The following is a 230,686-nucleotide window of genomic DNA, read 5'->3' on the forward strand; positions in this document are numbered from 1 at the left end:
GGAAGAAGAAGGTCCTCGGGAGGTTGTTGTTCAAGGTGCAGGCAGTCTGTTCGTTGCCATTTGCGCCTACCTTGCCATGAGCAGACCTCTGGCCGGTCATTTGACCTTTAACTTCCCCGAGCTTCATCTCGTCATCCTGGGGCTGATTTTGCTGATGGGCCAATACACCGGCTACAAACTCAGCGAGCTTCGTCGATTCAACCCGATGAAGGCCTACGACTAATATGAACTGGATTTCCCCACGCAGACTGAACCGGATCGGGATGCTGAACATGAACCGGCGCAATGTGGATTACATTGCCCAGTACAATGACCGTTCTTCGTATCCTCTGGTCGATAACAAACTGAAGACCAAGCTGGCCGTTGGCGAGTACGATGTTAAAACTCCAAAGCTTCTTCAGGTAGTCCGCCAACAACACGAGATCTCCCACTTTCGGGAAATGGCCGAGGACCTTTCTGGATTCGCCATAAAACCCGCCAAAGGCTCGGGAGGAAAGGGCATCACGGTAATCACAGGGCGAGATGGCGACGACTTCGTCAAAGCGTCTGGAGCCCGAATTCCCGTTGCCATGCTGGAGCGACACTTAACGAACATCTTGGCGGGACTTTACTCGCTAGCCGGCACACCAGATGTTGCGATTGTTGAAGACTTGGTGGAGTCCTCTCCCGATCTAGCCAAGTACTCATTTCAGGGCGTCCCCGACATTCGCATTATCGTGTTTCAGGGCTATCCCATCATGGCCATGCTGAGACTCGCCACCAAGGCATCCGATGGCAAAGCAAACCTGCACCAAGGCGCCGTCGGTGTCGGCCTGGATCTCGGAACTGGCCGAAGTTTGAACGCCGTTCAGTTTAATCGCCCGATTACGCTCCACCCGGACACTGGGCTGGCGCTTGAGAACATACAGATTGAATCTTGGGAGAACATGCTGGAAATGGCCGCCCGCTGTTATGAAGCGACAGGCCTGGGCTATATGGGCGTGGATTTAGTGGTCGATGCACACCAAGGCCCTTTGCTTCTCGAACTAAACGCCCGCCCCGGCTTGGCAATTCAGATGGCAAACGGCTGCGGACTGATGCCGCGCTTAAATGCTATCGAGGGATTAAAGCGCCCTCATTTCAGCCCGCGTGAACGTACACAGTTTGCGATGAAGAGCTTCAGCCGAATGTAACAAGTACTCGCTCAGACATAAAAAAACCGGAGCCTATTAAGCTCCGGTTTTTTTATACCCAACTTAGCCGATCAGAGCATTTCGCCCCGCTGAATCAGCAGTTTCCGCTCTTGGGTAAGTCCCTTGAGCAAGCCCCACGTCATGATCAGCAAAATCAATGTAAACGGCAGGCCAGCACTAATCGCCACAGCCTGAATCGCCCCGAGTGCATCATCACCACCACCGAAGATCAACGCGGCCGCAATAGCACCCTCCATAACAACCCAGAACACACGCTGAGCGGTCGGAGCATCAGTTTTGCCACCAGCGGTGATGCTGTCGATAACCAGTGAACCGGAATCCGATGAGGTCACGAAGAACACCAGAACCAGAATGATGCCCACGAAGGAAATAATGCCTGTCAGCGGCAACCCTTCAAACATCTGGAAAGTTGCGAGCGACACATCCGTCAGGCCGTTCTCTGCCAGCACACCCACGCCGTTCTGAATCTGCTCCAACGCAGTGCCGCCAAAGCCGCTCATCCAGACTGTCGTAATCACTGTCGGGATGATCAGCACCGCCGTCACAAACTCACGCACTGTACGGCCTTTAGAAACACGCGCGATAAACATACCTACGAACGGTGACCATGAAATCCACCAAGCCCAATAGAATACGGTCCAGCCCTGCATCCACGCGGAGTCTTCACGGCCAAACGGATTACTCAGAGGAACCACATTGGTCACGTAAGAAGAAGACGTGATCCAGATGGTTTCCAGAATCGTCATGGTGGGTCCGGCGAACAGAATAAAGAACAACAACACACCCGCGGTGATCATGTTGATGTTACTCAATACTTTTACACCACCATCAAGGCCGCGCAGAACCGACATCAACGCCAGCGCGGTCACGCCCACAATAATGGCCATTTGAATGTTGGTGCCCGCACCCACATCAAACAGATAGTTCAGCCCCGAAGCAGCTTGCTGCGCACCGAAGCCCAAAGACGTTGCCAGACCAAAAATGGTCGCAACCACCGCCAGCACATCAATGATATGACCCGGCCAGCCCCACACTCTGTCTTTCAGCAGCGGGAAGAAGGCGGAGCGAATGGTCAGCGGCATGTTCTTGTTAAAGGCAAAGAACGCCAGCGACAATGCAACAATGGCATAGATAGCCCAAGGGTGAAGACCCCAGTGGTACATCGTAGAACCCATGGCCAGATCGCGAGCGGCTTCGGTATTCGCCTCAACATTGAACGGTGTTTCATACCAACCGGTGTAGTACGCCACCGGCTCAGCCACGGCCCAGAACATAAGGCCTATACCCATGCCTGCAGCGAACAGCATGGCAAACCAAGAAATACGGGTAAATTCAGGCTTCGCATCCTGACCACCCAAACGAATTTTACCAACGGGCATGAAGATGAGCGCCAAACTCACCACCACAAAAATGTTGGCGCTCAGCAGAAAGAACCAATCAAAACTGGCGATGATTCCCCACTTTGCCCCATCAAGCGTTTCCTTGGCCAAAGCCGGAAACATCAGAGTTCCTATAACAAACAGCACTACAATCACTGCAGTTACCGGGAACACCCAGTTATGCAGATCCAGGCCAAACGGATTGATATTATCCTGGCCTGCGACGTAGTCCGTCTGATATTCGTCTTTCACTACCTCGCCCACGTGGAGCCTCCTGGTTTTGGTGTGATGTCTGAAAAATGCGTGATGGGTAGGTCATTCCAACCTACCCCGAAATATTACAAGCACGTTATCCTATTACTTTGACCTCAAAACATCAAAGTGCGTCTTGTGTTACACCCACTTCAGGAATTATAGACCACGCAAAAATAACCGAAGCCTTATTCCCAACAATTTTCAGCAACTTGCCCACCTCTGGCCTCTCTGGCATATACTGGCCTTATCGACACTCCAAGCCCGTTTGAGGTATTCATGGTTAAAACGACCACCTTCCCTTTTCGCTATTCCGCATACGCACTTAGCATCGCGGGATTGCTCATTTCGATTCCGCTCTCAATATGGACAGGCTCAGGATACATCTTCCCCCTAATCTTTACCGCACTAACGGCTCTGGGCACCCGAGATATCCTTCAACGAAAACATACGGTTAGCCGAAACTACCCCATCATGGCGAACTTCCGGTACTTACTCGAATCCATAGGGCCCGAAATTCGCCAGTACTTCATCCAATCAGATACCGAGGAACGGCCCTTCTCGCGAGAGCAACGCACCATTGTGTATCAGCGGGCCAAAGGTGTACTGGATAAACGCCCGTTTGGCTCACAACTGTCAATGTACGAAGAAGGCTTTGAGTGGATGAATCATTCCCTCACGCCTACCAAACTGGCCTCCAATGACTTCCGGGCTGTGATCGGTAAGCGTTGCACAAAACCCTACAGCGCGAGCGTATTCAACATCTCCGCCATGAGTTTTGGCTCGCTATCAGCCAACGCCATACTGAGCCTTAACGCGGGTGCGCTAAAAGGCGGTTTTTACCATGACACCGGGGAAGGCTCTATCTCTCGTTACCACAAAGAACCGGGAGGCGACTTGGTCTGGGAGATTGGTTCGGGCTACTTTGGTTGCCGTCATCCGGATGGCACCTTCAGCCCGGAGCGATTCCACGAGAACGCCTGCCTGGATCAGGTGAAAATGATAGAGGTCAAACTATCGCAGGGGGCAAAACCCGGTCACGGTGGCATACTTCCCGCAGAAAAGGTCACGGCTGAAATCTCTGAAGCTCGCGGGGTACCAATGGGTGAAGATTGCGTGTCGCCTTCCAGCCACTCTGCTTTTTCCACACCGATCGAGCTGCTTGAGTTTATCGAGCAACTGCGGGAGCTTTCGGGGGGTAAACCGGTAGGCTTCAAACTTGCCATTGGGCACCCGTGGGAATGGTTTGCCATCGTTAAAGCCATGCTGAAAACCGGCAAGAAACCCGACTTCATCGTTGTCGATGGAGGCGAAGGTGGCACAGGTGCAGCCCCGCTGGAGTTCATTAATCGTCTCGGCATGCCGCTGAACGAAGCTCTGCTACTGGTACATAACACTTTGGTTGGTGCCAACCTGCGCGATGACATAGCCTTAGGCGCGGCGGGCAAGATCACCTCCGCCTTCGATATAGCCCGAACTCTGGCCATGGGCGCTGACTGGTGCAACGCTGCGCGCGGCTATATGTTCGCATTGGGCTGCATCCAGGCCCTGAATTGCCACACTGGTCGGTGTCCATCGGGTGTTGCCACTCAAGACCCGCGCCGGGGCAACAAACTGGACGTGCCACTGAAAAGCGAGCGGGTGTATAACTACCACACCAAAACACTTGATGCCCTCCAAAACCTACTGGAAGCCTCTGGCCTGAGCCACCCTTCCGAACTCGGGCCTGAGCACATTGTTCGGCGCGTATCGAAAACCAAGGTCCAAAGCTATCTCGATCTATATCATTTTCTGGAACCGGGTATGTTGCTTGAGGGCGAAACTGGGCTAACCGTGTTTGATAAATACTGGAAGTGCGCGCAACCAAACACTTTTGAGCCACCGGAATTTATTCTGAAACTCAGAGAAACCAAATTGCGTTAATTGTTATGAAGAAAGTCTCCGGTCACCTATTTATTTTTTTTTTGGGCTGGCGTATACTTCGCTCCCGCTAAGCCACTGAGATAAACCTCTTTTTTGGCGGCGAGCAGTTTACGGGGCGTAGCGCAGCTTGGTAGCGCACTTGCATGGGGTGCAAGGGGTCGTAGGTTCAAATCCTACCGTCCCGACCAGAATTCCCTAAAAAATCCAGCCACTTCACGGTGACTGGATTTTTTTATGTCCAGAGATTTTTTCGATCCTTCGTTTTACCCCTCTTTCTGATATCAAACCGTCAGCACAACCTTCCCGATGTTCGCCCGACTTTCGATATAGTCGTGTGCTTCGGCGGCATCTTCGAGCCGAAAAGCTTTGGCGACCGTCGGATTAACCCAGCCCTCCTCTAAGCCAACCATAAGTTTATCAACCCATACCCTGATTTTCTGAGGCTCGTGCCATAGCCGGCCCATGTTGATACCAAAAACGGATTTATTTTGGTTCATCAGACTGATTGGGTGGAAGAAAGGCATTAACAAGGCTGTTTTTGCCAGAGCCAGTTTTCCGGCTAAACCATGACCTGATGCTACCGAAATCCCGAACATCGCCAAGCGACCAGGTGAGCGCAATGCCTTATAGCTTTTACGCCAGCTTTCGCCCCCCAACGGATCAAGAATAAGTTCGGCTCCTTTACCACCGGTCAGTTGCATAAGCTCTGAAAACCAGTCGTTGTTACGGTAATCAATGGCATGATTCAACCCTCGTGCTTTTAAATAATCGTGTTTACCCGGGCTGGCGGTGCCTATGGTTTTGGCACCAATATGTTGCGCAATATCCAGTGCTGCTAGGCCCACTCCGCCGCCAACGTTATGAATCAGAACTGTGTCTTCCGGCTGCAGAGCGCCACAGACGATGATCGCCTGCCACGCGGTCAGGTAGTTAACAGGAATCGCGGCAGCCTGTTCAAAAGAGAGGCTATCGGGCTTCTCAAATACCTGAGACTGCGGAACCACCACTTGTGAGGCGTGTCCGCCAAATCTCGATAAAGCGAACACAGACTTGCCTTTCAACCATGGCTCGACACCCTCACCAATTTCATCGATCACCCCGGATACCTCATACCCGGCAGTAAACGGAAAGGCGGGGGCATCCTGATACAGGCCCTGGCGGGCCATGATGTCGGCGAAATTAATCCCTGCTGCTTTTACCGCAATGCGGACTTCCCCGGGGCCGGGATGCAAGTCGGGGCACTCTTCAAGAATAAGAACGCCACTGTCGCCGGCTTTAGGAATGGTTACGCGTTTCATGGGGTCTCCGTTGTTTGAATGAGGGCTGATGTTCGACCAGCCCCAAAACGTAACAGCTTGTCAACAAGCGGGGAACGGGCAGCCAAGGCCAATTCGCTTGCTTGGGGAGGTTAGAGAATGCATCAGCTGCCGCCTCGATCAGAAAAACAGGTAAGTGGCGTATCCTGCAAACATGGCCATGGCAAAGATAACGACTACAAACGCCGCTAGAAGCTTTAGTGTGAACAAAGAGCGCAATAAAATGAGCTCGGTCAGGCTGGCTCCAGCGCTGCCAATGATCAACGCCAGTACCGTTCCGGCACCGACGCCTTTGGCCATCAGAGCCGCCGCCAGCGGAATGACAGCTTCAGCGCGAATGTACAATGGAACTCCAATAACTGCGGCGATGGGAATAGCGAATGGATTATCCGAACCAGCATATTGCTCCAGCAACTCAGTAGGCATGAACCCATAGATTACGCTTCCAATTGCAATACCGATGAGCAGGTAAGGCAGCACGCCAACAAAGTCCGACCAGGATTCCCGCCAAACACCACTATACTTACCCGTGCTATTAACCGTGACGGAGGGTTGCCCTTCACAGCTGCTGGTTTCGCAACTCGACCTGATCGGTGCAGCACCGCATGGGCTTGCGGATGAACCACATCCACTATCTTCTTCTGTCCAAGTCCGACGCACATAGCGCTCGAAGCCAAGCACATGAAGTAGCCATCCTGCACCGACTGCGACCACCAAAGCCGCGATCACATAGATAGCCGTGAGCGTCAATCCAAACGTCGCAACCAGCAAGCCAACAATGATGGGGTTCAACAGCGGAGATGAGAAAAGAAATACCATCATCGGCCCAAAACCGGCACGGGCGCGAATCAAGCCTTTCAACATAGGGATGGTCGAACAGCTACAGAAGGGCGTGATAGCTCCTAGGCCAGCCGCAAGAAAATAGCCACGGCTACCTTTCGAACTCAGTAACGCTTCCACCTTCGACGGTGGGATATGACGTTGTAGAACGCCCACGAGCAAACTGATACCAATGAATAGAATCGATAGCTCGACAGCGAGAAAGGCAAACATGCCCAAAGTGTCTTGCAATTGAGGCGACATTAACTACTCCTGCATTTCTAGATTTGTCGAAATGTTCGAATAATCTAGTTGAGCCCAACAAGACTGTCAACTATAATTCTAGAATCATAGAAATTAATGGAGCATAAAATGGATCACGAAAAAGTTGCATCTAGCCTAGCTGAGCTAGGGAATAGTCATCGGCTGTCGGTGTTCCGCTTCCTGGTCAAAGCCGGTCATGATGGGGCTTCGGTTGGGGAGATTCAGAAGAGTCTGGGTATCCCTGCTTCGACGCTGTCACATCATCTTGCACGCATGGCAAGAGTCGGACTGATCCGGCAGGAAAAACACAGCCGCACCATTGTCTGCATACCTGAGTATGGGCACCTAGAGAACCTGATTGGTTTCTTACAGGAAGAATGCTGTGCAGGCGTCCAGATCGAGGATGATCCAGAACAGCCTTGATACCCGCGCTCCTCTTGCGGCCACCCCTGTACAGTTTGCTATTAAACGGGCTTTGTTGTTACTGGGCATCACTCAGCTAGCTGGTAACGCCTTTCCGGACGGCCAACGCTGCCATACGTTACTTCAGCCGACAGCCTACCCTCGCCAACCATGAATTCGAGGTAGCGCCGAGCAGTGGTCCGTGAAGCACCAATAGCATTGCCCACTGCTTCTGCACTCCACGATTCACCATTACCAATCACATCCTGAATTTTCTCAAGCGTTAGAGCGTCTATACCTTTAGGCAACCGACCACTAGCAGCCTGGCCATCGTCGTCACTTGGGCGCGGGATTAATGCATCAACCTCATTTTGTGCGAGCTGATTCAGCCCGGACAAGTGTTCAAGCCTAGCGCGGAAACGGTTAACGGCATCCGCTAGACGCTCAAACACTAGCGGCTTTAGAATGTAGTCGCATACCCCCCCCCGCAAAGCACTGCGCAAGGTATCCACCTCTTTTGCAGCGGTGATCAAGATGACATCAGTGCTGCTGTCTTGCACTCTGAGTTCTCTTAACAAATCCAAACCACTACCATCCGGAAAATAAACATCCAAAAGGACCAAATCCGGGGCTAACACATCCACAAGATCGCGAGCATCTGCCAACGTATGGGCGATCCCGCAAAGCTCAACGTGATCAAGCCGCTCAACAAACCTTCGCTGAATTTCCGCAATCTGACGATCATCTTCAGCGATCAAGACACGAATCGTATTCAATGGGCGCTCCTGGGTTCCGGAACCTTCGGTAAATATAGAGTGAAACGACTGCCGGCGTCAGGCAGGCTTTCAACGGTAATCGAGCCCCCCCAACGATCAAGAAACTGACGCACGAGATACAACCCATAGCCGTGCTGTTTGCCCGTATCGTGTTTGCTGGTTACGCCTTTTTCAAAAATTCGCTCTCTTTCGTTATCACCAATGCCAACGCCTTGATCGTCCACTTCAAAAATAAGCTCGTGGCCAAGGTCCGTCATTGAGAGCGTTACGCATCCACCCTCTCCGGCGTGCTGGCGAGTTGCTTCCAACGCATTGTCGATCAGGTTACCCAACACGCTCACCAGTTGATCTCTTGGCAAGGCATCAGGGATATCACTCATTTGACTGTCTGGCTCTATGTTGAGGTGCAGCCCCATCTCCCGGGCTCGGTTGTATTTACCCAACAAACACCCGGCAATAATTGGATCAGGCACCGCCTCCAAAAGCAGATGGATCAAGCTCTGGTGATCGCTGGTTTCACGGCCAATCAAACTCAAGGCATCGTCATTGGCACCAATCTGAATCAAGCCAGCAATGGTGTGCAGCTTGTTGGAATACTCATGGGTTTGGCTGCGGAGCGTGTCGGCATACTGCTGTATTCGTGTTAGCTGCTGACTGACATGATCCAATTCGTCCCGCAACCGGAAACTGGCCACCACACCGATGGCCTCGTCACCTTGCCGAACCGGAAGCCGGTTTACCACCATTTGCCGATTCCGGAGCCAAACTTCCCGGTCGAAATCCGGAGTACCGGTCTTCAGCACCGAGAGCAGATCACTGTCGGGCAGCACCTCATGAATTGGCCGACCAACCAGCGAGGTGCCGGTATCGAAACCCAATGTTTCAAGCGCCGCTCGGTTACCCGTTGTGATGATGCCATCGCGGTTGACGGCAATAATGCCTTCACGCACCGACTGCAAGGTGGCATTACGCTCCTCGAATAAACGGGCAATTTCTTCTGGCTCCAAACCAAAAATCTCGCGTTTGAAACGCCCGGCAATTACCACCGCAATCAAGATACTGACCAACAGCATCAAGCCCACCAAACCATATAAGATAAACTTGTATCGCTGAATGGTATTGCCGACTTGGGCAACGCTGTAACCGACTGACACGATACCAACAATTTCGTTGGTTTCAGGCACGAGCACCGGAGCCTTACCGCGTACGGTATCCCCCAAATTCCCGATCGCTCTGGCCACATAACCACGCCCGTTTTTCAGGGCTTCGGCACCTTCATCTCCGTCATCATCGGCCATCGATTTTCCGATCCGCTCTAGTGAAGGGTGCGCCAGCCGGATCGCCTTGTGGTCCCCGATCACAATAAAAAGCGCTTCATTCGTGGCAGCCATCGCAGACGCGAGGCGGTTTAACGCCTCGGAATCGCGCTGCTGTATCCCCGAGATAACCGATGGACTAGCGGCAACGGTCTTCGCCACCATCAACGCACGCTGACCAATTTCGCTGTACAGGGATTCGCTCAGGTAGTAGCCCGCCACCCCGCCGATCAATGCGGTCTGCAATGCGCTGACCAGCACCAGCGTGAGAATCATTCGGGTTTTCAGTTTGGTTTTTCTAGCCACAGCTTAATCAGATCTTGTTGTCGTTTAGCAGTGAGGTTAAAGCACAAGCCACCTTATTGCCCGTGAACTTTATGAACTTAATGATCTTTAGTTTTTTTAAAGGCAATACGCCCACAAACTTTTTAGCAAGATGACCAGCTTCTAATCTACATCCAGAGCTCCTCCGGAGTGCCTATAACAACAATCGAAGGATAACTACTCATGTTTATCAAACGAACTCTGAGTTTCGCAGCTGCAGCCGCTTTCAGCATGTCTGCCATGGCGTGGCAGCCTTCCGGTAAAGTTGAATGTTTGGCTCCCGCAGACCCGGGCGGCGGCTGGGACTTTACCTGCCGCAGTGTTGGCAACGTGATGCAATCGCTCAATCTGGTAGAGGGCACCGTACAAACGATCAACATGGCCGGTGCCGGTGGTGGTGTTGCCTACGCTCACACCGTCAGCAAGCGCAATGACGATGACAAACTTCTGGTCGCCGCTTCAACCGCCACCACCACACGCCTGGCACAAAAGCAGTTCCCCGGCCTTGATGCCGATATGGTCAAGTGGGTCGGTGCGCTGGGTGCGGATTACGGCATCATTGCCGTAGGTAAGAACTCTCCCTACAAAACACTGAACGACCTGTTTGAGGCCAGTAAGGCCAACCCACGTGCTGTGAAGTTTTCCGGTGGCAGCGCCCGTGGCGGTTGGGATCACCTGAAAGTTCTGATTGCCGCCAAGGCTGCCGGGGTCGAGAACCTGCCGTCCATTCCTTATTTGTCCTACAACAACGGCGGCGAAGCCATGACCCAAGTGGTTGGCGGTCAGGTTGATGCCTTTACCGGCGACATCTCCGAGGCGACGGGCTTTATGGAATCCGGCGATTTACGGGTACTCGCTGTGCTGTCAGAGGAGCGACTACCGGGCGAATTCAGTGATATCCCTACTGCCCGCGAGCAAGGTATCGATGCCCTCGGCCCTAACTGGCGTGGTTTCTATATGCCAAAGGATGCCAGCGACGAGGCCAAGCAATACTGGGTTGAAGCCGTCGACACCCTGTACGCCAGTGCTGAATGGAAAGAAGTCATGAAGAGCAACGGTCTGATTCCCTTCCATCCGGATGCGAACAAGTTTGAAGACTTCGTTCATCAGCAGGTTCAGGAGATTAATGACCTGTCCCGCGAAATCGGGTTGATGAAATGAGTGGCTTTAATGACCGCGTACTCGGCCTGGGCCTTCTGGTCCTAGCCGTGGCCTACGGCTGGGCTGCGCAGCAGTGGCCCGAGCCGTTCGGGGGTTCCCACGGCATGGGGCCCGAAACCTTCCCGACCATTTTGTCCTTCATTCTGGTTATTGGCAGTCTGTACTTGATGGTAAAACCAGATCAGGACACACCGTGGCCGCGGGGCAAGACCGCTCTGGAACTTCTGTTCTCAGTGATCGTATTGGTGATCTATGCCTTGCTTCTCGAGCCACTGGGGTTTGTTATCTCCACCACATTGACCGTTAGCGCCTTGAGCTGGCGTATGGGAGCAGCTCCACGCAGCGCCTTCCTGACCGGTCTGATCAGCGCGATCGTGGTGTACGGTTTGTTTAACTACGGATTGTCACTGAGCCTGCCCGCCGGCCTGTTGGAGTTCAGCTAATGGAAACTCTCGGTTTTTTGATAGACGGGTTTGCGGTGGCGTTGACCCCCTACAACCTGATGTACGCGTTATTCGGCGCCTTTGTCGGAACGCTGATCGGCTGCCTGCCGGGCCTCGGCCCAGCCAACGGCGTCGCCATCCTGATCCCACTGGCGTTCACGCTGGGATTGCCTCCGGAAACCTCTATGATTCTCCTGACATCAGTGTACGCGGGGGCCATGTACGGGGGGCGAATCTCCTCAATACTGCTGAACATCCCGGGCGATGAACCCGCGATGATGACCTGCCTGGATGGTTACCCGATGGCGCAGAAAGGCCGGGCGGCCGATGCTTTGGCCATCTCAGCCATCGCCTCGTTTTCCGGCGGACTGATCGGCACCATCGGCTTGATCGTGCTGGCACCGGTACTGGCGAAGTTTGCGTTGACCTTCGGCCCGGCGGAGTACTTTGCTCTGTTCGTATTGGCGTTTGCCACACTGGGTGGCATCACCGGCAAGAACCCGATGAAAACCGTCATCGCGGCGGCGTTGGGTATTATGACTTCCACCGTTGGCATCGACATTTCTACCGGCACGCAGCGCTACACCTTTGGCGTTCTGGAGCTCTACGAAGGGATCGATTTCATATTAGCCATCGTAGGTTTGTTTGCGATCTCCGAGCTTCTGTTTTTTGTCGAGTCGCGCCTTGGTAGCGGCCACAAGAAAGTGAACGTGGGCAAATTAACGTTGTCGTTCAAAGAGCTGATCACCACGATACCCTCGCAGCTTCGTGGCGGTGTTCTCGGCTTCATCGCCGGCGTACTGCCCGGTGCCGGCGCATCGCTGGGTAGTTTTATTAGCTACACCTTGGAAAAAAAGGCTGTGGGCAAGAAAGGCAACTTCGGTAGCGGCGACATTCGCGGGGTCGTCGCACCAGAAGCCGGCAACAACGGCGCAGCATCAGGTGCCTTGGTGCCCATGCTGACACTGGGGGTTCCCGGCAGCGGCACCACCGCGGTTCTTCTGGCGATGCTGATTTCCCTCAACATCACACCCGGCCCGCTGATGTTCACTCAGAACGCGGACATTGTCTGGGGTGTTATTGCGGCGCTATTGATCGGTAACGTTCTGCTGCTATTGCTCAACGTCCCGATGATTGGTGTATTTGTTCGGTTGCTGTCGATACCACCAATGTTTCTGCTTCCAATCGTTACGATGGTCGCGTTCGTGGGCATTTACTCCATAAGCAACAGCACCTTTGATCTCTACTTTATGGTGGCGTTCGGGGTAGCCGGGTATTTCCTGCGCAAACTGGAGATACCGCTGGTGCCGATCATTCTTGGTTTGCTATTGGGGCCTGAAATGGAGAAAAACCTGGGGCATGCGCTGATTCTGTCGGACAGTGACTGGAGCACGCTTTGGAGCAGCCCGCTGGCTTTGGGGCTTTGGATCGTTGCAGGCTTGGGGCTGGCGCTGCCCGTGATTGTTGGCCCGCTACTGAGGCGGCGCATGAGGTCGGCGATGACTGAAAATCCGGTTAGCGATTAGTTAACGCACCGTCGCCGCTTTCATCAACCATAAAAAAACCGGGCTGGTGCCCGGTTTTTTTCTAACTTGAAACTTAGCGCATCGTTTTCAGTGCTTGCGCCCACTTCGCTAGCTCTTCCAGCATTGCGTTTGCTGATTTCGTGTGCACATCTTCAGCCTGGAACTTGCGGTTCTCATCCAGCTTTTCCCACGGCATCTGCACCATAACACCTTCGGTCATTGGCATCATTTTCACCGTGGTCACCAGTTGTTTGGCAGTTTGTGCGGAACGAAGGCCGCCAGAAACACCGCCGTAGCTTACAAAGGCACAGGGCTTATAGTTCCATTCGTTGAACAGATAGTTCACCGCATTAATAAAAGACGGAGGTGGACAGAAGTTGTATTCGGGGATCACGAACACAAATGCGTCTGCTTTGGACACGCTCTCAGACCATGCTTTGGTATGGTCGTGCTCGTACTTCTGCATACGCGGGTGATTCGGTTCGTCATAAACCGGCAGGTTAAAGTCCGCCAAGTCCACTAGCTCACTCTCGAACCCTCCCTGCTCGTTAGCAGCCTTGTTGAACCACTCTGCGACGGAAGATCCGACGCGGCCCGGGCGGGTACTGCAGATAATCGTTTGAAGCTTGGAAGACATACTATTGTTCCTTTTCACGTCACGTTTTCAAATCAGCTCACTGACTATAAACGCTGTGCCCGTAGAAAAATAACAAAGAAATCTGCACCATCTATTCAATATTTCTGAATAAATGGTGCAGATTGGTTTGCTAGACACAAAGCGGAACGCCGATTATCCGCTGGCCTGACCTCACCTTATTCCGCTGAAGCAATCAGGCTGGCGTTACCGCCGGCAGCCGTGGTGTCTATGCAAAGGTGGCGCTCGATGACGTAACGCTGGTCCAGCGTGTACTCAGTGATCACTGGCAACAAAGCTCCGTCCCGGACTGAAAGCGCTTCGCGGTACTGCTTCAGCAGCGGCTTTTCCGCGACGCTAACAACGGCTTCGTAGCCACCAATCTGTGTCAGTGCCTCTGGCTCCAACAAGCCGTCAGTGGCTACAACCGGAAGACCCGCATTGATCGCTCGTGACAGCGTTTTTTCAGCCCCCGGAGCCACCACCACAACTTTGTTGCCTTGCGACAACGCCACACCGGCCTGCTCGACTGCCGTAGCTGTATCAGGCCCGAGGCATAAGACAACACCCCGAGCGTGACAAGATAGATGGTTCTGCTCACCGGTCGGCCCTGGCATTTCTTCGTGGCCGAGATCCAGCGGTGCCGGAACGTCACCAAAGAACGGGCTCAGAGCCTGTTGGCGACCTTCTGCCGCAGGGACATCAAGCTTAGCTAGCTGATCAATCAGCTTTTGCACCTTTCGGGCGCCAACGGCTTTGCCTTCACCGGCCAATTTTTCCGTAACGTTGCCTTTAATAAAGCGACGTACGTACTGTGGGCCACCCGCTTTCGGACCGGTTCCAGACAATCCTTCACCACCAAAGGGCTGAGAACCGACAATGGCGCCGATCTGATTGCGGTTAACGTAAGTGTTACCGACTTTAATACGGCTGGCGATATGCTCGATACGGCGATCCACCCGGCTGTGAATCCCGAAAGTCAGGCCGTAGCCTTTAGCGTTGACCGCATCTACCACTTTGTCGATATCTTTGGCTTCAAACGTGGCAACGTGCAGCACCGGACCAAAGATTTCTTCTTCCATTTCCTCGATTCCGCTTACTTGCAGAACTGCAGGTGAAACGAACATACCTTTTTCCGGCACCGGCAGCTTTTTGAGCAATTTGCCCTGCTGTTCGAATTTCTTGCAGTGATCGTTGATCTTTTTGCGAGATTCCTCGTCAATAACAGGCCCAACATCGGTAGATAACTCCCAAGGGTCGCCGATACCGAGCTCTTCCATCGCGCCGTAAAGCATTTCGAGCAAGCCTTCGGCAATGTCTTTCTGTACGTAAAGCATACGCAAGGCTGAACAACGTTGGCCCGCACTCTGGAACGAAGAAGCCAGCACATCGCGCACCACCTGTTCAGGCAAGGCTGTGGAATCCACGATCATGGCGTTCATTCCACCGGTTTCAGCAACCAGCGGCGCATCGGGGGCCATGTTCTTGGTCATCGCCTTATTGATCAGCTTGGCGGTATCGGTTCCGCCGGTGAAGCAAACCCCTTCAATGCGTGAATCCGATGTCAGTGCCGCACCCACGGTGCCACCGTCACCCGGCAAGAGTTGGATCGCGTCTTTCGGAATACCGGCTTCGTGCATTAATTCAACCGCACGCACTGCCAGCAAAGAGGTCTGTTCGGCAGGCTTCGCGACTACGGTATTACCGGCCGCCAGGTTCGCCAGAATCTGGCCAGTGAAGATGGCCAGCGGGAAGTTCCAGGGTGAGATACAGCAAATCACCCCTCGAGCCTCCCCGGCGTCTTTGTACCGGATACCCTCGTTGGCGTAGAACATAGCAAAGTCTACTGCCTCACGAATCTCGGCCACCGCATCAAACAGAGACTTACCAGCCTCCCGGGTGGTCAGAGCAAACAGTTCGTCCACGTTCTCTTCATACAAATCACCGACCTTACGGATCAGTTCGGCACGCTTTTCTGCAGGTACAGCTGCCCAGTCTTTGAAACCGGCGCGGGCCGCTTCCACTGCGGCATCAACGTCAGCTTCGGAGGCATAAGTAATCTGTCCTACCACATCGTCCAGATCCGCCGGGTTGCGAACGTCAACCACCTCGCCACCCTTCGGTGCCGACACAGTTACCGAGCCACCCTGCCACTGGTGCGTTTTGTATTTGCCTCGCCCTTCATTCAGTTCGGCAACCGTTACAGGGTCTGTCAAATCCCACCCCTTCGAGTTACGGCGCTGTTCGCCGAAGATATCCGCCGGCTTCACAATCATTTGACTGGAAACCTCGCGACCCAGCGCATTCACTGCATCGATGGGATCTTTGGCGATCTCCTCCGGTGTAATGCTGGTATCGACAATCTGGTTAACGAAGGAGCTGTTCGCGCCGTTTTCCAGCAACCGGCGAACCAAGTAGGCCAGCAGATCTTTGTGGGCGCCCACCGGTGCGTAGATCCGGCAGGGTACTTTGCTTGCCTTAAGCACCTGATCATGCAGAGACTCACCCATACCATGCAGGCGCTGAAACTCGAACTTATCCCGACTCAAATCTTTCGCCAGCTCTAAAACCGCGGATACGGAATGCGCGTTGTGGGTGGCGAACTGTGGGTAAATACGATCGGTCATACCGAGTAGTTGAGTCGTGCATGACAAGTAGGAAACGTCACTGCAGGCTTTACGGGTAAATACAGGAAAGCCCTCAAGCCCCATCACCTGAGCGCGTTTGATCTCGGCATCCCAGTAGGCACCTTTCACCAGGCGCACCATGATACGGCGGTTGTGCTTCTCAGCCAGCGCATACAGCCAATCCAACGTCTGTGAGGCGCGTTTAGCAAAAGCCTGAACCACCACACCAAAACCGTCCCAGCCGTCGAGCGCGGGATCGGCAAAAATCGCTTCAATAACATCCAGCGAAAGGTCCAGACGATCTTGCTCTTCCGCGTCGATGTTGAAACCCATATTCGCTGCAGCGGCTTTTTTAGCCAGCTCGAGCGCCCGTGGTACCAACTCGTTCATCACGCGTTCTTTCTGGCCGTACTCGTAGCGCGCCAGCAATGCCGACAGCTTTACGGAGATACCCGGATTAGTGCGTACATCACCTTCACAGCGCTTACTGATGCTCTCGATGGCTTTGGCATAGGCCTGGAAGTAACGTTCAGCATCGGCATCCGTGCGCGCAGCTTCTCCCAACATATCGTAGGAGTAGGTGTAGCCCTGCTCTTCCATTTCCTGGCCATTTTCCTGAGCTTCTTCAATGTCCCTACCCAATACAAACTGACGGCCCATTTCCTTCATGGCTTGCCCTGCAGCCACACGAACCACAGGCTCGCCCAGACGCTTAACCAAGTGGCGCAATGTATCGCCTACGCTTTGGCGCTCCGAATCCTTAAGCAAGTTACTGGTCATCAACAAAGCCAGCGTGGCGGAGTTAATCAGGCCAGATTTGGCCTTGCCCACGTGGGCTCCCCAGTTGCCAGAAGTGATTTTGTCCTCAATCAGATCCTGGATGGTGAAGTTATCGGGAACCCGAAGCAGCGCCTCGGCCAGGCACATCAACGCCACGCCTTCTTTGGTGGTCAGCCCGTACTCAGCCAGGAATTTTTCCATAATCGTTGGCTTGGCGTTGTCACGCACATCGCGCACCAACTCTGCCGCTCGGACAGATATCGCTTGGCGCGTTTCATCAGACAGCTGAGCCTGCTCAATCAGTCGGTGAATCACTTCATACTCGTCCGCCAGATAGTTGTCGCGAAGGGCCTGACGAATTTCGTGGAGCTCTTTTACCGCGGATTGCTGCAAACTCATGGTTATGCCTCCTGATTATTGGAATACTGACCGCATTGTAGCGAAGGCGGTATATTCTATTTTCCTATTAGACGCTCTTATCAGGTCTTATTTCCTTTAATTAGCCAGTCGAAATTATCAAAAAAACCGCACATAGATTAAAATTAGGAAAACCGACTTATAAAGTCATATTTCAATCCCACACCACAAGGATAGCAGCCATGTCGGATCTCGACAGGATCGACCTTGCCATCGTTCGAGAACTGCAGAACAACGGACGCATGACCGTTACTGACCTCGCGTCCAGAGTAGGGTTATCCAAGACCCCCTGTCAGATACGCATGCGCCGTCTCGAAGAGCAGGGTTACATCACGGGCTATTCGGCGATGGTGAACCAAACAAAGCTGGGCCACTCCCACATCGCTTTTGCCCAAGTGACTCTGAGTGACACGTCGAGTAAGGCCTTGGCAGCGTTCAACGATGCCGTTAAGAAGATTTCTGCCGTAGAACAATGCCACATGATGGCCGCCAATTTTGATTATTTGCTGAAGATTCGTACGCGAAATATGGCAGAGTATCGCCAAGTTCTGGGGGAGCAAATCTCGAGCCTGCCCCATGTTCTGCAAACCAGCACCTTTGTTGTCATGGAAAACGTAAAAGACCGAGGCTTGTAATGACGACGCTTGATCAAGCCACCGCCCAGCGCATTGTGGATCGTGCGATGCCCGTGATCGGCCATTCGGTCAACGTGATGACACCCGAGGGCATCATCATAGCGTCCGGTGACTCTCTGCGCGTGGGAGCCATTCATCAAGCGGCACGGCAGGTGGCCAAATCCTGTGCCCCTGTGGTGATCACAGAGCAAGAGGCCTGCAGATATACCGGCACCCGAGCCGGCGTGAACGTGCCGGTTGAAGTGGGCGGCAAGATCGTAGCCGTTGTCGGCATCTCGGGCTCACCAGACAAAGTGCTACCATTTGCAGACTTGGTAAGGGTCACCGCCGAGCTGATCCTGGAGCAAGCCTCGTTAATCGAAGTCAGTCGCCAACGCCGGCATCAAATCGAAAACACCTTGCTGGCATTGCTGAAGGGCGAGCCGGTTTCAAACCATTGGCTTAAGCAACTCTCGATTGATCTCAGCAAATCCCGAATTGCCGTGGTCTTGGAAGCCAGCCAGCCTCACCTGCCGTGGTTAACCGATATCACCTCGTTGGCTAGAGATTTAGAACGGGTTGAGCCCGAGGCTCTTGTCATTCAGACCCCCGATCAGAAAGTTGTTTGCTTTTTTATCGAAAAATCACCAAAAGATGCCATGAATGCCGCAATAGCGCGGCTTCCTAAGAATATAGCAGTGTCAGCATCGGCTGCTACTGGCGCCGCATTCAGCAACAATCTCAAAGCTTGCTACGAATCGGCCGAAGCGACCCTGCAGGCCGCCAAACAACGTTTCCAAGCGCCTGCTCGCGCACACTACGAGACGTACCCTATGGCCACTCTATGGCGAAGCTTGCAGCCTGATTGGCAACAAGATCAACTCACCCAAGCACTTCGCCCTCTACTCAACCATGCTCGTAGCGATCAATACCTCAAGACGCTTCGCACGTTTATTCATTCCGACGGCGATATCCAACGATGTGCGGCGCAGCTTCATCTACATCGCAATTCCGTTCGCTATCGCCTAAAAGGCATTGAGGCTTTAACGGGCTGGTCCCCGTTCCGGCTCGAAGACCTCGTGTTCCTATATATGGCATTGGAATCAAACCACCAATTAGTTCAGTTGCACAATAACATCAAGTAAAGATAGAGCAATCCTGTTCTTGTGCATAACGAATTATTGTCAATCTGCTTTTACACTTAGCACCACATAATCGGCCACAGAGCCGGTATAACAATCGGGTTGATTCTGGAGATTTCCGATGCATCTGGTGCTAATTTTGGTAGCGGTCATAATTTTTATTGTGTTTGCTACCAGCCGTTTAAAACTGAACCCTTTTATTACCCTATTGCTCGCCTCGTTTTTGGCCGCCTTTGCCTTTGGCCTGCCGTTAGCTGACATCGAAAAAACCATTCGCGCCGGCTTCGGTAACATTCTGGGCTACATTGGTCTGGTGATTGTGCTGGGAACCATTATTGGTGTGATTCTTGAACGCACCGGCGCCGCCATCGTGATGGCCGAAAGCGTCGTGAAATGGCTCGGTGAGAGATTCCCAACACTCACCATGTCGCTTGTCGGCTTTATCGTCTCCATTCCTGTTTTTTGTGATTCCGGCTATGTCATATTGAACAGCCTGAAACGCTCAATGGCCAGAACACTCAATGCCTCCCCTGTGGCCATGACTGTTGCATTGTCCACAGGCCTATTCGCCACCCATACTTTGGTTCCGCCAACTCCGGGCCCTATTGCCGCGGCAGGCAACCTGGGACTGGAAAACAATCTGGGCCTGGTTATTGCTGTCGGGCTTGTATTCGCAATCATTGCGGCCTTAGCAGGGCTGTTCTGGGCATCCCGGTGCAAGAACCTGCCAAGCACCGAACTCGAACAAGCAGAAGAGGCTTTCGAAGAAGCCAAACAGCACTATGGGGAACTTCCTTCGGCCAGCAAGGCGTTTGCACCGATCTTCGTCCCAATCTTACTGATCTGCATAGGCTCCTTTGCCAACTACCCCACCGCACCGCTGGGTGACGGAATGGTTTATGACATTCTGAACTTCCTCGGCAAGCCCTTGAACGCCCTGTTAATTGGCCTCGGTTTTGCGCTCACTCTCCTGCAAGGCAACAACAAGCTTGAAGAGTTCGGCCGTCATACCAGCAAAGGCCTGGAAGTGGCTGCGCCAATTATTCTGATTACCGGTGCCGGCGGTGCATTCGGCGCCGTTCTAGCCGCCACGCCTCTGGGAAGCTACCTGGGCGACACCCTCTCAACCCTAGGGTTAGGTGTCATGATGCCATTCATTGTAGCCGCGGCCCTCAAGTCTGCTCAGGGCTCCTCCACCGTTGCACTGGTTACGGCCTCAGCACTTGTTGCCCCGCTTCTGCCTCAGCTTGGACTGGATTCCGAGCTTGGCCGGGTGTTGACAGTAATGGCTGTGGGCGCCGGCGCTATGACGGTATCCCATGCCAACGACAGTTACTTCTGGGTGGTATCACAGTTCAGCAAAATGAACGTTGCAACCGCCTATAAATCGCACACAACGGCAACACTGGTTATGGGTCTGGTGACCATTGCATGCGTGTGGCTAACCTCACTGGTGGCTTTGTAGCATGCGTATTGTCATTGCTCCTGACTCGTTCAAGGAATGCCTGTCAGCCGATCAGGTTGCCAGCGCGTTGGCCCGAGGCTGGGCAAAGGCGGCGCCGCGAGACGAGATCATCGAAGTACCTCTAGCAGATGGTGGGGAAGGCACAACTGTTGCGCTGACCGAAGCCCTTCACGGGCAATTGCATTCAGTCACAGTAACAGGGCCACTGGGAGAACCCGTGGTCGCCCGCTATGGGCTGGCAGATAGCGCCAATACGGCCATTATTGAAGTCGCTGAAGGAAGCGGCCTGCACTGTGTGCCGCCTGATGAGCGAAACGCGTTATCTGCTTCAAGTTACGGTACCGGCGAATTAATGTTGGAAGCACTGGCTCACAAGCCAAAAGTGCTGATCATGGGGCTGGGCGGCAGCGCGACGACGGATGGCGGCGCTGGCATCTTGCAGGCACTCGGCGCAAAGCTCCTCGACAAGGGAGGCAATCCTATTCCTCCAGGCGGAATAGGATTGGGCAAACTCGCCAGTCTGGACTTGCAGCCAGCGCTTGATGCCATAGGAGACACACGCTTAGTCGTTGCCTGCGACGTTAACAATCCGTTGACGGGTCCTAAGGGCGCGGCAGTCGTGTTCGGTCCTCAAAAAGGCGCAAGCATTCAGCAGCTCATTAAGCTGGACGCTAATCTGGCTCACTTCGCCCGATTGGCCAAAAAGCAGGGCTGGGATATTTCTAGCTTCCCCGGCAGCGGCGCCGCGGGAGGTATCGGTGGTATGGTCGTCGGTATTCTCGGAGCGCAATTGCGCCCCGGAATTGAGCTTGTCATGGATACCGTCGAGCTGGAAAGCCACATCGAGACTGCGGACTTGGTGATCACCGCTGAGGGTGCCATAGACAACCAAAGCGCTTACGGTAAAACCCCCGCAGGAGTGTCGCTTATGGCAAAGAAATATGGTGTACCGGTTGTAGGCTTTGCCGGCATGTTGGGGCAAGACTTTTCAGCCCTGCAAACCAAAGGGCTGACCGCGGCTTTTTCGATAACCCGGGGGCCGATGGAACTTCAAAATGCCTATGCCCAAGCAGAGGCTAACTTGGAGCAATGTGCCGAACAGCTTGCTCTGCTCGCCCACGCTCTACACAAAAGCTGATTCACCACGATCATAACGCAAAAAACCGAGACGTTTTCACATCTCGGTTTTTTTGTGCTCACGATTTTGATTCGTTACCGATTACTTGGCTGGGGCGTTCAACACATCCAATACTTCTTCAAGTTCGGTAATCATTTGGCGGATCAGCTGCTTGTACTGGGAGGTATCGTCTTTCACCTCGGAGCTGCTCAACTTTTGTTTGGCACCCCCAATGGTGTAGCCCTGATCATAAAGCAAGCTACGGATCTGCCGTATGGTGATAACATCAGCACGCTGATAATAACGACGGTTACCCCGGCGTTTAACCGGCGAGAGCTGCGGGAACTCTTGCTCCCAATACCTCAGTACGTGTGCTTTAACGGCACACAGCTCCGCAACCTCACCAATGGTGAAGTAGCGTTTCCCCGGAATAACGGGAAGCTCGTTGTTATGACTCGGTTCCAGCATACGTTTCTACTTTTTGTTTCAGTTTTTGGCCGGGCCTGAAGGTAACGACGCGTCGGGCGCTGATCGGGATCTCTTCACCCGTTTTGGGGTTACGCCCGGGGCGCTGTTTCTTGTCACGGAGGTCAAAGTTGCCGAATCCCGACAACTTCACCTGCTCATTGTGACTGAGAGCACCTCTGATTTCATCGAAGAAAGCTTCTACCATTTCTTTGGCTTCCCGCTTGTTCAGACCTAATTCTTCGTACAAGCGCTCCGCCATATCCGCTTTCGTCAAAGCCGTCATCCGTCAACTCCTCAGTGTTGCCCCCAGCTCTTCTTTAAGGGAATCGATAACCCCGTTGAAGAGCGTATGCACTTCGTCTTCATTCAGCGTGCGCTCGGGATGTTGCCAAAACAGGCTTAGGGCCAAACTGCGATTGCCCTCACCCAGGCTTTCACCCTCATAGACATCAAACACACGCATGTCTGTTAGGTGTTCGCCGGCTTGTTTACGAGCTATTTCTTCAACCTGCGCGAACGACACTTCGCTTCCGATAATGATAGCCAAATCTCTTCGAACTTCCGGGAATTTCGAAACATCTTTGAAATTAGGCACATATCCAGTCACGATTGAATTCAAGAATAGCTCAAACATTAGAATCGTGCCATTAAGTTCAAGGTTTTTCTGCACTTGAGGGTGCAAAGTTCCCAACCAACCTACACTCTCGCCATCGCGCACAAGCTCTGCCGTTTGCCCGGGATGCAACGCCGGGTGCTGGCCTGCTCGGAACTGAACCTCAATACCGAGTACCTGGAACAAACTGTCCAGCTCACCTTTCACATCAAAGAAGTCTGACGCACGGCGGCCGTTGGTCCAATTTTCAGGAGTCTGGTTGCCCACAACAACACCCGCCAGCATTGGCTGCTGATCGATCTGATCACCGTCTTTCACAAAGCGAAGACCGGTCTCGAACAAACGGATTCGAGGCTGCTGACGATTCTGGTTGTGCTGAACCGTCTTAATCAGGCCGCTCCAAAGCGTGGTGCGCATGACAGAAAGATCTGCCGAAATCGGGTTCGCCAAGGCGATACCTTCCCGATCGGGATCAACCAACTGCTGTACTTTGGGGTCGACAAAGCTGTAGGTAATAGCTTCCTGGTAGCCTTGGGCCACAAAGAAATTGCGAACCGCCGATAGTGGCCGCACCGCTTCTTCCCGAACACTCAGGCCTAACGAGCCCGTAGGCTCGGTTACCGGAAGGTTGTTGTAGCCATAAATGCGTCCAACTTCTTCTATCAGATCTTCTTCGATCGAAATATCCGGGCGGAAGCTGGGCACACTGATGCGCCAACCATCCTTCAAAAGTTTTTCAACACGCAAACCGAGTCGAGACAGAATCTCTTCTACTGTGGTGCGGTCAATCGCCAAACCAAGAACGTCGGCCAACCGTTTCTCACGCAGGTCAACGGTTTTTGCTTTCGGCAGATCTTCCCAGCTGACCACTTCAACAATTTCACCCGGCTCCCCGCCAACAATGGCCATCAACAGGCGGGTTGCCCGCTCCATTGCCTCGCGGGCCAGTTCGTAATCAACGCCGCGCTCAAAACGGTGAGACGCGTCGGTATGCAAACCGTAGTGACGTGCCTTGCCGGCCATCGCAATAGGTTCGAAGTAGGCAGACTCCAGGACCAGATCCTGAGTCTTGTCATTCACGCCGGAATGCTCACCGCCCATTACGCCGGCAATGGCGATCGGCTTGTCGTGATCAGCGATTACCAGAGTTTCAGCCGTTAGTTCAACTTCCTGACCGTCCAGCAACACCAGTTTCTCGCCGGCTTTCGCCATGCGAACAACGATGCCACCTGAAATTTCTTCCCGGTCAAAAGCATGCAGAGGCTGACCGAGTTCCAGCATCACATAGTTAGTCACATCAACCGCAGCGTCGATGGAACGAATACCGGAACGACGCAGTTTCTCCTGCATCCACAACGGCGTTTCGGCTTTCAGGTTTACGTTACGCAGAACACGCCCCAGATAACGGGGGCAGGCCTCCGGCGCTTCGATGCGAATGGCAGGAACCTCAGAATGAACGGCCTCAACCGTCTCAATTTCAGGAACTCCCACCACCAAACTGTTCAGCACACCCACTTCGCGAGCCAACCCTTTGATAGACAAGCAATCACTGCGGTTGGGTGTCAAATCAACATCAATGGCGATGTCGTTCAGCTTGAGGTAATCAACCATGCTCTGGCCAACCGGAGCATCGTCAGGCAGTTCCATCAAACCATCGTGGCTTTCAGACAGAGTCAGTTCTGATTCCGAACACAACATGCCCTGAGAAGGCTGGCCACGCAGTTTGGCTTTTTTAATCTTGAAGTTGCCGGGCAGCACCGCACCTACTTCAGCGAAAGGCACCTTCAGCCCTTCACGAACGTTAGGAGCGCCACAAACAACCTGTACGGTTTCTTCGCCATTGCTGACCTGGCAAACACGAAGCTTATCGGCATCCGGGTGCGCTTCTACAGAAAGCACCTCGCCCACGATTACACCGGAAAATTCGCCGGCTACCGGTTCAAAACCGTCTACTTCCAGACCAGCCATGGTGATCTGGTCCATCAATGCCTGGGAATCTATGCTCGGATTAACCCACTCTCGCAGCCACTGTTCACTGAATTTCATCGTTCTAGCCTTGTCCTGATGCCATTTATGCGGTTGATTCGGAGACTTGCTTACGCCGTTTAGCCCTCAGACTTAACGGAACTGGCGCAAGAAACGCAGGTCGTTTTCGAAGAACATGCGCAGATCTTTTACGCCGTAACGAAGCATGGCCAAGCGCTCAACGCCCAGACCAAATGCAAATCCACGATATTCTTCGGCATCAATGCCGCAATGCTCGAACACTTTCGGATGCACCATTCCGCACCCCATTACTTCCAGCCACTTAATGCTACCATCGGCTTCCCGGCCCCACTCGATATCCACTTCTGCAGAGGGTTCGGTGAACGGGAAATAAGAGGGACGGAAGCGAACTTTCAAATCACGTTCGAAGAACACTCGCAGGAACTCTTCTACGGTGCTCTTAAGGTCCGCAAAGCTCACGTTCTTTTCGATCAGCAGCCCTTCAACCTGATGAAACATTGGCGTGTGCGTCATATCCGAGTCACAACGATATACTCGTCCTGGGCAGATCATACGGAACGGCGGCTTACCGGCTTCCATAGTACGGATCTGAACAGGAGATGTGTGAGTACGCAACAGCGTGCCCGGGTTGAAATAAAAGGTATCGTGCATGGCACGAGCCGGGTGATGACCAGGGATATTGAGGGCTTCGAAGTTATGGTAGTCATCTTCGATTTCGGGTCCCTGCTCGACGCTGTAACCGGCGCGAGCAAAAATTTCTTCAATGCGCTGGAGTGTGCGAGTCACCGGGTGCAAGCCACCCAGATCTTGCCCACGGCCTGGCAAGGTTACATCAATGGATTCGCTGGCCAGTTTCGCCTCAATGGCGGCCTTTTCAAGATCGGCGCGGCGGGCGTTAATAGCCTGTTCAACCTGCCCTTTGGCTTCATTGATTTTTTGGCCGGCTGCAGGGCGCTCCTCTGCTGAAAGCTTACCCAGAGTTTTGGCTTGCTGAGTAATAGTGCCTTTCTTACCGAGGTACTCTACGCGAATTTGATCAAGCGCCTGAAGGTTGTCTGCCGCTTCGACTGCACTCAATCCGTCCTGAACCAACTGTTCAAGGTTTTCCATTGACCCTGCTCCAAACCTGAAATGAGGTAGGTTAAAACAAAAATAGGGGAAGAGCGTGCCCTTCCCCTATTCAGAAGGCGCCATCATGAATTCATGATGCACCCTGATCGATCAGTAATCGATGAAAGAGCTTAAGCGATCACAAGGATGCTTTGGCCTTCTCAACAATAACAGCAAAAGTCTGCTGCTCGTTCATGGCCAGGTCAGCCAGAACCTTACGGTCGATCTCAACATTCGCTTTCTTCAGACCAGCGATCAGACGGCTGTAAGACAGACCGTTTGCACGAGCACCAGCGTTGATACGAGCAATCCACAGAGCGCGGAAAGCACGCTTACGGTTACGACGGTCACGGTATGCGTATTGACCGGCTTTGATAACCGCTTGCTTGGCAACGCGGAATACACGGCTACGAGCGCCGTAATAACCCTTGGCCTGCTTGAGAATCTTCTTATGACGACGACGTGCTACCACGCCACGTTTTACACGAGCCATACTATTATCCTTCTACCTTAATATACTTGATCAAGAAGTTAGCGGCTGAATCAGCACGCCGTCATACGCTTGATTGAAGCCACATCGGACTTAGCAATCAGCTTGGTGCCACGCAGCTGACGCTTACGCTTAGGGCTCTTCTTGGTCAGGATGTGACTGGTGAAGGACTGCTTGTGCTTGAAGCCAGTGGCGGTTTTCTTGAACCGTTTGGTAGCTCCACTCTTAGTTTTCATCTTAGGCATTTTTTAAAACTCCGCATTCTATTTTAGGAAAAACACTTGTGCCCCTGAACGACAAATCCCCCGCTACTGCGGGGGACCCACCTTTGGATCAGGTTCACTTCTTTTTGCGGGGAGCCACAATCATGGTCATCTGCCGGCCTTCCATCTTTGGCCGCATCTCTACCGTTGCAATTTCCTCAATATCCGTTTCGATCCGGCCCATGAGTTTCATACCAATTTCTTGGTGTGCCATCTCACGGCCCCGGAAACGAATAGTGATCTTGCCGCGGTCCCCGGCTTCAAGGAAACGTACCAGGTTGCGTAGTTTTACCTGATAATCCCCTTCTTCAGTTCCTGGACGGAACTTAAGCTCTTTGACCTGCGTCTGCTTCTGCTTTTTCTTGGCAGCCGCTTTCGCTTTCTTCTCTTCGAAGATTTTCTTGCCGTAGTCCATTATTTTACAGACGATCGGATCGGAATCCGTAACCTGTACCAGATCAAGTGTCGCTTCTTCCGCCATGCGGAGAGCGTCCTCAATTGGAACAACACCAACCTGATTGCCTTCGGCATCGATCAAGCGGACTTCAGTTGCGTCAATATTCTCATTGATAGGCGCTTTTGGAGTACGCCCCCGATTCGCTCGCTGTTTAATAATTAGATCTCCGTTTTAGTTTTGCCTTTGCGTTGAATGTCATCAGCCAAAAGCTGTTCAAACGCTTCAAGCGATAAAGTTCCTAAATCTTCACCTTTACGGGTACGCACGGCAACCGCATTGTTTTCGATTTCTTTGTCGCCTACAACGACAAGATAGGGAACCTTGTTAAGAGTATGCTCGCGGATTTTAAAGCCGATCTTCTCGTTTCTCAAGTCAGCATTTACCCGATATCCCAAAGAATCCCATTTTTTGGCCAATTTTTCACAGTAATCACGCTGATTATCGGTGATATTCAGGACTGCAATCTGTGTTGGAGCCAGCCAGGTGGGGAATGCACCTTCGTATTCTTCGATCAGTATACCAATGAATCGCTCAAAAGACCCGAGAACGGCGCGATGCAGCATAACTGGCGTTTTCCGCTCAGAGTTATCCGCAACGTACTGAGCCCCCAAACGACCTGGCATCGAGAAATCCACCTGAATCGTACCGCACTGCCAGACACGGCCGATGCAGTCTTTCAGAGAGAACTCAATTTTAGGACCGTAGAACGCACCTTCGCCCGGCAACAGCTCCCAGTCAACACCCGCACGGTTCAAGGCTTCTTCCAATGCAGCCTCAGACTTATCCCATACTTCGTCAGAGCCTACCCGCTTTTCCGGACGAGTTGATAGCTTGTAAAGGATTTCGGAGAAACCGAAGTCTTCATAAACTTCGTGCAGCAGATGGATAAACGCGGACACTTCTTCCTGAATCGCATCTTCTTCGCAGAAAATGTGAGCATCATCCTGGGTAAAGCCGCGAACTCGCATCAAACCATGCAGTGCACCGGAAGCTTCGTTTCGGTGACAAGAACCAAACTCGGCCAAACGTAGCGGCAAATCTTTGTAACTCTTCAACCCTTGGTTAAACACCTGCACGTGACAGGGGCAGTTCATAGGCTTGATGGCGTAATCGTGCTTCTCGGATTCTGTGGTAAACATGGCATCCGAAAATTTGTCCCAGTGACCAGACTTTTCCCAAAGCGTACGAGAAACCACCTGCGGCGTTTTAATTTCCTGATAACCGTGATTACGCAGTTTGCCGCGCATGTACTGCTCGATTTCCTGATACAGCGACCAGCCATCCGGATGCCAGAACACCATACCCGGCGACTCTTCCTGCATATGGAACAGCTTCAGTTTTTTGCCAATTTTACGGTGATCACGCTTTTCCGCCTCTTCGAGGCGATTTAAATAAGCTTTCAGATCCTTTTTATTGCCCCAAGCTGTGCCGTAAACGCGCTGCAACTGCTCGTTGTTGTGGTCGCCACGCCAGAAAGCACCCGCCACCTTGGTCAGCTTGAACGCTTTCAGCTTACCCGTGTTTGGTACGTGGGGACCACGACATAAGTCGATGAAGTCACCCTGACGGTAGAACGACAGATCCTCATCACCGGGAATGTCTTCGATGATTTGAACTTTGTACTCTTCACCCATCTCTTCGAACAGCTTGACGGCTTCATCCCGGGACAACACGGAACGGGAAACCGGAATATCCTGTTTTGCGAGTTCTTCCATGCGTTTTTCAATACGCGCCAGATCTTCATTGGTAAACGGACGATCGTATTTAAAATCGTAGTAGAAGCCATTGTCCACGACAGGACCGATGGTTACCTGGGCTTCAGGGAACAGCTCTTTCACCGCCATTGCCAACAGGTGAGCGGTAGAGTGGCGAACCACGTCTACGCCGTCTTCATCACGTTCCGTTACGATCGCCAGCTCCGCATCATTCTCAATTAGATGACTGGTATCCACGAGCTGACCATCCACTTTGCCTGCCAGAGCAGCCTTAGCCAAGCCTGCGCCGATATCAGCGGCAACATCGTGAACGGTAACGGGTTCTGCAAAACTGCGGTGACTGCCGTCTGGCAGGGTAATGACGGGCATGGTGCTCTCCTGATGGTTTCTCAGCGGTGATCTATACCAAAGATCACATGGTTGTCAGCCTCCGCGACACAAACCGCGGGCCGATTTGAGGGCGAGTTTAACAGAAAAAAGCCCGGCAACAATGCCGGGCTTCTACTAACACCAACCTATGCTTGATTTTAAACTGGCTGTGGCTCCGCCTCTTCTTTGGTCTTTCGCCTGAGCTGACCGTAAGCCACAAAACCAAGCAACAGCAGAGCCGGAATGAACACCAATTCCTTTGGCGGCCGATCCAATTTCGCCTGAACCGCTTCAATGGTCCAACCAAACTGAATGCCCGCTTTTTCAGCTGGGCTACCGAAGTTAACAAAGTCTACGGCCAACGCACCATCAAACTCCGACACTTCAAGCCCCGCTGCGGCCAGCCGCTCCGCTCCGGTTTCCCCCGCGGGCATATCGAGCTGCACGTAGGTGGTTACGTCACTGCCGTCCAGAGACATGCCAGACACTCTGAACACAACCTCTTCGTCTTTCGGTGCCGCTTCAACGTACTCCATGATCGCGGCGCCCTGACGCTCTTCGTGCGGCGGGTAAACGGTGTCCCAAAAGAAACCCGGGCGGAACAGTGCGAAGGTGATCAGCAAAAGAGCAACCGTCTCCCACCAACGAGTGCGGGTAAACCAGTATCCTTGGGTGGCCGCCGAAAACACCAGCATCGCCGTGACCGCGCTCGCAATGGTGATCAGCAGATCAAACCACCCCGTTAGACCGATTAACAGGAGTTGGGTGTTAAAGATAAACATAAACGGCAATATGGCCGTACGAATGTCGTAGGTGAAGCCCTGAACACCCGTTCGTATCGGATCCGCCCCTGATATGGCCGCCGCGGCGTAGGCGGCCAACCCCACGGGCGGCGTATCATCCGCCAGTATCCCGAAATAGAACACAAACAAATGTACGGCAATTAGCGGCACTAGCAGGCCATTTTGAGCGCCCAGCGTGACAATAACCGGCGCCATCAAGGTAGACACCACGATGTAATTCGCTGTCGTAGGCAGCCCCATCCCCAATACCAGGCTGATCACGGCCGTGAACATCAGCATCAGCAACAGATTACCACCCGATAAAAACTCCACGAACTGGGTCATTACCAGCCCGATTCCAGTCAAGGTAACCGTACCTACCACAATGCCGGCTGTGGCCGTCGCCACGCCGATGCCAACCATGTTCCGGCCACCGGTGGCAAGGGAATGAAAAAGATCAGAAATACCGCCAGCAAACTCGCCCACCAGACCGCCATGCTTGCGAAAAAACGCTTTCAACGGGCGCTGAGTTATGACGATAAAGATCATAAACAGGGTTGCCCAGAAAGCAGATAGCTGGGGAGAAAAACGCTCAACCGTCAGGCACCAAACCAATACCACAACCGGCAACAAATAATACAAGCCGGTCTTGACCGTTGGCCCCACTTCCGGAAGTTCGCCCATATCCTCATTCGGATCATCCACCTCCAGCTCGGGAAACTTGGTGGCATAACCGATCAGGGCAATATAACTAAGCAACAGAGCTCCACCCAAAACCCAAATTGCCGCAGCACCCAGGTATTCCTTAGTCCAGCCGATGCCGTAATAAACAACAGCCGTCAATGCGAACAGGCCCAGTAAAACCACAACCCAGTTCAGCATACGCTGGGCCAGTGTTGGGCGGTTTAAGCGCTCAATGCCCTGCATTTTCAGCTTGCACGCTTCAAGATGCACGATGTAGACCAGAGCGACGTATGAGATCAATGCCGGAAGAATCGCATGCTTGATTACCTCGAGGTAGGAGATCCCTACGTACTCCACCATCAAAAAGGCTGCCGCACCCATAATTGGCGGCGTTAACTGACCATTGGTGGATGCAGCCACTTCAACAGCGCCCGCCTTCGTAGCAGGAAAGCCAACACGCTTCATCAAAGGGATGGTAAACGTACCCGTCGTCACCACGTTGGCGATCGATGAACCGGAGATAACACCACTAAGACCACTGGAAACCACGGCCGCCTTAGCGGGACCGCCCTTCATGTGGCCGAGCATGGCGTAAGCAACTTTAATGAAATAATTACCCGCGCCTGCGCGCTCCAGCAATGCGCCGAAGAGCACAAACAAGAAGACAAAACTGGTGGAAACGCCCAAAGCAACACCAAAAACACCTTCGGTTCCCAACCATTGATGGGATGCCAACTTATTGAGGCTTACACCTTTGTGAGAGATCACGTCGGGCATGTAGGGGCCAGCCAATGAGTACCCGATAAACACTGCTGCCACGACCGTTAGCGGGAGCCCGAGCGCCCGACGAGTTGCCTCCAACAACAAGGCTAAACCACCTAACGCAACCCAAAGGTCCTGGGTAATCGGCGCCCCGGGACGCTGAGCAAGCTGATCATAGAAAACATAAAGATACGATGCTGCAGCTGCTGCAGCCGCCGCTAAAATCCAATCGTAGATGGGCACTTTGGTGTCGTGCACACCTTTAATCATCGGAAACGCTGAAAACGCCAAAAACACGGCAAAAGCCAAATGGATCGAACGCGCTTCTGTCGAGTTGAGGATGCCGAAATTCAGAATGAACGGAAGTGGTGATGCAATCCAAAGCTGAAACAAAGACCAGCACACTGGAATAATAAAGAGGATTGCTGCCGCGGGCCCGACAAGCGCCCTGCCCCCGGTTTCCGTCTGCAATACCTGTTCTACTTTGGCAGCATCCACACTCGCGCCGGAACCGGAGTCATTCTTTGTCATTGAATGTACCTGTGATGTGCAGATAACTTAATGGGAAACTCAGGGCGAGCAATGCTCGCCCTGATGCGTGCTCAGCCTGTTAGTCGATCAGGCCGGCTTCACGGTAGTACTTAGCAGCACCTGGGTGCAGAGGCGCACTCAGAGCATCAGCAACCATTTCTTCTTTCTTCAGGTTGCCGAACGCAGGGTGCAAACGTTTGAAGCTGTCAAAGTTTTCGAATACCGCTTTAACAACCGCGTAAACAACATCATCAGGTACGTCCGTAGAAGAAACGAACGTGGCAGCCACACCGAAGGTGGTTACGTCTTCATCGGATCCACGGTACATGCCACCCGGAATGGTCGCTTGACGGTAGTAAGGATTATCAGCGATCAGCTTTTGGCTGGCCTTATTGTCTACGTTCACAACAACACTGTCACAAGAGGTAGTGGCTTCCTTGATGGCACCCGATGGGTGGCCAACCGTATAGAAGAAAGCGTCAATGTTGCCATCGCACAACGCTTGAGACTGCTCCGCAGCTTTGATTTCAGCGGCCAGAGAGAACTTGTCCATCCCCCAACCCATGGCGTCCATCAGCACTTCAGCTGTTGCGCGCTGACCTGAACCCGGGTTACCTACGGAAACTCGCTTACCTTCCAGATCTTCGAAGTTCTTGATACCGGAACCCTTGCTGGCAATTACGGTAAACGGCTCTGGGTGCAGAGAGAAAACCGCACGAAGCTTCTCGTCTTTGCCAGAATCTTCAAACTGGCTGGTGCCGTTGTATGCGTGGTACTGCCAATCAGACTGAGCCACTGCCAAGTCGAGCTCGCCCGCGCGGATCGCGTTCAGGTTGTATACCGAACCGCCGGTACTCTCCACCGAACAACGAATACCGTGCTCTTTGCGGTCCATGTTAACCAAACGACAGATCGCACCACCTGCCGGGTAATAAACGCCTGTTACGCCACCAGTACCGATCGTCACAAAACGCTGGTCCTGGGCTGAAACAGAAGTGGATGCGGCGCCAAGACTAACGGCGGCAGCGACGGCCATTGCGGACGCTTTAAGTTTCAGTGTCATGTGTACTCTTCCCTTTCTAGGTCATTATTTTCACTCGCCCACTCAGTCCATGGGCAAATCTTTCGCTCGAATTAAAACATAGAACACATCAGGCGATAAATAAAGAAACGATTGTGTCGCTAAACAGCTGAACAGAAAACAAAAAAAGCCCGCAAATGCGGGCTTTATCATAGTTTTTGAGTGTTATCAGGACTTAGCCGAAGATCTTGCTTTGGCTAGCATTTTATCTGGCCGCAACAAGAACCTCGCCAATGCTGGCAGTAGCCAGATTGCACCGACCATGTTCCAAAGGAACATGAAGAACAGCAAGAAGCCCATATCAGCCTGGAATTTGATGGGGGAGAAGATCCAAGTCACTACACCAAGCCCCAGCGTTACACCGGTAAAGATAACCGCCTTACCTGTGGAGCGCAGAGTTTCGTAGTAAGCCTCTTGCAGGGTCTTTCCTTCCAGCAGGAAGTGCTCCAGCTTGCTATAGATATAGATACCGTAGTCAACACCGATACCTACACCCAGAGCAATAACCGGCAAAGTTGCTACTTTAATACCAATGCCAGACATAGCCATGATGGCTTCGCACAAGATTGAGGTCAGCCCCAGTGGGATCACAATACATGCAACGGCACGCAACGAACGGAACGTCAGGAAGCACAACAAGCTGACCACGCTGTACACCAACAGCAGCATGATGTCCTTAGCGCCCGAAATAACTTCGTTCGTAGCCGCTTCGATACCCGCATTTCCGGCTGCAAGCAAGAACGTATGTTCCTCGTTACTATTTGCCTGAGCAAAAGCTTCCGTCCGCTCGATAACCGTTTGCAGAGTTTCTGCCTTGTGGTCTTCCAGGAATACCAACACCGGCGTCAGATCACAGCTTGTGTTAATCAGGCCCGACGGTGCATCACGGATCGACGCGTTGATAATGGTTTGGTTACGAGAAATCTCGAACCATTTCCAGTTACCTTCGTTAAGCGCCTTGGTAACCAGTTTGGACACATCTGCCAGCGATACAGAACCCTGAACGCCCGGTGTGTTTTGCAATTCCCATTGCAAGCTGTCCATAGCCCGAAGCACATTGTACTGAGTACACTGTTCTTCGGGCGTTTTCACCATAACAACCAACACATCGGCACTGGTGGAATAATTGTTGATGATAAAGGCATTGTCTTTGTTGTAACGAGAGTCCGCCCGAAGTTCCGGCGCCCCTTGGTCAAGATCCCCTACTTTCAGGTCTTGCTTGTAGTACATACCCAAGCCAAGACCGATCATCGCAATCAGCAACGAGATAGGCGCAACACCCGGGTGCGAGAAATAAGACAGGATCCGCCACTTGCGATCCTGCTTCTCACCATGATTCTGAACGTGACGTACACCGCCTTTGGAAATGCCAATGTAAGACATGATCAAAACGTGCAGCACCAGGTTCGTCACGATCACGAACGCAACACCCAATCCAGCAGCCACCGCCAGATCTCGGATAACGTCAATTTCGATGAACACCAGTGTCAGGAAGCCCATGGCATCGGAAATTAACGCCAACATGCCCGGAATATAGAGCGCTCGGAAAGCCAAGCGGGCCGAGGTAACGGCGTCAAAACCTTTAGCTGATTCAACCGCCATTGCGTTAACGATTTGAACGCCGTGACTGATACCGATAGCGAATACCAGGAAGGGAACCAGTACCGAGTATGGGTCCAAACCGTAACCAAGTAGCTTCAACGCACCCAACTGCCAAAATACAGCAATGATCGAGGTAAACACCGGCACCAAAGTTCCAGCGATACAGCGTGAGTACCAGAATAGCAGCAGGGTGGTCAGCAGAATCGTAATACCTGCAAACCAGGCGATTGAACCGATACCTTCTATCAGATCACCCACTTTCTTGGCAAAGCCAACAATGTGAATGCTGATTTCCGGATTCTGCCCCTCATACTTACTACGAATCTTCTCTTCTAATTGACGAGAGAACTCCGCGTAATCCAGCGCTTCGCCAGTTTCCGGATTTTTTTCGTACAGTGGCGCGTACACCACCGTTGATTGGAAATTATCCGAGATCAGACGACCTACCTCATTCGAGCGCAGAACGTTCTGACGTAATTTTTCGAGGCTTTCCCGGGATCCGTCGTAATTGTCCGGAATCACGGTACCGCCTTGGAAACCCTGCTCGGTTACTTCCACCCAGCGAACGTTTGAGGTCCACAGCGATTTCAGGCCCGAACGATCCACACCGTTGAGGTAAAACATCTCATCGGTGATTTGCTTCAACGTTTCCATATACTGGGGATCAAAAATATCACCGTCTTCAACCGCTACGGCAATACGGACAAAGTTGCCCAGATTTTCCAGATCATCCCGATGGTCGAGCATGTTGACGATGTACGGATGCTCAAGCGGAATCATCCGCTCAAAGCTGGCATCCGGTTGAATCTTGGTTGCGTTATAGCCAAGAAACAGTGTCAGCACGAGAAATCCGAGCAAGATCAATGCCCGGTTATTAAAAAGCAAACGCTCAAGAAACGGTTCCGCTTTTGGCGTTGTCAGGTAATGTTCACCCCTGTCATGCATCGGGTCAGACATTAATAAGCCCTCTATCCTTTATTCCGTTGATGCCACACCAGGGCGTTATTTAAGGTTCTTACCGCGAGAATCGGCAAATTTCACACCATCCTCACCAACCAACAAAAGGTTGGTCCCGGACAGCGGTACGGCACCCATGACACTTCCGCGATCATTACGGAAGTATGCACGGAAGCTTTCACCGCCATCGGCGCTCATCAAAACAGCACCGCCGTTACCGACCAGCGTTATGCGACCATCTTCCAACACCAACGCATTGTTCAACGTGGTGTTACCTTCGTTTGGAACGATGGTCCAGCTACGCCCTAAGTCGCTTGAAAGAATCGTGGTTCCCCGCAGACCGAATGCCAGCACTTCATTGGCACTACCGGTGCCGGTAACGCCGAACAATGAGCCTGGATAAGGACTTTCACGCCTTTCCCAAGTATTGCCGTTATCGACTGAAACGTGGATCTGACCGGCTTCACCGACGAGCACCAGCGCGCCACCGGCAATTCGCTCAATACCGTTGTAATGGAAGTTCTGGGCGTTATCGATGTACGGCGACCAGTCTTGCCAAGACTCACCACCATCTTGTGTGCGTAGAATCATGCCGTAGGCACCAACCGCAAAACCGTGCTGGTCATTTTCGAACCAAACATCGAGTAACGGGTTAACGGGCCCGACGTCCATATCGGCTTCTGCGTTCTCAAGTGCAAAAACCAAATCATCCAGCGCCCATTCTAGATCGTCTTTCTGATCTTCCGGAGCCTGTTCGATGACCTCTTCCATCTCCGCTATTTGCGCCTTCTTACTCGCAATGGTCAAAGCAGCGGCCTTTAGCCCGTCAAACTGCAAGGTCCAGTTCTCGCCTGCATCCGAAGAGTGCAACAAAACGCCACTGTGGCCAACAGCCCAACCATGGTTTTCACTGCCAAAGTCCAGTGCTGTTAGTGTGACCGAAACCGGCACCTCAGCTTGCGACCAGCTTTCACCGTCGTTATCGGAATAAATAATGTGGCCACGCTCACCAACCGCAACAATGCGATCCCCCGTTCGGGTCACATCATTCAGCAACGACTCGGGGGCCAATTCTGTATCCCTCGCCGGAATATCAATGATATCTGTGAGCGCAGACGCCGAGGGGGCTGCCAATGCCATAGAGAGGCCCAGACAAGCAGAACCCAGTGTCGCGCACTTGAACCTATTAGCCATTCAAATTGCCTTTACGTTGATTGAATCATGAAACGGTTGCCGCAGATGCCGCAAGCAAACCGGCAGCACTGCGCTGCCGGTACTGGTTACCCTTTTTAAACCACCGACAAGTCTGCGTCCGTCGCCATCGATTTACCGCACACTGCGTCTACGCAGGGAAGACGGAGAAAAGTATCGTCGATTCGGGATATCGTCGGTGAATACACGAGTGTTTGGCTCCTCGGTATCCAAGCCAAGAACGTGATATCGGCGAGCCTGCAAATCGTGATAGGCATCTAGCACCGTCCACACACCGGGCAACTCGTAGTAGTTCTTCAGAATGCCCATGGTCACACGCCACAGATTGCCCCGGCCGTCGTATTGATCAAGCAGAGCTGTATTCCAGCTATCTGCATCGACATAAAAGCGTCGCTTGCCATAAATATGGCGTTCGCCATCTTTCAAGGTAGCCTCAACAACATGGACCCGATGCAGCTCCCACCGCGTAAGATCCGGATTCAGGTGAGTCATACCCAAAATTTCAGAGTACGGCGTGCCCTTTTCGCCAATCCGGTAGTTGTTGTAGGGAATGTAAACCTCTTTCAGGCCTTCGTACTTCCAGGTGTAACGGTCCATCGCGCCGTTAAAGATATCGGTATCATCGGCAGTACGCAGGTTATCGGCAGCCGCAATGGGTGAATCGTACCCGAGGTTCGGCGCACGACGAACACGACGCTGGCCAGCGTTGTAGCCCCATCCATTACGAGGACTCACGATCTGGTTGAGGGTTTCATGAACCAGAATTGCGCCACCGGCCAGTCGGGGTGGTGACTGGGTGAACGACAAGTAGTAGAAGATCACGTTATCGAGATCTTTTTCGCCGCCTTCGGGGTTGTAGAAGTTAACGAACGCTTCTTGCTGTGACGTTACCAAGCCATAGTCGCCATTCGTTTGTACCGCAACTTCACTACTGCGCCGAGTCACCGAAATACCGCGCCAGCGCACAAGGTGGTTCCAGATCACCTGCCAGGCTTTTTCTTCATTGGAACCATGCAGAATCGGAAAGGGGTAACCGCCGTAAGCACCTTTCAGACCTTCCGCTTCACCCACGATTCGGGCATTGGTCGCATTCTTCTTTATATTTTTCTCAACCCAGTCTGGCACCGCGTGGGTTCGGCGTGACTGGTATACCGGAATTCTGAAGGTGCTCGGGTAGGTTTCTAGCATGGCCTTGACGCCATCCGACAGGTGTTCGCTGTACTGCGCCATGTTGGAGGCATTGATCTCGAACAGAACCTGATCGTCCGGAAAAGGATCAATGTGATGCTGCCCACTACCCTCGTAGCCGGCAGGGGGTTCAGTGAGACCTCCGGTCCACGCCGGGATCGTTCCAGCCTCGTTTCCCGCCTTTACGGAGCCAAACGGCGTGAGATCGTTACCTAGACGTGCAGCCTGACCTGAAGAGACGGCAGCCGTAACCGGCGACGCAGCAAACGACAAAGCCAGCAGCCCGCCGAGCCATACATTCTTCTTATATTTCATTGTGTAACCTTAAAGTCGTCTGAAAGCCTCTAACGGGCCATCTTGTTATTGTCTGATACTTCTCAAACTTTCTTTCAGGTTAGCCGATCGAGCAACAAAGTCTATCGACCAAAAGTGCGATTTTGTATCTGCAAGCGTCCGCCCCGTTGGCTCCCCCCACTACACGAAGCCAACGGTGTCTTGGTTCCATTTCCTTTGTATTAATCCGCCAAACTTTTCAGAGCGACCTCGTAAACATCATGTGAAAGCTCGTTTTTGTTGCGCACATGCTCCAACGCAGCCTTCATCTGCTGACCATATTGAGGCGAAAATTTTCTCCAGCGCGTCAGTGGTGATATCAAGCGAGCAGCAATCTGCGGATTGCTATCATCCAGCCTGCATACTTGTTCCGCGAGGAACTGATAACCACTTCCATCCGTTTTGTGGAACGCGGCCAAATTTTGACCGGCAAACGCCCCAATCACTGAACGAACCTTATTCGGATTCTTCCAATCAAATGCCGAGTGCTGAAGAAGTGCCTGAATCTGTGTCAACTGACCTGCCTGATAGCTCGCGGCCTGCACAGAGAACCACATTTCAACGACCTGCGGATCATCACAGAACTGACGATAGAATTCGGCAAGAGCCTGTTCGCGCTCGTCAATAAAGTCAGAGTTCACCAGCGCGCGTATCGCGCCTAAGCGGTCTGTCATATTATCGGCTGAACGATACTGCTCGAGCGCAAAAGCCAAACCATCAGCATCTTTAATGTGCAACAGCCAAGCGAGCGCGGTATTGCGAAGACTACGATGCGCGATCGCACTCGGTGTCAGCTGATAGTCACCTTTAGCCTGGCTGCGCTGATAACACGCCACTAACTCATCTCGCAGGGATACCGCCAGATGAGTTAGCACTCGCTCGCGCGCCATATGAATAGCCGGCACATCGGCTTGGTCCGCCAACTCAACCAGATAGGCTTCTGAAGGTAGCAAAAGCATTTTCGCTACCAACGCCTGATCCAGTGACGTGTCGTTTAGTAAGCTCCGATAAGCCTCGACCAACCTTGGATCGATCTCAGCATCATCCGACGCATTCATCAAAGACTGAATAACATCAACTGCCAAACGCTGCCCTGCATCCCACCGATTAAACCCATCAGGGTCATGACTCATCAGGAACAATAACTGCTCACGAGTCCATGGATACTGTACGCGAACCGGTGCAGAAAAGTTCCGAAGTAACGATGGTACCGGCCGCTCCGGCACGCCGTGGAATTCAAAACTGTGCTCAGCATCCGTCAGCTCAAGTACACGATCCGCCGGGCCATCTTGCTCATCAGCGGTCAAATTCAGCGACAACGGCTGTCCGGCCTTATCGAGCAACCCGAGCGCAAACGGGATGTGTTGCGATTTTTTATCCGACTGGCCCGGCGTATCCGGGATGCTCTGACGAATAATCAGGCGATAGATACGGCGCTGCTCATCATACTCATCGGAAACCGTGACCACCGGCGTACCAGCCTGCTCATACCAGAGCCGGAACTGATTCAAATCGCGCCCGGAAGCATCTTCCATGGCCCGTACAAAATCATCGGTGGTCACCGCTTGACCATCATGGCGCTCAAAGTAAAGGTCACTGCCTTTACGGAACAGCTCATCACCCAACAGGTTATGGATCATCCGCACCACTTCGGCACCCTTCTCGTAGATGGTCAGGGTGTAGAAGTTAGAAATTTCCATATAAGAAGCCGGCCGAACTGGATGCGCCATTGGGCCTGCGTCTTCTGCGAACTGTGCAGTCCGAAGGAGCGTGGCATCTTCAATACGCTTAACCGTTGGCGACCCCATATCAGCAGAGAATTGGGCATCCCGGAACACGGTAAAGCCTTCTTTCAGGCTCAACTGAAACCAGTCTCGGCAGGTGACGCGGTTGCCCGACCAGTTGTGAAAATATTCGTGGGCAACAATGGCTTCTATGCGCTGGAACGAGGCATCGGTTGCTGTGTCCTGGCTAGCCAACACGCAGGACGAATTAAAAATATTCAGCCCTTTGTTCTCCATGGCGCCCATATTGAAGTCATCAACAGCGACGATCATGAAAATATCCAGATCGTATTCGCGCCCATACACTTCTTCATCCCACCGCATGGAACGTTTTAAGGCATCCATGGCGAAGTCGCACTTGGCGGCATTTCGAGGCTCGACATACATGCGCAAATCGATGGTTCGACCGGAACTGGTTGTAAAGGTATCTTTTTTCTCAACCAGATCACCAGCAACCAAAGCAAAAAGGTATGCGGGTTTCGGGAACGGATCTTCCCAGGTCACAAAATGGCGACCGCCTTCAAGATCACCTTGTTCAATAGGATTACCGTTAGAGAGCAGAATCGGGTAGGCCGACTTGTCAGCCTCTACGCGAGTACGGAAGACAGCCATAACATCCGGACGGTCCGGATAATAAGTAATACAACGGAAACCTTCAGCTTCGCATTGGGTGCAGAACATTCCGGAGGATTTGTACAAGCCTTCAAGACGAGTGTTGTTCTGGGGCTCTAGCCAAGTCACCACATTCAGTTCGAACTGGGCCGGCACACTAAGAACCACCAGTTTGTCACCCTGCTCCTCGTAGGCGTCTCCCGCTAATAACGCGCCATCCAATGACACGGATTCCAGCTTCAGGCTGTCGCCATACAATTCCAATGGTGCATCAACCTGAGAGCTCTCAGGGTTTTTCCGCACGGTCATCACGCTGTGCACGCGGGCACCGTCTTCAAAAAGTTCGAAACGCAAGTCCACATGATCAACCAAATACGCGGGAACCTGGTATTCGTTCAGGTAAATGGTTTGCGGCTGATTGGTTCGCATTCATACTCTCCAAACAAAAAACATGACAGGCTCAGTCGAGAACCCGGAACCGGACTTCATAGCCGGTAAATTTTCGGATGTTGATCACTCCGGTATCGAGCATCAGGTACTGCCCTTTGATGCCTTCCAGTAGTCCTTCAGCTTCCGGCGTTTTATCCAGATTGTGGGTTTTGACTTTCGCCGGCCAAACTTCCACCGGGTAACCCAGCCCAAGTGAGGCTTCGTCCACAATTCGCAGGCTATCCTCACCGTGTTGGCGTTTTAGTTCGGCGAGATCGTCTTGCACCAAAGCCAGTACGCGCCGACGCTCTTCAACCAAATCCAATTCCGGTACGTCACCTTTCAGCATCGCTCTCCAATTGGTACGGTCGGCGACGTGACTTTTACACGCGACTTCCGCCAAGCCTGCGAGATAACGAGTAGACACGCGCAGCATAGGAATCGCATCGACCGCGCCCTGATCGATCCAACGCGTGGGCACTTGGGTACCCCGGGTAATGCCAACTTTCAAACCACTGGAATTGGCCAGATACACCACGTGCTCAACCATGCAGTTGGCTTCGCCCCACTCTGGCTCGCGGCAGGTGCCTAAATGGAAATGGCACTTCTCTGGACTCATGATGCAACTGTCGCAGGCCGCCAGTTTTCGGAAACAGGGGTAACAAAAGCCCTGATTAAAACTTTTCTTGGTGGTGCGATCACAGTTGATACAGCGAATCACACCTTCAAAATCCAATCGAAGCTTTTTACCGATCAGATCATTCATAGGAATTCGGGTGTCGCCTACCGCTAGGGTATAAGCCACCGGGTTGCCTGCCTCGGCAGGCATTTTACGGAGACGCCCGGTCACATCGATGGAGTCAGTCAAACCTTAACCTCAACGAATTGATCCGAATCCACTTCGCTGCCCTGCTCTTCGCGATCCTTTCGGAACTGCACAGAAGGGTCGCAAGCGGTACCTGCCTTTTCGCCGCGATCCAAGTACCCCACCCGCTCGTCTTCCGGAATATTATGTTTGTTTTCATAATAGATGACCGCCTCAAGACAGATCGCACGCTGCTCTCGGGAAATGGCGCGGCCATCTGGCCACTTACCCAGTTCAATGGCCTGTTTGAGGTTGCGGTATATGGTCGGATCCAGCCGCTCAATCAATTCGTCGTAGGTCATGACCCACCTCTTGAAAATAGGTTCTTAAAAAAATCGGCAAATCCGTTTGACAGACGCAAATGATAACGATTACTATTATCAAACCAAATGACACTGGTCGTTTCATTTGGTCTCTCTCATCAGGAGCTATTAGCTCTTTTCAGCCTCACCTTTGGGTGGGGCTTTTTTTATGGGGAGGCATCACCAGCGCGATCGCCAGTCCTCCGAGAAAGCCACCCAAGTGGGCTTCGTTCGCCATTCGGCCCAATCCAACCCACTCGGGGATGGGTGTAAAGCCAATCACCATCCATATTAGTGCAAAGGTCACTAACGCCGGTGGAAATTGAAAGCGGGGATGCCGTTGCTGGCTCAACCAGCAATACCCCATAACGCCATAAACAACGCCAGACAGTCCACCAAATAAAGGCCCGGATACCAAATACTGAAGGACATTGGATGTCAGACTGGTCACAACGAACAAAACAACCAGGCGAGCCCGACCGTCGATCCACTCAATCTGACTACCCAGAAACCAAAGCATCACGGCATTAAAAATCAGATGAGTCCAACTGAAATGCAGGAAGTCTGGCGTGACCAAACGCCAGACTTCCCCGGCCGCCAAGGTTGCCAACAGCGCGTCTAGCCGGCCCTGTAGTGTATCGAAAACATGCCAAGGCACTATTCGGGGATCTACCGCCGTCATTTTAACGGCTAGAGCATTCTGCCCCATACCCGTCAGCCAAACCATGATCAATGCCAGCACAAGCACCGCCACCACGAAGGGAGCATGCTTCGGCCCCGGCTGCCAACGGCCATCCGGGGTCACAGGGGAAGAATTCAGGTTATTCAAACTTACCTCGCAGAGGGTTATCGAGCGACACTGTCTTCGCTGATGGGGTAATCAGTTTGGTCAGGACGACTGACATCCACCCAAACAAACTTGTCTTTTGACAGGATTTTTTCATCATCCATTCGATACGCCACCATTCTTCCGTACTTTACGGCGCTGTAGTCGATACAGGCCACGTTATGCTTTAGAGGAGCCGGCTCACTGTCCATCCAGTAATGGCCAACAAAAACGGGGGGAGCATCCTGCGGGTAGGTAATCAATTGAGCTCGCTCCTCTGGCGTTAGCTCCATTGCTGCTACTTCGGGTGGCAGTGGGTCCGGCTGAAACACCACATCCGCATAGGTTTGCGGGTTATCAGCCCAGAACTTGGTGCGGAAAAACTCTCGGGTATAGCCGTCCCGACCCGTGATTTTCACGCCTTCAGGCAAGCGAAGGTCGGTTCCACGCAGCAACGTGTCCATGACCTGGCCTGCAAACGATTCAATCGCAGCAGACGCATGCAAAAATTCTTCATCAATGCACGCACCACCCTGATTCTCGCGAAACTGGTCAATCAACGTTTGATCCCAGCATGCATGAACAGCACGAAAGCCCTCTTCTTCAATAAACAGCGGAATGGTGTAAAACCACTCCAAAAACTCATTCCATTCATGGGGATAAGCATCGAATTGCTCAAGCGTTTCCTTGATCAACCGGTCATGGCGAGGATTGTGTTCGCGAAGAAACTGTTTTCCGCTTCCCGGCCGGGCGCGCGTGCAATAGCCTAACGCATTGTACTCATGGTTCCCCATAACGATACGGGCAGAGCCTCGCTCGACCATATCCCGGACCAAATGCAACGATTCGCGAATTCTAGGGCCCCGGTCAATGATGTCGCCGATGAAAATCGCCTGACGGCGTGGGTGCTGATATACGCCACTTTTCTTGCGATACCCCATTTGCTCCAGCAATTGCTCCAGCGTGTTCGCACACCCGTGCACATCACCAATAATGTCATAACCGCGACTTGCAACTTCGTTTGCTCTCACCATGATCAACTCGCTGCTATTTCGCTTGCCCAACCCAACTTGTCACGGCAGGTCGCATAGAAATTGTGATCGGTCGGGTGAATAAGACGGATCTTGAATGGCTTCTTGGTGATTCGGATAATATCTCCGGGGGCACACGAAATGTTCATCTGGCCATCAAAGCTAACTTGCGGATAGGTTTCATTGGTTTCACCGATCACCAATTTGATCTCGCTTTTGCCATCGACCACGATCGGGCGACTGCTCAAGGTATGGGGAAACATGGGAACCAATACGACAGCATCCAGCTTGGGGTGCATGATCGGACCGCCCGCAGACAAGGAGTAAGCCGTGGACCCCGTTGGCGTTGCAACAATCAGTCCATCAGAGCGTTGGCTATAGACAAAGTGGCCGTCAATATAGAGATCAAAACCGATCATCCGGGTCGATTTACCGGGATGGAGCACCACATCGTTCAGTGCCGACCCAAATCCCAACGGCTGGCCGTTACGTTCAACGTAGCCATCCAGCAGGAAGCGCGATTCTTCCATGTAGTCGCCCGCCAGAACCTGGGCCAGACGCTCTTCAAGATCCACCGGGGAAATATCGGTGAGAAAGCCCAAGCGGCCTCGATTGACACCGAGAATAGGCACTTTGGATTTTGCCAGTTCCCGAGCCGCGCCCAACAGACTGCCGTCACCGCCGACCACAATGACAAGATCACAAATTTCTCCCAACAATTTCTTGCTGGCTACCTGAAGACTGTGGCCCGGAATCATGGTGGCCGTATCTTCTTCGACAATGACCTGATAGTTGTTGGCCGTCAGGTATTGTTTGAGCTGACGCAGCGACTCAACCACCTTCACGCTGCCCATGCGACCGATGATGCCGATATTCCTGAATTGATCCATGAAGTATCCCGTGGTGCCTATATGAGACAGGCGCAGCGATCTGCCGCCCTGATCTTTAACGAAGTTAGGGACAGTTTAACGAAACTCGCGCAGATACTAAAAAAAGTTCGATATCAGGGCTTATGCATGTCGCAACGATCGTCGACCCCAGCTTTAAATTGCGCAGGCTGGGTTACTCGTACGATTGGCTGACCACAGCGTTCTCCTGCTTCATTCGTACCAACACAGAGCGGGCTTTCATAATGTTCAAGCCATTCCTTATAAGCAGCCTCATTCATACCACACCGCTCAGCGGCATACGCCAGCGGGCTCCTGAAATACTCGTCAATAGCAGCCGTTGGCAGGGTGATATGCCCCACTCCGTGATGGTAGGCCACCAGAAACACCGAGTGGTCATCGAGTTTTTCAAGCAACGAATCCTCCAACGGCTTTCGGTTCTTGAGTTCATCGTTTTCGTGTTCTAAGGCATTAACGGCATCGTTACGGAGCTGCAGCTCGCGCTCTTTACGCTCCAGCTGCTCTCGCAACAACACCAGTTCCGCGTTGGCTTTATCGCTAGATTCGGCCCCTGTTGTCGCTATGCTTTGTTGCATCGACAGGTACTGTTCATTGCGCTCAGCCAACCGTTGTTTCAGCTGCTCGTTGGTATGCCGCATGCGCTCATGTTGTTGTTCAATTTCCGCCAACGCAGATCTGAGCGACTGCATTTCAAGGCGGTGCTCACGCTTCAGATCACCCAAAACATCCCGGTGCACACTTTGAAGGGTTTTGATACGCAATCGATGCTCACGAAGCAATTGAGCAATGCGGGCCCGCTCTTGAGACTCGTCGCCTTGGTCTTCAGCGGGGGTGTTAAGGGTTGGAATGTTTTGTTCGACGACTTCAACTTTCTGAAACTGTAGCGTATTAGCCTGAACCGACTTACGAATGGCGTGAAAATGGCTGTTTCCCGGTGTCATATCCGGATCCCAAAGGTCATCTTTGATGGTAGCGTCTGGAGTCTGGCTTCGACACACCAAACGGATCGCCCCGCCGCCTAGATCCGGCCCTTTTGAACCTTGCTCTGCCAGCGCCTCAATGGGCAGATTCCAGCGTCTATCGGCCTGCCCTTCCTCATCAAACCAAATTTTAAAGAAGACAAGAGCCGCAACCGCCAGGTCCGGGTTAAGGTTGACCAAGACCGCGCGCACCTCGGTTTCAGCGAGATCTGAGAGACCTACGTAACCATCTAGAAACGCGCCGAACTCCGACAAACGCATTTGACGCGCAACGTCTACTCCATCCATGAAAAAAACTGCCGAGGGGGACTCGGCAGTTTGGCTGGCAATAACCATTAACCTTCTCCGTGCTTCGGGAATTCGATCACAGGGCGCGCTGGCACGCGCCAAGACTCCAAATTGAGCGGTCTTTGGTACAGTCTAGCTAGACCTATCCCGAAACACAGAGAAAAACTGCAACGTTTTGTGATCAGATTTCAGCAGCCAATCGACTACCCTGATCGATCGCGCGCTTCGCGTCCAGCTCAGCTGCCACATCGGCACCACCGATCAGATGCACAGGCAACCCGGATGCTTCCAGTCCCGCCTGCAGCTCCCGAAGCGGGTCCTGGCCGGCGCAGATAATCACCGTATCCACCGGCAACACTTTGTCTTCTCCCTGCTCCGCACCCTTCGGGGTCACTGTAATGTGCAAGCCTTCGTCGTCAATTTTGCGGTAGCTTACACCCGGAATCATCTGAACATCCCGGTTTTTAAGCGACGTTCGGTGAATCCAGCCTGTGGTCTTGCCAAGATTTTTACCGACCTTAGAAACCTTCCGCTGCAACAGGTATACCTCACGGGCTGGCGCTGGCACTTCAGGCGTTACACCCTTGATGCCGCCACGGTGCTCAACCGTCAGATCTACCCCCCACTCTTTCATGAAATGCTCGGTGTTCAGTGACGGAGAGTCGCCCTCATGCACGATAAACTCGGATACGTCGAAGCCAATGCCGCCGGCACCGATCACGGCAACCTTCTGACCAACCGGCTTACGCTTTAGAATGGCATCCAAATAGCCGATCACTTTCGGATGGTCAATACCTTCAATTTCTGGCGTGCGCGGCTTAACACCGCTCGCCAGAATGACCTCATCGAATCCACCCGCTTTCAAATCTGCTTCTGAAACGCGAGTATTCAAACGCACATCAACGCCGTGCTTATCGAGCATGACACGGTAGTAACGAAGCGTTTCATAGAACTCCTCTTTACCCGGTATACGCTTGGCAACGTTGAACTGACCACCAATTTCGCTGGCGTCGTCAAATACCGTCACCTTATGACCTCGCTCGGCTGCAACGGTGGCGAACGCTAGCCCTGCAGGACCTGCACCTACCACTGCAATCGATTTTGGCTTCATGGTTTTAACATAGGCCAATTCGGTTTCATTACAGGCCCGCGGGTTAACCAAACAAGTCGTTAACTTGCCACTGAAAGTGTGGTCCAGGCAGGCCTGATTACATCCGATGCACGTATTGATTTCGTTAGCACGATCTTCAGCAGCTTTAAGAACCAATTCAGCATCGGCCAAAAACGGACGCGCCATAGAAATCATGTCGGCATCGCCTTCTGCAAGGACCTTTTCGGCCACATCCGGCATATTAATACGGTTTGTCGTCACCAGCGGGATGCTCACCTCACTCTTCAGGCGCGCCGTTACTTTTGTAAAGGCTCCACGAGGTACTGACGTGGCAATCGTTGGAACACGGGCCTCGTGCCAGCCAATGCCAGTATTTATAATAGTTGCCCCAGCCTTTTCGATTTCTTTGGCCAGATGAACAACTTCTTCCCAAGTACTGCCGTCTTCAATCAGGTCAAGCATCGACAGACGATAAATAATGATGAAGTTCTCGCCCACTCGCTCTCGAACTCGACGCACAATTTCAATCGGCAGACGAATACGATTCTCATAACTGCCACCCCATCGGTCGGTGCGGTGGTTAGTATGGGAGACGATAAACTGGTTGATGAAGTAACCTTCAGAACCCATAATTTCGACACCGTCGTAGCCGGCACGCTGAGCCAGGGCCGAACAGTTCACGTAGTCGTCAATCTGCTTCTGAACACCCTCTTCATCCAACTCTTTAGGTTTGAAAGGGTTGATCGGCGCTTGAATGGCTGACGGCGCCACCAGCTCGGGCGAATAAGCATAACGCCCAGCATGAAGAATCTGCATGCAGATCTTACCGTCAGCCTCGTGTACAGCCTGAGTAATCACTTTGTGTTTGTCAGACTCTTCTTCGTTGGCCATCTTTGCAGCGTGCTGAAACACCGACCCTTCACTATTAGGCCCGATCCCTCCTGTCACGATGAGGCCAACCCCGCCCCGGGCACGTTCAGCATAAAAAGCCGCCAAGCGCTCAAACCCTTGCTTAACTTCCTCCAGACCCGTGTGCATAGAGCCCATCAGAGTCCGGTTTCGCAGTGTGGTAAAGCCAAGATCCAACGACTGCAGAAGATGCGGGTATTTGCTGGCACCAGAGCTTGTGGTCATCGATATATTCCTCATCATAATGTCTTGTCAGGCCGGGGAACGCTCCCCCGCTTATGTTATGACGAATACATTACCCAGCCCTTCCTCCACCAACAATATCCCAGAGTTACATTTGATTATCCTTAGAGAACACCGATAATACAGCCATGACCCAACAACCACGTCCCAGTTCCTCAAACGCCCTAGGCGACATCAGCCTTCTCTACGTGTCTGTATTGCTACGGGCCATTGAGGCAGAAAGTGGTGAAACCGAGAAACTCAAAACTCAATTTCACCTCAACGATTCAGCTCTTGCCTCACTAGATGCTCGTATCAGCATCCCGCGTTACATGCGACTGGGCCATGCCGGCATCACTCTGACTGGAAATCCCGCGCTCGGGTTAAGAATGGGGGCCTTGACTCGACCAACAGACGCCGGGCTAGCCGGGCTAGCCGCTGAAACTGCGCGATCGGTCGGCCAAGCACTATCAACACTTATTCGGTACGCGCTGCTTACCAGTCAGAATTCCCGGGGTGAACCGACGCTAGACAAAACCAAGCGCCTTGCGCGCTTTCATTCCATCTCCCCCTACAACCACTTCAACTATTTCGTTGTGGATTCGATATTGGCCGCATGGGTACAACTCGTTCGCCACATGACAGGGCGCTACGACGTGCTCGAGCGTGTTCGCATCGAGTACCCGTCGATCGGTCAAGATGAATTGTTCGAAAGCTGGTTCCGCTGCCCGGTCGAGTTTGGCGCCACGGAAAACTCGATTCAACTGAAAGAAAGTGTATGGGTCCAGACTCCTGCACAAGCCCATGCAGCGATGCACAGCAAACTGACCCAGTGGTGCGAAGAAGAACTAAGAGAAATACGACAAGGCTGGAATGTCGCCGACCGCGTACAGCGGCTGATCACCCCACTGCTCAGGGGCGAGACGCCCACCCTGGACACTTTAGCAGCAAAGCTGGGCACAACCCCTTGGACACTGCAACGACAGCTCAGTTCGGAAGGAACCGGATTCAGGCAACTGTTGGATAAGACAAGGAAACAACTGGCACAGGACTATATCCGGGAAACCAATGCGTCACTATCTGAAATCGCCTGGCTGCTGGGCTTTGCCAACCCACCGGCGTTTCATAAAGCCTATCAACGCTGGTACGGAATCAGTCCGGGCGAAAGCCGGAAAGCGATACGTCAGGAAAGGTAAATCGAGAACAAACGAGAAGAGATAAAATGGCGGAGCGGACGGGACTCGAACCCGCGACCCCCGGCGTGACAGGCCGGTATTCTAACCAACTGAACTACCGCTCCGCGCGGGCTGTCTTTGCAAGCCGTTGATTGCTTGCTGACAACGAGGCGGAATTATATAGACCTCCGCCCCTATGTCAACGCTTTCTCAAAACTTTTTTCGTATTTCGTAATCTTAGCTGTTAAGCCGTCACCTCGGTGACGTCTTTGCTCTGAGCTGTCTTACGATACTCAATGGGTGTCATGTTGGACCAACGCTTAAATGCTCGATAAAACGTGCTGGGTTCAGAGAAGCCCGTCAAATAAACAATCTCATCGATCGACTCGTCGGTCGTCGCCAACAGTTGCCTGGCCAATCGGTATCGAAAATCTGCCAGCACCTGATTAAAGCTCGTCTCGGCCTCGGTCAATCGGGTTCGTAGAGTACGAGCTTTGATATCCAATCGCTCCGCAACCGAATCCAATGTTACCTCTCCGCTATCCAGTAATTCGGCAACAATGCGCTCCACGGAACCGACGATGTCTTTTTTCTCAAGCCTTGCGACCTGTTCACTCGCGAAGCGTTCGTGTAACGCCAACAGCTCGGGCTCTGCATGAGGTGACGAATAAGACAGTATCTCTACGGGAAAATGAAGCCGATTTTCCTCGGCACCAAACACCACATCACAACCAAGAACTTCTTTAACGTGATCAACGCCTCGGTCACGCTCATGCTCAAACTCAACACGGGACGGATAGAATCGATCACCGGTAATAGACTTGAAAAAGGTGATTACCCCCTGCACAAAGCACTCGTTAAAATGCGTGAGTCGGCGAACCTCATCTGACGCTGCATCCAGCACCATGCACGCCTCATCCCCTTCGATCAGAAAGGCGGTGTTTGCGGCATCGCTAAGCAAGCGCTGATAGTTTTGAGCTCGGCGAAGGCCTTCGCCAAAGGTAGGGCTACTTAAAAACAAATACTCGAGAACCTGCCCTTTGTAAGGCGGCAATGCTGCCCCCAAATGCAGCCCGATGTCCGGATCGCCCGACTCATCTTCTACCGCCTGCCAAAAATAAAGCTGTGCACTATGGGGCGTTCGAAGCTGCTCGGTGTATACATAACTTTCATCTACGCCTAAGCGACTAAAAACCGCGTCGGTATCGATACCTTTCCTTTTCATCGCTTCGTAGATCAAGCGCAACATCACACCCGCATCACGTAATTCCTGCATAGTTTCCCTTGTATCCCGCGTTTTTATATTTAAAAGCGATCTCTTTGGCCCGCAGGACAATGCACCAAGCTTGCTTGGTCAATGCCCGTAGCCACGGGGTTTGACAGACTTCCTAGCAGCCGCGACTTAGGCCAATGTCTAATATCATATCAGGCCATAGAAGCAAAGTTGTACTAAATCATGAAAAAACCTCAACAATACAACTAATCCTTATACACCTCACGACGACAACCCGGCAACGGAGACAGCCTAATGCCAGATTCGATCACCTATCACAACACCACTCCTAACCTGCTCCCGCTCTTTGGCCGGGCCTTACTCCCCAAACAGCAAAAGCCGAGTGAAAACACGCGCATTCCAGAGTTACAAGCTGAAGTCGTTGGCATAGCCACTGACACCGATTCATTATCCACCTACCGCAAAGTATGTGGCTTCAAAGCGGGATCTCAACTGCCGGCAACCTGGCCGCACATTCTGGCTTTTCCTCTGCACCTGAAACTACTGACCGACCCTCAGTTTCCCCTCCCGTTGCTGGGTCTAGTGCACATTCGCAATAGCATTACCCAACATCGCGCGATTATGATCGGCGAAAACCTGGATATTCGCGTTACACTGGGAAACCAGCAGAGGACAGAAAAGGGCATTGAGTTTGACCTGGTGACCGAAGCCCGCTCTGCCGGGGCTCTTATTTGGGAAGAAACCAGCACTAACCTGTTCCGCATGGCGCGCTCGGAAACCGCCCAGCCCAAGCCCCCAACAGCACGCAGGAAACCGGAAACACTGCCGTTTACCGATTTGATGACCGCGCCGGAAGACATCGGCAGGCAATACGCCAAGGTAGCGGGCGACCAAAACCCGATTCACCTTTACGCACTGACCGCAAAAGCCTTCGGATTCCCAAAAGCGATCGCTCACGGCATGTGGAGCAAGGCACATGCGCTCGCCAAATTAGAGCAGAGAGACGATTGGAAGGAAGGCGCCTTTACCATCACGTGCCAGTTTAAAACCCCGCTACTGCTTCCAGGAACGGCACAACTTAACTGGCAGGAAGGGCGTGACGGCTGGGATTATCAGGTACTGAACGCAAAAGGCACGGCACCGCATCTGAGCGGGCGTGTTGACTGGCTCTAAGCGAGCCAGCTCGGTGACAAGACTGCCTGAGAAATCAGGCAGTGCTTCTATTCCGCAGCACAGGCATCGGCGCCAGCGCCAGCTACAGGGAGCGTGAAATAGAAGCAAGCCCCTGCGCCCTCCGGGCGCTCATAGCCAATCTCTCCGCCCTGCGCCTGAATCAACGAACGACAGGTTGCCAGACCAATACCCATGCCGTCCTCTTTCGTGGTAAAGAACGGGTGAAACAGTTTATCTTCGGCGTCTTCAGCAACGCCCACACCGTGGTCGCGCACCTGCACACGCACGCACTTCTGACCGCAACGACGCGCCGTCACTTCAACAGGCGCTGAGGACCCGGCCGCTCGAGTGGCTTCCAGAGCATTGCGAATGAAATTCAAGGCAACTTGCTGCACCTGTACCGGGTCAGCAACCACATCTGGCAGATCGTCTTCAAACACCACTTCAATCCCGCCTTCGTTGTTGCGCATATCCACTTCAGCAAACTGACGGGTATCTTCAAGCAGCATGGGCACAGCCAATATTTCTTTTCCGGTCGCCGGCTTTTTCATAAATCGCCGAATACGGCGGATAATCTCGCTGGCCCGGTGCGACTGCGCCTCAATTTTTTCCATGGTTTCGTGCAGCAGAGACAAATCCGGATCTTCCTTCGCCATCACTCGACCCGAAACACGCGCATAATTGGCAATTGCCGTCAAAGGCTGGTTAACCTCGTGGGCGAATCCGGCAGCCATTTCACCCATGGTGGTCAGGCGCGAAGTGTGGGCTAGTTGATCGCGCTGCTCCTGAACCAGAGTCCGTGCTTCATCCAAAGCTCGTTCGTTGTTGAGCTCAACCGTGATATCACGGAACACCACAACCGCCCCATGCAACTCATCATTATCCAGCTTCGGAGTTGCCCGATACTCTGCAGGAAATGCGGCTCCGTCCACGCGCTTTAACTGAATATCGCGTTGATGCTCTGCCACACCCTGCCGACACGTCCCCATCACAGGGAGGCACGCATCACTGTCAGATGCCGTGGCAAAGTGCAGGTCAAAGAAGTTTTTTCCGATGAGGTCTTCCACGGGGCAGTTCACAATCATCGCTGCGGCCTGGTTCGCGAACTCAATGACACCATTCTCATCAAGCCCGTAGATACCTTCGCTGATGGAATTAAGGATGCGAGCCTGATCACTGACCAACTCACGGTTGCGGGCCTGCAACTCCCTCTCAAGACGAATAACTTTGGCGTGAGTATCAACGCGCGCAATCACTTCCTGTGACTGGAATGGCTTGGAAATATAATCAGCACCGCCCAGCGAAAATCCCTTTACCTTGGATGCCAAGTCATCAAGAGCCGATAAAAAAACCACAGCACAGTCGGCGGTGACCGGATCGTTTTTAAGGCGTTCACACACCTCGTAACCATCCATCTCCGGCATCATGATATCCAGCAAAATAACTTCAGGGCGGTGACGGTGGGCGAGATCCAGAGCTTTTGCACCTTCGTTGGCGATCAGCAATCGATACCCTTTGTCTTTCAGGGTCTCGTAAAGGACCTTCAGGTTCTGCGGATTATCATCCACCAACAGAACCGTCACCTCTGAGTTTTCACTGGCAATTGCAGTCATAGTCAACCTAATCGGTTATAAAGATTCTGGCATGATGACCATACCAGCCCGATTAGTCGATAAGGTCCTTTACGGACAACACCATACGCACAAGGTGTGCGAGGGAGTGCGTACCCATCTTGTGCATCACCCGTGAACGGTGAATTTCAACGGTGCGCTGGCTGATTTCCAATTCAATAGCGATCACTTTGTTCGCCTGGCCGGCAATCATCCGATCCATGATTTCCGTCTCACGCGGGGTAAGGCTTTTTACACGACGCACGATTTCCATACGTTCGCCTAACGTCTTACGCTGTTCCCGATCCTGCTCAAGAGCCGCTTCGATCTTTTCCAGAAGCGCCTCTTCCCGGTAAGGCTTCTGGATGAAGTCGACTGCACCTTCTTTCATGGCGTCAACCGCCATAGGGACATCTCCATGGCCAGTCACGAAGATGATGGGCAAGATGGAGTGCTTTTCGTTCAGCTTTTTCTGCAACTCCATGCCGTCCATGCCGGGCATCCGGATGTCCAGAACGATGCAGCCTGCCATCTCTTCCGAATAGTCTTTCAGGAAAGCGCCTGCGTTTTCGTAGGTTCTCACCGGCTTGCTGTCAGATTTAAGCAACAATGCCAACGAATCACGGACGGCTTCGTCGTCCTCTACTACGTACACAGTCTGCGGGGTATCAGTCATGAAAGTTCACTCTCCTGTCCGTTTTTTTATAGGGCCAATCAGTGAATGGAAGGATCTTTTTGATCGTCCCGAGCGTGCTCCTGGCGCTCATGTTCACGCATTTTTTCTAATCGTTGCTGGATAATGCCAAAAACACTCAGCTTAGGGTACCTACCTTTGCTGTCGGCTTTGCCTGCCGGCTTGCCCAACAACAGTGTAATCGCCTCTTCTACCCGGGCAACCGGATACACTGAAAACTTACCAGCCTTCGCCGCTTGAAGCACTTCACTATCCAGCATCAGGTTCTGCACGTTGGTGTGTGGAATAATCACACCTTGAGTACCGGTTAGACCACTTTTCAACTCACAAGTGGTAAAGAAGCCTTCGATTTTCTCGTTTACACCACCAATGGGCTGCACTTCTCCAAACTGGTTGACCGAGCCCGTAATCGCCAGATCTTGGCGTACAGGGACGTCCGACAAGGTGGATATCAAAGCCACGAGTTCGGCCAACGAGGCGCTGTCACCGTCCACCTCTCCATAGTTCTGTTCGAAGGTCAGACTGGCAGACAAGTGCATGGGATCATTCATGGCAAAATGCGAGGCCAGCCATGAACTTAGAATCATTACACCTTTGGAGTGAATATTCCCCCCCAGCTTTACATCACGCTCAATGTCGATGATTTCACCGTCACCATAGTAACAAGAAGCCGTGACCCGATTAGATAATCCAAATTCAAACCCTCCCGTCGATAACACAGACAAGGCGTTCACCTGCCCCACACACGTACCGGTGGTGCTTACCAGCGTTGTCCCGTCACGAATGGAATCGTAAAAATGGTCACGAATTCGGCTATCTCGATAACGAGCACTTTCGAGTGCCCGAGTCACGTGCACATCGCTAATCAAGCGAGCGCCCGCCTGCCGTGCCCAGAAGTCGGATTCTCTAAGCAGGTTAGCAATATCAGCAGCGTGCAACGATAGCCGGTCTTGGTGTTCCGCTATGCGCGCACTGTATTCTATGACTCGCGCCACCGCTTTCGCGTTGCAGTGCAGCAGTTTTTTCTCTACTGCCAGGCTCGCAATAAACTTAGCATACTGCACCTGACTGTCGACGGTGCGATACATCTCGTTTTCAAAGTCGGCCGTCACTCGGAACAACTCTGCAAACTCAGGATCGTATTCCTGGAGCAACATCCAAGTTTCCCGATCCCCGAATAGCACAATCTTTACATCCAGCGGGACCGCCTCCGGCTCAACCGAGATGGTGCCAGATAAGGTTAATTCCCTTTCAAGGGAATTGATTTCAATGGTATGAGACCTAAGTGCTCGCTTCAACGCATCCCAGACAAACGGCTGCTCCAGCACCTTTTCTGCATCCATCAGCAGATACCCACCGTTGGCGCGATGTAAGCTGCCCGGGCGAATCAACGAGAAATCCGTGAACACAGTGCCTTTGTAAGTCACGTTCTCTACATAACCGAAAAGACTGTGATACGTGGGGTTCTCTTCTACCACCACGGGCACTTCGTTATTGCTTTGATGTACCAATAAGTTGATCAGGTAGCGACGGGGTGCCTTTCTGTCCAACGAAGCATAGGCCATCGCCGCCTGTTCCTCGCCGTCTTCCAGAAAAATATCGAGGTTTTCAGCCAGATCTTTACGGACTGCTTTCAGATAGGTGACCACATCCGTATGCTTTTCATACTTGGTCTCCAATTCATCTAATTGATGCCCGGATATAGCTTCAAGCGTTTCCTGATTTAGCGCCTGCTGCTTTTCAGCGTACTCCATTTCCCAGTCGGCCAATTTTCGAAGTGCTTGCCGGAGTTTTTTCTCCAACTTGTTAATGACTTCCTCAAATTTGTCCCGCTGTGCATCCGTCAACTCTTTGAAGCTTTCCGGCGTATGAGGCTGATCTCCATTCATAGCGACCAACCGATAGCCGCCGGGCGTCGTCACAGTCAGGCTGACCTTTTTTCGCCGTGCTTGTGCAGCAACCTTCTCGAGTTCGTCTTCCTGCATTTTGACGTAGTCATTTTTCAGGCTTTCAGCTCTTTCCAGAAAGCCATCACCTTCAAACGTCTGCGGGATCATTTTGACCAAACGGGACATCAGTTTGTCCATGTCCTGCTTCAGTTGATGGCCCATGCCTGCAGGTAATTTAAGCAATGTCGGATTTCTGGGCTCGTCGAAATTGGCGACATAACACCAGTCATGAATCTGCTGCTTGGAATCGGTGTGATGTTCAAGGTAGCGCAGCATCATCGTGCGCTTACCCAAACCGTTTCGGCCAACGGCGTACACGTTGTACCCACCGTGAGGCATGGCCAACGCAAAGCGAACGGCTTCTTCCGCCCGATTTTGGCCCACGATTTCGGCCAGCGGTTCCAATTGCCGGGTGGTTTTAAATGGCAGGTCTTTCAGAACACAGGCTTTGTACAACTGGTGCAACGGCAATGACTTCAAGTTTGGTACCCGTCGAGGTCGATTTCAGATGGTAAAAACAACCTTGCATTGTAGTGCTTGCGCTGCCGACTGTCGCCTATCACTTCCAGTTTTAGCGAATTGAATTAAACCAAACCAGCATCCAGACTCGCGGCCACATACAGCCCCAACTCTTCACACTGCTCAACAAATTCTTCTTTGTACTCGCCGCGACAAGTCAGAGGCTCTTTAACCAACTTCCAACGTAATCCGGTGGCAATACTTTCAATCGCCCGGCTAGTACCAGTGCCATCGTGCCCGGCACGAACGTAAAAAGCGAAAGGGAGACCTTGTGTCTCTTCAAGGCAGGGGTAATAACTTCGGTCGAAGAAATCTTTGAGGGCCCCCGACATATAGCCGAGGTTTTCGGTGGTACCGAGGATGATCGCATCGCAAGCCAGAACATCCTCGGGGCCGGCATCCAGCGGCGCTTTCACAACCACTTCTACCGATTCAACATCCGGGTGGCGGGCGCCGTTTTCAACGGCTTCCCGCAACCGCAAAGTATTCGGAGATGGGGCATGGGCTACAATAAGCAATCGCTTCATAACACACCTCCACTAACTGTTATTAGAGCAACTCTCCGTTTGCCTCAGCCGTTGCGGCTGCAGCCTCGTCCTTCTTAACTGGCTTAGGCATTAACTTCTCACGAACTTTAGCCTCGATTTCCTGAGCCACGTCCATATGCTCTTCCAGATATTTGCACGCGTTTGCCTTGCCCTGGCCAATCTTGTCACCGTTGTAGGCGTACCAGGCTCCGGCTTTATCAACAAAGCCTTCTTTCACACCCATGTCGACCACTTCAGCCATGTGGTAGATGCCCTTACCGTACATGATCTGGAATTCGGCTTGCCTGAACGGTGGCGCCACCTTGTTTTTAACAACCTTCACACGGGTTTCGTTACCAACCACTTCGTCCCCGTCTTTGACAGCACCAATACGGCGAATATCCAGACGCACAGATGAGTAGAATTTCAGAGCGTTACCACCGGTGGTCGTTTCGGGAGAACCAAACATCACACCAATCTTCATACGAATCTGGTTAATAAAGACCATCAGACAGTTGGCGTGTTTCACGTTACCGGTCAACTTACGCAGAGCTTGAGACATCAAACGAGCCTGAAGGCCAACGTGACTGTCACCCATCTCGCCTTCAATTTCTGCCTTCGGCGTCAGTGCGGCTACCGAGTCGACAATGATCACGTCAATGGCGTTTGAACGCACCAACATGTCGGCAATTTCCAGCGCCTGCTCACCCGTATCAGGCTGTGACACCAGCAAGTCGTCTACGTTAACGCCCAGCTTCTCGGCGTAGATAGGATCAAGCGCGTGCTCGGCATCGATAAAGGCACAGGTTTTACCCTGTTTTTGAGCTTCAGCGATGACCTGAAGGGTCAACGTGGTTTTACCGGAGCTTTCCGGGCCGTAAATTTCAACAATCCGGCCGTATGGCAAGCCGCCTATACCCAGAGCAACATCCAATCCCAAGGAGCCGGTAGATACCGCAGGAATGGCTTCGCGGGGCTGATCGCCCATCTTCATCACGGCACCTTTGCCGAACTGACGCTCAATCTGGCCAAGTGCTGCGCTAAGTGCTTTCTTGCGGTTATCTTCCATTATTGCCCCACCTTGTTTACCTGAATGCCCGAGCCTCTATATGTTTAAGGCCCGCAGCGATATTCAAAAGAATACACCGGAGGCTATCCAGTGCTTTTCCTGTATATTTGAACAGTATTAAAACATAAGCGTTCGCAGAGACCAACCCCCGCCCAAGCGAAAAACATCACAGCTTCCGAAGATATTCCGTAACCCCTTGCAGGACATACAAAACCGCCTGGCGCCTCACCTGATCTCGATCTCCATTAAAGCGTTTCACGCTGGCCTCGGTACGCTCGCTTCCCATTCCCCAAGCAAACCAGACTGTACCGACGGGCTTATCCTCGCGCCCCCCGCCGGGGCCGGCGATACCACTAATGGCTACCGCCACGTCAACACCTACAGCCTTTATGGCACCTTCGACCATTTGGCGAACCACGGCTTCGCTCACAGCGCCATACTTTTCCAGCGCAGACGCCTCCACGCCCAGAATGGTGCTCTTGGCTTCGTTGCTGTAGGTTACCAACCCCGCCATCAAGTACGCCGACGAGCCAGCGCTATCGGTCAACACCTTAGCAACCCAACCGCCAGTGCAGCTCTCTGCGGTCGCAATCGTTCTGCCCTGCTGCTTCAGAAGCGTGGCCAACTGATCTCCAGCTTGCTCAAGCGCCAACTCGGATGCCTGCATCGTTCGATCTCCCGTTAAAACCGTCCACAAACCCACGATCAATTTTGTCTTTCAAGCGCCAAACCCACTTTCCAGAGAAAGAAAAAGGGCCATAACTCCCGACCGCGACCTTGTCACCACAGGCAATAAGGTACAACGTATTGGTTCGGGGCTGAAAGGCTCTAAGCTTGCCAGATGCGATTGCTGCACGCAGGTTGTCCGCCAGTACTGGCGCCGCACGAACGGCATGTACGCCGGAGCGCTTCACGGCCTGATCGAGGCGGCTACAGGCATCGCCGGCCGCGAAAACGTCAGGATGAGACAGGCTTTGATGGCATTCATTCACCAGCACAAAGCCCTGGGCGTCTACCGCCAGACCACTTGTCGCCAGAAATGGAAAAGCCTCAGAACCGGTTACCGCCATAACCAAGTCTGGATCCAGGGACGTGCCATTCGTCAGAGTCAGATAACGGCCGGCAGCTTCAGCTCGCTCTTCAACAATGTCCACGTCCAGCTTTGCCAGCTTCCGACGGGTCAATTTGCGTAAACGTTGGCTAAAATCCGGCAACAGTCCTTGATTACCCGTTATCAAACTTACCCTGGCATCCGCTTCAGCGCCTCCCGCTCCGACATGTGCCATGGCCATCGCCAACTCGGCACCTGCCGCACCGCCACCCACTACGACCAAATGCTGGACCCTGCCGTCAGACGCTTCGTTTAAGCGTGACCATTGTTGGTGAAACTGCCCCAATGGCTTAATGCTCAGCAACGAGCCGGTGAACCCTCGAAGATTCTCAAGGTTGGTTCTCGCGCCGATATCGATTGAAAGCCAGCTGTAATCCAGCAAATCGCCATCCGCCAGACGAATCTTTTTATCGTCCGCCAGGATTTCCACGACGCTACTCAAAACAAGCTTGGCACCGGCCGCTTTCGCCACCGGCTCAGCATCAACCCGGCATTGATCAATGGTGTAATGCCCGGCAATCCACCCGGGAATCATGCCCGAGTAGTATTGCCATCTTGATGGCGTCACCAGAACCAACTCGACATCGTCAAGGGGCGTCGTTATCCATTGCTTTAACGCGATCAGATGTGCGTGGCCAGCCCCCATCAAAATAAGGCGTTTCATAACGACTCCGGTGATTGTCGACGCAGAACAAACAAAGGTATTCTCAAGTGCAGCTCCTTCTGGTTAGATAACAAGATTATCGCTTCTGACCCGCCAATCCCCAACATGTTCCGGAGTACCGCATTTACGTGCCAAACGCCTCCATGGTTAAACCCGAGCTCTCCATCATCATACCCGTGCTGAACGAAGCAGCTGAATTACCGGCTTTGTTAACGCATTTAGCGCACTGGCAACAACGCGGCGCAGAAGTGGTCTTAGTGGATGGCGGCAGCACAGATCAAACCTCAGACATGGCCCGTGACGCCGGTTTTGAGGTTGTAGTCACCTCAGCGGGCCGCGCCAATCAGATGAACGCCGGGGCGCTAGCCAGCCACTCAGAACGGTTGCTCTTTCTTCACGCAGACACCCGTCTTCCTGACGATGCCGACCAACTTCTGAGCCAAGCCTTTAGCTCGGGCTCTGCCGGGTGGGGGCGCTTTGATGTGGTGATTGAAGGGCGCTCAAAAATGCTGCCGGTGATCGCGGCCTTGATGAACTGGCGTTCGAGGCTCAGCGGCATCGCTACCGGAGACCAAGCCTTGTTCATGACACGAACTCTATTTAACAAAGCTGGCGGCTTTCCTGAACAACCACTGATGGAAGACATTGAAATCAGTAAGCGGTTGAAAAGGATCTCCCGACCGATTTGCCTGTCGCATAAAGTAACCACCTCTGGGCGCAGATGGGACACTCGAGGCAGCTGGTCAACCATCCTGCTCATGTGGCAACTTCGCTGGGCATACTGGAGAGGCGTACCAACCCAACAACTTATAGAGCGCTACCGATGAAACCCATCCGAATCATCATTATGGCTAAAGAGCCACAACCAGGCCGAGCCAAAACCCGCCTAATTCCGGCCTTGGGCGAGGTGGAGGCAGCAGCACTGGCAGACCGACTGTTTCACAGAGCGCTGCAACAAGCGGTAGCCGCAAACCTGGGGCCGGTTGACCTGCATATCACACCGGACCCGACCGCCCCCTACTGGCGCGAACTGCCCGACGCCGAACACTGCGGACGGTTCTTGCAGGTGAACGGTGATCTGGGCGCCCGCATGTCGGCGGCGGCTCGGAACGGTCTTGATCGGGGATCAGCCGTACTGATCATGGGTACTGACTGCCCGGACCTTGATGCCGAGCGGCTCATAGACATGGCACAATCACTCCAAAATCACGATTGTTGCCTATGCCCGGTCACCGATGGTGGCTACGCCCTCATCGGCCTGCGACAGTTTTCCGATACGCTTTTCAGTGATATCCCATGGAGTACAGCAGACGTTGCCCCGATCACAAGGGATCGGTTCAAAACGCTCGACTGGTCATGCTACGAAAGCGAACCATTAAGCGATGTAGACGAACCAGATGATCTGGCGCAACTGGCCAAAAACTATCCCAAACTGGCGAATCCAGACAACTAATCCGGGTTTACCGTGAATCGCCAGGAAAGAACCTTCGAGCCCACTCCCGCTCGTGATAACATCCCCCCCTTTTACACGATTGCCCCAGTTATCGAGGACATATGACGGCATCCGCGAAGAACCCAGCCAAGCAGGACTCACCAAAGCACACCCCAATGATGCATGAGTGTGTTAATACTGTTTTATAAGAACTTTTTTTCCAACACGCGAAATAGCTACACTTAACATTACACTTTGCCCCGAGACTGCAATAGATCTATCTGGACCACTTTGGCCCAAACCGACAACAAGGCGCCTACTAAATCGTAGCTCACCGGTATCCACGCTCCATCTCCGGTCAATCTATACCGCCCAAAATCCCGGTATAGTTTTGAAGTGCGCTGTGACGTCGTGCCAGGAAATATGCGTTGACGACTAGTTAATGGGATACAGATACGGCCGGAGACGGAGCCTCCACTCATACTTTGAACAAAGCATCTCCGCTGTGGTTGCGGACTCCAAAGGAAAACTTAAAAGGCTGGGGCCGTGATGAGTTGGCTACTACATCAGGTACGGGGCGACTAACGAGAGCGAGCAACTGATAGGCGCTGAGAAGCCCGACGGTGCGATGTATGCACCTTCATCAAAGAGTGATCTCAGAGAGCGCGCCTCAAGGGAATGAGATGAGTTCAGTAGGGCGGCCATCGGATTACACGGCCTACTTAAAAGAAGACTTGCGGGGACTGCCAAGGGCACAAACTCGGTGGCCAAATAGAACGATCACCGAGCCTTGTACTCAGGATTACGCAGAAGCCTGAAGTTACCAGTCGGTAAACTTCAGACGCGGAGAAGCAAAAGAACGACAACCGTCATGGAAGTTTTTGGTTTCCACTTTCGCCAAGTAAGAGCTTACCCAAAATAGATTCTGAAACATCTGCCAATCTCCTCTTTGCAGAAGCATCGAGCCATGACGAACGTAGTTCTGCCCTATGCTCTCAAGTGCACTCCCATTGGCGAACTGAATCAAGCCCTGAATTTCGGGCGCCCTCATGCCGAGTGCATAAGCCCATGCCTCATGAAGGCGGGAATAAAGATTGTCACATGATAAATCCCACTTTCCAGTCCCCCGAATAGCATTCCCATTTAAAAGGATAAGTAGGTGAAAGTGTGGTTTTCGCTCATTCTTATCATACTCCCGAGCGAACAAGACCATTAAGTCATGATTCCTACTCGCAGGGAGCCGGTCAAGGTCTCGCTTAAGATGGGCTCTAAAATACTGTAGAAACTCATTCCCAAGAAACCCTTCCTCACAACCCCAATAACTAGCCGGAAACCTGAGATCGATTCTAAGGGCTAGAACTCGGCTATGTTTTGCTAGCTGCCCCAGAATACTTAGTCTAATTCTCTCTAACCATTCTTTTACCAAAGGGCCTGCCGATGTCTGTACCGGCAGACCATGATATAGATTATCATGGTGGAGACTAAGGTTTGTATTCTCCACCACCCTCTTCCTCTGTGTTTCTAAATGTTTGATCATCAACAACCCCTAATCACCCTTTACACCTATTCTTAATAAGCCAACACTAAAAAATGCTGACGTATCAAAATACAATATTACTATTAACCGCACGCAGGATTACTCGCAAGCACCCCAAACTCCCTGCCAAGCACAGCAAGACGCAACGATAAATAGAAAAATCAACAATTATTAAATATTAATCTTTGGCGTTACGCGAAGACCTAAAAACCTTGATATTCCTGATACAAATATCAGGAATATCGGACTTTAAACCCCAAAATAGGCTTCGAAATTACAACAAGCTTCTGTAGTCAGTGGCCGGGACTCTGTTTTCCAAACAAAAATGACTCCATTGTAAGTCGTCATGAAGATAGTGCGGGTATAAATCAACAACCATCATGCCACTATGGGCAACAAGAATCGAAATCTCCCCAAGCCGAACCAATTCATCCAAATTAAAATCTAGAACAGGCTTATTCCTCATGCGAGAAGGCCCACTCTGACGAATTTTATTTTTTCTAACAAAACGACGCCCATCATCCCGTACGCCTTGAAGATAATCTCGAAGCGCACCTAAATCCTTCACATATTCTGGAGTCGACTCAAAGCACCGTAAAAAAACGTCAGAGAAGAAAAAGCCCATCACTTCTGCATCTTTCAAAACATCAATCGATATCTTCTGATCCTCTCCATATTCAATGCAGGATAACAATGCGGCAATCCTAGTAATGTTTTCAGCGAGTTTTGAGCCATGATCCCTCGCATACTGAAATCGCCCATTTATTCGTAAGTTCTGCTCAATTTCATTGTAAAGCCACTCCCAGTAAATCTTGGCTTCCTCAGTAAAACGAAGTATCTTCCTACCAGTCTTTGAATTTTCAACATGCCCCTCTTTTGTACGGAGTATTTCATTTGCTCTTTGAAGGTAGTCTTGATAACCATCACAATCTCCTTCAAGCGATCCCCTCAACAGCCTAGTACCCTGTGAGCTATCTGGATTACACACGAGGAAGCGCGCCAAAAAACCAATCCCGAGTGACTCATCTCCTCTTTTTTTCATAAACTTAGCTACGGCACTTGGCTGCGCCATGATAGAAACAGTCAAACGGGCATCATTTACAGTGAAGCTCTCGGAACTTTTACGAGTAACGTTGAACGACTCAGCTGACCAAAGCTTGTTAAGCCGTGGTAAATCTTGGACAATCCTGCCATTCAAGATGGTAGCGCCTTCATCAGATACCAGAGCTGCGCTCCCGCAACCTTGGTTCAACTCAACAGCAATTGCTTCGGTAGTCACATCCTCAAAAATCATCTGAATTTTTCTTGGCTTTTTCGGTTTTTGCTTTCTCAGCTCCACTAGTTGACACTTCAAATCATCGACATCTAGCTCCTTTTTCAGTCTGCCTGAGATTCTCTTTCTTAATACTTTTACTGCATCCTGGAAAATTTCGGTCTCAGCTTCGTAGCTGGCCACTTTTTCTGCGTACTCCTCATTTTGGCTAGCTTGAAACTCAACAACAGGCTTCTCCAAAAGACGAGCAACGGTAGATTTCCTTTCCCCGGAATCGGCAATTGTTAACCCGAAAAGTGAGACCGGACCCACCCCCACGCCCGGGCGCTCAACATCGACCCTGCCCTGCAAAAGAAGGGAATAAGTCGACAATGCTGACAGCAAAATCAAGTCAGCTGGTGCCTGGGTTTTCCTCAACAACGAGAAAACAAGGTTGTGTGTCATTGGACATGAGTCCGGCGCCGGCAGCGTCTGGTTCATTACTGGCAGTCCCGGAAGAGTATCTGGCAGATTCATGACCGGGCCTCCATCCTCGCCTGCAGCCAGTCAATGATCTCTTGCTCAACGTAACCAACCGATCGCGCTCCTAGTTTTATGGGTTTTGGATAGTCCGGGTCGTAGCTTGAGGAATTCACATTCAGTTTCGCGAAGTGGGTCGCTCGCGAAAGAGACGTCATTTCTAGAACCTCATGGATTTTGAGAATCCTCAAAGATCCGGCGGTAGTTAGCGATGGTGCGGTCATGCAGCCTCCTGTACAAAGTGCGATGTGGGTTCAGCTACAATGGAACCAGAATCATCCAAATCGAGACATCAAAACCCCGTGGGAGATAGCTGAAAAATCATGGAAAGAACATCGCCATCAATGAGTTATGCCGATTTGCAGGACACGCTGGATGAAGGTTTTGCCGAGCAACGACACCTCAATCTCTGGCTTTTTTTATATTCTAGCCGCCATGCTCAACCTGAATTATCGCAATCAGGTAGCGCCAAAGAACATGGTATCCAAGAAAGAAACCAACTGATCGATGAAGCTTTTCTCCTGCTGCATAAGCTTTCACCACCTAAACCGTGGCGACCTTCACCCAGCCCTCAAGAGCTGGAAGTGGAACTGAATGAATTCTGCTTTGGAATCACATATGCGTTCCATAAAAAGCTCCTAACAGACGGTTTCATCGACATTCACTTTGAAACGGAACGTGCTTACTACGACGACTTCATCAATACGCTCACCCATGACGAAATAGTAGTTGTATCTCGGCTTCATAACCTCACCTATAAATACGGATTCCTCATAACTGAACTTTGGTTGCCTCTAATTAGCTCAGAAGCACTAATGGAAGCATTCATTATAAAAAACCTAGAAATCAAAGATATCATCCCAATCCCAAACTTTACTTTTGCCAAAGAGGGAAGCCACCTCCAAGGTATTCAAATATCGACAAAAGAGCACCAGGAGGCGATCACCAACCCATGGGACCTTGTTGTATTTATCATCGAAAATGAGAAGTTTTCAGATATAAAGGATAAGGTAATTAATTGCTGGCGACTCCCTGGAAACCAGATTATCGGAGATAAAAGTAATTACAAGATAGCCTTCTATGTAAATAGGAGCCAGTGCAGCATCAAAAATTTATTAGATACAATCAAACTTCAGATCGATCATTTAAATAACTATAACAAAGGACTGTCGCTAATCGCAGAACCAGAAGATCTGGGCGGCTTTAAAAAAAATAGAGCTAAGGCAAAAAAAGAAGCGAAGAGAAATCTATCATCTACAATAGATCGCCTCAGATTAAGTGAAGGGCTTATACATAAGCGCTGGAGCGTAGAACAAAGTAACGTACGTCGCTCGGTAGGGCTTTACCTGTGGGACCAAAAAAATATCGTAACACCTTCCCGAAGCAGAAAAAGTATTGCAAGAGACTTAATAGATAAACTAAAACGCCAAAAACCGGAAGCTCTTGAATTCTACCTCAAAAACTTCAACAAATATGACTCGCCAGCAAAAACAACAAAATTTGGGGACTCAGTGGGCGCTCTTGAAACAGTGACGAGGGAAATGGAGGCGGATTTTGATTTAACAGATAACTGCATTCGAAATTTCGAATTCCTTACACCTCAAGATGTAAAATCCAGAAGAAGAAAAAGCTGAGCAGTCACTTTCTCACTTCTTTTAATTCAGGGAAGCAGCCCGGAAATTGAACGATATTCCCGGGCAACACCCCAAACTTACTCCACGTCTAAACGGCAGAAACGCTCTCAACCAGCTTCTCAATATATCGGTCATCCTCCTCCCGGAAGAGGATATTCCAGCTTTCCATAAGCTCCCGTGTCACGGGCTGGCCCGCAGCATCCCTCCACTGACTCACCAGCTGGGAGGAGTGGGTTTCCGAGATCAGGAATGCATGGAGCTCGATTCCGGCGTTCTCAGGTTGCTGCTGGCGCAGGTCTCGCTCGATATCCTTGATGGTCTCATGGAAGCGAACTTTGGGATCATCCGGTTTGTGATGGCGGAGGCCTTTCGGGTCGACGAACACGACTTTTTGCGACTGGCCTTTCACTAGCCACAAGATGAAGTCCGGGTAAAAGCCGCCGTCGACGAACACACCTACGGCACCCTGCCCTGTCTGGTTCCGCAACAGGTAGACTTCGTAGCCTTCAAACGCACCAGATTTTGTGGCTGACTGTACATCTCGCACAAAATCAGCCTCACCCTTGTTCAGTGAAACCGGGCTTACCTGGAAGTCCAAGCCTTGTGTCGACGCCAGCAGAGGCTGATAGAAGTGGCGCTCGCACCAAATGAATTCCAGCCCTTCTGCAACCTTCTGATTCCAGAAGTCCACATCCCCCTCGGCAATACTTTCGCGGAGATTGGACAGCTGCTTAATCAATGAGTCATGCCGTACTCGGTCCAGCGTGATCGTGTAGCTGCCGTCTGGCGCCGCCTCGCTGACACCAGGCAAATACTTCCGGTTCTCAGTAATAGGCCGGTATTCAAGCTTGTCCGCCTCCCACTGCTTTCTCCGGAAGCCATAGAACAGCTCACAGTACTTTCTGAGCAGAGAGATCGCCATGTCATGCCACAGGGTCATCTTCTCCAGCCGACCCAGCTCCATGGCCTCATCCGGGGCATAAAGCCGGTACCAGTCGTACCGGTTGTCTGTGAGCAGCTTTTCCACCACATCCTGAGTAATGGTCAGGTTCGACCAACGCTTGTCCCGCTTGAATGCCAGCAGCTCGAAATAAAGGCGCTGCATATCCAGCAACGCGATGTGAGTTGGCTTCAAACGCTGAATTTTGGCACCGGTGTTCTGAACGCCCTTCTTGTCGGTTGCGAACAGTCCAACCTGGGGATAGAAATCCAGACTGACCCTTGGCGGATTGCAAAAGTAGTCAATCTCAGTCGGCTGCAAATCCCCTGGCGCCTTCAGTACCACCTGTTCGGCAAGTTCCTGAAATGCGGTACCGGAACCGCCAATGGCCTTATTGGCAATGCTTTCCTTCACCCGAACGACATGAAGATCCTTACGCAGGTCTTTCATCGGCTTCAACGGAAGCACGAATTCTTCGAGACCCTCGTTAACCGGAATCTCCTCGTCTTCCAGCTCTTTCCGGAACTGAGCAATGTAATCGGCCTTCACCCCGAAAATATTCAGTGTCTCCATGACACCGATGTGCTCAGGCCGCTCTATACCGGCCTCTTTCAATCCGGTTGCCAGCTCGGCAGAACGCTTTAGCGTTGTTTTCCAGCCCTTCAGCCTTACACCGCGACCGAACAGCTGAATGATCTGCGCACCCTCATTCTTACCGACGTTCATCAACGTCATGTTGGAAACACGCCAACTGCTCCAGCCCTCAGTGAACTTCTTCGAGCCCAACAGCAGGTTGACCGGTGAACTGTCGGTGTTGATCCCGTGGAACAGGCTTTCGCTAAAGCGAGAATCCTGAGTGAACAGGTCGTGCTTCTCGCAGAGTTTGACCAGCTTTGCATCATCCCCGACGTTGATGACACCGAACGGCGTATCTGACGTGCCAGCTCGAAGCGCAATTTCACCAGGAATACCGGTAATATTTTCAATGTGGAGGCGACCACCACTACTATTGAATACCCTTTCCAGCAGGTCGTGGTAAAGCGCCTCCCCACTTTCACCCAGCTCTTTCAGGTAATTGAACCGACCATGCAGCAGATCGGTACCGCCCTTGGCAACCATGCCGCGTTTCAGCAGGTAATCAATCGCGGCAACCGTTTCTTCCTGCTTATGCAATACCTGGTCAATAAACGCCAGCACCTGAACCGTGTCTGAAGCTTCACCGCTGGACAGCGTTGCCGTTACCTTGGAGCTTACAAACACCCACAATGGCTTCTCCAAGTTGAAGGGCTTGAAGTTGGGTTTTTGCTCCTCGAACAACCGCAGTTGCTGGTAGTAACTCAGTAACGAGGCAACCAAGTAACGGAATTCATCCTGGGCATTGGGATTCGCTTGCAGGTTCAAAATCTGAGACTGCTTACCGTAGCCATCCCCGTAAAAATGTCGGTAGGAGTAATCGAACAGAATGGCCTTGGTATACGTCTGCCGCAGGTTCTCGTGTTTGGAACCTGACTGGGCAAACGTAGCGGAGTATTCGAAGGAGAAACCCAGCGAACACAATTTTTGCCGGTATTCGTACCAGCTGCCACCACCACTGGCCGTGCCCCGGTGGCCCTCGTCCACCAACAACAAGTTGCGAGAGCCGAAAGAGTCGACCGCTACCGTTTTCTTCTTCTCGCTATCACGGAGCTTGTTAATGTCGATAACAATCACATCCTGGGCGAACAGTTCACCACCACGGGCAGAGAACTCGCTGGCTCGGATTCCGGATTTCTCCAGGTCACGCAGGTGTTGCTGGGTAAGCCCTTCGTTGGGGGTCAGCAGAATAATTTTGTTGATATCCCCGGCTTTGCCATACCGCTGCAGGTAGAAGCGATACTGCAGGATGTTCGCGTGCATGATCAGGGTTTTACCAGAACCAGTCGCGCTCCAATAGGCCACCATGTTGAGCTGCGGCCACAGATCATCCTCTGGGTTCAGTAAATCCAGCGGTTTGTGATTAAAGCCCTGCTCCACAACCCAGTGATCATTCCAACGCTCAATCTGTTCGTTGAGCGCCTCCAGCAACTCATCCGGTTTGGTGAACAGGTAGTCCAGGTAGATCTCGGTGAACAGCAGCATCAAGTACTGGAAATACTTCCATTCAATCGGCTCCTCACCGGAGGCGAGGCGTGCGTTATTGATGGTATCTGTCAGCTGCTTAATCCGGCGGTCGTACTCCAGCAGTTGCTCATCGCTCAGCTTCGCGTGTTCGTTGAGGTTTTCACGCATTCTCTGAATGATCAGATGCTCGCCCTCGGCATTGCGGCCGCTGGTTTCGCCGATCAGCTGAAAACGGTCGCGAAACGCCTCGAGCGTCGGCGCTTCCCGATTTCCCAGATCAAACTGGCCACTGAGAGAGTCGAAGCCGAACAGGGAAAACAACCACTGGTTGAGCACCAGGTGATGGCGGAATGGCAGAGTCTGTTTGCTGCCCTTGCCGGATTTTCGTGCTGCCATGATATTCCCCTTAGTGAACCGCTTCGGTGTCAGCGAACATCAGCCGATGGAAAGCTTCCTCAATCAGCTGGATACGCGCGTGCTCCATGGGCTCACCCTTGCGGGACCGGGGAATACTGATGTTGTGGTCGCCGTTTACATACAGCACGTCGATCTCGTCATCCTGGCTTTCGGTCAGGCGAATAGAGAGCTTCTCGATCAGTACCGCATCCAACACGGCATTGTCCTTCTGGATGCCATCCGCCTCACCATCAATGACCGACGGCAGGTTTCTCCATACCACCAGCACCTGCTGCCCGGCCCGATTCGTGCCGTAGACGGTTCGGAACCACCACTTACCGGTTTCACTGCGCTTAACCTTAGCCTTCCAGCGGCCGTATTCGCCTTGGATCAGCTCCGCCTCGAAGTGAATTGGTGCGGCAATATGTTCTACTTCCAAGCCCAGCAGATAGTTGAAAGTCTCAAGCAAATCGACGTTTACTGGTTTAGTTTCATCCCCACCGGCGGAGCGAACGTTGAGCTCATATGTTCTTGGGTCTGTAAAAAGCTTGGCGTTTAGCAAGGAGCGTGACTCTCTTGTTTCAACGTCAAGCATATAATTCAGAACATAGGCTTCGCGAGCAACGGAGCTTGATGGCTCCTGATCGGAAAACAAGCCTGACGAAGTCTTAGGTCTCTGTATAGAAAGGTTCCCCAGTGCATCCTCATAACTTTCGAGAGAGATATACTTGAACATGTACGAAGAATTACTGAAGTTAAAACCTTGCCCATCTAAAACCGGGGAACCATTCCTCCATTTCGGACTATAAACAACCATCTTTAGGCGACCCAGTGTAACTTCTCGAAAATACTCGCCCATCTCGACTAAGCAAAATTTCTTACGATGACCATTCTTTCTATTTAAATTAATTACAGCGTGTCCAGTGGTTCCCGATCCAGCAAAATAATCAAGAACGATAGCATCGTGATCACTCCCGGAAGAAACAGTAATGCTGTCTTCGACAGCATGAACCGACTTAGGAAAACTAAAAGCTTGCTCCCCAGGGAACATAGATTTCAATAAGTTTGTTCCATAATCCGAGGCAGAGTATTTCGAATCCGACCAAATAGTGAGCGGTAAAGTTCCGTCCTCATTTATACGGGCCTTGAGATAAACGGAAGGCGAACCTGTCCTATCTGGTCTCACACAGAATTCTTCGATACTCTCTGTAACTGAAGCATGCTCCCATTTCCATGTCTTTTCAGACCCATCTTCTGCGATCGGATAAACTACCATCTCCTGCGACCCGAACAATTTCTCTATTATTTTCCATTCTCGCCGGGCAGCATCCCATTCCATTTCTGGGATTCTGATTCTATCGCCGGATATAATTATTGGATAAAATAGCTTAGGCCTAGCGGATCGATTAGCATTTGCACCGCCATGCTTGCGGAAGTTCACCCATTCAAATCGGCCTTTCTCATCCTTTTCCTTATACCTTTCTTTTTGTTTTTCACTGTGCTCTAGACGACCGAGGGCAACATCTTGGCTTTTTCGTGCAAAAATCCCATATTCATGAGCAACAGCAAACCCCTTCTTCGTAGACCGCCCTGCTGGATTGTTACGAATCGTAGATGTACCAAGAATGCTATCTTCACCAAATATACTTTCAATAATCCAACTTAACTCGCGGAATTGAAAATCGTCAATCGTCGCACAGAATATACCACTACTCTTCAAAAACTCTGAACCTAACCCCACGCGATCATTAAGCATACTAGCCCATGAAGATGAACGAAAACCGTTTTTGTAAATTATAGGCGACGCATCGGTGTTATAAGGCGGATCAATGTAAACACACTGAACCTTATCACGATACTTTTCCTTAATAAGATTCAAAGCCTGGAAATTTTCAGAGTTAACCAACAAACCATCACATTCTTTGTCAATTGATTCAATACTGGCAATCAAGCGCTCTTTAAAATTGTTATCAAAATAATAGGTATCGACCATCAAGTACTGATACCTATAATCTTCCACCAGGCTCTTTATACCACTGGATTTATATTCTTTACAAAAATTATCAATATCAACCTTATAAGTTGTCGACCATTCTTCTAACTGAGCATCATTTGACATTACTTCATCAAATAGATCGGAGTCATCTTTTAGACGCTCAAGAGTAAGGCAGTAGTGAGCCTCGGTTACAAACTTCTTTTTCAACCAAAGTTTCTTCTGGAAGTTCTCGAGCTGCGCAAGAAACGCAATGATCTTCTCGCCCAGAGAGCGAATCACCTCAATCTTGCTGAGCAGTGGTGCAAGTCTTGCCGTGTCATTTTTCAAAGAGGCGAGGTCATCCCAATCGAGAAGCTCATTCTTGATGTAGAAATCCAGCTCGCGAGTCAAAAAGCCTGAGAGGTCTTTATGTATGAAATAGTCAAACGTATTCTTCTTAGTGTAGTTATTCAGTTGCCCAGCCAGCATTGAATAATCAGCCTGGTTGCCATCGGCTTTACGGTAAGGCTTAGCAAGCGCACTCTTCCAATGCTCCGGCACATCGGAGGCCGCGCCCAAAAGCCTTGCTTCCGCAATCACTCGGAGCGCATCTTGTGTCGGCGGTTTCTTCTGGGCTGCAGCTGTCGCTTTCTTCTTCTCGGCTTCCGTCCAGTCGCTTTCCGTTGCCGGCCGAAATAAGAACCGACATTGCAGTTCGGTGTGCTGATCACCGTACTCGGTTGCCTCACCTATGATCAGCTCAAACGGGTTCTCTGCGTCCAGCACGAAGACTCGGCGACTATCAGTGGATTCTTTATTGTTGTCTTTGGCACCGGCTTCCGCATCCACCAGCTTGAAATGAACCCGCATGGGGTCTTCGCCGGGGCCAGCATCCGGGTTTAGGCGGAAGCTGTAATCCCGCAAGGTTTCGCTGCTTTTAATGTAGTACTGGTCTTTGTTGGCCCAGTGCAGTACCACTTCTTCCCCCTGGTAGGGAATCGCGTAGGTGCCGTCTTTGTATACCCGGCGTGACAGGAAGTCACCCTCGTTGTAGTAGCGGTTAAAGAAGGTGACCAATGCGTCGTAAACTTCGCCCTCTTCCCGCGCGAGGTCAAATCCACCCTGCAACTGCTGCTTGAGTTCCTGCACCTTGGGAATCGCATCCGGATCCATACCCAGGCCTTTCGCGCTCTTGATGTGCTCTTCCAGTTCGGCTTCCAGCTGAGCCTGATCCTGGCTGGCGTATTGGCTGAATGCTTCCTGAGTGATCCTCGGCAGGTCCTGCTCAATAAACCGGTTAATGTCATCTTTACGGGCATGCATAATGCGATAGAGCCCAAAATCCAGTTCCGGCTGATTGAGCTGGAACATTTCGCGCAAAAGGTCGGCAAATTTCTGTCGACGTTGCTGGGCTTTTAACTGCTGTGTCGCGTTACTCATGGTATTCCCTGTTTAAAAATCGAACTTGGCAGGTCAGAAATGCTGAGGATTCTCCCACAAATAGCTGGAAGATTGTTAATCGAACTGACAGCTAAAGATCAGGCTAGGCGCCATCGAATTCGAAACAGGTGATGGGTGCTACTGCTCTGATGCATCTGGCGCTCCAGCGCATCAATTAAGGCATCCCTGCGGGCTTCTATCTCGTCTTCCACATCGAATATTTCCTGTCGCTGCCGGCGCTGCAACTTACTGAGACGCTTGATCTCTTCTTGAGCATGCTTCTGATCTTCAACGCTTTCTGCCAGGCGGGACTGGCGCTTTGCTTCCTTGATCTGAGCTTTTGTGTCCTCGAGCTTTTGCTCTGCACTCAACAATTGATCATCCGCCCAGGCTTCGAGCTTGGTCCGCTCACGCTGGAAGTATTCGTTGTTCTCGTCGAGCAATCGGCTGAGCCGGGCATCCAGTTGCCTGGTAACGGTTTCACTTAGCTGCCGCCCCGGTTGCTGAACGGGGCCGTCAGCGTCATTGCTCAGCACCTCACCCTGCAGCCGGAAAAAGAGTTCGCATTGCTCTTCATCAAGCAGCTGTCCGGCATCCGTGACTGCGGTAAAAACCAGGTGCTCTTCACGCTGAAAGCTTTGCAGCTCAAGCAAATTCAGTTCAAGCCATCCGGATTTTTCCGGCAGATTCTGGAGTGCAGAAAGTTTCGCCTCGTGACCAGTCAGATTGAACACCATTTCCGTTACCGGCGTTTCCAACCTACGGCCAGTATCCAAAACGTACTCACCGAGGGGGTGGCTTAACCGGTATAGGTGGGCGTGCTCTGACGGTTTCTCGCCCTTTCGAATCAGCTCGTAAGCACCGGTAGGCACCTTGGTTAACGGACTTTCATTCAACTCAAATGACAGACGGTTCTCATCAAAGGTTGCGAAGGGGAAAAGTTGATGCCTCGTGAGCTGCCAGAAGAGGCGACTTACCCGGTCCAACTGTTGCTCTGCTTTCTCGCGCTGGATCTTCAGCAAATCATGAATTTGGGCATCGAAATGCTCCAGAAGCTTTTCCTGAGTCTCTTGCATTCGCCGGTTGATGCTTTCTTCCAGTTCCTTTTGAAGATCATTGAAAGCCTGTTCGATTTCGACCTGAGACCGGCAGGTGTCGTAAATGGCCGCTATGCGCTTCTCGAAGTCGACACCGGACTCGATTCGGCCCAGCACTTCGTCTGACGCGCCAAACAGGCCATCAAACAAGTGAAACTTCTCACTGAGCAGTTCAAGGACCCGCCGATCTGCTTCATTCTTCTGATTGAGGAAGTTGATGACGACGACATCAAATTTCTGACCGTAGCGATGGCAGCGCCCGATGCGCTGCTCTACCCGCTGGGGGTTCCAGGGCAGATCATAATTAACCACCAGGCTGCAGAACTGAAGGTTAACGCCCTCTGCTGCAGCTTCGGTGGCAATGAGTATTTCTGCATCGTCCCTGAAGTGATCGATAATCGCTGTGCGCCGGTCAACTGCAGGGCTACCGGTAATCTGATCAGAACCTTCATTACGCGTGAGCCATCGCTTGTAAATCGCCTGCGTAGTGCTGGAATTATTGGTACCACTAAATGTGGCGACCTTGCCGAGATAGCCATGGCGTTCCAAGTATTTGAGCAGATAATCCTGGGTTCGCCGGCTTTCGGTGAAGATAACGGCCTTACGCTCCGCCCCCATTTCCGTCATGTGGCTGAAGCCCTGTTCCAGCGCATTCAGCAGAGCCCCGGATTTAGCGTCTTCGGTGATTCTGTGCGCCAGATCCAAATACTGTTCCAGTTCAGCAATCTCACCACGGAGGCGGTCCAGTTGTATGGGCTCATCCGGTTGTTCAACTTGATAATCGCCCTCTCCGTCGGCGGCTTCATCGAGGAGGTCATCTTCGACATCCTCACTACCGATCAGTTTTTCCAGCCAGTTGTCTTCGTCCTCCTGAGTTTGCTCCAGCCTTTTCAGCCGGTCGATCATCGTCTCAAGCGTATTGATTATAGCACTCGTTGAGGATGCCAGCAGTTTCCTAACCACCAGAGTGACCAGGTGGCGCTGTTGCTGGGGTACGCCGTAAGTGTTCTCACGCTGCAGGTAAGCAGAGACGAGATGGTAGAGCCGCAGCTCGTCTTCCGATGGGGCGAAGGGAATCGTGATCGCACGCCGTTGTGTGTAACGAATGTACTCCAGAACCTGTTTGCGCAGGGTCCGCTTAGTGAACTCCTGAAGTCGCTCTTTCAGGCCTTCCAAATCTTCACCACCGCGTAGATACTGTCGCCGGAAGCTGAGCGCATCACCAAACAGCTGGCTGTCGATGACCGTCGACAGTCCGTACAGCTCCATCAGGGAATTCTGTAGTGGTGTTGCCGTCAGCAGCAACTTATTGCAAGCGCCGAAGGCTTCTTTGATAGCCTGGCCAGTCCGGTGACTTTCCCGATGGGCGTTGCGGAGTTTGTGGGCTTCGTCGAATACAACCAGATCCCACGGTGTAAGCCGTAGTTTCTCCGACATTCTCGCGGCAAAATTGTAAGAAATGACGTTAACACCGGGCTGGTCGAACGGATCTGCTACCCCCTGCTTCCGCAACTCCTTATAGGTTCGGGCATCCAGAACCTGCGAGGGTAGATGAAATTTCTCTGCCAGCTCGTTTGCCCATTGCTTACGCAGAGCCGCTGGGCAGACGACAATCAGTCTTCGTCTGCGTTCTGCCCAGTACTGTGCCAGCACCAGGGCAGCCTCAATGGTTTTACCCAGGCCGACCTCGTCCGCCAGGATCACACCTTTTACCAAGGGGTTCTGCAAAGCGAAGAGCGCTGCATCGATCTGGTGGGGGTTCAGGTCGACTGAGGCATCGAATAGCGACTGGGTCAGACGACCAACGTCACCACCACGACGCTGCCTGGTGAGTTCGTAGGCAAAATACTTGGCGTGGTAGTCCGTTATTGGCATGGAGTACTTCCTTTTTTTGAGGAGCAAGCGGTTTCAACTGTACTGGCTAAAGGCAAGAATCAAACTCACTACTAGGAGCAACCTACGTTACCCCCCCTGACTTCAAACTTGCTGCGTATTTGTCAAAAGCTAAAATCATAGCGTTCTCGTGCTCTTGAGCGAAGGTATCGCTCCAGGTCTCGTGCCTGTAGATCACGCTCATCTTCAGCGAATCCACTGTCGATTTGTTGTTGTTAATGAACCTTTGCCGTTTTTCGTTGAAAGGCAGGTTACCGTATTCGGAATTCAAGCTTCGAGAGACAAGCGCTAAATTGCCGAAGCGATGCCGCATTTTCTCCACGCGATCGTCGTCCTGCTTTACTGGATTTTGGGGAGAAATATGCTCAACAGAGTTCTTGGCTGTGAAACGAAAGTCACGCCATCCAGCATTTTCGTTCCGATACAGATACCAAAGAACAAATTCCAGCTTATAGAACCAGTAGTGCCGAAATCCGACGCCATGTTCCTTCCTGAGCGCCTCCTCGTGGTTCAACTCATGGCGTGACCAAGGCTTGTCCAGAAACGTTTTTGTCCGCTCAATCAGACTTCCCTCTATGGTTGATCCAAGAAGGTGGGTGTCGAGGTGTCGGAGGTATTCATAATAATTCTCTGCTTCTTGCGGGCCTTTATGGATAAAGTTCAGCAGGGGCGTGATCCAGTAGTGAGTCGTGATTTCCTGCGAGTGATAAAGCATGCTCTGGAGCAAGCCGAATCCTTGTTGCTTCTCGCTTTCCCTACCACGGCTCAAACTAAGCGCTCCGTCGCTTTTACTTAAACTGAGCGGGCTGATCATGTGGATCTCTTCATCACCACGGTCGACCCACTTGATGAAATGCTTGTCAAAAAGGTAGCGCAGCTCCCAGAGCAACTTGATGAAGGAGCGACAGCGTTCCGCCTGCTCGATCTCCGTCCCGTCATAAAAAAATGCGTTTCAAACATCTGCAGGAGCTCCCGATCCAAAATGCGCGGAAGATCCGGGCGGCCCTCACGGATCAGCCAGATACGAAGAGCATGCTGCAAAAACATTGGGAAGCCGACGATGCTTCGCATCCATGTCGTTCCCTCCTGGGGCTCTCCCTTATCCTTATTATCTAACTCCCCACACTCTTCATGCGAAATCAAAATCTCGTCCAGCCCGAGAGCATCGGCCGCCCCCTGATCTTGGACGGTAGCATTGAGCCGCTTGAGTACCGCCACAGCCTTAGCCAGGGGCTCAGCATCACGAACCATCGCATCCGCGTCGCAGAGCTGCGCGACATCCTTAGCGCTTAGCGCGGAGTTGGCCGCCAATCCGCGTTCCACAAACTCTCCCATGTCGGCGCAACTGTCCCATAAAATGGCACAAGCCTGACGCTCCTGGTCTGAGATGGCGTCCAACATCCGAGCCTTGAGAATTTCGTGGTGCTGGAGTTGCACTCCACGATTGTTGATCACCTCGAACAGCTTGTTCAAATCGGTCTCGGTGGGAACCACGGTAAAGACCAGCTTAACCTTCTCGAAAACAAACCGACTGAGGCCCGCCAAATGCTCGTCCAAGCTGACACCATGGGGAAGACCTCGGCGCTTGAAGAGCGCCTCCATGGTTGCAACAGCCTCTCGCATCTTGTGGGTTTCCCTCGCCGTTTCTGTCTCCGCATCATGCCCGGTTAGAACCAAAGATTTCAGGTAACGATTGACCGTCGGACGGATGGCAAAGCCCAGACGCAGAAGATTCTCTCTACCCTCTTTGACTGTCAAAAAGGGCTCAAGCGCCCGGCGCCAGACATGACAAAGCATCCACAGGGTGGTGAAGCGTTGCTGCCCGTCGATCAGTTCAAACTTCCGTCCATGATTAGATGGCTGCTCGACTACCAGAGTCCCCCCCAGGAAAAACAAGTCTTCATCCCGCTCATAGGCGTTGACGAGATCATCAAGCAGGGTTTTCACCTCGTCACTTCCCCACACGTAGAGGCGCTGATAGATGGGCACATTGAAAGTCCAGGATTCTTCCTTCTCAACGATTTCTGCCAGGCTGATAAGTTGCGAATCATACGCCATGGCCGGCCTCCTCCTGATCCACGCTGACCAAGTGCTCTATCCATCCTGCTTTCCCCTTAAGGCTTGGGGATGGCATCTTGAAATAGCGCAATACTGCCTGCTTGTAGTGCCCCTGCACGCCTTTTCCGATCTCGATCTGCTCGTCAGCGTAGATCCTGTCATGACGATGGTGTCGCTTCAGATGGCCTATGACTTGATCTGGAAGATAGGCCCCAGCAATAACGTCAAGCAGGTTGAGCGCATCATCGCGAAAAAAATTCTTTGCCGCTTCGTAACGCACCTGCTGTTTCTCCAGTCGGATCGCTCCAAGCGCGTGTTCATACCAGAGTGCAAACTCCCACAGCCGCTCCTCGCCAAATTGATCCGCATACATCAGCGCCCCGAGAACGAAAATTTCGCGAAGATAAATTGAGTTCGCCCCCATGAGGTCGGTGTGGATTCGCCGAAAACAGACCCGCTGCGAAGAAGAGGTTTCGTCCACCAGCATCCATTGCAACAAGGCACCATACTTTTCAGCATAGAGGAAAAAACCGATCCCTTTGTGCACTGGCTGACGAATAGCAAAAGGCAGGTCGGCCGCCTGTGCACTCAAGGTGATGGGGTGAGTCTGGATTTCCCGTTGTCCGGCCTCACCCAGCCGTAGATGGGTGCCCAGGCGATTCTGACGGGAACGGTAGAGCGGAATGCCATCTTCCGGGCCGGTCAGCGGCCAGGTATCTTTTTGGAAAGCCTCCATTAGTGCGTCATGGCCACCAAGTCGCAGTTGCTTGCCGGTCCAACACCTTGCCCGCCATAGAAACAGATTGAACAGGCGCGGAGCAGAGTCCTTGACCTCTACCTCCGGGCCGAGCGCAGTGCGGCTTTGCTGGACTTGCTCCCAGCCGCTGGCACACAGCGTTTGCAGTCGTTCTCTCGCTTCACCTTCTACTGCACGCAGGTGATAGGCCTTGAGCAAATCGGTCGCATGCAAGGGCACACCCCGATTGTTCTGCGTGTCAAAGAAGGTAAAGGCCAGATCTACCCGATCAACTTCGATAATGGTGAACCGAATCCGTTTAAAGATCTCTTTGCCGGGTTTTCGCAGCTGCTGAAAGGTTTTTGCCGCCGAGCGAATGCGGCGCGCCGATCGTGAAGAGTATGTCATGGCAAACTGTTCCGGCAGGGAACCGGTTAGCTGACGATACAGGATGGTCAGAGCAGTCAACCGTTGCTGTCCGTCGATAATAAAGCGCTTACCCTTCGCCGGACTGCGGTGAACCAGCACCGTGCCCACGTAATAAGGTGGAGCCTCCTCACCCAGTTCCTCGTACGCTACCAGGTCCTCCGCAAGCTGCGTTACCTTCTCCAGGTCCCACACAAAGCCGCGCTGGTATGTGTCGACTGCCACCGGCAAAGAAGATTCACCAAAGAACTCGACGAAACTTCGCACGCTTACCGTAACGGGAGCAGACTCAGGCACTGGCAACACTTCCTTCGGGGCGCTTTCGGAAGCTCTCACGCCATGCTTTCAGTGACTCGATATCGGCTCGCAACTCATCTGCTTCTGGAATAAAGACCGGCACCTCCGATGACTGACTATGCTCGTAGCAGGAATACTTGGTCATCATGTCATCAATAAGCTGACAATCTTCAGGGCTAATCAACGGTAACGGGGCTAATCGGTTGTCCGTCGTGACGCTGCGGCGATGGCGCCTCACAACTTGATTCAGAAGATCGTCTTCAACGGTCCGCTCCAGCAATTTTCGGAAGTCACTACATATACCTTGAGCTAGGCCCCTGTATGCTTCAGCTCCTGAGGCTTCACCTACCTTCCTAGCGTCATCGAGCCGTTGCAATAGGATGTTGTTGGCTTTCTTGGTATTGGCATTCCATACCGCTTGATCTGCCGGATGTCCTGCAGTGCCAGAAAAGGACTCGATACAAAGCTGCTGCAAATGGTTATTTTTCCAAGCATCACCAACCTTCTTGGCAGCATCTTCCACCGCTCCGTATAGCGATAGCCGATGTGTAAACACAAGCACTTGTCGCGTTTGCGCCAACTGAGCCAACCGAACTGCCACATGCCATTCGTAATCATGATCCAGTGAAGAAATAGGATCATCGAAGACAAAGGGGGCAGCGTGAGGCTGCTCTGCGACATCCGCGAGAAACGCTGCCAATCCCACAACCCGACGCTCACCTTCACTTAATACCGACTCCGGTAAGTCTCGGCCAGTTTGCGCCCCCTTCAGCCGAAGCTTATGGAGCGATTTCCCCCTTGTTGTGCGCGATTTGCCAAGCTCAACCTTTATCCGGGAGGCGCCCAATGCTTTTAATTCGCGATTAAAACGATCCACGAACATCTGAGTAATAACCTGCTCGCCAATTTCCCCCGCTTTACGCGAAATACCTTGGGAATTCGTTGAACGCTTCCACTTTTCGTAGAGCGCCACTTTGCGAAGGCGCTCAAGTTCGGCACGAATCGCTGCAGCCTGCTGCGCGGTCCACTTTCGAGCTTCTAGGTTCAACTTTTCTTTGATGGCTTGGGCACGATCAAAGTGTTTCGCGTCTTCATCGTGCTGTGCGGCTTCACGTTCAAACAATTGAATCCGATTGCTCAGCTCCTCAATGATATCGGTCGGCCATTCCAGGGGTTCTGCAATGTTTTTCGCCTCGTGTTCCAAAAGAACAGCACGCGTATTGACGATTTTACGCCACGATTCCATGAGCCTTGTTTCCCATGGACCGCCGTTCAACCCGGCCGCTTGGCATGCTGTTGCAGACTGTTCCTCTGTCAGCCCCGAGGGCAGGGCCGCCAAAGCCTGCCGATAGGACTCTTCTGCCGCCTTAGCTTCGGTCTCCAAACGGCCTTGCACGAAACTTTCAAAATCCAGTAACCGCCGCTGCGCTTCCTCCCCCAGTTCTTGATGACACAAGACGCATCGTGCATCGTTTGTAACTGGGTACTGTTGCCCGGGATAGACAGTTTGAGAATAAGCTCGTGCTGCTTCCCAAAGCGCACGCCAGGTATCCGTGCCGACGCATTCCAACTCGGCAGACTCCACCGTAGCCGCCTCTGTGGCCATACGACGTTTATTGATTGCATCAGTTCTCAGCGAGCGGATCGAATCGAGGCCGTCTTTTCCGAATGCAGTCGCAACCGCTTTGAGCTTCGACAAAAGTTGCTCGAGTTGCTGTTTGGTATTCCGTTTGTTGCGAGCTAATTGTCCTGGATCTGCTGTCTTTAAACGCTCCCCCAATTGATCCAGGGTTATCTGATCGTATGTTTCCCATTGGATGATGGACTGTATATCTGCCTCAGCCATGGTCGAATTCAACCCGCCATAAGCAGCGCCGGCCTGCGTTGCCATATATTCGCTAGGCAACCGTGGCAAAGCACTAACCAGGGCCTCCTGCTCAGATTGAAGCTTCTCCTTGATGCGGTTGCATACACTAGCCAGCTCCTCAAAAAGAGCAACGGAAGGCGGCATGTAGGTAGCTGCTGTTTCCTCCGTGAGATAGGCAACGGCAGTTTCGGCGTCGAAAATATCGACAGATCGAAGGGCGTCAATCGGTGCACTATTCGCTGGCCAATCCACCTCGCTTGCTACCCCGTTTTCAGAATAGGTAACCTTACAACGGCGCTCAGCAGGCGGCGCTTCGAACACATTGGGTTTAAGGTCGTTTGCCTGTGGTTTTCCGCAAACTTTCGTTAGCAGGCGCGTGTAACCGGATTTGCCTGAGCCGTTATGCCCGTAGATCACACAAAGATTCCCCTTACCGAAGTTCAGAGGCTGCCTGGGTGCAAGATTTTCGATCCCGCTAATGTCGCCAATCTCAGTGAGTCGCAACTCCCCGGTAGCGGTCGCATGAGTGGCCAGGCCATCGAATTGGCGGTGGTTTGTAACCTCCAGACCCTCAGATGTTTTGAGATAGGCGACCAACTCATCGAGCTTCACATCGGATAGACAGCCATCGGAGAGTAGTGTCTCGGTTGCTTGCTGTAGCCAGTCTTGCTGACCTTGAAGCCATTCTATAATTGTTTCATTCACATCAGGCACAAGCTGCTTCCTTCCTGTATAGCTTTCAAAGTCATTTCCGATAAGCCTGAACCTCGGCTGAAAATGACAGGTACTGGAAATGTAACCATCCTCTTTAAAGGTGGGCCATCTCACCAAATTTGAGATCACCCCATGGCCAAACTATCACGGAAAACTACATATTTCAGGTAAATACCATGGCATCCAGCTTGATCTCCCGGCTATTACTGTTTCAAACAAAAAATAAATCTACCAGTACTCTGACGAGTGCTGAGACTCCAAACCTTTCCTGAGCTTAGAGGTTATTAGCGAACTGTTTGTCGCAGGTCCGACTGAAGAGAGGGGATAAAGCTCCTCCACAACTTCAGTCATTTCCTCCTCATCATACTCAAACAGCGCATTCCCAAATCCCTTGGCCGCCGCCGCATCCAGTGCAGCCTGATTAACGCCCTCCTCTGCCATCTTATTGGCTGTTTCTTTCGCTTCCGCCACCGCTTCCTGCAGTGATACCCCCTCTTTGATCACCAAGTCCACATAGAAAATTGGAGTTCGCCGGCTCTGCGTGGTGCTTTTCCCTCTCAGCTTCAGTTCCAACGGCATGTATGCTAGCAGGCCCCCAGAAACTGCCTGGTAGTAGCTCAGCCTGGCCGCCAGCGTCCGGATGCTGTTGTAACCCGTTGTTCGGAAGATGAAGGTGCCGAGATCATCATCGTCACCGATCTTCACATTTAGGCGCCCGTAGGGCTTGCACAGACCACCTTTGCCGAACTCGCATAGCGTTGGCCCAGGGCATGGCAATGACTGGACGCCTGATTGAGTCAGGCGCTTGCAGGTGTCGCCGTTCCCAACACACATAGGCCGCCCGCTTTTGCGGTCGAACATCGTGTACTCAGCCCGCAGGTTGAGATCTGCCTCGTTGAACAACATGCGTACCGGAATGGTTCGCAGCTTGTTGTTGGGCGCTTCTTTCCTCAGTTCTTCATCCAGGGGATGCAGTACCCAGCCATCCTTTTCCTGGATCTGGGAGGTGATGGTGAATTGATTGTCTTTCTGTGGCAGCCGAATGCCGTTCTTCTCAACGACTCGACCAATACTGATGCGCCCCAACACGGGAGGCGTGATGGCTAACCCTTTAATCATGATGATTCTCCTGAAAAAAGGCCACGGGGCACTCGTTACACCCGCATGGCCAAGGGGACATTAGGCATGGATCAGAAACCGGCGACTGCCCGGCTTGGTGAGGGGATACTGCTCCAGCAATTCCGGCTGGTCGTTCAGTAGCTGTTTGACGTTGAGCCCCACGGAATCCTTGCTCCGTTTCCAGCTCACGCTGCCACCCGGGAACGTGGCCTTGGAGGCCTCGCCCATGTGGCTTTGAATGCGCTGCTTCAGATGGGATTCAGTGGACTTGAGGGTTTCCATTTCTGAGCGAATCGCCAGCAGTTCGCTGAAAGCATCGGACAGCTCCTTGCTCTCACTGAAGTCCAGGGTCTCGCCTTGGTCTTCAGGATAGAGATGGCGCAGCGCACGTTCTGCCGACGCCGTGCCATCCACCGGGGGTGGCGTATCCGTTTCCACGTAATCCCAGAACTGGCGTTCCAGTGTGATCAACGCTTCGATTAGCTCTTCGTTTCGCTCGATTCGGAAGATTTTGAGTGACTGGCCACACAGCAACACACAGACATCCGCAGCCTGCTTGCCCGTGACTGCCAGCTGGTGCTGAACTTGGCACTGGATGTAGTCGGGCACACCGCCTTTCCAGAGACGTGCCCCAAACTCACCAGCGGTTTTGCATTCCAGAACTTGCACTTCGTCATCAGCCACCACGGAATAATCCAGGTTAGCCAGCATCCAGTGCTTGTCTGGATCAGGATGCTGCAGTACCGCATTCACTCGCCGGACCTTGCGGCCTGTTTGTCGGCTGTACTGCTCAGCCACAATGGGTTCCAGGATATGCCCCCAGTAAACCGGTGATTCCGGATCATCCGAGTCCGGCTTTGGCATACCGGCATCTCGACCGGTTTTGACCATCCAGAGCTCCAGTTGAGACTGGTATGGGTTCATGCCCACCGCTGCCGCAGCATCACTGCTGCCAATGCCTTGTTTACGGACCTTCAGCCATTCGTCACGGCTGAGGCCTTTGGTTGAAACCAGCCGCAGTGCTGGCCGTTGCTTCTGAATGACGTTTGCGCTCATGCCCATGGTGTTTTCCTCCAGACATAAAAAAAGCCCACCAGAGCACGAGGCTCCGGTGGGCTTTATGGCGGTTTTAGGGTTTTGAGATAGAAGTCAGGCCACAAGTGACATGGCCTGCTCGAGTGCGCGGTTTTTGATGGAAGCGCCATTACCGAACCAGGCGGAATCCAGCCGATGGTCAACGGTTTTGGCGCGGCGTTGATGGTCAATGAACTCGGTAACTGCGTTCAGCAATCCATAGGCAGTGCCGTCCGACGATGCCAATGTGGCGCCCATGCCCTCCCCTTCATACAAGGACAGGGCCTTGGCCATGGACCGTTCGTTGGTTTTGCCAACACCGGTACCGGAATCGTCGGTGAACACCTTCAGGAAGTAATTCCTGGCCTCAGTGGTTTTCACCTTCCGCTCGCTCAGGGTTTTCAGGCGATACATGAAATCGTCCCACGCACTGACTGAAATGCCGAGTTGCTTCTTCACCAGGTCCGCATCGAACGCCGTGTTGTGCTTCACCTTCACGGCATTGGCTGTGGAATCCTTCAAGGCCACAGCCAGGGTGTTGTTACACACCACCCGAATACTGGTGAATTGAGCCGTCGTGGCCATAGTGCCATCACAGGCCGTGGCCAACAGTATGTAGGCGTTGGTTTGATCATTGCCCTTCAGCACACCGGATTGGCCGGTGCGAGCCAGCGCCCACATTTTCCGGCCGCCTTTCAGCACACCGGCTGTTTCCAGCTCAAAGCCGGAAACTTCGGTCAGATCCCGATAGAACTCCAGGATCTCTTCGGGCTGAACCACCTTGAAGCGGTTGCCGACGACCGACAGCGGCGCTTTGGTATCTGAGCGATACAGCACCTTGGAATCCGGGTAAGACAAGATCTCACCCAGCGGGCTTCCGGCATTAGTCACGTAGCGAACGGGGCTTTCCTGGATCTGCCAGTCGAGGCCAGCCTGCCTGGCCCAAACTTCTAGTGGTTGGTTGGAGGTGAGTTCATTCCCCAGACCATGCCAAGGGGTTTGGCCAACGTAGGCCATTTGCTCGATCAGATGAGCCATGGGGTTACTCCTTAGGGAATTTTGAGGTGGGGTTATCGGTGGTCTCGTCTTCCGGGTCAGGTTCGATGCTGAACGAATGACCACACTCCAGGCAGCGGTAATTATCAAGCACGACTTCATCGAGCACATCGCCCAGGATGATGCCAGCGGAGACACCGGTGACACCGCCCAGCAAACCGCCGATCACCGCACCACCGATACCACTCACCGGGCCAGCCATCGCTCCAACGACAGCACCTGTTCGAGCACCTGCAATTGCGGAGGCGTAGCCGCCATACACGCCAGCGGCAGCACCGACCACGCCAGCCGCCTTTTTTCCGTAGTTGTTCCTGCCAATCCGGGTGGACAGGCATCTGGGGCATTGTTCGGACATTGGAATTACCTCTGTGAATTGGGAGGGAAGGCACCGTTGGTGCCTTGGTTCACAGAGGTGATATAGGTTTGAGATTAGTTCGAATAACGATGCCTGGCAGGGCCGCACCGAGGCGGATGAACTGATGATCCTGAACCTGGGACACCACTCCAGACCGCGCCCATTGTATTGCCCTGGTGGCCACATTGGTCGCAAAGCGAACGTTCAGGCAAATAGATTTTGGAATATGCGCAGTAGACGGGTAGGCACCCTGCGAATGATCGTGATAACCGGTAAAGACGTGATAGCAAGGTGCCAGGCCGAATCCTGGCACCTTGCTATCGGCGTTACTCACCAAGAGTTCGCTGTTTCCAGAGATAAAAGAGCACAGGAATCACCAGCAGCGCCAGAATGACAGCGGAAATCATACCGCCCACCATAGGTGCCGCAATCCGGCCCATCACCTCCGACCCTGTACCGGTGCCAATCATAATGGGCACAAGCCCCCCGATAATGGCGGCCGCCGTCATCATGATTGGCCGAACCCGCATACCGGCACCGTGTAGTACGGCATGGCGGAGGGTTTCTCGCCTTGGCGTCAGCCCTTTGTCATCACACGTTTCCAGCATTGCGTTATAAGCCTGATTCAAATACACCAGCATGATCACCCCAATCTCTACCGCAACGCCGGCCAGCGCAATGAAACCGACACCGACGGCTACCGAAAAATTATAGCCAAGCAGATACATCAGCCAGATAGCACCGATCATCGCAAACGGTAGCGTGCCCATAATAATTCCCACTTCGGCAAAACGGCGGAAGTTAAGAAACAGCAGGATGACGATGATGGCCAGCGTTAACGGCACCACATAGGTCAGTTTTTCCTTCGCACGGAGCATGTACTCATACTGACCAGACCAGTTGATTGAATAACCGGGAGGTAGATCCAGCTCTTCACTCACGGTAACCATGGCCTGTTCAACATAGGTGCCTACGTCGACACCCTCAATATCCACAAAGGTCCAGCCATTCAGCCGCGCGTTTTCACTCTTAATGGCTGGAGGGCCATCCTCTACGCCGATCTCCGCCACATCTGACAGGGCAATGCGCTGGCCGGATGCGGTCACGATGGGCAGTTGCTCCAGCTTCTCGGGCGAATCCCGGTAGTCTTCCGGATAACGAAGATTAATGGGATACCGCTCAAGTCCCTCGATGGTTCTGGAAACGTTGATTCCACCAATAGCGGAGGCCACTACCTGCTGAACATCAGCGATATTCAGCCCATAACGAGCGGCACGCTCACGATCAATATCCACCTTGATGTAGCGGCCCCCAGCGACTCGCTCAGAGTAAACGGAGGCTGTACCGGGGATGTCGACCATGACTTCCTCAAGGCGTTTACCGATGTTCTGGATGACGGTAAGGTCCGGACCGGCAATCTTGATGCCCACCGGCGTTTTAATACCCGTTGCCAGCATATCGATGCGCGTGATGATCGGCATAACCCAGGCATTGGTTACCCCCGGGAACCGAATCAGAGTATTGAGCTCCTGCTTCAGCTTTTCGGTGGTCATGCCTTCCCGCCATTGATCCCTCGGCTTGAGCTGGATGAAGGTCTCGATCATCGTCAATGGAGCCGGATCGGTAGCGGTATCCGCCCGCCCCACTTTGCCGAACACGGTTTCGACTTCGGGTACGGTGGCAATCAGCTTGTCCGTTTGCTGCAACAGTTCCCGAGCCTTACCAATGGAGATGCCCGGGTAGGTGGTGGGCATGTACATCAGGTCGCCTTCATCCAGTGGCGGGATGAATTCACTGCCGATTTTGGTGGCTGGCCAAAGGCCCACAGCCAATGCCAGCAACGCAACAATAACCGTCGTTTTCGGGAAGCGTAACACCAGCTTCAGCACCGGCATATAAACGCCAACCAGCAGGCGGTTCACGGGGTTCTTGTGCTCCGGCAGCACCTTGCCGCGAATGAAATAGCCCATCAGCACCGGCACCAGCGTCACCGCCAGGGCCGCACTCGCCGCCATGGCGTAGGTTTTGGTGAACGCCAGGGGAGAAAACATCCGCCCTTCCTGCGCCTCCAGGGCAAACACCGGCACAAAACTGACGGTAATGATCAGGAGCGAGAAAAACAGCGCGGGCCCGACCTCAGAGGCTGACCGTGCAACGACTTCCCATCGGTTCTCAGACGTTAACGGGGTTCGCTCCATGTGTTTGTGCATGTTCTCGATCATTACAATAGCACCATCAATCATGGCGCCGATGGCGATGGCAATCCCCCCGAGTGACATGATGTTGGCATTGATGCCTTGCCAGTGCATGACGATAAAGGCCGCCAGAATACCCACGGGAAGGCTGAGAATCGCCACCAGCGACGAGCGCACGTGGAACAGGAAGACGATGCACACCAGGCCCACCACCAGAAACTCTTCAAGCAGCTTGAAGCCGAGATTATTGACCGCCCGCTCAATCAGACCAGAGCGATCGTAAACCGTCACCACCTCGACGCCTTCAGGCAAACTGGATTTCAGGTCTTCCAGTTTCGCCTTCACGCCATTAATGGTTGCCTGAGCGTTCTCACCAAAGCGCATCACCACAACACCGCCGACGGTTTCACCTTCCCCATTCAGTTCGGCAACCCCACGCCGCATCTGCGGGCCAACTTCAACGGTGGCCACATCTTTCAGCAATATGGGGGTACCGTTGTCATCGAGTCCTAATGGAATCGACAGAAGATCCTCACGGGATTTTATATAGCCAGACGTGCGCACCATGTATTCCGCCTCGGCCATCTCGATGACGGAGGCGCCCACTTCCTGGTTGCCTCTCTTGATGGCGTTCTGGATGTGAGCCAGAGGAATTCCCAGCGCCCTGAGTTTTTCCGGGCTGACCTTGACCTGGTACTGCTTCACCATACCGCCTAGCGCAGCCACCTCAGAGACACCCGGCACCGTTTGCAGTTCGTACTTCAGGAACCAGTCCTGCAGGCTGCGCAACTGGCTTAGGTCCTGGTTCCCAGTGCGGTCTACCAGCGCATACAGGTAAACCCAGCCAACTCCGGTAGCGTCTGGCCCGAGCTGAGGCCTTGCAGAGTCTGGAAGGCTGGGCGCAACCTGGGACAGGTATTCCAGTACCCGGGAGCGGGCCCAGTACATGTCGGTGTCTTCATCGAAGATCACGTAAACATAGGAGTCACCGAAGAACGAGTATCCCCTGACCGTTTTCGCGCCCGGTACCGAGAGCATGGCTGTCGTCATCGGGTAGGTCACTTGGTCTTCCACCACCTGCGGCGCCTGGCCTGGGAAACTGGTTTTGATAATGACCTGCACATCGGACAGATCCGGCAGAGCATCCACCGGCGTTTGTTTCAGCGAATAAAGGCCGAGCCCTGTGATAAGCAACGTCGCCAGCAACACCAGGAAGCGGTTACGAATAGACCAGTGAATAATAGCGGCAATCATGACTCGCCTCCGCCATGGCTCATGGTGCTGTGATCCATGCCTTCATGATCCATCCCCTGCTCATCCATATCCTGAGGCGATGACATCCGTTGGAAGTCCGAGGTTTTGCTGGATTCCGAATCGATTAGGAACTGGGCGGATGTGACCACCGTGTCGCCTGGCGAGAGGCCATTGAGTATTTCCGCATACTTGTCGCCGACGCGCCCAACGTTCACGTTAACCGACTTGAAGGCGCCCTCTTCCATCGACAGAACCAGTCGATCGCTCTGTCCGGTGCGGATGACCGACTCCCGTGGCACCAGAAACTGCCGCTGTCCCCGTTCGCCCTGAACATTCAGGCGAGCGAACATGCCTGGCATCAGAACACCATCATCGTTATCAAAGCGCATCCGCACTTGCGCCGTCCGTGTTTTCGGGTTCACTTCGGGGTAGACGTAATCCACGTTTCCGCGCCACTCGCGACCGGGCATGTAATCCAGCGTCATCTGTACCCGATTACCAGCCTCTACGGCGGAAAGCTGGCTTTCAAACACTTCGCCGATCACCCAGACCTCATCCAGTGCGGCAATCGATAAAACCCGGTTTCCGGGCTTGATGAACATACCCTCACGAACATTCAGATTCTCGATCACCCCGGAACCCGGAGCGTAAACCGTCATGGTTCTCTGGACTTCGCGCTTCTGGCGCAGTTGGCTGATCAGACTAGCCGGTACGTTCAGCGCCAACAATCGCTCGGTAGCAGCATCAACCAGTCTCTGATTGCCACGGTTCATCGCGAGAAGCAGTTCTTCCTGCGCATTCACAAGGGTGGGCGAGTACAGCGTGTACAAAGGCTTGCCTTGCTCAACAGGCTCGCCCTCGGCTTTGACATAAAGCGCTTCGATCCAGCCTTCAACACGAGGGTGCACGTGGGCCATCTCGTCTTCGTTGTACTGCACGTAGCCTACGGTAGTAATGTTGTTAGGCAGGCGCCCCTGAATCACCGGCTCCGTTCGAACCCCAAGGTTGTTGACGACCGTTGGTGAAATTCGGACCGTGCCGGCTGGATCCTCAGCTGACCCACCCTCCTCGTATACGGGGATCAGATCCATCCCCATCGGGGATTTTCCGGGTTTGTCACTTTTGAAATTGGGGTCCATCGGGGCTACCCAATACAGCGGCTCCTTTGGGCCAGAAGCGGCCATTTCAGCTGCAGGCGTCGAAGTCGCGTCAGTGTCAAGCCAGTACGTGGCCCCTGCACCGGCGAGGCCGCCGAGCAATACAAAGCCCAAAGGGCGAGCAAAATTAGCCATGATGGTCAGTCCTGGTAACGATTCAGTGAAAAGGAAGGTATGTCGGAAGTGTCGGACGTCAGATAACGGAAACTCGCCAGATTCTTGGCCCGCTCGGCCATCATCTGTATCAATTCAACCTGGGTATTAAGCTCTGCAATTCGCGCTCGTACCGCTTCGGCGAAGTCGCCGTCATCGTTGTTGTAAGCAGTCAATGCTGCGCTTGCCTGCGCCTCCATTTGCGGCAGCAGGGTCTGTTCATAGAGCTCTATGCGGTCATCCAGTCGTTCGATCCGGGCCACGGCCGCACGGGCTTTGGCCTGAAGTCCCCGGATCTGCAAAATACGTTCTGTTTTTGCCGCCTCCAGTCGCGCCACTGATGCATTCAGTTTTCGATCCTGCCGGTTGCCTGTAAAGATCGGGAGATCAAAGCCAATGCCTACAGAAAACAGGTCGGCCCTGTCCTGACCGTTTGGTGCCCGCTCCCTGTATCCATATTGTGCAGATACTGACCATTCCGGCTTGGAGGCCTGGCGAGCCAGGTCAACGTCAACACTCTGGGCATCAATCAGCTGATCAGTCGCGCGGATTGACGGATGACGGATCAGTGCCTCTGCGGATGTTTCAGCCCAGCCCAGAGGAAACACTCTCAGCAACTCGTTGGGTACATCTTTACTGACAGCCAGCTTGGCCTGGTCCGGGCCTATCCACTCTTCCAGCTCCGCGCGGTTCGATGCCTGTTGCGAATGCAGCACCGTCAGCCGGTCCTCAAGTCGCGTCAGTTCCAGCGAGGCACGGATAACATCCTGCTGCCTGGAACCTATGCTTGCTGAGGTATACCCAGCCTCTGCGACATCCTCTAACTGTTGAAACAGAGCACGATTATCTTCAATCAGTTCGATGCTTTGCTGGGTTCGCCAGACCTCAAGCCAGAGATGCGCTACCGATTCCATGACCTGCGCCCGGCGGTTCTCGCGCCGAAAAGGCTGAACGCCTGCCATTTCCTGCTTTTTTTCACTGGCCAGCTGACGGCTATCACCTCGCGGAATTCGCTGGGTAAATCCAATGGTGGCCTGAGTCATTGCCTCCTGTCCGGTATCGAAAGTATCCGTGGGCAAATTCGCGGCACCAAGCGTCATCCGGGGGTCCGGGAGTGCCCCATCGGCAACAGCTTCTTCCAACAGAGCATCTTGCATCTGCACACTCTGACGCAGCCACGGATCGTTCTCGATGGCCGCATCAATCGCGCCGGTTAACTCAAGTCTGGGTGCCGTCCAAGCGGGCAAACTGGTCAAAACCAAAGCACCGAGAAAGGCCGGCTTTATAAGGTGAGGAAGAATGGACAATGTTATATCTCCATTGAAATGTTTCTGAATCGCAATCTTATAGCGCTTATCTGAAACCAAACTGAATTGCAGAACGAAAATGCACAATTTGATTTATATCAAGATACTGTTATTCCTGAAAAAAGTTACTTTATTTTAAATTGTTTTGTTTCTTTCAGGATCAATTCAGAAACCGATGTTTTAATTAACTCATCAACCAACTAGGAGGTGTAAAAATGAAAAATTTACTTATATTTGCAGCAGCAGTTACTGTTTCAACGTCCGTACTCGCCGGCAACATGTCAGACAATAAGGACATGGAGGCCATGCACAGCCAAATGATGGAAAAATCATCCATTGAAGAAATACTTAAGAATGAAGAGATGCAGCGCTTACACAGAGACATGACACGTAATGCGATGTCCGAAGGGGGCTTTGAGGCTCGCGTGCAAATGATGACGAAAGAAGGCCGGGCTTATCACAAAGCTCTGAAACAAAGGCAAAAAAATACCGCAGGGTAATCCCTGCGGTAAAGTCAACTCGTGGAGACGCAAGCGTCGGCTGGCTCGGGCTTCGAGCAGTCGACGTCCTGATCACGCTCAAGTAAATCACAGAAATCTGAAACTGAACTGAATTTCTTGAACGGTTTAAGGCAATTAAGGAGAACATCATGAAAAAAATCATTATCGCTGCCGTAGCTGCCACTTTATTTTCTACCATGGCCACTGCCAATTCAGGATTGGCCGATCGGATTAATGAAGCGCGCACTTACCCGAACAAAACAGTCGACACGAAAACCAGAATGATGACCTTTATGAAAGACATGCAATCTCAAAAAGATATGAAGGGGTCCAATATCAATAAACAAGAAATAAGATCAGGAAGCAATACACGTCACAATCATACTTAAACAAATACAGAAAGTCAGATTAAAATCAATAGTCGACTGTCTCTTAGAACGACAGTCGACTATTTATTCAATTTGGGTAAGCGGATTAAATGGTTGATCTTACCTTTGCATGAGAGTGAGACAGACCGGCATCTCATCGGATTATCTGGTTGATGCTTCACCTACTGCTGGTGCATGTTTCCTTCGCTAATTCCAGCAAGAACCCCACACGCCTCAACTTCCCGGTCATCGTTGCAACTCGCTCTCAGTGAAACGAGTTGTTTCTCAAGCGCTTGCAGAGCGGTTATCTGCGACCGCACATGAGAGATGTGATCATCGAGCAAGGCGTTGACGGCGGTACAAGGCTGATGAGGGTCGTCCTGATAGCTCTGTAGTTCCTGAATCTCAGCCAGTGACAGGCCCAGGATTCTGCAGCGACGGATGAAGGCCAGCCCCTCACCATGCTTCTCGGTATAGACACGGTAACCGTTGTCCTGCCGATCAGGCGGCGGCAACAAGCCCTGCTGTTCATAGAAGCGGATCGTCTGTGTTTCGACCCCTACCAACTGCGCCAACTGACCAATGCGCATCAGCCTCCTCCCCAACGGATTCTTTACTCTATTGACCTTATAGTAGCTTTATAGTTTTAAATGGTACCACAACATTGTTCAAGTGGAGTCGTATCATGAGCAAATCCTGTGGTGGCGCCTGTGGCGGTGATGCAACGTCCGCAGCGGATACCGATATACAGGCCTCCTCCGAGGCGCCAGGGAGATGGGTCAGTGTTTATGCCGTGCCGAAGATGGACTGTCCATCAGAAGAACGAATGATTCGCCTAGCCCTGAACGGCTTTGAGGAGATTCGGGCGCTGTCCTTCGACTTGTCGAACCGCCGGCTGAAGGTCGTGCATGACGGCGAGGTCGAGCCCGTCACCTCGAAACTGAAGACCTTGGGGCTAGGCGCCTCGCTTCAGGAAACCGTCGCTGCAAATCCGGAGACCATCAAGGCCGCCGAGTTTTCGGCAGCTTCTGCTAAGCAAGAATCCGGGACCCTGCGCTGGTTGCTCGGCATCAATGCACTTCTGTTCGTGGTGGAAATGACTGCCGGTCTGATCGCCCAGTCCACCGGCCTGATTGGAGAATCCCTGGACAATTTTGCCGATGCGGCGGTGTACGGGCTTGCCCTTTATGCGGTTGGACATAGCGTGAAAATGCAGGTACGTGCCGCGCATCTTGCTGGTGTACTGCAACTGATCTTGGCTGTGGGCGCGCTCGTAGAGGTGGTGAGACGCTTTGTATTCGGTAGTGAGCCTGAATCGCTGGTGATGATGGCTATCGCATTCGTCGCATTGATTGCCAATACCAGTTGTCTGCTGCTCATATCCAAACATCGGGAAGGCGGGGCGCACATGAAGGCAAGCTGGATATTCTCGGCCAACGACGTGGTGATCAACCTGGGGGTCATCACCGCCGGCGCCCTGGTCGCGTGGACCGGTTCCAATTATCCGGATCTGATTATCGGCACCATCGCGGGGGGCATTGTACTTAACGGTGCCAGACGCATTTTGGCGTTGAAGGGTTAAATAATGCTCATTATTGGCAAAAAGCTCTCGCCGTATGCCCTATTGTCCATATCGGGCCTGCTGGCAGCGTCTGATCAGGCTGTAAAGTGGCTGGTGCAGCAATCAACGGCCTATGGCGAGTATGTTTCGGTGACCCCGCTCTTTAACTGGGTGCACCTATGGAACACCGGTGCCGCATTCAGTCTTTTTGCGAATGGTGGAGGCTGGCAGCGCTACTTATTTATCGGAATCGCGGTAGTGGTCTCGATTTTTCTGATCAAGCTGATCCTTGAAAATCGTCATAAAGGAGAAGCCATCGCTTACAGTCTTATCCTCGGTGGCGCCATGGGCAACCTGATTGACCGGGTCTTTCGCGGCTATGTTGTGGATTCCTTTGATTTTAAAGCGTCGATCCATGAGCGGTTCCTTTGCGAAAAAGCCAGTGTCAGAACAGGGTACTAATGGGCCTCAAGGGATATCTGATGGCCTATGCCGCTCAGCGCGATCCCATCAACCACATCGAGGGATTCCGGGTCGAGCACCCAAAGCTTGTTCTCTGCCCGACTGGTCACCAGTAGCTGGCCATCGTAGGGAGAGACCGCAAGATGATAGGGCGCAGGAGCCAGCGGCCTGGTGTGGCGGGCGCCGCTGGCTAGCTCAATCCGGACCACCTGGTTGCCGCCCTGGCTGGTGGCATAGAGGGTCTGGCCATCTGCGCTCAAGCCAACGCCATGGGGCGCCTCCCCAACCTCGTACCGGTTCGCCACCGCGCCTTTGGCAAGCTCAAGGACAAGAACCTGGCCGGATGCAGCATCATTCACGTAGAGCCGCTGGTTGCCGGGGGCAAGCACCATATGCTCTGGGTTGCCGCCAACTCGCAAATTGCGCTCGACGAACCAGTGCTCGGTATCCACTTCGCTGACCGTGCCATTACCGGTATTGCTGACCAGAAGGGATTGGCCGTCGTCGGTTTGCACCAGATAGTTGGGGGCCGGCCCCGTCGCCACAGTTTTGACCAACTGACCGGAATCCAGATCCACAACGCTGATACTGCCACTGGCAGGATGCGTGGAAACGGCATAGCGACCGTTGGAAGTCACCAGCACATGGTGCACCGGCCCCGGCACTTCCAGTTTGCGGTCAATCGTCTTTGTGGCCGTGTTCACCAAATAGAGCAGCCCGGTACTCCCTGCTTCCAATTCAGTAGACTGCCCGCCCCCATGATGAGCGGCGTGTTCATCTTCTGAAACGCCTTCGGGGCGACTAACCGGCTCCTGACGATCATGCGCCGACAAACTACCCACCACCAGATGCCGGCCATCCGGGGTCAGTGCCGAACCGTGGGTATTCAGGGTGCCGCCAATGGACGACGTCACCTTGCGGTTTTCCAGATCAATAACGCCGACGGCATCCGCTGTGCCCATGGGAACAAATGCCCGGTTCGTGTCTGCGGCCACCATCAGCGAAAAACTCATAGCGACACTGGCCGTAATACCAGCAATACACTGCTTGCGCAACGAATGGTTCATAGCGTGCCCTTTTTGGTCAGAGGGTTTCAGTAAGATCTCCTCGCCCGGTAAGCAAGATCCCGAACAGGCATGGTCATTACTTGGCAGTCCATCACACCAAGCTGAAACAGGCCTGAAAACAGTTGCGAAACATGCATCCGTTTGACCAGAATCAAGGTGGAACGATTCACAATGACCATGGACGCCCAATGCAAGACGTGCCCCAGGAAAACCAGCGAACAACCAAAACCCACGCCGACCAGCTCAACCGGCAGTGTTACTGCATCACTCTTGACCGAAAAGCGCTCACTGACAGCCTCCGGAAGCAGTTTTCAGGCATTGGGAACGAGCTGCCGACCACTCCTGAACTCCTTCATCTCTTTTCAAACACACCGGTTTTCGTTCCCCAAGCGGACATCGCGACGATGAAACGGATTGTTCAGGCGATCGAATTCGCAGCCGAGCTTCCGCCCTATAAGGAAAGAGCTCTGTCCTGGGCGCCGGACATCGCCGGTTTTGATCCAGGCCCCATCGGGGCCTTCATGGGCTACGACTTTCACCTGGGCCCAGACGGCCCTCAGCTAATCGAAATCAACACCAACGCCGGCGGCGCATTTCTGAACACGCTGCTGGCACGAGCTCAACACCGATGCTGTGACCCATCCCAGCAAACCGCTGACACCAACCGAGCACTGAATGGGTTCGAGGACGCGGTATTTGCCATGTTTAAACAGGAGTGGCAAAGGCAAGGTCGCAACTCAACGCCTCGTCGCCTGGCCATCGTGGACGATGCGCCAAAGTCCCAGTTTATGTTCCCGGAATTCCAGCTGGCCCAACAGTTATTCCAGGCCAGAGGCATAGAGACCTTGATTCTCGACCCATCGGAGCTTGAGTATCTCGATGGCGCCTTAAGCGCCTACGGCATGCCTATCGACATGGTGTACAACCGGCTGGTGGATTTTGCCTTGGAGGCCCCGGCTCTTGGGGCACTGAGGCACGCCTACCTCGACGGCGCGGCGGTCGTCACGCCCAATCCACGCGCCCATGCGCTTATGGCCGACAAACGGAACCTGACCCTGCTATCTGATGCCCATACCCTGCGCGACTGGGGACTTAGTGAAGCCGAGGCAGGATATCTGGACAGAGCCGTACCGAAGACCTTGCTGGTTTCAGCAAGTGATGAGGCGGAGTTGTGGAGCAACCGGCGTAAACTGTTTTTCAAACCGGTAGCGGGCCATGGCAGCAAGGGCGTCTATCGGGGCGAAAAACTAACCCGCCGCGTTTTCGAAGAGATCCTGAAGGGTGATTACATCGCGCAGAACTTCGTTCCCGCCGGAGAACGCACGCTGAGAGTGGATGGCACGGTCACCACCAGAAAGGTCGATATCCGTTTGTACACCTATGCCGGGCAACATCTGCTTGCCGCTGCCCGTGTGTACCAGGGCCAGGCCACCAACTTTCGAACGCCGGGAGGTGGCTTTGCGCCCGTCTTTGAGGTGTGAAGGTGAGCCTCAATTGGAAACATTCAAAGGGATTAAGCCGTCAGCAAAAGTGCTCGGATCTCATAGATCCTGCATTCGGCCAACCTGACGAGCCAGTCTCATCGACTCATTTTCCTCCATCGCCAAAAGAGATTCGAACAGCTCTTTTGCTTCTGGAATTTCGGCTTTTCCAATCAGCGTTTTGTAGAGATCAATAATCTGATCATGAAAGTCGAACACTTCCCGGCAGATACCATCAAAATCAAGCTTCGCGTAAGGCTCGTCGCAGGTTCGATGAGTTTTGATCGGATTATGGGACAGGTAGTCGTACACCCGAGTTTCCAGTGCCTTCTTATCCCCTTGGTGCTCAAACTCGTTCACGATCCGCTCTATTTCCGATTCATGAGCTGCCAGATAATCCAAAAGCGCACGGGCCCGTTCTTCCTCGTGCTTTGTTGCGCAATGGGACAGACAGCTCGCCAGATGTGAGTGCAGATCGCGCGTCCAGTCGATCAGTTGTCCAAAAGTCTTTATATCCATATCTTTTTTCCTTTTTTCTTCTCCACAATATGACTGACATCAAATAGGTATCCCGTCGTCAAATGAGGAGTCCTATTTGCATTTCCAGTGTTCAGTTGGGCTATGCGCTCGCCTGGCTAATTCGCTAATCCATTGCAAACCGCAGGCACTGCAGCAAATCGACGCCTCTACCGGCTTCAGATCGATTCCACAACCTCAGAGAGCATATCCCTGACCTTCCCGGCAACCTGCTTGAGCTCGTCATTATCGATGGCGCTCATGGAAGCCAATGGATCCACTGCACTTACCTCAATGCCCTCCGAAACCTCACGAAGAATAACGTTGCAAGGCAGCATGGCACCCACGCGAGGCTCCACACCGATGGCTTCCCACGCCATGCCAGGATTGCAGGCCCCGAGAATCCGATAGGCCTGCATATCCTTGTCCAGCTTTTTCTTCATGGTGGCTTTGACATCAATTTCTGTCAGCACACCGAAGCCGTGATCAGTGAGGGCCTGACGCGCTCTTCTGTCCACGTCCTCGAAATCGACATCTTTGATAACTCGATCGATTGTGTATGACATAGCTACCTCCAATGATTCAGAAGTTCATTACTTTGACCCGAGTTTCACCACCCTCAAACGCAGCGCATTCACAATCACGCTGACCGAGGACAGCGACATGGCGGCCGCTGCAAAAATGGGCGACAGCAGTATCCCGAAAAACGGGTACAAAACCCCTGCCGCTATCGGAACACCGGCGGAGTTGTAAACGAAGGCGAAAAACAGGTTCTGACGGATATTGCGCATGGTCGCCAGAGACAAACGGCGCGCCTCGACAATGCCCATCAGGTCGCCGCGTAGCAGCGTAATGCCGGCGCTTTCGATGGCGACATCGGTCCCGGTGCCCATGGCCACACCGACATCCGCCGTTGCCAGTGCAGGCGCATCGTTTACGCCGTCACCCGCCATCACGACAACACGGCCTTCGTCTTTCAGGCGCTGGACGATCTTGCCCTTATCTTCCGGCAGGACTTCCGCTTCCACTTCGTCGATATGCAGTTTTCGGGCAACTGCTTCAGCTGAAGTGCGGTTATCGCCGGTCAGCATGACCACCCGGATGCCGTCTTTTTGCAGCGCGGAAATAGCGGCTTCGGTGGTTTCCTTGACCGGATCGGCAATCGCCAGCAACCCTGCGACGTTTCCGTCGACAGCAGCAAAAATCACGGTAGCACCATCTTTTCGGAGCTGGTCGGCGTCGCCGTCAAATCGCGTGGTGTCGACATTTTCCGACTCCATGAGAAGGCGGTTACCAAGTAGCACCCGCTTGCCGTCTATTCGACCGGTAACCCCTTTACCATTCGGAGAGTCAAAGTCTTCCGCATCCGGAAGCTTCAGGTCCATGCCCTTGGCTTTATCGAGTATGGCGTGAGCCAGTGGGTGCTCACTGCCTTTCTCCAGGCCGCCTGCATAACGCATGAGACTACTGTCATCGAACCCGTTGGCCGCGACAAGCCGGGTGACTTGCGGCTTGCCCTCTGTCAGCGTGCCGGTTTTATCCACCACCACGGTGTCCACCTTCTCCATACGCTCCAAGGCTTCCGCATCGCGAATCAGAACGCCACTTTGAGCACCGCGTCCGACACCCACCATGATGGACATGGGCGTCGCCAAGCCAAGTGCGCAAGGGCAGGCAATGATCAGAACACTGACCGCTGCAATCAGCCCGAACGCCATAGGCGGCGTGGGCCCGAAGAATGACCAGGCTATAAAGGCGATAATGGCGATCACGATCACCGCAGGCACAAAATAACCCGCCACCTTGTCGGCCAGGCCCTGAATGGGCGCGCGGCTGCGCTGGGCGCTCGCCACCATCTGCACAATCTGGGACAGCATGGTGTCACGGCCAACCTTGTCGGCCCGCATGATAAAGCTGCCCTGCTGGTTGATACTGCCGCCGATCACCTGGTCGCCGGATTTTTTGCTGACTGCCAAAGGCTCACCGGTCACCATGGATTCATCCACGTTGGAGCTGCCTTCAAGCACCTCGCCGTCCAACGGCACCTTGTCTCCCGGACGTACCCGCAAGCGGTCACCGACCTTGACCTGATCAAGCGACACATCGGATTCGCTGCCATCGTCGTCCAGTTTTCTGGCCGTCGCCGGTGCCAGATCCAGCAGGGCCTTGATGGCACCAGAGGTTTTCTCTCTGGCGCGCAATTCCAGCACCTGCCCCAGCAGCACCAGCACCACGATGACAGCAGCCGCCTCGAAGTAGACGGCGACCGACCCGTCTTCCTGCCGGAAGGCGCCTGGGAAGATCTGCGGCGCCAGGGTCGCAACCAGGCTGTAGATCAGCGCGACGCCGGTACCAATGGCAATGAGCGTAAACATGTTCAAGTTACGACTAACCACGGATTTCCAACCCCGGACGAAGAAGGGCCAACCGCACCAGAGCACCACAGGCGTTGCCAGCACCAGTTGAATCCAGTTGGACATCTGCGGGGCTATAATGTGATCGAGTCCGGTGAGGTGCCCACCCATCTCCAGCACCAGTACAGGCAGGGCCAGCACCAGGCCGATCCAGAATCGGCGGGTCATGTCTTTGAGTTCTTCCGAAGGCCCGTCGTCCAGGCTTACCTGCTCGGGCTCCAGGGCCATGCCGCAGATTGGGCAGTCCCCTGGCCCTTGCTGCCGAATCTCGGGGTGCATGGGACAGGTATACATAGTGCCCGGCGCTACCGGCTCTTGCTGTTTCTTTTCCCAATCGAGGTACTGCTCAGGGTTCTCGTCGAATTTGGACTGGCAACGCGACGAGCAGAAGTACCAGGTTTTACCGCCATGCTGGCTGCGGTGTTCCGCGGTATGCGGATCCACTGCCATGCCGCAAACCGGATCCTTGGCGGTGTGCTCACCAGGTTCTTTATCGGTGTGGTGATCGTGGTCATGGGCGTGATGGTGCTCAGCCATTGCGATCTCCTTTTTTGTCGGCGGGCCAGTCTGCAAATGCAATAAAATACAGCAGAACCAGATTGACGATGGGGATCAATATCAGCACACCCATCCACCCCGGATACCCGGTGCGCTGGCAAATACGCCAAGCCGGAATGACCACCACAATGGCAATCACCAGCATCCACAGCCAGTGGCCTGCCCACATGGTGTTCCCGAACATGTTATCTCCCATCATGGCAATAGCCTCTCTTCCTGATTCTGGTTAATGGTGACGATGCGCGTGACTCTCTTCCTGTTTCGCTTGCGCGGATTCCGGCGATCTTTTCAGGAAAATCTGCTCGGAGACTGCAAGCACAATCATGGTGACCACTGCCACGCCAATGACGAACGGGTCCGTATTCAGTTTTACCCAGACAAAGCCGCCCAGAGCCAAAAGATCCAACAAGATGGCTGTAGTTGGCACCCAGGTGTTGGCCTTGATGTCTTTGCGAAGATAGCGCAGTACACCCCAGTGAATGGCAATGTCCATAATCAGGTAAAACACGATACCCAGCGCGGCAATTCGTGACAGATCAAAGAAGGCGGTGAGGATCAGCCCCAGGACAACGGTATACACCAGTGTGTGTTTCTGGATGCTGCCGGGCATGCCAAAATGCCGATGTGGTACGAGCTTCATCTCCGTCAGCATGGCCAACATGCGGGACACAGCAAATACACTGGCCAGAATTCCTCCCGCCGTGGCCATCATGGCAATCGCAACAGTAAACCAGACGCCGTATTCGCCGAGAGCGGGACGTGCAGCAGCGGCGAGAGAGTAATCCTGCGTTTCGATAATTTCAGCCAGAGATAGATTGCTGGCGACCGCAAATCCCACCAGCGTGTAGATCACCACACAGGCGGCAATGGAGATAACGATGGCACGGCCGACATTTCGCTTCGGGTCGATGACTTCCGAACCACTGTTGGTAATGGTCGTAAAGCCTTTGAACGCTAGAATGCCCAACGCGGTCGCGCCCAAGAAGTTGCCCAGCGCTCCGGCTTCACCGGGCTCCGAAAAATCAACCGCGACTGAGTCGGCAATCCAGATCCCGACCAGACCGAAAATCAGTATGCCGCCGATTTTCAGGATCCCGATAAAGGAAGCCACCCCTTGAATCATCCGATTGCCCAGCAGGTTGATCAGAAAGGCCGCAAGAATGAGCGCCACGCCGAGAATGGGCACCATGCGGCCACTGTCATCCCCGCCGAAAAGTTGCATGGTGTAAGAGCCAAAGGTCCGGGCCAGGAAGCTCTGAGCGATGACCATGGAAAAATACATCAACAGGGCGTTGAAAGCCGTTGGCAGCCGGTTTCCGTAGGCTTTATGCAAGTACATGCCAATGCCCCCGGCCGACGGGTAGGCGTTGGAAATCTTGATATAGGAATACGCGCTGAAGCCAACAATCAAGGCCGCCGCGAGAAAGGCCAGCGGGAAAAGGACACCGGTCATCTGGGCCATCTGCCCGGTAAGTGCAAAAATACCGGCGCCAATCATGACGCCGGTACCCAGCATCACCGTCCCTGACAGAGTGAGACTACCTTCCTGGTAGCGAGTGCTTCGATCTTCCTCCCTGTTCATTCAACCTCCTGTTATTTTTTCATGGGTGGAATCTTGGAACAGCAGAACGGCTCATGCTTGGCATTTGCCCGGACGTTGTCGTCGGTAAACCGGTACCAAGCCAATTTGCGCCGGGTCCACCATCCGGTTTTCAATTGGCCACCGTAAGCCTTGATCAGTTCCAGTAATTCATCGACGGACCAGTGGGTTCCGTCGTACGTCACCTGCAATGTGCCATTTGGCTTACGCTCGGCGAAATCAACGCATGGGTGGTGATTCAGATCGTGGATGAGCCCCTCCCACTGATCCTCTCCAAGCCCCTCGACGGTCATTTTTCGGCGCAACAAAAACTGCTCCTGATTGGTTGCTTTGTGTGCTTTGGTCATGGGGTGACACCTCTCTTCCTGATGACTTCTCCCTGTATCAAAACACTTCAATCTGAACTGCGGCTGAAAATGGACACATGCTTTCGGTGAATTTGAGTTACATCAAATCATAGACGAAAAAAGGCCATGGGTTTCCCATGGCCCTTCAGCATCAGAATGCGATTCGAGCGCCGATTACGGCAAACCAATCTTCTGTGCCGCCGCCGCTCGCCTCGGCCAGGTCGGCACTATCGCCATACTTACGCTCGTGCACCACACCCACATAAGGCGAGAACGCACGGTCTATCAGGTCGTAGCGGAGCCGGAGGCCGGTTTCGGTGGAAACTAATCCCTTGCCGACGCCGATCTCTTCATCCTCACTGAAAGCTACTGAGGCATCCAGCGTTGCCGCCAAAATCCAGTAGTTGGTGAACAGCAATTCGTACTCAGCGTCCAGTTCGGCTGACGTATCGCCATCCTTGCTGACATACAGATTTGCATCGATCTCAAACCATTGGGGCGCCAGCCCGGCCACACCGAGAACCGCATACGTACGGTCCGGCCCTTCGGGCGTATCGAAACGCACGCCCGCTTTGGCGTCGAAGAATTTGGAGATAGGGATCTGGCCGACCAGCTGGTTTTCCAGCGTTTCGTAGGCCTGCTCCTCTATCTCGTACTCCCCGGTTGTGAGCAGCCGGACTTTAAAGTCGTCGGTGCCATAGAAGGCATCCGCATTCCAGACGCCCAGCTCCTCGTCATCGTCGCTGTAGCGGTACTCAAATTCCTCGAATTGAACGCCCCAGGTTGTGAGCGGCTGTTTTCGAGCGGTCGTGTCGGAGATCATTTCCTGAGCTGTCACCGCCGTTGAGACACCAATAGAGGCAAGGAAGCTGACTGCGACAATTGATCGAATACAGCTCATACCTCACCTCCATCTTTGGCAATCACGTCTGTTTTGGCCTGCGTCGACTCTGGCCCACCTTCAACAATGACCTTGCGGAACATACCAGCGGCCGCGTGATAGGACAGGTGACAGTGGAACGCCCACTGACCGGGCGCGTCGACCTCGGTTTCCATGTAAACCGTGGTGCCTGGCTGCACACTGACCGTGTGCTTGATCGGGTTCCATTGGTCTGCACCAACATCGAGAATGGACCACATACCGTGCAGGTGCATAGGGTGAGTCATCATGGTCTCGTTCACGAATTTGAAGCGAACTCGCTCACCGTATTTGAGACGAATTGGGTCTGCGTCTTCGTACTTGACGCCATTAATGCTCCAGGTATAACGCTCCATATTGCCGGTCAAACGAAGCTCAATTTCCCGGGTCGGTTCGCGGTCTTCATACAGTGGATCTTGGGCCTTCAGGTCAGCATAGGACAGGAACTTGCCGCCATTGGCTGCCGTGGGTACAAGGCCACTTCCCTTGGCATAAAAGGGATCGCTTGGGCCTTCTTTTCCCATCACCATGGAACCATGATCCATGCCGGACATGTCAGAATGATCCATATCTTCCATGTTGGAGTGATCCATTCCGGACATCCCTTCTGAGCTATTCATATCCATGTCGCCATGATCCATACCGGCCATGTTGCCATGGTCCATGCCGGGCATACCGCTCATGTCTGCCATAGTCAGGCGCGCCGGATCACGCAGTTGCGGAACAGCCGCTTCCATACCTTCTTCGGGGGCCAACGTTGCCCTGGCATAGCCGGAACGCCCCATGGATTCAGCGAAAATGGTGTAGGCCTGCTCATCTTTCGGGTGGACGATCACATCATAGGCTTCCGCCACACCGATCCGGAACTCGTCCACGTTAACGGGCTGAACGTTGTTGCCATCGGCCTGTACAACCGTCATGTCCAGACCGGGAATCCGTATGTCGAAGTAGGTCATGGCCGAGGAGTTGATGAACCGCAGCCGGATGCGTTCGCCCGGCTCAAAGAGTCCCGTCCAGTTCTGGTCCGGACCTTTGCCGTTGATCAGGCCCGTAAAGCCCTGCAAGTCCTCAACGTCCGCTTTCATCATCCGCATGTCACCCCAGGCCATGCGGTCCCGAATGGTGTTCATCAGACCGTTTTTGGACGCGTCCGAAAAAAACTCCCCCACGGTTTGCTGCTCACGGTTGTAGTAATCCGGCATCATCTTCAGGTTGCGCATGATGCGGTCACCGGAATGGGGGTGCTTGTCAGTCAGCTGCACCACGTATTCACGATCGTAGCGGAATGGCTCACGGCCCTCGGGCTCGATGACAATGGCACCATAGGCGCCGTCCGGCTCCTGAAAACCAGAGTGGCTGTGGAACCAGTAGGTGCCTGCCTGCTGGATAGGAAACTCATAGGTAAAGGTTTCACCCGGCTTGATGCCCGGGAAACTGATACCAGGCACACCGTCCTGGTTAAAAGGAAGGATCAGGCCGTGCCAGTGAATGGACGTCATCTCATCCAGGTTGTTGGTCACGTTGATCCGGACGTTCTCGCCTTCCTTGAAACGCATTACCGGTCCCGGAGATGCGCCGTTGTATCCAATGCCTTCCTTCACAAAATCGCCGGTATCAATTTTTACCCGGTCGACCGTAAGGTCGTATTCGCCGGCCAGAACCATGGCTGGCATCAGCAGGCTCAAAAGCCCTGTCAAAAAGCGTGGTTTCATCTGTGTTGCTCCGAACTACACGTCATTGAAGCCGGGCCGAGAAACGTGTCTCAGCCCCGCGCTCGCGGACCTCAGTTAAGCGAGTTACTCGAAATTGACCTCACCGTACATCCCGGCCTGATAGTGGCCCGGCACGTTGCAGGCAAATTCGATATTGCCTTTATCAGAGAACTTCCATACCACTTCTTTACTTTGGCCCGGTTCCAGCAACACGCTGTTCGGGTCGTCATGCTTCATGGAATGGCCATTCCCCATATCCATATTCATCATGTCGTGGTTCAGCTTGCCGCCCTGGATGACGCCATGCTCAACCATCATCATCATTTCCTCTTGATGAGCTTCGTGCATGTCGGGAGTGCCAACATTGAACTCATGGACGAGGTTTCCCTTGTTCTCCACCACGAAGCGAACGGTTTCACCCGGCTTTACACTGATTTCTTCGGGTTCGTAGTAGTTGTCGTACATCTCGACAGTTACGGTTCGGCTGGCCTCCGACGCTTTGCCAGGTTCACCGCTTGTAGCGCCGTGCCCGTGGCCACCATCATGGGCGCCAGCCGCAAACGCTGTTGCCGACATTGAAAGCGCCATACCCGCTACGAATAGTTTTGATGCATTCATCTTTTTATCCTCTGTAAAATATTGCTCGAAAAACACTGCAGGATTGAGCCCCAATCTTGAGCAATGTTCAGAATCGGTTGTTACCTTCTCTCACTAACCTGAATTCTTTCTGAAAAACTCGAACTATTTTCCGTTCAGGCTGAATTCAGGTTAATCAGTCACACTTTCGACCGCGGACCATACATAGAAGGAAAAACTCATGCGTTTACTGCTCGTCGAAGATGACCGCTTGCTTGCTGAGGGTCTGGTCAGGCAGTTGGGAAAAGCAGGTTTCAGCGTTGATACAACTCCCAGTGCCCGAGAAGCCGTCGTTCTGGGTGAGCAAGAGGATTACCGTGCTGTTGTTCTGGACCTGGGTCTACCTGATGGCAATGGGCTGGACGTATTGAGAAAGTGGCGAACGAATCACGTCAGCTGTCCGGTCTTGATTCTGACCGCGAGAGGCGATTGGCAGGATAAGGTTAACGGCTTAAAAGCCGGGGCAGACGATTACCTGGCAAAACCTTTTCAGACAGAAGAGCTAATCGCACGCCTCAACGCACTCGTGCGTCGAAGTGAAGGAAGGGTCCATGCTCAGGTTAAAGCCGGCCGCTTTGAACTGGACGAAAACCGCCAGAGCCTCAAGATGGACGACGGCGTGGAACATACACTTACCGGCACCGAATTCCGGCTGCTACGTTGTTTGATGAGCCGCCCTGGCCACGTCTTTTCCAAAGAACAACTAATGGAACAGCTTTACAACTTGAATGATAGCCCGAGCGAAAACGTCATTGAGGCGTATATTCGGAGGTTAAGGAAGCTAGTGGGCAGCGAAACCATCTCAACACGACGCGGCCAGGGGTACATTTTTAATGCGATTCCTTAAAAAGCCTGCGTCCGTAAAAGGAACCTTGCTTGCGCTGTTACTGCCCGCCGGAATTGGTCTAATGGGGGTAGCGTGGTTGGTCCATGGCTTGCTGCTCGACCGAATGTCTCGGGAATTCGTTGAAAGCCGACTGAAAGATGAAGTCGCTTTCCTTGAACACCAGATTCGCGACGCGAATGGTGAAGTTGACACTCTCCAGACGGGCGATTATTTCCAGGATGTTTTTCATCATGCCTTTGCCATACATACACCCGAACAGACCATCATTTCACCCGATACTTGGGAGCCCTTGTTAACGCCTCTGATTGAAAACGAAGAAGACGGAACCGTTCGCGTAGAAGATGCCGAAACCACTGATACTCCCTTAGACATCCTCGCCTACCGAAAGTCTTTTCAGGTCGGTGAAACACCCATCGTCGTAATCGTTTCTGAAGATCTGGGTGCGCTGAAACGCAGCCAAGCTGCACTTCATGCCTGGACCGCCGTAGTATCAGTTCTGTTGATTATGCTCTTGGTCGCCGTGCTCTGGTTCGGTATAACGATGTCCATGCGACCGGTTGTCACACTCAAAGCCGCATTAAAAAGACTCCAGGACGGAGAGATCTCCCGAATCAACGTTCAGTCGCCAGAGGAGTTCCACCCGCTGGTTCTTCAACTAAATCAGTTGCTGGACTCCTTAGATCAGCGACTGGAGCGCTCCAGGGACGCTCTCGCAAACCTGTCTCATAGCGTCAAAACCCCCATCGCAGCCGTCCGGCAGATACTGGAAGACGACACACGTCCTATCGACACCAATCTAAGGCGCCAGATGGCGGAGCGATTAAGCGATATCGACAGGCAATTAGAAGCTGAAATGCGTCGAAGCCGTTTTGCAGGGCCCCAGATTGGAAAAAGCGCCTACCCCATAAAACAGGCACGAGATCTTTTGTGGATGCTCGGTCGTTTATATCCGGAAAAGTCGTTTGAACTATCGAGTTCTCTGCCTGAAGACAGCCGATGGCCAATAGAAGAACATGATCTTAATGAAGTATTGGGCAACTTACTGGACAATGCTGGCAAATGGTCTTCGAGATGCGTAGAGCTCTCTGTCGAACAAGGCAGCGGCTTTAAGCGAATAGTTGTTGCTGATGATGGCCCAGGGGTTAATCACAAGGATTTAGCCAGTTTGGGCCAAAGGGGTCTGCGGCTAGATGAGCAAACACCTGGGCACGGTCTCGGTCTTGCTATCGTTCGAGATATAGTGACTCGCTATGAAGGTAAAATCAGCTTTTCGACTAAGTCCTGTAGCGGTTTACGCGTTTCTATCGAATTATTAAGATAAACTCGAATGTTCGCTTTTGTTTAGCAGCGGACCGATCGAGGCGTCCGGTGGAGGCCGTAGGCCAGCAAGGTCAGGGACTGGCGAGCCTAAGAGAGACAGAGAGAAATAGATTTCTCTCTGTCCGGTTGCTGCAATTTGTGAAATTAAGATGGGTTATGCCAACTAACACACGCCGTCAAGGGTTTCCAGATGATCAGCCCACTTTTGCAGCCACTCGCGACATTCGGGTTCATAATCGTGCAGATCATAAGTCCCTTCAATACCCTTTCTTGAATGCCCTATCACTGCCTCAGCCACTTCATTGCGACAGCCTAAACGAGACAACCCCGTGCGAACCGTACGACGCAGATCATGTGGAGACCAGTCAGGAATGCTATCCAGCCAAGCTTGGCCTGGCTTAAAGTAGGTGCCACTTCGAGCCTTGGCAGAATTTCTCAAATACCATTTTGTTTCGGTAAGCGATTTCTGCTGGATCGGCAATCCCGTCCGACTCGAAGGAAACAGATAGGTATTGGTGGTTAAACGAAGCTGACGGAGAAAAGCCACAGCTTGGCTCGGCAACTGCACATACCGCTCGGCTCCGTTCTTGGAGTCTCGCATATGCCAAACTGCTCGATCGAGATCTACATCAGACCAACGCGCCTTACAAACCTCACCCGTGCGAGCTCCTGTCCACAGAGTCAAACGAATGACGTTCTTTTGTGTTACCGAGAAACCAGAGCCTGGCAACCACGCTAACACTTCCTTCAACTCCGCATCGGACAATACGCGTTTGCCCCGAACAGACGTAAGTCGGACTCTAGCCTGCTTCAGGCTCGACTTTGCCAACAAAGCCGGGTTCGCAAAATCATCATCAAACTTGCCAAGGCCAATCGCATAGTCGTAGGCGGCACTGAGCTCACGCAGCACATTCCCAGCCTGAACGTTTGCTCCCCGGTCAAGAATGTCCTTCACCATCTCTACCACATGTTTACGCCGAACTTCTGCAGCAGATCGATCCCCCAGAGTGCGTACAGCATCACCGTACAGGGTGCGCCTAGTCTCGGCCTGCCCCTTAGGTTTCCGTGCACCAGGAACTCGTTTCTGTGCCCCAGTTCGACGATTTACAACCAGTCGATCCTCAATCACTTCAGTTAAGTACAGATCAACCAAGTCACGAACAGTAAACGCGGCCACCTCTGCCGCTTCCTTTTCCTGTTCAATTTTTGCACTTTGACGTGCTTTCTCCCTCTGAATTTCGGCACGAATGCATACGCCATCTCGTCGCAAAGCCTTCATCCGAGCAAGCTCAAGACGCGCCTCAGCCAGACTCATCGAGGGGTAATTCCCTATCTTGACTTGAGTGAGTTTGCCCGTTTCGGGGCTCCGGTAGCGATAGATGAAAGATTTGCCTCCACTAGCTCCACAAGTCACGCGCAGACCGGCATTTTCTCCAGTGTCCACTTTGACTTTATCGCCAGGCCGCATCGTCTCGATGGCTCTCGCCGATAGTGGCTTGTTGCCGTGTTTGTTATTCTGCATGCTTTGATCCATTAACTGATTGGAACGATAGCCATCGATGGCATTGATGAAGCTCTGGCCATAAGTATAGCTTTTCATCATCAACAGCCTTTCCTGTTAAGGCGCCCACAACCCTACACCAAAAGCTATACCAAAACCTATACTCTTGAATTGGATTGCAGCAGATTTCATCAGACTCTTTCAGACGCTACACAGACAAATTCACCAGACAACCCCCTGCCAAAAGGCGGTTTGAAGCTATTTTACAGGCGAACTACCAGTGAGCACAGACGATATCAAAACTTCACACACCCCCATGATGCAGCAGTACCTCAAGATTAAAGGTGAGCACCCCAATGAGATGGTGTTTTACCGCATGGGGGACTTTTACGAGCTGTTTTACGACGATGCCAAGAAAGCCGCTGAGCTTCTGGACATTACGCTAACGGCCCGCGGCCAATCTGGCGGCAACCCAATCCCCATGGCTGGCGTGCCTTTTCACGCAGCGGAAGGCTACATAGCGCGTATGGTCCGGGCCGGGCAATCCATTGCCATTTGTGAGCAAATTGGCGACCCAGCCACCAGCAAAGGCCCGGTTGAACGCCAGGTTGTCCGCATTGTTACACCCGGCACGCTCAGCGACGAAGCATTTCTGGAAGATCGCAGAGACAACTTGTTAGCGGCCATCTACAGCCACAAAGAGCAGTTCGGATTTGCATCACTCGACATTTCCAGCGGCCGTTTTGCGGTGTCCGAGCTTGATAGCCTTGAGGCCCTGCAGGGTGAACTTCAGCGCCTGCGGCCTGCGGAAATATTGATCAGCGAAGACTTCCCGTACGGCGAGATTCTCGAAGGCTTTACCGGGGTTCGCCGACAAGGCCCCTGGTTGTTCGAAATGGATACTGCGCACCGGATTATCACCCAGCAGTTGCAGGTAAAAGATCTGACCGGCTTTGGCTGCGAAGACTTACATCTGGCCGTCTGCGCCGCGGGTTGCCTGCTGCAGTATGCCCGCGAGACTCAGCGCACCGCTCTGCCCCACATTCGCAAGCTGACCCGGGAACGTCGAGAAGAGGCCGTGATTCTAGACGCGGCCAGCCGCCGAAACCTGGAAATTGACACCAACCTGATGGGGGGCCACCAGTACACCCTCGCCTGGGTGATGGACCGCACCGCCACCGCAATGGGCGCTCGAGAACTGCGCCGCTGGCTGAACCGCCCCCTGCGGGATATTCATGTGGTACGCCAGCGCCAGCAAGCGGTCACTGCATTGCTGGACGGCTTCCACTACGAACCTACTCACGACCTGCTCAAACGCGTGGGAGACATTGAACGCATTCTCGCGCGGGTTGCCCTGCGATCGGCACGCCCCCGGGATTTGGCCCGTCTCCGTGACGCTTTCCAAACCCTACCCGACCTCCAGGACACCCTGAAGGCCGTTCAATCGGGGCATATCGCGCATCTTGCGAACACGGTCAGTGAGTACCCAGAGCTGGCTTACCTGCTTGAACATTCCGTTATCGAGAACCCGCCCGTGGTTATCCGGGATGGCGGTGTGATTCGCGAAGGTTTTGATGCCGAGCTGGACGAGTTGCGCAACATCAGTGAAAACGCGGGTCAATACCTGCTCGACGTGGAAACCCGTGAACGCGAACGCACCGGCATCAGCACCCTGAAAGTAGGCTACAACCGGGTACACGGTTACTACATCGAAATCAGCCGAGCCCAGTCCGAGCAAGCTCCGGTGGATTACATCCGCCGTCAAACCTTGAAAAACGCCGAGCGCTTCATCACTCCCGAACTGAAAGAGTTCGAAGACAAAGCCTTGAGCGCCAAGAGCCGCGCTCTGGCTCGGGAAAAGGGCTTATACGAGGAAGTGCTCGAAGCCGTCGCCGAACAATTGGCCCCGTTACAGGACGCAGCTCAAGCTCTGGCCGAGCTCGACGTGCTCAGCAACTTTGCCGAACGAGCCACCAGTCTGCGCTTCACGGCACCAGAGTTTAGCGATGAGCCCGGCTTTACCGTCGAGGAAGGTCGCCATCCGGTGGTCGAACAACTACTGGATGAGCCTTTCGTTCCGAACAACCTGCTGATCGACGACAAGCGCCGCATGCTTGTCATCACCGGACCCAACATGGGTGGTAAATCGACCTACATGCGCCAAGCCGCGCTGATTGCGTTGCTCGCCTATACCGGAAGCTTCGTGCCGGCAGACCGCGCCGTATTGGGGCCGGTGGATCGAATTTTCACCCGCATGGGCTCATCCGATGACATTGCCGGAGGCCGCTCCACCTTCATGGTGGAAATGACCGAAACCGCCAACATCCTGCACAACGCAACCGAGCACAGTTTGGTATTGATGGACGAAGTGGGCCGAGGCACCAGCACCTTTGACGGTCTATCCCTGGCCTGGGCTACCGCCGAACATCTGGCTAAGGAAATTCGATGCTACACTTTATTCGCGACCCACTACTTTGAACTGACTCAGTTGGCGGAAGACCTGGAGCATGCTGTCAACGTGCACCTGACCGCAACCGAGCACGATGACAGCATTGTGTTCCTGCACAATGTTCACGATGGCCCTGCTAGCCAGAGCTACGGCCTTCAGGTTGCTCAGCTGGCGGGTGTGCCTCAGGACGTCATTCAACATGCAAAAGCTCAACTGACGCACCTGGAAGGCATTGCCGGCCCCACGGCTGAACCGAAAACAGCCGAACCCGCACCCGTCCGTGCTCCAACGCCTGCTGCAGGCGTTGCTGACCACAACGCGTTCCAGAGCGACATGTTTGCCAGCATGGAACCGAGCGACGTCGAACGCGCTTTGCATAAGTTGGATGTTGACGGTTTGAGCCCAAGAGAAGCCTTAAATCAGCTGTATGAACTCAAAGCATTGCTGGGAAACTAGCAGGAATAAGCGTTAAGTTGACCTAAGTAATAAGGTTATAGCGGTCTAAGGCTTGCGGCTGCGAGGGGCGCTCCCTACAATATCGCGCATAAATTAAGAATGGGGCCGATTTTTACGAGCTCCTGATGAGACTGTTTGTTCTACGAACCAGGGATCCGACTATGGCGTTTATCGTTACTGATAACTGCATCAAGTGCAAATACACCGACTGTGTAGAAGTCTGTCCGGTAGACTGCTTCTACGAAGGCCCCAACTTTCTGGTTATCGACCCAGACGAGTGCATTGACTGCGCTTTGTGTGAACCAGAATGCCCGGCAGAAGCCATTTTCTCGGAAGACGAACTGCCTGCTGGCCAGGAAGCATTCGTAGAGATCAACGCCGATCTCGCGGGCAAGTGGCCTAACATCACTGAAAAGAAAGACCCGCTGCCAGACGCAGCAGAATGGGACGGAAAAACAGACAAGCTTCAGTACCTGGAGCGCTGATTCCAGCCGATTCCTAATTAAAAAAGGCCGGAAGATTTACGTCTTCCGGCCTTTTTTTTTACTCTACGGTCACCCGATGCCTGCAAACGGTTACTCAGCCAGCAATTTCTTGGCCGCTGCAGAGCGGTAAAACGCCCCTAATCGTCGGCGCAACAACGCTTCCAAATAGCCCTCTTCTCGCAGGACATCAACCATCGGCAAGGCCAGTTCTCTGAGCTCGGTCACGATCACTTCGCGGGTGACACCCAAGTCTTGCAGCAGCTCCAAAACCGGCACACTGCCATACTTCTCATAAAGGTGGTCAACCACCGCTCTCGCACATCCTTCGAAATAAGGCGTTTTCCGAAAGTTCAGCCAAAACTCATAACCCAGCACGACAAATTCCTGGAGCCGAACATCCCCCATCCCTTCGTTCAGCTCAGCGATGGTGGTTCCTTCCAGCGATACCCACGCCGCCATCACGCTATCCCGAAGTTCATCGTCTGTAAGGGCTTTCTGAAGAAAATGCTCGCTCCGGGTGATTAGTCCCGGAAGACTGTCGGATAACCAAGCCTTGATGCGCCGTTCGAAAGTTTCATCCAAACCCGGCACGGCCTTGTTGGCGACCTTCTTGCCGAACTTCATCACGGAACCCACTCCCGGCACAGAGCGAGTCAGCAAATTGTCTTCGTACAGATAATTGACCAAACCGTGGTACACCACATTAGAGACAAGTTCTTGGTATACCGGGTGCGCCATAATTTCCGCAATAAAGAGCTCACGCTGTTGGCGCAGTTCCAACGCTTCTTCAACAAACGCGGTCGCTTGTTCACGCGACAGTATTTCGCCCAGAGTGGTTTCAGCTTGCACAGGCGCATTGATTACCTTCGCCGCCATTTCGCCCGCCAGCTCGGGGATACCTGCGTCCAGTTCCATGTTGACGACAATGCGCTGGATCACCCCCATCACCTGTTCCGCGCTGACCAACTGCTCCAGCGTAATGGTGCCAGCGTGACCCAACAGCTCGTCCACTTCTGTTTCGAGGAATTTAGTGAGCTTCGCACCTTTCAAGGCCGACAACTCGTGTTTTACGTGTGCCTCAAAGAGCTTGTCGGCCACATCAGGGCTAGATTTGGTCATAGAAGTGCCATCCATTCTTACTGATAATCCTGAAATTCATGGGGTTCGGCTGCCAAGCTCAGGCATATGCTCCCCGGCCCTACATATATCGAACTGGTGATGCCCATTTGCGATAGCAACAGTTCTACATTAGTGCGTTCACAGACTTCGCGAAGGCGGTCCAGCCCCGGTAACGCTTCGATTTCATCCCAGCTTAACCCGCAGGACAGGCTTACATAAGGTGTCAGCAATCCTGCTTCAACGCGGCTGGCGGCATAGTTCATGACTCGCTCGACAGCTGTATCGAAGTTAAAGGTTTTCGCCACCGGCTTCCCTTCCACTCCTTGCCCGAAAATCACCGGTGTCAGATTCAAGGCCTTACCCAAAAATGCGGCCACAGCCGAGACACTTTTATCACCTCGACGCCGAGCTCGCTCTCGAATGTAGTGGATATCCCGCGGAATAACGCAGGTAAAGATGTTATCGGAAAATGTTTCAACTTCGTATTTTAAGGCATTTTTTGAGACTTTTTGCTTGATCAGCTTAAGCGTATGTGCCGCTAACAGCCCTTGCCCCGCAAAAATCTGCTTACTGTCTATCACCCTCATTGAAAACTTGCCCGGCCGACCCGACGCCTTGCGAGCGGTTTCGTAGTTCGCCATCACCGTGTGCATGGCATCACTGGCATTGTGATAAATCTGGCTTCGGCTACGGGTGACGGTCTCACAAATGGCGATATCGTATTCAGGAACAATCTTTTCCATAAACAAATCGTGTATCTGTTCAACAGAAAAAGCCTCGGTTTCGGCATGGTGCCCTTTTTCCAACAGACCACCCTGATAAAACTGCTGAGTAAGCACGGAATCGTGGGTATCTATGTAGGTTTCGCCATTGATAATAGCCGTGACCGGTAGGATAAAAAGGCCATGCTTGGTGGCAAATTCGTGGGGCAAATCACATGCTGAATCAACAATCAAACCGACGCGCATACTACACACCTCCAGATACAGGCTGCCTTAATACCGGCATACCTTTTCTTATCATTATTTTGCAGGGCGGTAGTGTCACACAGGCATTAAAACATTACAGCCGCCAGAATGGGCCAAATAAAAAAGGGAGGCACTAAGGCCTCCCAAGGACACACAGGGGTTAATGTCGCCGCAAACAACAACGGCGACAGATTCAGTACTCTTCGGCCACGTCGGCGCCGGGCGCCTCTGGGTCCGGCGTAAAGCCTAGAAGGCGAGTACGTTCAATCAGGAAGTACAACACGGCACCGGTCGCCAGTCCCCAGCCTGCACCATACACGGCGAGTACAACGCCCATGGTGCCGGCAATGCCGCGTTCGGTGTTGTTCTCGAGCTGCTCCAGACCCACCATCAAACAGATGTAACCGGTAAGTAGCAGAGTTAATGACAAGGCAATTGGCAACACCGGCTGGAAGAAGCTCACCAAGGGCAACACAAACAATGCAACAAAACCGGTGATCCAGAAAGTACCGCCGCCGCTGTAGATGGAATCCATCGCGCTGCGGCCGTATTTGTAACGCTCTGCCATGGTGGCGGTGACCGCGGTCCAGATTGGGCCAGCCAAACCGGGATAAGGCGCGAAGAATGCATGACCACCATTGCGAAGGGCAGTTACAAGGTGCGCTCGATCAATACTGTTGTCGATGTTTTCGTCTTTCCGTAAGTGATCCACTCGGCTCATTAGCGACTGCCCCACCACGATGTCACCAAAGGCGATGACATAGGCGATGACAGCGGTCGGAATGGCATACAAAAATACGTCCATATCCGGGAAGCCAACAGTAAACGGCAGGTAGTTCCAAAGCTGGTCAAACGCCGGCTTGGTGATACCCCACTGCACATCCGGCACATCGTATTCGCCGGTGGCAAAGCCAACCAGAATGGCTACAACCATACCCGGCACCATGCCGTAGTTGGCAATTTTACGGGCCAGTGCATTCTTATCGACAAAGCCTTTGAACGATACGGAAAACATCAGATACAAGCACACCAAGCCGCCCACGATCAGAGAAATCGGCGTGTTGGCCAATCGGCCACCGGCTTCAATCTCGCCCATCAGAGCCGCGATACCAGCGCCAATGATGATGCCGCCTTTCATGGAGCGAGGTATCCACTCAACCAGCTTACTGCCCAAGCGAGTCACACCCAGAACCAGAAAGATCAGGAAGACCAGGAACTGCAATGCAAATAGCGCTTGAATGGCTTCGGGGCCGGGCTCGTAATCCGACAGGAACAACAGCACCACCGGTATGCCCGGAGTAATCCAGCCCGGCACCAGCGGAACCCCCAACAAGGCAGGCAGCATGAAACCGATGCCACAGATCACAACGTACGCCAACGCTACATCGTAAGGAACACCCAGATATTTTTCTAAAAGTGGAATCATGGCAAGGCTGACCACGAACATGATCAAAGCCTGCACCATCTCCGCAAATTCCCACCGATAGTGGACAAACGGAAGTCGAATTTTGAAGGGGCCAGCCGGCCAGTAAGGCTGCTCTTCGCCATTATTTCTCTTTAATAACTGCATTACTCTACCTCCAGGCGCTCACAAACGGGCGCCAGTCAATGTTGTTTTTGTGTTGAGGTTAGGCTGCGCCGGACGGCGCAGCCTACGGCCTAATCAGTTCAGCTCTTTGGCCTGATCGCGAAGCACAAACTTCTGGATTTTGCCGGTCGAGGTTTTGGGCAATTCAGTAAAAACCACCGTCTTGGGCACTTTGAAGCGGGCCAGATGCTCCCGGCAAAAACTGATGATATCTTCTTCAGAAACATCACCGGCTTCAGGCTTCAGGGTTACAAACGCACAAGGCGTTTCGCCCCATTTTTCATCGGGCCGTGCCACAACCGCTGCCTCCATCACGGCAGGATGTCGATACAGGGTGTCTTCTACTTCGATGGTGGAAATATTCTCGCCGCCGGAAATGATGATGTCTTTCAGGCGATCTTTGATTTCCAGATAACCATCTTCGTGCCATACCGCCAAATCACCGGTATGGAACCAGCCACCACGGAACGCTTCTTCCGTCGCCGTCGGGTTTTTCAGGTAGCCTTTCATCACGGTGTTACCGCGCAAGAAAATTTCACCGATGGTTTTGCCGTCTTTGGGTACCGGTTCCATTGTGTTGGGGTCTCCCACCATGGTTCCACCCAATGTGTGATACCGCACACCTTGACGAGCCTTCAGCTTGGCACGCTCATCCAGCGGCAACTCATCCCACTCTGATTTCCAGGCACACACAGTCACCGGGCCGTACACTTCGGTCAAGCCGTATACGTGAGTCACTTTGATGCCAAGCTCTTCAATAGCACCGATAACCTGTGCCGGGGGTGCGGCACCGGCCGTCATAGACTTCACTTCGTGATCGATACCCGCCTTGGCTTCAGGCGAAGCATTCAACAAGGCATTCAGTACGATCGGTGCACCACACATATGGGTAATTTGGTGGTCGCGAATCAGCTGAAGAATCTTTTCCGGGTCAACCCGGCGCAGGCATACATGCGTACCGGCCATGGCGGTGATGGTCCACGGGAAACACCAGCCATTGCAGTGGAACATTGGCAGCGTCCACAGATAGACAGGGTGCATACCCATAGACCAAACAGCCTGGTTACCCAGTGCGTTCACGTAGGCACCACGATGGTGATAGACCACACCTTTGGGGTTACCGGTGGTACCGGAGGTGTAGTTCAGGGAAATCGCTTCCCACTCATCCGCTGGAAAGCTCCACTGAAACTCGGGGTCCCCTTCCTGCAAGAATGCCTCGTAATCCAAGTCACTGACCTGAACACCTTCACCGTATTCCGGGTCATCAACATCGATCACCAACGGCTTATGTTTCAATCCGCTTACAGCATCTTTGATTACCTGACCGAACTCGCGGTCCGCAATCACGACTTTCGCTTCTCCATGCTCCAGCATAAAGCCAATCGCGTCAGCATCGAGCCGGACGTTCAAGGTGTTCAAAACCGCGCCAATCATCGGTACCGCAAAATGACACTCCACCATGGCCGGAATGTTGGGCAACATAACCGCGACCGTATCGCCCCGATGAATGCCGCGTCCTTTCAGAGCCGATGCCAAACGACGACAACGATCGTAAGTTTCTGCCCAATCCCTGCGGATAGCGCCATGGATAATGGCCGGATAATTCGGGTAAACGCTGGCAGTGCGCTCGATGAAATCAATGGGGGATTGGACCGCGTAGTTCGCGTCCCGAGGCGCTAGGCCTTCTTCAAAGATCGAAGTCATGTGTGTGGTCCTCATATTCTAGTGTTATTTTTATGTCGTCTACGGCGAAAAGGTTAGACTGGGTATTCTTTCGATTGGCCAAATGGTAGATGACAGAAGTATTGCTAGGAATTCTACCATTGTATTATAGGGTATATTCTATATATGAGTAGCTCCACAACTCAACAGGGCTTCGTGCAATTGCTCCCTCAGGATCCAAGCCCCTCTCTCATTGTAGATGCTCAAGCAAGAGTGCTAGCGGAAAATCCCGCAGCACAGTCCCTTCGGCCCACAGGCACTGTCCAATACGCTGAAGTCTTGCCCGTCAATACGGCAGCGCTCATTAAATCGGCACTGGACCAAAATCGAGTGATCGACCGTGTTGAAGCCAGAATCGGCGGCACCATTTTGCTCTGGAGCTTCATTCCGGATGCTGGCACTCAACAGGTATTTCTCCGCGGCAGAGACGCCACAACAGACATCCTCGCTCAGGAAGAGGCCACCCGATCAAGCCGTCTGTATCGACTGATCACCGAAAACACCACGGACCTGATTTCACGGCACGCACCGGATGGTCGGTTTATAGACGCTACGCCTGCATCGTGGCGCCTGCTCGGCTATTGGCCGGAAGAATTACGCGGGCATCGCCTTGATGACATTTTCACAGGCCACCAAACAGACACCTTATTTGCCGAAACCCGGCAAAAACTTCGGGACGATGGCTACGCCACCATGACCCTCGAGCTCACTCATAAAAACGGTGCTCGGCGATGGCTGGAAATTGCCAGCCGCGCCATTCGTGAAACCTACACCGGCGCAGTGGTAGAGGTGATCAGTGTGTCTAGGGACATCACCGCACGGATTGAATCCGAAGAGCAGAACCGCTTGCTGGCCGACGAACTGGCTCACACTGCGCGGCTCGCCACCCTGGGTGAATTGGCTTCAAGCATTGCCCATGAGATGAACCAGCCACTGGCCTCTATCGTGAATTTTGCCAGCGCCAGCCAACGCTTTTTGAAAAACCGTGAACAGCATCCGGAGCAATTATTGAAGGTGGATGATGGCCTTCAAAAGATCATCCACCATGCAAACCGAGCCTCTGAAGTAATCAAGCGACTTCGTGCTTTTCTGCGCAAAGGCAAAAAAAGCATGGGGCCGGTAACTCTCAACACGCTTATTTCCGAAGTGACACGCCTATGCCAATGGGAAGCGGACAAACACAATGTGAAGATATCCAGCCAGCTTGCCCATGAAGACCCGGTTGTCACCGCCGATCCCATTCTTCTGGAGCAGGTACTGATCAACCTGATTCGAAATGGCATAGAAGCCAACGTTGATGCTAGCCAAAATCCTAAAACTACCGATGCGTCGGACATTCTGGTCAAAACCCTCATCAACGATCAAAATGAAACCTTGATCGTGGTAACAGACGAAGGCCCCGGACTGGATGAAGAGGGCGTTCGCCAGATGTTCCAGCCGTTCTACACCAGCAAACCCCATGGGCTCGGTTTGGGACTCTCCATGAGCCGCTCTATTATTGAAGGCTTTGGCGGTTTTTTGGATGCCCAGCCCGCTAAGTCTGGCGGCTTGTCCCTCATTTGCCGCTTCCCGAACACCCATACCCCCAACGCCACAAACAAATCGGAGCTTTTAGATGCCTGAACTCTCTTCATCTGCAACTAACACCGTGTTCGTCGTAGACGATGATGCAGGCATGCTGGAATCGACCCAGTGGCTACTCGAGTCGGTAGGGCTCGGGGTGAAGGCATACAGCGATGGCCGGCAATTTCTGGACGAAGTAAATGAGCACCGCCCCGACTGCGTGGTTTTGGACATCCGCATGCCCGGGCTAGGTGGATTGAATGTTCAGGAAGAGCTGCAAAAACGAGATATCGATGTGCCGATCATCTTTGTTTCCGGTCACGCCGACGTGCCCATCGTTGTCCGGGCCTTCAAATCCGGAGCGTTCGATTTTATCGAGAAACCGTTCAACGAACAGTTGTTACTGGATAGCATCCAACAAACGATGCAAACCCCGAGGGCACCAAAAAACCCCGTGGCAATCAGCCAAGATGCAGAGAATCTGATCAGCACCCTAACCCGCCGCGAACGCGATGTTTTCCTCCCTCTAGCGCAGGGCTACACCAGTCGGGAAATTGCCGAACAGCTTGGCGTCAGTGTGAAAACCATCGACCTGTATCGCGCCCGAGTGATGAAGCGCCTTGGCGCCGACAGGCTGCCAGATGTCACCGGTATCGCAATTGCGGCCGGCTTGTTGAATCCGGAGGAGTTGCGGGCTAGCTAGCCTGTTTATGTAACAGAATCGAATTTCAATGGACTAGGACAAACCATGCAAATCCCGATTTACCAGATTGATGCCTTTACCAACACACTTTTCGGTGGCAATCCGGCTGCGGTCATGCCACTTGAGCGCTGGCTGCCCGATGAGGTCTTGCAGGCTATTGCGGCAGAAAACAACCTGTCCGAAACGGCCTTTTTTGTACCCACCCACGAACGGGAAGACGCCGACTTCCACATTCGGTGGTTCACGCCTACCGCTGAAGTGCCTTTGTGCGGGCATGCAACTCAGGCGGCAGCCTGGGTGGTATTCAATAAATATGAATGGCCCCACGTCAAAGTCCGTTTCCAATCGAAGTCAGGACTGCTGTCTGTTTTGAGGAGGCCGGACGATTCTCTGGAGTTAGACTTCCCCAACCTGGCATACGAGCCCTGCTCCACCCCGGAATTGATTAAAGCGGCAATGCCAGAAGCGCCCGACAACGCGTTCTTTGTTCCTAACGACACGAATTACATGGTTGTGCTGGACTCTGAGAATGCAGTTGGCGCCGCGGCTCCTGATTTGCAGTCGCTTAGCTTGCTGGGTAATCAAGGACTGATCATAACGGCTAAGGGTGACCAGTGTGATTTCGTCAGCCGTTATTTTGCTCCGGGTGTCGGCATCGACGAAGACCCGGTAACAGGCTCCATTCACAGCGTGCTAACCCCCTATTGGGCCCAACAAACGGGCAACAGCTCTTTCACCGCCCGACAACTCTCTAAACGTGGATGCGATTTGCACTGCGAACTTCGCGGCGACCGAGTGGCAATTTCCGGCCACGCCGTCTTCTTTATGGAAGGCTCCGTACAGCTGCCCTGAGACTGATATACTGCCCGCCGGTTTTTCATCAGTGGCGGGCAGACAATGGCAGCATCTTCTTCACACTACGACGTTATCATCATCGGCGCAGGCGCAGCCGGGTTGATGTGTGCGGCGACCGCAGGCTATCGCGGCCGGAAGGTGCTGGTGGTGGACCATGCCAACAAACCCGGAAAGAAAATTCTGATGTCCGGCGGCGGACGCTGTAATTTCACCAATCTGAACAGCACTCCGGCAAACTTTCTATCCGACAACCCGCATTACTGTATCTCTGCGCTGAAGCGCTACACCCCCCAGGATTTTCTCGAACTGGTGGACCGCCATGGGGTGGAGTATGAAGAAAAAGCGCCGGGACAACTGTTCTGCAAAACCAGCGCAAAAGACATTCTTAGCGTTCTGCTGACCGAATGCGATTGGGCGGGGGCAGAAATTCGCATGAGCACGTCTGTCACTCTGGTTAAGGCTTCTAACACCGGCTACGATCTGAAAACCAGTTCGGGTAATCTGAGTTGCGAGTCACTGGTGGTCGCCTGCGGCGGCCTCTCCATCCCTACCATGGGCGCTACGGGGTTTGGTTACGAGCTGGCCAAACAGTTTGGTCTGAATGTTCTGCCTACTCGCGCTGGCTTAGTCCCCTTCACCTTACACTCAGAATTAAAACAACAACTTTCACCCTTGTCTGGGGTCAGTTGTCCGGTGGAAGCCCATTGTCACAACCATCATTTCAAGGAGCCGATGCTCGTCACCCACCGTGGCCTCAGCGGCCCCTCGATGCTGCAGGTATCCAGTTATTGGCAGCCTGGCGATGAAGTACGTATCAACCTGCTACCCGGACAGCAAATCCAGGAGGACTTGTTTGCGTTACGCAAGAACAAACCGCAATCCACCATCGCCCAGTACCTGAACCAACATTTGCCCAAGCGCTTTGCCCAGGCATTCAATGAACTTCAGGGATGGAGTCGACCGCTGCAGGAATACCGTGGCACTGAGCTCGAACAAGCTGCTGACACGCTGGGAAACTGGACAGTAAAACCTGCCGGTACAGAAGGCTACCGGACAGCCGAAGTTACTTTGGGCGGCGTGGACACTCGCCAGTTATCGTCAAAGACCATGGCAGTATTAGACCAGCCTAATCTGTACTTTATCGGAGAGGTAGTAGACGAAACCGGACACCTCGGTGGGCATAATTTTCAATGGGCATGGGCTTCAGGCGTAGCGGCGGGGAATTCGGTCTAAATCATCATCAAAATTGGCGCACACCACAGAAGCACATAACGCTATCAAGGCTCGTCTTTAACCCATTGGCATCATCTCATGCCTCATAACATCGCTTTAATTCACTGGATTGTTCACTACCAATATCCCGCGCTACAATAACTGCGTCCTGTAGGTTGGCTCAGACGTATGTCCTTGTCATGCATAACGTCATTGATGTGCAGAATCCGTTATCATGCAACAGTCTGTGATTGAGCCGGTTGTTGATTTCTTTCTCCCTTATCACGTGTTGCCATTTCTCAGATGAAATACCAGTCTCGCTTCCGTCAACTCTCACTGTTTTTACTCAAGTGCTTTCTCTTTTCCTTCAGCATACTGTTGGTTTCGCGCTACCTGTTTTTTATGCACATACAGGATGTGTTGCCAGAAACGGGAATTGAGGATGACATCTGGAAGGCTTTCTTGGTCGGCGGACGTTTTGATGCCAAGGTAACGGCGATTGCGTATTCTCCCCTTTTGCTGAGTGGCCTTGTCGCCGCTGTGTTTCATGGCGCTTACCGGCGCTGGTTAACGTTTGCAATTGGCTATCATGCGGTTGTAGCAACCCTTTATGTGATCGGTTGCATATGTAACTTCTATTACTACACGACTTATGGCAGCTATATTGACCTGTTTGTGTTTGGGCTGTGGGAAGACGATTCCACCGCCGTGCTTATCAATATCTGGGAAGACTACCCCGTCATACGCAGTTCTCTAGTGGCACTCGGAATCGGTGCGCTGGCATACCAGACCTCCCGGTGGTTCCTCCGCAGTCGGTTGGGTCGCATTAACCCGCAAGCATACTGGCACTGGGGCGTTACCTCACTGGCGGTAGTTGCAATTTTTTTATCCACCTTTGTCACAGCGCGAGGAACACTAGATAGCCATCCCCTTAAGCGCTATCACGCCAGCGTTTCCCAGTACAAACCGCTCAACACGGTCACCCCTAACGTATTCATGGCATTGGAATGGGCGTCCTCTGATTACAATGAGCAGCGGCACTTTGAGCCGGTTTCCGAGGCCAAACTGAGCGCCCAGATGGAAAAAGTACTGGGCCAGCCAACCCCCGTATACCAAACGCCGGAAAACAAATACCTCCAACAGAACCCGCCCCATGTCGTTGTGGCGATGATGGAGGGGATGGGCATGAATATTTTGGTGGAAGACAATCCCCCCGATAACGACCTTCTGGGACGACTTCGTCCCCATTTTGCAAACGGTTTTCTTTTCAGGCGCTTTTTAGCGGGCACATCGGGGACCATCGATAGTATTGTAATGACACTGTTTCATAGCCCCGTGGCGACCATCAGTCATTCCTCGGCACAAACCGTCGCATTGCCAAGTTCTTCGGTTCTACCTTACAAGCAGGCAGGATATGAAGTAGCGTTTCTGTACGGAGGAAATGGCATGTGGCGCAACCTGGCCGGCTATCTACCGACTCAAGGATTTGATCGCATCTATGATGAAAACGACATAATCAAAGCGATTCCAGAGGCGGAAGAATATTCAGGTACTTGGGGCGTGCCCGATGGTTTTCTGTTCCAGTTGGCCAACAAGATATTGGAAGAAGCGGATAAACCCACTCTGCTCTTTATTATGACCACCACCAATCACTCACCGTACGAGGTACCGGAAATTTATGAGCCCGGGCCGACGGAAATCAGCGACCGGTTTGCCGCGATGGCCGAATATGAGGGCGAAGAGGCCAGAGTGCTTCTTGAAACTTTTCAGTACGCCTCTGATGCGCTGGGCCAGTTTATGACGGGTATCAAGCAGTCATCGACGCTTCGCGACAACACCATTGTTGCGGTAACCGGCGACCATCGGGTGCGGAACCTGAGCACACATGAACCCACGGAATACGGTCTTACCTATGCGGTACCATTCCTGCTACACGTGCCGAACTTGATTCTTGAAAACGCACCTCACACGTATGATCCAATGCGCATCGGGTCGCACCGGGATATTTTCCCCACGCTGTATCATTTCAGCTTGTCGAACCAAGACTATATTACCCTCGGTGGCGAGAACCTTTTAAGCTCCGACGGAGTCAGCAACGTGGGGTTCAATCTCAAGCGCAGCATCAATGAGCATGGCGCGTTCAGTAACGACAAGTCCGGTCTGTTTTATCCCTGGCAGAAAGAGAATCCTCTATTCAACCAGCCGCAGCCGGAAGAGAAGCGGCCATTTGATGCTGGCTGGGCTGAGGAATATCATCGGTTGATGGACTATTATCTTCGCTCCCAAATTCTTCCTCCGAAGAGCTCGGATTCGCCATAGCACCCCACGCAAGCTGCACCGAGCCATACAGACTACAGATACTTTTCCAGTGGCAGCCAGGACAAGAAACGGGATTTCGCTCGACGCCAGAAACCTACGTCTGGCTCGTGATCAACTTGTTGGTCTGACGATCGCCATAGCAAATCGCCACCTTTATCTAAGGTTACCTGCCAGCTGTTTTCTGGTGTCATGGAATGACGGATATCAGCAGCAACGGTTTTGGCCATTTCCGGGCTTTGTATGATCAGTACCGTTTCACCGTTCAGGTAGATAGACCGAAGATTCACGTTGAGGGAGCCAACGAACAAGGTGCTTTGGTCAAATACAACCGCTTTGGAATGCAGGCTGACCGCGCCGTTATCACAAGCCGCTTCATTACTGACCCACGCTTTACAGCCTTTTGCATCAGGCCGGAGTTCGTAGAGTTCGATGCCGCTTTCAAGCATTTCTTCACGCCACCGGGCGTAGGCCGAATGATTAGTCACTAAATCGTTCGATGCCAGCGAGTTAGTAATCGCAAGTATCGAAAGTCCCGGTTTCACCACGTCGCGCAAATCTTCGAGCTGCTCGTCAGCCAATACGAAATAAGCTGACTCCACCAGAATTTCTGTCTCGGCCTGAGCAACCAAATCATACAAAGCCTTCGCTGTGAGCTTGGGCGTATCGGTGGGGGCGTTGGGGTCTTTAGGCGGCTCGTCATACACCAGCTTGGCCGGCGCTTGGGTCAAATCTGCAAACCGCCCCTCCAGAAAGGTCTCCGCTGCGTCAAACCCTTGAGGCGGGATCGATTTAAATGCTTGGGCCTGCGCAGTTTCGTTGATAAAACGTGACCGGGCACTGGCGGCCAGTTCTGGAGGCTGTGGCTGATAAATCTGTTCAAGCGGGTAGGACCACTGACTATTCCAGTAGGCTGAAAAGTTATCGGTCATATCACCAACGATAGGACCCAAAGCCATCACATCTCGGTCCCGAAAATTCAGCGCCGGATGTTCGTCAAAATACTCGTCACCGATATTTCGCCCCCCGGCAATACCGGCATAGCCATCCGCCACAAAGGTTTTGTTATGCATGCGCCGGTTGATCCGGTCGAAATCGAGAATCAATGATAAGAACCGACCAACACCGCTGCGCGAACGAGCCGGATTGAAGATGCGAACCTGAATATTGGGATGACCGTTCAATACAGCAAATAAAGATTCCTTACCCGCCACATTGATGTCGTCCAAAAGCAGCCGGACATTAACGCCACGCTCTGCCGCTGCTACCAAACGGCCCGCGAGATACCTTCCAGAATTGTCGTCATTCCAGATGTAGTATTGGGCATCAATAGACTGACGGGCAGACTCGATAAGTGCTGCACGTACGATGAACGCATCACTGCCCGTATTGAGGAGCAGAAAACCCGTATCCGGCTGGTTCGCGGACAAGTGTTTTTCCGCCTGCTTAGTGAAGAAAGTATCGGGTACTGGGCCTTTCTCCCGAACCAGGTCATGTTCGATCGGTTTGAGCGCCGAAGAACACCCGGTCAATAACCCCAGCAGAAGCCACAAACTCAGTGACCTAGTATGTGAAGTCTGCAGCTCGCTGGGCATGGCGGATTTTCCCGATTAGCGAAGAATAACCAAAGGCTTGGTTGCGGATTTCAGCATAGTGGTTGTCGTGCTGCCCACCAAGAACTGCCGAATACGAGAGTGGCCGTAAGCGCCCATAACCAGCATATCAATGCCCTGCTCTTCCTGATATGCATGCAATGTAGGTTCTACATCGCCCTGACGAATCGCCAGAGTAATCTCTACATCCAAACCAGACAGCATGGTTTCCGCTTTATTGAGCTGCGCCCAGTTTTCAGCTGTATCGGCACCCACCATCACCAAATGCAGCGGAATGCCACGTAAAACCGGGCTGACCGCCAACATTTCCACACCTTTGAACGCGGTTGCACTGCCGTCAAACGCCAGCATGGCCGTTTTCGGCTCGGCGTATTCATCGGGTACCAACAAGATCGAGCGTTCAACGCTGCGAATCACGGTTTCCAGCTGGCTGCCGATGTGCAGGTTACTGTCTGAACTGCTTTCACCGTGCAACCCCATCACAAACAATCGCGTGTCGTTTTCCAAAGCAACGAGAGATTCTGAAAGGTTGCCATGCCGCTGGCGTTTGACGACTTCGTTTGTACCCGAGGCTTTAACTCGAATTTCAGCCTCATCCAGCATGTGGTGCCCGTGCTCGAGTGCCAACTTGGAACGTTTACGATCCAGTTCAGCCAGCTCCGTCAGCAGTTGCTCACGGCTACCCAAGCCAATGTTACCCGCCAAATCCGGCTCTGACGGATACCGCTCGTCATCCAGAATGTGCAACAACATTAAGGGCGCTTCCATGTGCCGGCTTGCCCAAGCTGAATAATCGCACACAGCGTGCACAGCTCTGGAGCCGTCAATACAGGCTACTACTCTTAACATGTCTGTCTCGCCTTGGTCAGAATTCTGTTTAGTGCCCCATAAGCTGGTCTACAGCTTCAGGCTTATCGTGTACACCGAACCGGTCAACAATGGTCGCGCTGGCCTCGTTCAAGCCAATCACCTCGACATCAGCCCCTTCCCGGCGGAATTTGATCACGGCCTTATCCAAGGCACCCACTGCGGTAATATCCCAAAAGTGAGCGCGGCTAAGATCAATCACAACATTATCAACCGCTTCTTTGAAGTCAAAGGAAGCAGTAAACTTTTCTGACGAACTGAAGAACACTTGTCCAGTGACGGTATAACGGCGAGTGTGGGTTGCTTCGTCCAGTTCGGAAGTCACTGCCATGTAATGGCCCACTTTGTTGGCGAAGAACAAAGAAGCCAACAGTACGCCCGCAAGTACTCCAAACGCCAAGTTGTGAGTAGCCACCACAACCACCACCGTCACTACCATGACAATATTAGTCGAAAGCGGATGTTCCTTCAGATCCCTGATGGACGTCCAGCTGAAGGTACCGATAGACACCATAATCATAACAGCGACCAGTGCAGCCATCGGAATTTGGACCAACCACTCATCAAGAACCAACACCATCACCAGCAGAAAGAGGCCCGCTGTCAGCGTCGATAAACGGCCACGGCCGCCCGATTTAATATTGATCACAGACTGGCCAATCATTGCACAACCAGCCATTCCGCCCAGCAAACCTGAGCCAATGTTAGCGATGCCCTGCCCTCTGCATTCCCGGTTACGATCACTGGTGGTATCCGTCAGATCATCTACGATGGTTGCGGTCATCATGGATTCCAGCAAACCCACCACGGCCAGACCGGCAGAATACGGCAGAATAATCATCAGTGTTTCGAGGTTGAACGGTACATCGGGCCACAAGAAAATCGGCAGGGTATCCGGTAGCTCACCCATATCGCCCACCGTGCGGATGTCCAGGTTAAGGAGCATGGCCACAGCCGTCATGGAGATAATGCACACCAAGGGCGACGGAATCATCTTGCCCACCTTGGGCACATAGGGGAACAAATAAATAATACCGAGCCCAGTCGCCGTCATGGCATAAACGTGCCAGGTCACGTTGGTGAGTTCTGGCAACTGAGCCATAAAAATCAGAATCGCCAGCGCGTTCACGAAGCCCGTCACCACCGAACGCGATACAAAACGCATCAAGCTGCCCAATTTCAAATAGCCAGCCGCTATCTGAAACACGCCGGTCAGAAGCGTCGCGGCCAACAAGTACTGCAGTCCGTGATCCTTTACCAAGGTCACCATGAGCAGCGCCATAGCACCAGTCGCGGCCGAAATCATACCTGGGCGACCACCCACGAAGGCTATAATAACGGCAATACAAAACGACGCGTAAAGTCCGATTTTCGGGTCCACACCGGCAATGATCGAGAAGGCGATGGCTTCAGGAATCAAAGCCAAAGCCACCACAATGCCGGACAGCAAGTCGCCTCGAATGTTCGAGAGCCAATCTTGTTTGAGAGAGTTCACCATGGTTGGGGATATCCAGTTACACAGAAAAAATAAACAGTCACATGCGCAGCGAAAACAGCGCGGCGAAAACCTAGGGAAGGCGGATTACTAAAGATTTTGGGGCGCGAATATTATCAGAAACCGCTCAAAAAAGTAACAAACCGCATAACCACGCGCGTCAAAGGTGACCCCGCATCGGGTAATTGCCTAAAATGGTATGCAACAACGTGTTTTCGAACGGAAAGCCTACATGGATGAATTAGCAAGCCAGTTTATTGCCTCAAACCAGACCGCCATTCACCTCGCGCTGGCATTGCTGCTTGGCGCAATCGTTGGCTTGGAAAGAGGCTGGGGTGCCCGAGATCAGAAAGCCGGTGAGCGTATTGCTGGCATTCGAACTTTTTCCCTGATTGGCTTTCTTGGTGGCCTATCAGCAGTACTGTCCTCCGAAATCAACGTTTGGGCATTCCCGGCCCTCCTATTTTGCGTCACGGCCATCGGGTTGGTTGCCTACCGAGAAAGATTGCGGCACGTTCAAAACTTCAGCATCACCGGCCTGATCGGCATGCTCCTGACCTTCTGCTTTGGGGCCATAGCCGTGGCCGTCGATCCGGTTATTGCCATTGCTGCCGCAGTCATCACCGCCCTCATCCTCGACAACAAACAAGAAATCCATAACTGGGTGAGAAAACTGCAAGCCCATGAGCTGGATGCCGCACTCAAGCTGCTGCTTATTTCCGTTGTCATGCTGCCACTGCTACCCAACGAACGATTAGGACCGGGAGGCGTACTGAACCCTCGGGAAATCTGGTGGATGGTGGTCATGATTGCCTCCATATCGTTTGTCGGCTATTTCGCAATGCGAGTTGCAGGCACCCGAAAAGGCATTTTGTTCACCAGTCTTTTTGCCGGGCTAAGCTCATCCACAGCGCTGACTTTGCACTTTGCCCGTCAATCCAAGCAAGCTCCGGAATTAAACCCCCAGTTTGCCGCCGGCATTCTCATTGCCTGCGGCACCATGTTCCCGCGGATTCTGATGTATTGCCTGATCATAAACCCCGCGCTATTACCGCAACTGACTTGGCCTGTGCTGCTTATGACGGCGCTTTTGTATGGACCGGCGTTCTACATCTGGCAAAAGCACACGACCGACGAATCCATCAGCCAACCGCGCCTGACCCAAAACCCGTTGAATCTCGCATCCGCGCTGGTCTTTGGCGTACTGCTGACCGCGATCTTACTGCTGGGTGAATTCCTCAAAGAAGCGTTCGGCGATGCCGGCATTTATGCGTTGGCTGCCACGTCGGGGGTGGCCGATGTCGACGCTATCACGCTCTCGCTTACCCGCATGTCTAACAATGGTCTGGGCATGGAAGCCGCAGTTTTAGGGATTGTTGTTGCCGCCTCAGTGAACAATCTGGTGAAGTCAGGCATTGCCTGGACCCTTGGCAATCGCAACATTGGTATGTTGGTGGCCGGCCCGATGATTCTCTCGCTAGCTGCTGGGTTTGTAACAGCGTGGCTGCAATAATGCTTCACGGCCTTCAACAGGACTATGCAAACCACATTGTTGACATTCAATGCCCCGTAGCTCACGCAAATGAAAGCCTGTTCATGAAGCCGAGCTAAAAAACCCGTATATTTCAGCTATTGATAATGACTTGAAGGAAACCCGAATGCTGTTCGCAATGATTTTTGGTGGCCTGATCGGTTACGCCTTTGGCCGCTTTCCAGGCTTTTTGGTTGGCGCTGCGATTGGCGCTTTCTTGTTTCAGCGTTTGAAAAGCAAGCTGGTCGGCGGCTTGCAGAACATTCAGCAGAATTTCATCGAATCGGCATTCTCAGTCATGGGTGCTCTATGCAAAGCCGATGGTGTTGTCAGCCGAGACGAAATTCAGATGGCTGAAACCATGTTTGTGCGTTTCCGCTTGAACGAAGAGCAAAAAGCCATCGCCAAAGCAGCGTTTAATCGCGGCAAACAATCGGATTTCGATCTGGATGCAACGCTTCAGCGCTTTCTTGCTGCTTCAGGGCGACAGCCGGCTCTGCTGCAAATGTTCCTTCAGATTCAAGTATCCGCAGTAGCCGCTGATGGCCAAGTGCATCCCGCCGAACATGAAATGCTGCTTCGTATTGCCAGAGGTTTAGGGTTGCCTGAAAGCCAAGTGGACCAACTCGAAGCTATGTTACGCGGCGCTCACGCTGGCCAATCGGGCAGCAGCTCGAACTATTCTACTGGCCAGCAACTGGATGATGCGTACAAAGTTCTCGGCGTTTCGCCAAGCTCCTCGGACACAGAAATCAAACGAACTTACCGTAAGTTGATGAGCGAGAACCATCCGGACAAACTGGCAGGTAAGGGCTTACCCGAAAGCATGCGCGAGATGGCAGAGGAGCGCACCCGGGAAATCAGCCACGCCTACGACGTCATTAAAGAAGCCCGAAAAACAGCGTCTTGAGCCCAAAATGCCGCACGCTCCACAAAATTCGGCAACCGCGTTTTTTGTCGTGACGACATACCCAAAATGATATGTCGTCACGTTTCTAGCTGGGTTATGGTCAAGGTTCGTCAAACACCTTTTGGAGTTCTGAATGGACCACAAGCAACCAACCCACTTTCACTGTTTTCAAGATGACGCTCTCGGCATCTCTGACGCAACTGAACTTGCGGACAGAATTCGCCGAGGCGAAGTATCTGCACTCGAAGTAACGAAAGCGGCAATTGCTCGGTCCAAGCAGGCACAGATAGCGCTCAACGGCGTCGCCACCGAAAGCTACGAGTGGGCGCTCAAACACGCTCAAACGGTGGATCCCACGAAATCACCGTTTGCGGGTGTGCCGACCTTTATCAAAGACAACCTAGACGTAAAAGACCTACCCAGTGGCCACGGGTCTGAAGCCGTTCCGCTCAGGCCTGCCGAGGCCACCAGCCCCTTTGCCGAACAGATGTTGGCACAAGGCTACGTGTGCCTTGGAAAAAGTACGCTGCCGGAATTTGGCTTCAATGCCTCTACCGAGTTTCCAAATGGCGAAGCCACCCGAAATCCCTGGAACCTGAATTACTCCTGTGGCGCATCCTCCGGTGGTTCCGCCGCCATGGTCGCGGCAGGCGTGGTCCCCATCGCTCATGCGAACGACGGTGGCGGCTCCATTCGCATTCCAGCAGCATGCTGTGGCCTCATTGGTCTGAAACCCACCCGAGGCCGTGTGGTGCTGAACGATTCGGCGAAGAGTGTGCCCGTAGACATCGTTAGCGACGGTGTCGTTACCCGCTCTGTACGAGACACCGCCGGTTTTTTATCTCATGCCGAGCAGTACTTCTACAACCAAAAGCTGCCCAAAGTCGGGCTCGTGCAGGGCCCCGGCAACAAACGCTTGCGAATTGGCTTGGTGTTAGATTCCATCAACGGCCACCCTACGGATGACGAAACACGCCAAACCGTTGAGAAAACCGCGAAATTATTGGAACGAGCGGGGCACACCGTAGAGCTGATGTCAGTACCGGTAGCAGACACATTCCCGAATGACTTTGCCTTGTACTGGGGCATGCTGGCTTTGGGCATGAGGCTCAAAGGGCGCCAGATCCTGCACCCTGATTTTGACAAGCGAAAAGTCACCAGTTTAACCAAGGGCCTGGACCGCCGTACCCGCAAACAGCTGTGGCGACTGCCCGGCGCCATTTGGCGTTTGAAACGGTCTTGGCATAACTATGCTCGCGAGATGGCCAATTACGATGCGGTTTTAACACCTGTGCTCGGCCACACAACACCGAAGCTTGGCCATTTAAGCCCCACCGTACGCTTTGACACACTGTTTGAGCGTTTGAACGCCTACTCAAATTTCACGCCTTTGGCGAATGCCACTGGCGCCCCGGCGATTTCCGTGCCTATCGGCCTGACCGACAACAACTTACCCATATCGGTACAATTCATGGCCAAACACGGCGGCGAGCGCACGTTGCTTGAACTGGCCTATACGTTAGAAGCCGAGCACGGTTTCCCCACCCTCGGCTAAACCGCAGAAAATAGGCTCAATACGTCCTGAAAGCTCTTCTCCAGTGGAGCATTCAGGACAACCTCGTCATCCGTTACCGGGTGCTGAAATCGTAGCTCCGTTGCCGCCAACAACAACCTGCCGTGGCCAAACCGTTCGGCAAAGTAACGATTATGCCGTCCCCTGCCATGATTGGCATCACCAATGATCGGGTGATTGATATGTTTCATATGCCGACGCAGCTGATGCTTTCTCCCGGTTTTCGGGTATAGCTCCACTAAACTGTAGCGGCTGGTAGGGTATCGCTCGATTTCGACAGGCAACTCGGTGGTTGCCAACCTTCGGTAACGAGTACACGCCTCCCGTAGCGGTTGCTCCTGCCCTTTCAGTCGCCGATCTTCCGGCTCATCCCTCAAAGCGTGATCAATCACGCCCGATTCCGGCGTCCAGCCACGCACCACCGCCTGATACGTTTTAGCCACCGCCCCCGCCATCATCGCCTGCCCCATTATTCGCGCCGTTTCTGAATCACGCGCGAACAACAGCAAGCCAGACGTGGGCCGATCCAACCGATGAATCGGATACACATGCTGACCGCCGTTTAATTCTCGCGCGTACTGCAATGCGAATTCCGTTTCATGTTTGTCAATGGGACTACGGTGAACCAACAACCCGGAAGGTTTATGGACCGCCAGTAGCCATTGGTCACAATAAATTTCAAAAAGAGGGTTAAGCATTTTCGTCAGTGGCCGATAATAGGAAGCTAACGACGACAGAAGCCTTCTGTTCGTTACAGTATTTCCCAATCATACCGCTCTAACCCTACTCGAAACAGGATTGTCTCCAATGCAGTGGTACACCAAAAGTATCCTGAACCGAATTCTCACGGTTGTTTCTCTTGCCAATATTCTGATTGCCACAATGGCAGCCGTGTATTTCAACAGCTCTCTGAAAGTACAAGATCAATACGATCACTTGGTCAGCATCGAAATGGTCCAAGCGATACAGGCGCAAGATATCTTGAGTAATTTCAAAACTCAGGTACAGGAATGGAAGAACGTCTTGATTCGCGGAGCGGACTCCGGCCAACGAGAAAAATATTGGAACAGATTTCAGAATGCTGAAGCGAAGATACAGCAGCAACTGGATCAACTGATTCCAGAGCTAACAGATGCAGAAGCGAAAGCACTGATGCAGCGATTTCGAACCGCCCACAAAGCGATGGGACGCGCGTATCGTCAAGGTTTTACCGATTTCAACGCTTCAAACTTTGATCACACCCTTGGCGATAATGCCGTTGCAGGCATCGACAGAGAGCCCAGCAAATTGATTGAAGATGCGTCCGAACATATTCGCGAACATGCGGTTACCCGCTCCATTGAGTTACGCCAAGATTCCACTACAGACACTTGGTTTATGGGCAGTTTGCTACTCGGCGCAATCCTTCTGGGCACACTCGCGTGCATGGTGGCCTTGGTTCGTTCTGTGGTACGCCCGACCCAAGAGCTCATCGGAAAACTGGACAAGATTGGTGCAGGCGATCTATCAGATCCTGTCACATTGAAGCGCCGCGACGAGCTTGGCCGGCTGGCTGATACCGCCCGCACCCTTCACCGTTTCCTGGCCGACACCGGCGAGTTGATGCAGCAGAACGCGGCTCAGCTTGCGGATACCGGCACCATGATCCGTACCAACGCAGATGCGGTTTCGAGTCAATCTGATCAGGCGCATCAGCGTATCGATCAAATCGCCACCGCCATGAACGAAATGTCTGCCACAGCCCAGGATGTTGCGCAGCACGCAGCTTCTGTGGCCTCTCAGGTTGATGAAACCACCAACCAAACTCGGCACGCAGACGATCAGATCAACCTTGCGGTCAGCAGCATGAACCGTCTAACCGGCCAAATTCAAAGCTCGAGTGAAACGGTAGCCGAACTGGCCGAAAGTGGTCAGCGTGTTGGTGATGTGATGCAGGTCATCCGAGAAATCGCCGACCAAACCAACCTTCTGGCGTTAAACGCCGCCATTGAGGCCGCGCGCGCGGGCGAAGCTGGTCGCGGGTTTGCGGTTGTTGCAGATGAAGTACGTAACCTGGCGGCAAAAACGCAAGCTTCAACGGTCGAAATCGACAGCATCATCGCCAATATTCAATCGGGCTCCAAGGATGCCACCGAATATATGCACGCCTCCGGCATTGTTGCCAAAGAAAGCAGCGACTCTGTTGACGCCGTCAGGCAGACACTGGCAATCATCAACCAGCGCATGCTCAGCGTAAACGACGCGACCACTCAAGTTGCAACTGCCGCCGAAGAGCAAACCAGCGTCAGTGAGGATATCAACCGCAACGTAACAGAAGTAGCCGAGATCTCCGAAAGTATGTCAAAAGCCGCAGAGGCCAACTTACGTGCGGTTCCGGAACTAGAAGCCATGGCTGGCAAAGCCCAGGCCATTGCCCAACGCCTACAAAACTAAGCGGGCTTCATCCAGAGCGATCGATCAGCGCACGGAAGCGCTGACCGGCCTTTTCACCCAACACCAGCAACGCGGGAGTCAGCAGCAAAGTAAGTAGAGTGGCGAAAGCCAGACCGCCTGCGATAGCACTCGACAACTGGGTCCACCACTGTGTGGACGGTGCCCCCAGGCCTAGTGACGGCTCCAGCAAGTTCACGTTGACGCCCAACACCATGGGCATCAGCCCGAGAATCGTGGTAGTGGCGGTTAACAACACCGGGCGGAAACGCAGGCAACCGGTTTCGAGTGCGGCGTCAAACGCTGTCATACCCTCTTGTTTCATCTGGTTGTAGGTATCAATCAGAATGATGTTGTTGTTTACCACGATACCCGCCAACGCAATAATGCCCATGCCGACCATAACGATACCGAACGACTGGCCGTTCAGGAGTAAACCAAGCAAGACACCGGCGGTTGATAGCACAATGGCGGAAAGGATCAGCAAGGTCTGGTACATGGAATTGAACTGGGTAAGCAGGATAAGCACCATCATGCAGATTGCCACCAGAAAAGCAGTCAACAGGAAGGTCGAGGCTTGCTGTTGATCCTCATTTTCACCGCCAAATCGCAGCGTGACACCTTCCGGTGGTTCCGGCATTTCGTCTTGCAAGGTTCTCAGTAGCTCGTCCATGCGCCGGCCCGGTGCCACGTCCGATTTGACCGTGATGGTTCGCTGACCATCTACTCGGACAATGCTTCCCGTTTTATCACCAGGTTCCAAAGTCACGAACTGCGACAACGGCACCTGCCCCCGAGGCGTATTGATCGTCTGCCGCTGCAGGTGTTCAAGTTCACGCCAGTTATTCGGTACCCGCACAGCAATATCCACTTCATCCCGAACGTCCTCTGGCCGGTATGTGGCCAAGACCATACCGTTCGTCACCAAACGCACGGCGCTGCCGATGCTCAGTACATCGGTACCGAAACGCGCGGCGGCCTCACGGTCCACCTGTAGGCGCCATTCAATGCCCGGCAAGCTGCGATCGTCTTCAATATCGACAAAACCGCCTATACTCTGCATGGCCTGCTCAATTTCATCAACGTAGTCATCAAGCTGCTCGGAATCCAAACTGCTGACTAATAGCTCAATCGGTTTGCCATCTGCAGGGCCACCTTCCTGTTTCCGAAACTCCAGTGCAATGCCGGGAATACCCGAGGTGCGCTCGCGGAAGTCTTCCAATATTTCTGTTGCCGGTCGGCGCATATACCAGTCGGTGAACTGGAACTGCAAAACACCAATAACATCCGGAGCCATATTGGTGCCGGTGGACAACATGGAACGGGCATACAGGGCTTTCACTTCTGGCATATCCTGAAGATGGCTTTCCACCTCACGGACAATAGCATCGCGTTCCCAGATCGAAAGATCACCGCGAGCACGTACCTGAACCTGTGCCGAATCAGGCTCTACACTTGGGAAAAACTCAACGCCGTAGTTGAAGCGCCCATATGCCGCATAAATCAAAATAATGACCATCAAGGCTCCAAGGAGAGTCAGGCCGGGGCGCTGAAGAATGTTGCCCAAGGTGTTTCGGTAGGCTTTCATAATCCTACCCTCAACCGCATCCTCATGAACCCGCCGACCACCACTGACGCCGCCCATAACCGGCAGGAACACAAGCGCCATCGCCAGTGAAGCCACCAAGCAGATCAGCACAGTCATCGGTAGGAACTTCATAAACTCGCCCACCACACCAGGCCAAAACAGCAGGGGCACAAACACCGCCAACGTGGTTGCGGTTGATGCGATCACGGGCCACGCCATTCGGGAAGCGGCTTCAACCCATGCGACCTTTACCGGCTGGCCATCGGTCAGGTTACGATCCGCCAGTTCCGACACCACAATGGCACCGTCCACCAACATTCCAGCCACCAGAATCAAACTGAACAACACCACGATGTTGAGCGTGAGCCCCATGCCCCAGATCACCAGAATACCAGTCAAAAACGCCCCGGGTATGGTGAGCCCCACCAACAGAGCCGAGCGCGCTCCCATGGCAGCAATAACGACAATGAGCACCAAAACAATCGCGGTCACCACGTTGTTAAGCAAGTCAGAAAGCATGTCCTGAACCTCGTCTGACTGGTCCATGATGTAGCGAATCTCCAGCGCTTCCGGCAGCTGAGGTTTCACTTGTTCAACCAACGAACGGACCTTATCGATGGTGGCAATAATGTTTGCCCCCGATCGCTTAGACACTTCCAGCACCAATGCCGGTTCGTTGTTGATGCGCGCAAACCCGGTTGGATCTTTGAATGTCCGCTGCAGCATAGCGACATCACCGAAGGTAACGACCGTGTCGCCATCCACCTTGATCGGCATCGACATAACGTCTTCAACTGACTCAATAACACCTGGCACCTTCAACGACATTCGGCCATTTCCAGTGTCCAGTGAACCCGCGGCCACCAGCCGGTTGTTTCGGCTCACCATGGAAGCGAGTTCATTGAAATCAATGCCGTAGCTTTCCAACACCTGCGGATCCACAACGATCTCCAAAAGATCTTCCCGATCCCCCCCTATGTCGACTTCCAATACTTCGGGCACGGCCTCTATGGCATCCTGAAAACGTCGGGCTATCGTGATCAATTCACGTTCTGACAAGGGGCCAGAAAGACCGATGGAAAGTACCGGAAACAGAGAAACATTGATTTCGTGAACGCGAGGCTCATCGGCTTCTTGAGGCAGCTTGCTGCGTGCGGTATCGACCTTTTCCCGCACATCCTGCAAAGCTTTGTCGGCATCAAAACCGGCATCAAATTCCAGCATGACCGACGCATGGCCTTCAGAAGCGTTGCCCCGCATCTCCTTGATACCTTCAAGGGAGCGCAATTCTTGCTCCATGGGGCGAACAAGCAATCGCTCGGCATCTTCCGGACTGATCCCGTCCAGCGTCATAGCAACGTAAATCATAGGAATCGCAATATCAGGGCTCGATTCCTTAGGAATCACCTGATAGGCGACCATCCCGCCAATCAAGAGAAACAAAAAAGCCAGCAACGTAGTGCGGCTTCGGTCCATGGCTGCGGTGATAAGGGCTCTCACAATCATCAGCCCCGCTTGTCGGAACGATCAGTCGGGCGCACAACCTCGCCTGCCACAACGAATCCGGCACCGCGAGTAATCAGATATATTTCCTCAGGCAATCCGCTTACCCATGCACCATTGGTGGAAATGTTAAGCAACTTAACCGTGTCGAACACCACCTTGTTGTTGGAATCGACATATTTCACGCCGGGACGGCCGTCATCATTGAGGCTCAGATAAGCGGGCGAGATAAACATCGCCTTCTGCTCAGGCAAGCGAACATTGAGCGTTGCGGTGCCGCCCGCGGCACGCTTGTGCTCTGGATTTTCGACCACCACTTCCACTGCAAAGCTACGGGTGGCAGTATCCGCAGCACTTGCGACAAAGCTAACCACTCCCGCTAAGCGGGCGTCGTCCAGCAAAATAACTTCAACGGCTTGACCGGCCTGTACGTCTTTCACGGTTTGCTGCGGCACCCGGCCCGTGGCTTTCAAGCGATCAACCTGAACCAGTTCCAGTAACGGAGTGCCCACTTTTACCAGCGTTCCGGGGTCTACTTCCCGACGGTTCACCACGCCATCAAATGGAGCTTTGGGCATTAGGTGCTGCAGTGTAAGCTGAGCCGCCGTCATTTCAGCCTTGGCGGCCGCAAGCTCGCTTTCAAGGCTCAAAATCTCTTTCTCTGCCACCAGGTTTCGGGTTTTAAGCTTACGGGCTGCGGACAAATCCGCTTCCAGTTTGCGAATGCGGGCTCGCCAACTGGCAACCACCGAGTCACGACCGTCAGTGGACAGCGTCAACAGCGTTTCGCCCGCTTTGACTTGTTGCCCCAGGCTTACTTGTAATTGCTCAACGGTTCCTGCCGTACGTGCGCTCACCATCACTTTCTGCCATGGCTCAACTTGCCCCTGCAGTTTTATCGAAGGCTGGTATAGCTCCGCTTTCAGCCGTTCAACTTCCACCTGAGTGGGTGTTTTTTCTGATTGTTCAGGCTCTTGCGGTGCGTCATCGCTGGCTACTTTCACCTCTCCGGTAGCCATCCAGACGATCAAAACCACCATCACAAGTATCGATAGCCCCAGAGAACCCCACTTTGCTTTCGTCATATTCCACTCGTCGTTTTAGTTGTTCTTGGTTGCTGCAAAAGTTGACCCTGTACCAATAATTCCCAACAAAGGGTTGCAACCGGTTTTAAACGTGCGGTAGATTCTACACATATTGTTTAACTCTATTCAGAGCAGACTGTCGATTTTATGAATTTCACTGCTGTAATCGTCCTAGTAAAGCTAATCCTGGTGGTCGTGGTACCGTCCGGGGGCTTTTGCGTGGACAAGCAGGTGAAGTAGCGACAACCTGATACAGACACCAGAAACCCCCGGCACCGAAAGGTCCCGGGGGTTTCTTTTTATGCGGCAAAAGAAAAGGGAAAAAACGACCATGAACGGCGCACAGCACATTCTTGACGCGTTTCACCGTCACAGCATCGACACTGTATTCGGCTATCCGGGCGGCTGCATTATGCCGCTCTACGATGCACTGGTAGACGATGTCGGCGTGGAACACGTGCTGTGCCGCCATGAGCAGGCCTGTGCCTTGGCCGCCGACGGGTTCGCCCGTGCCAGCGGTAACCTCGGCGTTTGCATCGCGACCTCGGGCCCCGGCGCCACCAACCTGATTACCGGCGTTGCCAATGCTTATATGGATTCCATTCCCATGCTGGTTATCACCGGCCAGGTACCCTCCCCCTTGATCGGCACCGATGCATTTCAGGAAACCGACATACTCGGTATGACCCTGGGCATTGTTAAGCACAGCTATCTGATCGACGATGCGGAAGCTTTGCCCGCCATTATGGAAGAGGCCATCACTCTGGCTCAAAACGGTCGCCCCGGGCCGGTGTGGATTGATATTCCGAAAAACATTCTGCTCACCGACGTTACGGCCGCTGCGACAATGAAAGCGGATAGATCGAAAAGCCGATGCCCCGATATTTCCGAGGCGCTCGCGATGCTGCGGTCCGCCAAGCGCCCCTTGCTCTACAGCGGCGGAGGAGTTTCCCTGGCTCAGGCGGAAGATAATTTCCGTCAATTCTCTCAAGCCTCTGGCATGCCTTCGGTCGTTACTCTGAAAGGCATTGGTAATGCAGGTAAAGACAACGCACACAACTTGGGCATGCTGGGGATGCACGGCTCCCGGGCGGCTAATAAAGCGGTTGATGAGTGCGATCTGCTGTTCGTAATCGGGGCCCGTTTGGATGACCGCGCTACCGGTAAACTGGACGGCTTCGCTCCGAATGCGCGAATGATTCATATCGACGCGGATGCGGCTGAGATCAACAAACTTCGCCCTGCAGATTTGGCGTTGCGAGGCGATCTGAATGACATTCTTGCGGCTTTCACTGACGAATTGAACGCGAAACCATTAACGATCAGCAACTGGCAAAAACAATGTAAAACCTGGCACACCACCGGCGGTTTTCAAGCCGCGGATAATGAAGAATCGTTAGCGCCCATTGCCGGTCCGGCTTTTATTCGTCAACTGTCGAAAATCGCTCCTGATAACGCGGTTATCGCCTGTGACGTTGGCCAGCACCAAATGTGGGTAGCCCAACATTACGAGTTCGACCACCCCCGCCACCATCTGACCAGCGGCGGTTTGGGCACCATGGGCTTTGGCCTGCCTGCCGCTATCGGAGCGCAATTTTCGGACCGCAACAGCACCGTCATTAATGTTGCCGGCGATGGATCGTTCATGATGAACGCACAGGAGTTGGCCACCATTCGCCGTTATAACTTGCCGCTGAAGTTGATCATTATGGATAACCAGTGTCTGGGCATGGTTCGCCAGCAGCAGGAGCTGTTCTATAACAACCGGGAGAGTCACATTAATCTGGATGACAATCCGGATTTCGTGGCGATGGCCCGGGCTTTTGATATTCCGGCTCTTCACATTGAGCGCACGGATCAGATTCGCCGCGGCATTGAAGCCATTTTGGCTTACGACGGGCCCATGTTACTGCACGTCGCCATTAGCCGTGAGGAGAACGTTTGGCCGATTGTGAAACCCGGTGGCAGCAATAAAGAGATGATTGATGAAACCCGGCGCACCAGCGCATCTACTAAGGAGCAGGTAGCATGAATCCGCAAGCAGAGTGTTCTACACCCAGCTATAACTTGAATTGCCGTATGCAGTCGGAGGCGGCGGCGCTTGAGCGGCTGTGTCAGGTGGTTCGGGTGCGTGGGTTTCGGATTTCTGAGATGTCGATGAGTTCAGGCAATGAGCATTTGGAGATTGCTTTAACGCTGGAGGGGGCACGGCCGATTGCTATGCTTCAGGCTCAGTTGGAAAAGTTGCATACGGTGGCGGAGGTTGTGGTTCGGCCTCGTAGCGCTGTTCGGTCGGCTTTGGGTTGAGTTTGGGTGTTTTCGGCTTCTAGCCTGTTGGTTTTGGGGGCGGGTTTGCGGGGATAGGCCGTGGTGGACGGTTGCACTTGGTTGCTATGTGATGTTCTCTGGGGCTACGCTTTTCAATCAATAACTTATAAAGGATGGTTTCATGGCTACGGATAAACGTCGTCGCTATTCTGCACCGGTGGTGGATGGCATCAATAAGTCTGCCAGCCGGGCGATGTTGCGGGCAGTTGGTTTCGAGGATGCGGATTTCCGGAAGCCTCAAGTCGGGATTGCTTCCACCTGGAGCAATTTGACGCCTTGTAATATGCACATTGACGGGTTGGCCCGTGAGGCCGCCAAGGGTGCGGATCAGGCTGGTGGTAAGAGCCTGATTTTTAACACCATCACGGTGTCAGACGGGATTGCCAACGGGACGGAGGGTATGAAGTATTCTCTGGTTTCCCGGGAGGTCATTGCGGATTCCATTGAGACGGTGGCCGGCTGTGAGGGCTTTGACGGGCTGGTAGCTATTGGCGGGTGCGATAAGAACATGCCCGGCTGTTTGATGGGGCTGGCGCGGTTGAATCGACCGTCGGTGTTTGTCTATGGCGGGACGATTCAGCCGGGTGAGAATCACACCGATATTATTTCTGTGTTTGAAGCGGTGGGTGCGCACGCTCAGGGCAAAATGGATTTGATCGAGGTGAAGCAGATCGAGGAAACAGCAATTCCAGGGGCCGGTTCCTGCGGTGGTATGTATACCGCGAATACCATGGCGTCGGCGATTGAGGCGATGGGGATGAGTTTGCCGGGCAGTTCGGCCCAGAACGCGGTGTCCAACAACAAGCTGGCTGATTGTGAAGCGGCGGGGGCTGCGGTGCTTAAGCTGCTGGATGCGGACATCAAACCGTCTGACATTATGACGCACGAAGCCTTTGAGAATGCTATCACCGTGGTTATTACTTTGGGCGGCTCCACCAATGCGGTGCTGCACTTGCTGGGTATGGCGAGCACCGTCGGCGTTGAGTTATCGTTGGACGACTTTGTCCGAATTGGCAAAACCGTTCCTGTGCTTGCCGATCTGCGCCCGTCCGGGCATTACATGATGTCTGAGTTGGTGGCGATTGGCGGTATTCAGCCACTTATGAAGATGCTGCTGGATCGCGGCATGCTGCACGGCGATTGTATGACGGTGACGGGAGAAACACTGGCTGAGAACCTGGCAGGCGTCACACCTTACCCCGAAGATCAGCAGATTATCCGGGCCTTCGAGAACCCGGTGAAAGCCGACAGCCATCTGCGCATTTTGTATGGCAACCTGGCACCGGAAGGCTCGGTGGCGAAAATTACCGGTAAGGAAGGCACGCACTTCTCAGGTCGGGCGCGGGTGTTTCATTCCGAGGAAGAAGCTCAAGAGCGCATTCTGGATGGTAGCGTGGTGGCCGGGGATGTGTTGGTGATTCGTTACGAAGGCCCCAAAGGCGGCCCGGGAATGCGTGAAATGCTGAGTCCCACTTCGGCCATTATGGGCCGCGGTTTGGGCAGTGATGTGGCGTTGATTACCGATGGTCGCTTTTCAGGGGGCAGCCACGGTTTCGTGGTCGGGCACATCACCCCGGAAGCTGCGGTCGGTGGTCCAATCGCTTTGGTTGAGGAAGGCGACACCATCACCATTGATGCGGTGAACAACTCCATCGTTCTGGATATTTCTAAAGAAGAAATGGAGAAACGGCGCAAGGCCTGGAAGTCGCCGGAACCCAGAGTGACTCGCGGCGTGTTGGCGAAATACGCCCGGACAGTGAGTTCAGCGTCTACCGGCGCAGTCACTGACCTGCCGTAACCCTGCGTTACCAAATGGCCGGACGTGTCCCGCGTCCGGCCACACTCCTTTAAATCAGCTCAACAGCCACTGCGGTTCCTTCACCACCACCAATACACAGTGATGCCACACCACGCTTGAGGCCACGCTGTTTGAGCGCGTTAATCAAGGTAATCAGAATACGGGAGCCGGATGAACCAATCGGATGCCCCAGTGCACAGGCGCCGCCGTGAACGTTGACCTTGTCGGCTGGGAGGTTCAGTTCATTGATCGCCGCCAGCGTCACCACGGCAAAGGCTTCGTTGATTTCAAACAGATCAACATCGCCTACGGTCCAACCGGCTTTATCCAACACTTTTTCTATGGAACCAATCGGCGCCAAGCTAAACTCCGCGGGCAACCGAGCGTGGGTTGCGTGGGCAACAATCCGGGCTTGTGGTGTTAGACCTCGGGCCTCCGCTTCAGCCGATGAAGCCAGCACTAATGCAGATGCACCATCACTGATAGAGCTAGAGTTAGCTGCCGTTACCGAACCGTCTTTAGCGAAAGCCGGCTTCAGGTTGGGAATCTTCTCGGGCTTGGCATTACCTGGCTGTTCATCAGTATCAACTTCAGTCTCACCGCCGCGGCCCGAGACGGTAACCGGCGTAATCTCATCGCGGAACCAGCCATTCTCAATTGCGGCCAACGCCTTCTGCAGCGACCCGATCGCAAACTCGTCCATGTTTTGGCGAGTGATGTTGAGCTTATCCGCCGTGCGCTGGGCAAACACCCCCATCAAACCACCTTCGTAGGCATCTTCAAGTCCATCCAGGAACATGCTGTCCATCACCTGACCATGCCCCATGCGCATACCGGCACGGGCTTTGGGCAACAGGTATGGTGCCTGGGTCATGTTTTCCATGCCGCCAGCAATCATGATGTTGTTGGTACCCGCTTTGATTTGATCGTGGGCCATGATGACGGCCTGCATGCCAGAACCGCACATTTTGTTGATGGTGGTGCAACCAGAGCTGTCGGGGATTCCAGAAGCACGAGAAGCCTGACGTGCAGGCGCCTGCCCCAACCCACCGGGGAGCACGCAGCCCATGATCACTTCCTGAATATCGGCCGGCTGCAATCCAGACCGTTCAATGGCCGCCTTGATGGAGATAGCGCCGAGTTCCGGGGAACGTACGGAGCTCAAAGAGCCCATCATGCCGCCCATCGGAGTTCGGGCGGAACCTGCTATTACGACATCGTTGTTCATGGGTATTGTTCTCCTTATGTAATGGACAAAGTTCGGCTAACAGAATCTGGTTACTATTCTTACTGGCTTATACAGCGGTTTTTGCCTGGGCACCTAGCCTGTGAGGTGTGCGGGCGGGTACGCGGGGTATGGGGAGTTTTTCTTCTGGGAAAAATAACTCGCTTCGCTCAGACATCTTTTTCCCTGCCAGAAAATCACCCCACACCCCCCTACCGACGGGCAGCACTGGAATGCCCTAAACACTTGAACAAAAAGTCAGCAAGACATTGGATTTCATTAATCCGAGAATACCCGCCAGTGTCCGTCGGCGCGGGGTGGTCTTTTCATTTTTTGCCAGAAAATGATGTCTGAGCGAAGCGAGTTCTTTTTCAAAAAAAATGAAAAGACCACCCCGCAAGCCCGCCCCAAGAACGAATGTCTAGGAGCCCAAGTCCGACAAACAAAAAAGCATCAGCGCCCCAACACCGAACGGGCAATGATCTCTTTCATTACCTCAGATGTGCCGCCATAAATACGCTGCACCCTAGCATCAATGAAGTTTCGCGAAATCGGGTATTCAGTGGTGTAACCATAACCGCCAAACAGTTGCAAACAGCCGTCTGCCACACGGCACTGCATCTCCGTAGCGCTGTACTTGGCCATGGATGCAGTAGGCGCATCGAGCTCGCCGCCTTCATATTGGCGAATGCATTGATCCACAAACGCCTTGTTGATGTGGTAGTCGGTTTCCATCCGGGCAATTTCAAACCGGGTATTTTGAAGCTGACTGAGTTTCTGGCCGAACAGCTCCCGCTCCTGAGTGTATTGGATCGTCATATCCAACGAACCTCGGGCTGCGGCAACGCCTAGAGCGCCGATCACCAAGCGCTCACGGGGCAGCTCACGCATCAGGTAGATAAAACCCTGCCCTTCCTCGCCCAGCAACGCCGAGGCAGGAAGGCGTATATCCGAGAAGAATAGTTCGGAAGTATCTCCCGAATGCTGGCCGATCTTGTCAATATTCTGGCCACAGCTGAACCCCGGCAAAGCTGTATCGACCAGAAACAGGCTAATGCCCTTGGCACCGGCATTGGGATCGGTTTTAGCAGCGACGATCACCATGTCAGCATGCTGACCGTTGGTGATGAACGTTTTGGAGCCGTTGAGAATGTAGTCATCGCCATCTTTAACAGCACTGGCGCGCATGGCTTGCAAGTCGCTGCCCGCGCCTGGTTCGGTCATGGCGATGGCACCTACGGCTTCGCCGGACACCATCTTGGGTAGCCACTGCTGTTTCTGCTCGTCGTTGCCAATATGGCTGAGGTAGGGTGCCACAATGTCAGAGTGCACCATGACGTTCGTGGAGAGCGCACCAAACCCCATGCGAGCCAGCTCTTCGCCCACGACCACAGAATATTGAAAGGGTGCGCCGCAACCGCCGAATTCCTCCGGCACATCGACACACAACATGCCGGCTTGACCCAAGGTGTTCCACAACTCCCTCGGCACAATACCGCTCTTTTCCCAGGCTTCGTAATACGGCGCGACTTCGGTTTCCAGAGCCTTGATAACCGAGTCCCGGAACAGGATCAGCTCTTCTTGATCAACAGGGTTCGTCATACTTATCACCTGTGGTTATTGATTTATCGTGGTGCCATGCGCAAAGCGCAGTCCAGACGCACGACTTCGCCGTTCAGCAATGGGTTTCGTACCATTTGATCGACCATCATGCCGAACTCTTCCGGCTTACCAAGGCGTTTCGGGAACGGCAGTGTTGCCGCCAGGCTGTCCTGAACTTCTTGCGGCATGCCAGCCAGCATTGGAGTCATGAACAAGCCCGGTGCAATGGTATTCACCCGCACGCCTTCCCGCGCCAATTCACGAGCGGATTGCAGCGTCAACGCCACCACGCCACCCTTGGATGCGCTGTAGGCCGCTTGGCCAATCTGACCTTCATAAGCAGCAACGGATGCCGTATTGATGATCACTCCACGCTCGCCGTCTGCATTCGGCTCGCGCTTCGCCATATCAGCCGCGGCCAAACGAAGAATGTTGAAGGTGCCAATAAGGTTTATCTGGATGACCCGGTTAAACTTTTCCAACGGCATAACGCCTTCGCGACCCAAGATCTTCTCTGCGGGCCCTATGCCGGCGCAATTAATCGCTATACCACAGTGACCGTGAGCTTCTCCGGCAGCCGAGACGGCAGCCTCTGCACTATCCGCAGAAGAAACATCGCAGTGCAGAAAGATGCCGCCAATATCCGCAGCCACCTTTTCACCCTGCTCTTTGTTCACATCCAGAATCGCCACTTTGCAACCCGCCGCTGCCAGTGCACGAGCCGCGCCCTCTCCCAAACCTGAGGCGCCGCCGGTCACGATAGCCGGAACGTTTTGAAATTCCATAATCCACTTTCCCGTTTATTAGTCTTGTTGCGTTCAGTGCGCTATCGCACTCTGCACATGCTCGCACCTGAAGCTTACGTTAACGTAAACTTTAACCCGAATTCGATATCGGAAACAACTCCGGCTTTAGTCCAACCGCTCGACGATCAGCGCAATACCCTGCCCGCCACCAATGCACATGGTGATCAGACCAAAGCGGCCACCGGTACGCTCCAACTCAGACAACGCTTTGATAATCAGAATAGAACCCGTTGCTCCCACTGGATGCCCCAAGGCAACCGCACCGCCGTTCGGGTTCACTTTGTCTTCAGGTAGCCCCAGTTCCCGACTAACCGCCATTGCTTGTGCAGCGAATGCCTCATTGGATTCGATCACATCCAGATCCTTTACAGACAGACCGGTTTGCTTAAGCACCTGACGAACGGCCGGTATCGGGCCTATTCCCATAACCTCTGGATCAACACCGGCAAAGGCATAACCCACCAAACGAGCCCGTGCTTTCAATCCTCTTTTTTCAGCTTCAGCCGCACTAGTCAGCACCATTGCCGCAGCCCCATCGTTAATGCCAGAGGCATTACCGGCTGTCACTATGCCGTCTTTGCTAAACGCCGGTTTAAGTGCCGACAAGCTCTCCGCCGTCGTACCTGGGCGAACGTGCTCATCTTGCTTGAACACCATTTCCTTGCGGCCTTGCCTGACCGTTACCGGCACGATTTGATCTTCAAAATAGCCCTGTTCAATGGCATTGGCGGCACGCCGGTGACTTTCTGCCGAGAAAGCATCCAGATCCTCCCGAGTCAGGCCCTGATTAGCCGCTATGCGTTCGGCGGTCATCCCCATATGGCCACTGCCAAACGGGTCGCTGAGAATACCAAGGGTCAGGTCGACAGCCCGACCATCGCCCATACGAAAACCCTTACGCGCATTCGGCAGAAGGTAAGCCCCCTGGCTCATGGACTCAGCGCCTCCGGCCAAAGCCAGACGACTGTCTCCCATCACGATCAATTGTGCAGCACTGATCACCGACTGAACCGCAGAGCCGCACAATCGGTTAACGTTAAGCGCAGCCGAGCTCTTCGGCATACCCACGTTTAAAGCAATATGACGGGCCAGGTACGCATCTTGCGGGCCAGTCGTGATGATGTGGCCAAATACCGAATGGTCGATATCTTCAGCCGCCACACCGGCTCGGCTAACGGCTTCGCGCGCCGCAACTGAACCCAATTCAGCCGGAGCCAATCCGCTGAGGCTACCCCCGAAGCTACCGATCGCGGTGCGGGCACCGTCAAGGATGACTACGTCTGTCAGTTTCATCATGTGTTACTCCTAGTCGTATTTTTCGGAATCGTTATTTGCCCAGCATGGAACGGGCAATGACCTCTTTCATAATTTCCGAGGTACCGGCATAAATCGTCTGAACACGGGCATCTACAAAGAAGCGAGAAATCGGATATTCCAGCGTGTAACCATACCCCCCGAACAATTGCAGGCATTCGTGGGCAATATCACACTGCATTTCAGTCAGCATCAATTTCAGAACCGCGGCATCGGTCGCATTCATGCAGCCCTGATGGTATTTGGCAACACACTGGTTCAGGTAAGCTCGAGCCATATCAATACGAGCACGAGCCTCTGCCAGTTTGAAGCGGGTATTCTGAAAATCAGCAATGCGCTGGCCGAAGGCTTGTCGCTGTTGCACGTAATCGAGTGTTAACGCCAGCGCACCCTCCGAGGCACCGATGGCCTGGGCTCCAACACCCAAGCGTTCCCGGGGCAACTCCTGCATCAGATAAGCAAAGCCTTTACCTTCTTCACCCAGCAAAGAGTCTTCGGGCACGACCAGATCAGAGAAAAACAACTCAGCAGTATCGCTGGCATGCTGGCCAATTTTTTTGATGCCCTTGCCACGGGAAAAGCCTGGCAAACGAGTATCAACCAGAAATAGCGAGACACCTTTCGCGCCAGCTTGAGGATTTGTTTTCGCGCACACTATCACCAGATCAGCCTGCAAACCGTTAGTGATAAACACCTTGGCCCCGTTAATCTTCCAGCCCTCTACGGTGCGCTCAGCGGTGGTTCGCATTGCAGCCAGGTCGCTGCCCGCACCCGGCTCGGTCATAGCAATCGCACCCAGTACCTCACCCGAACTCATCCGCGGTAACCAAGCCTGTTTCTGCATTTCAGAACCTAAATGCAGGATATAAGGCATCACGATATTGGCGTGAATGTTGTAACCCGAAGCCAATCCACCGAACCCCATGCGGGCCGTTTCTTCGATGGCTAGCTGGCTGATTTCAAAACTCGCCCCCGCGCCGCCATACTCTTCGGGCAAATCAATACCCAGCATGCCAGCCTCGCCCAACGTATTCCAAAGGGTTCGAGGGAGCTCACCGGCTTCTTCCCACTGCTCGTAAAAAGGTGCCACTTCCTGCTCCAGAGCCCGAACAATCATCGTCTGGAAAAGTTCGGTCTCAGCCTGTTCTTTTGGCATGTGCGTTCTCGCCATTGATTCAATGAGTTAAAAGAGGCCATCATTTAACTCCGTATCGCGAAGGGCTAGAATGATCCTACTTGCCGAAAAAATTGACCTGTTAGGCACTAACACGGAACCCAATGGCCAAACCCCATATTGCAAATCACTACCTGCAAGCCACGATACGAGGGGCTCAGCGCCAGGGCCATGATGCCTGCTCGCTGCTGACTCAGGCTGACATTCCCAATGACTGGCTGGGCCACCCGGAGCAACTGATCACCGAGCAGCAACTGACGCATCTGATCAAATCGGTCTGGCGCGCTACTCGGGATGAGTTTCTGGGAATGTCATCGGAACGCTGTAATAACGGCACCTTTGCGCTCATGTGCGAGTACTGCATCAGCTCTGCCACACTGGGTGCAGTTCTTCGAAAAAGCGCCCATTTTTACCGGATTGTCTGCAACAACCTGGACATTGCCATGGAGGCCCACGACAAACAGGTATTTTTTCGCCTGCATCTCAAAGATGCCCGGAACGATACCGACCACCTGCTTCAGGAATTTCTCATTCTGATGTGGGAGCGAATGTCGTGCTGGCTCGTTGACCAACAAATCCCCTTTGCCCACACACAATTCAACTACCCGGCTCCCAGCCATGAAGCCGAATATCAAGCCATGTATCCGGGAGAGTTAAAATTCAATCAAGGCGTATGCGGATTCCAGTTGCATGAGAAATACCTTCACCTGCCGGTTGTGCGCAACGAACAAGAACTCCGGGAATTCCTTCAGGCTGCTCCCGCCTATATCTTGCACCGCCCCAGCCAGGACGAAAGCCTTCGTTCGCGAATCCAGGCACTGCTTGCGCGACACGACTACGTAGACATGCCGGGTCTAACGACTCTTGGGGAGCTCCTGCACATGACTCCCCGAAACATTGGTCGCAAACTGCAGGATGAAGGCACCTCGCTTCGAAAAATCAAGGAGGCTCAGCGCAGGGAACACGCCGTACGCCTGATGACCACCGAAAACCTGAGCATTGCCGAAGTCAGCGAACAACTGGGGTTTTCCGAAACCGCAGCCTTTTCCCGAGCGTTCAAACGATGGACTGGTTGCTCACCCACCCGATGGCAAAGCAACCACAACCACTAGCTCCTTGTCCTATCAGGTCAACTTTTTCGACCAACAGGGTCATTCCCTCAAGACCTAGGTCTTTGACTTAATGACAGGCAAACTGACAAACAACAAGCATAAGAGACAGAGTATGGTTAATTCCGTGAACACCTTGGCTGCGGACAGCCAGAGCGACGTCCATCGCGCCTTACGCAACACCATTGGCGATGCCATAGCCCGCTCCGCAGCATGCCATCGGAACAAAATAGCCCTGGCCTTCTCAGATCGACAGTGGAGCTACAGCGACGTTGAAGCCGCCAGCAACCGCATCGCCCATCAGCTGTTGGCGATGGGCCTAAACCAAGGCGACCGAGTAGCCGCTTACGGAAAAAATTCCGACGCATACGTACTGCTGTGGCTGGCGTGCAGCAAGGCGGGGCTGATTCACGTGCCGGTAAACTACGCATTGGTCGAACACGAACTGGTTTACGTGCTGAACCAATCCAGCGCTCGCGCACTTTTTTATGACACCGACTTGCGTGCTCAGGTGACAGCCGTGAGCTCTGACGTTCGCATAGACTATCAAGGCACCCTTCACAACGCAGACGGCCAGCATGACATCCTCGCCATGGCTCGCTCCGACGCCAGTGCTCAGCCACCGGAAATCGAACTGGCCGATACCGACGTCGTACAGATTTTATATACCTCCGGCACCACGTCAGACCCCAAAGGCGCCATGCACACCCACCGCTCTTTGCTGACCGAATACGGCGCAACTCAGTACCATCTGGACATTCGCTCCGACGACCGCTGCCTGGCCGCTCTGCCGCTATACCATTCGGCACAAATGCACGTTTTCATGATGCCCATGCTGCTGACTGGAGGTTACACACGACTCATTAGCACACCAACGTCTGACGCCATTCTGAGCATGCTAACCGACGAGCAACTGAACGCATCCTTCGCACCACCGACGGTATGGATTGCTCTGCTACAGAGCCCGACTTTTGATGCCAGCAGGCTCCAACACCTGAACAAGATTTACTACGGCGCGTCGATCATGCCGGAACAAGTCGTCCGCGATCTTGCTGAACAACTACCCGAAGCAGGGCTTTATAATTGCTACGGCCAAAGTGAAATCGCGCCACTCGCGACCGTTCTGCTACCCCATGAGCACGCTGAGCGCCCCACTTCTGCTGGCCGCCCCCTGCAAACCGTGCTGACCCGAATCGTTGACCCGGTCACCGGGCAAGACTGCCAAATTGGTGAGCAAGGTGAGATCGTCCACCGGTCGCCACAATTGATGGTGGGCTATTGGGACAAACCTGAAGCCACCGAAGAAGCGTTTAAAAACGGGTGGTTCCACTCCGGAGATCTCGGTTACCAAGACGACGCTGGCTATATCTACATCATCGATCGCATCAAGGATGTCGTTAACACCGGCGGTGTATTGGTGGCCAGTCGAGATGTTGAGGAAGCGCTGTACCAACACCCTTCTGTTGCCGAAGTCGCCGTCATTGGTGTTCCCGACGAGAAATGGATCGAAGCCATCTGCGCCATCACCGTGATACGAGACGGCCACCCTCACGATGCCGATGCCCTACTGGCCCACGCCAAAGCTCAATTGGCAGGGTTCAAAGTCCCAAAACACATACACTTTGTAGACGAATTACCAAAAAACAGTGCCGGCAAACTGCTCAAACGCACATTAAGAGAGCAGTTTGTGAATTCAACTAACGAAGCCTGAACATCCCCGGCACCCGGTATCGGGTGCCCCTCCCCTCCTTATCGCCCGCAAAACACGTACAATTCTCCGCCGATCAATGGCATACGCCTCAAATCAGGTTTTAACCCAAGAACACACTTTACGTTTACGTAAACTTCAACTAACCTAAGAAAAAATCGTACGAGAATAACCATGAGCGATAAACGAACCTTCAGCATCAGCGAGCTTTCTCAAGAGTTCGACATCACAACCCGGAGCATTCGCTTTTATGAAGACCAAGGTCTGCTGAAGCCATCGCGGCGCGGCCAGACCCGTATATTCAGCACCAAAGACAGGGTCCGTTTGAAACTGATCCTGCGAGGCAAGCGCATGGGTTTTTCTCTGGGCCAGACCAAAGAGCTGTTTGATCTTTGGGACGAAACCATCACTGGCAACGAGAAGCAGCTGCTGAAAATGCTGGAAATCCTGTCCGACCGGCGAGCGCATCTAGAGCAACAAAAAGCCGACCTCGCCATGGCCGAAATGGAAATGGATAACGCCGAAACAAGATGCCGAGAGGCACTTGCAGACGTACAGAAAAAGAAAGAAGCCCACAGCCAGGGCACACAACAACATGAGGATGCTGCCGCCGAAAGTGGCAGATAACCACAACACGACATCAAAACAAAAAGGTAGCCGACCATGAAGTCACAATACTCAGAGCTGAATTTCGGACTTGGTGAAACCCTCGACATGCTGCGCGAGCAAATCAACAGCTTCGCCGCTGCAGAAATCGCCCCCCGAGCTGAAGAAATCGACCGCAACAACGAATTCCCCATGGATCTGTGGCAGAAAATGGGCGACATGGGCTTGCTGGGTATTACCGTCAAAGAAGAATACGGCGGGTCCGACATGGGCTACCTTGCGCACGTCATCGCAATGGAAGAGATCAGCCGTGCGTCCGCCTCTGTGGGCTTGTCCTACGGTGCCCACTCCAACCTGTGCGTGAACCAAATTCACCGCAACGGCACCGAAGAACAAAAACAGAAATACCTGCCTAAACTCGTCAGCGGCGAACACGTCGGCGCACTCGCCATGTCCGAGCCTAACGCCGGCTCCGACGTCATCTCCATGAAACTCCACGCCCGAGATGAAGGCGACCACTACGTCCTCAACGGCAACAAAATGTGGATTACCAACGGCCCGGATGCAAACACCTACGTCATCTACGCCAAAACCGATCCGAAAGGCGGCTCTAAAGGCGTCACAGCGCTCATCGTTGAACGCGATTACCCCGGCTTCAGCCGCCACCAAAAACTCGACAAGCTAGGCATGCGCGGCTCCAACACCTGTGAGCTAGTGTTCCAAGACTGCAAAGTTCCGAAAGAAAACGTACTCGGCGGTGTAGGCAAAGGCGCCAAAGTACTGATGAGCGGTCTCGACTACGAACGCCTCGTCCTGTCCGGCGGCCCGCTGGGTATCATGCAAGCGGCCATGGACGTAACCGTTCCCTACATCCGTGAGCGCACACAGTTCGGCCAGGCCATCGGCGAATTCGAACTGGTACAAGGCAAAGTCGCTGACATGTATACCTGGATGAACAGTGCGAAATCTTACGTCTACATGGTCGCAATGTCCGCCGACCGCGGTGAAACCACCCGCAAAGACGCCGCCGGCGCCATCCTTTACTCCGCCGAAATGGCCACCAAACTGGCACTGGATTCCATCCAGCTGCTAGGTGGCAACGGCTACATCAACGAATACCCCACTGGCCGACTGCTACGCGATGCCAAGCTCTATGAGATCGGCGCGGGTACGTCTGAAATCCGCCGCATGCTAATCGGCAGAGAGCTGTTCCTGAACAAGTAAAACCCAACAACGCCAGCTCCCAATGTACGACAAGGGGCTGGAGGGGCGTCGTTCCGAAAATGTCGTAGGCCATGGATGGCCGAAGAGAAGCGCGCACGGACGTGCTTGTAGCGGTTTTCGAAACGACGCCCCTCCAGCCCCGCGCTCCCAAAGCGAGGGACCACGACAAATGACAATTCTCCAAAACAAAATAAATCCAAGATCGGACGAATTCCTGGCCAACCAAGAGGCCATGAAACAAGCCGTCGCCGACCTCCGGGAAAAAGCCGAAAAAATCCACCAAGGTGGCGGCCCTACCTACCAAAAACGCCACACCGACCGAGGCAAACTCCTGCCCCGCGAGCGCATTAACCGCTTACTTGACGACGGCTCGCCCTTCCTCGAAGTCGGCCAGTTCGCCGCCTACAACGTCTACGACGAAGAAGTCCCCGCTGCCGGCGTCGTCGCCGGCGTCGGCCGCGTCTCCGGCACCGAATGCATGATCATCGCCAACGACGCCACCGTCAAAGGCGGCAGCTACTACCCTCTGACCGTCAAAAAACACCTGCGGGCGCAAGAAATCGCAATGGAAAACCGCCTGCCCTGCATCTACTTGGTGGACTCAGGCGGTGCCAACCTGCCCAGGCAAGACGAAGTCTTCCCCGATCGCGACCACTTCGGCCGAATCTTTTACAACCAGGCCAGAATGTCTGCCGACGACATTCCCCAGATCGCCGTCGTCATGGGCCTGTGCACTGCAGGTGGCGCCTACGTACCCGCCATGGCCGACGAATCCATCATCGTACGCAATCAAGGCACCATCTTCCTGGCCGGCCCGCCACTGGTGAAAGCCGCTACCGGTGAAGTCGTCAGTGCCGAAGACCTCGGTGGTGCCGATGTCCACTGCAAAATCTCCGGAGTCGCAGACCACTACGCGGAAAACGACGCCCATGCACTGGAAATCGCGCGTCGCTGCGTTGCCAACCTGAACCGCCGCAAGCCTGTACCGGTTGAGGTGCAAAAACCCAAAGCGCCGCTGTACGACCAAAACGAAATCTACGGCATCGTCGGCACCGACCTACGCAAACAGTTTGACGTGCGAGACGTTATCTCCCGCATCGTAGACGGTTCAGAATTCGACGAATTTAAGCGCTACTACGGCTCTACCCTCGTCACCGGTTTTGCTCACATACACGGCTACCCGGTGGGCATCATCGCGAATAACGGCATCCTGTTCAGCGAATCCGCCCAGAAAGGTGCGCACTTCGTCGAGCTGTGCTGTCAGCGCAACATTCCTCTCTTGTTCCTGCAGAACATCACCGGCTTCATGGTCGGGCAGAAACACGAAGCCGACGGCATTGCCAAACACGGGGCCAAAATGGTCATGGCCGTGGCCTGCGCCAACGTACCTAAAATCACCGTATTGATCGGCGGCAGCTACGGCGCGGGCAACTATGGCATGTGTGGCCGAGCCTACAGCCCGGACTTCCTGTGGATGTGGCCCAACTCCCGGATCTCCGTAATGGGCGGTGAACAGGCCGCAGGCGTACTGGCTCAGGTTCGCAGAGAAGGCATGGAGCGCAAAGGCCAAAGCTGGAGCGCCGAAGAAGAAGCAGAATTCAAAAAACCGATTACCGAAACCTACGAGCACCAAGGCCACCCCTATTACGCAAGCGCGCGCCTATGGGATGACGGCGTCATCGACCCGGCCCAAACCCGCGAAGTGGTCGCCCTGAGCCTGTCAGCCACCCTCAACCGACCCGCCAAGCCAACGCGCTTTGGCGTGTTCCGCATGTAAAGGAGCGCCGACATGTCACAACAACACTCAGCGGTTCTGATGCACCAGCGGGATCACGGCATCTCCGAAGTCGTGCTCAACCGGCCGGACAAACGCAACGCATTCGACGACGCTGTCATTCAGCAACTCATTCGGGCTCTTGAAACCGTTGACCGCGATCCGGAAACCCAGATTGTCATCCTGCGTTCCGAAGGCAAACACTTCTCCGCCGGCGCGGACTTAGGCTGGATGCGCCGCATGGCCGACAACAGCCGCCAGGAAAACCTGGATGACTCCCGTGAACTGGCCCGGCTGATGAACACCCTCAACCACTTGTCCAAGCCGGTGATCGGCCTGGTGCAAGGGGCCGCCTTTGGCGGTGCGGTGGGCTTGGCAGCCTGTTGCGATATCGTACTGGCAACTCAGTCCGCCAGCTTCTGCCTGAGCGAAGTCAAACTCGGGCTCATCCCCGCTGCCATCAGCCCCTACGTTGTGCGGGCTATCGGTGAGCGGCAGGCCCGGCGTTATTTCTTGTCGGCCGAAGTATTCAGCGCAAGCGAAGCACAACGGTTCGGGCTGGTACATATTGTTTGCGACGACGAAAAAGCCTTGCAGGCCCGATGCACCGAACTACTTAAACACATGGCCAATAACGGCCCCGAAGCCATGAAAGCTGCTAAGGATCTGGTTTTTGCCGTTAGCCACAAGCCCATTACCTCAGAGTTGATCGACGACACCGCACAACGCATCGCCGATATCCGTGTGGGCGAAGAAGGTCAGGAAGGACTCAGCGCGTTCCTGAACAAACGAAAGGCCAGTTGGATTCCGGAGACACAATAATGTTTAACAAGATCCTGATTGCCAACCGGGGCGAAATCGCCTGCCGGATTATCCAAACCGCCCACCGCATGGGTATCCGATGTGTGGCTGTGTATTCCGAAGCGGATGCCGATGCCCGGCACGTCGCCATGGCAGACGAAGCGTTTCTGATCGGCCCCGCCGCCAGTTCCGAAAGCTATCTCAAAGCCGACAAAATCATTGAAGTTGCCAAAGAAAGCGGCGCTCAGGCCGTGCATCCGGGCTACGGATTCCTGTCTGAGAACACCGATTTCGCGGAAGCCTGCGAAGCCAACGGCATTGCCTTCATTGGCCCGCCGTCTTCAGCCATCGCTGCTATGGGGTCCAAGTCGGCCGCCAAAGCGATTATGGATGAAGCCGGAGTGCCGCTCGTACCCGGCTACCATGGCAGCGATCAAGACCCCGAACTGCTAAAACAAGAAGCCGAGAAATGCGGTTTTCCATTGCTGCTGAAAGCCGTTGCCGGTGGTGGCGGTAAAGGCATGCGAGTGGTCGAAAACATAGGCGAATTCGACGACGCTCTGGCTGCTGCCAAACGTGAGGCCAAGAACGCTTTCGGCAACCCTGACATGCTGATCGAGCGCTACCTGACCCAGCCTCGACACGTCGAGATTCAGGTGTTCTGCGACCAACACGGTAACGGCATCTACCTCGCCGAGCGCGATTGTTCAGTACAGCGCCGACACCAAAAAGTACTGGAAGAAGCCCCAGCTCCGGGACTGAGCGAAGAAACCCGAAAAGCCATGGGTGACGCGGCGGTTCGGGCCGCCCAAGCCATTAACTATGTGGGTGCAGGCACCGTTGAGTTTCTATACGACGTAGACGGTTCGTTCTTCTTCATGGAAATGAATACTCGCCTTCAGGTAGAGCACCCGGTCACCGAAATGGTCACTGGCCAAGATCTGGTGGAATGGCAGCTGAAAGTGGCTTGGGGCGATCCCCTGCCCTTGGTTCAGGAACAGGTTAAAACCCGCGGTCACGCCATCGAGGCTCGTATCTATGCGGAAGATCCGGATCAGGACTTCCTGCCGGCTACCGGCACCCTTCGTTACTTGAGCACCCCCGCCGAATCCGCTCACGTGCGCGTGGATACCGGGGTGACCGAAGGCGACGAAATCAGCATTCATTACGACCCAATGATTGCCAAGCTGATCGTTTGGGACGAAACCCGGGATCAGGCGGTCAACCGCATGGTGCAGGCGCTGGAGCATTACCGCATTGCCGGCCTGAAAACCAACATCCGGTTCCTGCATGCAACCGTGGACAGCCAACCGTTTCGCGAAGCGGATCTGACCACCAACTTTATTGCCTCTCATGAAACTCTGCTGTTCCCCAAACCAAAGCTGGATCTGGACAAAGCCTTGGTATTAGCCGCCGGTTTTATATTGGAACACCGAAAATCCGTCGAGCCGGTGACCGCGGATCCGTGGTCACCGTTTGGCCGCAAGAACAGCTGGCGCATGAATTCGGAATTCGCCCAGCCACTGTCCTTGCAGGTGGGCGACGACATCCATGAGCTGAAAATTCTGGAGCGGGACGATCGTTATCAGGTCCTCGTCGATGGCAGCGTTTACCACTTGAATGCCCGCTTGGACGAGGACTACCTTCAGGCGGTGCTCAATGGCCATCGGTTGAGCGTGCACGGCAATCTGCACAACAACGAACTGGTGCTGTTTTATGAGGGTGACACCTTTAAATGCACCGTTTACCAAGAGTCTTACGGTCTTGAAGACGTCGCCGGCGAAGGTAGTCTGGCCGCCCCCATGAATGGCGCCATTGTTGCCGTGCAAGCCAAAGTCGGCGACAAGGTAACCGCGGGGCAAAGCCTAGTGATCATGGAAGCCATGAAGATGGAGCATGCCATTAAGGCGCCTGCAGATGGTGTGGTCAGCGAAATTTTCTACGCCGAAGGCGATCAGGTCGCCGAGGGTGCGGAGTTGATTGCCATCGACACCGAGGAGGTGGAGTAATGGCCTTCCCGAAACAGGTGCGGCTGGTGGAAATGAGCCCCCGGGATGGTCTCCAGAACGAACCCGGTGAGGTCATAGCAACCGCGATCAAAACCGGGCTGATTGACCGCCTAGCCGACTGCGGATTAACCCACATCGAAGCCGCAAGCTTTGTGTCACCCAAATGGGTGCCTCAGATGGCGGATGCGGCCGACGTTATGGCACTCATCAATCGCAAAAACGGCGTTCGCTACTCAGCCCTCACCCCGAACCTAAAAGGGTTCGAAGGTGCACTGGCCGCAAAGGCCGATGAAGTGGCGGTGTTCGGTGCCGCTTCTGAGTCGTTCACCCAAAAAAACATCAACTGCAGCATTGCCGAAAGTCTGGAACGATTCGCCCCTGTTGTTGAAGAAGCCCGCAAACACGGCATCCCTGTACGCGGCTATGTATCAACGGTTATGGGCTGCCCATACGAAGGTGATATTGCGCCGGAAAAGGTCGCCACCGTGGCCAAAGCACTTTACGACATGGGCTGCCACGAGATTTCCTTGGGTGACACCATCGGTGTCGGCACACCGCTGAAAGCCAAACGCATGCTGGAAGCGGTCGCTGCAGCCGTCCCGATGAACAAACTGGCCGCCCACTTCCACGACACTTACGGTCAAGCTTTGGCCAATCTTTACGCCGTTCTCGAAGAAGGTGTCGGCGTGATCGACGCTTCCGTTGCCGGGCTGGGCGGCTGCCCCTACGCCCAAGGCGCCTCCGGCAACGTGGCCACCGAAGACGTGCTATATCTTCTGAACGGATTGGGCATCGACACCGGCGTAGACTTGAACAAACTTGTCATTACCGGAGACTGGATCAGCCAGCAACTAAACCGCCATAACGGCTCGAAAGTCGGTCAGGCATTAGGAGGACACTGCCAATGAACAAAAATAACGACGTCGTTGCTCTGGACCTGCCGATCCCCGAGATCAGCAATCTGCCCGAGGACACCAAAAAGTACTTTGAAATCTGCTTGGAAAAACTAGGCATGGTTCCGAACGTACTCACAGCTTACAGCCAAAACCTTCAACAATTGGATGGTTTCACCCGCCTGTATAACGAGTTGATGATGGGCGAAAGCGAACTCTCCAAACTGGAGCGGGAAATGATCGCTGTGGTGGTCTCATCCGAGAACAAGTGCTTTTACTGCCTGGTCGCCCACGGTGCCGCGGTGCGCGTACTCAGTGGCGATCCGGCATTGGGCGAGCATCTAGTGATGAACTTCCGCAGCGCCAAACTGGACCCACGGCAGCGTGCGATGCTGGATTTCGCGTCCCATCTCACTCGTTCGCCAGCCACCGTCACCGAAAAGGAAACCCAGGCATTGCGCGATGCCGGGTTTAGTGATCGTGCCATTTGGGATCTTAGTAATCTGGTAGGTTTCTACAACATGTCTAACCGCGTTGCGATCGCCAGCGATATGCAGCCCAACCCTGAATATCACAGCCAGAGCCGCTAGCAAGCACGCAACTTGCCAGCCCTCGACTACAAAAACAATGGAGGCAGTGAGATGAGCATGACTCTCCCAAGTTACACCAGCGGCGTTGCCGATAAGCCCCTACTGGGCATGACTATCGGCGACATGCTGGACCGAACCGCCCAACAGTATCCGGACAACGAAGCCTTGGTGTGCCTGCATCAGGACATTCGATGGAGCTATCGGGAATTTGTCGAGAAAGTGAACGAAGCCGCCCGCGCTTTCCTGGCCATTGGCGTAACAAAAGGCGACCGCGTTGGCATCTGGTCACCCAACCGTTACGAGTGGACCGTCACTCAGTTTGCCACCGCCAAAGTCGGCGCGATTCTGGTCAACATCAATCCTTCGTACGGGGTGCATGAACTTCAGTACGCCCTGAATCTGGCCGGCATCAGCGTGCTGGTCACGGCGGACAGCTTCAAAGCCTCCAACTATCGCGAGATGCTATATCAACTGGTACCAGAGCTAAAACAAAACGAACCCGGCAAACTGAACGCCGAAGATGTGCCAGACCTACGCGCCGTGATTAACGTTCACGAAGACAAACACGACGGCATGTGGACGTGGCCTGAATTTCTTGGCTTTGCCAATCAAGTAACTGCAGCGGATCTACAGAAGCGCCAAAGCCAACTGCAGTTCGATGACCCCATCAACATTCAGTTCACCTCCGGCACCACCGGCAATCCCAAAGGCGCCACGCTTACTCACCACAATATTCTGAATAACGGGTATTTCGTGGGTGAAAGCCAGCGCCTGACCGAAAAAGACCGATTGGTGATCCCGGTGCCTTTGTACCACTGCTTTGGGATGGTCATGGGCAACCTTGGCTGCATCACCCACGGCACTGCCATGATTTATCCGGGTGAAGGATTTGACCCCAAGGCTGTCCTGCAGGCGGTACACCAGGAAAAAGCCACGGCGCTTTACGGCGTGCCCACCATGTTCATTGCCGAGTTGGCGGATCCGGACTTCACGAGCTTTGACCTATCCAGTTTGCGCACCGGTATCATGGCGGGCTCTATCTGCCCGGCCGAGGTGATGAAGAACGTGAATGGCAAGATGAACATGAAGGAAGTTCAGATTGCCTATGGCATGACAGAAACCAGCCCCGTATCCACACAGACTAGCTCCTTGGACCCGTTCGAGAAACAAGTCACTACCGTTGGCCGCACCCAACCTCACTTGGAGACAAAGATTGTCGATCCGGGCAACGGCAGCGTCGTCCCGCGAGGCGAGATCGGCGAACTCTGCACCCGCGGCTACAGCGTCATGCTGAAGTACTGGAACAACGAAGAGAAAACCCGCGAAGCCATCGACGAAAACGGCTGGATGCACACCGGCGACTTGGCCACCATGGACGATGAAGGCTACGTTCAAATTGTTGGCCGCATCAAAGACATGGTGATTCGAGGCGGCGAGAACATTTATCCGAAAGAAATCGAAGAGTTCTTCTACACCCACCCCGCCATCGAGGAAGTCCAAGTCACTGGTATCCCTGATGACAAATATGGTGAAGAGCTGATTGCCTGGGTGAAACTCCGATCCGATGCCGAACCGGTCAAAGCGGACGACCTACAGGAATTCTGCAAAGGCAAGATCGCGCACTTCAAAATTCCCCGCAACTACAAGTTTGTGGATGAATTCCCCATGACCGTCACCGGGAAAATCCAAAAATTCAAAATGCGGGAAGTTTCGATTGAAGAGTTGGGGTTAAAAAAATAGCTCCGTCACAGGCCCGATGAACAACAAAAGGCCTCCGGAACTCCCGGGGGCCTTTGTTCTTATTGCAATTGAAACTCAACGGGCTGCAACGGCTCAGGAGCCGGTTCCCCCAGCGCTTCCGCAACACTGATCTCATGAGTTCGACAGATGGCATCTAACGGTAAGTCGTTCGCGTGGCGGCCAAACGGAAACTCCAACTGTTCTGACAGGCGGTCCAGCCCAAAGAACGTATACGCCACTATCGCGGTGAACACCGGCGTAAACCAACCGGCAACTCCCACCAAACCAAACGGCAGCATGTAGCAATACACGTAAGCCGTACGGTGAGCCAACAAGGTATAAGCGAACGGTAAAGGCGTATGAGCGATCCGTTCCGAAGCCGCCTGAATACCCGCCAACTCATGCAAGTGTCGGTCGATGGTCGCAGCTCCGATCGAATCCAGCTCTCCCGCTTGGTGCGCCTCCGCCACAACCTCGCCCGTCTTCTGAAGCATGAATGCCGCTGGATTCTGCGTACGCAATGCGGCGTCTACTAATTCCTTGGACAGCGAAGAGGGTAATTCAAAACGAACGTCTTCACTGCGCAGTTGCCCTCTCAGTAGATGCGTATGCGCCAGGCTTCTCATCAGCAGCTCTCTGCGCCTTTCCGGTTTCATGTAAATACCGCCGGCCCTCGCCAGACTGCGAATTTCGTAAACCATATGCCCCCAATGCTTACGGGCTTCCCACCAGCGGTCATAAGTGGCGGTATTGCGCACACTCAAAAATATGGACAGCGCGATGCCCATAATGGTGAACGGCAACAGACTGTAGTCCACAATACCATCCAAATAGTGAAGGCGAGACACCCAAGTAACCCCTGCCGCAAACAGCCCTGTCAGCAGAATGTGAGGCAGGATATGGGGCACCACCGAGCCTTTCCAGGCCAGCATTAATCTAAGGGCTCCGGGGCGATCACGTACAATCATTAACCAGATCTCCAACTATAGGCCGAGGCCCAATCGATTAGGGCAGAATTACACCACATCGCCAACGACAGCAGCAAAGCCTTTCACAACTGAGTGCAACGGCTATCCCCTCATAGCAGGCTTCGCGCTATGATGAATTTTTCCGTCAATTTAAAGGACTCCGCATGCACGCTCCGTTCTGGCTAACGACGGCCCTGCTGTCTCCGATATTGTTGTATCAGGGTAAACGAGCCCGGCGAATCACACCCCGATTGCCCGAAGCAAGCGGTGCAACAAGCGGTCAGTATGGCACTGGAGCCCCTAAGTTTCGCTTACTGGTGATTGGGGAATCGACAGCTGCCGGAGTTGGAGTTGCCACCCATAATGATGGCCTTGCCAGCCAGTTGGCCCTGCGCCTTAACCAACGCACCGACAAAACAATTGCTTGGCAAACCTTCGGCGTGAACGGCATTCGCCTCGGCAACCTGCTGCAAACGCTGGCTTCTACAAACCTGCCTCCCGCGGATTCAGTATTGCTGAGCATGGGCGTTAACGACACCACCGGTTTCACCACTCGAGCGCAATTCCGGCAGCATCTGCAAGCATTACGCAGCGCAATCGCGCCACTCTCTCAGGCACCGATCACCTTGCTCAGCGTGCCACCGATGGAGAAATTCAGCGCGCTGCCATCACCGCTTCGAAACGTTATGGGCTGGAGAGCACGACAGCTGGACCGAATTTACCAAGAGCTCGCCCAGCAAGCGCCCGCCGATTTCCGCTACCTGAACTACCCTACCGTCGAAAACCCGTCTCTGCTTGCCAAGGACGGCTTCCATCCCAGCCATCTCGGTTATCAGTTTATTGCAGAAGCGCTCGCGCAGCGCGACTGGGGAGTTTAGCCCCTCCTGCAAGGTCTCCGATGCCGGTATTGGTCTTTGGTCGACAATACGCTCTCCTTGTTGCTTGGTATCATAGCGAAGTTAAGAGAATAACAACGGAGAACAGCATGTTAGAGCGCATATCAAAACCCATGGTAAGTCTGGTGGAGAAGTATCTGCCCGACCCTTACCTGTTCGTGATTATCCTCACCTTGCTCACGTTCGTTTCCGCCATGATCTTCGAAGGTCACGGCCCCATGGCGGTTGTCGAAATGTGGGGCAACAGCTTCTGGAATTTGCTGACATTTTCCATGCAGATGCTGCTGGTGTTGGTAACCGGCTTCATGATGGCCAGCACGCCGCTGGTTCGCGGGATTCTAAACCGCATTGCCGGCCTGGCGAAAACCCCGGGGCAAGCCATCGTTCTGGTGACCTTCATCGCCCTGATCGCAAGCTGGATTAACTGGGGCTTTGGCCTCGTGGTTGGCGCACTGTTTGCGAAAGCTCTGGCTCGCCAGATCCGGGTTCACTACCCACTGCTGGTTGCCAGTGCATACTCCGGTTTCCTCGTGTGGCACGGTGGCCTGGCGGGCTCGATCCCGCTGACCATCGCCACAGACGGCCATTTCAGTGCAAGCGCTATCGGCATTATTGATACCAGCGAAACCATTTTCGCCTTCTTCAACCTCGCCATCGTGGTAGCTTTATTCATTGTCGTGCCGTTGGTCAATCGCCTGATGCTGCCGGCGGAAAGCGACAGCATTTATGTGGACCCCAAACTACTCGACGACGAGCCCGATACTGCCGTGGTCATCAACCGGCCGGCAGATCATCTGGAGAACAGCCGAATTCTGGCGTGGCTGATCGGTTTCAGCGGCTTGGCTTTTGTATTCCAGTATTTTCTGGATAACGGCGGCCTGAACCTGAACATCGTGAACTTCATGTTCCTGTTTATCGCGATCATCCTTCACCAGACTCCCAAACGCTTGCTGGCGAGTTTGAACGAAGGCGTCAAAGGTGGTGCTGGTATCGTCATTCAGTTCCCCTTCTACGCTGGCATCATGGGCGTGATGACCGCATCCGGCCTGGCAGCCAGCATCTCGGCAGGATTTGTTTCCTTCGCAACGGCAGAGAGCCTGCCATTCTGGAGCTTTATCAGTGCGGGTCTGGTGAATGTCTTCGTGCCATCCGGTGGCGGCCAGTGGGCGGTACAAGCGCCCGTGATGTTGCCGGTTGCACAAGAACTGGGCGTAGAAATACCCAGAGTTGCCATGGCTGTAGCCTGGGGCGATGCCTGGACCAACCTGCTGCAACCCTTCTGGGCGCTGCCCGTGCTCGCCATTGCCGGGCTAAAAGCCAAAGACATCATGGGCTACTGCCTGATGCTGTTGATCATTACCGGGGTCATTATCAGCATCGGTCTGACCTGGCTCTAACCGGCCTTGCACATATAGAAACCGGGAGCCAAGGCTCCCGGTTTCTATTAGTTCAACGTGTCTTCACAGCGTCTATTTCCCATCCCACCCCACAAACAGCCCTACTTCTCCGACTGATTTGAGATGGACCCGTCCGGCGGCGGCAGTGTGGGCAACATAGCCCTCACATCGATCCGATGAGTAGCGAAAAAAGCTTCCGCGGCTTCAATCAGAGCCGCTTCGTTTTTTAGAATGCCAAGATAGACCGGCCATTCTGCGTCTACCAAGTCCGTGGTGTAGGTGGTTGCGTCGAAATTCCCGTGCAAAGCCAGAAACTGGAACTGCACTTCGTTCATGATCATGAAATCACAACGCTTGAGCATAAACATGCGAAGCATATGCTGGGCGTTGTAGGCGTCAAGGCGCTCCAGGTCGGTACCGATTCTTCGCTCGAGTTGATCACTGTAGACAAACAATTTATGAAGACAGATACGGCCCTTCAGGTCATCAAATGAAGTGGATTGTTGACCAGGTTGCGCGAACACGCGGTCCCGCCAGGTAAACACCGGTCCGACGGCGTGCATTTGCTCAGGCGCTGGCATCCACAGCAGGTTGGCGAAAACGGCGTTGGCAAGCCTATGTTCCAGAGCCCAGGCTAGGCGCTTGCGCGCCATCGGTCGGAAATGGGTGTTGATACCGGCCTCCAAAGCGAACTCGTTCATCACTTCAACGAAAATGCCTTTGTTTAGATTTTTACCGTAATAAAACGGCAGAAAACCATCGTCCGCCCCCATAATCCTTAGCGTTTGGGACGACACGGGAAGTATCCACAAAGCTAAAATAAACAGTAAGCCTATTCTCATTGAGCCCTCTCAGGTGACGGAGATAACCTCACTGTCACAACCAGAAAGAAAGCACACTTTGATAACAGTGGCATTCCCGGGAAATTTCTTTCGCCTAAAACGCAGTTTTACTGGAGCCGGCTATTCAATCATTCTGAACTGCCCACCGGTTGACAAGCAGGCTTCCCTCACTTGCTCCGGCTCTGAGCCATAGAGGTAGTCATGGGTGTCCGTTTCTCCTATCGCACTCTGATGACGACAAATAGCCTGGCGGGTCGAACTGTCACAGCTGGTAATCAGTTTATTGCCACCTTGGGCGCACTGCGCCTTGAACTGCTCACTTTTTCTGCGACTGTTAAGCTTGTAATCGACACACATGAAACTCCCGGGGGCATAGCAACTTAACCGAAAAACGCCTTCATCATCACTGTTAACGGTCTGATTGACGTTTCCCGCCCCCTCAGCCACCTGCTGCTGCATTGTACTCATGTTTTCGCCATCACTGCTGGTCAACACATCGGCTGCAAACGCACTGCCAATATCGACTTTGGAGGTATCTGAAATTCCCGATGTGCCGACCACAGCAGCACCAGCAGCCAGTGCTACGATCTTCCCGAAATCAACGTCTCCGCTCGTTTCGACGCCATCATCGATCAATTGGCCACTGGCATAAAATTCCGTGAACTCACCTGTTGTTCCACCCAGCATAGCCTGTCTGCGCACCTTGAATGCGCCATCCCGTTTGCCGTCCAAATAAGTTCCGACATAGGCTTCATTGTTATCATCAGGCGCCGTACTTTCTCCATAGGTCTTGCCGTGGCGCTGGCCATCTTCCCAGTAGCCAACAGTCAAACCTGTCAGACCATTCGTCCATGCCCCCGCGCCATTCAATTTTCCCTCCACAAAATGACCGATCCAAACATTCTCTACTTCATCTCCTTGCCAAGGTTTGGGCCTCTGTATGGCACCGAACCCGTCCAGTCGCCCGCTTTTGAATTCGCCAATGGACTTGACGATCATCGCGTTGCTATGGCCCCAGATATTTATACCAAAACCGTGTCTCTGCGCCTGGTCATTATAGTCACCGTATCGATGCCACTGAAAACCGTTGTCATGGAATTCCGTCGTAAGCAGACGGGCGATACGAGCCTCGCCGGGAGCATCGCCAAGCTGGATAATCGGGTTACCATCCTCCAGTGTCATGGTAAACACCCCCTCAATCATTACGCCCTGCTCGAACCGGCCTACAAATTGCGCGTTAAGTTTTTCATCGACCGCTTTACCAACCCCGTGAGCAAGACCGTCGACACATCGCCCGTTAATAAAGGTCCAATCGAACTGATCCGGAGCCGCCTCCTGGTTGACTATAAAAGCCCCACTATCTACTAGAGTACATTCCGTCTGTGAATCGACATGAGGGTAACGAGCTGCTACTGTCGCACTATAACCGGCACGAACAAGATTGATAGCCTCCATCATTTCCTGCTTATTAAAACGAGCCTGAAAGTTATTGATGATGGCGGCATTGCGAGGGCCGAAGGTGAGCGCGTAAGACTCGCCAAGTAGGTATTCAGCCATAGCAATGGTCCGAATTCTTTCCTCGAGGTCTTGTAATTCGGGTTCCGTGATATAGGGGTTGGAGCCCATATCTTGAAGGCCAGAAACAAAATCTTCGTGATAACCCAGCGCGCAGCCAGCCAATACTAACGACACGACTAACAACAGAGGTGCGACAATGGATTTAGACATCATTTTCCTCAACAACATTTAGAAGTTAGAAGCCGGTCCGTGCAGAAGCACGACACGCTGATCAAAGAAACCAAGCGATAGCCTCTCCAACACATCCTCGTCGGATACTGGTCATGGAGGCCGCAGGCCGGAACGTACTTGATTGACGTGTTAAACCTTTTTTCGTCTAACTGTAGTGATAGCGGAATGCTCCACGACTGTCCATTCACCACTATTGCGCGACAATCGTTTACCTAGCTTAGGGTAGACAGTCACATCTTGCTCAAGGCGTTGGCCGATAGGTACATGATTTCCATATCTCCTTTGGGCACAACACCCAAAACAGCGGCGCGCTTTAGCGCGTCCAACCCTCAGGGTGATGCTGCCTTTGCTTGTTAAGTTTATCCCTTCCCGATGACTCTTATAACAGCCAATTATACGAACGCGTTCGTATAATTCCGTGACTTGGGCAGGTATCGATCTTTGCGCAGAGGTGGGAGTGCAGTAGTGGCGCTGCCCCACCGGCACATCATTGCGTGCCGGAAAGGACAGGACAGGTCTAATTAGCCAATATTTTTCTTAATGAACTTCTGAATCTCGCCCACAATACCGCTGCGAAAAGCCAGGACGGTGAGCACGAAGATGCCACCAAGTATCGGGTCAACCCAATCCCGGAGCGGCCCCTGGGCCAACTGATATTCCACGTTAACCACGAAGGTAGCGCCAACAACCGGGCCAAGCAGCGTGCCCATGCCGCCCACCAGCGTCATCAGAATGACTTCGCCCGACATGTGCCAGTGAGCGTCGTTCAGAGAGGCTAATTGGAACACCACAGACTTCATCGAACCGGCCAGCCCAGCCAATGCAGCCGAGATGACAAAGGCGAGGATTTTATAGCGATCCACGTTGTAACCCAGAGATACCGCGCGCGGCTCGTTTTGTTTGATCGCCTTCAGCACCTGACCGTAGGGACTACTGACGATTCGCTGCACCAGCAGGTAACAGCCAATGAACATCGCCAGCACGAAGTAGTACATGTTCAGGTTATCTTCTAGATCGAGCACCCCGAACAACTTGCCTCGCGGAATACCGTGCATACCGTCTTCACCGCCAGTGAAGTCAGACTGCACGTAGAAGAAGAACACCAACTGCGCCAGAGCCAAGGTGACCATGGCAAAGTAAATCCCCTGCCGGCGAATAGACAGCAACGCAAACGCAGTGCCCATCACGGTCGCCGCCAGCGTACCAGCGATGATCCCCATCTCCGTCGTCAAGCCAGAGTAGTTACTGAGGAGATAGCCGGTGGTATACCCACCGGTGGCGAGAAACGCCGCATGGCCAAAGGACAACAAGCCGGTGAACCCGAACAACAGGTTGAAAGCTACCGCAAACAGAGCGAAGCATAGGATCTTCATCAGGAATACTGGGTACAACGCGAAGGGCGCTGCCAGTAACAGCAACAGCAAGACGCCATTGACCATCATTTTTTTGCGGTCTTGGGATTTTTGTTGCGCAACAATGGCCTTGTGAACGTCGGCAGAGTTAACAGAGTTATTCACGGCTATGCCTCCTTACCGAACAGGCCGTTGGGGCGGAACATCAGTACAACAACCATCACAAGGAAGATGACAGCCGAGGACGCAGGCGGATAGAAGGTTTTGGTTAAACCTTCAATAACCCCCATCAGGATACCCGTGATAATGGCGCCGCCAATGGACCCCATGCCACCGATCACCACCACCGCAAACACCACAATGAGTGTATTGGAGCCCATCACCGGGGTTACTGAGTATATAGGCGCTGCAAGCACACCTGCGAAGGCGGCCAGCATCACACCAAACCCATAAGTCAGGCTGACCAGAAGCGGTACATTGATGCCAAAGCCCTGCATGAGCTGGGAGTCTTCGGTGCCAGCCCGGAGATAAGCACCCAGTTTGGTTTTTTCGATCACAAACCAGGTTCCGAAGCACACCAGCAGGGCCACTACGATTACCCACGCTCGATAGTAGGGTAAAAACATGAAGCCGAGATTGATGCCACCTTTAAACAGGTCTGGCATGGAATATCGCAAACCCGACACGCCGTAGATGTTGGTTAGCACGCCCTGAATAATAAGCGCGACACCGAATGTCAGGAGCAAGCTGTAGATATGATCCTGACCGGCGATGCGCCGAAGCAGGAAATATTCGATGAGTATCCCGAAGGCACCCACCAGCAACGGGGCAACGAAGAGTGCTACCCAGTAGTTGACTCCCATCAGATCAAATAGAACGACGGTCACCAAGGCACCAAGCATATACATGGCACCATGGGCAAAGTTGATAATCTTGAGCAGGCCAAAAATAACTGCGAGGCCAAGGCTCAACAGTGCGTAAAACGCGCCGTTGATAACGCCGATCAATAGCTGGCCGGAAAGCACAGCAAGGGGGACGCCGAAAATCATGGTCATATTGCTTTCTCCACAAGCAGTGCAGGCGTTGTTGTTATTCTGTCAGTCAGTCGGTCGGTCACGACCCGGCAAAGCCTTTGACAAAGCATTGCCGGGTAACCTGAGCTAACTTACATATTCACCAGTTTGCACTTGCTCTCAGAGAGCGGGCGGTAAGCTTCGTCAGCCGGGATGGTCCGCAGGATCTTATACAAATCCCAGTCAGACTTGGACTCGGCCGGTGTTTTCACCTCGGCCAAATACATGTCGTGCACCATGCGGCCATCAACTCGGATGGTTCCGTTCTTAGCAAACATGTCGTTGATGGGGGTATCCATCATTTGCTTACGCACGGTTTGGGCATCGTCGGAACCAGCTGCCGCTACCGAGTTCAGGTAATGCAGTGCGCTGGAGTATATGCCAGCGTGGACCATGGTCGGGCGTACACCGGTTTCTTCCATGAAGCGATCGGACCATTCGCGGGTTTCATCGTTCATGTCCCAGTACCAACCCGTTGTCAGCTGGATACCCTGTGCCGTCTCAGCACCCAGTGCGTGAACGTCGGTTAAGAACAGCAGCAGTGCAGCGAGGGTTTGGCCAGACTGAGTCAATCCGAATTCACTGGCGGTGGTGATGGCGTTGGTGGTGTCAGCGCCCGCATTGGCCAATCCCACCACATCCGCTCCTGAAGCTTGGGCCTGCAGAATGAACGATGAGAAATCTTGGGTCGGGAATGGATGGCGCACCGCACCAATCACCTCACCACCGTTTGCCTCAACAACTTGCCGGACGTCGCTTTCCAGCGAATGTCCAAACGCGTAGTCGGCCGTCAGCATGTACCAGGTCTTGCCACCTTCTTTGACCACGGCACTGGCGGTGCCGTTGGCCAGCGGATAGGTGTCGTAAACGTAGTGGATATGGTTCGGCGTGCAGTGCTCATTGGTGATACTGGATGCCGCCGAGCCAGAAATAATCCCAAGGCGATCGTTCTCTTCCAGAATTTTACTGACGGCGATCGATACGGAAGACGCCACCATACCGGCCACCATATCGACGTCTTCGTTTTCAACCCAACGTCTGACCGTGCTTGAAGAAGTATCGGGGCTGTTTCGGTCATCAGCACTCACCACTTCGATTTTGGATCCGTTCACCGTGCCGCCATAATCTTTGACCGCCATCTCAAGCGCTTTGAGACCGTTCGGACCGGCCAGATCGCGGTAGGTGCCGGACATGTCAGCCAGATAGCCTATCTTTACGGTTTTGTTCGAGATCTCCGCCTGAGCACCACCCACCATCAGGGCTGATGCAACGGCTGAAGCAAGAAGTTTTTTCATCATTGTCATTGTTATATCTCCGATACTGTCTTGCGTTGGTTCGTTTTGTTGTTGCTTTTGTTACTCTCGATCTTTCCGGGTTCAGACCCCCAGATAGCCATCCAGCACCGACTGCTTGGCAGCGAGTTCGTTGGCGTGAATTTCTTCTACAATTTGGCCATGCTCCATCACGTAATGCCGATCGGCCAGCGGCGCTGCAAAATGAAAGTTTTGCTCGACCAGAACGATGGTCAGGCCTTTGTTTTTAAGCGCGATAAGCACCTCTCCCAGTTTCTCAACGATAACGGGTGCGAGTCCTTCAGTGATTTCGTCCAGCAACAGCATGTTGGCGCCCGTGCGCAGAATCCGCGCCATAGCCAGCATTTGCTGCTCACCTCCCGATAGCTTGGTACCTTGACTAAACCGACGCTCGTAAAGGTTCGGGAACATGGTGTAAATTTCTTCGAGACTTAGACCACCGCTCCGAACAACCGGCGGCAGCGTCAGGTTCTCCTGCACGCTGAGCGACGCAAAAATACCTCTGTGTTCAGGGCAATACCCCACGCCCAATCGGGCAATGTGGTGGGGTGCGCACCGCATGGTGTCTTCACCGTTGATCGAAATAGTGCCGGTACGCCGTCCCACCATATTCATGATGGCTTTAAGGGTAGTACTTCGTCCTGCGCCATTGCGGCCCAGCAAGGTCACCAACTCGCCTCGATTCACCACCATGTCGATGCCGTGCAGAATGTGCGATTCGCCGTAGAAAGCGTGCAACCCCGAGAGACGTAATTGTTCGTACTCACGATCCGAGTGACTCATTGGGCGGCCTCCACATTGTCGTCTTCGGCACCCGCAACGCCGCGCTCTCCGCTGCCATCGCTGCCCATATACACTTCTCTAACCTTCGGGTCGGCGGAAACGGTCTGATAATCGCCTTCTGTCAGAACGGCACCTTGGGCAAGCACGGTGATCCGATCACACAATTTACTCACCACGCTGAGGTTATGTTCCACCATCAATACGGTGCGGCCTTGAGCGGCCTTACGAACAAGTTCAACAACTCTGTCTACATCTTCGGAACCCATGCCCTGCGTAGGCTCATCCAGCAACAGAAGTTCCGGCTCCATAGCCAGAGTGGTTGCCAGCTCCAACGCCCTTTTTCGGCCATAGGCCAGCTCAACGGTTGTGGTGTTGGCGTAGTCCGCCAGGCCGACCGATTCCAGCAATTCCATGCTGCGTTCATTGAGCTTGTTCAGAGAATTGCCGCTTTTCCAAAAGCTGAAGGACGTACCTTCTGCGGTTTGTAACGCCACACGGATATTCTCTAGTGCCGTCATGTGAGGAAATACCGCAGATATCTGGAAGGAACGGATGATGCCCTTTCGGGCTATAGCGGGCGATTTCAACGACGTGATGTCTTCACCCTTGTAGAGAATCTGACCGCGAGTAGGGATCAGGAATTTGGTGAGCAGGTTGAACACCGTAGTCTTGCCGGCCCCGTTGGGTCCGATAAGAGCATGGATGTCTCCCTGGCGGATCTTCAGATTGACGTCATTAACGGCAATGAAGCCCTTGAATTCCTTGATCAGGTTGCGGGTCTCGAGAACGTACGGTTCACTCATGAGCCACTCGACCTTTTTATTGTTGTCTTTATGAACTAACCACAGGTTAGATTTACGTGCACGTAAACGTCAAGAACTAATTTTGGTTTTTATTTGGCGGAATCGAATAAGTAAGGGTGGAGTGGGCCACCGGCTCTGTCATTCCTTCCGAATAGATAAAAACATCACCAACTGCCATGGTCCGACCCACTTTTAGCAACGATGCTTTAGCCCGAATCGGCATGTGGGCAACCGGTTTTCTCAGGAAGTTAATATTAAGATTAGTCGTTACGGCCAACGGCACCAGTCCAATTTTTCCAAGCAGAGCGGCGTACATAGCCACATCCGCCAGCGCCATCATCGCCGGTCCGGAAACGGTGCCACCCGGGCGTAGATGAACTTCATCCACGTTCAGCACCATTTCCGCCCAGCCATCTCCAAGATCCGCCAAAGCGCCATAAGCGGCACCTTGGGGAAAATGGTCTTCGAGGAAGGCGTTCAGTTCCTCGAAGCTGACTTTCATGCCGATACCTCTTCCTCAGCCTGATTTCGCAGCATAAAGCGCTGAATCTTGCCGCTTGGTGTTTTTGGCAGTTCGTCTACAAACTCAATTTCCCGAGGGAAGGCGTGGGTCGACAAGCGCCGGCGTACCAGCTCCTGAAGCTCGTCTTTCAGGCTTTGCTCTTCCACGGGCTCTTGGCCTGCTTTGATTACCACGTACGCCTTGATGATAGAGCCACGTTTTTCGTCCGGTTTGGCAACCACCCCAGACTCCGCCACGGCAGCGTGCTCCAGCAAGGTACTTTCCACGTCTGCGGGACCCACCCGGTAGCCTGCGGTGGTGATGATGTCATCATCCCGGCCGCTGAAGGAGAAGCTGCCATCGCCATGACAAACCACCATGTCGCCGGTCAGGTAATAACCATTGGCGAATGGGTCTTTTTCACCCCAGGTGTAACCATCGAAATGGAACAGAGGTGATGCCTTGGTATCAACCGCTAACTGACCGATCTCACCAGCGGCCACTTCTTCGTATTTGGTATTCAGCGCAACTACACGATGGCCAGGGGAAGCATACCCCATGGCACCATCTCGCATCGGGTGCTCCATGGCGTGGAAGTTACAGCACGTCATACCCGTTTCAGTCTGGCCATAATGGTCTTTCACCGGGCAGCCAAAACGACGGTCTATCCAGTTCACCACTTCGGGATTCAGTGGCTCGCCGGCGCTGCTACACACCCTCAGGCCGAGTGTTTCCCCTTCCGGCAGAACTTGGTCATTGGCTTTCAGCAACCGGTATGCCGTTGGAGCCGCAGCCAAGTTGGTGATCCCGTACTTTCGGATCATGTCGTAAGTGGATTCCGGGGTGAACGCATTCGGGTTGAAATGAGTGGTGTGGCCCATAAGCAGCGGACCGGTCACTGCGTAGTAAAGGCCATAAGCCCAGCCGGGATCGGCTACGTTCCAGAATACATCGCCCTCACGCAAATCGATCGCGTACTTCATGTAAACGTAGAAGGCCAGCAGGGCCTTCGCTGGTACGGCAACTCCCTTGGCTTTACCCACTGTTCCGGAGGTAAACATCTGCAAAAAGGGATCGCTGCCGGTGATCATCACCGGTTCGAATTGATCGGGCTGAGCGCTTAACACCTGTTCGAAATCAGGCACATCATCACCGGTTGCTGCTGCGTTACGGCATAGCACGGGCGGACAGCCTTTCACGTCAGCCAGTTTGGAGTAGTTGTCCGGGTCGGTCACTACCAAGCGGGTGCTGGCTTTTTCGAGACGATACTCAATGGCGCCCGAACCAAAGGCGGTGAACAGTGGCTGGTATACCGCGCCGATACGCAAGGTGCCGGCGATCACGATTAACAGCTCGGGGCCCCGGGGCAGCAGTCCAGCGACACGATCGCCTTTACTGACACCGAGGGACTGAAGGTAATTGGCGAAGCGAGCGGAAGCAGCCTTAAGCTCGGCAAAGGTCAGCGCACCATCGCCGCCGTCGGCTTTCTCGTAATAGAGCGCGACCTTTTGCGGGTCAGTCGCCCACTTGTCACAAATTTCGTGGCATACGTTCAAGCCACTGTCTAAACGACCATCCAGGACCTCTGATTCCAGTGCGGCCGCATCAAAGTTGCTGTACACATCATTGTATTGCGGAAGGCTCATCGTCCTCTCCTAATTGTTGTTGTGTTCACTTACACATGCTTCATACAGATTTAGCACGACATGCATTTTACGTAAAGGTAAACTTTAGGCTAAATAAAAGGGCGAACCCAGATCGCCCTCACCCGATTACTCTGGCTGGAAAAGCCTTAGAATGCTTGAGAAATCCAGCTCGCCATTACCCTGCCCTGCGTGCAACTGGAACAAGTTCCGAGCCAGTGAACCCATCGGAATGGACGCCTGATTTGTGACGGCGTTATCAAATGCTAACCCCAAATCCTTCGCCATCAGGTTCACCAAAAAGCCTCCCTCATAATTCCGTGACGCAGGCACCCCTTCCATGACACCCGGCCAAGGGTTATACACGTTCAATGCCCAGTTGCCCCCCGAACTTTGCTTCATGACTTCAGACAGCACCGCGGGATCCAGACCGTTTTTAGCTCCCAGCGCCAAGGCTTCACTGGTGCCCGCCATCAAGATTGCCAGCAGCATGTTGTTACAAATTTTGGCAACTTGCCCTGCGCCGAAAGGCCCGGCGTGGAAGATGTTCTTGCCCATACTTTCGAGAATCGGTTTAGCCTTCTCGAAGGTGTCGGCTTCACCACCGCAAATAAACGTCAGAGTGCCCGCTTTCGCTCCACCCACGCCTCCGGAGACGGGTGCATCAATGAACGCCAAGCCTTTGGCCGTTGCTTCTTCGGCTACACTGCGCGCTGTTTCCGGCGCAATGGTTGAGGAATCAATCACCAGCGTGCCTTCGGGCAAGGCTGACAGCAGCCCGTCTTCGCCCAGATAAACGGCTTCTACATGCTTGCCTGCAGGCAACATAGTAATGACGCACTCGGCACCTTCGGCAGCCGCTTTTCCGCTCTCTGCGCTGCTTGCACCTTCGGAAACCAGAGCCTCAACAGCCGATGCAGACAAATCAAATACAGTGACTTGATGCCCGGCTTTAACCAGGTTGGAGGCCATCGGAGCCCCCATGTTACCGAGACCAATAAACGTGATTTTCGCCATAGTGCTTCTCCTTGTTATTGTTGCAATCCACCGGGGGGTGTTATCCGGCGTTCAGGGTAAAAAATTCATCAATCCACTGGCTGTCCATCTCCGCCAATGAGGCATAACGCCACCGTGGTTGCATATCTTTATCTATCAACAAGGCCCGAATGCCTTCGGCAAACTCACCCTTCTTCAAACAGTTCTTGGACAACACCAATTCGTTATCCAATACTTGTTTCAAGCTGTCCAGCTTGCTTCGGTGATAGTGCCGCCAGGTCAACGCGAGTGCGGTTGGAGAGGCATTCGCTACACCTTTGACGGTTTTACCCAACCAGTCATCACGACTGCCGAGCTCCTGCAGCTGTGCGACAACTTGCTCTAATGAGCCGGCATCCGTCACTTGCTGAATCTCATCAAAGTGCTTGCGAACCGGAGATTCTGGCAACGCCTCGGCACTTTGTTGCTCAAACTGTCTAAGCACGCCACTGACCACATGATGGCCATTATCGTTTTGCCAACTGACCGACTTCAGCGCGTCGATCACTTGCGCTTTGCGATCTTGAGAGATGAAGCGGTCAGCCATGTTCACAAACAGCGCATCCGCAGCGTTCATACGTGCGCCGGTCAACCCAAGAAACAGGCCCGTTCGCATGGGCATTCGGTTCAGGAACCAGCCCGCACCAATGTCCGGATACAGGCCGATGCTGACTTCTGGCATGGCCAACTTGGAGTTTTCGGTCACGACTCGGTGAGAAGCACCTACCATCAAGCCAATACCACCGCCCATGACGATCCCGTTACCCCAACATATGATGGGTTTTGGGAACGTGTGGATCAGATAATCCAGCTCATACTCTTCGGTAAAAAACTGCTCGCCCTCGCTCAGTTTCCCGGATTCGGTCATGCTCCGGTACAGAGAAACAATATCCCCGCCCGCGCAGAAGGCTTTTTCACCCTCTGCTTCCAGCCAAACAGCGCGAACACTAGGATCTTCGGCCCAACGTTCCAGCTGAGGCACTAGCAGCCGGATCATATCCATCGACAACGAGTTGAGGTTGCGAGGCGTATTTAGCCGGGCCACCGCGATGCGCGCACCGTCACTGGTGTTCCACTCTTCAAAGACTATTGGTTGATCGCTCATAACGGCCCCGGTTATTGGTTTTTCCATTCCGGCTTACGCTTTTCCAAAAACGCGTTTACGCCTTCTTTTTGATCTTCGGTGTGGAACAGCTCCACGAACAACTCACGCTCCATGCGCCAGCCGTCACTATGGCTGCGACCATCGCGAGCACTCATCACCAACTGTTTGCAGCGAGCGATCGACGATGGGCTTTGTTTGCAAGCGCCTTCTGCCAGCTTCAAAGCTTTTTCTAACGATTGTCCAGAAGGTACAACTTCTTCCACCAATCCGATTTGCTGCGCTTTTTCCGCTGTCACGCGCTCACCACACAGGATCATGCGCTTAGCCCAGCCTTCGCCCACCAACCAAGGCAAATTCTGGGTACCACCAGCGCACGGCAACAAGCCAACGCTGGCTTCTGGCAGCGCCATCTGTGCATGCTCTTCGGCAATGCGGATGTCGCAGGACAGCGCGCATTCCAGGCCGCCGCCCATGGCGTAACCGTTAATAGCGGCAATTGAAACACCGCGGAAGCCGGTCAAAGCGGCAAAGGCTTCACCAAAGCGCTGAGCCATTTCATTGGCTCTGGCTCGATCGCCGTCTGCGAAGGTTTTCAGGTCCGCGCCGGCGGAGAAGAACTTTTCGCCCTGCCCGGTCACCACCAACGCGTAGATGTTCTGGTCGGTGTTAAGCTCTGCGATCGTCTTTTTCAGGGCGGCTAACGAATCCGCCGTCCAGGTGTTTGCCGGCGGGTTGGCAATGGTAAGAATCGCAATATGGTCGCGTTTTTCGAGTTGGATCAGTTCACTCATATTTGAATCCTTTTGTTATCTATTTGGCCGTCACTGGATGGCTTCGGCCACGCCATCATCCAGCAACCGGCGAGCAATGATCATGCGCATGATTTCATTGGTGCCTTCCAGAATCTGGTGCACCCGCAAGTCTCTGACGTAGCGTTCCAGAGGGTACTCCCGGATATAACCGTAACCACCATGCAACTGCAAAGCTTCGTTGGCCACCTCAAAACAGGCGTCGGTGGCAAAGCGTTTGGCCATGGCACAGTGAAGAGTGGCTTCAGTGTCTTTGCTGTCCAGTTTGAACGCACCCAGACGCACCATTTGACGTGCCGCCACAAGATTCGTTGCCATATCTGCCAGTTTGAATTGCAGCGCCTGAAACGCCGCCAAGGGCTTACCGAATTGCTGGCGCTCGTGCAGGTAATTGCGAGCTCGGAGAAGCGCGGCCTGAGCACCACCCAGAGAACAAGTGGCAATGTTCAGCCGTCCTCCGTCCAAGCCCTTCATAGCGATTGCAAAACCGTCGCCCTCTTCCCCGACGCGGTTGCTGGCAGGAATGCGAACGTCTTCAAGCGTGACCATTCGGGTGGGTTGGCTGTGCCAACCCATTTTTTCTTCATTCTTGCCATACGAGACACCTTCAGCATCGGCTGGAATCACAAAGGTGGATATGCCTTTCGCTCCGCTATCAGCGTCTCCCGTGCGGGCCATCAGAACCAGAACGTCGGTGTCACCAGCTCCCGATATAAACATCTTGCTGCCGTTAATCACATAACTATCGCCGTCGCGAACCGCTTTGGTTCGCAAGCTCGCGGCATCCGAACCGGCACCCGGTTCGGTCAGACAGTACGATGCCAGCCATTCTCCGCTCGCCATCTTCGGCACAAACTCTTGTTTAAGCGCGTCATCGGCAAAGCTGGCAACCATCCAAGTAGCCATATTATGGATGGTGATGAACGCGGCAGTGGAAGGGCAAGCCATAGCAAGCTCTTCCACGATCACCGAGGTGTCCATCCGGGATAGCCCCATCCCACCGAGGGCTTCCGGAGTGTATATCCCCATAAAACCCATCTCGCCCGCTTGCTTCATTACGTCCACTGGGAAGGTGTGGTCCACATCCCACTGCCCCGCGAACGGGGCCATGGTTTTCTCGGCAAAGGCCCGGGCGGCTTCCCGAAACGCTAATTGATCTTCCGTCAGGTTGAAATCCATGGCTCGACTCCTGGCTGCGCAATTAGCGCAGCTGAATAGAGAAGTTGGCTTCTGACGACGTGGCTTCGCTGTTGAACCAGCGGGAGGTCACGGTTTTGGTTTCGGTATAGAAGCGCACCGCTTGCTTACCATACGCGTGCTGGTCACCGTAGAAAGAACCTTTCCACCCGGTGAACGAGAAGAACGGGAGGGGTACCGGGATGGGAATGTTCACGCCCACCTGACCAACTTCGATTTCATGCTGGAAACGACGTGCTGCGCCACCGTGGTTGGTAAAGATAGATGTGCCGTTGCCGTATGGGCTGTTATTGATCAGCTCAATCGCATCGCCCAGTGAGTCTGCGTTCATGCAGCACAGGACAGGGCCAAAGATCTCCTCGTTATAAACATCCATCTCAGTGGTGACTTCACTGAACAGCGTTGGTCCTACCCAGTGACCGTCAGGAAGATCTTCAACAGTGCAGCCGCGACCGTCTAGCATCAGCTTCGCACCTTGGGCTTCACCGGTGGCGATCAGCGATTCGACACGCTCTTTAGCCTTAGCACTAATGACGGGGCCGTAGCTAGCGCCGGAATCGTTCCAGGCGCCCGGGCGAACCTTGGCCATGGCTTCTTTCAGTTCCGGAATCCATTCTTGAGCCGCGCCCACGAACACCGCGACAGAGATGGCCATACAACGCTGACCCGCAGCGCCGACAGAGGCACCAACAAGAGCGTTCAGAACTTGCTGTTTATCGGCATCCGGCATGATGACCATGTGGTTCTTAGCACCGGCAAAGCTTTGTACACGCTTCATGTTGCGAGTACCGGTTTCATAGATATAACGACCGACGGGTACGGAGCCAACGAAGGAAATAGCCTTGATAGCCGGGTCGTTCAGCAGCGTGTCCACCTGCTCTTTAGCACCGTGTACTACCTGCAGAACGCCTTTGGGAGCGCCAGCTTCTTCAAACAGTTCAGCCAAACGCATAGGCGTGAGGGGGTCCTGCTCGGAAGGCTTAAGAATAAAGGTGTTACCGCAAGCGATCGCCATGGGGAACATCCACAGCGGAATCATCGCGGGGAAGTTGAACGGGGTGATACCGGCACAAACGCCCAGAGGCTGAATCCAGGAGTGGGTGTCCACTTCGCGGGCCACGTTTTCAACCGTTTCACCCATCATCATAGAAGCAACGTTCGCGGCGTGCTCAACCACTTCAATACCGCGCCAAACATCACCCTTGGCATCATCAAACGTCTTACCAGTTTCCTGTGACAGAATCTCGGCGATTTCGTCGTGATGCTCTTTCAACAGGGCTTGGTAACGGAGCATCACCCGTGCCCGCTCGGAGATTGGCGTTTCTTTCCAGCTTTTAAACACCTCACCGGCGTTGTCGATGGCCTGACGCATTTCGTCAGCAGTCGCACAGGGAACTTGTGCGATGACTTCGTTGGTTGCAGGGTTGGTCACGTCAATCCAGTTATCGGTCTGGCTTTGAGCGAATTCTCCGGCAATTAGCTGAGGTACTTTTTTCATAGCATGGGTCCGTGGTTGTTGTTATCCAATAAGTCCCGATCTGTTCTCCAAGAGACCTGCCCGGGAAGTTGATAGCCATCAGACTAGCACTAACCCGAGCAACTGGTGATTGACTAAATTTCGCTCTTGATGGATTATTTTTCGATGCGAAAAGATATTCAACGAAAGCAATCGACCCAAACATCGCAATGGCCGGTTCCTGCGGACAGCGTTAGGTACGTGATCCCGGAACCAATCGTTCGCCTTCTCGCCAGTCATGACCTGACCCGAGAGCTTTACCCGCTTGCCTTTGGCCACTACCGTAAAGCCGTCGGTCATCACATGCACAGGGAACATCACCGCGACAATCTTTTGGTTTACTGCACGGATGGAAACGCGTTCCTGAACGTAGAAGGCGTGCCTTATACCGTCGGCTCTGGAGACCTACTGTTATTGCCTGCCGGGGCCAGTCACCGGTACACCGCCGATCCGAACAATCCATGGTCCATTCACTGGGCCCACTACTCTGGCCCGCTAGCGGAAGCGTTTCAGCAACACATGGGCTTCACCAATGGCACCTACATTCGCCACCTGGGCCGACAACCTCGTTTGCTGGTGGACTTCAACGGCTTGCTGTCGGTACGCCAAACAGGCTACCGCACCCAAGGGCTGATTCACGCCAGCAACCGCTTGCGACAACTGCTGGCGGCTGTACCGATCAATGCCGACGAAACCGGGCAAGCGCGGCAGGCTGAACTTGAGGTTATTCATAACTACATGCGGGAACACCTTGAAGAACGGCTGACACTGAATGAGCTGGCTGAACTTGCCGGCCGATCACCCGCGCATTTTGCCACCCGCTATCGCGAGCAAACCGGCACCGCACCCATACAGCACTTTCTACACCTGAAAGTAGAGCGCGCTTGCGAACTGTTGGACACTACCAGCCAAACGTTTGCAGATATCAGCCGCCAATTGGGCTACGACGATGCGTACTACTTTTCCCGTCTGTTCAAAAAAGTCATGGGGAAATCGCCCAGCGACTACCGGCACACGGCAAGACATTGATTAACGGGCGCATCACATTGTGGTTATGCCCTGATATAGTTGGCGCAGCCTATACAAACCTATAACAACACGGTTCAAACAACATTTCGGGAGAAATCAATGCAGCCGTTGGATATTCAGGTGGTTGAGCAAGCCATCCGCTGGTGCAAAGCCGATGAAAGCTTCTGGCTGTGCACCGTGCTGAGCACCTTCGGCTCATCCCCACGAGCACCCGGCTCCTGGTTAATCGCGAAAGCCAATGGCGACCATTGTGGCTCGCTTTCTGGTGGCTGCGTAGAGGAGGATTTCCTTGCCCGACTGAGCGAGGGAGAGTTCCAAGGGCGCCTGAACCGGGTCCGATACGGTGCCTCAGACACCCCTGATAACCCAAGAGTCAGCCTCCCCTGCGGCGGCGTGCTAGACGTACTGGTGGAATACTGGCCCGCAAATGACCACACTCTTGGGCACTTCCTAGCACTCAAAAATGCGCTAGAAGGTGCAGGCGCTCTGGTTCGTAACTTGTGTTTCGAATCCGGTGACGTTGACCTCATCCCGGATGAAAGCTTGGGCAGCAAAGTTGAAGTAGATCGAAACGAGCAACGCGTGCGCCTGCGTGTGGGCCCGGTTTCACGACTGGTGATAGCGGGACTTTCACCGGTATCGACTGTGTGCGCCAGTTTTGCCCACAGTCTTGGGTTCGAGGTGATCGTCTGTGACCCCCGGCCCGAGGAAGTTCGACATTTCAATGTACCAGGCGTTACCTTGCGCCAGGAACTCCCGTCTGTCTGGATTGCCCGGGAAGGCTGTCACCGGGCAACCGCAGTGGTTGCACTTACCCACGATCCCAAGATCGACGATACTGCGCTCATTGAGGCGATCAAAACCGACGCCTTCTACATTGGCGTGATGGGATCTCAACGGACCTCTGAAAAGCGTCGGGAGCGACTGTTGCGAATTGGCGGGTTAACGGACGCCCAAGCCGATCGTATTCACATGCCGATCGGCTTAAACATTGGAAGTAAAACGCCCGCCGAGATCGCTCTTTCGGTGATGGCGGACGTTGTCAGAGTGCGCGAAGGCGTTACGGTACCTGCATTGCATCCAGCTTAGCCGAGGGAACTACGGGCAGAACCACGCTCGAAGGCGTTTCGGGGCCGGTGTGCAATGTCATTGCGCCCAGTAACGAATTGAGAGCGGTAAGCAGCGGCGGCAGACCTTGCGCAATATTGCTGGTATTCACCGACACTCTCAAACTTGATCCCGGCGCCACATAGGCACTGCTCGCGAAGATTTCCACTGACACCTTACGTACCTCTCCGTACTCATAGGGCTGAACGTCGTCCAGGCGGAAGGTATGCCAGGGCTGAATCATTTCCCCGTTCACGAACCGAGAGCGCGTTTCATCCACCGAGTTCAGGCCTGCTGTCATCAAACCGTTCGTTACCGGGGTGGTGGTGCCGTTCGGGTTAACAATGTCTAACCTCACAGAAACCTGCACATCTTGGGCGGTGGTCGAAACCCACAGATCGGCTTGCATGGGGCCATTCAGATACAGGCCATTTTCGCCAGCCTGCAGCTCATATTTGGCGGCTGCGAGTTCTGCCAACGAATTGTCTTGAACGCACGGAAGAGGAAGCATGCCGCCCAACCCTGCCGTCCACTGGTCAAGACTGGACGAGCACAGTCCGTTTAATGGGTGCTGGAACACCACTGCTTTACCGGCATCTGCAGGCGCCTGAGACTGCATCTGGCCAACTCCACCACCCACAAAATTTTCAGCGGGACTCAGATAGAAGCGCTCCGCCTGCATATCCGGGTGAGGCCAATGGCTGGTTGTGTCGTATTCGTCTAGCCCGAGCACATACTGGGTAACATCCGGCTGATTTTGAACGCCGGTGTCCAGCTCCAAAACGTACTCGTCAAACCATTGCAGGCGCAAAGTGTCCAGATCCGGCACACCGTGCTGATCTGCCTCTTCACCGCCCATAAAACCGACACCCGCGGCACCAATGTGATCCCAGGGGCCAATCAACAGTTTGGTGTCTACTCGCCCGTTCAACTGTTCAAACCAGAGCGGCTCGCTGCGCTGAAACAGATCGAACAACCCACCCACAATAAAGGTCGGCACGTTGATTTTATCGACCCCTTCAAGCGGAGAGCGAATCGCCCAAAAATCACCGTCGTATGCCGTTTCAGGCTCACCGGTCAGGGCCTTAACAATCGTGGGCACCTGGAAGCCGGTCAAGGCACCCAATATACGTTCAGGTATCGCCTTCATAAAGGCTTCGGGATCAACCGCCGCCATCTCCGCCGGAATAAGCCCAAAACCAGTCACCATACCAAGCCAGAGCGGAATGAACGTGGCGTTCACGTTACCACCGGTAAAGACAATGTCTCGATACCCGTCGCCGATTGGAACAATTGGGAACGCCGCCTTTACCGCTGGATGGTTATGCTGAGCGGTCAGTACCGCGGTAATACCCAAATAGGAAATCCCCTCCAGGCCAATACGGTCTTGGGCCCAGTCTTGATCTACTACCCAGTTCAGCACTTCCAGATAATCTTGCTGCTCACGCTCATCAAACGCTGCCCAATTACCACCAGAGTTGCCGGTGCCACGAACGTCTACAACCACATGGGCATAACCACGCTTGACGAGAAACTCGTTAGCACCACCAATTTGTTGCACGTACTGCCCCAACGACGTGTTATAGGACGTCTGTGTGAGCACCACAGGAAACGAGCCGGAAGCCGCCTCGCCTTCGCCAAAACCGGGGACGGCAACTTTCACAAACAACTTAGTTCCGTCAGACATGGTGATCGTTTGGTCATCCAAGGCGACCATATGGGTAAACTCCGGCGCCCGTTCATAGGGCTGCCACTGTCGCCCGTCATCGGCCATGACATCCACAAGACGAGACTCCGATTGGCGGTTGCCCAAGGTCATTATTTGCCGGACAGGCTGCGGGAGTTCTGATGCATTGGATGGCGATTCTGTTTCTAGCTCAGGTGTTACCTTTAAGCTTGCGGCGTCAGCAGGATTGTCTGACGAGTCCCCTCCGCAACCGACGAGCGCCAACGTGAGCACCAACATTCCGGACATCCAAACCGATTTTTTTTGCATCGCTGCATACTCCCACTTCATTTTCAGGGAAAGCCGCCCCTTACGCCGGTATTTGCATGCAAAGAGGACTCAATTAAGCGAAGCTTATCAGTAGAAACCCCTATCGCATTGGCTATGCTGACAGGCAGCAAGGGCGATAGTTACCGTGGAGGATGAACAATCATTGCGCTGGCAGGGCGCCAGCGCGATAGGAGGTGATGCTGTTTAGTGGCAATAATTGGACTGGAATATAACGGCCAGAGGATTGGGCGCCATGGAGCTTAAAAAGGTATGGTTAACAATTCTGTTGCTTCTGTAGGGATGTCAGGTACTCGTCCATCTCTTCGGAGCTACCAAACACCGAAAGATCCGGCATGAGCTTAACCACCTCAAACACCTTCTCCACACCGGGGTTCATTTCGGTCACCATAAGCTGTCCGTCTCGTGCTTTCATTTTCTTCAGCATTTTGAAGACAACCCGCAGCCCAGCTGAACTGATAAAACTGACACCCGACATGTTCAACGCCAGATAGGTGACCGATGGATGAACCATATCATCCAACGTTGCCTCCAGCTCCGGTGCGGTGTCGCTGTCTACTGAACCATCCAGCTTCAGCCCTAATGCTTCATCACTCTTCTGAATCACCGAAATTTCTAACGACATAACAGGTTTTCCTTTGAGTCGCGTTTCAAGTTCCATCTGACAATCATGGTATTGATACCATCCTGGTAATTATAGTGAAATTCATCACTAAGAGCGGAGATCAGATGCAGCCCCATTCCCCCGTCGGCTCGTGACCCCAAAGTGTCATCGGCCATTAGCTTTGAATTGGTTGGGTCAAAGTATGGGCCGGGGTATTCCACCACCAAGTCTAAACATTCCACGCCGACTTCAACCACTAACAACCATTTCAACTCTGGATTATCCGCGGCCACATGCATTTTGAGATTGGCATAAATTTCATCAACAATGACTTTGAGGTCATGTACCAAGGCTCCCGCTACACCTCGGCTCTGAGCCTCTTGTGCCACTGCTGTTATCACATTGGTGACCGGCTCATGCGCACTTACTTGTAGTTTCATCATCCCTGGCGGCTCAATATCATTATTGTTATGTCGTCGGACTGCTCCGCCCCAGCCGTATACTCCACCAAACGCTCACGAATGTTGGTCAAAAAACACTCTTCGTAACTGCGCGGTCTACCACCAAGACTCAAAAGTCGCTGCTCTCCAAATTCTTCGCCAGCAGCATCGAAAGCTTCCGTGACTCCATCGGAGTATAGTACAAGGCTTCCACCGGCGGGGATTTCCAGACGCTCCGTAACCGGTTCTATATTTTCATACAGTCCAAGAGGAGCAATAGTCTCACCGCTCCATAGATTCGGCAGTTGGTCACTAAATCGCTGCATCGGCATAGTGTGCCCTGCGTTAATCATCTCTGCGCTACCGGTCTCCTTATCAACGAGCACCATCACTAAGGTGACGAACATGCACGCCTCATTTCCCCGGCAAAGCTCTTGGTTCAACGCTGCTGTAATATCCTTTAAATCACCATCTTTGTTATGAGCCAGAAAATTCAACAAACTAATGGTTTTGGCCATGAACAGTGCGGCTGGGACGCCTTTATCTGAGACATCACCAACCGCGGCAAGAAACCGCCCTCTCGATAATGGAATGACCTCGTACAGGTCGCCTCCCACAGCGCTGGCTGGCTGCAACCAGGACTCTATTCTCCAGTTACGAAGTTCTTTGACATACGAGCCGCTCCCCGGAACCATCGACATCTGAATGCTTTTGGCGACAGCTAGCTCGCTTTCCAACTTCTTTCTAGCCCGGCGTTCGGTATCTGCAGTATCGGCTAAATGCTCAACCAAACGCTGGTTGATAAGGCTCGTTTTCATCACCGAACCAATCACACTCAGATGCTCAATCGTCGACTTCTCAACATACTGAAATTTTGACTCAACAACCAAAAAACCCAACAGATACCCTTTCAAAGAGTCACTGTGAAGCGGCACAATCAACACCGGTTTGGATTTTTTGTGGGTTTTCAGCAATCCGTACAAATCGTCTTGGGGGGTAACGTATTTCGGTTCTTGGCTTGGGAACAAATCGCTGAATCGTTCCCGTGCAATGGACAGCTGCTCGCGCCCTTCTGCACGTTCGTCAATTTCACTGTCTGTGCTGGCAACGGGAACAATTAGATTTCGTTCCGAATCTACTCGCCAAACCTCGATCGAGCCCAGATCGTATTTCGATTGAACGCCTTGAATCACGTTCGTCAGCCCCGCCGAGAACCCCTCAGAAGGAACGTTCACTATTGAAACGCTCACCTCTCGAACGTAGCGCTCGTTCTCAGAGGACGCTTCCAGCTCACGACGCCATTGCTCCCGTTCAATCGCCAGGCCAATTAACGAAACCGCAAACGAGAAGTGACCGATCATTTCGTTGTCCGGCAGCTTGGGCACCTCGCTGAAGAGTGTTATCACAGCTTGCAGATCGCCGGCCTCTCCCAATACGGGCTCAGACCATGCTGAGGCAACTTTTAAAGACCGAAGAACATCTCCATAGCCCTGCCACTGCAGGTCATCGATCGGAGATTCGCAAATCACACTCTGGCGAGTCTGAGCAGCAGAGCCAATTGATGTAGCACCGTAACGAGCCGACACCGAGGGGACTTCAGAACAAAAAGCCGTGGCGAATCCACCGCCCTCCTGAGTTATCAGACTATCTTTTTGCTCGTCATAGAGAGAAATAACGCAGTGTGTGCCGGGAATCTGAGCTTCAAGCAGCTTGGATACCCGCTCAATGATGGCATGGAGAGAGCTACCATCGTTCACACTGAACAGTGCTCGTTGACGTAAGTTATCGGCAATACTTTGTAACTTTCGATGATGGATATTGACGCCAGAGAAGATCATGGCCGGCTCACCGGCAAATACCGTGAGCGTTATCTCACAGTCCATCCAAAGGCTCTGATCAGGACCCGATGAAAAACGCCACTCTCTGCGTTCAACGCCTAGATCGCGCGCGCCCGATAAAAAATCTTCAAAGTCCAGAAGACTGTTTGGAGCAGGCAACCAGGCATCGGGCTGGCTAAACACATTATCCATCAACTCTTGCTCACTGCTGCAACCAAAGAGCTCTAACGCTTGCCGGTTAGCGAACAGAAGTTTTGGCCATTGCCGCTCAAAAATCAGGACAACGTCGGGCAGCTTATTTAACAGCGCTCGGCTGTCTTCCAGGGAGGAGTTATATTGACGGCGAAACTCTTGAAGACGGGAAGCTAACGATTGATATCGTTCAGCTTCCCTTTTTCGAAAACGTAAATGCACCAGAAGCACAAGAGCTGCTATGGCTAAAACCAAACCCAACAACGGCAACACTAGTGCATCTGGCAGCATTGTTTTTATTCCATTAGTTCAAGGTGCTCTAGTGTTTCAATCGTAATTGCACCAGAGGCTAATCCATTTTCCCGCTGATAGAACGTGAGCGCGTCTAGGGTTGCCGGACCAAGAAGCCCGTCATGCACACCAGGGGCATAACCTAGATTCGCCAGGCGTTGCTGCATTTTTAGCACCATTTCGCTGGTTAGATTGCGATCACACACCGCTTGTCTGGCAACGATCTTCGGCTTACCTTCGTAGCGCCTTACGTTCATTGAAAGCACTTCAGCAGGTACTTCCTGCTGAACCGTTTTAGCAGGCTTGACCAACTCTGCAATTTCGAGAGCGTCGGTCTCGTCTTGCATGGTGACCGGAATAACTTCGGCCGGCTCATCAACTTCCCAACGAGTGACGGTTTTGTACTCAGCAGGGATCACTTCCGTACGGGTTGTTTCGGGCTTCACTAGCTTGGTTACACTGACCGTTTTCGTTTTGGCGGGAATTTCTTTAGCGCAAAAACCGAAGGCAGAAGACGCTCGGGCATAGGCGGCGGCACCCGAAGTACGGCAAGGCTCAAGCTCGGTGCGAGCCTCTTCCAACACGACTTCTTCTTCAACGTCTTCATAGACGGCAGGCTCTACCACCAAACGCGTGGTTTCCGGCTTAATTTCGACCTTTTCCACCACTTCTTTGTAGGTTGCCGGCTTAACACGATAGGTCTTGGTGCCTTGCTTGGTTACGACCTTTTTCAACCCACGGCGGAATTCGGCCGGAGTCACTTCTAGCCGCACCTCAGAGTCTCTAACCTTAACTTCGAGATTGTCTTCCACAGAACGAGGATGGATTTGCGCGTAGACCCAACACTGGCCTGGCTGGATATCCATCACTGGTTCGCCAATCATGCGCTCACCCGCTACTTCGGGCTTAGAGTCAGACACCGATACGCTCTTGGCCCCGGGCTCGTTATCGGGTGTCTGGCTTTCTGCGCGCACGTCCGGCTCCGCAGGCTCCACTGCGGCTTCATCCGCTTGGCGACGGGGAGCTCTCGCAGGTGTTTCGGCCTGAGTACCCGACGTTTTTACAACCTTAGGTTCGACGGTTCTACGCGGATCCACCTCATAAGAGTAGATACCACTAACGGTCCGCTCCTCGGTTTGGGGCTCTAATGCACACCCTGCAACGGTGATAGCCAATACGGGTAACCAATAAGATTTACGTAACACGCGCCTGCCTTTGTTCATAATTTGTGTTGTGGATGCCTATCAAAAGAAAGGCTTAAAGATATGTGGTGACGTCAGTATATCAACTTTAAAGCTCTACATTTTCTATCAATTGATTGTTGAGCTGGTCCGCTCCCACCAAGGTAACATCCAATCCGGAAAGATCTGCTCCCAACGCCATCAATAGCGGTGACACTACATCTTGTAACACCACCGTTGTCACAAGCTTAAGCAATCCTTCTATGGCCGGCTTGAGCAGGTTGATGACGGAATTCAAAATGCTCGTTAAACCTGATACACCGCAATCTAAGGCCAAGTTCTGAATACTCAGATCAAGCCCTTGAACACTGGTTTCCTGACTGTTTGCAAACTTCTTTTCGCATTGCCCCGCGGGGCAATACAAAGGCACAGCGGTTAATGAGTGGACCTGCTCAGCAACCGGAATATTCGCCACCAAATCGGCATCTAAACACACATTAGCTAGCGACAAGCCTAACAATTCAAGCCTTAAAATATCTGCATGTATGGGTTCACTGGCCACCGTCCCGTCAGGCTGAATAGCACCTGTCTCTATGCTAGCCACCGACGGATTAACAACCACACCAACATCGATTTCGTTTGTATTGCCCCGTGCACATCCCGCCCCGACAAAATCCGCTCGCCCACCACCCACGCTAACCGCTAGTGGAATCCGTATCTTATCAAGGAGATCTACATTAACGAGCCCCAGAGAAAGTCCCGATATCAAATCTCCTATAAAACCTACGGATAACTCAAGATCAACAAGCGCTTCCAGCGATATATCCGATGAACGAAGCTCTGTCATCCACTGACCATTCTCATCTTGTCGCGCGGGCCCGATGACAACGGTGGGAGGGTTATCCACGGATAAATTTAAAGCCAAATCAAGGTCGCCTAACAAACCATTGTCTAGCAAGGGCGCCAGTGCCGGAGAGGAGTTTGTATCAATATCCAATCCAATCAGGCCTGAACCTGTTGTTTTTCCTAACTCGTGCGCGCCATTCAATACAACGCTCATCACAAAATCATATAGCGGGATTTGAGCCCCTCGTGCAGCTTCGCTATTGCCCACTACCTCAAGTACTGACGAGAGATCAAGTCCCGTAAGCCCTGCTGCCCCGGTCAAATCATCAACCAGTCCACCCACAGGTGTTGAAACCCCGCCCACAACATCAACCACGGCACCCAGCACTTCGGTTAACGGGCGATCAAGCAACGTGGTAACGTTGTTCACGCCAAGATTAGCCAGAAGATCATCGACCCCGAGTAATGTTGATTCAAGGCTACTCAAACTCGTTGGATCGAGCACGTAGTTGCTCTGCCCTAGCACACTGCCGAGCAGGCTTCCAAGAAGACCACCATCAATCTTAATAGTAGAGCTACTGGCACTTAGAGTCGCGTAGAGCTCTTTTCGCGCTGCGGCATTCACCGAAAGCTCGACCGGCTCGAAAAAATCTTCCGGTAACAACCATGACACTCGCTCATTTCGTGTGTAGCGAACGACGGCCGCGTTACTCTGGTTAGGACCTGTTTCGTTGAATTCAAGCTCACTACTATTGGTATTGCTAGGATCAAGCACACCGACAATCAATTCCAGATCGCTGTCATCGCCGTCGAATCCGACGCGTTTCGCCGCTGCCAACGCGCGCGCGCGCATTATGCTAACATCGCCAACACCACAGGCCATCGCTTCATCAGCCGCAGCCGTTGCCGCCGCGTTCACGATGGATTGCATATCGCCCTTTACACTGTAAAGGCGTGTCGCATCCATCGCCAAGGTCGCTGCTATGGCAATAGCGACCAACAAAAAAGGCATCAGAAAAATCAAAACGCCCTTTTGGCGCTTAGTATCAATCACCGCTCGATGACTCGCCGATACGATCAGGCATAGGCTGATCAAAAGACTCGGCTAAGCGTTTCTGAGTCTTTGCATAAAGCGCCATGCTCAGCTCGCCATCTACCGGTGCTTGTTCGGCCTGTTTATCGAAAACTTTTCTGACATTGGTTCGTTTATCCAATTCAAAATGGACTCCCGACAAACCCAGTTCGGTATCGGGTTCGGTTGCAAGGGCGTTAGAGGCCACCAACGCCATAGTTGCCAACAAACAGGCCTTGAATTTCATCACACACCTCCAGCAAAGCGTTCAGAAAACTTGATACCCGCTGACACAACCCCATTGCTTAGCCCCAACTCTCGTTGCAGCTTAGCTATAGCCTCTTCACCACCCTGCAAGTAATAGGCAGCAACCATATTTCTGCCCATGCTCTCTTTCTTCCCGGAAAGTTCGTAAGCCGTGCGCAATTCGAAAGCCGCCTGGCCGAAGAATCCGCCCTGCATAAGCACCACGCCAAAGTCATTTCTCATGTCTGCTGATGCGGGCTCTTTGGCTTTCGCTGTTCCGAGCGCCTTCAAGCCCTCTTCAATCTTGCCGCCCTTTACGTATACGATCCCCAAGCCGTGATACGCTTGAGCACTGTCGCAAGTTTCAGCAATCTGCTGGTAGACCTCTTCGGAGTAGTCCAACTGTTCCACCTTCGCTAAAAGCTGCGCCCAGCGCAGCCAATGGTGCTGAGTTTGAAACGACAATGCCTCCAACCGCGCCAGTGCCGCGTAATTTTCGGATGCATTCATCATCGAATCGATCGCATCTAACTCAACACGATGTTCAGGTGTCATATTTGTGGAGCAATTGACCTGCAAGTAACTGCCGGAACTCCGCGATTCCTTCTCTGTTTCGGAATCTTGTAGCGGCGGAAGAGCACAACCCGTGACCAGTGCTGCCGTAAAAAATGCTGTCGAAACCAGGCTGGCCTGCTTGTACTTCATTTGTTGCTCCTTAAATCAAAGACGGTAACGTTCAAATTTCTTTCGGACCTTTTAAAACACTACCGCTGGAGGGCGTCCATAATCGATAGTACAGCAGGCCCGCCAATCAATATAAACAAAGATGGCAGCATAAAGACCATCATTATAATTGTCATTCGGGCACCGACCTTATTGGTTTCTTCTTTCAACTTGCTGCGCTCTTCGTGGTGAGCGTCGGCAATAATTTGCTCCAAGGCTCCCGAAACCCCGGACCCAAGCGTGCCCGCCTGTTTCATAAGCGTGACAAAGCTACGCAAAACTGTAAGGTTCCGGTTTCGGCCCAGTTCATCGAGAGCTCGGCTCCTGTCTGCCCCACTCTCCATGACTCGATTGAACCGATCAATCCGCGCAACCAGCAAAGGCATCAACTCTCTGGCCTGATGTGAAATCAATTTCAGTGATCGTTCCGGGCTAAGCCCCGCCTCCATCAGCATTCTAGTCATCTGACAAAGTTCTATGGATTCACGGTTCTGTTGTTTTTCAGCCGTTCGACCTGAACTGCGGATGAACTGCCGGGAAAGATAAAACGACATCATGAAAGTGACGGCGGTCACCATGACGCCTGAAAACACAATGGCCAGTAAAGTCAAAACCAGCGGTACAAACCAACAAGCAACAAGGTAATACTGCCGAGCCCGGTAAGGTGTTTTGCCCGTTGCATCCAGGGCGGGTTCCAACTCTTTAAAATCACCGGCTAATAAAGGCCGCCCTACTAGCCAATATATAAACGTTTCCAGAGGCGGGCTGCCTGAATCGTCTTCTGTCGTCAATTGTCGGTGAGACAAGCGAGCTCGAACTCGCGATTGCAATGCCCAGGCTGGCGCCCAGACCCATAGGTAAAGCACTGAAGCAACGGCTAGCAATATCGCGCCAATAAACCAAAGGTTAACCACGGCCAACCCCTCTGATCAGATTCCAGACCAGTACCGTTCCAATGACTTGCAAAACACCCGCTGTCATCATCATGGTATGGCCCGTCGCAGTATTCAAAAGCGCCGCGGAAAACTCTTCGTTCATTAGCACCACATAAGCGCCCAGCCCCGGAGGCATGACGGCAAACACAATAGCGGTGAAACGAGTCTCTGCGGTCGCCGCCATAAACTCACGACGCAACTCTTCCCGGGACCGAATAGCTTTCGACACCTCTGAAAGGACTGGCCTGACGGGCGAGCCAAAACGAGCTGATGTTCTCAAAGCAATTGCCATTTGCGTCAGCGGGGGAATGCTATATAGGTCCGCAAAGCCATCAAGTACCTGCGTGTAATCGCGGCCCTGACTGATAGCACCTCGTAGCCGAAAGCATAACGGTTCAAATGCTGCCGAAGCATCATCAAATGCTACCAACATGCTTTGCTCAACCGAGCGACCCGCAGAAAGGGACCGTAAAACAGCGTCAACGATGCTCGGCAGCTCTTCAAAGATTTGCCGGCGCATACGTTCAAATTTTACCCGCCAGAGCGTGACAGCAATCAATAAAAACGCAATCACCGCCACAATCGCCTCGAGCACCCCTCGAACAACCACAATCGCGGCGACGACGCCAAGCAACACCACAAGCAACATAAATAATCTGGTCACGGATGCCTGGATACCCGCCTTGACCATGAACTGCTCAACGGGGCCCAAGCGAATACCTGCAACCGTTTTCTCTTCAATGACGTCTTGAGGTGCTAATCGACGTAGGCTTTGTTTTTGCAGCTTCGCCATAGCCAGATAGTGACCTACCACAAACTGCAGCAACACCAACACAACCACCAAAATGCCCAACCCCAAGGCCGCTAGCCACAAGATCTGCACGCTCACTGCGCTTCGCCCTCTAAAACTTCGTCCCGAATATCCGGGGCTTGGTAGAGAACATTCATTTGGTAAGGGTTAGACTTTGAAGGAGTCATTTCGACCACCTCACTCACGATACGACGGCCGTTCGAAAGCCGTTTCAACTGAACCAACACGTCCAAAGACGAGCCAATCAAGCGACCAATAGCCTGCTCTCCGGCGTCATAACCATTCACTGCCAACAGTGTTTCAATTCGAATCATGGCGTCTTTGGAAGAGTTCGCGTGAATCGTACTCATCGAACCTTCGTGCCCCGTGTTCATCGCCTGCATCAGCTCGATAATTTCGCCCGCACGAACTTCACCGACAATGACCCGGTCAGGTCGCATTCGAAGGGCGTTGATAACCAACTCACGCGCACTGATACGCCCCGTGCCCTCTGCGTTAGCGGGCCGGGTTTCCAAGCGAACAATGTGGGGATGGTTCAGTTGTAATTCAGCCGAATCTTCAATGGTCACGAGCCGTTCGTCTTTGGGAATAAACTGGCTAAGGAGGTTAAGAATCGTTGTTTTACCTGTGCCGGTACCACCACTTACCAGCAAATTTCTGCGCCCTTGAACGATTTTCACCAGCAGATCCAGGCATTCTCTGGTCAACGAACCGAGATTGACCAAATCTGATGCCGCCAAGTGCTTCTGGGTGAATTTTCGAATCGAAATGGAAGGTCCATCAAGAGCGATGGGCGGAATAATAGCGTTCACTCGAGAACCGTCCTGAAGCCGAGCATCCACCATGGGACTACTTTCATCCAACCGTCGACCAAGGGGTGCCAGAATTCGGCGGATGATGCGCATCACATGGTCGTCATCAATAAACCGGGTTTGCGCCTTCTGAAGAACACCCGCCACTTCCACGAACACGTTTAGGGGGCCATTAACAAGTATGTCGTTCACTGCGGTGTCAGCCAACAGCGGTTCCAGCGGCCCCAGCCCGACGATTTCATCGAAGGTTTCACGGGCCAACATAACCTGTTCTGCCGTTGCCAGAGGTATACGATGATGAGCGATATACTGGTTTACATTCACCTCTACGAATTTATCAAGTTGGCCAACTTCAGTTCGTTCGACCTCAACTCCCTCTTCATCTAACCGCTCGATCAGGTAGGCATGAACTTGTTTTTTTAGTTGCTGATATTCTTCATCGACACGAGTTGCCACGATTTATATGCCCCTCAGCGTTTTTTGAAGAAGGCGAACGGCCCCTTCGACGAAGGTGATTCCACATAGTGCTTATGGACGAAATCGACGAGTTTTTTCTGGTACGGAGAGGATCTAGGTAAAGCTCCTAACGGCACGCCCGCATTAATGGAGTCCAATCGATTAAGCCATTCAACCGGCAGACGGAGACTTGCTTCCAGCCCAATATTTTTCTCGATGTCCTCCAACTTCAACGTCGCGCCTTTCCTGTAACCATCGATAACAACCAGTCGCTCACAGTTCCGGCCCAGCCACTTGCGACTCTGTTGAATCATGGCTTCGGTATACTGCACTTGATCGACAACCGGATGCGCCAAAATCACCAATTTAGTGATGTCTGAACCTAGAATTTTGAGCCAAGCTCTCGCTTGGTGTTCAACTACGCGAATCACCATGTGGTCAAACAATTCGGCCAACCGGGATATAGCAATAAACAGATCTGCGGCATCATCGCCCGTGAGCGTTTCAGCCATAATATTGCCCGAGAGCAGGCGCAAGCCCGGGGAGTATTCTTCCAGAGCCGTATTAACAAACGCCTGATCGATTGCATCGGTTCGGTTGACCAAGTCATTCAAGCTCAACCGATTCAAACTATCTAAATAAAACGATCGATTTTCCGTGGCCATCGTGTCGATTGCCAGCACGGAGCCCTTAGATTGTTGTTGACTGAGCTCACACGCCAGGTTCTGAGCGAAAAACCGTGTATCAACAACGGAAGCTGCGCCAAGCACGAGTGTCAAAGAGCCTGCAACACGTTCCGGCTTCGATACGGAATCAACGACGGACAGTTGCGAAAGTGCTGATATTCTTTCGTTGGCTCTGTCTCCATCAACCCCGGTAATCAGGCAATCTCGAGCCCCAGCTCTCATAACCTCCAGCAACAACTCCTGAGAAATATGCTGGGCAACCGCAACCAAACTCACTGCCGGGTTAGATGTTAAAATGGCGGAAATCAGCTTGGCAGAACGGCCCTGCTCAGTCTCGTTAACCGCTGCCACCACCACCTTTGCCTGACTCGCCTGAACCAGGCGATTCACTCGCGACAAATCACCAGCAGAAACAAACTCAAGCGTCCACGTGTCACCCAATACCCGTTCAAGCCAGGCGCGAATACCGACTTCTTCTGCGATACAGATCAGTGTTTCACTCATGCTACCCGGCTCCTTACCAGCTCAAGCCATTTTCGAGAGGCTCGGTACCGTCCCGTGAGTTAATGAACATATCGCCCCATTCGGTACTGCTGTATTCGTATTTCTTACCGAAGCTTTTAACCTCTTCCGATAGTTCTTTTTTAGCACTCACAAACCGTGGTGTGACCACCATAATGAGCTCGCGGTCATCACTGGAGATTCGATCTGAACGGAATAAGGCGCCAAGAATCGGGATATTCCCAAGGCCGGGTAGCTTATCGCTGTTATTGAAGGTAGAACGGCTTACCAAACCACTGATCACAAAGCTTTCGCCGGGTGCCATCGACACCATCGTTTCCGTTCTGCGCACACGTAATCCAGGAACAGACACCCCGCCACTAGACACGCCAGAGGTGAAATCCAAATCACTCACTTCCGGAGCCACCTTGAGAATGATCTGATTTTCATCAATCACGGTGGGGGTCAAAGACAGGCTTACACCATATTCTTTGTACTCAATCTCCACTTCACCATCACTACCGGAAACTGGCACAGGGAATTCACCACCCGATAAAAAGGTCGCATTTTGACCGCTAAGACTCACCAACGACGGTTCCGCTAACGTATATGCAAAGCCGCCCGACTCCAGTGCATTAATAATGCTCAGATGATTGGAACCAAAGCTGAACAGGTTAAAGCCATCGGTGCCAAGACCTGTGGCATTTCCCGGAATGCCTCCCGGATTTGTAAAGCCGCCTCCATTTGGTGAGATCCCGAACGCATTGTCACCACCGTTAAACAGCTTGGCATAATGGAAGCCCAGGGTATTTAGTTGCTGACGACTCACTTCAACTACACGAATATCGGTTTGTACCTGCATGGGCACCGGATGCCGCTCGCCGGCCGTGGAGCTCACCAGATAGTCTGTTGTGCTTGGAGACGACTTACCTCTAAGCCAAACCCTGACCGTAACAGCACCGGAGGCTTTAGCCGTGACAAGAACTTCTTTTTCACCGCTTGCTTGGACCGAGGCAACGTCCGGGTTCGATACTGCAACCTTCTCCAGCTTCTGGGTGAACGCAATTATGTGCTGCTGCCCTGGCGCTAACGCGACGACTTCAGAACTATTAGCAAAGGCGACCAATGGGACTACCAACCCCATCAACACTGCACAGAAGGCAATCACTGAACGGGTCGCAAAAATCGTGTTAGCGAACATACACTGTCCTTGTTTCTGAGCCTTCAAAAACCTGCACCTTTAATCCAGGCTGTACTTCTTTTTGTGCCTGCTTTTGTCGTAACTTCTTCTCTTCTTCTTTTTTGGCCTTGGCTTCGGGGGACTGCGGCCGGATATCCGCTAGGAATACGGCCTCTTCCCGGGCATCATTTCTATTAATCGAGGGCTCAGCCTCACCGCCTTCTACGCTTGCAGGTTGCGATGCGACCACACTCCCACCATGACTTGTTGCCACAAACTTCAAACTGGCCTCAGAAGCCGCCAGTGCCAAGTGTCCGACTTGTTTATCTGGGACAGCTAAAACCATCGTCGCGTTTCTTCGACGATCATCTTCCGACGCTAAAGCAGCTGGATCGGTTGCGCCTTTCACCGCGAGCACTTCGAGCTCACGAAGTATGGTTAAAGAAGAAGGGCCATCTTGCGAATCCCCACGGAAAGTGGCGACTACATCAACCACGTCTCCCGGCTGCAGTAAGCCACCAATACTGGAAATCGGGTTAAAATCGAAAGCTACAGCTCGCATGCCTTCTTCAAGGATGCTCTGCAGCGCGCTGACGCTATCTAGAGCGGACTGACCAAGAGGATTGCCTGCCCGAAGGGCCGTTGTGGTCGTTTCACCAAACGGGGCATCATCAACCGTCAGGATGTTGGGCAATTGAACGGTGGTTTCAACCTCAGCAAACAGCTCCGGTGTCAGCTCGGTACCCGCTTCAATATCGTCAACAGCGAAAAGATAACGGTAGGAGGGAAGCGACGACTCGTCACTTTCACTTGTTACGGTGCGGGAAGATTCGACGTTTTCAGCAACCCCAGGCTGCTCTTGGTTATATCGAACCAAGCCGACGATCGCCAAGACTACAGCTGCCGACGCGAGAAGGAGCGCTGGCAAGGCCGAGACAAATTTCGCCCTCATTATTGTTCCTATCCTTGTGTGCTTGTTATAAAACTTCGAACGCTAGCAGATTTTAAAACGCCACAGCCGCGGTTACGGATAGTTTCTCGGGTTGAGGCGGAAAGTTGCCCAAGAATCCCAGCTTCAGCTGCGGTAAAAACGCATTGGTTCCGTCCGCGCTGAGCCGGCACTCTAACAGCCCCACACCATCCTCAACCACATTTTCACAAACCTTATCAGAATCCGCGATCCGCTCCTTGAGTCGCGCGGGCAGCTTTTCGACTAATTTATCAAGCCGCGCATTGCTATAAGCCACCACTGTCTCGCCGAACCCCTCAACTTCACCCTCTTTGTAGCTTGGGTAATCACGCCGATCGAGATTAAAAACAGAAGCTGCGGCCTGGCTTACGACATTCTGCATCTCTTGCTTATGGAAAAACAGCATGCCGTAAACCATTCCAGCGTAAAGAATGCCGACCAAAAAGGGCAGAACGAACACAAACTCCAAGCTGACAACCCCAGCTTGAGTGTGCAACCGCGCTCTTCTATCAACAAGACTTATCACTCCGACTCGCACCATTTCAGCAATGTACAAGCATAAAAACCATCATTCAGGATCAGCAGGAGGAGTGGTAACGATACCAAATAGATCTTTGACAAACGCCTGCAACTCCGTACCAAGATCACTATTGAACACAACGGCAACTATTCCGATTATCACTGCCGCCAACATGATGTACTCAAGCGAAGAAGCACCCTTCTGCTTCTTGGGCGCCACATTTTTAATCCGAGCTTCTACTGCCTTATCAAGCTTCATTAACACTTCCTCTGATGACGGAACTTCTACGTTGTTTGACTCAAAAACAGCGAATTTTGTTTGACTCTGGTTTCCTGACCGGAGATCAAACATATACGCCACATGGCATCCTGTCATGTACTTATTAATGCCACACTAACACTACATGTACAATGCACCCTTTGATGTTTTTTTGTTGCCAGACGAAACGCAACAACCTATCTCGTTACCAAGATATACGTGAACCACATCACAACGCAACAGTACTTTAGATCAACCCTGCAGCCAGTTTCCGTCTCACCAAATCACCCGCCGTACAAACTTTTCTAGTTAGCCTTCAGCTTATGCGTGATACGTGCGACGCCCCGGACAACGGCCTAATTTGACTTGCTCGAAAATCAGGATCTCATCTTTGAATACACCTAATGGCAGTTAACGCACCCGATCTCTAGACAAAACACCCAGCCCCTCTTTTTACGCCGACAGCCTTCCCGTACGGGATCACGAACACCCAGTTATTCATGGATAGAATGTAAAACCGCCTGATCGCTACTTAGAAGCAACTTAAATTTTTGAGGCACCTGAGAGTTGGTTATAGTATGTTCATTTATATGCCTTAAAATTACCTGTAGACAAAAAGGAAGCATCTACATGCCCTATCTCCGGCACACCACTTTATTTGTCGCACTTACCCTGCCAACCATGGCGATAGCTTCCCAATCATTCCCTGACAGCTACAACAGTCTCGGCCTTGAAGCCGGCTATGTTGATTCTGGTAATTCAGACGACAAATCCGGTGCAACTGACGATTTGGACAATTACGGTGAGTTTGGACTTAATTTCACCCACCAGTTTAACCCTCGAGCAAGCATGCTGATCCAAGCCAGCTATGCAGACACCGAAACCCGCAACTTCAATCAAGATGCAGACATCCTGAGAGGCTCGATCGGAGCAAGGCTCCACCCCAGCCTTTATCGCCTTGGTAATTGGCGCCCGTTTGTAGGTGCCGGTTACAGCCATGCCAACATTGACCTTGAATCTTATGGTTCAGAAAGTGAGGACATGCTCTACGGAGAGACCGGCCTTCAGAACATGATCGCACCCCGTTTTATTGCCGAAGTAGGCATTCGCGGCCGAGTTGAGGTTGAAGACCAATATGTCGACGCACAAGCCTTTGCCGGGTTGCACTATGTATTCGGCCGGGAATTCTCAGCGGCTCCCACTAACCGAACGCCACTGGACTTTTCAAAGCTCTCGGTTCCGCTAGCGGACTCGGACGGTGATGGGGTACCTGATGAGCAGGATAAATGCCCCGATACGCCGCATGGCGCGTTGGTGGATGAAAACGGCTGTGCCAAAGAACTCACTCGAGAGATCAAGGAGACTCTTTACGTAGAGTTCGAACACGACAAAACTGACGTAATAAAGGCCTACTATCCGAAGCTCCAGAATCTTGTTACGACTCTAAAGCAGTACCCCACGTCTCAGATACTTCTGGAAGGCCACACAGACAGTACCGGACCCTCTTCGTATAACCAAAAACTGTCAAAAAGCCGCGCTGATGCTGTCATGAAAGTTCTTATCGACCATTTCGGCATTCATGCAGATCGAATCCGCACCACGGGAATGGGGGAGTCACAGCCGATCGCTTCGAATGAAACGGACGAAGGTCGCGGTCGAAACCGCCGAGTTGAAGCAATCGTGTCGGGAGAACATAAAGAAATAATGAAAAAGCCGGCGAAATAGAAATCTGGCTTTTACATTGATCGAAACGGAGTATTCACCATGATAAAGCTATTCAGAAATCTGTTTTTGGTACTGTTTGTATCCGCGCTTATTGCAGGCTGCCGAAGCGACGAAAGTGAGGGACGAGTCATCCCGCAGGTTAGCGGTTATTCGTTTGATCCTTTCAACCTGCAACCTAGTGACAAGGATTTCGATGGCGACGGCGTGCTGAACAGCAAAGATGCCTGCCCTTATGTCCCGGGCAACGACCCCTCACTTTGCGACGACAAGGTCGACTCTGATGGGGATGGCGTTCCCGATAGGTACCCGGCTATTGAGCCTTATATTTTCAAAGGCATGGTCAATGATCCTTGGGACAACTGCCCTAGCGTTGCTAATGAAAAACAAGAAGACCTGGACGGCGATGGGGTAGGCGATGCTTGTGACCCCGATATCGACGGCGACGGCATAGTCAACGACCAAGACCTTTGCCCTGAAGACGCCAATGATAAGTGCGACCCCGACACAGGCTTTCCGGAATACGACCCAGACAACCTCAACCCCACTGAAGATGACTTAGACGGTGACGGGGTTAATAATGGGGAAGATCCATGCCCTCGTGTACCTGGTTTTAACCCGGCCCACTGTGATGCTAAAGCCGACCCGGATCGTGACGGCATCCCTTCCGTTTACCCCTCGATTGAGCCTTTCCTAACCGAGGACAAAGCCGGCAACGCGTGGGACAATTGCGCTGATGCGGCAAACCCGGGACAGGATGATTTCAACGGCAATGGCGTAGGTGACGCTTGCGAAGACAGTGATGGCGATGGTTTAAATGACATCAGCGATCCGTGCCCAAATGACCCATCAAACTCTTGTGGTGCTGAAGTGCCTGAAGATGTCGTATTCGCGTGCACCACCGATGGGTCGTCCAGCTTTTCTCCCATGTTGGCGACCGACAGCGTTGCGCCTGCCACAACCTACACACGCATCGAAAATTGCCTTCTTGACGAAGCCCTTTGTGGCGTTAACAACCCCGCCTATGTTATCGATGGAAACTTAAACAGCTCCGCTGAAATATTTAACACCAACTTGCTGGGCATTTCCTCCGTCACTCTTGGTGTCCAAGTAGCGCCCAACTCAGATTTTATATACCCGGGCGCCAACCAGATTGGCATTTTGTTCGAGGATGCTCCTCAGCTGCTTGAATTAGGACTATTTAACAACGGGGGCATTCAAGTCCGTACACTTTTAAATGGAGAGGTTCAGCAAGACAGTGGTGGCGAACTTGGGGGAGCGCTTGATCTCTTGGGCCTGTCTCAGGTCTTTGGGTTAGATGCCCCTCAATACCTGCTATTCAGCACGTCTAAAGAATTCGATGCTATCGAAATCTATAGCGGAGGCTTCAAACTTGTCTCACTCTTGGAGCGCTTCAAAGTGACTCAGGTTTGCGCTTCACAAGCTCCACTTTTATCCCCATAGCGGCAACATATAAAGCCCGTATCGCTGAGCCTTTCACTAGCGATACGGGCTTGGCTTCAGTTATTTAATTGTTTACGGAGCCAGGGATTTAAAAATACCAATACCTCCACCACAAGCCTCCGAGTTCTCGTAATCGGCATCCCCGGCACTTTCAATCCACGCATTCAGTAGCTCCACACCCTCGGCATGCACAACGCTCTTTGCGATGGGGGGCATTTTAATCTGGGGATCTTTAGCGTTACCGACGCGACAGGACACGATCGAGTCATCCGGACTACCCGGAACAACCACGTGCTGCTTGCCACAGGAACCACCACCGGTAGCGGTAGGCTTCTTACAGATACCGTAACCTGCATCGATTTTGCGATAATGATCGAGGTAGTAGCCGGTATTCGAAGCTGCACCTTTATCGTTATGGCAGTGCTGGCAGTTTGCTTCGAGGTAGGCCCGAAGACGGAGTTCCAGATCCTCTTTGGGATCATCCCAGCGAGGCAGGTACTCAAGGTTCTGCGCGACACCGCCTACGATCTGACCAAAATCAGGAACGTTGGTTAGCAGCCCATGATCTACCCAATATTTAAGCTGGTTGACGCGATCAAACCCGCCCTGCCCTTGATTACCCATAAAGTCAGATTCAGGCTCATAGGCTCGATTCATATTCCTGGGCTTAGGACCTATGGGCGCTGCGCCCGCTTCTAGGTCATCGTTGGAGTGACAGGTGATGCACTGGCTCTGGTTAGGAATCGCGTAGCTGTCGGAAGCACCTTGGAGTTTCTTTCCGGATTGTTTGTCGGTATAGCTCCAGCTCACACTGCGGGTTTCGCCGCCTGGAACCAATGTGGCCACTTTTTTACCGCTGGCGTCTTTGCCCCAGCTGTATGCCGGGCCGCTCCAAACAGCCTTGCCACTCTGTGACGTACGCTTGATCAACAACCGCGTTTCGATCAGCTCTTCGGTCCCTTTATCTTCATCCGTAAAGGCAAAAGTTTTGGCTATCACCGTCCCGTTCGGGAAATGAATCGTCCCGTTGAGGTTGCCACCACCTTGGCCGTCTTTGTAAACCGCTTTCGTACCTGGCGGGATGAAGGCAACCCGGTATTTGGTGGCATAGTCCGAGAACAATTTGGAGTTGAGAACAAATGGCACACCTCCTTCGTGAGGCATGCTGCGCGGCTCTTGGTCGTCAGCGAACAGGTTGTATTGGTCCAGACGCGGGCAGTCCACTACCAGAGCTTTACGGTTAATTTCACCGGGCTTTACCGGAGCCTCACACAACTGGTTGATGAATTCCTGACTAGGGGCTGGGTCAATGGAACCACTACGCTCAAACGGAGGAATCGTTACACGAGGCAGGCTTTCCAAGGTTCGGCCGTACAACTTTTCACAGTCATGATCTTCCAATTTGGTGTCGGCGAAAAACTCCAGCGGCCCTGTCAGAATGTTCGTTAAACCTTCCCAGGAAAAGATGGCCTTCGGGTCAAAGTCAGCCAGTCCCGTCACCAACTCAAGACCCCGCATTCCGTGGAAGTTGATGTATGCCTGCCCATCGTCCATATCATTATTGGCGATACAAGACCCCCACTGAGGCAATTTGCGCTCACCGGCATCGTTGAACTTGTACGCGTTGTAATGACACTCCGGGTTCGGATGCTGGTTGGTATGAACCGGCTTTCCGTTTTCATCTTTAGGTACGGGCTGCCCGTTCGCATTTTGCGGATATCCGCACTCAGCGTCGTAATCATCTAACAAACCATCCCACACAATATGGGCACCCTTGCCAGGGTTGGTAATATTCTTGATACCAATCAACGTTGGCAGGAGTGTTTCGATTTCTCCTCCGGTAACCTTCTCCATATTAGGTGCTGGCAATGAATAGCCAGAATTTTTCATCACGTTGCTGTGGATGTGTAGCCCTTCCGTGTAAGGGTCCAACTTCTTGTCTGTGGTTTTTCCTTTGCCATCCAACAACTCGTAGCTGGTATAAATAATCGCAGCCGTACTGTTGTCCTCGAAGACGTTGTCGTAGATCTCGATGTTGTCGTAACCGAGCGTAATGAACCCGGTACCACGTGGTACCGCAGACACGATACCGCTGTGAGCAAAATTGTAGGTGTTGTTGTTGCTTGAAACGTTGTTCAACATCACCGAGGTGTCGCCGTACTGGGTGATATTCTCCAGGTCGTAGATCAAGAAACCACCGGTATTACACTCGGCAAGGTTATTGTCGTACTCGCCCCCCTGAACGTTTTCAATCTCGAAGCCCATCACGTTATAGGCCGCACGGCTATTCTTGATGATGGCGTTATTGGTCTGCCCCACATAAATACCGGCATCCGAAGCGCCAATGGATTCTGAGTTATCCACCAGAATGTTCTCGGACTCCACCGGGTAAATCCCATAACGCCCAGCGGACGAACTTGGAACGTAGTCTGGTGTTGGGTCGCCTTTATCCATCGGTGGATTGGTACACGCAACATTCAAACGATCAACATAGTTTGCTTCAGTAATGGGGTCTCCGCCGCCAGACCAAATAGCCCTTACGTTCAGCAAAGTGCCCCACTTCACACCTTTCAACTTGAAGGCATCGCCCGGCGAATCGAGGATAGTCAGATCTTTAACTGTAATGCCTCGGACGTTCAGCGCTTCAAGGCCGGTCACGTTGTCACTTTCACGGAAGTTCAAAACGGTTTCATCTTTACCACAACCGCGTATTTCGACATCTTCCGTGGCTTGGATCAACAGACCGTGGTATAGCTCGAAATAGCCACAGCCAAATTCAAGTGTATCGCCCGGGCGCAACTGAATCATGGCTGTGACCATGTCGTCCGTAGCGAATTCGCCCGGATTTACCGTGAAAGTACGCCCCTCACTGTATCGGTCTACCAATTCTTGGTCGTCTTTCGGGCTATCGGCTTTGGCTGAAGAATTATCAGACGACCCACCTGAGCCACCAAAGCAACCTGCTATCGAAAGCACGGCTGTCATGCCGAGCACCATCACGCCACCTCTCCAGGGGGTGGGCATTGTTTTTATCTTGTTCATTACAGCTACTTCCTTTCTTTTTGCTTATTGTCAGGTTCGCTAAAGACTACAAAGGTGCGTTTTCGATGCGCTCCCACATACGAAGATAAGCTTCAGCGGAGGTAAACAACTGATTCACGGCTTCGTCCACGCTTTCTTTTGGACGGTCGGCATTTAGGATCATGTCGGCGATTTGGTCGGGGTAGAGGCCGTAATGTGCGATTCCGCGGCCATCGTAAAGACCAAATTCACGATCACCGGTTTTTTGCTTGTTCAAGATCACACGGCCGTCAACAGATTCGAACGGATACAGGCGAGTATCTTCTTCAGGTGTGCCTGGGTTACCCGGCAGTGCTGCGATGCCATTCACATCGGTGGCAAAACCAGCACCACCAAAGGGCCCAACTTTGAATCGGTCCGCACGTGGGCGATTGCCATTTGCTATCAGCGAGTCCACCCAGCCTTCACGGGTACCGCCAAATGAAGCAGCAATGCCGCCCTGTTCTGCGATCCGATCACGCAGAGCTTCGGTGCCGCCCCAACCGCCATGACTGTTGATTACCGGATAATCCAATCCACCGGTGATATCAAGAATACGAGCGGCTGCCTTACGGCTGATGTGGTCGGTTTCGATCATCATCTTACGGCGCACCAGCTCTTGAATCAGGAAGTCACCCAAGTCTGTCAGGCCGCGACGATTGCAAAGATGATCAGTGCCTCTGCGCGGGTCCATTTCTTTCATTTCTTCAGGGGTTTCCGGGAAGCGGTCACCGAAATAGTCCATCTGGAACAGCAACTGGTCGATGATTCCGAAAGGCTGCATAGCTGCGTTCTGATCCGGCTCATCACCCACAAACTCGGTGCCTTCCGGGCACTCTTCGTACTCAACGAGATGGCCGGTTTCCAACATGTTGCCCACAGTCAGAACAGGGCCAATACCAATACCAGAGCTCAAGTCTGGCAAGTGCCCACCAAAGGCGTTATCAAACTTGTGTACAGGGAAGATGTTGCGTACTCCAAGCTGATAGAGCTGATCCAACCCCTCGACAACATCTTGGCGGGTGCATTCAGCGATACCCAAAAACTCTCCACAACTGAGCACCTTGGACATCTCGACACCAAGGACCACCGCCAACTTCCCATCAGCAATCACGTTACGAGCTTGGTTTGAACTGGTCACGATCTGAAACCAACCTTCACCGGGCCCGCCGTGCTGGGCATCAATGTAATCCTGCATTTCATACATGCGCTGGATCTGAAGAAGTATTGCTTCCATCGGGTCACAGTCATTCTGTTTCTGCGGATTTATTCCACACAGAATTTCGTTGTGAACCAGATGGTTAACAAGGATTTTCATACCAGACAGGTGGGCTCGTTCCATCCACCGGTAGTAACTTTGGTGATGCTGCAACGAATTGTGACGGGGCCAGTCATTGAAACTCGGCCAGCCTTGCGTGTCATGAAGGCCAGTGCCGGATGTCACCAGTTCTACGAATCCAGTCGCGCCCCAGGGACCGTGAACCGCTTCGCAGTCTTCGAGGGCATGAGTGACGCCGAACCGGTGGAAGGGGGCGCCGTAGTTAACTCGCCCCCCAATGAATTCATAGGCAGAGATATGGGAGTGGGTATCGACATAGCCGTAGATATCGTCTTGATCGAGGCCCTTAATATTTTTGAAGCGATCCACCTCTTTGAGGTAGATGGCTGGGCCTCGCTCATCGACAATTTCCAAGCCCAAATCGGCTTCCGGATAAGCCTCGCACCCTTTTACTTCTTGCAGAGTAAACGTGTTCGTCGCATCCCGGAGCGATGGAGACTTTAGGGTCAACCCTCCTTCTGTAACGGTAAGAAGCAACCCGGTGACATCTGAAGCCAGGGTATAGGTATCGGTACCTTCGAATTTATTGAGATTCCAAACAGCCAGATCGTTGGGGCTGTTTACTGCAGCCAGAGTGGGTCGAACATCTGTGTTCGCCAACTGCCCCCCGGTGAAATTCAAGCTTTCGCCCAGATCACGAAGAATGCCTCCAAGAGGCGCGACCGGATCCAGAACCAGATTAAGCGTGTCTCCGAGTCCCGACACCAAGTAACTCAGTTCACCGATAAACTGCCCACTCGCATCCAGGAACTCGCCCCCGGGGTCACTAATCCCCAACAGCTCGAACTGCCCCACTTGGGTTTCTTCACGAGAAAAGTCAGCCATCAAAAGGTAGGAGCCCAGCCGCGTGGGCCGCATAGTGAAGCTTGCCGCTTCGGAAGGATTCGTAGTGACACCGTACTCGCCGCCATTCACTTTCGCGACGTACACTCCGTTCGACTCAAGACTGTAACAGCCGTTGGCAAACTGGTAGCGCGTATTTTCCCACTGATATACGGCCTTTTGGGTTTCGTCCGTTTGAGGGGGCATCACCTCTGGAGTCACTTGTTCATCGGTCGTGCGGTTACTTGCCTCGTCCGCTCCCGAGCCACCATCTCCGCCGCCACACCCCGATAGAGCCAACGCCATTCCGGTAAACGCAAGACATGCCAGCCGACGCTGGCGAGAGTTCTCAGCCACTGCACACTCCTTCTTGGGGTATCCCCTTATTGTTTTATTTAACACTACGACGTGTCAGCTTTCTGCGCAGTATAATCTCACTCCATTAACTGACGCTTACTTTTCGAGCTTTTTTTCCGGTCATATCAGGCCTAACTGCAAAAAATGAGCAGGAAATTGTGATCCAATCGCTAGAAAAGGCAGTCAAATAATGATTTGAGATGGACTTTTTAATGCAATGCAGATGTGGCTAATCCGCTATTTTTCGGCACTAAAAATGAGATGCGCGTGCAGTTGGAAGAAAATGTGGCGGGAGAGGCTCGGTCAGGCAATCTGGCCGAGCCTCGTCGATTATCGAGCGATGACTTTGTATACGGGACGAAGCTTAGGGATTTGTTTTAGTACTACTTGGATAACCGTCATCAAAGGAACGGCAAGAAGAACGCCTACCGGCCCCCACAGCCAACCCCAAAAGAAAATCGAGATAAAAATAATGACGGGATTAATCGCCATACGAAAACCATGAATCCATGGCTCGAGAAAAAATCCAACAATGGTCGTGAGCAGGATAAAACTTAACGGTGCCAACGCCATCATCCAAAGCGTATCGAGCGTCACCGCGGACACCAAGGCTAACAATGCAATGGTCAGCATGTTTCCGAGGTATGGAATAAATCTAGCCAAGCCGGCTACCAACCCCCACATGGCCGGGTCTGGCAAACCAATCGCCCAGCAAATCAGAGCAGTCAGTACGCCAACGGATGTATTACTCACGCCCAGAACCGCCAAATATTGTGCGATCTCACGCTGGGAATAATGGGTGATGCGTAATACCCTTCGACGCTGAGATGCTGGTAACTGCCGAGCAAAATTTCGAATCAACCGGTCGCCACTTACGAGCAAAAAATACGTTAATGCCAATGCCAATGCCAAACCGGCAACGCCGTCTCGCACTTTGGACACCATCTGACTTCGCCAAGAATCAGCAGCCAACACGACGGTTTTCGGCTTATCCTGACCACTGTCAGACAATCCTTCGACCGATTTTTCCACCTGCTCCGCCGAGCGGTTCACCTTGTCAATCTGACGCTTAATTTGACTGTCGCCCACTAACAAACGCGATATACCTTGCGGCGCTTTCTGCGCCCACTCCAAAGCTGGCGTTGCGACAGCAGCGCCAACGCCAACAATACCCGCCAAAACGAGCAGTACCAGGAGTAAAGAACTGACCGCTTTCGGTATGTGGAACTTCAGGTAAGCCCGCTGAACAAAAGGAGACAAAAACAAACTGGCAAGCACCGCCAACACAATCGGTAATATGATTTGGTGCGCAATGTACAGCGTGTAAAGGATACCCAGCGCGAACAGCCCATAAATAGGCGTGGATAAACCAGCAAAAGCGCTGCTTTTCTGCTGAGGCTCAGCGGCTTTGCCCGTATGTGGCGACTCCTCCATGAAACACTGTCTCCCGTCGTGGATTCCGGATGAAAAACACAGTCTAACGCTCTCAGTCACCCAACGCATTGTTGATTTTTGCGAGTGGCCTACTTGGGAAGGACTAACCCATCTCTACAATAGCTCGTGCCCCCTGACGACGATCACGACCGACACAACGACCCGGTTGATGTCGTCACTTAGATCAAGCCAGAGATTATCACTGAAGAAAGGGGTTACAGTTACTGTGTCGCTAGCAAGCGAATGGCGCTGGCAGCCGCAGAGGTTCGGTTTTCGACACCCAGCTTTCGGAATACTTGTTCCAGATGCTTGTTCACAGTTCGCGGGCTCATCTCAAGAATCTGTGCTATCTCCCGGTTGGTCTTGCCATTAGCGATCCACAACAGTACGTCGGACTCCCTAAGTGTCAGTTGGAAGCGCTCTCTTAAGGCCGCGGTGGCGTTAGATTGGTTCTGTGGTGTTTTCAGCCGAAGCAGATACTCGCGACCATCCACCAATGCCAAGTACTCGACCGAATGCTCGGCATCCATAGCCTGTAGCGGCATCTGATGCCCAGCTTCCAGGTTGTGGCCGAGCCATTCTGAGAGCTTGGTGCGGATTGTTTGAAAGTCCGGGTGGCCGGTGTCGGGCAGACATCGACACACATGGGGAGTACCCCAAAGTAAATTTCCGTCCCGATCTACCGCAAAGAGATTCTGACCAGCCGTATCCAGCGCCGTCCGCGCGCTTCGTGTCATCCGGGCGTTGGCCAGATGCACATCCATGCGTGCCAAAAGCTCAGTGGTGTTGATGGGCTTGGTGGCATAGTCGACCCCCCCAGCTTTCAGGCCCATCACTACATGCTCGGTATCACTCAGGCCGGTCATAAAAATGATGGGAATATCGGTGAAGGCCGGATTTTCTTTCAGTCGCCTGCAGGTTTCGAAGCCGTCCATGTTAGGCATGAGTGCATCCATGAGCACAACATCCGGAGTGATGTTCTGACTAATGGTCAGGGCCTGGTTGCCTTCCAGCGCCACCAGAACAGTCATACCCGCTTCCTCGAGCGCATCGCTGATCATTCGGATAGAGTCAATCGCATCATCCACGACCATAACAACGGTTTTCCGGTCATCATGAGGCTTCATGTTCAGCTACCTTCAAAAGTTCAATTATTTTCGCAAACTGGAAATCGTTGGTGAGGCTGGTCAGCTCACGAGTGAAACGCTCGTCAGCCTCACCGTTGTGTTTCAAACCATGCAAAATTTCCAGAAGCCCCTTGCGATGGCCAATTCGAGCCAGGTTAGCCAGAGCTACCCGTTGCGCCATTTCCGGGAGCGGAAAATCGCCGTCTTCGTGCAGTTCGAGTGAAGCCAATGGCTCGGCGCACTTTTCGAAGCACCATTCCACGCCCAGCACACGAGCAATGACGTCTAGAAGTAAGTTCAGTCGCACGGGCTTGATGATGTAGTCATCATAGAGTGGTGTAGATTCCACTGGGTGATGCCCTTCGTTAGCATCGGCGGACACCATGACGACCGGCATAGTATACGTTTGTGCGCGTAACTGCTCGAGAACTTCCCAGCCTGTCAGCCCCGGCATGGACACGTCCATCAAAACGAGGTCCGGTCGTTCTGTTTCAACAGTCTCCAGAACTTTAAGAGCATTGCCGATATCGCTAATTTCGAAGCCAAGGGGCGACAACATAGCACGAATAACCTGGCGGCTTGAGGGATCGTCGTCGACCAGAAGGACTTTGCGCCGGACTCCATGATAACCAAAAATCCGGCGGGCCGGTGCGGAGATAGAGCGCGGGGAAAAACTGTGAACGCTGGATAGCATCAGACTGACCTTGAAGGTGCTGCCAACACCCAACTCGCTGTCGACGTTAATGTCACCACCCATAATTTCAGTGAGAAGGCGAGTGATCGTAAGGCCGAGGCCAGTGCCTATACGGCTTTCCCCGGGGATACGAATACGCTCAAAGGGTCGGAAAATACGTTCCATGTTCTCAGTTGCAATGCCCTCACCTGAGTCCCGAACGGTAAATTCTGCCACCTGACTGCGGTAACGCAATGTCAAAGAGACGGTTCCGCGATCCGTATACTTGATGGCGTTGGACAGCAGGTTGATCAGTATCTGGCGTAGACGCTTTTCATCCGTAGTCACCACTTCCGGCAATGGGTATGGGCAGTGATAGTCGAATTTCAATCCCTTCTCTTCAGCCTGCAAACGGAACATAGTAACCAGTTGTTCCATGAGCAGTCCGATACGCACCTGATCCCGATGAAGATCAAGCCGCCCAGCTTCGATCTTGGAAATGTCCAGAAGCCCCTCAATCAAGTCGGCCAGGTATTCTCCGCTATTGCGAATAACGCCCACGGCCTCTTTCCGGTGAGGTGGTATCGCTTCATCGTGCTCCAGCAACTGGGCATAGCCCAAGATTGAATTGAGCGGGGACCGAAGTTCGTGGCTTATACCCGTCAGGTAACGACTCTTGGCACCATTAGCTGCCTCCGCTTGTTCTTTAGCCTCCTGTAAAGCTTGATCAGTTCTTTTGTGAGCACCGATTTCTTCCGTTAGCAACCGATTTTGCCGCCGAGATTCTTCCTCAGCGACCACCCTGCTCTCGTGGGCCAGCACAAAGAGCCAGCAGATTACTCCGGTAACGATGAGAAGTATGAAGAAGACTTTCCACAAGGTAATCGACAGCACCAGAGCTTCAGGTGCCGATGCGACGGGTGTTTTAAGATAAATGAGCGACAACAGCAGCCCTGATAGACCATTAATCATCAGGAGAAGTGTCAGAAAATGACCAAGACGAGAGCGCAGCTGGTTCAGAATAGCCTGCGGAAGCAGCCCGCTCAAAAACCCCTGAAGCTGATCATGATAACCGGCTCCAGGCTTACAGGCGTCGCCACAGCGAGCGTCCAACGAACAACATAAAGAGCATATCGTGCCAGCGTACACGGGGCAGTTGGTAACATCCTCAGGTTCGAAGTTGTGCTCACAAATGGTGCACTGCACCAATTGCTGGTCGGTGGCAAGAAGCTCAAAAGGGCGAGCGGTATAAAATCGCCCTTTCGTTTTCCAGGCAATCAGCGGTGCCGTTGCCAGGGCAACGCCCAGGGCAATAAAGTGCGACAGTGCCTGAGCATAGGTTCCAAAGGCGCCAGTATGGCAGGTAACACCTATCACCGAGGCCGCCAGCATAGCGCCTACACCTACGGGATTGATGTCATACAGGTGTGCCCGCTTGAACTCGATATGCGGGGGGCTAAGGCCGAGCGGTTTGTTGATCACCAGGTCTGCCACCAATGCGCCGACCCAGGCGATGGCTATGATTCCGTAGAAACCTAATGTTTCCTCAAGTGCCCGATATACGCCCAATTCCATAACCAGCAACGCAATCGCCACGTTGAAGAATAGCCAGACCACGCGCCCCGGGTGACTGTGGGTGAGGCGCGAGAAGAAGTTTGACCAGGCAATAGAGCCGGCGTAGGCGTTCGTCACATTGATTTTCAATTGGCATAAAATCACGAAAATTCCCGCCATGGCCAAAGCAACTTCCGGAGAATCTGTGACGTAATTAAACGCCACTAGGTACATCTGAGTTGGGTCGGCCGCCTCTGTTGCGGAAATGCCGTGATTTAGTGCTAATACCGCCAGAAATGAACCGGCCAGAATCTTGATCATCCCAATGACAATCCAGCCTGGCCCACCGGCCATGACGGCCAACCACCAGCGCCGCTTCTCCGGGGAATTTTTCGGTTCTGGAATAAAGCGAAGAAAGTCCACCTGTTCGCCAACCTGTGCGATCAACGAAAAAACAACCGCCGCGGCCGCACCGAAGGAGATGATATTAAGCCCTTGCCCGGCGACCGTGTTCAGCCCCTCGAACCGTGTCCAATCGGTCACGGAGGAGGCGTCTGCATAGATGATGAAGACGAACGGCGTCAGTTGTAACAGGATCCATGCAGGCTGAGTCCAGACCTGAAATCGGCTGATCGTGGTAATGCCATGTATGACCAGGGGAATAATGACCACAGCGCAGATCAGATAGCCGAACACCAAGGGAATATCGAACAGCATTTCGAGGGCCATGGCCATGATGGCGGCCTCAATGGCGAAAAATATGAACGTGAAACTGGCGTAGATAAGCGATGTGATGGTTGATCCGATATAGCCAAATCCGGCGCCCCGCGTGAGGAGGTCAATATCCACCCCGTAGCGTGCCGCGTAGTAGCTGATTGGGATGACCGTTAGAAAAATCACGAGACTGACCGCAAGAATCGCAGCCACCGCATTATCAAAACCGTAGTACAAGGTGATGGAACCGCCGATCGCTTCCAGGGCCAGGAATGAAATCGCGCCCAGAGCGGTATTGGAGACCCTAGCTGCAGACCAACGCCGGGCACTCTTGGCTGTAAAGCGCAGAGCGTAGTCCTCGAGAGTTTGGTTAGCGACCCATTGGTTATATCGGCGCCTAACCCGGAAAATATTCTGTCTTGCGGCCATTGTTGCCTTGCCCAGTTTTGGTGCAGTTCTGTGGTTCGGTGTGCTGGAATTGAAAAGCAATTCAAGTTCCGTGCCATAGCCTGCTGCACCAAAAAAACGGTCACCCGGGCCTTGAGCATCCGCGTTTTAGCCTGTGTTGCCTGCCATCGGAATGCGTCAAATGACGTAGTTCGCTGGGGCGATTGCCGAATGGGTTCCAATAGAGGGGCCAAGCAGAATGTTTGGGGTGGGCGCTGTGCTTCCGAATGGATACGCAGCACCGGCTTTTCAAACACTGTGAGGATTCACCATGGGTACAACAGATACAACCGCCATCGGGCGGACAGATGGGAAGGGGTCAGGGTTTCGAAAGAGCCTGATGACACTGGCGGCGTCCGTCATGCTGGCCACATCTGTACAAGCGGCCACTCCAAGCACCGCTGAGGTCAACACCACAGGGTTAGCGGTTACGGACGACACGGTCACGGTCGGCATACTGCACTCGATTACCGGCACGATGGCAATCAGCGAAATTGGCTCAGTGCAGGCAGAAAAGCTCGCCATCGAACAGATTAACGCCTCCGGCGGTGTACTCGGTCGCCAGATTGAATTTGTCCAGGAAGACGGGGCCAGTGACTGGCCTACTTTTGCAGAAAAAACCCGTAAGTTGCTGCGTCAGGACAATGTAGCGGCTATTTTCGGTGCTTGGACCTCCGCATCTCGTAAAGCCATCCTGCCAGTGATTGAGCAGTTCAACGGCATGCTGTACTACCCCACTTTCTACGAGGGCCTGGAACAGTCTCCCAACGTTGTCTACACCGGGCAGGAAGCTACTCAGCAGATTCTCGCGAGCATCGACTGGGCAGTTGAAACCAAAGGTGCCAAGACATTCTATCTTTTGGGCTCGGATTATATCTGGCCACGTACCTCCAACAAGATTGCCCGCAAGCACATCGACAAGCTGGGTCTGAAAGTGGTGGGTGAAGAGTATTACCCACTGGGCCACACCCAGTTCAACTCGGTTATCAACAAGATCAAGCTCAAAAAGCCGGACGTTATCTTTGCGTCAGTCGTGGGCGGCTCCAACGTGGCGTTCTACAAGCAAATGAAAGCCGCTGGTGTTGATTTCACCGATGAGAAACCTCTGCTGCTGACCATCTCTGTGACCGAGGACGAAATCCGCGGTATCGGCGGTGAGAACGTAGAAGGTATCTACGCCTCCATGAAGTACTTCCAGAGCTTGGACAACGCCAACAACAAAGACTTCGTAGCAGCCTTCAAGGAAGCCTACGGCGATGACATGGTTATCGGTGATGTTACCCAGGCAGCCTACCTCGGCCCATGGTTGTGGAAAGCAGCGGTTGAAAAGGCCGGTTCCTTCGATATCGACAAGATCCGCGAAGAGTTCGCTGGCATTGAATTCGACAAGGCGCCAGAAGGCTATGTGCGTATCCACGAGAACCATCACCTGTGGTCCAAGACCCGCATCGGTCAGGCCCAGCTTGATGGCCAGTACAAAGTGGTTCACGAGACTGAAGAGCTGATGGAACCCGACCCGTTCCCTGAAGGTTACCAGTAAGTTTGGATAGCCGGCGCCCTTAGGCGCCGGCATCTATTGCCTCTAAAACGTTAAGCATATTGGTTTGATCGGGGAGTAAGCGTCATGTTCGATGGCTACACCAGCAGTGAATTGATGTCGATATTTGCCATGCAGGGGTTTGCCGGGCTCTCCCTGTTTTCAGTGTTCGTGCTGATGGCTCTGGGCCTTGCGATCATCTTTGGACAGATGGGGGTGATCAACATGGCCCACGGGGAGTTCATGATCCTCGGTGCCTACACAACCTATCTGACATCCGGTTTTTTCCAATCCTATCTGCCAGGCTTTTTCGGCGGGTACTTCTTTATCGCCATGGTTCTGGCCTTCCTGATTTGTGCCGCACTGGGAGCACTCGTTGAGTGGCTCATGATAAGGCATCTCTACCACCGACCACTCGACACTCTGCTCGCGACATGGGGCCTGAGCCTGATTATGCAGCAGGCGTACCGCTCTATCTTTGGCGCCCGGGAAGTAGGCGTTGATCTGCCGGAGTGGATGATGGGTGCTATTCAGGTGACCGACATGGTCGACCTGCCAATTAACGGACTGTTCGTCATGGTCATTGCCCTGTCGGTTGCCGTGGGTGTGTATCTTCTGATGTACCGCTCCGGCTATGGCAAAAAGGTTCGCGCCGTGGTCCAAAATCGGCCAATGGCAGAATCCGTGGGCATCAACAGTGCTGGCATAGACCGAGCTACTTTCGCTCTCGGCTGTGGCATTGCCGGTATTGCCGGAGCGGCATTCACCATGATCGGGTCAACCGGCCCATCCTCAGGCCAGGCGTACATCGTCGATACCTTCCTGGTTGTGGTGTTTGGCGGCGCCCAAAGTCTGATCGGCACCATCATTTCTGCCTTCGGTATCTCACAGGCTCAGTCCACCATGGAGTTCTTCCTCAGTGGTTCCATGGCCAAGGTACTCACCCTGCTGGTTGTGATCGGAATTCTGATGATACGTCCGGAAGGACTCATGGCCTTGAAGGTCCGTCGCTAGGAGATTGTCATGAAGCATTCATCCCTTATGAAGTGGTTTGTTTCCCGAGAGGGGCTGTATTACCTCGCACTGGCTTTCCTGCTGGTGGTTATCCTGCCGCTGGCTCTGGATCCGTTCCGACTGAATATGGTGGGTAAATACCTGACCTACGCCTTCGTCGCGATTGGCCTGGTCATGTGCTGGGGTAAAGCGGGCATCCTCAGTCTTGGCCAAGGTGTGTTCTTTGGTCTGGGCGGATACTGCATGGCCATGTTCCTGAAGCTGGAGGCCTCCACGCCGGAGGCCACGGCTATTCAGTCCACGCCCGGTATTCCGGATTTTATGGACTGGAACCAGCTCACCGAGCTGCCGTGGTTCTGGGAACCGTTCCACAGTTTCTCGTTCACCTTGCTGGCGGTAATTGGTGTGCCGGTTCTGCTGGCGTTCGTCATCGGCATTGCCATGTTCACCCGACGCGTGGGCGGCGTTTATTTCGCCATCATCACTCAGGCCATTGCTGCGGTGCTGACCATCCTGATTATCGGACAACAGGGCTATACCGGTGGCGTGAATGGCATTACCGACTTGCAGACTTTGATGGGCTGGGACATCCGTACCGATGAGGCCAGGAATATTCTGTATTTCGTCTGCGTCGGCATGCTCTTTCTTTGCCTGTTCGCAGCGCGTCTTGTTCAGAACCGAAAACTGGGCCGCATCCTCGTCGCCATGAACGCCCAAGAGATGCGGGTGCGCTTCTCAGGCTATGACGTGGCGGCCTTCAAGATCTTTGTATTCTGCCTGGCTGCGGCGTTCGCCGGCATTGGCGGCGCTCTGTTCACCCTTTTGGTGGGCTTCATGTCGCCATCGTTCATCGGCATCGTTGCCTCCATCGAAATGGTCATCTTCTGCGCCCTTGGCGGCCGGTTGTCCATCCTGGGTGCTGTCTACGGTGCCCTACTGGTCAACGCCGCCAAGAGTGGTTTCTCCGAATCCTTCCCAGAGCTTTGGCCTTTTGCCATGGGCGCCCTGTTCATCGGTGTGGTGCTGGCTTTCCCGAACGGCCTGGCGGGGCTCTACAAGAGCTACGTGATGCCTCTGGAAAATAAGGTCTTCAAACGCAGCAAGAGTAAAGCCGCACCTGTGGTGGCCAAGCCGGCTGCTGAACAGGCCGAGGGTTTTAGTCCGATGGCAGGCACCTACAGTCCGGAGAAATCGTGATGAGCACAAGCAAGAGCAACAGCGGGGATTTTCTACTGGCGGTTGAGGGCCTGACCGTCTCCTTCGATGGCTTCAAGGCAGTCGACGACTTGTCCTTCTACCTCGACCCTAAGGAAATCAGGGTCATCATTGGCCCCAACGGCGCGGGCAAGACGACGGTGCTGGATCTGATCTGCGGAAAAACCAAGGCGACGTCCGGTTCCATCAAGTTTGCGGGCAAGGAGCTGACCAAACTCAAAGAGCACCAGATTGTCCATTCGGGCGTGGGCCGGAAATTCCAGACTCCGTCTGTCTTCGAGGACCTGACGGTGTTTGAGAACCTTGAGGTGTCTTATCCCCAAGGCCACAGCGTTATGGGTGCACTGGCTTTTAAGCGGGATGAGGCGGTTATTGAGGCGGTGGAAGATGTGGCGAAAACCATCTTCCTCACCGAAGCCCTACATGAACCTGCCGCACTGCTCAGCCACGGCCAGAAACAGTGGCTGGAGATCGGCATGCTACTGATTCAGAAACCGGATTTGTTGATGCTGGATGAACCGGTGGCAGGCATGTCTGTGGCGGAAAGGAAAAAGACGGCGGAGCTGCTCCGGGTGATCACCAAGAGCCATACGGTTCTGGTGATTGAGCATGACATGCAGTTTGTCGGCGACATCGCCGACCGGGTCACCGTCATGCATCAGGGCAAGGTTCTCTCGGAAGGGTCCATCGATCATGTGAAATCGGACCCTAAAGTCATCGAAGTCTATCTGGGGCACTGATCATGTTGAGCATCAAACATCATTTGGTGGCTTACGGCCAAAGTACCATCATCCAGGACCTTAACCTGGATGTGAAAAAGAACGAAATTGTCGCTGTGGTTGGCCGCAATGGTATGGGTAAAACCACGCTGATGAAGTCCCTTATTGGCATGACTCCAACCAAAGGTGGCGAGGTCAGCCTGGATGGCACGGATCTGACCCGACTTAAAAGTTATCAGCGTGTACGCGCTGGTCTCGGTTTTGTCCCTCAGGGGCGGATGATCTTCCCGACCCTCACCGTGAGGGAAAACATTGAAACTGGCCTCGCCGCGGTCGGGGAGAAGAAGGTGCCAGAAGATCTGTACGAGATGTTCCCGGTGCTCAAGGAAATGCAAAACCGACGCGGCGGCAACCTGTCTGGCGGCCAGCAGCAACAGTTGGCCATCGCGCGCGCACTGGCCACCCGGCCCAAGGTGCTGCTGCTTGATGAACCTACTGAAGGCATTCAGCCCAACATCATCAAGGAAATCGCGCAGACGCTGCGGCGCATCCGCGATGAGCGAGGGCTGTCGATTGTGGTGTCAGAGCAGGTATTGAGTTTTGTGATGGATGCTGCGGACCGGATTCTGGTGATCGAGAAAGGCGCGATCGTCCATGAAGAGAGCCGGGCTGAAGCGAATCAGGAGAAGATTGCCAGTTATCTGGCTGTTTAATTTTAGGGGAAGCCGCTGAGGCGGGTGTCATTTGCAAAAATTCCAGGAGAGTAGTCTATGAGACACGGTGATATTTCCAGCAGTAACGATACCGTTGGCGTTGCGGTAGTGAACTACAAGATGCCGAGGCTACATACCAAGGCTGAAGTGTTGGATAACGCCCGCAAGATTGCGGAGATGATCAAAGGCATGAAAGTCGGCCTGCCGGGTATGGATCTGGTGGTGTTCCCGGAATACAGCACCATGGGCATCATGTACGACAATGACGAGATGATGGAAACCGCGGCTACGATTCCCGGTGACGAAACGGCCATTTTCTCCGCAGCGTGCCGTGAGGCCAATACCTGGGGCATTTTCTCCCTGACCGGTGAGCGCCATGAGGATCACCCGAATAAGGCGCCTTACAACACTCTGATTCTCATCAATAACGAAGGTGAGATTGTTCAGAAATACCGCAAGTGTGTGCCTTGGTGTCCGATTGAGGGCTGGTATCCGGGTGATACCACTTACGTCAGCGAAGGTCCGAAGGGTATGAAGATCAGCCTGATCATCTGTGATGACGGCAACTACCCGGAAATCTGGCGGGATTGCGCCATGAAGGGTGCCGAGCTGATCGTCCGTTGCCAGGGCTACATGTACCCGGCCAAGGAGCAGCAGGTGCTGATGTCCAAGAGCATGGCCTGGGCGAACAACTGCTATGTGGCGGTCGCGAACGCATCCGGCTTTGATGGGGTTTACTCTTACTTTGGCCACTCCGCAATCATCGGCTTTGACGGTCGCACGCTGGGCGAGTGTGGTGAGGAAGACATGGGGATTCAGTATGCCCAGCTTTCGATCAGCCAGATTCGCGATGCTCGCGCCAATGATCAGTCCCAGAACCATCTGTTCAAACTGCTGCACCGGGGTTACACCGGTGTTCACAACTCCGGTGACGGCGACAAAGGGGTAGCAGACTGCCCGTTCGATTTTTACCGCACTTGGGTGATGGATGCCCAGAAAGCCCAGGAAAATGTCGAGGCGATGACGAGGAAAACTGTCGGCACCGCCGAATGTCCGGTGGGCTCCCTACCGGTCGATGGCAAGGAAAAATCTGCAGGGGCTTAAAGCCGGGAGAAGCTGATGCCGTGTATCAATGATCGGCTGGAAGCCAATCGGGAAGCCATTGACAAGAACCGGGCCGCCTCAGGCCCGGTTCGTGCTTCTCGGTTCCGCTTTGAGCCCGATACTGTTATGTCCCGTTTGCGGGAGAACATTGTGGGCCAGGATGAAGCCCTGACTGCGATGGAATCCATGCTGGTGCGGGTGAAGGCCGATATCGGTGAGGAAAATCGACCGCTGGCGGTTCACCTGTTCCTTGGCCCCACCGGGGTTGGTAAAACCGAAACCGTACGCCTCATCGCCGAAGCCATTCATGGCAACCGGGATGGGCTGTGTCGTATCGATATGAACACTCTGGCCCAGGAACACTACGCGGCTGCACTTACCGGTGCACCGCCAGGCTACGTGGGTAGTAAAGAAGGCCACAGCCTGTTTGACCTGGATAAGGTTCAGGGCTCGTTCAGCAAGCCAGGCATAGTGCTTTTCGATGAAATCGAGAAAGCCAGCAAAGAGGTGGTCCGCACCCTGCTAAACGTACTGGACACCGGCCGGTTGATACTCCCCTCCGGCAATCGGGAGATCGATTTTCGCAACACCCTGATTTTCATGACCAGCAACGCCGGCGCACTGGATGCCGAGGCGCATCACCAACGTTATCAAACGGGCTGGCGCCGTTGGTTCGGATTATCACCCGATCAGGGAGAGTCCCTACGTGATACCGCCCTGCGTCGTCATTTTGATCCGGAGTTTCTGAACCGGATTGATCAGATTCTTACGTTCAACAGTCTTACGGATAACTGGCTGGAAGCTTTGCTGGACATCGAATTGGCGGGTCTTAATCGGCGGCTGGGCAAAAAACACGCCGAGTTGTATCTGTCGACGGAGCTTCGGACCGAACTGTCCCGCGGCTACGATGCCCGTTACGGCGCCCGGGAGATGTTGCGAGCTTTTCGCCAGCGTCTGGAACCAGCGGTAGCCAGAGCCCTGCTGGCGCATCCTGACTGCAAACGATTTGAAGCCAACGTACAGAACAGGACCGTTACTGTGCACCAATACGTCGAATGACGTAGGCGCTGGGGGCATTTCGCGAATACCACCACAGGCAGCGATCGCCGATAGTGAATTACGTCAGCGCAGAAGCCATCAGGCACTGCGCATCACCGGTTTGAACCATGAAGTCAAGAAACTAGGAGCGCCCGTTATGGCCGAAACCCTTATCAAGATCGACAGAAGCAAATCCGCCTACGAGAATGAGCAAATTCATAACCGTTGGCACCCGGACATCCCCATGGCGGCGACGGTCAAGCCGGGGGACGATTTCGTTCTGGAATGCTACGACTGGACCGGTGGGCAAATCAAAAACGACGACTGCGCTGACGATATCCGGGACGTGGATCTGACTCAGGTGCATTTCCTGTCTGGACCTGTTGCCGTCGAAGGCGCTGAGCCGGGCGATTTGTTAGAAGTGGACATTCTCGACATTGGAGCGTTCCAAGACAGCCAATGGGGCTTTAACGGCTTCTTCGCCAAGAAAAATGGTGGTGGCTTCCTGACAGAGCATTTTCCTGAGGCTCAGAAATCCATCTGGGACTTCAACGGCATGTTCACCAAATCCCGCCACATCCCAAATGTGGAATTCGCCGGCATGATCCACCCCGGCCTGATCGGTTGCCTGCCGTCCAAAGAAATGTTGATGGAGTGGAACCGTCGGGAGAAAGAACTCTACGACACCGAGCCAAATCGCGTACCCGGGCTGGCTAACATGCCATTCGCCGATACTGCGCACTTGGGCAAACTTGCCGGTGACGCCGCCAAAGAAGCCGCAACAGAAGCGGCCCGTACCGTGCCTCCCCGTGAACACGGCGGCAACTGTGACATCAAGGATTTGTCTCGGGGTTCAAAAGCTTACTTCCCGGTGTATGTGAAAGGTGCCGGCCTGTCGGTGGGCGATCTTCACTTCAGTCAGGGCGACGGTGAGATCACCTTCTGTGGTGCGATCGAAATGGCCGGCTGGATTCACCTGCGGGTAAATCTGATCAAGGACGGCATGTCCAAGTACGGCATCAAGAACCCAGTGTTCAAGCCCAGCACCATCAAGCCTCGTTACGAAGACTATGTGATCTTTGAAGGCATTTCGGTGGATGAGCAAGGCCAGCAGCATTACCTGGATGTTCAGGTAGCCTATCGCCAGGCCTGCCTGAATGCCATCGAATACCTCACCAAATTTGGTTATACACCGGCCCAAGGCTATGCCCTGCTCGGCTGCGCGCCGGTGGAAGGCCATATCAGTGGTGTGGTGGACGTACCCAATGCCTGTGCAACCTTGTGGCTGCCAACGGAAATCTTCGACTTCGACATCAACCCCACGGCTGAAGGTCCGAAGAAGATGGTTACCCCGGGCACCGACGTACCCCTGTCACCAGACAAGGAGTAATAAACCATGCCGTTGTACGACTACAAATGCCAAGAGCACGGCTTATTTCAGGAACTGGGCACCATGGCAGAAGCCGGACATCCGGCAAACTGTCCTGAATGCAAGGTGCTGTCACCACGGGTGATTGTGTTGCCGCCGGAGATACTGGCCATGGACCCGGCTCGGCGCAAGGCTCAGGCCCGCAATGAAAAAGCCAGGCATGAGCCTATCATCTCCACTGCCGACCAACGTGCACGGGATGCTGAGCACCGGAAAAGTTGCGGTTGCAAGAAGAAGTCAGCCGGCAAACACATGCTGTTCTATACCGCTGACGGGAAAAAGATGTTCCCTTCCATGCGCCCCTGGATGATCAGTCATTGATTGATCGCGTGTAATCGGCCACTTAATTAGCCCCTTCGGGGGCTTTTTTGCCTTCGCGCCTGTTTTTCCGAACAAAAGAATTTGCGGATTAGCCTGCAGGATTTCGTCAGCATTTGACGGTATAATGTCGCCCGCAAATAAACCGCCCCAAGGTAGGGGCGCTGAAGCCTTTATCTCAACGTTTAAAAAGGAAGATATCGTTGAAGACTATCAAGGTAATCAAATACGTTTTCTCGATTGTTGGTGCAGCACTACTGGTTGGTGCGATCATTCTATACAACAACACCACTTCATTTCTCGAGCGCTCCGAAACCGCCCAAGGTACCGTTGTTGAGCTGATACGCTCACGTTCCAGTGACTCTACCAGCTACTACCCTGTTGTTAGGTTCACGGCCGCCGAGGGTCAGCCAATCGAATTTCGCTCTAACTCCGGCTCCAACCCGCCTTCCTACAATCGAGGGGAGCAGGTAACCGTGTTTTATGAGCCAGCTAATCCGCAAGACGCCATGATTGACGGTTTCTTCTCACTTTGGGGCGGGGCCGTGATTGCTGGCATTTTAGGCTCTGTGTTTGGGCTGATCGGTGGCGGAATGGTGCTTCGTGGCGTAATCAAAGGCCGCTCAAAAGCCTACCTTCAGAAGAATGGCGTCGAAGTCCATGCCTCGTTCCAAAGAGTAGAGCAAAACACCAGCCTGACCGTAAACGGCCGCAACCCGTTCCGGATCGTATGCCAATGGCAGCACCCCCAAACCCGCGAGCTTCATGTATTTCGTAGCGATAATTTGTGGTTTGACCCGACTGATCATATTAGTCAGGAGAAGATTCCGGTGCTGGTGGATGAAGGGAATTTGAAGAGGTATTGGGTAGACACGTCGTTTTTGCCGAAATTGGCGGGGTGATTGGCTAGTTATTTTTTCGAGCGCTCTGTGAGTGATCGCGGGCTAAGTCATTACAAGGAAGATTCATGCGGTACCTGTTATTTTTTGTAGCAATTGTCCTGACGTCAAGCTGTACATCGGTGACCAGCGAGACATTGAGCGAATCCGAGATAGATGCAATTCAGACCCGAGTTGAGGAGCGCCACCCGGATTTGTCCCGGGCACAGCAAAAGGCTGTCACAGACTTAGTGGTTCGCGCCTTGGATAGCATGGTTTTTGTTGAGGGCGGAAGTTTCATGATGGGTGAGTTTGGCTGGCCATGTGAGCCGGGCTCTAGACAGCTTTGTAATACTGACATCTGGCCTGACAATGATCACCTTCACAAAGTAACCCTCGATGACTTTCACCTATCGAAATACGAAACAAAGCTGGGAGACTTTGACCTTTATCGAGACCTGATGGGTCGGGAGCCCTATGCCCCCGAACTGCGTTCTCGCGACGATCGGCAGCACTTGTTTGAGCCCAATCTGCCTGCGTGGACCAAGGCTTGGCAAGAAGCCAAGGACTACTGTCTGTGGATAGGGGCGCTGGCTGAGAGGGCTGTCGATCTGCCAACGGAGGCGCAATGGGAGTACGCAGCGCGAAACAGGGGCGATAAGGTTCTCGTTGCTACCAATAATGGCGAATGGCTTCCTGGAGAAAACGCGCCACCACATGATGGGATTCGGCGCCTGTATCCAGTGGATAGCTTCCCGGCAAATCCGTTGGGCATTCACCACCTGACATCCAACAGCGCCGAGTGGGTGAACGACTGGTATTCAGAAACCTATTATCAGGAGAGCCCCGAGAATAACCCGATGGGACCCGTATCTGGAGAAACCAAAGTAGTTCGGTCTGGTGGGTTTAATACATCAGCTAGCTCCAAAACTACTATACTCAGGGACAGTGCTCCGGCAGTTGAAAGGTCTTATTATCGCGCCCTGGGGTTTCGGTGCTCGCAGCATTAAGCCCATATTTCCCGTTGTGACTCGTTAAGCTTGGCTATTCGGATGGCCAAACGATCACCCTTCTGCTTTATTGGAATGGGAGTCCATGCCAAGTTCAATGAGCGTTTGCTGGGTTTTATTGCCAAATCTGACGTAATCCAGCGATGGAATTGAGATAGCTGGCTGTCTGAAGCACCGTCATCGAGTATTGCGACAAGAGTCCTCAGGCTGCCCATTGGATTCACTTTGCTACCATCTGGCGACATGTGCTCTAGTGTTTCAAAAAACTGCCGCCATGTTTTAATTTGAGACGTCAGGATCAGAAGGGCTTTCTCCTGATTTTCTTCCCAGCTGTCTAAAAACGTTTCACTCAAAGTATGCATCATTGCGCCTAAAGCTTCGGGAGGTAGCTGGCTGTATGGTAGGCCGTCCAGATTTAACTCTTCCAAACTTGAACAACTTTTTGCATGGGAAATTATTTTTATAGATAGGGCTTCGGCTGCCTTTTTCCGCTCTTTCCTCATCATCCAAAATTCATCGAAGCGTAACGCAGGGCATGTCAGCAGTTCTAGGAGGTTTTGGGTATCATCAGTAAACTTCAAATACAATGCTTTGGTCCACTGAGAGAAAAGCTCTTCGTCTATGTTTGCCAGAAAGTGGTAATCCGCTGCGGATAGAACCTCAAAGACAGTTTTGGCCAGATTCCAGATTTTGTCGGCTCCAATTTCACTCCCAAAAGAGCCGCTAGCTCCCGGGCCAAACACCAAGCGCCCCTTACACACTAAAACTATAGCGTTTCGAACTACTTTGAGTTGAAAATCAAACCCGGCTCCAGCGCCAAGTGCCAGAGTTCCGCCTGCCGATATCTTGAATAGATTTTGCCAGGCAGCATCGTTTTTATACTGCTCACTGGGATGCACCCAACTAAATTGCCCCCCCACTGCGCCTCCAGCCTCCGCGCCGGCAAACGCATTGCCAGTTACTGCAAGGCCTGCGGTGGGGCTTGCTTCAACTTTTTTCTTGTCAGATAACAGGAATGAGGCTGCGCCCGAAGAGAGTCTGGCGCTTGCTTCGCCACTGCCCCTTCCTCCAGCGAAACAGTTCAGAGTAATGTCTCCAGAGAATCGAAACGCCCCGAAGGCCATGTCCGTTAGTTCACCGTTACGATTTCTATAGGTGAAGCGGCAGTCCCAACCAGCCTCTTGTGGGACAAATACTTCGGCAAGTTTTATCTCGGCTTCCAGCAGCGCCATAGTCGCGCTCGCTTTGGTGCCTATATCGATCTCTCCTGTACTGAGATCGAAGGCATTTACTCCGGCGCTTGCCTGCATTGCAAAGCGCATGAGATGTGCTTCAGCGCTTACTTGGAAGTTGTTTTCGACGGGGCTTTCATCACCGCCGGATGACCACGTCAGTTTCGAGTGTTCTTCTCCGAGTAAATAGTGCTGGTCGCTGGTTTCTGCGAATGTTATCCCGATGTTGCCCGCAAGACTTTTTGCTGCATCTGCAGAAATGCCCTCTAAAATTTGGCCGGCGAGGATAGAACCTGTCGCAGATTTGTTTTTCAGAGTATTGGCTATGGCGCGGGTTTTCTTGACGTACCGAACCGAAGCATAAGTCGTCACCAAACGTTGGTAAGCCTCTCGCCGAATGTAATGCCAGCGCCCAGGGCGGCTGGCGATCATGATCTCAATGACACCGATGTTCTTGCGGGCCCTGCGACTTGCTACAATACCTTTTTCGGTGGTGTTCCCGTGTGAGGCTAAAAAGTCTGATGACTTTACGCCATTACCTTTCACCCCACTGGAAGCACTGCCTTCCTCAAGTTGCCGTACTAAAGTTTGCCGCTCTTCGCGCAGCATGGCCAAGCGCTTCTCTTTGGCCGCAGTTTCAACGTCTTCCCGCTTCTGCGCATCGTCGCTGACATAGGACATCAAATAGTCAGAATCGTAATCCTTGTACCACTTGATTTGTTCATCTATCGCAGCAATCTGTGAACTAATCTGTGAAGCTTTGTTTTCACTATCGTCTTCGCGTTCATCGGACGATGGCGCTATTACGCCCATTTTCTCGGCTTTTTGCATCCACCGTCGTTTAGGGCTCGGCTCACTATACTGCGGGTCATAGTTAGTGTTTTGAGCTTCTTTAAATTCTGCCATTAGCCCATCAACGAGTTCGACCTCTTGTAAAAGTTCTTTAGCCGCACTCTCTGGCAAGGCTACGCACCACTCGTCATCACTCGCTCCTGTGATGTGAATAATTTCGGTGTACTCTTCTGAGCACTCCCTGCAACTGGCTTGGCCTTTGGATTGATTATTAGTGGAACGAGGTGAGCGCAAGGTTTTAGAGCCATTTGCCCTAGCCGGCCCCCCATTCGCAGGGATTTTGAGCTCCCAGCCAATCTGAATGTGATCCTTGTTGGTGATCTGCGGATTGATGGCCTGCAGCTCTGCAATAGATGTTTGATGCTTAACAGCAATGGCAGAGAGAGTGTCTCCGCTTTGGACTCTATACGTTGTTTGCATAAACACTCTCCATCAAGCTTTCCATAGCAGTCAGTCGATCCATCGTGGGGAGCTCTTCATGGGAAAATACAGTGTGGACGGGCTCGTTAAGATAGAAGTTTTTACCGTATTGAATGGCCATTCTCAGCCAGCGCTCCAGTAACTCTGCATTAGCAAAGCCAGCGTTCTTTGCAGTATGCAGGGTGTCGAAAACCCAGCGTTCTGGTTCTTTGGACTCAAGCAGAGAGTCGCTGTAGTAGGCGGCATACCCGCATGCCTCACTAGCCAGCCAGTATAACTCTGAGCTTTGCAGTTCGAGTTGCGAAACCAATATTTCCTCAGGGCTGATTTCCAACCTGCTGACACCGTCTTTTGGCATTGCTTGGCGCCAGTTATGGGCATCATGCCACCACCAATGAGTGCCGGCGGACAGCAGTTTTTCACAGGCTTGATCGGCTAGAACACACAGCAATGGGCCAAACATTCTGGGTTCATGGAACCTCAGAAGCTGTCCAGACCCGGGATTGGACTCTGTTAACCATTGAGATAGGTGGTTACGGAGCTCATCCACAGGAATATCCGATTTAAACACAATACCTTGCGGCGAGGATTCAAGCCGGGAGCTCAGTTGCGCGCGAAAATTCGGGGCGTTGCTGAGGTAAACAAGTATGGGGCCATTGCCCCATTCAGCTTGCCAATTGGTGCCCTCGAAGAGGCTCCACCACTGAATCGGCTCACTTGTCATGCCCGCATAAATCTCGCCAAGAAGTTCGTCTGAGCTTGCTAGATCCAATATTGCGAAATCATAGTCGCAGGGTTTGGGCCCCCGTGGGGCTCTAGTTTCAAGTGTGTTGATGTAGTGCGCAGCGTCCATGCTCATCAAACTCGCAAGCAGTTACAGTTAATGCCCCTTCCCGGGCACCTTGTTTCAATAACGGTGCTTTGCCGCTATTCGCAGAAGCCAATGACCAGCGAGGCTCTTCAAGTGCGTTTTTCCGCTGAGGTGCCTCTGCTATGGGGCTAGTCGCATTATCTGGTTGCATATGATCAGCAATTATCGCCGGCTTCTCGGGCTTCTTGGCCCCAGCCGAACGCCCACTCCCCGGCCCGCCCCCCGAATTCATCCTCACCAGCGGCCCCGAAACCGTCACTCCACTTGGATCCACCTTCATAAAGCTTCCACCAGCTTGCAGCGTCACCTCGGCCCCTGCTTCGATCACGATCTTCATACCAGCCTTGTGGTGAATCTCACTACCGGCCTCCACCAATTGGTTTTTGCCCTGTCTACTGTGGTGGCTGCCATTTACGGTCAGGCTGTAATCGTCGCCGATTTTTTCCCGATACTCACCGTCTACCGTTGAGTGGTGGTTGGCTTTCACTTGGCTGAAGCCGTCGTTTTCCACGGTCAGATGGCTGTCGTTTTTGATCACTTCCGTGCGGTTGTTTGCCGTGAGCAAATCCAGATCTTTCTGGGCGTGCACGTAGACCTGTTCTTCCCCAGCTTCGTCTTCAAACCGCAGTTCGTTGCTGCCCTCCCCCTTGTGGGTTTTGGTTTTTAACGTGGTGCGGGTTTTGTGTTCGGGTAGCGCGTACGGTGGCGTGTTGGTGGCGTGGTAGGTGCGGCCCGTGATGATCGGCTGGTCCGGGTCGCCGTCAAGGAAGCTGACAATCACTTCGTTGCCGATTCGGGGCAAGGCCATAAAGCCATACTGGCCGCCAGCCCAGCCTTGGGATACGCGCAGCCAAGCGCTGCTGTGTTCATCATTCTT

The 230,686-nt window shown here is 53.1% G+C and carries 182 protein-coding genes, 2 tRNA genes and 1 pseudogene (2 of these 185 cut by a window edge); 65 read left to right on the forward strand and 120 right to left on the reverse strand.

The window, feature by feature from the left end; genetic code table 11:
• Nucleotides 1–223, forward strand: partial view of an inactive transglutaminase family protein gene (locus tag K5L82_RS07640; protein ID WP_133006045.1) — the final stretch only. It extends 1,295 nt beyond the left edge of the window; 223 of the gene's 1,518 nt are visible here — the last part of the coding sequence; its start codon lies beyond the left edge, outside the window; it ends in the stop codon at nucleotides 221–223.
• 1 nt (nucleotide 224) lies between these two features.
• Nucleotides 225–1,172: an alpha-L-glutamate ligase-like protein gene (locus K5L82_RS07645; RefSeq protein ID WP_133006046.1), complete on the forward strand. Its 948-nt coding sequence runs from the start codon at nucleotides 225–227 to the stop codon at nucleotides 1,170–1,172.
• A gap of 71 nt (nucleotides 1,173–1,243) precedes the next feature.
• Here the strand turns inward: K5L82_RS07645 and K5L82_RS07650 are convergent, their stop codons facing one another.
• Nucleotides 1,244–2,836 (reverse strand): BCCT family transporter, encoded by a 1,593-nt coding sequence (locus tag K5L82_RS07650; RefSeq protein WP_133006047.1) that lies wholly within the window; start codon nucleotides 2,834–2,836, stop codon nucleotides 1,244–1,246.
• Between the two features lie 267 nt (nucleotides 2,837–3,103).
• Between K5L82_RS07650 and K5L82_RS07655 the strand changes: the two genes are divergently transcribed.
• Both K5L82_RS07655 and K5L82_RS07660 read left to right on the forward strand, forming a co-directional pair.
• The gene (locus K5L82_RS07655) at nucleotides 3,104–4,747 is read left to right on the forward strand and encodes an FMN-binding glutamate synthase family protein (protein ID WP_223133715.1); all 1,644 of its coding nucleotides are present in this window, start codon (nucleotides 3,104–3,106) and stop codon (nucleotides 4,745–4,747) included.
• A gap of 111 nt (nucleotides 4,748–4,858) precedes the next feature.
• A tRNA-Pro gene (locus tag K5L82_RS07660) sits at nucleotides 4,859–4,935 on the forward strand.
• Nucleotides 4,936–5,028: 93 nt separating this feature from the next.
• On the opposite strand, the gene K5L82_RS07665 is transcribed toward K5L82_RS07660, so the two are convergent.
• Both K5L82_RS07665 and K5L82_RS07670 read right to left on the reverse strand, forming a co-directional pair.
• Nucleotides 5,029–6,045: a zinc-binding dehydrogenase gene (locus K5L82_RS07665; protein ID WP_133006049.1), complete on the reverse strand. Its 1,017-nt coding sequence runs from the start codon at nucleotides 6,043–6,045 to the stop codon at nucleotides 5,029–5,031.
• A gap of 138 nt (nucleotides 6,046–6,183) precedes the next feature.
• Nucleotides 6,184–7,146, reverse strand: coding sequence for a permease (locus K5L82_RS07670; RefSeq protein ID WP_223133716.1), 963 nt, complete (start codon nucleotides 7,144–7,146; stop codon nucleotides 6,184–6,186).
• Between the two features lie 108 nt (nucleotides 7,147–7,254).
• Here K5L82_RS07670 and K5L82_RS07675 point away from each other — a divergent pair, with 108 nt between their 5' ends.
• Nucleotides 7,255–7,569, forward strand: coding sequence for an ArsR/SmtB family transcription factor (locus K5L82_RS07675; protein ID WP_223133717.1), 315 nt, complete (start codon nucleotides 7,255–7,257; stop codon nucleotides 7,567–7,569).
• Nucleotides 7,570–7,637: 68 nt separating this feature from the next.
• Here K5L82_RS07675 and K5L82_RS07680 read toward each other — a convergent pair whose 3' ends face one another.
• Nucleotides 7,638–8,324, reverse strand: a complete 687-nt coding sequence (locus tag K5L82_RS07680) for a response regulator (protein WP_223133718.1) — start codon at nucleotides 8,322–8,324, stop codon at nucleotides 7,638–7,640.
• Entirely contained in the window at nucleotides 8,321–9,916 is a 1,596-nt protein-coding gene (locus K5L82_RS07685; protein WP_223134021.1) for a sensor histidine kinase, read from the reverse strand. Before K5L82_RS07685 ends, K5L82_RS07680 begins: the two co-directional genes overlap by 4 nt.
• A 231-nt stretch (nucleotides 9,917–10,147) precedes the next feature.
• Here K5L82_RS07685 and K5L82_RS07690 point away from each other — a divergent pair, with 231 nt between their 5' ends.
• Genes K5L82_RS07690 through K5L82_RS07700 form a run of 3 tightly spaced genes read left to right on the forward strand, consistent with a single transcriptional unit; the run spans nucleotide 10,148 to nucleotide 13,094 of the window.
• On the forward strand, nucleotides 10,148–11,125 hold the full coding sequence (locus K5L82_RS07690; protein WP_223133719.1) for a Bug family tripartite tricarboxylate transporter substrate binding protein: 978 nt from the start codon (nucleotides 10,148–10,150) through the stop codon (nucleotides 11,123–11,125).
• Nucleotides 11,122–11,568, forward strand: a complete 447-nt coding sequence (locus tag K5L82_RS07695; protein ID WP_223133720.1) for a tripartite tricarboxylate transporter TctB family protein — start codon at nucleotides 11,122–11,124, stop codon at nucleotides 11,566–11,568. Before K5L82_RS07690 ends, K5L82_RS07695 begins: the two co-directional genes overlap by 4 nt.
• Complete coding sequence (locus K5L82_RS07700) at nucleotides 11,568–13,094, forward strand: tripartite tricarboxylate transporter permease (RefSeq protein ID WP_223133721.1); 1,527 nt, start codon at nucleotides 11,568–11,570, stop codon at nucleotides 13,092–13,094. The genes K5L82_RS07695 and K5L82_RS07700 overlap by 1 nt, the downstream gene beginning before the upstream one ends.
• A gap of 73 nt (nucleotides 13,095–13,167) precedes the next feature.
• On the opposite strand, the gene K5L82_RS07705 is transcribed toward K5L82_RS07700, so the two are convergent.
• On the reverse strand, nucleotides 13,168–13,731 hold the full coding sequence (locus K5L82_RS07705; protein WP_223133722.1) for an NADPH-dependent FMN reductase: 564 nt from the start codon (nucleotides 13,729–13,731) through the stop codon (nucleotides 13,168–13,170).
• 176 nt (nucleotides 13,732–13,907) lie between these two features.
• Nucleotides 13,908–17,534 (reverse strand): bifunctional proline dehydrogenase/L-glutamate gamma-semialdehyde dehydrogenase PutA, encoded by a 3,627-nt coding sequence (gene putA, locus K5L82_RS07710; RefSeq protein WP_223133723.1) that lies wholly within the window; start codon nucleotides 17,532–17,534, stop codon nucleotides 13,908–13,910.
• A 200-nt stretch (nucleotides 17,535–17,734) separates the two neighbouring features.
• On the opposite strand from putA, the gene K5L82_RS07715 reads away from it, so the two are divergent.
• The 4 genes from K5L82_RS07715 to K5L82_RS07730 all read left to right on the forward strand — a co-directional run bounded on the left by K5L82_RS07715 (nucleotide 17,735) and on the right by K5L82_RS07730 (nucleotide 21,911).
• A complete protein-coding gene (locus K5L82_RS07715) occupies nucleotides 17,735–18,187 on the forward strand; it encodes an Lrp/AsnC ligand binding domain-containing protein (RefSeq protein WP_223133724.1) in 453 nt (150 codons plus the stop codon).
• Complete coding sequence (locus K5L82_RS07720) at nucleotides 18,187–19,311, forward strand: CdaR family transcriptional regulator (RefSeq protein ID WP_223133725.1); 1,125 nt, start codon at nucleotides 18,187–18,189, stop codon at nucleotides 19,309–19,311. Before K5L82_RS07715 ends, K5L82_RS07720 begins: the two co-directional genes overlap by 1 nt.
• Before the next feature lie 118 nt (nucleotides 19,312–19,429).
• Nucleotides 19,430–20,773 carry a GntP family permease gene (locus K5L82_RS07725; protein ID WP_133006058.1) on the forward strand — a complete coding sequence of 448 codons (1,344 nt, stop codon included), beginning with the start codon at nucleotides 19,430–19,432 and terminating at the stop codon, nucleotides 20,771–20,773.
• Nucleotide 20,774: 1 nt separating this feature from the next.
• Complete coding sequence (locus K5L82_RS07730; RefSeq protein ID WP_223133726.1) at nucleotides 20,775–21,911, forward strand: glycerate kinase; 1,137 nt, start codon at nucleotides 20,775–20,777, stop codon at nucleotides 21,909–21,911.
• Between the two features lie 81 nt (nucleotides 21,912–21,992).
• Here K5L82_RS07730 and K5L82_RS07735 read toward each other — a convergent pair whose 3' ends face one another.
• The 21 genes from K5L82_RS07735 to K5L82_RS07835 form a co-directional block, all read right to left on the reverse strand.
• On the reverse strand, nucleotides 21,993–22,358 hold the full coding sequence (locus K5L82_RS07735) for a MerR family transcriptional regulator (protein ID WP_133006060.1): 366 nt from the start codon (nucleotides 22,356–22,358) through the stop codon (nucleotides 21,993–21,995).
• On the reverse strand, nucleotides 22,339–22,641 hold the full coding sequence (gene ihfA, locus K5L82_RS07740) for an integration host factor subunit alpha (protein ID WP_133006061.1): 303 nt from the start codon (nucleotides 22,639–22,641) through the stop codon (nucleotides 22,339–22,341). Before ihfA ends, K5L82_RS07735 begins: the two co-directional genes overlap by 20 nt.
• A 3-nt stretch (nucleotides 22,642–22,644) precedes the next feature.
• Nucleotides 22,645–25,017, reverse strand: coding sequence for a phenylalanine--tRNA ligase subunit beta (gene pheT / locus K5L82_RS07745; protein WP_223133727.1), 2,373 nt, complete (start codon nucleotides 25,015–25,017; stop codon nucleotides 22,645–22,647).
• A gap of 72 nt (nucleotides 25,018–25,089) precedes the next feature.
• A complete protein-coding gene (gene pheS, locus K5L82_RS07750) occupies nucleotides 25,090–26,088 on the reverse strand; it encodes a phenylalanine--tRNA ligase subunit alpha (RefSeq protein WP_223133728.1) in 999 nt (332 codons plus the stop codon).
• 139 nt (nucleotides 26,089–26,227) lie between these two features.
• Nucleotides 26,228–26,581 (reverse strand): 50S ribosomal protein L20, encoded by a 354-nt coding sequence (gene rplT, locus K5L82_RS07755; RefSeq protein WP_114333214.1) that lies wholly within the window; start codon nucleotides 26,579–26,581, stop codon nucleotides 26,228–26,230.
• 50 nt (nucleotides 26,582–26,631) lie between these two features.
• Nucleotides 26,632–26,823 carry a 50S ribosomal protein L35 gene (rpmI, locus tag K5L82_RS07760; RefSeq protein ID WP_007151842.1) on the reverse strand — a complete coding sequence of 64 codons (192 nt, stop codon included), beginning with the start codon at nucleotides 26,821–26,823 and terminating at the stop codon, nucleotides 26,632–26,634.
• Nucleotides 26,824–26,917: 94 nt separating this feature from the next.
• Entirely contained in the window at nucleotides 26,918–27,454 is a 537-nt protein-coding gene (gene infC, locus K5L82_RS07765) for a translation initiation factor IF-3 (RefSeq protein ID WP_133006064.1), read from the reverse strand.
• Between the two features lie 2 nt (nucleotides 27,455–27,456).
• The gene (thrS, locus tag K5L82_RS07770) at nucleotides 27,457–29,382 is read right to left on the reverse strand and encodes a threonine--tRNA ligase (RefSeq protein ID WP_223133729.1); all 1,926 of its coding nucleotides are present in this window, start codon (nucleotides 29,380–29,382) and stop codon (nucleotides 27,457–27,459) included.
• Nucleotides 29,383–29,540: 158 nt separating this feature from the next.
• Nucleotides 29,541–32,141, reverse strand: coding sequence for a TRAP transporter permease (locus K5L82_RS07775; RefSeq protein WP_223133730.1), 2,601 nt, complete (start codon nucleotides 32,139–32,141; stop codon nucleotides 29,541–29,543).
• Between the two features lie 79 nt (nucleotides 32,142–32,220).
• Complete coding sequence (locus K5L82_RS07780; RefSeq protein ID WP_133006067.1) at nucleotides 32,221–33,204, reverse strand: TAXI family TRAP transporter solute-binding subunit; 984 nt, start codon at nucleotides 33,202–33,204, stop codon at nucleotides 32,221–32,223.
• Nucleotides 33,205–33,390: 186 nt separating this feature from the next.
• The gene (locus tag K5L82_RS07785) at nucleotides 33,391–35,781 is read right to left on the reverse strand and encodes an efflux RND transporter permease subunit (protein ID WP_133006068.1); all 2,391 of its coding nucleotides are present in this window, start codon (nucleotides 35,779–35,781) and stop codon (nucleotides 33,391–33,393) included.
• Nucleotides 35,782–35,826: 45 nt separating this feature from the next.
• Nucleotides 35,827–36,975, reverse strand: a complete 1,149-nt coding sequence (locus K5L82_RS07790) for a WD40/YVTN/BNR-like repeat-containing protein (RefSeq protein ID WP_262492541.1) — start codon at nucleotides 36,973–36,975, stop codon at nucleotides 35,827–35,829.
• 132 nt (nucleotides 36,976–37,107) lie between these two features.
• Nucleotides 37,108–38,496, reverse strand: coding sequence for a DUF1329 domain-containing protein (locus tag K5L82_RS07795; protein WP_133006069.1), 1,389 nt, complete (start codon nucleotides 38,494–38,496; stop codon nucleotides 37,108–37,110).
• 200 nt (nucleotides 38,497–38,696) lie between these two features.
• On the reverse strand, nucleotides 38,697–41,339 hold the full coding sequence (gene pepN, locus K5L82_RS07800) for an aminopeptidase N (RefSeq protein WP_223133731.1): 2,643 nt from the start codon (nucleotides 41,337–41,339) through the stop codon (nucleotides 38,697–38,699).
• 31 nt (nucleotides 41,340–41,370) lie between these two features.
• Nucleotides 41,371–42,207, reverse strand: coding sequence for a DUF2797 domain-containing protein (locus K5L82_RS07805; protein WP_133006071.1), 837 nt, complete (start codon nucleotides 42,205–42,207; stop codon nucleotides 41,371–41,373).
• Nucleotides 42,204–42,506: a YeaC family protein gene (locus K5L82_RS07810; protein ID WP_223133732.1), complete on the reverse strand. Its 303-nt coding sequence runs from the start codon at nucleotides 42,504–42,506 to the stop codon at nucleotides 42,204–42,206. Before K5L82_RS07810 ends, K5L82_RS07805 begins: the two co-directional genes overlap by 4 nt.
• A gap of 145 nt (nucleotides 42,507–42,651) precedes the next feature.
• Nucleotides 42,652–43,356 (reverse strand): rhomboid family intramembrane serine protease, encoded by a 705-nt coding sequence (locus tag K5L82_RS07815; RefSeq protein WP_410505858.1) that lies wholly within the window; start codon nucleotides 43,354–43,356, stop codon nucleotides 42,652–42,654.
• The gene (locus K5L82_RS07820) at nucleotides 43,353–44,366 is read right to left on the reverse strand and encodes a metallophosphoesterase (RefSeq protein ID WP_223133733.1); all 1,014 of its coding nucleotides are present in this window, start codon (nucleotides 44,364–44,366) and stop codon (nucleotides 43,353–43,355) included. Before K5L82_RS07820 ends, K5L82_RS07815 begins: the two co-directional genes overlap by 4 nt.
• Nucleotides 44,367–44,368: 2 nt before the next feature.
• Nucleotides 44,369–45,253 carry an NAD(+) kinase gene (locus K5L82_RS07825; RefSeq protein ID WP_133006075.1) on the reverse strand — a complete coding sequence of 295 codons (885 nt, stop codon included), beginning with the start codon at nucleotides 45,251–45,253 and terminating at the stop codon, nucleotides 44,369–44,371.
• A 113-nt stretch (nucleotides 45,254–45,366) separates the two neighbouring features.
• Nucleotides 45,367–46,587, reverse strand: coding sequence for a DNA repair protein (locus K5L82_RS07830; RefSeq protein ID WP_223133734.1), 1,221 nt, complete (start codon nucleotides 46,585–46,587; stop codon nucleotides 45,367–45,369).
• A gap of 133 nt (nucleotides 46,588–46,720) precedes the next feature.
• Complete coding sequence (locus tag K5L82_RS07835; protein ID WP_223133735.1) at nucleotides 46,721–48,784, reverse strand: FAD-dependent oxidoreductase; 2,064 nt, start codon at nucleotides 48,782–48,784, stop codon at nucleotides 46,721–46,723.
• 146 nt (nucleotides 48,785–48,930) lie between these two features.
• Here K5L82_RS07835 and K5L82_RS07840 point away from each other — a divergent pair, with 146 nt between their 5' ends.
• Nucleotides 48,931–49,977 (forward strand): AraC family transcriptional regulator, encoded by a 1,047-nt coding sequence (locus K5L82_RS07840; RefSeq protein WP_223133736.1) that lies wholly within the window; start codon nucleotides 48,931–48,933, stop codon nucleotides 49,975–49,977.
• Between the two features lie 27 nt (nucleotides 49,978–50,004).
• On the opposite strand, the gene K5L82_RS07845 is transcribed toward K5L82_RS07840, so the two are convergent.
• Nucleotides 50,005–50,081, reverse strand: a tRNA-Asp gene (locus tag K5L82_RS07845).
• Between the two features lie 119 nt (nucleotides 50,082–50,200).
• On the reverse strand, nucleotides 50,201–51,232 hold the full coding sequence (locus K5L82_RS07850; protein WP_133006079.1) for an AraC family transcriptional regulator: 1,032 nt from the start codon (nucleotides 51,230–51,232) through the stop codon (nucleotides 50,201–50,203).
• Nucleotides 51,233–51,484: 252 nt separating this feature from the next.
• Between K5L82_RS07850 and K5L82_RS07855 the strand changes: the two genes are divergently transcribed.
• Entirely contained in the window at nucleotides 51,485–52,363 is an 879-nt protein-coding gene (locus K5L82_RS07855) for a MaoC/PaaZ C-terminal domain-containing protein (RefSeq protein ID WP_223133737.1), read from the forward strand.
• 47 nt (nucleotides 52,364–52,410) lie between these two features.
• Here the strand turns inward: K5L82_RS07855 and K5L82_RS07860 are convergent, their stop codons facing one another.
• From K5L82_RS07860 to K5L82_RS07890, 7 genes are all read right to left on the reverse strand, one after another.
• A complete protein-coding gene (locus K5L82_RS07860) occupies nucleotides 52,411–53,976 on the reverse strand; it encodes a response regulator (protein WP_223133738.1) in 1,566 nt (521 codons plus the stop codon).
• A 52-nt stretch (nucleotides 53,977–54,028) separates the two neighbouring features.
• Nucleotides 54,029–54,649: a response regulator FixJ gene (fixJ, locus tag K5L82_RS07865; RefSeq protein WP_223133739.1), complete on the reverse strand. Its 621-nt coding sequence runs from the start codon at nucleotides 54,647–54,649 to the stop codon at nucleotides 54,029–54,031.
• Between the two features lie 38 nt (nucleotides 54,650–54,687).
• On the reverse strand, nucleotides 54,688–57,096 hold the full coding sequence (locus K5L82_RS07870) for a Lon protease family protein (RefSeq protein ID WP_133006083.1): 2,409 nt from the start codon (nucleotides 57,094–57,096) through the stop codon (nucleotides 54,688–54,690).
• 104 nt (nucleotides 57,097–57,200) lie between these two features.
• A complete protein-coding gene (locus K5L82_RS07875; protein WP_223133740.1) occupies nucleotides 57,201–57,662 on the reverse strand; it encodes a flavodoxin family protein in 462 nt (153 codons plus the stop codon).
• Between the two features lie 22 nt (nucleotides 57,663–57,684).
• Nucleotides 57,685–58,731: a recombinase RecA gene (gene recA, locus K5L82_RS07880; RefSeq protein ID WP_133006085.1), complete on the reverse strand. Its 1,047-nt coding sequence runs from the start codon at nucleotides 58,729–58,731 to the stop codon at nucleotides 57,685–57,687.
• 166 nt (nucleotides 58,732–58,897) lie between these two features.
• A complete protein-coding gene (locus K5L82_RS07885) occupies nucleotides 58,898–59,398 on the reverse strand; it encodes a CinA family protein (RefSeq protein ID WP_223133741.1) in 501 nt (166 codons plus the stop codon).
• Nucleotides 59,373–60,506, reverse strand: coding sequence for an FAD-dependent oxidoreductase (locus K5L82_RS07890; RefSeq protein ID WP_223133742.1), 1,134 nt, complete (start codon nucleotides 60,504–60,506; stop codon nucleotides 59,373–59,375). Before K5L82_RS07890 ends, K5L82_RS07885 begins: the two co-directional genes overlap by 26 nt.
• Before the next feature lie 128 nt (nucleotides 60,507–60,634).
• Here K5L82_RS07890 and K5L82_RS07895 point away from each other — a divergent pair, with 128 nt between their 5' ends.
• Together K5L82_RS07895 and K5L82_RS07900 are read left to right on the forward strand one after the other, a co-directional pair.
• Nucleotides 60,635–61,333, forward strand: coding sequence for a TIGR04283 family arsenosugar biosynthesis glycosyltransferase (locus tag K5L82_RS07895; RefSeq protein ID WP_316933377.1), 699 nt, complete (start codon nucleotides 60,635–60,637; stop codon nucleotides 61,331–61,333).
• Nucleotides 61,330–61,959, forward strand: coding sequence for a TIGR04282 family arsenosugar biosynthesis glycosyltransferase (locus K5L82_RS07900; RefSeq protein ID WP_133006088.1), 630 nt, complete (start codon nucleotides 61,330–61,332; stop codon nucleotides 61,957–61,959). Before K5L82_RS07895 ends, K5L82_RS07900 begins: the two co-directional genes overlap by 4 nt.
• Nucleotides 61,960–62,758: 799 nt before the next feature.
• On the opposite strand, the gene K5L82_RS16805 is transcribed toward K5L82_RS07900, so the two are convergent.
• The 3 genes from K5L82_RS16805 to K5L82_RS07915 all read right to left on the reverse strand — a co-directional run bounded on the left by K5L82_RS16805 (nucleotide 62,759) and on the right by K5L82_RS07915 (nucleotide 65,491).
• On the reverse strand, nucleotides 62,759–63,475 hold the full coding sequence (locus K5L82_RS16805) for an inovirus-type Gp2 protein (RefSeq protein WP_223133743.1): 717 nt from the start codon (nucleotides 63,473–63,475) through the stop codon (nucleotides 62,759–62,761).
• Between the two features lie 274 nt (nucleotides 63,476–63,749).
• Nucleotides 63,750–65,264 (reverse strand): YfjI family protein, encoded by a 1,515-nt coding sequence (locus K5L82_RS07910; protein WP_133006090.1) that lies wholly within the window; start codon nucleotides 65,262–65,264, stop codon nucleotides 63,750–63,752.
• Nucleotides 65,261–65,491, reverse strand: a complete 231-nt coding sequence (locus K5L82_RS07915) for a helix-turn-helix transcriptional regulator (protein WP_133006091.1) — start codon at nucleotides 65,489–65,491, stop codon at nucleotides 65,261–65,263. The genes K5L82_RS07910 and K5L82_RS07915 overlap by 4 nt, the downstream gene beginning before the upstream one ends.
• A gap of 99 nt (nucleotides 65,492–65,590) precedes the next feature.
• On the opposite strand from K5L82_RS07915, the gene K5L82_RS07920 reads away from it, so the two are divergent.
• Nucleotides 65,591–66,901, forward strand: coding sequence for a hypothetical protein (locus K5L82_RS07920; RefSeq protein ID WP_223133744.1), 1,311 nt, complete (start codon nucleotides 65,591–65,593; stop codon nucleotides 66,899–66,901).
• An 88-nt stretch (nucleotides 66,902–66,989) separates the two neighbouring features.
• Here the strand turns inward: K5L82_RS07920 and K5L82_RS07925 are convergent, their stop codons facing one another.
• The 14 genes from K5L82_RS07925 to K5L82_RS07990 form a co-directional block, all read right to left on the reverse strand.
• Nucleotides 66,990–70,337, reverse strand: a complete 3,348-nt coding sequence (locus K5L82_RS07925) for a DEAD/DEAH box helicase family protein (RefSeq protein ID WP_223133745.1) — start codon at nucleotides 70,335–70,337, stop codon at nucleotides 66,990–66,992.
• Between the two features lie 10 nt (nucleotides 70,338–70,347).
• Nucleotides 70,348–73,752 (reverse strand): site-specific DNA-methyltransferase, encoded by a 3,405-nt coding sequence (locus K5L82_RS07930; RefSeq protein ID WP_223133746.1) that lies wholly within the window; start codon nucleotides 73,750–73,752, stop codon nucleotides 70,348–70,350.
• A gap of 98 nt (nucleotides 73,753–73,850) precedes the next feature.
• Entirely contained in the window at nucleotides 73,851–76,724 is a 2,874-nt protein-coding gene (locus tag K5L82_RS07935; protein WP_223133747.1) for an SNF2-related protein, read from the reverse strand.
• An 82-nt stretch (nucleotides 76,725–76,806) separates the two neighbouring features.
• Nucleotides 76,807–77,556, reverse strand: coding sequence for an HNH endonuclease family protein (locus K5L82_RS07940; RefSeq protein WP_223133748.1), 750 nt, complete (start codon nucleotides 77,554–77,556; stop codon nucleotides 76,807–76,809).
• Nucleotides 77,553–78,800 carry a DUF262 domain-containing protein gene (locus K5L82_RS07945; RefSeq protein ID WP_223133749.1) on the reverse strand — a complete coding sequence of 416 codons (1,248 nt, stop codon included), beginning with the start codon at nucleotides 78,798–78,800 and terminating at the stop codon, nucleotides 77,553–77,555. The genes K5L82_RS07940 and K5L82_RS07945 overlap by 4 nt, the downstream gene beginning before the upstream one ends.
• Entirely contained in the window at nucleotides 78,790–80,259 is a 1,470-nt protein-coding gene (locus tag K5L82_RS07950; protein ID WP_223133750.1) for a DUF262 domain-containing protein, read from the reverse strand. The genes K5L82_RS07945 and K5L82_RS07950 overlap by 11 nt, the downstream gene beginning before the upstream one ends.
• Nucleotides 80,252–82,840 carry an AAA family ATPase gene (locus tag K5L82_RS07955; RefSeq protein ID WP_223133751.1) on the reverse strand — a complete coding sequence of 863 codons (2,589 nt, stop codon included), beginning with the start codon at nucleotides 82,838–82,840 and terminating at the stop codon, nucleotides 80,252–80,254. Before K5L82_RS07955 ends, K5L82_RS07950 begins: the two co-directional genes overlap by 8 nt.
• Before the next feature lie 228 nt (nucleotides 82,841–83,068).
• Entirely contained in the window at nucleotides 83,069–83,959 is an 891-nt protein-coding gene (locus K5L82_RS07960; RefSeq protein ID WP_223133752.1) for a hydrolase or metal-binding protein, read from the reverse strand.
• 60 nt (nucleotides 83,960–84,019) lie between these two features.
• Nucleotides 84,020–85,021 carry a YqaJ viral recombinase family protein gene (locus K5L82_RS07965; protein WP_223133753.1) on the reverse strand — a complete coding sequence of 334 codons (1,002 nt, stop codon included), beginning with the start codon at nucleotides 85,019–85,021 and terminating at the stop codon, nucleotides 84,020–84,022.
• Between the two features lie 87 nt (nucleotides 85,022–85,108).
• Nucleotides 85,109–86,071, reverse strand: a complete 963-nt coding sequence (locus tag K5L82_RS07970) for a DUF932 domain-containing protein (protein ID WP_123891323.1) — start codon at nucleotides 86,069–86,071, stop codon at nucleotides 85,109–85,111.
• A gap of 4 nt (nucleotides 86,072–86,075) precedes the next feature.
• Nucleotides 86,076–86,444 carry a hypothetical protein gene (locus K5L82_RS07975; RefSeq protein ID WP_094625228.1) on the reverse strand — a complete coding sequence of 123 codons (369 nt, stop codon included), beginning with the start codon at nucleotides 86,442–86,444 and terminating at the stop codon, nucleotides 86,076–86,078.
• 326 nt (nucleotides 86,445–86,770) lie between these two features.
• Entirely contained in the window at nucleotides 86,771–89,893 is a 3,123-nt protein-coding gene (locus K5L82_RS07980; RefSeq protein WP_223133754.1) for an efflux RND transporter permease subunit, read from the reverse strand.
• The gene (locus K5L82_RS07985) at nucleotides 89,890–91,185 is read right to left on the reverse strand and encodes an efflux RND transporter periplasmic adaptor subunit (protein ID WP_223133755.1); all 1,296 of its coding nucleotides are present in this window, start codon (nucleotides 91,183–91,185) and stop codon (nucleotides 89,890–89,892) included. The genes K5L82_RS07980 and K5L82_RS07985 overlap by 4 nt, the downstream gene beginning before the upstream one ends.
• A 5-nt stretch (nucleotides 91,186–91,190) precedes the next feature.
• On the reverse strand, nucleotides 91,191–92,459 hold the full coding sequence (locus K5L82_RS07990; protein ID WP_262492543.1) for a TolC family protein: 1,269 nt from the start codon (nucleotides 92,457–92,459) through the stop codon (nucleotides 91,191–91,193).
• Nucleotides 92,460–92,725: 266 nt separating this feature from the next.
• On the opposite strand from K5L82_RS07990, the gene K5L82_RS07995 reads away from it, so the two are divergent.
• Both K5L82_RS07995 and K5L82_RS08000 read left to right on the forward strand, forming a co-directional pair.
• On the forward strand, nucleotides 92,726–93,010 hold the full coding sequence (locus tag K5L82_RS07995) for a hypothetical protein (RefSeq protein WP_223133757.1): 285 nt from the start codon (nucleotides 92,726–92,728) through the stop codon (nucleotides 93,008–93,010).
• 149 nt (nucleotides 93,011–93,159) lie between these two features.
• Complete coding sequence (locus tag K5L82_RS08000; RefSeq protein ID WP_223134043.1) at nucleotides 93,160–93,399, forward strand: hypothetical protein; 240 nt, start codon at nucleotides 93,160–93,162, stop codon at nucleotides 93,397–93,399.
• A 161-nt stretch (nucleotides 93,400–93,560) separates the two neighbouring features.
• On the opposite strand, the gene cadR is transcribed toward K5L82_RS08000, so the two are convergent.
• Complete coding sequence (gene cadR, locus K5L82_RS08005) at nucleotides 93,561–93,968, reverse strand: Cd(II)/Pb(II)-responsive transcriptional regulator (RefSeq protein WP_068812297.1); 408 nt, start codon at nucleotides 93,966–93,968, stop codon at nucleotides 93,561–93,563.
• A 95-nt stretch (nucleotides 93,969–94,063) separates the two neighbouring features.
• Here cadR and K5L82_RS08010 point away from each other — a divergent pair, with 95 nt between their 5' ends.
• On the forward strand, nucleotides 94,064–94,960 hold the full coding sequence (locus K5L82_RS08010; RefSeq protein WP_163140028.1) for a cation transporter: 897 nt from the start codon (nucleotides 94,064–94,066) through the stop codon (nucleotides 94,958–94,960).
• A 3-nt stretch (nucleotides 94,961–94,963) separates the two neighbouring features.
• Nucleotides 94,964–95,341, forward strand: a pseudogene (gene lspA / locus K5L82_RS08015) (signal peptidase II); the annotation flags it as partial.
• A gap of 56 nt (nucleotides 95,342–95,397) precedes the next feature.
• Here lspA and K5L82_RS08020 read toward each other — a convergent pair.
• Nucleotides 95,398–96,468 (reverse strand): YncE family protein, encoded by a 1,071-nt coding sequence (locus K5L82_RS08020; RefSeq protein WP_223133758.1) that lies wholly within the window; start codon nucleotides 96,466–96,468, stop codon nucleotides 95,398–95,400.
• A 188-nt stretch (nucleotides 96,469–96,656) separates the two neighbouring features.
• On the opposite strand from K5L82_RS08020, the gene K5L82_RS08025 reads away from it, so the two are divergent.
• Nucleotides 96,657–97,949, forward strand: coding sequence for a hypothetical protein (locus K5L82_RS08025; RefSeq protein WP_223133759.1), 1,293 nt, complete (start codon nucleotides 96,657–96,659; stop codon nucleotides 97,947–97,949).
• Nucleotides 97,950–98,009: 60 nt separating this feature from the next.
• On the opposite strand, the gene K5L82_RS08030 is transcribed toward K5L82_RS08025, so the two are convergent.
• The 9 genes from K5L82_RS08030 to K5L82_RS08070 form a co-directional block, all read right to left on the reverse strand.
• Complete coding sequence (locus K5L82_RS08030) at nucleotides 98,010–98,468, reverse strand: hypothetical protein (protein WP_022990672.1); 459 nt, start codon at nucleotides 98,466–98,468, stop codon at nucleotides 98,010–98,012.
• A 176-nt stretch (nucleotides 98,469–98,644) separates the two neighbouring features.
• Nucleotides 98,645–99,031, reverse strand: a complete 387-nt coding sequence (locus K5L82_RS08035) for a DUF302 domain-containing protein (RefSeq protein ID WP_062785101.1) — start codon at nucleotides 99,029–99,031, stop codon at nucleotides 98,645–98,647.
• 27 nt (nucleotides 99,032–99,058) lie between these two features.
• Nucleotides 99,059–101,416, reverse strand: coding sequence for a heavy metal translocating P-type ATPase (locus tag K5L82_RS08040; RefSeq protein ID WP_223133760.1), 2,358 nt, complete (start codon nucleotides 101,414–101,416; stop codon nucleotides 99,059–99,061).
• Nucleotides 101,409–101,636 (reverse strand): hypothetical protein, encoded by a 228-nt coding sequence (locus K5L82_RS08045; RefSeq protein WP_223133761.1) that lies wholly within the window; start codon nucleotides 101,634–101,636, stop codon nucleotides 101,409–101,411. The genes K5L82_RS08040 and K5L82_RS08045 overlap by 8 nt, the downstream gene beginning before the upstream one ends.
• Before the next feature lie 27 nt (nucleotides 101,637–101,663).
• Nucleotides 101,664–103,019: an APC family permease gene (locus tag K5L82_RS08050; RefSeq protein ID WP_223133762.1), complete on the reverse strand. Its 1,356-nt coding sequence runs from the start codon at nucleotides 103,017–103,019 to the stop codon at nucleotides 101,664–101,666.
• An 11-nt stretch (nucleotides 103,020–103,030) separates the two neighbouring features.
• The gene (locus K5L82_RS08055) at nucleotides 103,031–103,384 is read right to left on the reverse strand and encodes a hypothetical protein (protein ID WP_150994157.1); all 354 of its coding nucleotides are present in this window, start codon (nucleotides 103,382–103,384) and stop codon (nucleotides 103,031–103,033) included.
• 151 nt (nucleotides 103,385–103,535) lie between these two features.
• Nucleotides 103,536–104,285: a copper resistance protein B gene (locus K5L82_RS08060; RefSeq protein WP_223133763.1), complete on the reverse strand. Its 750-nt coding sequence runs from the start codon at nucleotides 104,283–104,285 to the stop codon at nucleotides 103,536–103,538.
• Complete coding sequence (locus K5L82_RS08065; protein ID WP_223133764.1) at nucleotides 104,282–106,015, reverse strand: copper resistance system multicopper oxidase; 1,734 nt, start codon at nucleotides 106,013–106,015, stop codon at nucleotides 104,282–104,284. The genes K5L82_RS08060 and K5L82_RS08065 overlap by 4 nt, the downstream gene beginning before the upstream one ends.
• A gap of 84 nt (nucleotides 106,016–106,099) precedes the next feature.
• Nucleotides 106,100–106,633 (reverse strand): cupredoxin domain-containing protein, encoded by a 534-nt coding sequence (locus K5L82_RS08070; protein WP_058340739.1) that lies wholly within the window; start codon nucleotides 106,631–106,633, stop codon nucleotides 106,100–106,102.
• 199 nt (nucleotides 106,634–106,832) lie between these two features.
• Here K5L82_RS08070 and K5L82_RS08075 point away from each other — a divergent pair, with 199 nt between their 5' ends.
• Nucleotides 106,833–107,498: a response regulator transcription factor gene (locus K5L82_RS08075; protein ID WP_022990681.1), complete on the forward strand. Its 666-nt coding sequence runs from the start codon at nucleotides 106,833–106,835 to the stop codon at nucleotides 107,496–107,498.
• Nucleotides 107,485–108,819 (forward strand): ATP-binding protein, encoded by a 1,335-nt coding sequence (locus tag K5L82_RS08080; protein ID WP_091855226.1) that lies wholly within the window; start codon nucleotides 107,485–107,487, stop codon nucleotides 108,817–108,819. Before K5L82_RS08075 ends, K5L82_RS08080 begins: the two co-directional genes overlap by 14 nt.
• Nucleotides 108,820–108,981: 162 nt before the next feature.
• Here the strand turns inward: K5L82_RS08080 and K5L82_RS08085 are convergent, their stop codons facing one another.
• On the reverse strand, nucleotides 108,982–110,421 hold the full coding sequence (locus K5L82_RS08085; RefSeq protein ID WP_223133765.1) for a tyrosine-type recombinase/integrase: 1,440 nt from the start codon (nucleotides 110,419–110,421) through the stop codon (nucleotides 108,982–108,984).
• A gap of 214 nt (nucleotides 110,422–110,635) precedes the next feature.
• Here K5L82_RS08085 and mutS point away from each other — a divergent pair, with 214 nt between their 5' ends.
• A complete protein-coding gene (mutS, locus tag K5L82_RS08090; RefSeq protein WP_133007595.1) occupies nucleotides 110,636–113,224 on the forward strand; it encodes a DNA mismatch repair protein MutS in 2,589 nt (862 codons plus the stop codon).
• Between the two features lie 161 nt (nucleotides 113,225–113,385).
• On the forward strand, nucleotides 113,386–113,709 hold the full coding sequence (gene fdxA / locus K5L82_RS08095; RefSeq protein ID WP_133006102.1) for a ferredoxin FdxA: 324 nt from the start codon (nucleotides 113,386–113,388) through the stop codon (nucleotides 113,707–113,709).
• A 90-nt stretch (nucleotides 113,710–113,799) separates the two neighbouring features.
• Here fdxA and K5L82_RS08100 read toward each other — a convergent pair whose 3' ends face one another.
• The 4 genes from K5L82_RS08100 to K5L82_RS08115 form a co-directional block, all read right to left on the reverse strand.
• Entirely contained in the window at nucleotides 113,800–114,828 is a 1,029-nt protein-coding gene (locus K5L82_RS08100) for a hypothetical protein (protein WP_133006103.1), read from the reverse strand.
• A gap of 17 nt (nucleotides 114,829–114,845) precedes the next feature.
• Entirely contained in the window at nucleotides 114,846–115,796 is a 951-nt protein-coding gene (locus tag K5L82_RS08105) for a DegV family protein (protein ID WP_223133766.1), read from the reverse strand.
• 193 nt (nucleotides 115,797–115,989) lie between these two features.
• The gene (locus tag K5L82_RS08110; RefSeq protein ID WP_223133767.1) at nucleotides 115,990–117,366 is read right to left on the reverse strand and encodes a solute carrier family 23 protein; all 1,377 of its coding nucleotides are present in this window, start codon (nucleotides 117,364–117,366) and stop codon (nucleotides 115,990–115,992) included.
• Nucleotides 117,367–117,459: 93 nt separating this feature from the next.
• Nucleotides 117,460–119,088: an acyl-CoA synthetase gene (locus K5L82_RS08115; protein ID WP_223133768.1), complete on the reverse strand. Its 1,629-nt coding sequence runs from the start codon at nucleotides 119,086–119,088 to the stop codon at nucleotides 117,460–117,462.
• Between the two features lie 144 nt (nucleotides 119,089–119,232).
• Between K5L82_RS08115 and K5L82_RS08120 the strand changes: the two genes are divergently transcribed.
• The 5 genes from K5L82_RS08120 to K5L82_RS08140 all read left to right on the forward strand — a co-directional run bounded on the left by K5L82_RS08120 (nucleotide 119,233) and on the right by K5L82_RS08140 (nucleotide 125,758).
• Nucleotides 119,233–120,729 carry a sensor histidine kinase gene (locus K5L82_RS08120; protein ID WP_223133769.1) on the forward strand — a complete coding sequence of 499 codons (1,497 nt, stop codon included), beginning with the start codon at nucleotides 119,233–119,235 and terminating at the stop codon, nucleotides 120,727–120,729.
• Entirely contained in the window at nucleotides 120,722–121,372 is a 651-nt protein-coding gene (locus tag K5L82_RS08125; protein WP_223133770.1) for a response regulator transcription factor, read from the forward strand. Before K5L82_RS08120 ends, K5L82_RS08125 begins: the two co-directional genes overlap by 8 nt.
• Before the next feature lie 45 nt (nucleotides 121,373–121,417).
• On the forward strand, nucleotides 121,418–122,224 hold the full coding sequence (locus tag K5L82_RS08130; RefSeq protein WP_223133771.1) for a PhzF family phenazine biosynthesis protein: 807 nt from the start codon (nucleotides 121,418–121,420) through the stop codon (nucleotides 122,222–122,224).
• A gap of 45 nt (nucleotides 122,225–122,269) precedes the next feature.
• Nucleotides 122,270–123,460, forward strand: coding sequence for an NAD(P)/FAD-dependent oxidoreductase (locus K5L82_RS08135; protein ID WP_223133772.1), 1,191 nt, complete (start codon nucleotides 122,270–122,272; stop codon nucleotides 123,458–123,460).
• A gap of 381 nt (nucleotides 123,461–123,841) precedes the next feature.
• Nucleotides 123,842–125,758, forward strand: coding sequence for an LTA synthase family protein (locus K5L82_RS08140; protein WP_223133773.1), 1,917 nt, complete (start codon nucleotides 123,842–123,844; stop codon nucleotides 125,756–125,758).
• Nucleotides 125,759–125,790: 32 nt separating this feature from the next.
• Here K5L82_RS08140 and K5L82_RS08145 read toward each other — a convergent pair whose 3' ends face one another.
• The 3 genes from K5L82_RS08145 to K5L82_RS08155 all read right to left on the reverse strand — a co-directional run bounded on the left by K5L82_RS08145 (nucleotide 125,791) and on the right by K5L82_RS08155 (nucleotide 129,733).
• The gene (locus K5L82_RS08145) at nucleotides 125,791–127,185 is read right to left on the reverse strand and encodes a phospholipase D family protein (protein WP_262492544.1); all 1,395 of its coding nucleotides are present in this window, start codon (nucleotides 127,183–127,185) and stop codon (nucleotides 125,791–125,793) included.
• A gap of 180 nt (nucleotides 127,186–127,365) precedes the next feature.
• The gene (locus tag K5L82_RS08150) at nucleotides 127,366–128,217 is read right to left on the reverse strand and encodes a universal stress protein (protein ID WP_133006113.1); all 852 of its coding nucleotides are present in this window, start codon (nucleotides 128,215–128,217) and stop codon (nucleotides 127,366–127,368) included.
• 28 nt (nucleotides 128,218–128,245) lie between these two features.
• Nucleotides 128,246–129,733, reverse strand: a complete 1,488-nt coding sequence (locus K5L82_RS08155) for a SulP family inorganic anion transporter (RefSeq protein WP_223133774.1) — start codon at nucleotides 129,731–129,733, stop codon at nucleotides 128,246–128,248.
• A gap of 229 nt (nucleotides 129,734–129,962) precedes the next feature.
• Between K5L82_RS08155 and K5L82_RS08160 the strand changes: the two genes are divergently transcribed.
• From K5L82_RS08160 to K5L82_RS08170, 3 genes are all read left to right on the forward strand, one after another.
• Nucleotides 129,963–131,243, forward strand: a complete 1,281-nt coding sequence (locus K5L82_RS08160) for an MgtC/SapB family protein (RefSeq protein ID WP_223133775.1) — start codon at nucleotides 129,963–129,965, stop codon at nucleotides 131,241–131,243.
• A gap of 145 nt (nucleotides 131,244–131,388) precedes the next feature.
• Nucleotides 131,389–132,171, forward strand: a complete 783-nt coding sequence (djlA, locus tag K5L82_RS08165) for a co-chaperone DjlA (protein WP_133006116.1) — start codon at nucleotides 131,389–131,391, stop codon at nucleotides 132,169–132,171.
• 133 nt (nucleotides 132,172–132,304) lie between these two features.
• Nucleotides 132,305–133,726, forward strand: a complete 1,422-nt coding sequence (locus K5L82_RS08170) for an amidase (protein WP_223133776.1) — start codon at nucleotides 132,305–132,307, stop codon at nucleotides 133,724–133,726.
• On the opposite strand, the gene K5L82_RS08175 is transcribed toward K5L82_RS08170, so the two are convergent.
• Nucleotides 133,723–134,442 (reverse strand): pseudouridine synthase, encoded by a 720-nt coding sequence (locus K5L82_RS08175; RefSeq protein ID WP_133006118.1) that lies wholly within the window; start codon nucleotides 134,440–134,442, stop codon nucleotides 133,723–133,725. The genes K5L82_RS08170 and K5L82_RS08175 overlap by 4 nt on opposite strands.
• Nucleotides 134,443–134,551: 109 nt before the next feature.
• Between K5L82_RS08175 and K5L82_RS08180 the strand changes: the two genes are divergently transcribed.
• Entirely contained in the window at nucleotides 134,552–136,177 is a 1,626-nt protein-coding gene (locus tag K5L82_RS08180) for a methyl-accepting chemotaxis protein (protein ID WP_223133777.1), read from the forward strand.
• A gap of 7 nt (nucleotides 136,178–136,184) precedes the next feature.
• On the opposite strand, the gene K5L82_RS08185 is transcribed toward K5L82_RS08180, so the two are convergent.
• Together K5L82_RS08185 and K5L82_RS08190 are read right to left on the reverse strand one after the other, a co-directional pair.
• Nucleotides 136,185–139,262 (reverse strand): efflux RND transporter permease subunit, encoded by a 3,078-nt coding sequence (locus K5L82_RS08185; protein WP_223134025.1) that lies wholly within the window; start codon nucleotides 139,260–139,262, stop codon nucleotides 136,185–136,187.
• A 5-nt stretch (nucleotides 139,263–139,267) separates the two neighbouring features.
• The gene (locus tag K5L82_RS08190) at nucleotides 139,268–140,350 is read right to left on the reverse strand and encodes an efflux RND transporter periplasmic adaptor subunit (protein ID WP_223133778.1); all 1,083 of its coding nucleotides are present in this window, start codon (nucleotides 140,348–140,350) and stop codon (nucleotides 139,268–139,270) included.
• A gap of 331 nt (nucleotides 140,351–140,681) precedes the next feature.
• Between K5L82_RS08190 and ilvG the strand changes: the two genes are divergently transcribed.
• The 3 genes from ilvG to ilvD all read left to right on the forward strand — a co-directional run bounded on the left by ilvG (nucleotide 140,682) and on the right by ilvD (nucleotide 144,476).
• Complete coding sequence (gene ilvG / locus K5L82_RS08195; protein WP_223133779.1) at nucleotides 140,682–142,382, forward strand: acetolactate synthase 2 catalytic subunit; 1,701 nt, start codon at nucleotides 140,682–140,684, stop codon at nucleotides 142,380–142,382.
• Complete coding sequence (locus tag K5L82_RS08200) at nucleotides 142,379–142,657, forward strand: ACT domain-containing protein (RefSeq protein WP_133006122.1); 279 nt, start codon at nucleotides 142,379–142,381, stop codon at nucleotides 142,655–142,657. The genes ilvG and K5L82_RS08200 overlap by 4 nt, the downstream gene beginning before the upstream one ends.
• Before the next feature lie 142 nt (nucleotides 142,658–142,799).
• A complete protein-coding gene (gene ilvD, locus K5L82_RS08205) occupies nucleotides 142,800–144,476 on the forward strand; it encodes a dihydroxy-acid dehydratase (RefSeq protein ID WP_223133780.1) in 1,677 nt (558 codons plus the stop codon).
• Nucleotides 144,477–144,525: 49 nt separating this feature from the next.
• Here ilvD and K5L82_RS08210 read toward each other — a convergent pair whose 3' ends face one another.
• The 5 genes from K5L82_RS08210 to K5L82_RS08230 form a co-directional block, all read right to left on the reverse strand.
• A complete protein-coding gene (locus K5L82_RS08210; protein WP_133006124.1) occupies nucleotides 144,526–145,704 on the reverse strand; it encodes a thiolase family protein in 1,179 nt (392 codons plus the stop codon).
• A gap of 450 nt (nucleotides 145,705–146,154) precedes the next feature.
• Nucleotides 146,155–147,303: an acyl-CoA dehydrogenase family protein gene (locus tag K5L82_RS08215; protein WP_223133781.1), complete on the reverse strand. Its 1,149-nt coding sequence runs from the start codon at nucleotides 147,301–147,303 to the stop codon at nucleotides 146,155–146,157.
• Between the two features lie 23 nt (nucleotides 147,304–147,326).
• Entirely contained in the window at nucleotides 147,327–148,088 is a 762-nt protein-coding gene (locus K5L82_RS08220) for an SDR family NAD(P)-dependent oxidoreductase (RefSeq protein ID WP_223133782.1), read from the reverse strand.
• Nucleotides 148,089–148,214: 126 nt separating this feature from the next.
• The gene (gene bktB / locus K5L82_RS08225; RefSeq protein WP_262492614.1) at nucleotides 148,215–149,402 is read right to left on the reverse strand and encodes a beta-ketothiolase BktB; all 1,188 of its coding nucleotides are present in this window, start codon (nucleotides 149,400–149,402) and stop codon (nucleotides 148,215–148,217) included.
• Between the two features lie 34 nt (nucleotides 149,403–149,436).
• Nucleotides 149,437–150,579: an acyl-CoA dehydrogenase family protein gene (locus K5L82_RS08230; protein ID WP_223133784.1), complete on the reverse strand. Its 1,143-nt coding sequence runs from the start codon at nucleotides 150,577–150,579 to the stop codon at nucleotides 149,437–149,439.
• Nucleotides 150,580–150,701: 122 nt separating this feature from the next.
• Between K5L82_RS08230 and K5L82_RS08235 the strand changes: the two genes are divergently transcribed.
• The 10 genes from K5L82_RS08235 (at nucleotide 150,702) to K5L82_RS08280 (ending at nucleotide 163,051) form a co-directional block, all read left to right on the forward strand.
• The gene (locus tag K5L82_RS08235; protein WP_223133785.1) at nucleotides 150,702–151,709 is read left to right on the forward strand and encodes an AraC family transcriptional regulator; all 1,008 of its coding nucleotides are present in this window, start codon (nucleotides 150,702–150,704) and stop codon (nucleotides 151,707–151,709) included.
• A 112-nt stretch (nucleotides 151,710–151,821) separates the two neighbouring features.
• Nucleotides 151,822–153,417: a fatty acyl-CoA synthetase gene (locus K5L82_RS08240; protein ID WP_223133786.1), complete on the forward strand. Its 1,596-nt coding sequence runs from the start codon at nucleotides 151,822–151,824 to the stop codon at nucleotides 153,415–153,417.
• A 171-nt stretch (nucleotides 153,418–153,588) separates the two neighbouring features.
• A complete protein-coding gene (locus tag K5L82_RS08245; RefSeq protein ID WP_223133787.1) occupies nucleotides 153,589–154,041 on the forward strand; it encodes a MerR family transcriptional regulator in 453 nt (150 codons plus the stop codon).
• A 36-nt stretch (nucleotides 154,042–154,077) separates the two neighbouring features.
• The gene (locus K5L82_RS08250; protein ID WP_133006131.1) at nucleotides 154,078–155,244 is read left to right on the forward strand and encodes an isovaleryl-CoA dehydrogenase; all 1,167 of its coding nucleotides are present in this window, start codon (nucleotides 154,078–154,080) and stop codon (nucleotides 155,242–155,244) included.
• 169 nt (nucleotides 155,245–155,413) lie between these two features.
• A complete protein-coding gene (locus K5L82_RS08255; RefSeq protein ID WP_223133788.1) occupies nucleotides 155,414–157,021 on the forward strand; it encodes a carboxyl transferase domain-containing protein in 1,608 nt (535 codons plus the stop codon).
• A 12-nt stretch (nucleotides 157,022–157,033) separates the two neighbouring features.
• A complete protein-coding gene (locus tag K5L82_RS08260) occupies nucleotides 157,034–157,840 on the forward strand; it encodes an enoyl-CoA hydratase/isomerase family protein (RefSeq protein ID WP_223133789.1) in 807 nt (268 codons plus the stop codon).
• Nucleotides 157,840–159,828, forward strand: a complete 1,989-nt coding sequence (locus K5L82_RS08265; protein WP_223133790.1) for an acetyl/propionyl/methylcrotonyl-CoA carboxylase subunit alpha — start codon at nucleotides 157,840–157,842, stop codon at nucleotides 159,826–159,828. The genes K5L82_RS08260 and K5L82_RS08265 overlap by 1 nt, the downstream gene beginning before the upstream one ends.
• Nucleotides 159,828–160,736: a hydroxymethylglutaryl-CoA lyase gene (locus K5L82_RS08270; RefSeq protein ID WP_223133791.1), complete on the forward strand. Its 909-nt coding sequence runs from the start codon at nucleotides 159,828–159,830 to the stop codon at nucleotides 160,734–160,736. The genes K5L82_RS08265 and K5L82_RS08270 overlap by 1 nt, the downstream gene beginning before the upstream one ends.
• Nucleotides 160,733–161,311: a peroxidase-related enzyme gene (locus K5L82_RS08275; RefSeq protein WP_133006136.1), complete on the forward strand. Its 579-nt coding sequence runs from the start codon at nucleotides 160,733–160,735 to the stop codon at nucleotides 161,309–161,311. The genes K5L82_RS08270 and K5L82_RS08275 overlap by 4 nt, the downstream gene beginning before the upstream one ends.
• Nucleotides 161,312–161,368: 57 nt before the next feature.
• The gene (locus K5L82_RS08280) at nucleotides 161,369–163,051 is read left to right on the forward strand and encodes an AMP-binding protein (RefSeq protein WP_262492615.1); all 1,683 of its coding nucleotides are present in this window, start codon (nucleotides 161,369–161,371) and stop codon (nucleotides 163,049–163,051) included.
• A 59-nt stretch (nucleotides 163,052–163,110) separates the two neighbouring features.
• Here the strand turns inward: K5L82_RS08280 and K5L82_RS08285 are convergent, their stop codons facing one another.
• Nucleotides 163,111–164,019, reverse strand: a complete 909-nt coding sequence (locus tag K5L82_RS08285) for a bestrophin family protein (protein ID WP_262492546.1) — start codon at nucleotides 164,017–164,019, stop codon at nucleotides 163,111–163,113.
• 164 nt (nucleotides 164,020–164,183) lie between these two features.
• On the opposite strand from K5L82_RS08285, the gene K5L82_RS08290 reads away from it, so the two are divergent.
• Complete coding sequence (locus K5L82_RS08290; protein WP_223133793.1) at nucleotides 164,184–164,897, forward strand: SGNH/GDSL hydrolase family protein; 714 nt, start codon at nucleotides 164,184–164,186, stop codon at nucleotides 164,895–164,897.
• Nucleotides 164,898–165,004: 107 nt separating this feature from the next.
• Nucleotides 165,005–166,312: a short-chain fatty acid transporter gene (locus K5L82_RS08295; protein ID WP_223133794.1), complete on the forward strand. Its 1,308-nt coding sequence runs from the start codon at nucleotides 165,005–165,007 to the stop codon at nucleotides 166,310–166,312.
• 101 nt (nucleotides 166,313–166,413) lie between these two features.
• Here K5L82_RS08295 and K5L82_RS08300 read toward each other — a convergent pair whose 3' ends face one another.
• The 14 genes from K5L82_RS08300 to K5L82_RS08365 all read right to left on the reverse strand — a co-directional run bounded on the left by K5L82_RS08300 (nucleotide 166,414) and on the right by K5L82_RS08365 (nucleotide 182,016).
• On the reverse strand, nucleotides 166,414–167,109 hold the full coding sequence (locus K5L82_RS08300) for a transporter substrate-binding domain-containing protein (RefSeq protein ID WP_316933378.1): 696 nt from the start codon (nucleotides 167,107–167,109) through the stop codon (nucleotides 166,414–166,416).
• Nucleotides 167,110–167,274: 165 nt separating this feature from the next.
• A complete protein-coding gene (locus K5L82_RS08305; protein ID WP_223133796.1) occupies nucleotides 167,275–168,882 on the reverse strand; it encodes a hypothetical protein in 1,608 nt (535 codons plus the stop codon).
• A 542-nt stretch (nucleotides 168,883–169,424) separates the two neighbouring features.
• On the reverse strand, nucleotides 169,425–170,420 hold the full coding sequence (locus K5L82_RS08310) for a branched-chain amino acid ABC transporter permease (RefSeq protein WP_133006143.1): 996 nt from the start codon (nucleotides 170,418–170,420) through the stop codon (nucleotides 169,425–169,427).
• Between the two features lie 2 nt (nucleotides 170,421–170,422).
• Nucleotides 170,423–171,310, reverse strand: coding sequence for a branched-chain amino acid ABC transporter permease (locus K5L82_RS08315; RefSeq protein WP_133006144.1), 888 nt, complete (start codon nucleotides 171,308–171,310; stop codon nucleotides 170,423–170,425).
• A 110-nt stretch (nucleotides 171,311–171,420) separates the two neighbouring features.
• Nucleotides 171,421–172,632 (reverse strand): ABC transporter substrate-binding protein, encoded by a 1,212-nt coding sequence (locus tag K5L82_RS08320; protein ID WP_133006145.1) that lies wholly within the window; start codon nucleotides 172,630–172,632, stop codon nucleotides 171,421–171,423.
• A gap of 72 nt (nucleotides 172,633–172,704) precedes the next feature.
• Nucleotides 172,705–173,424, reverse strand: coding sequence for an ABC transporter ATP-binding protein (locus K5L82_RS08325; RefSeq protein WP_114333144.1), 720 nt, complete (start codon nucleotides 173,422–173,424; stop codon nucleotides 172,705–172,707).
• Nucleotides 173,421–174,227 carry an ABC transporter ATP-binding protein gene (locus K5L82_RS08330; protein WP_133006146.1) on the reverse strand — a complete coding sequence of 269 codons (807 nt, stop codon included), beginning with the start codon at nucleotides 174,225–174,227 and terminating at the stop codon, nucleotides 173,421–173,423. Before K5L82_RS08330 ends, K5L82_RS08325 begins: the two co-directional genes overlap by 4 nt.
• A gap of 76 nt (nucleotides 174,228–174,303) precedes the next feature.
• A complete protein-coding gene (locus tag K5L82_RS08335; protein ID WP_223133797.1) occupies nucleotides 174,304–174,729 on the reverse strand; it encodes a PaaI family thioesterase in 426 nt (141 codons plus the stop codon).
• A complete protein-coding gene (locus K5L82_RS08340; protein WP_223133798.1) occupies nucleotides 174,726–176,375 on the reverse strand; it encodes an AMP-binding protein in 1,650 nt (549 codons plus the stop codon). Before K5L82_RS08340 ends, K5L82_RS08335 begins: the two co-directional genes overlap by 4 nt.
• 126 nt (nucleotides 176,376–176,501) lie before the next feature.
• Complete coding sequence (gene mmsB / locus K5L82_RS08345; RefSeq protein WP_133006149.1) at nucleotides 176,502–177,389, reverse strand: 3-hydroxyisobutyrate dehydrogenase; 888 nt, start codon at nucleotides 177,387–177,389, stop codon at nucleotides 176,502–176,504.
• Nucleotides 177,390–177,429: 40 nt separating this feature from the next.
• On the reverse strand, nucleotides 177,430–178,512 hold the full coding sequence (locus K5L82_RS08350; RefSeq protein WP_223133799.1) for an enoyl-CoA hydratase/isomerase family protein: 1,083 nt from the start codon (nucleotides 178,510–178,512) through the stop codon (nucleotides 177,430–177,432).
• 11 nt (nucleotides 178,513–178,523) lie between these two features.
• Nucleotides 178,524–179,303 (reverse strand): enoyl-CoA hydratase, encoded by a 780-nt coding sequence (locus K5L82_RS08355; protein ID WP_223133800.1) that lies wholly within the window; start codon nucleotides 179,301–179,303, stop codon nucleotides 178,524–178,526.
• Between the two features lie 30 nt (nucleotides 179,304–179,333).
• A complete protein-coding gene (locus K5L82_RS08360; RefSeq protein WP_133006152.1) occupies nucleotides 179,334–180,500 on the reverse strand; it encodes an acyl-CoA dehydrogenase family protein in 1,167 nt (388 codons plus the stop codon).
• 22 nt (nucleotides 180,501–180,522) lie between these two features.
• Nucleotides 180,523–182,016 carry a CoA-acylating methylmalonate-semialdehyde dehydrogenase gene (locus K5L82_RS08365; protein WP_223133801.1) on the reverse strand — a complete coding sequence of 498 codons (1,494 nt, stop codon included), beginning with the start codon at nucleotides 182,014–182,016 and terminating at the stop codon, nucleotides 180,523–180,525.
• Between the two features lie 144 nt (nucleotides 182,017–182,160).
• Between K5L82_RS08365 and K5L82_RS08370 the strand changes: the two genes are divergently transcribed.
• Complete coding sequence (locus K5L82_RS08370) at nucleotides 182,161–183,063, forward strand: AraC family transcriptional regulator (RefSeq protein ID WP_223133802.1); 903 nt, start codon at nucleotides 182,161–182,163, stop codon at nucleotides 183,061–183,063.
• 99 nt (nucleotides 183,064–183,162) lie between these two features.
• Nucleotides 183,163–184,152 (forward strand): XdhC family protein, encoded by a 990-nt coding sequence (locus tag K5L82_RS08375; protein WP_223133803.1) that lies wholly within the window; start codon nucleotides 183,163–183,165, stop codon nucleotides 184,150–184,152.
• Here the strand turns inward: K5L82_RS08375 and K5L82_RS08380 are convergent.
• The 16 genes from K5L82_RS08380 to K5L82_RS08455 form a co-directional block, all read right to left on the reverse strand.
• On the reverse strand, nucleotides 184,124–186,166 hold the full coding sequence (locus tag K5L82_RS08380; RefSeq protein WP_223133804.1) for a CocE/NonD family hydrolase: 2,043 nt from the start codon (nucleotides 186,164–186,166) through the stop codon (nucleotides 184,124–184,126). The two genes, K5L82_RS08375 and K5L82_RS08380, sit on opposite strands and share 29 nt — an antisense overlap.
• Before the next feature lie 274 nt (nucleotides 186,167–186,440).
• Nucleotides 186,441–186,809, reverse strand: a complete 369-nt coding sequence (locus K5L82_RS08385) for an STAS domain-containing protein (RefSeq protein ID WP_133006157.1) — start codon at nucleotides 186,807–186,809, stop codon at nucleotides 186,441–186,443.
• Nucleotides 186,800–187,231: an ATP-binding protein gene (locus tag K5L82_RS08390; protein WP_223133805.1), complete on the reverse strand. Its 432-nt coding sequence runs from the start codon at nucleotides 187,229–187,231 to the stop codon at nucleotides 186,800–186,802. The genes K5L82_RS08385 and K5L82_RS08390 overlap by 10 nt, the downstream gene beginning before the upstream one ends.
• Nucleotides 187,228–189,549, reverse strand: a complete 2,322-nt coding sequence (locus tag K5L82_RS08395) for a GAF domain-containing SpoIIE family protein phosphatase (protein ID WP_223133806.1) — start codon at nucleotides 189,547–189,549, stop codon at nucleotides 187,228–187,230. Before K5L82_RS08395 ends, K5L82_RS08390 begins: the two co-directional genes overlap by 4 nt.
• A gap of 5 nt (nucleotides 189,550–189,554) precedes the next feature.
• Nucleotides 189,555–190,754, reverse strand: a complete 1,200-nt coding sequence (locus K5L82_RS16745; RefSeq protein ID WP_165950605.1) for a peptidoglycan-binding domain-containing protein — start codon at nucleotides 190,752–190,754, stop codon at nucleotides 189,555–189,557.
• An 85-nt stretch (nucleotides 190,755–190,839) separates the two neighbouring features.
• Nucleotides 190,840–192,600 (reverse strand): pilus assembly protein TadG-related protein, encoded by a 1,761-nt coding sequence (locus K5L82_RS08405; protein ID WP_223133807.1) that lies wholly within the window; start codon nucleotides 192,598–192,600, stop codon nucleotides 190,840–190,842.
• A 22-nt stretch (nucleotides 192,601–192,622) separates the two neighbouring features.
• Entirely contained in the window at nucleotides 192,623–192,895 is a 273-nt protein-coding gene (locus K5L82_RS08410; protein WP_133006162.1) for a hypothetical protein, read from the reverse strand.
• Nucleotides 192,895–193,599, reverse strand: a complete 705-nt coding sequence (locus tag K5L82_RS08415) for a tetratricopeptide repeat protein (RefSeq protein ID WP_133006163.1) — start codon at nucleotides 193,597–193,599, stop codon at nucleotides 192,895–192,897. The genes K5L82_RS08410 and K5L82_RS08415 overlap by 1 nt, the downstream gene beginning before the upstream one ends.
• A 59-nt stretch (nucleotides 193,600–193,658) precedes the next feature.
• Nucleotides 193,659–194,531, reverse strand: coding sequence for a type II secretion system F family protein (locus K5L82_RS08420; RefSeq protein ID WP_223133808.1), 873 nt, complete (start codon nucleotides 194,529–194,531; stop codon nucleotides 193,659–193,661).
• Nucleotides 194,524–195,441: a type II secretion system F family protein gene (locus tag K5L82_RS08425; RefSeq protein WP_223133809.1), complete on the reverse strand. Its 918-nt coding sequence runs from the start codon at nucleotides 195,439–195,441 to the stop codon at nucleotides 194,524–194,526. Before K5L82_RS08425 ends, K5L82_RS08420 begins: the two co-directional genes overlap by 8 nt.
• Entirely contained in the window at nucleotides 195,438–196,631 is a 1,194-nt protein-coding gene (locus tag K5L82_RS08430) for a CpaF family protein (RefSeq protein WP_223133810.1), read from the reverse strand. The genes K5L82_RS08425 and K5L82_RS08430 overlap by 4 nt, the downstream gene beginning before the upstream one ends.
• Before the next feature lie 14 nt (nucleotides 196,632–196,645).
• Entirely contained in the window at nucleotides 196,646–197,821 is a 1,176-nt protein-coding gene (locus K5L82_RS08435; protein WP_223133811.1) for a CpaE family protein, read from the reverse strand.
• Between the two features lie 13 nt (nucleotides 197,822–197,834).
• A complete protein-coding gene (locus K5L82_RS08440) occupies nucleotides 197,835–199,019 on the reverse strand; it encodes a type II and III secretion system protein family protein (protein WP_262492547.1) in 1,185 nt (394 codons plus the stop codon).
• Nucleotides 199,009–199,950, reverse strand: coding sequence for a Flp pilus assembly protein CpaB (cpaB, locus tag K5L82_RS08445; RefSeq protein ID WP_223133812.1), 942 nt, complete (start codon nucleotides 199,948–199,950; stop codon nucleotides 199,009–199,011). Before cpaB ends, K5L82_RS08440 begins: the two co-directional genes overlap by 11 nt.
• 52 nt (nucleotides 199,951–200,002) lie before the next feature.
• Entirely contained in the window at nucleotides 200,003–200,524 is a 522-nt protein-coding gene (locus K5L82_RS08450) for a TadE/TadG family type IV pilus assembly protein (RefSeq protein ID WP_223133813.1), read from the reverse strand.
• A 12-nt stretch (nucleotides 200,525–200,536) separates the two neighbouring features.
• Entirely contained in the window at nucleotides 200,537–200,746 is a 210-nt protein-coding gene (locus tag K5L82_RS08455; protein WP_223133814.1) for a hypothetical protein, read from the reverse strand.
• Between the two features lie 630 nt (nucleotides 200,747–201,376).
• On the opposite strand from K5L82_RS08455, the gene K5L82_RS08460 reads away from it, so the two are divergent.
• A complete protein-coding gene (locus K5L82_RS08460; protein WP_223133815.1) occupies nucleotides 201,377–202,471 on the forward strand; it encodes an OmpA family protein in 1,095 nt (364 codons plus the stop codon).
• Between the two features lie 39 nt (nucleotides 202,472–202,510).
• Nucleotides 202,511–203,932, forward strand: coding sequence for a thrombospondin type 3 repeat-containing protein (locus K5L82_RS08465; RefSeq protein ID WP_223133816.1), 1,422 nt, complete (start codon nucleotides 202,511–202,513; stop codon nucleotides 203,930–203,932).
• A gap of 72 nt (nucleotides 203,933–204,004) precedes the next feature.
• Here the strand turns inward: K5L82_RS08465 and K5L82_RS08470 are convergent, their stop codons facing one another.
• From K5L82_RS08470 to K5L82_RS08490, 5 genes are all read right to left on the reverse strand, one after another.
• On the reverse strand, nucleotides 204,005–206,974 hold the full coding sequence (locus K5L82_RS08470) for a parallel beta-helix domain-containing protein (RefSeq protein WP_223133817.1): 2,970 nt from the start codon (nucleotides 206,972–206,974) through the stop codon (nucleotides 204,005–204,007).
• Between the two features lie 46 nt (nucleotides 206,975–207,020).
• Nucleotides 207,021–209,510, reverse strand: a complete 2,490-nt coding sequence (locus K5L82_RS08475) for a hypothetical protein (RefSeq protein ID WP_316933379.1) — start codon at nucleotides 209,508–209,510, stop codon at nucleotides 207,021–207,023.
• Nucleotides 209,511–209,840: 330 nt separating this feature from the next.
• A complete protein-coding gene (locus K5L82_RS08480; RefSeq protein ID WP_133006173.1) occupies nucleotides 209,841–210,944 on the reverse strand; it encodes an AI-2E family transporter in 1,104 nt (367 codons plus the stop codon).
• A gap of 221 nt (nucleotides 210,945–211,165) precedes the next feature.
• Nucleotides 211,166–212,071 (reverse strand): DNA-binding response regulator, encoded by a 906-nt coding sequence (locus tag K5L82_RS08485; RefSeq protein ID WP_223133818.1) that lies wholly within the window; start codon nucleotides 212,069–212,071, stop codon nucleotides 211,166–211,168.
• Nucleotides 212,058–215,441 carry an ATP-binding protein gene (locus K5L82_RS08490; RefSeq protein WP_223133819.1) on the reverse strand — a complete coding sequence of 1,128 codons (3,384 nt, stop codon included), beginning with the start codon at nucleotides 215,439–215,441 and terminating at the stop codon, nucleotides 212,058–212,060. The genes K5L82_RS08485 and K5L82_RS08490 overlap by 14 nt, the downstream gene beginning before the upstream one ends.
• A gap of 379 nt (nucleotides 215,442–215,820) precedes the next feature.
• Here K5L82_RS08490 and urtA point away from each other — a divergent pair, with 379 nt between their 5' ends.
• The 11 genes from urtA (at nucleotide 215,821) to K5L82_RS08545 (ending at nucleotide 226,434) form a co-directional block, all read left to right on the forward strand.
• Nucleotides 215,821–216,999 (forward strand): urea ABC transporter substrate-binding protein, encoded by a 1,179-nt coding sequence (urtA, locus tag K5L82_RS08495; RefSeq protein WP_262492621.1) that lies wholly within the window; start codon nucleotides 215,821–215,823, stop codon nucleotides 216,997–216,999.
• 84 nt (nucleotides 217,000–217,083) lie between these two features.
• A complete protein-coding gene (gene urtB / locus K5L82_RS08500) occupies nucleotides 217,084–218,010 on the forward strand; it encodes an urea ABC transporter permease subunit UrtB (protein WP_133006177.1) in 927 nt (308 codons plus the stop codon).
• A gap of 9 nt (nucleotides 218,011–218,019) precedes the next feature.
• On the forward strand, nucleotides 218,020–219,207 hold the full coding sequence (gene urtC / locus K5L82_RS08505) for an urea ABC transporter permease subunit UrtC (RefSeq protein ID WP_133006178.1): 1,188 nt from the start codon (nucleotides 218,020–218,022) through the stop codon (nucleotides 219,205–219,207).
• Nucleotides 219,207–219,965 (forward strand): urea ABC transporter ATP-binding protein UrtD, encoded by a 759-nt coding sequence (urtD, locus tag K5L82_RS08510; RefSeq protein WP_165950608.1) that lies wholly within the window; start codon nucleotides 219,207–219,209, stop codon nucleotides 219,963–219,965. The genes urtC and urtD overlap by 1 nt, the downstream gene beginning before the upstream one ends.
• A 2-nt stretch (nucleotides 219,966–219,967) precedes the next feature.
• Nucleotides 219,968–220,657 (forward strand): urea ABC transporter ATP-binding subunit UrtE, encoded by a 690-nt coding sequence (urtE, locus tag K5L82_RS08515; RefSeq protein WP_133006180.1) that lies wholly within the window; start codon nucleotides 219,968–219,970, stop codon nucleotides 220,655–220,657.
• A gap of 57 nt (nucleotides 220,658–220,714) precedes the next feature.
• On the forward strand, nucleotides 220,715–221,761 hold the full coding sequence (locus K5L82_RS08520; protein ID WP_223133821.1) for an aliphatic amidase: 1,047 nt from the start codon (nucleotides 220,715–220,717) through the stop codon (nucleotides 221,759–221,761).
• Nucleotides 221,762–221,776: 15 nt separating this feature from the next.
• Nucleotides 221,777–222,820: an AAA family ATPase gene (locus K5L82_RS08525; protein WP_223133822.1), complete on the forward strand. Its 1,044-nt coding sequence runs from the start codon at nucleotides 221,777–221,779 to the stop codon at nucleotides 222,818–222,820.
• A 136-nt stretch (nucleotides 222,821–222,956) separates the two neighbouring features.
• Nucleotides 222,957–224,189, forward strand: a complete 1,233-nt coding sequence (gene fmdA / locus K5L82_RS08530; RefSeq protein WP_133006183.1) for a formamidase — start codon at nucleotides 222,957–222,959, stop codon at nucleotides 224,187–224,189.
• Between the two features lie 6 nt (nucleotides 224,190–224,195).
• Nucleotides 224,196–224,549, forward strand: a complete 354-nt coding sequence (locus K5L82_RS08535; protein WP_133006184.1) for a zinc ribbon domain-containing protein — start codon at nucleotides 224,196–224,198, stop codon at nucleotides 224,547–224,549.
• Nucleotides 224,550–224,749: 200 nt separating this feature from the next.
• Nucleotides 224,750–225,448 (forward strand): DUF3592 domain-containing protein, encoded by a 699-nt coding sequence (locus K5L82_RS08540; protein ID WP_223133823.1) that lies wholly within the window; start codon nucleotides 224,750–224,752, stop codon nucleotides 225,446–225,448.
• A gap of 65 nt (nucleotides 225,449–225,513) precedes the next feature.
• The gene (locus K5L82_RS08545; protein ID WP_223133824.1) at nucleotides 225,514–226,434 is read left to right on the forward strand and encodes a formylglycine-generating enzyme family protein; all 921 of its coding nucleotides are present in this window, start codon (nucleotides 225,514–225,516) and stop codon (nucleotides 226,432–226,434) included.
• On the opposite strand, the gene K5L82_RS08550 is transcribed toward K5L82_RS08545, so the two are convergent.
• The 3 genes in view from K5L82_RS08550 to K5L82_RS08560 are tightly spaced (each overlapping or abutting the next) and all read right to left on the reverse strand, a layout consistent with a single transcriptional unit that may run on beyond the window.
• Nucleotides 226,431–228,938: a LysM peptidoglycan-binding domain-containing protein gene (locus tag K5L82_RS08550; protein WP_223133825.1), complete on the reverse strand. Its 2,508-nt coding sequence runs from the start codon at nucleotides 228,936–228,938 to the stop codon at nucleotides 226,431–226,433. The two genes, K5L82_RS08545 and K5L82_RS08550, sit on opposite strands and share 4 nt — an antisense overlap.
• On the reverse strand, nucleotides 228,922–229,797 hold the full coding sequence (locus K5L82_RS08555) for a DUF4123 domain-containing protein (RefSeq protein WP_262492548.1): 876 nt from the start codon (nucleotides 229,795–229,797) through the stop codon (nucleotides 228,922–228,924). The genes K5L82_RS08550 and K5L82_RS08555 overlap by 17 nt, the downstream gene beginning before the upstream one ends.
• Nucleotides 229,760–230,686, reverse strand: partial view of a type VI secretion system Vgr family protein gene (locus tag K5L82_RS08560; RefSeq protein WP_223133827.1) — the final stretch only. 1,206 nt of this gene lie beyond the right edge of the window; 927 of the gene's 2,133 nt are visible here — the last part of the coding sequence; the start codon falls outside the window, past its right edge; the stop codon is at nucleotides 229,760–229,762. The genes K5L82_RS08555 and K5L82_RS08560 overlap by 38 nt, the downstream gene beginning before the upstream one ends.

It is taken from the genome of Marinobacter sp. AL4B (assembly GCF_019916045.1).
In the GTDB taxonomy this organism is placed as follows: Bacteria; Pseudomonadota; Gammaproteobacteria; order Pseudomonadales; family Oleiphilaceae; genus Marinobacter.

Coding starts and splice junctions, on each gene's coding strand:
- K5L82_RS07645 (WP_133006046.1), top strand. CDS start 225: ATGAACTGGATTTCCCCACGCAGACTGAACCGGATCGGGATGCTGAAC.
- K5L82_RS07655 (WP_223133715.1), top strand. CDS start 3,104: ATGGTTAAAACGACCACCTTCCCTTTTCGCTATTCCGCATACGCACTT.
- K5L82_RS07665 (WP_133006049.1), bottom strand. CDS start 6,045: ATGAAACGCGTAACCATTCCTAAAGCCGGCGACAGTGGCGTTCTTATT.
- K5L82_RS07670 (WP_223133716.1), bottom strand. CDS start 7,146: ATGTCGCCTCAATTGCAAGACACTTTGGGCATGTTTGCCTTTCTCGCT.
- K5L82_RS07675 (WP_223133717.1), top strand. CDS start 7,255: ATGGATCACGAAAAAGTTGCATCTAGCCTAGCTGAGCTAGGGAATAGT.
- K5L82_RS07685 (WP_223134021.1), bottom strand. CDS start 9,916: ATGATTCTCACGCTGGTGCTGGTCAGCGCATTGCAGACCGCATTGATC.
- K5L82_RS07690 (WP_223133719.1), top strand. CDS start 10,148: ATGTTTATCAAACGAACTCTGAGTTTCGCAGCTGCAGCCGCTTTCAGC.
- K5L82_RS07695 (WP_223133720.1), top strand. CDS start 11,122: ATGAGTGGCTTTAATGACCGCGTACTCGGCCTGGGCCTTCTGGTCCTA.
- K5L82_RS07700 (WP_223133721.1), top strand. CDS start 11,568: ATGGAAACTCTCGGTTTTTTGATAGACGGGTTTGCGGTGGCGTTGACC.
- K5L82_RS07705 (WP_223133722.1), bottom strand. CDS start 13,731: ATGTCTTCCAAGCTTCAAACGATTATCTGCAGTACCCGCCCGGGCCGC.
- putA (WP_223133723.1), bottom strand. CDS start 17,534: ATGAGTTTGCAGCAATCCGCGGTAAAAGAGCTCCACGAAATTCGTCAG.
- K5L82_RS07715 (WP_223133724.1), top strand. CDS start 17,735: ATGTCGGATCTCGACAGGATCGACCTTGCCATCGTTCGAGAACTGCAG.
- K5L82_RS07720 (WP_223133725.1), top strand. CDS start 18,187: ATGACGACGCTTGATCAAGCCACCGCCCAGCGCATTGTGGATCGTGCG.
- K5L82_RS07725 (WP_133006058.1), top strand. CDS start 19,430: ATGCATCTGGTGCTAATTTTGGTAGCGGTCATAATTTTTATTGTGTTT.
- K5L82_RS07730 (WP_223133726.1), top strand. CDS start 20,775: ATGCGTATTGTCATTGCTCCTGACTCGTTCAAGGAATGCCTGTCAGCC.
- K5L82_RS07735 (WP_133006060.1), bottom strand. CDS start 22,358: ATGCTGGAACCGAGTCATAACAACGAGCTTCCCGTTATTCCGGGGAAA.
- ihfA (WP_133006061.1), bottom strand. CDS start 22,641: ATGACGGCTTTGACGAAAGCGGATATGGCGGAGCGCTTGTACGAAGAA.
- pheT (WP_223133727.1), bottom strand. CDS start 25,017: ATGAAATTCAGTGAACAGTGGCTGCGAGAGTGGGTTAATCCGAGCATA.
- pheS (WP_223133728.1), bottom strand. CDS start 26,088: ATGGAAAACCTTGAACAGTTGGTTCAGGACGGATTGAGTGCAGTCGAA.
- rplT (WP_114333214.1), bottom strand. CDS start 26,581: ATGGCTCGTGTAAAACGTGGCGTGGTAGCACGTCGTCGTCATAAGAAG.
- rpmI (WP_007151842.1), bottom strand. CDS start 26,823: ATGCCTAAGATGAAAACTAAGAGTGGAGCTACCAAACGGTTCAAGAAA.
- thrS (WP_223133729.1), bottom strand. CDS start 29,382: ATGCCCGTCATTACCCTGCCAGACGGCAGTCACCGCAGTTTTGCAGAA.
- K5L82_RS07775 (WP_223133730.1), bottom strand. CDS start 32,141: ATGACAAAGAATGACTCCGGTTCCGGCGCGAGTGTGGATGCTGCCAAA.
- K5L82_RS07780 (WP_133006067.1), bottom strand. CDS start 33,204: ATGACACTGAAACTTAAAGCGTCCGCAATGGCCGTCGCTGCCGCCGTT.
- K5L82_RS07785 (WP_133006068.1), bottom strand. CDS start 35,781: ATGTCTGACCCGATGCATGACAGGGGTGAACATTACCTGACAACGCCA.
- K5L82_RS07790 (WP_262492541.1), bottom strand. CDS start 36,975: ATGGCTAATAGGTTCAAGTGCGCGACACTGGGTTCTGCTTGTCTGGGC.
- K5L82_RS07795 (WP_133006069.1), bottom strand. CDS start 38,496: ATGAAATATAAGAAGAATGTATGGCTCGGCGGGCTGCTGGCTTTGTCG.
- pepN (WP_223133731.1), bottom strand. CDS start 41,339: ATGCGAACCAATCAGCCGCAAACCATTTACCTGAACGAATACCAGGTT.
- K5L82_RS07810 (WP_223133732.1), bottom strand. CDS start 42,506: ATGACCTACGACGAATTGATTGAGCGGCTGGATCCGACCATATACCGC.
- K5L82_RS07820 (WP_223133733.1), bottom strand. CDS start 44,366: ATGGTGAGAGCAAACGAAGTTGCAAGTCGCGGTTATGACATTATTGGT.
- K5L82_RS07825 (WP_133006075.1), bottom strand. CDS start 45,253: ATGGATCAATTCAGGAATATCGGCATCATCGGTCGCATGGGCAGCGTG.
- K5L82_RS07830 (WP_223133734.1), bottom strand. CDS start 46,587: ATGGTTATTGCCAGCCAAACTGCCGAGTCCCCCTCGGCAGTTTTTTTC.
- K5L82_RS07835 (WP_223133735.1), bottom strand. CDS start 48,784: ATGACCACAAGCTCTGGTGCCAGCAAATACCCGCATCTTCTGCAGTCG.
- K5L82_RS07840 (WP_223133736.1), top strand. CDS start 48,931: ATGACCCAACAACCACGTCCCAGTTCCTCAAACGCCCTAGGCGACATC.
- K5L82_RS07850 (WP_133006079.1), bottom strand. CDS start 51,232: ATGCAGGAATTACGTGATGCGGGTGTGATGTTGCGCTTGATCTACGAA.
- K5L82_RS07855 (WP_223133737.1), top strand. CDS start 51,485: ATGCCAGATTCGATCACCTATCACAACACCACTCCTAACCTGCTCCCG.
- K5L82_RS07860 (WP_223133738.1), bottom strand. CDS start 53,976: ATGACTGCAATTGCCAGTGAAAACTCAGAGGTGACGGTTCTGTTGGTG.
- fixJ (WP_223133739.1), bottom strand. CDS start 54,649: ATGACTGATACCCCGCAGACTGTGTACGTAGTAGAGGACGACGAAGCC.
- K5L82_RS07875 (WP_223133740.1), bottom strand. CDS start 57,662: ATGAAGCGATTGCTTATTGTAGCCCATGCCCCATCTCCGAATACTTTG.
- recA (WP_133006085.1), bottom strand. CDS start 58,731: ATGGAAGATAACCGCAAGAAAGCACTTAGCGCAGCACTTGGCCAGATT.
- K5L82_RS07885 (WP_223133741.1), bottom strand. CDS start 59,398: ATGCAGGCATCCGAGTTGGCGCTTGAGCAAGCTGGAGATCAGTTGGCC.
- K5L82_RS07890 (WP_223133742.1), bottom strand. CDS start 60,506: ATGAAACGCCTTATTTTGATGGGGGCTGGCCACGCACATCTGATCGCG.
- K5L82_RS07900 (WP_133006088.1), top strand. CDS start 61,330: ATGAAACCCATCCGAATCATCATTATGGCTAAAGAGCCACAACCAGGC.
- K5L82_RS16805 (WP_223133743.1), bottom strand. CDS start 63,475: ATGATCAAACATTTAGAAACACAGAGGAAGAGGGTGGTGGAGAATACA.
- K5L82_RS07910 (WP_133006090.1), bottom strand. CDS start 65,264: ATGAATCTGCCAGATACTCTTCCGGGACTGCCAGTAATGAACCAGACG.
- K5L82_RS07915 (WP_133006091.1), bottom strand. CDS start 65,491: ATGACCGCACCATCGCTAACTACCGCCGGATCTTTGAGGATTCTCAAA.
- K5L82_RS07920 (WP_223133744.1), top strand. CDS start 65,591: ATGGAAAGAACATCGCCATCAATGAGTTATGCCGATTTGCAGGACACG.
- K5L82_RS07925 (WP_223133745.1), bottom strand. CDS start 70,337: ATGGCAGCACGAAAATCCGGCAAGGGCAGCAAACAGACTCTGCCATTC.
- K5L82_RS07930 (WP_223133746.1), bottom strand. CDS start 73,752: ATGAGTAACGCGACACAGCAGTTAAAAGCCCAGCAACGTCGACAGAAA.
- K5L82_RS07935 (WP_223133747.1), bottom strand. CDS start 76,724: ATGCCAATAACGGACTACCACGCCAAGTATTTTGCCTACGAACTCACC.
- K5L82_RS07940 (WP_223133748.1), bottom strand. CDS start 77,556: ATGATCAGCCCGCTCAGTTTAAGTAAAAGCGACGGAGCGCTTAGTTTG.
- K5L82_RS07945 (WP_223133749.1), bottom strand. CDS start 78,800: ATGGCGTATGATTCGCAACTTATCAGCCTGGCAGAAATCGTTGAGAAG.
- K5L82_RS07960 (WP_223133752.1), bottom strand. CDS start 83,959: ATGATTAAAGGGTTAGCCATCACGCCTCCCGTGTTGGGGCGCATCAGT.
- K5L82_RS07965 (WP_223133753.1), bottom strand. CDS start 85,021: ATGGGCATGAGCGCAAACGTCATTCAGAAGCAACGGCCAGCACTGCGG.
- K5L82_RS07970 (WP_123891323.1), bottom strand. CDS start 86,071: ATGGCTCATCTGATCGAGCAAATGGCCTACGTTGGCCAAACCCCTTGG.
- K5L82_RS07975 (WP_094625228.1), bottom strand. CDS start 86,444: ATGTCCGAACAATGCCCCAGATGCCTGTCCACCCGGATTGGCAGGAAC.
- K5L82_RS07980 (WP_223133754.1), bottom strand. CDS start 89,893: ATGATTGCCGCTATTATTCACTGGTCTATTCGTAACCGCTTCCTGGTG.
- K5L82_RS07985 (WP_223133755.1), bottom strand. CDS start 91,185: ATGGCTAATTTTGCTCGCCCTTTGGGCTTTGTATTGCTCGGCGGCCTC.
- K5L82_RS07995 (WP_223133757.1), top strand. CDS start 92,726: ATGAAAAATTTACTTATATTTGCAGCAGCAGTTACTGTTTCAACGTCC.
- K5L82_RS08000 (WP_223134043.1), top strand. CDS start 93,160: ATGAAAAAAATCATTATCGCTGCCGTAGCTGCCACTTTATTTTCTACC.
- cadR (WP_068812297.1), bottom strand. CDS start 93,968: ATGCGCATTGGTCAGTTGGCGCAGTTGGTAGGGGTCGAAACACAGACG.
- K5L82_RS08010 (WP_163140028.1), top strand. CDS start 94,064: ATGAGCAAATCCTGTGGTGGCGCCTGTGGCGGTGATGCAACGTCCGCA.
- K5L82_RS08020 (WP_223133758.1), bottom strand. CDS start 96,468: ATGAACCATTCGTTGCGCAAGCAGTGTATTGCTGGTATTACGGCCAGT.
- K5L82_RS08025 (WP_223133759.1), top strand. CDS start 96,657: ATGCAAGACGTGCCCCAGGAAAACCAGCGAACAACCAAAACCCACGCC.
- K5L82_RS08030 (WP_022990672.1), bottom strand. CDS start 98,468: ATGGATATAAAGACTTTTGGACAACTGATCGACTGGACGCGCGATCTG.
- K5L82_RS08035 (WP_062785101.1), bottom strand. CDS start 99,031: ATGTCATACACAATCGATCGAGTTATCAAAGATGTCGATTTCGAGGAC.
- K5L82_RS08040 (WP_223133760.1), bottom strand. CDS start 101,416: ATGGCTGAGCACCATCACGCCCATGACCACGATCACCACACCGATAAA.
- K5L82_RS08045 (WP_223133761.1), bottom strand. CDS start 101,636: ATGATGGGAGATAACATGTTCGGGAACACCATGTGGGCAGGCCACTGG.
- K5L82_RS08050 (WP_223133762.1), bottom strand. CDS start 103,019: ATGAACAGGGAGGAAGATCGAAGCACTCGCTACCAGGAAGGTAGTCTC.
- K5L82_RS08055 (WP_150994157.1), bottom strand. CDS start 103,384: ATGACCAAAGCACACAAAGCAACCAATCAGGAGCAGTTTTTGTTGCGC.
- K5L82_RS08060 (WP_223133763.1), bottom strand. CDS start 104,285: ATGAGCTGTATTCGATCAATTGTCGCAGTCAGCTTCCTTGCCTCTATT.
- K5L82_RS08065 (WP_223133764.1), bottom strand. CDS start 106,015: ATGAAACCACGCTTTTTGACAGGGCTTTTGAGCCTGCTGATGCCAGCC.
- K5L82_RS08070 (WP_058340739.1), bottom strand. CDS start 106,633: ATGAATGCATCAAAACTATTCGTAGCGGGTATGGCGCTTTCAATGTCG.
- K5L82_RS08075 (WP_022990681.1), top strand. CDS start 106,833: ATGCGTTTACTGCTCGTCGAAGATGACCGCTTGCTTGCTGAGGGTCTG.
- K5L82_RS08080 (WP_091855226.1), top strand. CDS start 107,485: ATGCGATTCCTTAAAAAGCCTGCGTCCGTAAAAGGAACCTTGCTTGCG.
- K5L82_RS08085 (WP_223133765.1), bottom strand. CDS start 110,421: ATGATGAAAAGCTATACTTATGGCCAGAGCTTCATCAATGCCATCGAT.
- mutS (WP_133007595.1), top strand. CDS start 110,636: ATGATGCAGCAGTACCTCAAGATTAAAGGTGAGCACCCCAATGAGATG.
- fdxA (WP_133006102.1), top strand. CDS start 113,386: ATGGCGTTTATCGTTACTGATAACTGCATCAAGTGCAAATACACCGAC.
- K5L82_RS08100 (WP_133006103.1), bottom strand. CDS start 114,828: ATGACCAAATCTAGCCCTGATGTGGCCGACAAGCTCTTTGAGGCACAC.
- K5L82_RS08105 (WP_223133766.1), bottom strand. CDS start 115,796: ATGCGCGTCGGTTTGATTGTTGATTCAGCATGTGATTTGCCCCACGAA.
- K5L82_RS08110 (WP_223133767.1), bottom strand. CDS start 117,366: ATGCAGTTATTAAAGAGAAATAATGGCGAAGAGCAGCCTTACTGGCCG.
- K5L82_RS08115 (WP_223133768.1), bottom strand. CDS start 119,088: ATGACTTCGATCTTTGAAGAAGGCCTAGCGCCTCGGGACGCGAACTAC.
- K5L82_RS08120 (WP_223133769.1), top strand. CDS start 119,233: ATGAGTAGCTCCACAACTCAACAGGGCTTCGTGCAATTGCTCCCTCAG.
- K5L82_RS08125 (WP_223133770.1), top strand. CDS start 120,722: ATGCCTGAACTCTCTTCATCTGCAACTAACACCGTGTTCGTCGTAGAC.
- K5L82_RS08130 (WP_223133771.1), top strand. CDS start 121,418: ATGCAAATCCCGATTTACCAGATTGATGCCTTTACCAACACACTTTTC.
- K5L82_RS08135 (WP_223133772.1), top strand. CDS start 122,270: ATGGCAGCATCTTCTTCACACTACGACGTTATCATCATCGGCGCAGGC.
- K5L82_RS08140 (WP_223133773.1), top strand. CDS start 123,842: ATGCACATACAGGATGTGTTGCCAGAAACGGGAATTGAGGATGACATC.
- K5L82_RS08150 (WP_133006113.1), bottom strand. CDS start 128,217: ATGTTAAGAGTAGTAGCCTGTATTGACGGCTCCAGAGCTGTGCACGCT.
- K5L82_RS08155 (WP_223133774.1), bottom strand. CDS start 129,733: ATGGTGAACTCTCTCAAACAAGATTGGCTCTCGAACATTCGAGGCGAC.
- K5L82_RS08160 (WP_223133775.1), top strand. CDS start 129,963: ATGGATGAATTAGCAAGCCAGTTTATTGCCTCAAACCAGACCGCCATT.
- djlA (WP_133006116.1), top strand. CDS start 131,389: ATGCTGTTCGCAATGATTTTTGGTGGCCTGATCGGTTACGCCTTTGGC.
- K5L82_RS08170 (WP_223133776.1), top strand. CDS start 132,305: ATGGACCACAAGCAACCAACCCACTTTCACTGTTTTCAAGATGACGCT.
- K5L82_RS08175 (WP_133006118.1), bottom strand. CDS start 134,442: ATGCTTAACCCTCTTTTTGAAATTTATTGTGACCAATGGCTACTGGCG.
- K5L82_RS08180 (WP_223133777.1), top strand. CDS start 134,552: ATGCAGTGGTACACCAAAAGTATCCTGAACCGAATTCTCACGGTTGTT.
- K5L82_RS08190 (WP_223133778.1), bottom strand. CDS start 140,350: ATGACGAAAGCAAAGTGGGGTTCTCTGGGGCTATCGATACTTGTGATG.
- ilvG (WP_223133779.1), top strand. CDS start 140,682: ATGAACGGCGCACAGCACATTCTTGACGCGTTTCACCGTCACAGCATC.
- K5L82_RS08200 (WP_133006122.1), top strand. CDS start 142,379: ATGAATCCGCAAGCAGAGTGTTCTACACCCAGCTATAACTTGAATTGC.
- ilvD (WP_223133780.1), top strand. CDS start 142,800: ATGGCTACGGATAAACGTCGTCGCTATTCTGCACCGGTGGTGGATGGC.
- K5L82_RS08210 (WP_133006124.1), bottom strand. CDS start 145,704: ATGAACAACGATGTCGTAATAGCAGGTTCCGCCCGAACTCCGATGGGC.
- K5L82_RS08215 (WP_223133781.1), bottom strand. CDS start 147,303: ATGACGAACCCTGTTGATCAAGAAGAGCTGATCCTGTTCCGGGACTCG.
- K5L82_RS08220 (WP_223133782.1), bottom strand. CDS start 148,088: ATGGAATTTCAAAACGTTCCGGCTATCGTGACCGGCGGCGCCTCAGGT.
- bktB (WP_262492614.1), bottom strand. CDS start 149,402: ATGAAACTGACAGACGTAGTCATCCTTGACGGTGCCCGCACCGCGATC.
- K5L82_RS08230 (WP_223133784.1), bottom strand. CDS start 150,579: ATGCCAAAAGAACAGGCTGAGACCGAACTTTTCCAGACGATGATTGTT.
- K5L82_RS08235 (WP_223133785.1), top strand. CDS start 150,702: ATGGCCAAACCCCATATTGCAAATCACTACCTGCAAGCCACGATACGA.
- K5L82_RS08240 (WP_223133786.1), top strand. CDS start 151,822: ATGGTTAATTCCGTGAACACCTTGGCTGCGGACAGCCAGAGCGACGTC.
- K5L82_RS08245 (WP_223133787.1), top strand. CDS start 153,589: ATGAGCGATAAACGAACCTTCAGCATCAGCGAGCTTTCTCAAGAGTTC.
- K5L82_RS08250 (WP_133006131.1), top strand. CDS start 154,078: ATGAAGTCACAATACTCAGAGCTGAATTTCGGACTTGGTGAAACCCTC.
- K5L82_RS08255 (WP_223133788.1), top strand. CDS start 155,414: ATGACAATTCTCCAAAACAAAATAAATCCAAGATCGGACGAATTCCTG.
- K5L82_RS08260 (WP_223133789.1), top strand. CDS start 157,034: ATGTCACAACAACACTCAGCGGTTCTGATGCACCAGCGGGATCACGGC.
- K5L82_RS08265 (WP_223133790.1), top strand. CDS start 157,840: ATGTTTAACAAGATCCTGATTGCCAACCGGGGCGAAATCGCCTGCCGG.
- K5L82_RS08270 (WP_223133791.1), top strand. CDS start 159,828: ATGGCCTTCCCGAAACAGGTGCGGCTGGTGGAAATGAGCCCCCGGGAT.
- K5L82_RS08275 (WP_133006136.1), top strand. CDS start 160,733: ATGAACAAAAATAACGACGTCGTTGCTCTGGACCTGCCGATCCCCGAG.
- K5L82_RS08280 (WP_262492615.1), top strand. CDS start 161,369: ATGACTCTCCCAAGTTACACCAGCGGCGTTGCCGATAAGCCCCTACTG.
- K5L82_RS08285 (WP_262492546.1), bottom strand. CDS start 164,019: ATGATTGTACGTGATCGCCCCGGAGCCCTTAGATTAATGCTGGCCTGG.
- K5L82_RS08290 (WP_223133793.1), top strand. CDS start 164,184: ATGCACGCTCCGTTCTGGCTAACGACGGCCCTGCTGTCTCCGATATTG.
- K5L82_RS08295 (WP_223133794.1), top strand. CDS start 165,005: ATGTTAGAGCGCATATCAAAACCCATGGTAAGTCTGGTGGAGAAGTAT.
- K5L82_RS08305 (WP_223133796.1), bottom strand. CDS start 168,882: ATGTCTAAATCCATTGTCGCACCTCTGTTGTTAGTCGTGTCGTTAGTA.
- K5L82_RS08315 (WP_133006144.1), bottom strand. CDS start 171,310: ATGACCATGATTTTCGGCGTCCCCCTTGCTGTGCTTTCCGGCCAGCTA.
- K5L82_RS08320 (WP_133006145.1), bottom strand. CDS start 172,632: ATGACAATGATGAAAAAACTTCTTGCTTCAGCCGTTGCATCAGCCCTG.
- K5L82_RS08325 (WP_114333144.1), bottom strand. CDS start 173,424: ATGAGTCACTCGGATCGTGAGTACGAACAATTACGTCTCTCGGGGTTG.
- K5L82_RS08330 (WP_133006146.1), bottom strand. CDS start 174,227: ATGAGTGAACCGTACGTTCTCGAGACCCGCAACCTGATCAAGGAATTC.
- K5L82_RS08335 (WP_223133797.1), bottom strand. CDS start 174,729: ATGAAAGTCAGCTTCGAGGAACTGAACGCCTTCCTCGAAGACCATTTT.
- K5L82_RS08340 (WP_223133798.1), bottom strand. CDS start 176,375: ATGAGCCTTCCGCAATACAATGATGTGTACAGCAACTTTGATGCGGCC.
- mmsB (WP_133006149.1), bottom strand. CDS start 177,389: ATGGCGAAAATCACGTTTATTGGTCTCGGTAACATGGGGGCTCCGATG.
- K5L82_RS08350 (WP_223133799.1), bottom strand. CDS start 178,512: ATGAGCGATCAACCAATAGTCTTTGAAGAGTGGAACACCAGTGACGGT.
- K5L82_RS08355 (WP_223133800.1), bottom strand. CDS start 179,303: ATGAGTGAACTGATCCAACTCGAAAAACGCGACCATATTGCGATTCTT.
- K5L82_RS08360 (WP_133006152.1), bottom strand. CDS start 180,500: ATGGATTTCAACCTGACGGAAGATCAATTAGCGTTTCGGGAAGCCGCC.
- K5L82_RS08365 (WP_223133801.1), bottom strand. CDS start 182,016: ATGAAAAAAGTACCTCAGCTAATTGCCGGAGAATTCGCTCAAAGCCAG.
- K5L82_RS08370 (WP_223133802.1), top strand. CDS start 182,161: ATGCGAAAAGATATTCAACGAAAGCAATCGACCCAAACATCGCAATGG.
- K5L82_RS08375 (WP_223133803.1), top strand. CDS start 183,163: ATGCAGCCGTTGGATATTCAGGTGGTTGAGCAAGCCATCCGCTGGTGC.
- K5L82_RS08380 (WP_223133804.1), bottom strand. CDS start 186,166: ATGCAAAAAAAATCGGTTTGGATGTCCGGAATGTTGGTGCTCACGTTG.
- K5L82_RS08385 (WP_133006157.1), bottom strand. CDS start 186,809: ATGTCGTTAGAAATTTCGGTGATTCAGAAGAGTGATGAAGCATTAGGG.
- K5L82_RS08390 (WP_223133805.1), bottom strand. CDS start 187,231: ATGATGAAACTACAAGTAAGTGCGCATGAGCCGGTCACCAATGTGATA.
- K5L82_RS08395 (WP_223133806.1), bottom strand. CDS start 189,549: ATGCTGCCAGATGCACTAGTGTTGCCGTTGTTGGGTTTGGTTTTAGCC.
- K5L82_RS08410 (WP_133006162.1), bottom strand. CDS start 192,895: ATGAAATTCAAGGCCTGTTTGTTGGCAACTATGGCGTTGGTGGCCTCT.
- K5L82_RS08415 (WP_133006163.1), bottom strand. CDS start 193,599: ATGAAGTACAAGCAGGCCAGCCTGGTTTCGACAGCATTTTTTACGGCA.
- K5L82_RS08435 (WP_223133811.1), bottom strand. CDS start 197,821: ATGAGTGAAACACTGATCTGTATCGCAGAAGAAGTCGGTATTCGCGCC.
- K5L82_RS08440 (WP_262492547.1), bottom strand. CDS start 199,019: ATGTTCGCTAACACGATTTTTGCGACCCGTTCAGTGATTGCCTTCTGT.
- cpaB (WP_223133812.1), bottom strand. CDS start 199,950: ATGAGGGCGAAATTTGTCTCGGCCTTGCCAGCGCTCCTTCTCGCGTCG.
- K5L82_RS08455 (WP_223133814.1), bottom strand. CDS start 200,746: ATGAAGCTTGATAAGGCAGTAGAAGCTCGGATTAAAAATGTGGCGCCC.
- K5L82_RS08460 (WP_223133815.1), top strand. CDS start 201,377: ATGCCCTATCTCCGGCACACCACTTTATTTGTCGCACTTACCCTGCCA.
- K5L82_RS08465 (WP_223133816.1), top strand. CDS start 202,511: ATGATAAAGCTATTCAGAAATCTGTTTTTGGTACTGTTTGTATCCGCG.
- K5L82_RS08470 (WP_223133817.1), bottom strand. CDS start 206,974: ATGAACAAGATAAAAACAATGCCCACCCCCTGGAGAGGTGGCGTGATG.
- K5L82_RS08480 (WP_133006173.1), bottom strand. CDS start 210,944: ATGGAGGAGTCGCCACATACGGGCAAAGCCGCTGAGCCTCAGCAGAAA.
- K5L82_RS08485 (WP_223133818.1), bottom strand. CDS start 212,071: ATGAAGCCTCATGATGACCGGAAAACCGTTGTTATGGTCGTGGATGAT.
- K5L82_RS08490 (WP_223133819.1), bottom strand. CDS start 215,441: ATGGCCGCAAGACAGAATATTTTCCGGGTTAGGCGCCGATATAACCAA.
- urtA (WP_262492621.1), top strand. CDS start 215,821: ATGCTGGCCACATCTGTACAAGCGGCCACTCCAAGCACCGCTGAGGTC.
- urtB (WP_133006177.1), top strand. CDS start 217,084: ATGTTCGATGGCTACACCAGCAGTGAATTGATGTCGATATTTGCCATG.
- urtC (WP_133006178.1), top strand. CDS start 218,020: ATGAAGCATTCATCCCTTATGAAGTGGTTTGTTTCCCGAGAGGGGCTG.
- urtD (WP_165950608.1), top strand. CDS start 219,207: ATGAGCACAAGCAAGAGCAACAGCGGGGATTTTCTACTGGCGGTTGAG.
- urtE (WP_133006180.1), top strand. CDS start 219,968: ATGTTGAGCATCAAACATCATTTGGTGGCTTACGGCCAAAGTACCATC.
- K5L82_RS08520 (WP_223133821.1), top strand. CDS start 220,715: ATGAGACACGGTGATATTTCCAGCAGTAACGATACCGTTGGCGTTGCG.
- K5L82_RS08525 (WP_223133822.1), top strand. CDS start 221,777: ATGCCGTGTATCAATGATCGGCTGGAAGCCAATCGGGAAGCCATTGAC.
- fmdA (WP_133006183.1), top strand. CDS start 222,957: ATGGCCGAAACCCTTATCAAGATCGACAGAAGCAAATCCGCCTACGAG.
- K5L82_RS08535 (WP_133006184.1), top strand. CDS start 224,196: ATGCCGTTGTACGACTACAAATGCCAAGAGCACGGCTTATTTCAGGAA.
- K5L82_RS08545 (WP_223133824.1), top strand. CDS start 225,514: ATGCGGTACCTGTTATTTTTTGTAGCAATTGTCCTGACGTCAAGCTGT.
- K5L82_RS08550 (WP_223133825.1), bottom strand. CDS start 228,938: ATGCAAACAACGTATAGAGTCCAAAGCGGAGACACTCTCTCTGCCATT.
- K5L82_RS08555 (WP_262492548.1), bottom strand. CDS start 229,797: ATGAGCATGGACGCTGCGCACTACATCAACACACTTGAAACTAGAGCC.